This window comes from Rhodonellum sp. (assembly GCF_030656585.1).
Classification (GTDB): domain Bacteria; phylum Bacteroidota; class Bacteroidia; order Cytophagales; family Cyclobacteriaceae; genus Rhodonellum; species Rhodonellum psychrophilum.
The window spans coordinates 2,501-177,593 of record NZ_JAUSPP010000026.1; the positions used below are offsets into that span (position 1 = coordinate 2,501).

The following is a 175,093-nucleotide window of genomic DNA, read 5'->3' on the forward strand; positions in this document are numbered from 1 at the left end:
GCCAAGCTTTCAAAATCAGCCTTCAGAAATTTTTTGTATGCCAATTCACCGATGGATTGGCTAGAATTGAAAAGTGGGACAAATCGCGAATTTGGATGGGAAAGGATCTCTTTGGATTTAGGTACTCCATCACCCAAAAAAAACACCTTCCCCTTTTCCAGGTATTCCATAAAAGGATTACTCTCCAAAATGAAAGGCTGAGGGGAGATGAGGGTGTCCCCAAGACCATCCATTACCAAAGCATACACTTCCATTCTTCTTGCGTCCAGCATTGGAATGATGGTGTCCGTTGAATCAGAAAAAGGAATGGCCCTAAAGGCAAGTGCTTCAAGCGTTCCAATACCAATTATGGGTTTGTCCAAGGCATAAGCCAAACCTTTGGCAACAGAGACCCCTATCCTTAAACCAGTATAAGAACCTGGACCAGAGGAAACCGCTACGGCATCCAAGGCTGTTTTCTCAAGGCCTGCTTGCTCAAACACATTCCGCACCAGCCCCATCAAACTTCTGGCATGAACATTATCTTGATGGAGCTCATGGAGCGCCATCAGATGACCATCTTCATGTAAGGCAACTGAACAGACCGCTGTAGCGGTTTCTATAGATAAAATTAAAGCCATTTGGGAAATTAAGATTCCAAAATCTTACTTACTCCTGTTTGAAGCAATCAACAATTTGGTCATCCTTGATCGATCGTTTAAAACCTCCAAGGATTTTTCGACCTCAGCATCTTTTCGCAACGATGCTTCGATGATACCTTCCTGAAAATAATACCTAGAAACGATTTCCTCCAGCAAAGCATCTTTAATATCCTGTTTGAAAGTGACTAAGTCTTGTTCCTTGCTGTGACTGACCTTCTTCTTCAAGTCTTCAATTTGGACTTTGATTTCGTCATAATACTTTTCTTTTTGGGCGTACTTTTCAAGGTCCTCGATACTTTTTTCCACGTATGTGGTATAATCATATTCTTTTCCTTCGAGAGACTTGATAAATCCGTCGTAGATCTTGTCGGTAATCTCAAATTCCCTTGGTGAAGCGATTTCTTTGTTGGCTCTGAAAAACTCAGTCCCAAAATCAAATACATGGTTTCTGGCCACCAAGCTATAGGCAATAGGTGAATAGGATTTCAATTCTACTTTGGTGTCTGGTTCGATACCAGCGCCATCAAGTACAATCCGCCCATTTTTGGTCTTGAACTGTTTTCTCAAGGAGTCAGGAATGGCAATCGAATTGCCATTCTCATCCCGATTGCTATAATCAATGGCTTGGATACAACGGCCACTTGGAATATAATATTTAGCGGTTGTCACTTTCACCTGGGAATTATACGAAAGGGGAATACTCGTCTGCACCAAACCTTTACCGAAAGTTTTCCTTCCTATCAACACTGCTCTGTCATAATCCTGCAATGCCCCCGCTACGATTTCCGCCGCAGATGCACTCCTTTCATTGATGAGAACCACCAATGGAATGTCTTTGTCCAGGGGTGTTTTTGTGGTTTTATAGACAGCGTTGACACTCTCAAGCTTTCCGATGGTCTTCACCACTTCTTTTCCTTTGGGGATAAAAAGGTTGACGATTTCGACGGCCTCTTTTAGGATCCCACCGGGATTGTCCCTTACATCGAGTACCAATCGGGTAATCCCCTGCGACTTCAAGTCGATTAGGGCTTTTCTTACATCTGCTGAAGCATTGGTGGTGAAGTCTGTCAGTTTGATATAACCTGTCTGCTCATCAAGTTTCCCATAGTAGGGGACATTGCTGATGACGATTTTCTTTCTTGTCAAATTTACCGAAAGCGTATCATCGCCTCTTTTCACCTCCACCATTACAGGTGTATTGGCAGGGCCTTTCAAAAGTTTAGAAATATCAGAGGTTAACTTTTCCCTGACATTTACTGTGTCAACCATTAGAATCTCATCCCCTATTCTCAGCCCACCTACTTGTGCCGGGAAACCTTTGTAGGGCATCAATATCATATTTATACCGGTGCGATTACCGATCAGCGCACCTACGCCACCATACTCCCCTGTGGTCATCAACCTAAAGTCATCCGAATTTTCTTCGGGGATAAACTCGGTATAAGGATCCAATTCTTCGAGCATTGCCGCGATTCCAACCGTGACCAATTTTTCGGGATCAATTTCGTCCACATAATAGGAATCAAGCTCCCGAATCAATGAAGCGAAGATATCCAGGTTTTTGGCAATGGAAAAAAGCTTGTCGTCTTTGTTGGAAAATGAAAAAAGAAGCCCCAGCGTCAAAACCGAAGCGAGCAGGACCAATACCGTTTTGTTTTTTAATTTCATCATATTCTTTTAGAATCAAGAGGAATGTCCCAATGTTTGCAGTTTTTTCAAAATTTTCTGAATTTTTGACTGGATGATTTCAAAGCTGGACTTATCGGTAGAAACGTAAATCAGAGCAATTAATTTCTTTTGCTCTGATTCGTGATTCAAAAGGTGCTTGTGGAGCCTATAGGCTTCCTTTACCCTTCTCTTCACGAAGTTCCTGTGGACAGCTTTTTTAATCTTCTTCTTTGAAACGGAAAAAAGTACCTGATGGGTTCCGTTTTCAATTATTGATTGATCAAGGTAGAGTACCTTGAAGGGATATAAAAAAAAAGAGGAACCTTTGTCAAAAAGTTCCTTAATAGACTTTTTCGAATGTACTCTCTCATTCTTGGGAAGTTTGTAATTCATTGCATTTACTTTCACGTATTAAAAATACGAAATATAATGCAATGGATTACTTCTTCAGCGTTTTTTCGGAGGAAACGGAAAGTTTGTGTCTTCCTTTTGCTCTTCTGGCTTTGATTACTCTTCTACCATTTGCTGTAGACATTCTTTCTCTAAATCCGTGCTTGTTTCTTCTTTTTCTGCGAGAAGGCTGAAATGTTCTTTTCATGACAATATCCTTTAATAATATGTTTGTTTCTTAATTCGCTTTATGGGATCTACCCCGAAAAGGACTGCAAAGATAGATAGGTTTTTTTTATTTACAAACCAGTCGATTACTTTTGTTTGAATCCCAAAAACAAAGATACATGCATTATTTGATTTCCAGAAAATCTGTAGCCTCTCAATTTATCCAAATCGAGATTTCTCTTGCCTGTTTGGATCATGAAACCTTAGACCTTCAGCTGCCTGCTTGGAGACCGGGAAGATACGAAATGGCCAATTATGCTCAAAAAATTCGGGGTTTTCAGGTGAAATTCAGAGGAAAGGATATCGCATGGAACAAGCCCACAAAGGATTTATGGCAATTCAGGGCAGATGAAAAGGGCACTTACCAAATCATCTATGAATTTTATGCCAATCAGATGGATGCTGGAGGCAGCTGGTCAGATGATGTTCAATTGTATTTGAATTTCACAAATTGTGCCTTTGAAGTTTTGCAAAGGAAGATGGAAAACATCACCATCGAACTCAAGATCCCCGAAAGTTTTCAGGTAGCCACGTCTATGCCCAACAGAGAGGGGTTCAAGTTCGAAGCTACGGATTTCCAAAATTTAATCGATAGTCCCTTACTCGCAAGCGAAAATTTAAAACATTTCCAATATAAAATCGCCCATACCACTTTCCACTTGTGGTTTCAAGGTGAAATCCATTTTGATATGGATGGTCTCATTGCCATTTTCCTGGCCTTCACTCAAAAACAAATCCTTGCCTTTGGCGAATTCCCTTCCGAAGACTATCATTTCATCTTTCAATTGCTCCCCTATCCACACTACCATGGCGTAGAACATGCCATGAGCACAGTCATCACCTTTGGGCCTGCAGAAAGCCTGAAGGAAAAGAATAATTTAGACAAACTTATCGGAGTAAGTTCGCACGAGCTTTATCATTATTGGAATGTCTGCCGGATCAGGCCAAAGGAGCTCCTCCCCTTTGATCTCTCTAAAGAAACCTATCTTGACACCGGACTTGTCTTGGAAGGCGTTACGACCTACATGGGTGACTTGATGCTCCTTAAATCGGGGTATTATAGTCTAACCGAATACCTCGCTATTTTGGAAAAACAGATCCAGCGGGAATTCGATGGCTTGGGATGGAAAAACCAATCAATAGTGGAATCAAGTCTTGATCTATGGGTAGACGGCTACAAGCCAGGTATCCCGAATAAGAAAGTCAATATTTATAACCGGGGTGCTTTGATTACCCTCTGTTTGGATTTGATGCTGGTCAGTGAGGGATCCTCGATCGAAGAAATCATGAAAGAAATGTGGTTGAATTATGGTAAAACCCAATTGGGGTACACACTAAACGACTATGAAGAACTGATCACCAAGAAATTTTCCGCCGGAAACAATTCAATCCAAAACTTTTTCCAGTCTTTTGTTTATGGCAAAGAGGACTTTTTCAATACCCTTGAAAAATTATTGGCGGGCATTGGTGTCAAGGTGATTCAAGAATACAACTCAGACTTCCTTGTCCATCGGTATGGAATTAAATTCGATCCCTCCGGTAAAATCATCGAGGTACACCCGGAATCGAAAGCCTACTATCAGGTAATGCTCGGTGACAAAATTTTGGAACTCAACGGAATTGAATTTTCAGCAGAGATCACCCACGAACCTTCAGAAGTAACCCTGATCCTTTTGAGATGGGGAAGAATAATCAATGTCGATTTGAAAAAAGATCCCACTTTGTATTTTCCTAATTATTCCTTGATGGCTCCGGATAAAGTTGGGTATCAAGAAATGTGGAAGCCCTAAGAAAAGGACATAATACATTGTTATACTGATGATTATAAATAAATAATTGGCAATTCATTCCAATTTTTAGTAAATTGAAATGTACAATAAATCAATTGAAAAAAATGGATGCTGTAGCCAAAATCGAAAAATGGGCGGACAAGCATCATCCTATTTGGATAGATTATGTCCGCATTGCCTTGGGTTTATTTATCCTTTATAAGGGTATCTTGTTTATTTCCGACACTGATGCATTGATTGGGATTTCAAAAACGGCAGATTTAGCGTTTTTTAATATGGCATTGGCGCACTATGTTGCTTTTGCACATTTGGTGGGTGGTATTTTGATAGCCCTCGGTCTTGTGACCAGGTTGGCGGTGTTATTTCAATTGCCTATACTTTTTTTTGCTGTCTTTTTTGTCAATATCCAACAGGGATTTCTTTCCTTGGGAAACAACCTTGAATTTGAAATTTCACTGGTTATCCTACTACTTCTGATTGTTTTCCTTGTCTATGGATCGGGTAAATACTCCGTAGACCATTGGATGAAAACCCATCCTAATGCATAAAAAAAGGCTTTCCGGAAATGGAAAGCCTTTTTTTCTTAATATGTTTTCAAACTTATTTAAAATCCGCATCCGTCAATTTCTGATTGAAAACGATAGAAGTCACTTTGCCTTCCAAAGCAATTGGCAGCATTGCATTTTTGATAGTCAGTGTCATTGGGATCAACAGCCCATCCACTTCCTGGTAATCTGAATAATCGATGTCACCTGTTGCATCAGAACTCGTTTTCAGTTTCAAACCACTGGCTACACTGTAATATTCCATGATCTTCATTCCATTTGGAAACGTGATGACAAGAGCATTGGCATCTTCCCCGCTTATGGTTTCGGTACCCCTGATTTCCAAGCCAAATCCCATTTCCTTATAATGCTCCTCTGGAAAAAGGTACATCTGGGATTTAATCATTTGCATCATTTCTTCAGTGATCGCCTGCTCCTGCCCCATTGCTGAGATTGTTCCCACACCGTTGACAACGACGGTTTTTTGGACCACATTTCCCATTACACTGGTCTCTTGGATCATGCGACTGTTTTCTTGATCACTGATTCCTTTGATCAAAATTGTATTTCCTTGAAAATCCGCTTCCATGACCCTTACCGAGTTCAGGATTTTTGCAATTTTTTCTTTTCCTCCAACAGCCTTCAAGTATTTTGCAATTACCTCTGATGGATCTATCTCCCTAATCTTTAATTTTGTCTCGGTTTTTGAAGTAAATTTTTTGCTTTCCATGGCCTCAGTGCCAGCCATTGCAGAGACCTGAAGTGCTCCTACTGTCAATATTGTTGCGAATAAACCAAGTTTTTTCATGAATGTTGATTTGTTTTAAATTGTTCGATGGGAAAAACAAAAAGAGGGCCAAGACCCTCTTTTTGTTTTTCTTTAATTCATTTCCTCACCAGAAATGGCAACATTGAATTCTATTTTTTCAACTTTACTTTCCAAGGGAACAGGAATCATCGGGGATTTGATGACCGTTTCCATCGGGTATTTTACCCCTTGAATTTCTTCATAGCTCCCAAATGAGGAATCACCCGCCTCAGCATTCTCATTTTTGATTTTCAAACCCGTGGCAACGCTGTAATAATTCACTTGTTTTGAACCGGTTGGATTAGTGACAATGACTTTGTAAGCTTCCTCTCCCTCCACATCTTTGATACCATCTAATTCTATGTTGTATCCTAGATCTTCAAAATGGAGCTCTGGAAAAATAAACATCCCCATTTTTGCAGCCTCGAATTGCTCGTCAGTCAACTCCTGAGTTTGTCCACCTGCGGACATCACGGCCTTTCCATCCTTAATGGTTGTATTGGAGGCAACGTTACCCATCATCATTACTTTTTGGTTGAAAGCCGCTTTTGGCTCATCATAAAGGAATAAAAACGACAATTTCATTCCTTGGATCTCTGCGGAAGATTCAATTTTTGCAGTCTTGATCTTTTTTAGATTTTCTTCTCCGCCGATTGCTGTGATATAATTGTCGATGACTTTACTGGCGGTCATTTCCGCATCTGCCATTTGCATTTCCTTTTCAGGTTCCCCCATATTGGTGAATGTTTTGATTTCTCCGAAAGCCGTCAGCTTGTCTTTGATTTCGCTTCCATTGCCGACAACGGTGATATACATGTTATCAGGTTTAAGGTGTTTTTTTGCGGCAGCATTTACATCCTCTATGGTGATCGCATTCAATCTCTGTAGGTAGGTAGTATAGAAATCCTTCGGTAATTTATATCTCTCCGTGTTGATGGCGAAATTGGCGATTGTGGAAGGACTCTCCAGTGATCTTCCAAATGAACCACTTAGATTGGCTTTGGCTGTTTCCAATTCAGATTGGGTAATCCCTTTATCGGCCAAGTTCCGGATTTCATAAATCATTTCATGAATGGAACTATCGGTCGCAGTTTGTTTAACGCTGGCATTTGCAGAAAAACTGGTTACCAATTTATCCGCTCCGATGGAGGAATAGGCACCATAGGTATATCCTTTGTCTTCTCTTAGATTTAAGAAAAGCCTTGAAGAAGATCCTCCGCCCAAGATATAATTCAACACCCTTGTGGTCAAATACTCAGGATTGTCCAATCTCATTTCCATGGGATAGGTAATGTTAACGACGGTTTGTACTGACGCAGACCTATCTACCAATGCCACCTGATTTTTTTCAGGTAAGGCAGGTTTGGCATACGTTTTCTTTGGCACTTCTCCTTTTTTCCACTTGCTGAAATATTGTTCTACCAATTTCCTTGCTTCTTTTTCATCGATGTCTCCCACGATGGCCAAGTATGCAATGTTGGGCTTGTAATAAGTCTGATAATATCCTTTGATATCCTCCACCGTGATGTTATTGATCGTGGCTTCTGTCTCAGACTCTCCATACGGATGATCTTTTCCATAAACCAAGGCAGCACTCAATCTTCTTGATATCGAATTTGGATCGTCCTTGCTTGTTGCCAAGCCGGAGATGGATTGTTTTTTCAATTTGTCCAATTCTTCTTGTGGAAAAATCGGATTGAACAAGACATCCGACATCAGTTCCAACACTTTTCCTTGGTGTTTTTTCAAGGAGGAGGCAAAAATGGAATTGGCACTGGCGCTCAACGAACCACCGATGAAATCGATTTCCTGATCCAGTTGGTCTTTCGTCCTGTTCGATGTGCCAGCAGTCATCATTTCTCCCACCAATCCCAGCATACCGGCTTTATTCCCCTCAAAGATCGGGTCACGCTCCAACACCAAAGAGAAAGCTACGCGAGGAAGTTTTGAGTTCTTAACCACAAATACCTTCAAGCCATTCTTCAGGGTAAAGGACTCAGCATCCCCTAATTTGATTTCCCTGGCTGGACCAGCTTCTGGATAAGTCGACCTATCAACCTGAGCCATTCCCGCAGGAATCATCAAGCTCATAATAAAATATAGCAATATCTTTTTCATGTTTCTCTTATTTTAAAAGGATCAAAAATTATTCGGCTGGTTGAGCGGATTTTGGAAGGTAATAAAGTACTACCCTTCCATCGAGATTGAGGTATTGTTTGGCTACTCTCTGGAGATCTTCTCTTTTCACTGCCCTGAAAAAACTCAATTCATTGTTGATGTAATCGGTTCCGCCAAAGAACAATCTTGATTCTGCAAGATTCTGAGCAATTCCAGCCATGGAGCTGTTTTTGCTGACCAAATTGTTTTCTATGATATTCTGGAGTTTTTGGAAGTCATTTTCAGAAATCCCTTCGTCCTGTACTTTTTTCAATAAACCATCCATTTCGGCTTCCAAATCTTTTGGTTCCACCCCCATATTGGTAATTGCATACATCAAAAACACGCCGCCATCTTCCAAATCCAAAGGAATGGCTGCTACCGCAAGTGCTTTCTGCTGATTGTCCACCAATTCCTTGGTCATCAAAGAAGATTTCCCTCCTGTCAAATAGGTAGAAAGCATGGACATTGCATAAGAATCCGGGTGGTTTTTGGGAGGAAGATTGTAAGACTGGATAATCGCTGGAATTTGTATGTTGTCATACACGATATCCCTAACTTCAGCAGTTTTCACTGCCTCTTTCACATTCGGCCTGTAAAACTCGCTGGGTCCTTTAGGAATTTCAGTAAAATAAGCCTTCACCCATTCTTCTGTTTGGTCATAATCAATATCCCCTGCAATGGTCAATGTTGCATTGTTGGGGACATAATACGCTTTGTGGAACGCCATAAATTCTTCCAGCTTCGCTGCATCCAAACCTTCCATGGATCCGATCACCGGCCACATGTAGGGGTGTGTAAGGAAAGCACGTTTCATCGTTTCGGGAAGAATGGTGCCATAAGGCCTGTTGTCATAAGACTGACGCTTTTCCTCCTTGATCACCTCACGCTGTGTATCCACGCCAACCTGATCAATTTTGGGATGGAGCATCCGCTCACTTTCCATGTAAATCGCAGTTTCCAGTTGGTTGGAAGGTACTATTTCGTAATAATACGTAATGTCATTTGAGGTGAATGCATTGAGGGTGCCGCCGATCGACTCGATCTTGGACATATACTCCCCCTTGCCAATGTTTTCTGTTCCCTCGAAAAGTAGGTGTTCGAAAAAATGGGCAAATCCAGTTCTCTCTGGATTTTCATTTTTGGAGCCAACATGATACAATACTGATGTGGCTACAATCGGAGTCGTATTGTCTTGGTGGAGAATCACATGCAGTCCATTGTCCAAGGTAAATTCCTTGAACTCGATTTTGTTTTGAGCGATTGATGAGAGACTTGTCAGTCCGGTCAACAACATTAAAAAGGTAAACTTTCTCATATTGGTTCTATTTGAATTTGGATTTGATTCGGCTTTTTAGTTAAACACATTTTCATAGGGTAAAGGTTTTGCAGAGGGCACCAAAAACAACCAATTATTTATGAATCTCTAAAAAGGGTTGGAAAAATATAATTAATAATCAAAAGAAACAAACTTGGGAACTAATTTATATTTAAATATAGATTAGTTCCCCCTAAACATTAAAAAATTCGATTCTGGGGTACGCGGATATACTTGAGAATGCTCTCTTAAAAAAAATAATCCCATCACTCTTCTCAGAAATGCTTGAAAAAAAGCATTAAAAAAACAAAACCCTTCCCGATTTTCAAGATCGGAAAGGGTTTTGAACTCATGGTGTCAACCTGGTCAAAACTTCTTTGGCTTCGTGCCACTTCAACCGTGGGCCAAACTGACTTACGATTTTGGAGCTGGCCATGGACGCAAGTTTTCCACTGGAAGCATAGGAATGTCCATTGGTAATGCCATACATAAAGGCTCCTGCAAACATATCCCCTGCTCCATTGCTGTCAATCGCCGTGGTTTTGTAGGGTTCGATATCGATAAAAGTATCCCCATCGTAAATCATCGCCCCATTCTTTCCTTGGGTGATGACAAAGTGTTTTGCCGCTTTTTTCAGTTCTTCTCTGGCTTCCAGAATATTATCCTTTTCTGTAAAGATCATGGCTTCCTCCTCATTGGCAAAAAGCAAGTCTACGCTGGGTCCAATCACATCATCAAAACCTGCCTTGAAGTATTTGACCATGGCCGGATCGGAAAAGGTCAGCGCAACTTTTGTCCCAGCCGCTTCTGCGATTTTCTTTGCATGGGCCATCGCCTCTTTCCCATTGGGAGAGGTGACCAAATAACCTTCTATGAACAAATACTTGGAATCCTTGATCGCAGCTTCATTGACATCCGCCTTGGAAAAGTTCTGTGTGATGCCCAAAAAGGTGTTCATCGTACGCTCTGAATCCTCGGTCACCATCACCAAACATTTTCCGGTGATGCCTTCGGCAAGATTGTCTGAAACAAGATTGTTGTCTACGCCGGAATCTTTCATGTCCTGAACAAAGAAATGCCCCAACTCATCATTGGCCACTTTGCAGCAATAAAAGGAATTCCCACCAAACTGACTGACGGCAATAACTGTATTGGCAGCAGAACCTCCACATTGTTTTTTTGCTTCCTCAGTATCGATCACTTCCATCAGCGCATTTTGGCGCTCTTCGTCCACCAATGTCATCAAGCCTTTTTCAACCTTGTAATCCACAAAAAATTGATCTTTCACTTTGAACTCTATATCTACCAAAGCATTTCCTATGCCCGTTACATCGTATTTTTTCATGTTTATATCTATTTAATTTTCGGTATTCAATTCATCTTGGCACGCGGTCGCCAGCTATCCAACGCCAAATTCGGTGAGGTGTTCAAAAGTCCAGTTGGGGGTTTCCATTCATGTGACAACCCCAATTGTTGAAAATCTCCCGAGCCTTCATTTTCATTTTTATTTAATCATTCAAAAATTTTATGCCTTTCAAAGAGTTTGCTGCTGTCAAAAAGGAGACGGTAGGTGTGATGCGTTTTATAGATTTCGGCGTTGAGCTGCTCACAGACGCGCATCATTTTCGGATTGAAATCACCGATCCAATTCATTTCAATGGTTTTGTATGAGAAATGATCCTGACTGGCAAAGGTTTTATTGTACTGCATGATCATCGCACTTTCCACGCCCATGCCCTGAACTTCAGGGACGACGCCAAATACCAATCCAAGCATCTTGTCAGGCGGATTGAAAGTCTTGTTCCAAAGGAACTTTAATTTTCCGATCAAATCCATTTTGCCATTCACAAATTTGAAAATCTGGTTGATTTCTGGAATATTGATGAAAAAAGAAACGGGTTCACCTTTGTGAAATCCAAAATAAATCAATCTAGGATCCATAATGGGTTTCATTTTCGCAAACATGAATTTGGTTTCCTTAAGTACCAAGGATTTGCCCATGTGTCTCGCCCAAGCCTTGTTGTAGACCTCCATAAAATATTCAGGCGCCTTTTCCGACAATTCCTTTCCTTGCATGTGCCTGAATTCAAAATCGGGATCTGCCAATATTTTATTGGCCCGCTCTATCATTTTGGGATCAAAACCGAGCCCTTTCACGGGTCTCATATAGGTATATTGTTTGAAATATATCTGAAACCCATAATTTTCAAAAAACGCTTGATAATAGGGGAAGTTCCACGGCATATTATAATTGGGGGGATAAAAACCATCGACCAAAAGCCCCCACCATTTGTCCCTTTCCCCAAAGTTGACTGGACCATCCATGGCTTCCATTCCCTGCGTTTTCAACCATTCCTTGGCAGTATCCATAAGCAAGAAAGCGGCAGCCTGATCCGCTATACATTCAAAAAAACCCATTCCTCCCGTTGGTTGCTTTTCTTTCCATTTTGGATGGACAAATGCAGCGATTCTTCCTATCGTTTCTCCGTAATCATTTACCAGCAACCATCTTTTGGCTTTCCCCCCCTGCTTAAAAAGTTTATTGGTCTCAGGTTGAAAGATGCCTTCAATATCTTTATCCAAAGGTCTGATCCAGTTTTTCTCGTTTTTATACAGCCTTATGGCCATGTCCAAAAACTCTCTTTCTTGCTTTTTACTGATGACTTCCAGTACCCTCATGGACATTTATATATTTGAATGGCCAAAAATAGAGAGATTAATTCAGGGCGCCAAGGGAGAGAGCCGGTGTGGAAAAAAAGTATTTGGTACTTGGTCTGTGCGTTGAGGGTTGTCGATGCAGGCGATGAATCTAAACCTGAAGGTCACATACTAAATACCCTATACCATAAAACTATCGCTTCGGAGTCAAATTCGGATAATCCGTAATGATACCATCCACGCCCATATCCAAAAGGGCTTCCATCTGTTCGGTGGTATTTACGGTCCAGGGAATGACTTTCATTCCTTTTTTATGCATTGCAGCGACTGCCTCTGATGTGAGTTTTGGGAAGTAGGGGGAATAAATCTGGGGTTGAAAACCCAGTTCATGGAGCTGCTCGGATGATTTGGAGGCGTCCTCCACCAACATGGCCAAAACGACCTCTGGATAAGTTTTGTGGTAATACTGCAACACCCTAAAATCAAAAGATTGGATATTGATTCTTTCCCAATCGATCCTACCATTGATCAATTGAAAAACCTTATCGGAAAAATCCCGCGGCACTGGATGGTAAATCCCATCTCCATCCGGTTGGCTTTTGATCTCAATATTGTAATTGGGTTGAGGCAGTCCAAAATCTTTTACATATTTCTCGACGGCTTCAAATAAGTCTGCCAGTTTTGGTTTGGCGACATTGAAATTGACTTGCTTTGGGAAACCTGAATGAGTTTTCGATCCACAATCATATTTCAACACCTCCGAGAAAGTCATTTTATAAATGTTGTGACCATGATCCCCCGCAGGGATCTGCGCTCCTTCTGGCGTGAGGCAAATCAAAGGATTCATCCAAGGTTCGTGGGAAACGATGATTTCCCCATCTTTGGTTACTGCCAAATCCAATTCCAAAGTGGTCACTCCCAAATCCAAGGCTTTGATCATCGCAGGAATGGTGTTTTCCGGCATTAAGCCTCTGGCACCTCGATGGCCCTGGAGATCGTAAGAAAATTGCGCCTGTGAAATCATGGGAAACAGGATTAGAAAAATGAAAGTCAATTTTTTCATGTCTTTTTTTGGGAAATTAGTCATTGTCTCCTTAAATAATCAACCTAGGGACTTTATAAAATTGTTATTTTTCAAAGTCCCAAAATAAGTTTTACTATTTCTTTGTCCAATTCCTTCCAGTCAGCGCGTAGAACCTGGCCTTTAAACTTGTATTCTGTATTGCCAATTCTATTCCAGTCTGAGTTTACTTAATAAACAGTCTTTGTTTACAGTTTTTGACTTCACCAAATCGCTAAAATCCGTTATCCTCCAAACAGTCTGATTTTCTTTCCGTTTCAAGCCCCATTAGGAAGGCCAATGCATCACTCGGATTAAAATTATTTTCTCTGGAATTTGGTCCAAAAAATGGATCCGGTGCAAAAAAAATGCCCAATGATCTTGAAATCATTGGGCACCTATTTTGCTTTTTTTGAAAGCATCAATTTAAAACTTCTCCATATAGATCAAACTCTGTCGCATCAGTGATTTTCACCTGAACGAAATCCCCAACCCTGCAATAATGTTTGGCCGCATCGATCAGCACTTCATTGTCAACCTCCACAGAATCAAACTCTGTTCTTCCCACAAAATGTCCATTTTCTTTTTTATCGATGAGGACTTTGAATTCCTTACCGATTTTTTCTTGGTTCAGATCATAAGAAATCTGCTCCTGGATTTCCATCAAATGGTTTGCTCTTTCCTGTTTGACTTCCTGAGGAATGATGTCTTCCATCGTGTGCGCGTGGGTATTTTCCTCATGGGAATAGGTAAAGACGCCCAGTCGTTCAAATTTCATTCTTTCCACGAAATCAACCATTTCCTGGAATTCAGCTTCGCCCTCGCCCGGATGTCCGGCGATCAAAGTGGTTCGGATTGCTATTTCAGGAATCAAATCCCTGATCGAATGGATCAATTCTTCCTGTTTTTCGCGGGTCGTTCCCCTTCGCATGCTTTTAAGCACGGCACTGGAACCATGCTGCAGGGGAATGTCCAAATAATTACAAATATTGGGTCTTTCCTTCATCACATCAATCACGTCCATGGGAAAACCTGTTGGATAGGCATAATGCAACCTGATCCAATCAATTCCTTCCACGTCGGAAAGTGCGCGCATCAGGTCGGCAAGCCTTCTTTTTTTGTACAGATCCAGTCCATAATAGGTGGAATCCTGTGCAATGAGCAAGAGTTCCTTGGTGCCATTGGCAGCTTTGTGCTGGGCTTCCTTGACCAAATCCTCGATGGATCTTGAAATATGTCCTCCACGCATGATGGGAATGGCGCAGAAAGAACAAGGCCTGTCACAACCTTCGGATATCTTCATGTAGGCATAATGTGCGGAATGGGTAAGCAAACGCTCCCCTACCAACTCATGCTTGTAATCCGCCTTGAATTTTTTCAGAATGGCGGGAAGCTCTCTTGTCCCGAAAAATGCATCTACCTGAGGGATTTCCAATTCCAACTCTTCCCGGTAGCGCTGTGAAAGACAACCTGTCACATATACCTTGTCCACCTTACCCTTCTCCTTGGCTTTCACATATTTAAGAATGGTATCAATGGATTCCTGTTTGGCATTGTCAATAAATCCACAAGTATTGATGATGATGATGTTGTTGTCTTTGGTATTGGATTCATGCGAGGCATCAATCCCGTTCCCTATCAACTGCGTCAATAAAACCTCTGAATCTACCAGGTTTTTGGAACAACCCATGGTGATGATATTGACCTTGTCTTTTTTTAATGTTCTCGCTTTCACTGATTTCCTGCTTTGGGGGCAAAGGTATAAAATTTAAAGGTTGGAACATTGAAAAATTAAAAGATTAGCTTTTTCCAAGTTTGATAGATAGGAGAATTTCCATCATTCAAGAGGTTTTAAATCCAAAAATGCTCTCCGGGAAGAAGAATGAAATTTTGCCGAAGGCTTTTACCTGAGAAGGATGTGATCGTGAAATCCAAAAGGCTGAAAAAACAAAGTTATCAAATCGTTACGATTAAGAGGTTTTTAGCATGCATAATTAAAGTATTCTTAATGATTTGGTTGCCGTTGCCCATTAGAATCTCCCTAGATTTGAGACATACAGCAAACGAACATTTTTTAACCTTCTTGCATTATTTTTAGGCGTCGACGAAAGTCGACGCCTTTGCTGTTTTTCAGGGACTTGACGCTTCCCAACCTTGTCCACTTTTACTTTTCAGCTTCTTGTATGCCGAGGGAGTCATCCCTGTCAACTTTTTAAATTGGGAGGAAAGATGCTGTACACTGCTATAATTTAGCTTCCACGCCATTTCACTCAGGGAAAGTTCTTCATAAAAAAGCCATTCCTTGACTTTGTCAATTTTCATTTGGATCAGGAATTTCTCGATGGTGATGCCTTCCAAACTGCTAAAAAGATGGCTGATACTGCTGTAATCCTCGGGAATACTTTCGGTGAGGTAACTGGATATTGTAAACCCGGAAGGGATTTCCTCCTTTTGAAATAGTGCCGACAAGAGATTTTTTATCTTTTCTATGCGTTGGACATCCTTTCCTTTTAGGATTTCAAATCCGAGTTGCCGCAAAGCGCCTTCGAAGGCCTCGTTTTGACTACTACTCAATGATTCCTTTATCACCGCCTTACCCAGTACCACTTTCGAGAAAGGGATTCCCTGAACCTCGAGCACATTTTCAACCGCCATCACACAACGGGGACAAACCATGTTTTTGATCAGGATTTCCTCCATGTTCTTTATTTCTAAAGGTATTTAAAATTTGACCTGGCTTAAATTTAGCTCTTTTTAATCCCTCTTACTGCCCAATGCCAAATAGAAAGAGGCCACTCTGTTTTTCCTAGAACCAATATTTTTTCAAAATAAGTCGGTTTCCATGAACAAAAAAGCGCCTATTACTTCAATTCGTTCGAACGCACTATTTCCTTTCTTGTTTTGGTCGCTCCAATAGCCATCTGCTTGAAATGGAATCTCACCAAAATTGCCATCCTCATCCTTTGTTGCCCAAGAACTTTGTTATAATTTGGTGGGGAAAATAAACCCTCATGATGACTTCACAGAACAGCAACAGCCCTTCGATTATTTTTGACCGCAAGGAATACGATGATCAAACATTGATTTCGCTATATGAATCACTTTTGGTCCCTCGGAGGATTGAGGAAAAGATGTTGATCCTGCTCAGACAAGGGAAGATTTCAAAATGGTTTAGCGGTTGGGGCCAAGAAGCGATATCGATCGGTGCGGTGAATGCCTTGTCCCAGGATGAATATATCCTGCCAATGCACCGCAATCTTGGGATTTTTACGGGGAGAAATATACCCTTGGAAAAACTTTTCGCACAATTCCAAGGCAAAAAATCAGGCTTCACTAAAGGCCGAGACAGGTCCTTTCATTTTGGGACAAACGACTTTAATATCGTAGGAATGATCTCTCACTTAGGGCCTCAAATGGCCGTCGCAGATGGGATCGCCTTGGCAGATTTATTGTCGAAGGAACAGAAAGTGACTTTGGTATTTACAGGAGATGGCGCGAGCTCGGAGGGAGATTTTCATGAAGGATTGAATGTGGCGGCAACATGGAAACTCCCAGTTATTTTCATGGTAGAACACAATGGATACGGACTTTCCACTCCGAGTGAGGAACAATTTGCTTTCAAAAACTTCACCGACAAAGGTATTGGATATGGAATGGAGGCGATCCGAATCGATGGCAACAATATTTTGGAAGTATATGATACCATTCTGAAACTGGCTGAGGATATTCGCCAAAACCCAAGACCTGTTTTGGTGGAAGCGATGACTTTCCGAATGCGCGGGCACGAAGAGGCTTCCGGCACCAAATATGTCCCCAAGGATTTGATGGAAACATGGGCGCTAAAAGACCCTGTGGAAAACTACGAACGGTATTTGGAAGAAATCGGTTTGCTGACGCCATTGCTTAAGGAAAAAATCAATCAGGAGATTAAAGCCAGCATCAACGATGCTTTGGAAATTGCCTTTGGCGAGGAGACCATTAAAGCGGATACTTTGGAAGAAATGGCAGATTTGTTTTATCCTTTCGAACAGAAAACCATCCATCCCAATTCGGAAAAGGTGACAGAAAAAAGATTTGTAGATGCCATTTCCGATGGGCTGAGGCAGTCCATGGAAAAGTTTCCGAAACTGGTTTTGATGGGCCAGGATATCGGGACGTATGGGGGAGTTTTCAAAATCACGGATGGCTTTAAAGATGCTTTTGGAGCGGAAAGGGTAAGGAATACACCACTCTGTGAAAGCGCCATTCTCGGCGCCGCCCTAGGCTTGTCCATCAAAGGCTACAAAGCCATGGTAGAAATGCAGTTTGCAGATTTTGTCACCGTGGGCTTCAACCAAATCGTAAATAATCTCGCCAAAAGCCATTACCGCTGGGGACAAAATGCAGATGTGGTCGTGCGCATGCCAACCGGTGCAGGCGTCGCTGCGGGACCTTTCCATTCCCAATCCAACGAGGCCTGGTTTTTTCATACCCCAGGATTGAAGATTGTCTACCCCTCCAACCCCTACGACGCAAAGGGATTGCTCAATTCCGCAATCGAGGACCCGAATCCTTATCTCTATTTTGAACATAAAGCACTCTATCGGTCACTTTCCGGATCGGTTCCTGAACCGTATTATACCATCGAAATCGGGAAAGCCAATCTCGTTTCACAAGGAGATGCTGTCAGCATCATTACTTACGGCATGGGTGTCCATTGGGCAAAAGAAGCCGTGAAGGAAATGGGGATTTCCGCAGACATTTTGGATCTGAGGACTTTGCTGCCATGGGACAAATCAGCCGTGGAAACCACTGTAAAGAAAACAGGCAAGGTTATTTTCCTTCAGGAAGATTGTCTGACTGGGGGGATCGGTGCGGAAATTGTTGCTTGGATTTCTGAAAACTGTTTTGAATTCCTAGATGCCCCCGTCATGCGGGAAGGAAGCTTGGATACTCCCGTTCCCTTTGCGCCAAGTTTGGAAAAGAATTTTCTGCCGATAGAACGGTTTAGAGAGAAGTTGGAAAAATTGCTGGCTTATTAAATAGAGGAGTTTATTGTCAGGTCATTTTTTGGTAAATTGGGTTTATGAAAAATGAGGAAAAAATCCCAGATAAAGTAGAGGAACCCTTTACCAAATATGGCAGGTACAGCTATGCAGATTACCTGACCTGGGAGATAGATGAAATGGTGGAATTGATCAAGGGCCGGGTGTTTAAAATGACCACTGCTCCTAAAAGAAGGCACCAGGAAATATCCGTCAAGATAACCAATAGATTTTTTAATTTTTTGGAGGGAAAAAACTGCAAAGTTTACCAAGCCCCTTTTGATGTGCGTTTGCCTGTTCATTCAAAAAAGAATGAGGACATTTTTACGGTAGTCCAGCCCGATATCTGTGTGATATGTGACCGAAGCAAACTCGATGAAGCCGGATGTATTGGGGCACCGGATCTGATCATAGAAATTCTTTCTCCCGGTAACAATCAAAAAGAACTCAAATACAAATATAAAGTCTATGAAGAAAGTGGAGTGAAGGAATATTGGATCATCCATCCTGAGGAACAGACTTTGCTGATCTATTCCTTGACCGCTGGCAATTTTGTCCCCTCCAAGCTATTTACAAATGGAGATGTTGTTGGTTCCAGATGTATCGAGGGATTCAGTATGGATTTGGAAGATGTTTTCAGGGATTTAGACTAAACAATTCTTTTGCACTTTTCGTAAGTGTTGAATATGAGATTTATGCGACGTTTATTGTTCCTTCTTACTTTTCTTTCTCCATTTTTGGAGACAAATGCCCAGGATTTTATCGGAGGCTTTCAGGTCAAAACCGGGATTCCCATTGGTGATTTTAAAGCTGCTGCTGCTGGCATCTTGTTGCCTGAATTGGCTTTTTGGGCAAATTACCAAATCCCTAAAACCCCTTTGGAAATTGGATTGAGTTTTGGCTATGGCATATATGGCACCAAACTGGAAAAAAGGGATGATCTCTATGTAGGTTTCAACGATGAATTGCGCCTGAGGCGAAACAACAACATGCTCACCATGATGGGTGTTTTTCGGTTTTTCCCAGAGATCTATGGAAAAGTATTCCCATTTATCGAAGCTCAGGCAGGAGGGATCTATGCCTACACGCGGTACAAAATCAGAGCAAGCATATTTGAAGATGTTATTGAGGAAGACCGGGATTTTTCCGATTGGTCGAGAGCCTATCAACTCGGTGGCGGAGTGATGATCCCATTCAAATCCGCACAAAAAGGCCAACTGGAAATTAGACTGATGTATCAAAACAGCACCAGGCTGGACTACCTCACACGCCAAGACACTGAATACCAATATGACCCAGACGGAGAAGTGGATGGTGAATTCGTCTATTCGACAAGACGATCACCATTTACTATGATCCAACCTTCCATTGGGGCGAGTTTCTATTTTTGAAACCATCATTTCAAATCTATTTTTAGGGGTTTTTGTATCTTATTCATTCACGAAAAAATGAATTCCAATTGCGGTGGCAATAAGAAAACCATCAGCTTTTTTACTGTTTGATTTTCAGTTTGTAAAATATATTGTAATCCCTCTCTTCCTCTGGGTTCGCATTGTCGTTGACATATAAGATTCCATTGGCATCCATGAATTCTAATTCCCCATTTACAGAGAGATTATCAATGATTCCGATCTGCTTTCCGTTCTTGACTACGATATGGTAGGTTTTCACATATTTTTTCTGAGCTTCTTTGAACTCCGGCAACCTGTAATATTCCTCCGATTTGGCTCGAAGTTCGGTGATGACTGATAAAGGAATCTTGGAGCTGAACGAAGCAATCAAGTATTCTCCCGAAAATAGAATATTGTTGAATTTGGGATATTCTGAATCGGAATTCTCAAATTCAGTGGAATGCAGCGGTGACAAGTCTGGCCGGAGCGTATGAGAAAGGTGGATGTCCTTCGTCAAGATTGGCTTTCCTTCCCTGAATTCATAAACAAAAACCTGATTACCGACCATAGGCAACAATGCATATTTTTGTTTGGAATCATGAAGGGCCACAAATGGGAAATCAGGCCCCACAAAACGGTCGTTCAATCTCGGTTCCCATAATTCTGGATAGGATTCCAATATTTCATTTTCCTCAGAATTCAAATTGTAGCGGTAGACCCCACTGATTTTGGCATAATATGCTGTCCCGAGTTTTTTATAATCAGCATCCTCATTCGAAAAAAAGTTCTGCTCTTCCCCAAGCATCAGATCCTGCCCATTTTCGACAAAAGGATGAAAAGTCGTTCTATTGCGGTAAATACTCAATCGATACAGCTCTTTGGCATTGTTGGCAACTTTGCGAATTTGATTACCCTGAAGATCATAAATAAAATAACCAGAGAACGCACCCTGAGCCACAAACCTCTCTTTGTCAATAAATTTATACCCAAAAGCACCGTTGGCGCCAGTTCCATTTGGCCCTTCTTTGGAAAGGTTAAATCTGTGGATGATTTCACCTTTTTCATCAACGAAAATGGGGTTTTTGGACTTGGAGTCAAATAGGATAAAAAGTCCGACTTCCTTAGAATAATCCTGCAAGCGCAAGGGAACCAATTCATCCACCATCAAGGAATCTACCAATTCAAGTTCCAGTGAAACAAGAGGATCATCGATTGCCCCTTCATCACCTGATGAACAGTGCGAAAAAATCAAGGTGGAAAAAATTAATATAATGGGAAGGGGATGACGTTTCATAAAAAGGATTGTTTTGACAGCATCCCAAAATTGGTAGCCTTATGCTTTAGTGTCGGGAATTATGATTTATATGACAAAATGCTCAATTATTTTTGTCCTGAAAAGACTTTAACCCCTCTCATTTTTTCCTCCACAAAAAGACAGGAAGCGCCAAAAACACCCCAACAATACTGAAGATCAATCCGCCTATCGTACCGATCGCAAGCGAAAACCAGAAGATTTCATTTTGCCCTTCCATGATAAAGGGAATCAAACCAAAGCAGGTTGATAAGATGGTCAGCATAATCGGTATGGCTTTTCCGGCGACAGCCTTCAAGACATTCCTGTTGTAAGTCCCACTGGTTCGGTTATTCAAATCATTGACAATAAAAATTGCCGCATTCACCGCCAAGCCACCCAGCATTACAAATGCAGCATACCCACCTTGGTCAAAATAAAAATCAAATAATGAGAAAATCAAAAACAAGCCTATGAAGGATAGCGGAATAATGGCAATGATGTAAAATGGCTGCTTGAGGTTTTCAAATAGTACCGAGCAGATAAAGAAAATAGCGACCACCAAGATCAAAATCAGACCATATTGTCGTTTGGTTTTGTTGAAATCCCAATTGTAAGATTGTTTTTTTGCGGAATAGCCGATAGGCATGGAAGCTTTCACTTCCCCCAAAACCTCATCCAAATATTCATTGCCGAATTTGGCTGAACCCATGTATTCAAATGCCACAATTCTGATGTACTGTCGGTCTTCTTTGTGCAGGGCATTGGTGGTGGTTTCCTTGGTGAGGGTGCCGAAATTACTCACCTTGAATATCTTGTCTTTTCCACCGATCAGACTATTTTCTTCCAAATCAAATTTAGAATATTTTTGCGCGTCTTTTTCCCTGATCACCACTCCGTAATTTTTGTCTGCCAAAGCCAAATACGTCGTGGGGCCCACAGGTTTGGATACGTCATTCAATGCATTGATAACTTCGTATTGGTTGGTTTGTCCAAGGGCAAGGCTTGACTGATCCAAACGAAGTACATATTCTTCAGTTTTCCGCTCATTGTAATTCAATCTCTCATTGGTATTGACTTCTTGGATTCTTTTGTGCAAAAGAAGCTTATCTGCCAAAACCACGGATTGTTTTTCCAATTCATCATAATTATACCCTTTCATTTCCACCCTAAAAGATGGAATCCCATCACCTGTTCCTCCGGTGGAAAATCCCTGTCCCACTCCGTAGATACTCCAACCGGCTCCGGACCAATCCGTGGATTTCACCGAAAGTCTTCCCTTCAATTGGTAAGGCAGAGCTGATTTTTCGTAGGCTTCCTTGAAAGTGATCACGATTTGGGCATATTGGCCGGACTGGATATAGGTGACAAATTGATCGATTCCCTCCACACCTTTCAAAAAGTTCTCAAACTCTTTCATGATAAAATCCATTTGGTCCAAAGTATTCCCAAAAGGAAGCCTGGCGGACACGTAAAGCCGGGTTTTCTCCGCCTCCCGATAGGATGATTTTTCAAAAACGCCCCTGACGAACATCCGGAGAGATCCCCCTAAATACTTATCCACATGTGGCCGTATGTCTTCCTGATAGACAGTGGACCCAATGGTTTTGTTGTACCATTCCTGCCCTTCCCATTTGGCCGGAAGGAAAAACACCGGCAACCCAAAGATCAAAATCAATACGGTCACAAAAGCTTTTCTGTATTTGGCCGTAAACGAAATCCCATTTCTGAAGATCCTGAAAGCCTTTACCCTATTTCTCAGTTGAGGGATAGACAGCACCCTTCCTTTGTTTCCTTTGGACCCAAAAAACATCTCATATAATGCTGGTGTAAACAACAAGGCTACAAAAAGAGACACCGCCAGCATGACCGATACCACCACCGAAAATTCAGTAAGGTTTTTCCTATCCTCCTCTGGTAGGAAAAATACGATCATCAGCGCCGCAATGGTCGTCAAGGAAGCTGCCAACAAGGCCAAAAACACTTTTCGGTTTTTATGCTTGTGCAAATGGTCGACCATGATGATGGCATTGTCCACGATCAAGCCAAATGAAATGGTCAATCCTGCTAGGGAATACAAATGGATATCCACCTTAAGCAGATAAAGTATAATTCCCGAGATACTCAGATTGACGAATATGCCAAGAAAAAGGATCCCTAAGTATTTGATATTTCTATTGATCAGGAAAATAAAGACAATGAGGATCAAGATGGAAAGACCCGATCGCTTGTATATTTTTTGGAGTTCCTTTTCCAAAAACTCCGTGTCATCATTTTCCAAACGCACCTCAAATCCAGCCGGGAGAAGGCTTTTGGAGTTTTCAATCGCAGCTTTGATGTTTTTTGCCAGGATCACCTTGTTCACTCCATCCCTGTTGATGACCGAAAGCGTGACGGAATTATTGCCGTTGATCCTGTAATAGGTGTTGGGTTCGGATTCTTCCAGGGTCAATTGGGCAATATCCCGTAGATAAATTTCCTTCCCTGCCTTGGTAGTGATCAGCAGATTTTCCAGTTGACTGATTTCTTTCAGAGAGCGATCCACTTGGATAAAAAGCGTTTCATTTTTATTGTTGACCACTGCGCCGGGATAAGTTCGCCCAAAAGCATTGGATACAGCCGTGGAAATATTGCTTTTGGAAAGCGATAGTGACTGGAGTTTTTGGATATCATAGGTCACGTAAAGCTGCAAGTCATTTGCTCCCCTGATCGTGACCTCTTCGATTTCTTCAAAGCGATTGAGTGCTGTTTTGAGTACGTCTTCAGCTATTTTTTTGATTTCGAAGGAAGCAAATGGCCCATTCACACTGTAGGTGAGAATAGGGGTTTTGAGATCCGTTCTCCGCTCGGAGGATTGTGTCACCAGGGGATAGGCAACCTTTGGGTCCAACGAGGGATAAACCTGACGGATAATGGAAGCTACTTCGAATTTCTTGAATTCCATGTCCGTCCTTTTGTCAAACCGAAGTGTTATCGATCCACGGTCATAATTGGAAACGGAATTGATTTTTTTCAATTCTGCCAATTGGGACATCGCTCCTTCTAAAGGTGAGGTAGCCAATTTTTCCACCAATTCCGGAGAAGATCTCGGCACATTGTAACTGATGGACAAAATCGGCTCTTGTTCCCTGGGGTTCAGGTCCACCGAGAGCTTCGGCACCAGAGCAATGCCAATGATTGAGAGAACGATAAAAGCGATGACGATTCTAAAAGGAGTCATTTTTTTGAGATAAAAGAATAGGCCAATGGCACAAAATACAGTGCAGTGAATGTCCCGATGGTAAGTCCTCCGATTACCGAAAAGACCAATGGTCGCTGCAAATCAGCACCCAATCCAGCACTGAAAACTACCGGAAGCAAAGCCAAGATGGTCGTGATGGAGGTCATCATAATCGGCTTCAACCTTATTTCTCCGGCCTCAAACAAAGCCTTGTCCAGAATTTGTGATGAATTCATCAAAGGATCACTTTTGTATTTGATCTTCAATCGGTTGATCGTGTCAATTTTCAGGATGGCATCATTGACCATGATTCCCAGCATGACCACCAAGCCAATGGCCGACATCACATTGAGCGAAGTGCCTGTAATCCATAACACCACGAACGCCCCAGCAATGCCCAACGGCAAGGTGAAAATCACGATGAGAGGTTGGATGAAACTTTCGAATTGGGCACAAAGGATGAAATAAAGCAAAAGAACGGAAATCAAAAGGATGCCAATCAACTGCCGGATATTTTCACGATCCCGAAAATACTGTCCAAAAAAACTTACACCCAAGTTCCGATCGGCTCCCCATTGGGAAATTTCAGCATTGAAATCGGAAGGATTTTGGCTTTCCAACGTGACAGATTGATAGATACCTCCCTTGTCAGCAGTCACATTCTTGTAGTGGTTTTCGTAGGTAAAAGAGATAAAATTGCCAAGGGCGTATTCGTTCCCATCTCTGCCAATCAAATAATTGGTTTGCAGCATCTGTTCAAAATTAATGTCCTTAGATTTCAACCTGATCGGCGTAATCTCTCCAAACCGCTTGATCTCTGTAATGGAAAAATTGCCGAAAAGCCTTAAAATCTGGTCCTGAATCCTGGATAGATCAATCCCGTAAAGTGCCATTTTTGCTGCATCCAGCCTGAAAATCACCGAGGCTTCTTTTTGCAAGGCCGGCCCACGTTCCCATTGATCCACTGGGAATTCTTCCAGCCATTGATCCATTTTAGCTTCCTCAACTGGCTTTTTGGTCGCAAGATCTTTCCATCGGACTTCATAATAAGGCATATTGGAATTAAAAAGCTGATCAAAAGCATTAGGAGCATCCATAATGCCAACAGCCGCTTGCGGAAAATTTTGTGCAATCAGATCTCCCAGCAATCGCATTTGTTCCTCTTTTTCACTTTCGCTTTCAAAAAGGAAATAAAGACTCGCCTTCTGAATGGAGCTTTCCCCATCAAACAACAAAAATTGGCGTACACCAATATCGGATTCTGCTTTGCTGTATTTGCCCTTGATGGATTCCATCAAACTGACAATTCTGTCTTTGTTTTGCAAGGCCCCAATGGGTTCATTCCAGTCAATCTCCACCATCACATCAAACTTTTCAATGGGTGGAAGCCCTTGTGTATCCAAGAAAAAACCGATTGATAATCCTGCAGGAATCAAGATTAAAAAAATGGCTAAACTCAATTTCCTTCTAAGAAAAACCTTTCTAAACAATGCTTTGTAGCCCTTTAAAATGCCACTAAATGCTTTGCTGTTTTCATTGTCCATTATTTTATCTCCCTTTGACCTGAAGAAAAAGTAATAGAGCATCGGCAGGAAGATAAAGGCCACCATAAGGGAAACAAAAAGGATAGCTGCCACCGAAACTGCCTGATCATAAAACAAGGCACCTGAAATTCCGCTGAGGAAAACCAGGGGTATAAAAACAGCCAGTGTGGTCAAAACGGAGCTGATCAATGCGGACTGCACTTCATTCACCCCTTCTACACAGGCTTCAAAAAGATCCAATCCTTCGGCTCTTTTGCGGGTAATATTGTCCAATACAATGATGGCATTATCGATCAACATCCCTAAGCCCAAGGCCAAACCGCTGAGGGAAATCACATTGATGGAAATGTCAAAAAAGTAAAACACCAAAAAACTGATGATCAGGGAAGTCGGCAAACTGATCCCGATGATTACCGGTGTGCGGTAATTGCCGATAAAGACAAACAACACCGCGAAGGCGAACAGTCCACCGAATAGCAAGCTGGTCTGTAGGTTGCTGATTCCGGCATTGAGCAACATGGATTGATCCTGCGTCAGTTCGAAGGTTACTTCTGGATAATCAGCTTTGAACACCTCCAATGATTCATAAATCAATGGAATCAACAAGTTCATTTTGGCAGAAGCCTGTTTGTGTACCGTGATGACCAAGCCTTCTTGACTCCCAGTAAGATGATACCCCAAGGGCTCTTTAATTTCGTACTTGACCTCAGCCACGCGTCCCAGGTCCACCGCTAGACCATCCTCTCCCGTGACGGGAAGTTTCATGATGTCTTCGGGAGTGTCCACTCTGGTGGCAAGCCGTAGGTAATATCTGAATTGACCATCTTCAACACTGATTCCCGGAAGTTCTTCATTGCCAAATCGGATGGCATTGATCACATTGTCAGTGGTCAAGCCCAAAGCCCTGAGTGCAGCAAGGTTGGGACTGATGGTGATGATACGGTCTTTTTTACCATTGATATCCACTAGGGAGACACCTTCCAATTGCTCCAGTCTCTTTTTCAAGACATTCTCTGCGAGCAAACTGACTTCATTGTAATTGATGCCTTCTTTTGGGGTCACTTGGACCCTGACCACCGGGATGTCATTGGTATTGATTCGGATTACCTGAGGCCTAGGAAGTCCCGAAGGTAAACTGCTGGTAATTCGATCTATTTTTTCATTGACATCGATATAGGCCAATTCCATTTTAGTGCCGTAATCAAAGCTGAGCCGAATGGTACCAACTTCCCCTCCAGCCTTACTTTCCATGTCTTCAAGCCCCTTGAGTGTCATCAAGCCTTCTCTGATGGGAGATAGCACATTTTGCTCAATCGCTTCGGGGGAAGCATTGGGATAATTTATCTTGACCACAATCTGTGGCACATCGATGGGAGGTAAAAGGGAAATCGGAAGAGATTGAAAAACGATAAGGCTAAACACCATCAAGGCGACAAAAGTCATCAAAACCGCGATAGGCCTCGCCAATAAAAATCTAACCATAGCCCTTAGTCTTTTGCGATTTGAATGGGTGCCTGATGGGCCAGCTGAAGATTGTTGGAAGTGATCACCGTGGCATTAACTTCGATACCGGTGAGGATTTCAACTTCTTTCCCGTTGTCTTTGCCGACTTCCACATAATTCCATTTGGATTCATTTTTTTCGACCGTAAAGACCACTGGTCTCCCCGACCGGTAAACCAAAGCCTGTTTTGGCACTACAATACTGTTATTTTGGGGAGAACGGATGACTGTTCTCGCATTCATCCCTGGTAAAAGCCCAGTGTTGCCGCTGACTTGAATACTGACCTGAACGAGACCATTATCATCCACTTTGGGATTGATGCTGCGGACTGTTCCCAGAATGTCTCCAGCCCCTCCGCTTACAGGGAAAATGGAGGCACTTTGACCAATGGATATCTGACTGATATCCGATTCGAGGACCTTGACTTTTAGCTCCAGCTGATTGACGTTGATGATTTCGAGCAAATCCTCTCCTGAAGAGACCAAACTTCCCTTCTTGATTTTGAGATCTGCTATTCTGCCGGAGATGGAGGCAATGATAACCCCTTTTTGGAGATCCAGTTCCGCCTCTTTCATCTCTATCTCGGAGGTAAACAAACCGCTTTTTGCTTTCAGTTGGTCTTGGATGCGCGCGATTTTTGCTGTATCCCCGGATTCCATGAGGGTTTGAAAACTCAAAATCTCTGACTGGTAATTGGCTTCTGCATTTTTTCTTTGGATTTTGGCTTTCTCGAGATTGAACTGGATATTGGATTCATCCAATCTGGCGAGGATTTTTCCTTTTTCCACAAAATCTCCTTCCTTAACATAAAGCTCGTTCAAAATCCCCTGTCGCTGTACCACTATTTTAACTTGATTGACCGCCTCCAGTTTTCCGGATGCATTAATAAGATAGTCAAAAGATTTTTTTTCAGCAATGGCAATATTCACTAGGGTGGCCGCTACTTCTCCTCGGAAGGATTCTAGGGTTTGGTCCTGACTTTCTGGTTTCTCTTGCTTACAGGAAAGTACAGTCATTAAAAATAAAATGCCAATAAAAAACAATCTGTTTGGATTCATAAGAAATCATGTTAACCTAATCGTTCACTAATAAACTAAATAATTAAATTCCATCAAAAGGAAAATTTGATAAATTTAGGAAATCAATTGAATTCCGGAGTCAAAGCATCCTAATGGTATTTATGATAAAATAAGTGTGATTGGCAAGAAACGGCAATTAACCGAAATTGGAAAACGGGAATTGTCCTCAACAAAATCAAAATTCATTCAATGATGGAAGGGCCTGTGAAATAAAAAGGATCTGCTATCTGCTTTTAGGTTCAACCCCAGAATAACTTCCAATAAGCACTCCATTTGAATTTGGAACAACATTTCAAAAAAATTAAGGCAATCCTTTACCGACAAAGAACAATAACCTCCACCGCCATAACAATCATAAATTTTTGATGAAACTACACAATATACTGTCAATAGGCATTTAGCGATACGCTGAAATCAGCGGGACATTTTAATTGATTTAATTTGGTCTCAATTTAAAAAAAGCATAAAAATAAGTGGCTAGTTATTTTTCACCGAGTAGGACGAAAACAAAAAAGGCAGCCAGATGGCTGCCTTTTTAATTCATGAAATTTAGTATTTATTTTTTGGATAAAGGAAAATAGGCTGATTCCCCTAGTAATTCCTCGATTCTTAGCAATTGATTATACTTTGCCATTCTATCAGATCTTGAGGCTGAACCGGTTTTGATTTGACCACAGTTGGCTGCAACAGCCAAATCAGCAATGGTAGAATCTTCGGTTTCACCAGACCTATGCGACATCACTGTAGTAAAACCAGCTTTGTGAGCAAGGGCAATTGCATTCAGTGTCTCTGTCAAAGTCCCTATTTGGTTCACTTTAATCAGAATAGAGTTTGCTGATTTTTCCTCAATTCCTCTTTGAAGAAATTTCACATTGGTAACAAAAAGATCATCACCTACAATTTGGATTTTGTCTCCGATTTTAGCGGTAAGCATTGCCCAGCCTTTCCAATCTTCCTCAGCAAAACCATCCTCAATAGAATCTATTGGGTATTTCTCAGAAAGTTCTGTCAAATATTCAACTTGCTCTTCCCTAGTTCTGATTTTCCCGGATTCGCCTTCAAATTTTTTATAGTCATACATTCCGTCCTTATAGAACTCAGAAGCAGCACAATCCAATGCAATGGTAACGTCATCACCAGCTTTGTAACCTGCCTTCTGGATTGCATCCAAAATACAACCCAATGCTTCTTCAGTACCACCAGAGAAATTAGGAGCAAAACCTCCCTCATCACCTACGGATGTAATTAGGCCTTTATCATGAAGGATTTTTTTCAGATGATGGAAAATTTCAGCACCCATTCTGATGGCTTCAGAAAAGTTGGGTGCTCCAACAGGACGGATCATGAACTCCTGAAAGGCTATAGGGGCATCAGAATGTGAACCTCCATTGATGATATTCATCATCGGAACGGGGAGTGTATTGGCATTAACACCACCGATATATCTGTAAAGTGGTTGTCCTGACTCCATCGCCGCAGCTTTGGCGACTGCCAAGGAAACTCCTAAAATAGCATTGGCTCCAAGTTTACTTTTGTTTGGAGTTCCATCAAGACCAATCATGATCTGGTCAATCAGGTTTTGCTCAAAAATATCCATGCCTACCAATTCTGGGGCAATAATATCATTCACATTGGAAACCGCTTTTAACACACCTTTGCCAAGGTATTTGCTTTTGTCCCCATCGCGTAGCTCTACTGCTTCATTGACTCCTGTGGAGGCTCCACTAGGTACAGCTGCTCTTCCGAATGCACCAGTTTCGGTGTAAACATCCACTTCCACGGTTGGGTTACCCCTGGAGTCCAAAATTTGTCTTGCATGAATGGATTGAATCAATGTCATAATGTAAAAGGTTTGTTAGGTTTTAATTATTTTGAATTAAAGATATAAAATCATCAAATAAATATCTCGAGTCATGAGGACCGGGAGAAGATTCAGGATGATACTGGACAGAAAAAGCTGGTTTGTCTTTCAATCGGATTCCCGCAACTGTTCCATCATTCAGATGTACGTGTGTAATTTCAATATTTTCGTTTTTTTCAACGTCTTCCCTATTGACCACAAACCCGTGGTTTTGAGAAGTAATTTCACTTTTCCCAGTCACTAGATTTTTGATGGGGTGGTTTAATCCCCTATGGCCATGGTGCATTTTAAAAGTGGAAACACCATTGGCTTCCGCCAATATTTGGTGACCCAAACAAATTCCAAAAAGTGGTTTGCCGGTTTGAAGGATGGATTGCGTAGTTTCCACGGCATATCCCATCACAGCTGGATCTCCAGGTCCATTCGAAAGAAAATAACCATCAGGGTTCCAAGCTTCCATTTCGGTTAGATTGGTTTTGGCCGGAAAAACTTTACAATAGACTCCCCTACTTGCAAGACTCCTCAGTATGTTCTTCTTTATTCCAAAATCTAAACAAGCAACCTTTATATCAGCAGTGTCATCTCCAAAATAGTAAGGTTCGGTAGTGCAAACTTTGGAAGAAAGTTCAAGCCCGTCCATGTTGGGAATTTTCTCAAGCTCGGCTTTCAAACCTTCCAAATCATTTTCAAACTCAGAACTGATTATGGCATTCATTGCCCCTTGCGATCTGATATGTCTTACAAGTTTGCGTGTATCAATATCCGCAATGCCTGAAATACCATGCTTGACAAGGTAGTCTTGTAAGGATCCTGAGGCATCAAGTCTACTGAAAACCTGAGAGAAGTTGTTGACCACAATCCCTGCAATAGATGGGGATTCGGATTCAGATTCGTCATCCATCACACCATAATTCCCTATATGTGATGTGGTGTTGACTATGATTTGACCAGTATACGAGGGATCGGTATAGATTTCTTGATAACCGGTCATTCCGGTATTAAAACAAATTTCACCGCCATTGGTACCAGAATTCCCGATGAGGTTGCCATGAAACACGGTTCCATCTGCCAGGAGTAGAGTTGCTTTTTGTTTGTTCATTTCGAAAATTGGATATTCAAATTTAATGATTTTCTCAGGATATGCCTTGTTAAATTTAAAGGATATAAAAAAAGGGATTGAACTAATGTCCAATCCCTTTATATAAAGAAGCGTTTCGCATAATATTATTCAGCGGATTTATCTTCTTTTTTGTCTTCTGATTCAGTTTCTTCAGCTTTCGGCTCTGCCTTAGCTGCTTTAGGAGTTACCGCAGCAGCTTCTTCTGGTTTGTCAGAACTTCTACGGCTTCTTCTTGTAGTTTTCTTCGCAGGCTTGGCTTCTTTCAACATCAATTCGTTGTAATCTACCAATTCCACGATACACATTTCAGCATTATCACCCAAACGGAAATCCGTTTTGATAATTCTAACATATCCACCCGGTCTATCTCCTACTTTCACAACCACTTCACCAAAAAGTTCTTTAATGGAGTCTTTGTTTTGAAGATAGGAAAAAGCGATACGTCTGTTATGTGTAGTATCTTCTTTAGCTCTTGTAATAAGAGGTTCTACATATTTTCTCAATTCCTTAGCCTTTGCAAGCGTTGTTGAAATACGCTTGTGAAGAATTAGGGAAGTGGCCATATTGGAAAGCATTGCCCTTCTATGGCTAGCTGTCCTACCAAGGTGGTTAAATTTCTTACCGTGTCTCATTTTAATTTATTCTTCATCAAGTTTATACTTAGATAAATCCATGCCGAAGGTCAAGCCTTTTTCTTGAATCAATTGTTCAAGTTCTGCCAAGGATTTTTTTCCGAAATTTCTAAATTTCATCATGTCGGAAATTTCCAATCTGGCTAGGTCGCCTAAGGTTTTTACGTCAGCCGCTTTCAGGCAGTTGAACGCACGAACTGAAAGATCCAAATCACTCAATGAAGTCTTCAAAAGTTTCCTCATGTGAAGAAACTCCTCATCAATTGGTTCCGGTTCAGTAACTCCAGTAGAATCCAAGACCATAGTTTGATCAGAAAACAACATAAAATGTTGTATCAAAATCTTGGCTGCCTCCTGTAGTGCTTTTTCTGGATGTATGGAACCATCCGTATTAACTTCGAGAATTAGTTTTTCAAAATCAGTTTTTTGTTCTACCCTAGTATTTTCAACGCTGTATTTAACGTTTTTAATAGGGGTAAAAATGGCATCAATAGGAATAACACCGAATATTTGATCTTTTGGTTTGGAATCTTCCGCAGGAAGGTATCCTCTGCCTTTTTCTACTGAAAGCTCTATCTCCAAACTTCTTGAATCATCGAGATGGCAAATCACCAACTCAGGGTTCAACACCTCAAACGAAGAGGTAAACTTAGCGATATCTCCAGCAGTGACGATAGACTGATTTTTAATTTCTACAGTAATTTTTCCATCAATAGCCTCATGGACTTTTTTGAATCTTACTTGTTTCAAATTAAGAATAATATCAGTCACGTCTTCCACTACTCCTTCAATGGTGGAAAATTCATGAACCACACCTGGTAATTTAACAGATGTGATGGCATACCCTTCCAATGAAGATAGCAAAATTCTCCTCAAGGCATTACCAATGGTGACCCCATAACCCTTTTCCAATGGCTTGAAGGTAAACAGACCGTGAAAATCATCTGCTTTCTCCATCACCACTTTTTCGGGCATTTGAAATGCTAGTATGGACATATCATTAGTTCTTTTAAAGTCAGAAAGTTTATTATTACTTAGAGTAAAGTTCGACAATCAGTTGTTCCTTAATGTTTTCAGGAATATCATCCCTTGTAGGAACCAAAACAAACTTACCTGTCAAAGAACTATTATCCCACTCTAACCAAGGATAACGATTTGTTCCTTTACCAGACAAACTTGCGGTAATTGCCTCTAGTGATTTAGACCTTTCCCTTACAGATATTGTATCCCCAGGTTTAAGAGTATAAGAAGGAATGTTTACCACCTCTCCGTTCACTAAAATATGCTTGTGACTGACCAATTGTCTCGCACCTCTTCTGGTTGGAGAAATTCCCAATCTGTATACGGTGTTGTCTAATCTAGCCTCCAGCAATTGAAGAAGATTTTCACCTGTGATACCTTGTTTTCTGGAAGCAATACCAAACATCTTAGCGAATTGTCTTTCCAATACGCCGTAAATGTATTTTGCTTTTTGCTTTTCCATCAACTGGATCGCATATTCGGACTGTTTTTTCCTTCTACCTCTCCCATGCATGCCAGGAGGATAATTTTTCTTCTGAAGTACTTTACTTTGTCCTTCAATAGGCTCACCGAATTTTCTGGCAATTTTTGCCTTTGGACCTCTATATCTAGCCATTATTTATCTAAATTAATAAATTAAACTCTTCTACGTTTTGGTGGACGACAACCATTGTGTGGAAGTGGAGTCACATCGACAATCGTAGTTACATCTAAGCCAACATTTTGCAAAGTCCTGATCGCTGACTCTCTGCCAGACCCTGGTCCTTTTACAAAAACCTCAATTTTTCTCAATCCTAAGTCATACGCAACTTGACCACAATTTTGTGCAGCCATTTGTGCAGCGTAAGGTGTGTTCTTTTTTGAACCTCTGAATCCCATTTTACCGGCAGAAGCCCAAGAGATCACCTGACCAGAATTATTGGTAATGGAGATGATGATATTGTTAAAGGAAGCTTTGATATGCACTTGACCTATCGCCTCTACTTTAACTACCCTTTTTTTACCTTTAGCTTTATCGTTTCTTTTCTGAGCCATAATCTAAATCAAGATTTATTTAGTTGCTTTTTTCTTGTTAGCAACAGTTTTTCTCTTACCTTTTCTTGTTCTAGCGTTATTTTTAGTTCCTTGACCCCTTACAGGTAAACCTTTACGGTGTCTCAAACCTCTATAACAACCTATATCCATCAATCTTTTGATGTTCAATTGAATCTCTGATTTCAAAACACCTTCTGTTCTGTATTCTTCAGCAATCAAATTCCTGATAGCGGTAGATTCTTCATCATCCCACTCTCCAGCTTTCTTATCAAAAGAAATCCCTGCTTTCAGCAGGATCGCTTTGGCCGCACTTCTACCAATTCCGAAGATGTAGGTTAAGCCAATTTCACCACGTTTGTTGTCCGGTATGTCAACACCTGCAATTCTTGCCATAATTTTTAACCTTGTCTTTGTTTAAACTTTGGATTCTTTTTGTTGATCACATAAAGCTTTCCATTTCTTCTGACAACCTTACAATCAACACTTCTTTTCTTAATTGATGTCTTTACTTTCATGACAAATTTATTTGTATCGATAAACAATTCTACCTTTTGAAAGATCATAAGGAGACAACTCTAATTTCACTTTGTCACCCGGCAGGATCTTTATGTAATTCATTCTCATTTTACCTGAAATATGTGCAATCAATTGATGACCATTTTCAAGTTCCACTTTAAACATTGCATTAGACAATGCTTCTACTATTGTACCATCTTGTTCAATAGATGTCTGTTTAGCCATACTTAGAATTTATAATTTTCTTCTATATATTGATGTGTGGTCAAAATTTCTGTTCTATCTTGAAATATGGCCACCGTATGCTCAAAATGAGCTGAAGGTTTCTTATCCGCAGTCCGGATGGTCCAACCATCCCGTTCCTGAACAATATTCCTCGAACCCAGATTCACCATCGGTTCAATTGCAATTACCAATCCAGCATCCAAGATAGGTCCACTTCCTTTTTTTCCATAATTTGGAACTTCCGGTGATTCATGAAGACTCTTTCCCAAACCGTGACCGACCAACTCTCTTACAATTGTATAACCTTTCGATTCTACAAACTTTTGTATGGAATGACCGATGTCACCTACCCTGTTGCCGAAAACCGCTTTTTCGATACCTAGATACAACGACTCTTTTGTAGTCTTTAACAATGACAATACTTGTGGGGAAACTTCACCGACAGGGTAAGTATAAGCGCAATCGCTATGAAAACCTTGGTGAAAGACTCCACAATCTATTGAGATTATATCGCCATCTTTCAAAACATATTCGCTAGGAAACCCATGCACAACTACTTCATTTACTGAAATACAAAGTGTCGAAGGGAAACCATTATATCCTTTAAACGAAGGTACACCATTATTGTCTCTGATGTATTCTTCGGCAATTTTATCTAAGAAGGAGGTTTTAACTCCCTCTTTGATATATTTCGCAACTTCTCCGTGAGCTTTACCTAAAATCTTGGCACTTTCCTTGATTAATTGGATCTCTTCAGCAGATTTATAATGAATCATATTAAGCTACTACGTAATCAGTGGGATTATTTTTCATATTCCCGCTTTTCATCATTCCCTCATAATGCCTCATCAACAAATAACTCTCAATCTGTCTTAAGGTATCCATGATTACACCTACCATGATCAGCAATGAAGTCCCACCATAAAATTGAGCAAATTCACCACTGACACCCGCTATAATTGCAAATGCAGGAAGGATCGCGACCAGAGCCAGTAAGATCGACCCAGGAAGGGTGATTTTAGAGATAATATTATCAATGAAATCACCGGTAGGAGCTCCAGGTTTGATACCCGGAACAAAACCACCATTTCGTTTAAGATCTTCTGCTATCTGTTCCGGATTGACCGTGATTGCAGTGTAAAAGAAAGTAAATAAAATGATCATCGTAGCAAACACCAAATTGTATTGCCATGAGGTAAAATCACTAAATGTACTCCCAATGTAATTCGCGATATCATTATCCGCCGACCAAATTTGTGCGACCAAAGCAGGTACAAACATCAGAGATTGGGCAAAGATAATGGGCATTACACCAGAGGCATTCACTTTGATCGGAATGTACTGACGCTGTCCACCGTATACTTTACCACCAACAACCTGTTTTGCATACTGAACTGGGATTCTTCTTACTGCTTCGGTCAAAGCGACAACTCCTACTACTACAAAGAACAGAACAGCTGCTTCAATGATTAACAAAAGAGCTCCAGAAGTACCTTTGGATAGACCTTCTGCTATAATGGCGCCGGGAAACCTTGATATGATCCCAATCATAATCAGCATAGAAATACCGTTTCCGATACCTTTTTCGGTTATTTTTTCACCTAGCCACATACAAAACATTGTGCCTGCAGCGAGTAAAACCAAAGAACTAAACATGAAAAGAGATGTACTTACCATAACAGCACCAGTTGGAAGGATGGTAGCAGTGATGTAACCAACTCCTTGAGCAACCGTGATGACAATGGTCAGAACCCTGGTAATTTGAGTGATCCTCTTCCTACCAGACTCTCCTTCCTTTTGTAACTTTTGAAAATAAGGAACTCCAACAGTTAATAACTGCAACACAATCGAAGCAGATATATAGGGCATAATACCCAGTCCAAAAATGGAAGCGTTACTAAACGCTCCACCAAGGAAAGTATCTATCAGTCCAAAAATTCCTTCGGGAGCATCTCCTAATTTAGAAGGATCTACGCCAGGTAGGACGATAAAAGATCCTAATCTGAATACAATTAGAAAACCTATTGTATTCAAAATACGAATTCTTAGATCTTCAATAGAAAAGATGTTCTTAACTGTTGAAATAAACTTTTTCATTTATTTAAATCTTGTTTACTGTTCCACCTAATTTTTCAATCGCCTCAACTGCTGACGCGGAGAAATAATGGGCACTTACGTTCAATTTTGATGTAAGTTCGCCTCTTCCTAGAACTTTAACAACATCTTTTTTACCGACTAAGCCATTTTCTACCAAAACATCAACTGAAATGGTGTCTAAAGATAGCTTTTCTGATAATTCTTGAAGAACGTTAAGATTAATAACATTGCATTCAACTCTATTGATGCTTTTAAAGCCGAATTTAGGAACACGTCTTTGAAGTGGCATTTGTCCACCTTCAAATCCAAGCTTAGACTTATATCCTGATCTAGATTTGGCTCCTTTGTGGCCTCTTGTAGAGGTACCACCTCTGCCTGAACCTTGACCACGACCGATTCTTTTTCTATTTTTGGTAGATCCTTCGGCTGGTTTTAATGTATGTAGTTTCATGATTAAACTTCCTCCACTTTAACAAGGTGACTTACTTTTCTTACCATACCAGCGATCTGTGGAGTATTTTCAACTTCCACAGTCCTGTTTATTTTACCCAGACCAAGCGCCTTAATGGTGTCTTTTTGATCCTTAGGTCTGTCGATAATACTTCTGAGCTGTGTGATTTTTATCTTAGCCATGTTATTATCCGTTAAAAACTTTAGACATTTTTACACCTCTTTGTTGAGAAACATTGATTGCATCCCTTAATTGAACCAAGGCATCAATAGTCGCTTTCACAACATTGTGTGGATTTGAAGAACCTTTGGATTTAGCCAAAACGTCTGTTACGCCAGCACTTTCCAAAACGGCTCTCATTGCACCACCCGCGATTACACCTGTACCAGGTGCAGCCGGCTTGATCAATACGAATCCGCCTCCAAACTTACCTAATTGCTCATGCGGTATAGTTCCTTTCAAAATCGGAACCTTAACAAGATTCTTCTTCGCGTCTTCTATGCCTTTGGTAATAGCATCAGTGACCTCATTGGCTTTGCCTAAACCATAACCTACAATACCACTTCCATCACCAACAACAACGATCGCAGAGAAGGAAAATCTTCTACCTCCTTTTACTACTTTCGCAACTCGGTTTATAGCTACAACTTTCTCCTTAAGTTCAGTATCAGTTGCCCTTATGGGTTTTCTTTTAATTTGTGACATAATTTCTATTAAAATTTAAGGCCACCTTCTCTTGCACCTTCAGCAAGAGCTTTAACATTCCCATGATAAAGGTAACCACTTCTGTCAAATACAACCTCAGTGACTCCATTCGCAACAGCCTTTTCAGCTATTTTCAACCCAACTTCCTTTGAAATCGAAAGCTTGGTGTTTTGCAAAGATCCAAGTTCTTTGGAAGATGCATACGCAAGGGTGTTACCCTTAAGATCATCGATCAGTTGCGCATATATACCAGTATTGCTTTTGAATACTGATAAACGAGGTCTAGAATCGGTACCGGAGATCTTTCTACGAATACTCTTTTTGATTCTAAGTCTTCTAGAATTCTTATTGAAAGCCATATTAATTATTTTTTACCAGCGGTTTTACCAGCCTTACGTCTAACAATCTCTCCAGCGAATCGAACACCTTTACCTTTGTAAGGCTCGACTTTACGTAACGATCTTATTTTTGCAGCAACTTGACCGATCAATTCTTTGTCTATACCTTCTAAACTTACTGAAGGGTTTTTACCCTTTGGTGTCTCAGTAGACAAGGAAATTGATTCCGGTAGTGCAAAATAGATGCTATGTGAATATCCAAGAGCCAGTTCTAAAACTTGACCTTGATTAGACGCTTTATATCCAACACCTACCAATTCCAATTTCTTCTTGTAACCCTCTGAAACGCCAATGACCATATTATTGATCAAGGAACGATAGAGACCATGAAGAGATTTGTGTCTTTTGGAATCCGTTGGCCTGGTTAAAACAACCTGATTTTCTTCAATTGCTACGATGATATCAGGATTTACATCCTGAGTCAAAGTACCTTTGGGACCTTTAACAGTAACAGTATTGTGTGCTGCCACGTCTACAGTAACACCCGCGGGTATATTTATTGGTTTTTTACCTATTCTGGACATAACGGTTTATTAATAAACGTAACAAAGTACTTCTCCACCTACACCCTCAGTACGGGCTTCCTTATCGGTCATTACACCTTTGGACGTGGAAACGATGGCGACACCCAAGCCATTTATGACTCTGGGTAGTGCGTCATGCTTAACATATTTTCTCAACCCTGGCTTACTAACTCTTGTCAAGTTGACAATGGCGTTTTGCTTAGACGTTGGATTGTATTTCAAAGCTATTTTGATAGTTCCCTGAGGACCATTTTCTTCAAATTTATAGTTTTGGATATATCCTTTGTCATGAAGCACCTTTGTCATCTCTTTTTTGATGTTAGAGGCGGGTATCTCAACGATTCGATGAGAAGCCTTGATGGCATTTCTCAATCTGGTTAGATAATCAGCTATTGGATCAGTCATATTTATATAAGTCTAACTGCGTACCCGTTATGGGCGTGCAAAGTTACACAATGATTTTTAGAATAAAAACTTTTGTCTGATTATTACCAGCTCGATTTCGTAACCCCAGGAATCTTACCAGCAGAAGCCATTTCTCTGAAGGTAACCCTACTGATACCAAACTTTCTCATGTAACCTTTAGGACGACCAGTTAATTTACATCTATTGTGCAGACGCACAGGTGATGAATTTTTTGGCAGCTTATCCAAAGCTTCATAGTTTCCAGCAGCCTTTAACTCTGCTCTTTTCTTGGAGTACTTGGCTACAAGACGTTCTCTTTTTCTCTCACGAGCTTTTAATGACTCTCTTGCCATGATTATTCTGGATTATTTTTGTTGATGAAAGGCATTCCAAAAGCTTTTAACAAGGCAAAGCCTTCTTCGTCTGTGTTGGCTGTAGTCACAAAAGTGATGTCCATACCAGAGATTCTGTTGACTTTTTCAATGCTGATTTCAGGAAAGATAATCTGTTCTGTCACACCGAGAGTGTAATTCCCTCTTCCGTCAAATCCTTTATCGTTGATCCCTTTAAAATCCCTTACACGTGGTAGGGCAACTGAGATCAATCTGTCAAGGAATTCATACATTCTATGACCTCTCAAAGTAACTTTCGCACCGATGGGCATATCCTCTCTCAATTTAAAATTGGAGATTGAGTTTTTCGCTTTTGTAGCTACAGCTTTCTGACCAGTGATCAATGAAAGTTCTTCAACTCCTTGATCTACCAATTTTTTATCTGCTACTGCAGCGCCAATACCTTTATTCAAGACGATTTTCGTCAATTTAGGTACTTGCATTACAGACTGATACTGAAATTTTTCCTTCAAAGAAGGTGCAATTTCTGCGATGAATTTATCTTTAATTCTTGGATTAGCCATTGATTACCTCCCCAGTTTTCTTAGAATACCTAACTAATTTACCATTTTCGCCCGGCTTTCTTCCAGTCCTAGTTGCTTCACCAGTTTTTGGATCTACAAGCATAAGGTTACTTAAATGAATAGCGGCTTCTTTCTTCTCGATTCCACCTTGAGGACTTGTAGCAGTAGGCTTGACGTGTTTGGTGACCATATTGATCCCTTCCACGATAGCTTTCCTTTTTTCTAAGTTCACTGATTGAACTTGTCCCGTTTTTCCATTATCATCACCGGCGATAATTTTTACTGTATCGCCAGTTTTGATATGCAATTTTGGTTGCTTATTGAATTTTCTTTCCATGATTACAATACTTCTGGGGCTAAAGACACAATTTTCATAAACTGCTTTTCTCTCAATTCCCTAGCAACTGGACCAAAGATACGTGTACCTCTAGGCTCGTCATTGTTATTCAAAAGAACTGCTGCATTATCTTCAAATCGGATATATGAACCGTCTTTTCTTCTAATTTCTTTCCTAGTTCTCACGATAACCGCTTTTGAAACGGTACCTTTTTTCATGCTGCTGGAAGAAATAGCTGATTTTACAGTTACTACAACTTTATCACCAATAGAAGCATATCTTTTCTTGGTTCCTCCCAATACACGGATCACAAGCACCTCTTTGGCACCCGAATTATCCGCTACGCTTAGTCTGGATTCTTGTTGTATCATGATTATTTAGCCTTTTCTATTATTTCTACTAATCTCCAACGCTTATTCTTACTCAGCGGACGAGTCTCACTAATCTTTACAAGGTCACCTGGGTGACACTCGTTGTTCTCGTCATGAACCATAAATTTGGTAGTCTTTGCAACAAACTTACCGTAGATAGGGTGTTTTACCCTTCTCTCCACGGCAACAGTAGCGGATTTCTCCATCTTGTTGCTAACTACTTTTCCTATTCTTTCTTTCCGTAGATTTCTCTCAGTAGTAGCCATCTTAATTCTTATTTAGCTAATTGTTTGGCGCTCAAGGTTGTTTTCAATCTTGCGACCAACAACTTTGTCTCTCTTATTTTATTGGGATTCTCTATTGGAGAAATGGCATGGGCAAAACGTAATTTTGTCAAATTGCTTTGCTCAGCTACAATCCGCTCACTGATTTCACTTTCTGAAAGTGATCTGATTTCTGAGTTTTTCATAGTTTCTATTATCCTACGTAGTCTCTACGTACTACAAATCTTGTACTGACGGGAAGCTTCTGTTGAGCCAATCTCAAAGCTTCCTGTGCAGTTTCCATACTGACGCCAGTGGCTTCAAAAAGGATTGTTCCTGGTTTGATAACCGCAACCCAATATTCCGGAGCTCCTTTACCCTTACCCATACGAACCTCTGCAGGTTTTTTGGTGATAGGCTTGTCAGGGAAAATCCTTATCCATACTTGACCTTCTCTTTTCATCGCTCTGGTCATCGCGATACGAGCTGCTTCTATCTGACGGGATGTAATCCAACCAGCTTCAAGGGATTTGACACCAAAGTTGCCGAAAGAAAGCGTATGCCCTCTTTGCGCCAAGCCTTTGACTCTCCCCTTGTGCATTTTTCTATATTTAGTTCTCTTTGGCTGTAACATGATTTCTCACTTAGGGTGAAAATTAGGGGTTTCTCTTTCTTCTTTTTGGGCCGCCTTCTCTTCTCTTATTACCCCTGGTTGCACTGGCTTTTGGATCATTGGTCGCACCTTGGTTTGGAGATAAATCTCGTTTACCATATACTTCACCTTTGAAGATCCAAACTTTGATACCAATGATACCATAGATAGTATGAGCTTCAGAAATAGCATAATCGATATCTGCTCTCAAAGTATGTAGAGGAATTCTACCTTCTTTGTACATTTCAGATCTCGCCATTTCAGCACCTCCCAGTCGTCCGGAAAGTTTCACTTTTATACCTTCAGCACCCACTCTCATGGTAGCTGCGATGGATTGCTTCATCGCTCTTCTAAATGATATACGAGCCTGAAGCTGTTGCGCTATAGATTCGCCTACCAATTTAGCATCCATTTCAGGTCGCTTTATTTCAAATATATTGATTTGAACATCCTTGTTGGTTAGCTTTTTGAGCTCTTCCTTAAGTTTGTCTACTTCAGCACCACCTTTACCAATCACAACACCCGGACGGGCAGTATGGATGGTTAGCGTGATTCTTTTAAGCGTTCTTTCAATGATTATTTTTGAAATACCTCCTTTTGGAATTCTGGCGTTGACATATTTCCTGATTTGCTGATCTTCGTAAAGCTTCTCAGCAAAATCCTTACCACCATACCAATTCGAATCCCAACCTTTGACTATTCCAAGTCTAAAACCAATAGGGTTTACTTTTTGTCCCATAGTCTATTCTTAATTAGAATTTTCTTTTGTTTCTATTGTATCAGCGGTAACAGGAGTCTTGATGTTATCAACAACCAATGTTACATGATTTGATCTTTTACGGATTCTATGTGCTCTACCCTGCGGTGCTGGTCTCAGTCTTTTCAACATACGACCACCATCTACCTGAATAGTTTTGATATATAGATCAGCATCCTCAAGCTTTTCATCAGGATTCTTAGCTTGCCAGTTGGCCACAGCCGAAAGAAGAAGCTTTTCTACTCTAATGGCAGCATGATTGGGTGTGAATTTCAATATGCTCAAGGCATATCCAACCTTTTTGCCTCTGATGAGGTCTACTACCAACCGCATTTTTCGCGGAGAAGTAGGAACGTTATTTAATCTTGCTATCGCTTCCATGATTATCTCTTTCCTTTGTCTTTTTTGGCAACGTGACCTCTAAAGTTCCTTGTTGGTGCAAATTCACCAAGTTTGTGACCGACCATATTGTCCGTTACGAAAACCGGGATAAATTTATTGCCATTATGAACAGCGAAGGTATTGCTTACAAAATCCGGAGAAATCATAGATCTTCTTGACCAAGTCTTGATGACTGATTTTTTTCCAGATTCGTTCATCACATCGACTTTTTTCAATAAGTGATGCTCTATATAAGGACCTTTCTTTAATGAACGTGCCATAATTATTTAGATCGTTTGCTGATAATGAATTTATTTGAATACTTCTTGGGTGATCTGGTTTTCTTTCCTTTGGAAAGTAGACCAGTTCTTGATCTTGGTTGACCACCTGAAGCACGACCTTCACCACCACCCATAGGGTGATCGACAGGGTTCATTGCAACACCCCTTGTTCTTGGTCTTCTTCCCAACCAACGATTTCTACCGGCTTTACCCAATCTCACGTTCATGTGATCTCCATTGGAAACAGTTCCAACAGTTACCATACAAGTACCCAAAATCAACCTCATTTCGCCGGAAGGCAATTTGATGGTGACATATTTACCTTCTCTTGCTACAATTTGACCATAACCACCAGCACTTCTGGCCAAAGCTCCACCTCTACCAGGCTTCAACTCTATGTTGTGGACAATTGTACCCAAAGGAACATTGATTGAATGCATTGCATTTCCAACTTCAGGAGGAGCAATTTCGCCAGATACGATGGTCTGACCAACTTCCAACCCTTCGGGGGCAATGATATATGCTTTTGCACCATCCACATAATACAACAAAGCCAAACGAGCGGTCCTATTTGGATCATACTCTATAGACTTCACTACAGCAGGGATACCGTACTTTGTTCTTTTAAAATCAACGATTCTAAGTCTTCTTTTATGTCCACCGCCCACGTAACGGACGGTCATTTTACCGACATTATTTCTACCACCTGATTTTTTCAAAGGTGCCAATAGAGACTTTTCTGGTTTTGATGCTGTAATCTCATCAAATACCGGAGCAACTCTAAATCTGGTTCCTGGGGTTACAGGTTTTAATTTTTTAACTGCCATGATTCTGATTCAATTAAATTTCTCCGTAAAAATCAATTACTTCACCTTCCGCTACCTGTACAATCGCTTTCTTGAAAGCATTGGTGTAACCGGAAACAACTTTTGCTTTGGTGTATCTTGTCTTATGCTTTGCAGCATAACGCATGGTCCTTACGGCCACTACTTTCACACCAAACATTTTTTCTACGGCATTTTTGATTTCTGGCTTTTTTGCTGTTCTTTCAACCACGAACCCATAGACTCCCTGTTCGTTCATTGCAGAAATCTTTTCCGTAATCAAAGGCTTTTTAAGTATATCCATTTTCTTACTTTAATAAAAGGGTTTCCAACATACTTACAGAATCCTCACAGAGTACAAGCTTATCAGCATGCAATAGTTCGTAAGTATTTACATCATTAACAGTGACAACTTTCGCCTTAGGTACATTCCTGCTTGACAAGTAAACATTCTTGTTTTGTTCCGGAAGAACCAAAAGTGTTTTTTCACCTGATAAAGAAAGACCATTTAATAAAGCAATGTATCCTTTGGTGCTTGGCTTGTCGAATGAAACATTCTCCAAAATCATGACACTATTGTCCTTTGCTTTGTAAGTCAGGGCTGATTTTCTGGCCAACTGCTTCAATTTTTTATTGAGTTTGAAAGAATAATCTCTCGGTCTTGGACCGAAAACTCTTCCTCCTCCTCTAAATATCGGGGATTTGATGGAACCTGCTCTTGCTCCTCCAGTACCTTTCTGCTTTTTGATCTTTTTGGTGGATCCAGCGATTTCGTTACGCTCTTTGGATTTGTGCGTCCCCTGTCTCTGGTTGGCCAAATATTGCTTTACATCAAGGTAGATTGCGTGATCATTGGTTTCGATCGCGAATATATCGTCAGAAAGAGTGATCTTTCTACCTGTGTCTTCACCGTTATGTTTTATTACTGCTAATTCCATTTTCTTACTTCTCTAGAATAACGAAAGAATTTTTTGGACCAGGGACAGAGCCACTTACCAAGATCAAGTTCTTTTCTGGGTAAATTTTAAGTACTCTAAGGTTGATCACCTTTACTCTGTCACCACCAGTTCTACCTGCCATACGCATTCCTTTGAACACTCTGGAAGGCCAAGAACATGCACCAATGGAACCAGGATGTCTCGCTCTGTTGTGCTGACCGTGGGTAGCACCACCTACTCCAGCAAAACCATGACGCTTTACAACACCTTGGAAACCTTTTCCTTTGGAAGTTCCAATCGCATCCAAGAAGTCTCCTTCAATGAATACCTCATCCGCTTTTACGGTTTTCCCAAGATCTACTTGACCTTCGAATTCGATTCTAAAATCTCTGAATTCAACAACCTTCTTTTTTGGCGTAGTACCGGCTTTTTTGAAATGGCCGATCAATGGTCTTGGCGTATTTTTTTCTTTACGCTCACCATAAGCCAACTGAACTGCGTTGTACCCATCTGATTCTACATTTTTTACTTGCGTCACTACGCAAGGACCAGCTTCTATTAGCGTGCATGCGACGTTACGTCCATCGGCACTAAAAATGCTAGTCATTCCTACTTTTCTTCCTATTATTCCAGACATCTTCTGATATATAATACAATTAAACACAAGAGTTTATAAACTTGTGCCCCTTTTTAAGGACTGCAAAGTTAGGAATTTATATCCACGTTACAAACCCCAACTATAATATTTTCAATTATTTACGAAAAAACATTTTAGAATCTCTCCCTTTTTGGGATTTTCAAACTCTTCAATGTTTCAAACTTATACTTTTGGCAAAAGAAAAACCTACACCAAGAGGATGCAGGTTTTTCAATTCCATTAACCAAAAGGATCAGACTTTGATTTCAACGTCCACTCCGCTTGGAAGCTCGATTTTCATCAAGGCATCCACTGTTTTTGAACTGTTGGAATAAATATCCACCAATCTTTTATAGGTACAAAGTTGAAATTGGTCCCTTGCTTTTTTATTCACGTGTGGGGATTTCAAAACTGTAAATTTTTCTTTCTTGGTTGGAAGCGGAATTGGACCAACGACAATCGCGCCAGTTGCTTTTACCGCTTTTACAATCTTCTCTGATGACTTGTCCACCAGGCTATGATCGTAAGATTTCAGTTTTATTCTTATTTTTTGATTCATCTTGGCGTAAATTTAAGATTTCTCTCCTTTAACCTTGGCTATTACACCTTCGGCAATATTATTAGGAATAGGCTCATAATGTGAGAAGGTAAGGGAGGCTGCGGCTCTTCCTGAAGTAATAGTCCTCAAGTCCGTCACGTATCCAAACAATTCGGAAAGTGGCACACTGGCTTTCACCACGGTAGCATTTCCTTTTGTATCCATACCTTTCATCAATCCCCTTCTTCTATTCAAATCACCTGTAACTGGACCGGTGAATTCGTCTGGAGTCACTACCTCAACAGCCATGATTGGCTCCAAAAGTTGTGGCTTACATTTCCTTGCTGCTTCCTTGAAACCAATTCTTGCAGCCAATTCAAATGCAAGTGCATCGGAATCGACGTCGTGGAATGATCCGTGGAACAATCTCACTTTCATGGATTCGATCGGGTATCCTGCAAGAGGACCATTTTTCATAGACTCTTGGAAACCTTTTTGGATAGCCGGGATAAATTCCTTTGGAATAACACCACCAACGATTCCATTCACGAAATCCAATCCGCCTTTGATTTCACCTGTTTCTGGATCTGGATCTTTTGGACCAAGTTCAAAAACGATGTCGGCAAACTTACCTTTACCACCTGTTTGTTTTTTAAACACTTCTTTGTGTTCAACTTTAGCAAACAAAGCTTCTTTATAAGCAACTTGGGGAGCACCTTGATTGATCTCAACCTTAAACTCTCTTCTCATCCTATCGATGATGATCTCGAGGTGAAGTTCACCCATACCCCTAAGGATAGTTTGACCAGTCTCTTGATCTGTATGGACGTGAAGGGTTGGATCCTCTTCCACCAATTTGGCAATCGCCATTCCCAATTTATCAACATCCGCTTGAGTTTTTGGCTCAATTGCATATCCGATAACCGGTTCTGGGAAAGTCATGGTCTCAAGGACGATTTTGTTTTTCTCATCACAAAGGGTATCCCCTGTTTTGATATCCTTAAATCCTACACCGGCACAAATGTCACCAGCTTCAACCCTATCGATTGGGTTTTGCTTGTTGGAGTGCATCTGCATCAGACGGGAAATTCTTTCTTTTTTACTTGTCCTTGTGTTGAATACATAAGAACCAGAGTCCAATGTTCCTGAATATACACGCATAAATGCAAGTCTACCCACGAATGGATCTGTTGCAATTTTAAAGGCCAATGCTGCGAATGGCTCTTTGCTGTCTGGATTTCTGATGATCTCTTCTTCTGTATCCGGATCCAATCCTTTTACTGGAGGAAGATCCATTGGAGAAGGCAAGTAAGCGATAACTGCATCTAGCAAAGCTTGTACACCTTTGTTTTTGAAGGCGGACCCACAAAGTACCGGAGAAAAATCCATGTTGATTACCGCTTTTCTAATAGCAGCCATCATTTCTTCTTTGGTGATTGAGTTTTCGTCTTCGAAGAATTTCTCCATCAAGGCGTCATCATATGCTGCTACTTGCTCAATCAGGTTTTGTCTGTATTCGGCAACAACTTCTTGAAGGTCCTCAGGAATTTCAATAACTTTATAAGTCATCCCCTGATCTTCTTCGTTCCAAACAATTGCTTGGTTGGTAATTAAGTCAACTACACCCTTAAAAGTATCTTCGGCTCCGATTGGGATTTGAAGAGGAACGGGTTTCGCACCTAATTTTTCTTTGATTTCCAATATCGCTTTAAAGAAATCAGCACCTGCTCTGTCCATTTTGTTGACAAAACAGATTCTTGGAACACCATATTTGTCGGCTTGTCTCCAGACCGTTTCGGATTGTGGTTCCACTCCGGATACTGCGCAAAACAATGCAACAGCTCCATCAAGTACTCTCAGAGAACGTTCAACTTCAACAGTAAAGTCAACGTGACCTGGAGTATCGATCAAATTGATCTGATATTCTTTACTGGTAGGAAGCGCAACTCCTTGATCTGTTGGATATTTCCATTTGGTGGTTGTGGCAGCAGAAGTGATGGTAATCCCTCTTTCCTGCTCTTGTTCCATCCAATCCATAGTAGCGGCTCCATCATGGACCTCTCCTATTTTGTGGGATATACCTGTATAATAAAGAATACGTTCTGAAGTGGTGGTCTTTCCGGCATCAATGTGAGCCATGATACCAATATTTCTTAGGAACTTTAAATCTTTAGCCATTATAATTAAAATCTAAAGTGTGAGAATGCTTTGTTGGCTTCTGCCATTCTGTGCGTATCATCTTTCTTCTTCACTCCGGCACCTTCGCCTTTCGCTGCGGCGATGATTTCACCAGCTAGTCTGTCCATCATTGTCTTCTCACCCCTTCTTCTGGCGTAAGTAATCATCCACTTGATTCCAAGGGATACTTTTCTTTCAGGTCTAACTTCCATTGGCACCTGGAATGTAGCACCACCAACTCTACGACTCTTCACCTCTACAGATGGAGTAATATTGTTAAGCGCCTTCTTCCAAACCTCAAGACCGTTCTCACCTACCTTGGTTTCTACTTTTGCAACTGCATCGTAGAAAATCCTATAAGCAATACTCTTCTTCCCATCGACCATCAGACAGTTCACAAACTTTGTTACCAAAGTATCATTAAACTTCGGATCAGGAAGAATATATCTCTTTTTTGGTTTCGCTTTTCTCATTTCTTTGAATGTGTAATATTTAAATTATTTTTTCTTTGCCGGAGCTGCTGCGCCACCTTTGCCAGCCTTCGGTCTTTTAGCACCATACTTGGAACGACCTTGTTTACGGTCTTTAACTCCTGCAGTATCAAGTGCACCTCTGATGATGTGATAACGCACACCCGGAAGATCTTTCACACGGCCACCTCTAATCAAAACAATAGAGTGTTCCTGCAAATTATGTCCTTCTCCTGGAATGTAAGCATTCACTTCTTTTCCATTTGTCAATCTTACCCTGGCCACTTTTCTCATCGCTGAGTTTGGTTTCTTGGGCGTGGTAGTGTACACTCTGGTACACACTCCCCTACGCTGAGGGCACGCATCCAAAGCTCTAGACTTGGATTTGGTCTCAAGGGTTTTTCTACCTTTTCGTACTAACTGTTGTATAGTAGGCATTAACTGTTAAAATTTAGTTTTTCCTTACTTCTTTAAACTTGTGAATTTTGGACTGCAAAGGTAAACAAATCGGTAAAACAAACAAAATTAAGATGTTATATTTTAAATTAAGTCTTCACTGACTTTTGATTAGTCCTCTCCCCAATCCCTACTCATTATTACATTAAAAAAACCGATTCATCAAAATGTTGACATTTTGTAATCTCAACATTCCTCAATAGGTTCTTCCAATTATGCTTCGCCTGGTCTTCCTCCAAAATTAACTGGAAACTGAGGCACCCCTCCTCCATTGTTGATCTTCCCAAAAGCATTTTCGTACTTTTCGATATTGTCTTTCAAAGCAGCCAACAATCTTTTGGCATGATCAGGAGTCATGATTATCCGTGATTTCACTTTTGCCTTCGGAACTCCAGGCATCAGTCTGATAAAATCAACTACAAACTCAGAGTTGGAATGGGCAATCATGGCCAGATTAGAATAAATTCCTTCCGCAATTTCTTCTGACAACTCGATATTAATCTGTTGATCCGGGATGGATTTTGGTGTTTTATCGTCTTCCATGATTATTTGATTAAAAAAAGGCCTGTAATGATACAGGCCTTTTTAAGGTAAAATCAATTGTTTATTACTTTACTGCCTCTTTCGATTTTTTGATAGATCTCTCCTTCTCACTGGATAATCTTTCATACTCCTCCAAAGAGCCCACTATTATTTTCTGGAATGGACGCTGACCCGTTCCTGCAGGGATAAGGTGACCAACGATCACGTTTTCTTTCAATCCCAACAATTCGTCACGTTTCCCACGGATCGCCGCTTCACTTAATACTTTGGTTGTTTCCTGGAAGGAAGCCGCTGATATAAAGCTTTCGGTACCCAATGATGCTGCTGTGATCCCTTGCAATGTAGGCTTGGAAACTGCCGTTTCTGCATCTCTTACTTGCACAAGTTTCAGATCTTTTCGCTTCAGGCTGGAGTTTTCGTCCCTTAATCTTCTGGAAGAAAGGATCATTCCTGGCTTCAAGGTAGAAGAATCTCCTACTTCCATAACCACCTTTTTATCCAAAATGCTATCATTCTCCTGTCTAAAGGCCCACTTATCAACAATCTGACCTTGAAGGAATCCTGTGTCACCTGCATCAAGTATTTCAACTTTTTGCATCATTTGGCTTACAATCACCTCAATGTGTTTATCATTGATTTTCACACCTTGAAGACGGTAAACTTCTTGGATTTCATTCACAAGATATTCCTGAACAGCCGTTGGGCCTTTGATGGAAAGGATATCGTTTGGCGTGATGGCACCATCCGAAAGTGGTTCACCCGCTCTGATAAAATCGTTTTCCTGAACAAGAATATGCTTGGAAAGTGATACCATGTATCTCTTTTTTACACCATCCTTAGATTCAATAAAGATTTCCCTGTTACCCCTTTTGATACCGCCATAAGTCACTACACCGTCGATTTCTGAAACCACAGCCGGATTGGATGGGTTTCTGGCTTCGAACAATTCCGTAACTCTTGGAAGACCTCCGGTAATATCTCTTGTCTTACCAACAGATCTTGGTATTTTCACAAGGATTTGACCGGATTTCACAGTCTCTCCTTCTTCAACAGCAAGGTGAGCTCCTACCGGAATATTGTATGCTTTAAGATCCTCACCATAATTGATCACCACGGCAGGGTTCTTGGTTTTATCTTTTGTGTCAATGATTACCTTTTCACGATAACCCGTTTGATCATCGGCAACTTCCTTGAAAGTGATACCTTGGATGATTGAATCAAACTCCACTTTACCATCGTATTCTGAAAGAATGACGGCATTATATGGATCCCAAGTACACAATGAATCTCCCTTGGCTATTTTTTGACCATCTTTTACATTCAAGAGTGCACCATAGGGGACGTGATTGGAAACCAATGTCTTACCTGTTTTGGCATCGTTGATTTTGATCTCACCCGATCTTCCCATGACAATGGCAACATCGCTGCCATCTTTGCTGGTCGTTTGGATCCATCTCAATTCCTCTTCGAATTCAATCACACCTTCAAATTTGGCATTGATACTTGCTTCTACTGAAATATTGGATGCAGTACCCCCAACGTGGAAAGTTCTTAATGTCAACTGAGTACCTGGCTCACCAATGGACTGTGCAGCGATAACACCGACAGATTCCCCATTCTGAACCATCCTACCCGTGGCAAGATTACGTCCGTAACATTTTGCACAAACTCCTCTTCTGGTTTCGCAGGTCAATACAGACCTAATCTCAACCTCCTCGATCGTAGATTCATCTACTTTCTTGGCAACCTCATCGGAAATCTCTATTCCGGCGGTAATAAGAAGCTCTTCCGACACAGGGTCATAGACATCATGAACAGAAACCCTACCTACTATTCTTTCGGATAGCGGCTCTACGATCTCGTCATTGTCTTTCAATGGCTGTACAATCAGTCCTCTTAATGTACCACAATCATCTTCTGAGATAATCATGTCCTGCGCCACATCCACCAATCTTCTGGTCAAGTAACCAGCATCGGCAGTTTTAAGGGCTGTATCAGCAAGACCCTTACGGGCACCGTGAGTAGAAATAAAGTATTCCAATACATCAAGACCTTCCTTAAAGTTGGAGAGAATCGGGTTTTCGATGATTTCACCAACCGAACCTTGAAGGTTTTTCTGTGGTTTGGCCATCAGCCCTCTCATTCCGCCCAACTGACGAATTTGTTCTCTCGAACCCCTTGCGCCGGAGTGCATCATCATATAAATGGCATTGAACCCTTGGTTATCCTCCTCCATCTGTTTCATCAGAATGTTGGTAAGGTTGGAATTGGTTCTTGTCCAAATATCAATTACTTGATTGTATCTTTCATTGTCTGTGATCAGACCCATGAGGTAGTTGTTCCAAACTTGGTCCACATCACCCTTTGCCTTATCGATCAAAACATCCTTTTCTTCCGGAATAATAACATCGTTCAATCCCATGGATAGACCGCCTTCATATGCCATTTGAAATCCAAGATGCTTGATATCATCCAAGAAATGTACAGTTTTTGCGATACCGCAAATCTTTACGATCTCCGAAATAATTTGCTGTAACTTCTTCTTGGTCAAAAGTTCGTTTACATAACCTACTTCTTCAGGAACAAATTGGTTGAAAATCAATCTACCGGCAACGGTTTCAATGATTTTTTCAACTCTGTCTCCGTTGTCTTCTCTTACCATTACCTTACACTTGATAAAGGCGTGAAGAGAAACTTGTCCTTCATTCAAGGCAATAATAACTTCTTCCTGTCCGTAGAAAGTCATTCCTTCTCCCAAAACAATTTCATCTGGCGTGGATCGCTTACCTTTTGTAACGTAATACAATCCGAGAACCATATCCTGCGAAGGTACCGTAATCGGTGCTCCATTGGCAGGATTCAGAATATTGTGGGAAGAAAGCATTAAAGTAGAGGCTTCCAAGATCGCTTCATGTCCCAAAGGAACGTGAACAGCCATCTGGTCACCATCGAAATCGGCATTGAATGCGGTACATACCAAAGGATGCAATTGTATGGCTTTTCCTTCAATCAACTTCGGTTGGAATGCTTGAATACCCAATCTGTGTAGGGTAGGAGCACGATTCAAAAGAATCGGATGACCTTTCAATACATTTTCGAGGATATCCCAAACAACCGGATCCTTACGATCAACGATTTTCTTTGCAGATTTTACGGTTTTCACAATTCCTCTTTCTATCAATTTTCTGATAATAAAAGGCTTGAAAAGTTCCGCTGCCATATTCTTGGGCAAACCGCACTCGTGAAGCTTTAATTCCGGTCCTACAACAATCACTGAACGTCCAGAATAATCAACCCTTTTTCCCAAAAGGTTTTGACGGAAACGACCTTGTTTACCTTTCAACATATCTGAAAGTGACTTCAAGGCTCGATTGCCATCAGATCTTACAGCGTTTACTTTTCTTGAATTGTCGAAAAGTGAATCCACTGCTTCCTGTAGCATCCTTTTTTCGTTTCTCAAGATCACCTCAGGCGCCTTGATATCAATCAATCTTTTCAGACGGTTGTTTCTGATGATCACCCTTCTGTACAGATCATTCAAATCTGAAGTGGCAAATCTACCACCATCCAAAGGAACCAAAGGTCTCAACTCCGGTGGAATCACAGGAACCATACGAACCACCATCCACTCGGGACGGTTTTCGATCCTGGTTCTTGCATCTCTAAAAGCTTCTACAACTTTCAACCTTTTCAAAGCTTCCGCTTTTCTTTGTTGAGAAGTATCGGTAGCCGCCTGATGTCTTAGGCTATAGGAAAGATCATCAAGATCCAACCTGGACAACAACATCTCAATGACTTCCGCGCCCATTTTGGCGATGAATTTATTTGGATCGGCATCATCAAGCATTTGGTTTTCCTTAGGGAGTTTATCCATAATGTCCAAATACTCATCTTCAGTCAAAAAATCAAGATACTGAATGCCATCTTCACCTTTGATACCTGCTTGAACCACTGCATACCTTTCATAGTAAACAATTTGATCAAGTTTTTTGGTAGGCAAGCCCAATAGGTAACCTATTTTGTTGGGAAGGGATTTGAAGTACCAGATATGCGCAACAGGAACGACCAATTCAATGTGGCCCATTCTTTCTCTACGCACTTTCTTTTCGGTAACCTCAACGCCACAACGGTCACAAATAATCCCTTTATATCTTATGCGCTTATATTTTCCACAATGACATTCCCAGTCTTTCACGGGACCGAAAATTCGCTCACAAAACAATCCACCCATTTCAGGCTTGTAAGTTCTGTAATTGATAGTTTCAGGCTGCGTCACTTCTCCATGAGAGCTATCCAGGATTGATTCCGGAGAAGCTAAACTAATGGTGACTCTGGAAAAGTCGTTGTTTAGTTTTTTGTTTTTTCTGAACGCCATAATTCTTTATGAATATGTGAAGGGCTTTATAGGCCCATTTTTTTTGAATTAGTCTAATGTAATTTCGAGTGCCAAGCCTCTTAGTTCATGAACCAATACATTAAAGGATTCCGGAATATTTGGTTTCGGAAGGTTTTCCCCTTTTACAATTGCTTCATATGCCTTGGCTCTACCCACTACATCATCAGACTTCACGGTAAGTATTTCTTGCAACACATGAGAAGCACCAAATGCCTCCAATGCCCATACTTCCATTTCCCCAAAACGCTGACCACCAAACTGGGCTTTACCACCCAATGGCTGTTGTGTAATCAAGGAGTATGGTCCGATAGACCTTGCGTGCATCTTGTCATCTACAAGGTGCCCAAGTTTAAGCATGTAAGTGATCCCTATCGTAACCGGTTGATCAAACTTCTTACCCGAAAGACCATCATAAAGGTATGTTCTACCATATGGAGGCAATTTCGCTTCGGCTAATTCCGCAGCGACTTCTTCCATGGTCGCACCATCAAAAATTGGTGTAGAATACTTTCTTCCCAATTCTTTACCGGCCCATGCCAATACAGTTTCGAAAATCTGTCCGATATTCATCCTTGAAGGAACACCAAGTGGATTCAATACAATGTCCATTGGCGTACCGTCTTCTAAGAATGGCATGTCCTCTTCTCTCACGATTTTGGCAACAATACCTTTATTACCGTGACGCCCAGCCATTTTATCTCCAACTTTCAACTTACGTTTTTTGGCAACATAAACCTTGGCAAGTTGAACGATACCAGCAGGCAATTCATCTCCTACCTCAAGCGTAAACTTATCTCTTTTGAATATACCTGAGATCTCGTTTCTGGTGTTTGTATAGTTTTTGACCAATTTCTGGATCAAACTGTTTGTATGGGCATCTTCTGTCCAATCATCCAAAATGATATCAGAAATCAAATTCGCTTCTTCCTGTACATTGTAATTGCTTTCGTCCCTATATGGGTTTTTGGCAGGGAACAAGTTGTGATCGATGTTTTTGAAGCTGAATTTAACCCCTTTACTAATGATTTCGTCACCAAACTTATGCCTCACTCCAAGGGAAGTTTTACCATCCAATAAAGTCACCAATTTGTTGATCATTTGAGCCCTAACACCCAAAAGATCTTTGGCATATTTTGACTTCAATTTTTCAACCTCAGCTTTGGATTTGATTCTCAAATCCTTGTCTTTTTTCGGTCTTGAGAAAAGTTTGGTTTCAATCACAACTCCATTCAATGAAGGCGAGGCTTTCAAAGATGCATCTTTTACATCTCCAGCCTTATCTCCAAATATCGCCCTAAGCAATTTTTCTTCAGGAGTTGGATCTGTTTCACCCTTTGGCGTAATCTTACCAATAATGATATCTCCTTCCTTCAGTTCTGCACCAATTCTGATAATCCCGTTTTCATCCAGGTTTTTAACAGCTTCCTCAGAGACGTTAGGAATCTCAGAAGTCAATTCTTCTTCCCCTCTCTTTGTATCTCTAACTTCAAGCTGGAATTCTTCAATGTGGATGGACGTAAATACGTCCTCACGTACGACTCTTTCAGAAATAACGATCGCATCTTCAAAGTTGTAACCTTGCCAAGGCATATAAGCAACCCTTAGGTTTTTACCAAGAGCTAGCTCACCTTTGTTGGTGGAATATCCCTCAACCAAAACCTGACCTTTAGAAATCTTTTCTCCCTTCAAAACCAAGGGGGTAAGGTTTATGGTTGTGTCCTGATTGGTTCTCCTGAATTTGATCAGGTCATATGTTTTATATTCGTCACTGAAATTGACTAAAATGTCATCTTCGGTAAGTTTATATTTAACGATGATTTTTTTGGCATCTACATAATCTATCACACCATCCATCTCCGCAATGATCAAAGATCTTGAATCGATCGCAGCTCTTGCTTCCAGACCTGTACCCACGATTGGCGCTTCTGCTTTCAATAATGGAACAGCCTGGCGTTGCATGTTAGATCCCATCAAAGCTCTATTCGCATCATCATGTTCCAAGAAAGGAATAAGTGAAGCAGCAACAGAAACAATCTGATTCGGTGCAACATCCATAAAGGTGATTTCTTTTGGATCCAGTACCGGAAAATCTCCTTCAAATCTCGCCTTTACTTTCTCGTTTATGAAGTATCCCTTCACATCCAAAGGTGCATTTGCCTGCGCAATGTTGTTGTCATCTTCTTCCTCAGCGGTAAGGAATACGATATCATTGACATCCATACTCACTTTACCTTCCTTCACCTTACGGTAAGGTGTTTCTAAGAAGCCCATTGAATTCACTTTGGCGTGAACGCAAAGCGAGGAAATCAAACCAATGTTTGGACCCTCTGGGGTTTCAATGGTACAAAGACGGCCGTAATGCGTGTAATGCACATCTCGAACTTCGAATCCTGCTCTCTCTCTGGAAAGTCCACCTGGACCCAAAGCTGACAATCTTCTTTTGTGTGTCAACTCAGCCAATGGATTGGTTTGATCCATGAATTGGGAAAGCTGATTCGTTCCAAAAAATGAATTGATAACAGAAGAAAGCGTTCTTGCATTAATCAAATCAACTGGTTTGAAATCTTCGTTGTCACGAACGTTCATCCTTTCACGGATGGTTCTCGCCATTCTAGAAAGTCCAACACCAAATTGACTGTACAATTGCTCGCCTACAGTTCTTACCCTTCTATTACTCAAGTGATCTATATCATCCACAACTGCTTTAGAATTGATCAGTCCGATCAAATATTTTACAATGCTGATAATATCTTCAGTAGTAAGAACGATCTTTTCAGAATCAATACTTAACCCTAATTTTTTGTTGATTCTATACCTACCAACTTCACCCAAATCATACCGCTTGTCTGAAAAGAAAAGTCCGTGGATTACCTCTCTTGCAGTTGCTTCATCGGGAGCTTCCGTATTTCTAAGTTGCCTATAGATAACTTCAACCGCTTCTTTTTCAGAGTTGGAATTGTCCTTTTGCAACGTATTGTAAATGATGGAAAAATCTGCAACGTTTACATCTTCTCTATGGAGAATGATGGATTTCGCACCAGATTCCAAGATCATTTCGATATCTTCGTCTGAAAGTATGGAATCTCTTTCCAGCAATACTTCGTTTCTATCGATAGAAACTACTTCACCAGTATCCTCATCTACAAAATCCTCTACCCATGTTCTCAAAACACGCGCGGCGAGTTTTCTTCCGGTGACTTTTTTAAGATTGGCTTTAGTTGAGGAAATTTCCTCTGAAAGACCGAATAAATCAAGGATGTCCTTATCAGAACCATAACCAATTGCCCTCAACAAAGTAGTTACAGGGAATTTTTTCTTACGGTCAATGTAAGCATACATCACATTGTTGATGTCGGTAGCAAATTCTATCCAACTTCCCTTGAACGGGATAATTCTGGCTGAATATAGTTTGGTTCCGTTGGTATGTTTACTTTGGGCAAAGAACACACCTGGAGACCTGTGAAGTTGGGAAACGATGACTCGTTCAGCCCCATTGATCACAAACGATCCTTTTTCGGTCATGTAAGGTAGATTTCCAAGAAATACCTCTTGCTCAATAGTTTCAAAATCCTCGTTGTCTTCGTCAGAACAAAGTAAACGTAGTTTGGCTTTCAGGGGTACAGAATAGGTTAATCCCCTATCGATACATTCCCCGACGCTGTACTTTGGAGGATCCACATTATAATCAATAAATTCAAGTGTGAAATTTTCCCTGGAATCGCTTATTGGGAAATTCTCGGAAAACACCTTGAAAAGACCATCCTGTCTTCTTTTTTCTGCGGGAGTATCCAATTGAAAGAAATCCTTGAAAGATTGTAATTGGATATTTAGGAAATCAGGATAGTCTTTGACTACCTTAATGGATGAGAAACTTTTCCTTTCGGTTTGATTCTGGATAGCCAAGTCAGTATAAGTTTATAGTGATAATGAATAACGTAATAGGGATATTTATGCTTGGAATAATGCTATTTTCAGCATGGTCACAAACAGGAAAAGACCTGACTCTTCAGTCAGGTCATTTCTGATAACCTTTACCTATGAGGTAAGGTTATTCAAATTATTTAACTTCTACTTCAGCACCAGCCTCAATAAGAGCAGCTTTCAAAGCTTCAGCTTCGTCTTTGGTTACACCTTCTTTAACAGCTTTTGGGGCTGAGTCAACAAGCTCTTTTGCTTCTTTCAAACCAAGACCGGTTAATTCTTTTACAAGTTTAACTACAGCTAGTTTAGAACCACCAGCAGCTTTAAGAATTACGTCAAAAGAAGTTTTTTCTTCTTCAACGGCACCTTCTCCTGCTCCACCACCAGCTACAACAGTAGCTGCAGCTGCTGCAGGTTCGATACCATATTCATCCTTAAGGATTGCGGCTAATTCACTTACTTCTTTAACAGTTAGGTTAACTAACTGTTCAGCGAACGCTTTAAGATCTGCCATTGTATTATTTTTTAAATTGTTGATTTTTAACTGATTGATTGTATAATATTATTGTTCTCTTTCGGAAAGGGTTTTAACAAGCCCAGCCAATGTATTCTGACCACTCTTAAGAGCAGAGATAACATTTTTGGCAGGAGATTGAAGAAGACCGATAACGTCTCCGATCAATTCATTCTTAGTTTTAAGGTTGGAAAGCAATTCTAATTGCTCTTCACCAATATATAAGCTTGAATCTATCGAAGCACCTTTGAATAAAGGTCTTGTTTCTTTCTTACCTTGTTTCTTTCTAAAATCAAGAAGGACTTTAGCAGGAAGGTTACCCAACTCTTTCGAGAACATAACTCCTGAGAATCCTTTCAAGGTTTTTTCTGCAAATTCAGTATAATCTGTCTCAAGATTTTCTAATGCTTTCTTGATCAGTGTATTTTTGTAAACCTTATATTCTACACCTTTGTCAAAGCAGGACCTTCTGAAAGCGTTTACTTGCGCTACAGAAAAACCCGATGCATTCGTGATATAGAAATATGGATTTTCTTTGAATTTCTCAGTAAGACCTTCGATTATTTTACTTTTTTCCTCTCTAGTCATGATTAAATTCCTTGAATACTTCCTTTATCTACTATTATTCCAGGAGACATTGTGCTTGACAAATGTATACTTCTGAAATATGTACCTTTAGAAGAAGATGGTTTTAACTTAGAGATCGTTTGGATAAGTTCTTTAACATTCTCTTGGATTTTCTCCGGGTCGAATGAAACTTTCCCTACACTTGCGTGAATGATCCCGAATTTATCTACTTTAAAGTCGATTTTACCCGCTTTCACCTCTTTTACTGCTTTTGCAACATCCAAAGTTACTGTTCCAGATTTCGGGTTCGGCATCAAGCCTCTTGGACCCAAAACCCTACCTAGTCTACCGACTTTAGCCATTACGTTAGGCATGGTGATAATCACATCGATATCAGTCCATCCACTTTCGATTTTTGCTATATAGTCGTCTAATCCAACATAGTCCGCACCTGCTTCTTTTGCTTCTTCTACTTTATCGGGCGTGCAGAGTACAAGTACTCTAACATCTTTACCTGTGCCATGCGGCAAGGCAACAACACCTCTTACCATTTGGTCAGCTTTCCTAGGATCAACACCCAATCGGACATCGATATCCACGGAGGCATCAAATTTGGTTAGAGATATTTCTTTCACGATAGAAGAAGCTTCCTCCAAGGAGTACTGTTGGCTTGCGTCGTACTTAGAAAGAGCTTCTTTTTGCTTTTTTGTTAACTTAGCCATAGTTTTTTAATTATCCCTCCCAGGGGGCTTTTCCAGATACTGTGATTCCCATGCTTCTTGCTGTTCCAGCTATCATTTTCATAGCTGACTCAACCTTAAAGGCATTTAGATCAGGCATTTTCACTTCAGCAATTTCTTTAACCTGATCCCATGTGACAGAGCCTACTTTTTTCCTATTCGGTTCAGCAGATCCATTTTTTACTTTTGCAGCCTCAATCAGCATATTTGCAGCTGGTGGAGTTTTTACCACAAAGTCAAAAGACTTGTCTGAATAAATAGTAATCAAAACGGGCACAACCTGTCCCATTTTCTCTTGGGTTCTAGCATTGAATTGCTTACAGAACTCCATGATGTTCAAACCCTTGGAACCAAGGGCAGGACCAACTGGAGGTGATGGATTTGCCTGGCCACCTTTCACCTGTAATTTCACATAACCAGTGATTTCCTTAGCCATTTCCTAGTCTTGTTTTTCTACTTGTATAAAGTTTAATTCTACAGGTGTGTTTCGACCGAAGATCTTGACCATAACATTCAATTTCTTCTTGTCTTCGAACACCTCTTCTATTGTTCCCGCGAAACCACTAAAAGGACCATCCATTACTTTAACGGTTTCTCCTATTATAAATGGCGTATCAAGCTTCTCTGTAAACTCGTCAATCTCCTCAACACGACCTAAGATCCTGTTGATTTCCGACTGACGTAATGGTTCAGGGGTTTTGGAAGCCCCCCCTTTGTTTGACCCTAAGAAACCGATAACACCCGGGATACTTGTAATCACATGATTGGCCTCACCATGGCTCAAATCCGCATTGACCAATACATAGCCAGGGAAAAAATTTCTTTCCCTCACTCTTTTCTTGCCATTACGCATTTCGTAAACTTTTTCGGAAGGTATCAGCACCTCAGGAATATAATCCTCAAGCTTTTGACGAAGAATTTCATTGTCTAAATAAGTTTTAGCTTTCTTTTCTTGTCCTGCTACCACCCTAAGTACGTACCACTTATGTTCAGTCATCAGTAATTGTAATTCAATTAAAATAAATCATAAAACCACGTCATCAAATTTTCAAACCCCAAATCGATAAGCCCTATAACCAGGGCAAAGACCAATGAAGCGACGATGACCAAAACAGCACTGTTTTGTAAAAATGAATAAGGAGGCCAAGTGACCTTATTTTTCATTTCATCAATTGACTCAACGACAAAGTTTTTGATATTCATGGTTATTCTGTTTTGAAGCACGGGCAGAGAGATTCGAACTCCCATCAACGGTTTTGGAGACCGCTATTCTACCATTGAACTATGCCCGTAAATTTTTCACATCCAAAAGGAATGCAAAATTAGACATAAAAGGATAAAGAAACAAATGCGATCCCAAAATAAATTGAGATCGCATTTTTATTTTATAGAGAATTGTGAAGAATTAATCCAAGATCTCAGTCACCTGACCAGCACCTACAGTTCTACCTCCTTCACGGATTGCAAATCTAAGGCCTTTTTCAAGTGCAATTGGACTCAACAACTTCACTTCAATAGTAACGTTATCACCAGGCATAACCATTTCTACATTTTCAGGTAGCATGATTTCTCCTGTTACATCCGTAGTTCTCAAATAGAACTGTGGACGGTATCTGTTGAAAAATGGAGTATGTCTTCCACCTTCTTCTTTGGAAAGAACGTAAACTTCAGCTTTGAAATGCGCATGTGGCTTTACAGAACCTGGCTTACAGATAATCATTCCTCTTTTGATCTGGGATTTTTCAATACCTCTCAACAATAGACCAACGTTATCTCCAGCTTCTCCTCTGTTAAGGATCTTACGGAACATTTCAACACCTGTTACAGTGGATTTCAAACCTTCAGCACCCATACCAATAATGTCTACAGGCTCTCCAGAGTTGATTACACCTCTTTCGATTCTTCCGGTAGCTACAGTACCACGACCAGTGATAGAGAATACATCTTCAACAGGCATCAAGAAATCTTTATCGATCAATCTTTCTGGGATTGGAATAAAGTTATCTACAGCGTTCATCAATTCCATTACAGTCTCTTCCCATTTGGCTTCGCCGTTAAGCGCACCAAGTGCAGAACCTGCAATTACTGGGATATTATCCCCATCAAAATCATAGAATGAAAGAAGCTCTCTGATCTCCATCTCAACAAGTTCGAGAAGTTCAGGATCATCTACCATATCCACTTTGTTCATAAATACCACAAGAGAAGGTACACCTACCTGACGGGCAAGAAGGATATGCTCTCTAGTTTGTGGCATTGGACCGTCAGTCGCGGCCACTACCAAGATAGCGCCATCCATTTGAGCAGCACCAGTTACCATGTTCTTCACATAATCCGCGTGACCAGGACAATCTACGTGAGCGTAGTGTCTGTTTTCAGTCGAATATTCAACGTGAGATGTGTTGATAGTGATACCTCTTTCTTTTTCTTCCGGAGCGTTGTCGATAGAAGAGAAATCTCTTAATTCAGAAAGACCCTTTTTGGCCAATACTGTTGTAATGGCAGCAGTCAAAGTTGTCTTACCATGATCTACGTGACCAATCGTGCCGATATTTACGTGCGGTTTGGAACGGTCAAAGGTTGCTTTTGCCATGCGTGAAAATCCTCTGTTTTAGTTAAAGATATGAATTAGTTAAATTATCCAATGTTTCTGAGCCAACGAGGGGATTTGAACCCCTGACCCCTTCCTTACCAAGGAAGTACTCTACCACTGAGCTACGCCGGCTGGTAACATTACTCAATGCTAGAAAAAGCATTGAGCGGGAGACGAGGCTCGAACCCGCGACCTGCAGCTTGGAAGGCTGCCGCTCTACCAACTGAGCTACTCCCGCTTTTAATACTCTGTGCAAAACTAGTCAAAATTTCCCACATTATGCAATAGTGGGGGAAACAGGATTCGAACCTGTGAAGACATAAGTCAACGGATTTACAGTCCGTCCCAGTTGGCCGCTTTGGTATTCCCCCAACTGATTGTCGTTAATCCCTGTTTAAAAAAGCAACTAAGCCTTTTTAACTGTCTTAACGGATGGCAAAATTATACCCTTTTCTCAAACATTCAAAGAATTGGTATAAAATTTATCAGTATTTTTCATTGAGACCAATTAATCAGATAGAAATCAAGGATTTAATTTTTCATCCAGATAGGGTGTAAGGTAAAATTCCATATATCTCTTGGCCAATTCATCCTTTTCGTTCTGAAACAATTCCATTGTTTTCGCCAAAATTCCAGGCTCATCAATAAATCCGAACAACGACTGAAAGGCGGCAACCCTCACATAGTTTTCTTTCTCCGTCGATCCAATTGCGTAAAGTTTTTCAATCGCATCGGCCGTTCCTTCTGAAGGCATGCTGGAAAAGTAATCCCCAAAATAGCCCAAGAAGTAATAAAGGGACTGCCCCGATAGATTCGAAAGCTTTTCATGGAACCAATCCCCTTTTTGGTCGACGCTGTCTTCTATGTAGTATTCTGCAAGTGCCACGAGCATCCTCACGTTTTTTTCCTGGTCAAATCTTTCTGAAATCTCTCTTCGATTGAGATTGTTTTCATTCTCCAAATAGGCCGACAAGGCCGCTCCTGCCACATAATACGATGGTGCCTGCATCCACCTGAGAAAAGACGGAGAATACTTATCGGGATCCAAAGCAGCCAATACCTCAATTGCGGCAGATTTTACCGTGTTTTTCGGGTCATTTTCCGCCATTTCCAATAATCTCGCCTCCAATCCGATTATTTCCATTTGCCATTCTGGATTTTTGGCGATTTGCATCAATGCCATTTCCCGGATAGACCAAAAAGGATCTTGAAGCGCCGTTCCAAATATTTTCGCCAAATCCTCAGCTTCTGCATAATTGCTCCCCAAACTGTCCAGCGCTTCATATCTGGCAATTCCCAATTCAGAAACACCAAACTGGGTGATGAAATGCACTTTACCCCTTGCACTTTTCTTTTCCGAGAGCAACTCCTTTGCTTCATCAAAAAACAATGTTTTGACAGGTGTTTGATTTTCAATCGCGAACTGTTGTTTCTTTTTGTCCAGCACAAATTCTTTCTCCTGCCTTTCTCCCTCTTGATACCAGCTTACTTTAAATGGTATTTTGTAGAGTGGCGTTTTTTTGAGGTCCTGCGTTTGGGTGATAGTCAGGAGCAAATTTTCTGGTTGGGAATAATCAACCACATATTCCAAGATGGGATGGCCTGCATTTAGAAACCATTGGTTAAAAAACCAATTCAAATCCTGACCGGTCACTTTTTCAAATGCCAATCTTAGATCATGCACCTCCACGGTGGAAAATGCATGTTGAACCAGATAATGATTCAGCGATTTGAAAAATGCTTCGTCCCCCAAGTGTCTTCTCAGCATATGCAGGATCCTGCCGCCTTTTGCATAAGAGTGGCTGTCAAACATTTCTTCGGAATCTTCGTGGTAAAACCTAATCAAATCCACTTGTTTTTCTGTAGACTCATCCAGGTATACCTCCATCTCGGAGACATGGTGCAAGTCTGCATCATCCCTCCCTTCCTTGTATTCATACCACAGGTACTCTGAATAATTGGCAAAGGCCTCATTTAAGGCCAAATTTGCCCAAGACTCTGTAGTTACATAATTCCCAAACCATTGATGGAAGAGTTCGTGAGCGATTATTCCGTCCCATTCGCTATCAATCGCTTCTCTTGCGTCCAAATTCAAGGCTTCCATGAAGACTGATAGCGTGGTGTTCTCCATAGCACCTGAGACAAAATCCCTGACCACCACCTGATCATATTTTTGCCACGGGTATTTCACACCAAGTATTTCAGAAAAAAAAGCGATCATTTCTGGCGTATTTTGAAATACTTTTTTTGCTCCTTCTTCAAATTCCTTTTCAACGTAATAATTCACCTGGATATCCTCCCATTTGTCGACAATTTCAGCAAATTCGCCAATAACGACGGCTGCCAGATAAGGTGAATGTGGCAAATCCATGACCCAATGATCCGTTCGGGTTCCGTCCCCGTTTTGAATTTTTGATTTCAAAACCCCATTGCTGATTGTTCGGTATTTTTGGTCAACCGTCAATCGGATTTCTTGGGTAGCCTTTTCATTGGGTGTGTCCAGGGTTGGGAACCATTTTGAGTTGTGTTCGGTCTCCCCTTGCGTCCAAATCTGTACGGGTTTGTTTTCATTCCCCGATGCATTGATAAAATACAAACCTTTGGTATCCGTGATGGCTGCGCTTCCCCCACCAGGACTTTCATTCGGTTTGGCCGTGTATTTGATTTTGACAGTCAAAGTATCCGTAGCTTCATAAACCTTGGGCAAAAAAGCAACTATTTTTTGGGTCTCATAGCGATAATTCAAAGGTGTTTCCCCTTTATCTTCATGTAAAGAAAATTCATGGATATCAAAATCCTGGGCATCCAAAACCAATTCGTATTGAGAGAAAAAATGGGGTTTCAAGGTAAGGACTGCCTCCCCTTTTACCCATTCGTTTTTATAATCGAAAGAAAGGTCCAAAGCGGTATGCAAAAGATCAAAATCTCTGGTCCTGGAACCTTTGTAATCTGAAATGCGGGATTCCAAATTCCGTGCGAAAATTTCATAGTCTTCAGCAGCCCTGAATTCCCTTTGGATTGTTTCCAAAGAATCAACTGCGTCGTTATCCACCATTTTTTTACTTCCCTGGCAAGAGAGTACCATGGAAAGTAAAAGTAAAATCCCCAACTTTGGATATTCAATTCTCATAAAAGGCATTTTAAAGATTAATTGTATATTTAGCGCAAAATAAAGGAAATGTATTCAGTTACCATCGACAAAGCAGCATTAACGGTAGAAAAATCCCCAGAAGGGTTTATCGTCAATTCAGAGATCCTAAAATGGGATTTTGCGCAAATCAGCGAAAACCATTTTCATGTCCTTCATGAGGGAAAATCATTCAATTTGGAGCTGATCAGCCTGAATGCGGAAACCAAAACCGTCCGAATCAAACTCAACAACAAGGTCACTGAAGTCATATTAAAGGACAAATTTGATCAGTTATTGGAGAAACTTGGAATGAATGGCTCCCAAAACCTGCAAATCAAAGACCTCAAAGCCCCAATGCCTGGTTTGATTTTTGATATTAAGGTCAAAGTCGGAGACGAAGTCAAAAAAAATGATCCTATTTTGATCCTTGAAGCGATGAAAATGGAAAATATCCTGAAATCTCCAAGAGATGGCACCATTAAGGTATTGAAAATCAAAAAAGGGGACAGTGTGGAAAAAAATCAGGTGTTAATTCAATTTTAACCTTTTAGCTTTAGAATTCTAAGCTGAACAAATTATATTTGTCGGATTTTAAAGTTGGATCAAACTCATTCAAACTGCATCGTTTTTCAAATTTTACATAAATCATGAAGTACAAAAGGATATTGCTAAAGTTAAGTGGCGAAGCTTTGATGGGGGACCAGAATTATGGTATTGACCCAAAAAAGCTCAATCAATATGCCCAGGAAATCAAGAAGGTGAAAGACCTGGGAACTGAAATCGCCATCGTAATCGGAGGAGGCAATATCTACCGAGGGGTACAAGCCGAGACAGGCGGAATTGACCGCGTCCAAGGAGATTATATGGGTATGTTGGCGACATTGATCAATGCAATGGCGCTTCAAAGTGCATTGGAACAAAATAAGATGTACACCAGACTCATGTCCGGTTTTAAAGTTGAAAATGTTTGCGAGCCTTTTATTCGAAGAAGGGCCATCAGGCACTTGGAAAAGGGTAGAATCGTTATTTTTGGCGCAGGTATTGGCAATCCGTATTTCACCACAGATTCCACCGCAAGCTTGAGGGCAATCGAAATCGAAGCAGAAGTGGTCTTGAAGGGTACGCGTGTGGATGGTGTATACACTGCAGATCCTGAGAAGGACAAAAATGCGACAAGATATACCACATTATCTTTTCAGGAAGCCTACGAAAAAAATCTCAGCATCATGGACATGACTGCTTTTACCCTTTGCCAAGAAAACAACCTTCCAATTATCGTTTTTGACATGAATAAATCCGGAAATTTGGAGAAATTGGTAATGGGAGAGGAAATAGGGACATTAATCACTTCAAAATAAGCCAGAATCAAAATGGAAGAAATTCAATTGCAACTGGAGGAAACGAAAGAACTCATGCAAAAGGCCGTGGATCATACTGCTGCCGAACTACTTAAAATCCGAGCAGGCAAGGCAATGCCAAATCTCTTGGACGGAATTATGGTTTCCTATTATGGAACACCGACCCCCTTACAGCAAGTGGCATCTGTCACTACACCTGATGCGCGTACACTTTCCATTAAGCCTTGGGAAAGAACCCTGATCAGTGAGATTGAAAGATCAATCGTGAATTCCGATTTGGGTCTTGCTCCTCAAAACAATGGAGAACTCATCATCTTGACAATCCCTCCCCTGACTGAAGAAAGAAGAAAAAACCTGGCAAAACAAGCAAAGCAAGAATGCGAATCCGGCAAAATCAGCTTACGCACCGTCAGGAAAGACACCAACGATTCTTTGAAAAAACTTCAAAAAGAGGGTGCCTCAGAAGATGAAGTGAAAAAAGCGGAGGATTCCGTTCAAAAATTAACCGAACAATATTCTTCCAAACTCGACGAATTGTTGGTGAAAAAGGAAGTTGAGATCATGAAGGTCTGATGAAATCAAAATAGAAAAATTGTAATCGCCCGGCTTGAATTGGCCGGGCTTTTTTGTGCGCAGAAGTATATGTTTTTTAGCAATTTCATTGGCTGCACTAAAAATTCTCCATGAGCTTCATTTGCTAATGACCGGGTGATTTTCCGCCGGCTTTTGCTTCCTTCGGCAAAAGCCCAAAATGCTTTTTGTATGCAGCACTAAAATGTGTGGCATGGTTGTATCCCAATTTATCGGCAATATCAGAAATTTTGAGTGTTGGATCCTGCAGTAAATAATTTGCCATTTCCATTTTATAATCCAACAAAAAGCCGAAAACGGTTCTTCCATAAACGAGCTTGAAATTCCTTTTCAGATGGTATTCATTGGTCCCCACCTGATGCGAAAGTTCTTTTAAAGTAATACCGTCTTTCAGACTGTTGAGTAGTATTTCTTTTGCAGCTTCCATTTTTTCAACCTGATCTGAATCCAATGTGTCATGGGAATGGCCCTGATCGTGATGGGCCAACTGATTCCAATGATAGATTAGGAATTCCCGAACTTTGGCCTCCACAAAGAAGAATTTCAAAGACCCTGAAAGTTTCTCCTCGAGCAACTGTCGAAGTAAAAATTTGATTTTATTATCCAGATGCAAATGTTTATTGGACAGCACTGCCGATTCGTTTTTATGGACCGATTCCAAAAACAATGTCCAAAGGGGCGAGTCAAAAGGTTGGAAGGTTTCCAAATAGCCTTTTTTTAAATAGAGGACAAGCCCCTCAAAACCTTCGGCAGAAAAGGATTGAACCGATAATTCTTTTTGTGCAAAATGGATGACATTATAAAGCCCTTCCCGAATATCCAGTGCTGTTTTTTCTACCTCTCCACAGCGGTAACAAAAACCTCCCATTAAGCAGAAAATAACTTGGATGTAATCCATCGGTAAATTGATGGTAACGCTGCTTGGGACACCTTTCTCCAACTTTACATGACGAAAATAAATGTCCTCAGAAAAATATTCGTAGCCCGCACCTAGACTAAAATCAAGACTTTTTTCCGAAAAGGAATTTTTATGGGCATGTGCATCGAAAGCAACTATCTCTCGATTAACGGGCTGGTTTTGAAGCTCTTCCTCAATCAAAGACTTAAATACCTCGGAAGACAATATTCCTTTATCCGTCATTTTTTATTCCTTTTATAGTCATTCCCAAAATAGAATGGCTTCTATATTTGCACAAAGTTAATCTTTTTTAGATTAAGTCTAAATAATATTAAGCTTTCGAGTTTCTGATCCAATTGTCTTGATAAAACAAACTAACAAATGAAAATAAAACACCTATTGGCCCTGTTACTGCTGGGCTTGTCAGTCAAACTTTACGCACAAAAAACCCACATTAATGGGTTGATCAAAGAAAACACTACCGGACTGCCCTTGCCTGGAGCGACTGTTCAAGTAAAAGGCACTCCCATTACATCGGTTTCTGACAAGAATGGGCTTTTTAGAATGTATGCTGAGCCAGGCCAGACCTTGGAAATCAAGTTCCTAGGATTTGTTACCCAAAATATTATTGCGCCAGGGGATGAAGCTTTGTTTGAAATTTACATGAAAGAAGACACCAGAATCCTTTCCGAGATAGTCGTAACAGGGGCGCTGGGCATCCAAAGGGCCGCAAAAGAAATAGGTGGCGGAACCCAAGTGGTTTCGAATGAATACTTGAATCAAGGCAAAACCATCAATCCCTTAACTGGATTGGCCAGTAAAGTAGCGGGGCTTAGGATCAACATGTACGACAGCAAGGTGGATCCCCAAATCCAAATTGTGATCAGAGGTACCCGCTCATTGAATCGGTCCGAAAATGCGCCCATTTATGTAGTAGATGGTGTTCCGGTACCTGATATTAGCCGTCTCAATCCCAATGATATTGAAAGCATAACGGTACTCAAAGGCGCCAATGCCGCTGCACTTTATGGTTCCGAGGGAGTGAATGGCGCACTGATGATCACCACGAAGACTGGATCCAGAGGAACCGAACGTATCCAGTTTAGCAACACCACGACTTTTTCAAAAGCTTTTCTTTTGCCGAAGGCACAAAAAGAATTTGGTCAGGGTCAGAATGGCAACTATGATCCTATTCAAAGTGAATCTTGGGGACCTCGGTTCGATGGAAGTTTGAGGGATTTTGGAAGAGCACTTCCAGATGGAACCCAACCACAGCTTTTGTACGCTGCTCCAAGCGAGGACAATCGATTGGGAATCTTCCAAACTGGTGTCAATATCCAAAATGACCTTTCCTTTTCAGGAGGAGATGAAAGCTCGACTTATTTCGTCTCCATACAGGATGTCTCCATCAAAGGGATTCTTCCCGGAGACGAAAGTCAGAGAACAGGCGCCCGATTCAATGGATCGAAAAAATTCGGGAAGTTGAAAACCTCCTACAATATCAACTATATCCGATTCAAAAAAGATATGGCACCTGATGGCCCATGGTTGGCCGCCTACACTTCCCCCGCAAATATTGATTATTCAAGTTTAAGAGATTGGCAAGACCCAAACAGCATCGCCAATCCCCACCTGTACTTTACAGACCAGGTCAAAAACCCCTTTTTCCTATTGGACAACAACAGGCAATCCAACAAACAACAAACCCTTAATGGCAAAATAGAGCTGGAATACGAAATTGCGCCATGGTTTAGCGCCCTGTATCGACTGGGGATGTACAGCAGCTTTGATGAAAGCCAAAACAGAAGCGGGAAATTTGAGGCGGCAGGCCGACGCAATGTGGTCGGAAGCGTTACGGATATCAATGATAATTTCCAGAGACTCAACGGGGATTTTATCCTGAACTTCAACAAACAAATTGGCCGTTTTTCAACCTCCTTGATTTTGGGGCAAAATTTCAGATCAGACAATCAAAAAACAGTAACAGTCGGTGCTTCAAACTTGTTGCTTCCTGACCTTTTCAATCCCGGAAGTCGAATTGGTGAATTGTCCTCAGGTTCTGGATCTTCCCTCACTGAATACAGATCCCTTGCGGTTTATGGAGAATTCACCACTGGGTACAATGATTACCTTTTCCTGACCTTGACGGGCCGAAAAGACTGGGTTTCTGTTTTGGCCCCTTCCAATAGATCCTATTTTTATCCAGGAGTCAGCACTTCCTTTGTTTTCAACGATGCCATTCCCGCCCTTAAAGACAGCCGCGTCCTGACTTTCGGTAAGATTTTCGCCTCCTGGAACAAAACAGGAAATGTCACCCTCCAACCCTACAGTTTAAACAATGCCTATAGCCAATCAAACGGATTTCCTTTCGGAAATACGGTTGGCTTCTCCCCCGGCAGCGCTTATCCCAATCCTTCCATTCAACCCGAATTCGTGACTTCATTTGAGATTGGGACCCAATTGAGTCTATTTGACAACAGGCTGCATTTTGAAGGGAGTTATGTCTATTCAGATTCTGAAGGGCAGATTTTCAATGCCACCACTTCTCGCGCGACGGGGTACAGCACGGCGATTGTGAACGCTGGAAGATTGACCAATAACATCATTGAATTGAGCATCAATGCAGATGTCCTCCACACAAAGGACCAGAAATTAAACCTAGGCTTGAATTATTCCCATATCAAAAACCAAGTCAAGGAACTTTATGAAGGCACATCCTATAATATCTTCAGACAATCCTATGCAAATGTTGGGCAAGCTTATCCGAGCCTAATGGTCAGCGATTACAAAAGAGATCCCGAGGGAAGAATTGTGATCAACCCATCAACCGGCTATCCTGTTCTTGCAGATGCAGAAACCCATTTGGGAAGTATGGTCCCCCCGTTCCAATTGGGTTTTAGCTCCTTCTACCAATATAAATCCGTCAGCATAGGTGCCCAATTTGACAGTCGCTGGGGTGGATGGCTTTATTCAGAAATCATTCCAAGACAATACACTGCCGGTACACATCCAAATACGGTAGCTTATGACCGTCAACCCTTCATTTATCCAAATTCCTCCATAGAATTGGAAGATGGACGTTTCGTGGAAAACAGAGATGTTTTTTCGCCTGGTGACAAAGCCTTTTGGGATTTTGAAGGAAAAGTCCAATCCAATACCGCAGTCCAATCCGATTTCTTCAAACTCAGGGAGCTCAACCTTACTTTCAATCTTCCCCCTTCCCTGCTCTCTGGCCAAAAAATCATCAAAACAGCAAGCCTTTCCTTGATCGGGACCAACCTATTTATCATCAGGCATAAGGACAATGATCATGGAGACCCCGAATACCTTTACAATTCGACCGATGGCTATGTAAGTTTCAGACAGGTTCCACCTTATCGAACTTATGGATTCAATATCAATGTCGGCTTTTAAGTGGCATCCATGCAACTGGTTTCTTCCTCAAATTTCACTACTACTCTTATGAAAAGCTTCAATAAATTATTCTTTTGCCCAATAATCCTGATCGCCTTACTCAGCTTTGGATGCAATGGATTTCTGGATGTAAATGACAACCCCAATGCACCTGTTTCGGAAAATCTAAAATTAAGTGCAACTTTCCCCGCAGCTTTAGTGGCATCGGTAAACCAAGAAACAGGACAACTCAATCAACTCGGCGCACTTTGGGGCGGATACTGGGGCACAACGAGTGAGGGAATCAACCTGTTTTTCAATCAAAAGACCTACAATGGGCCAGGCTTGCGTGATGTCCGGGATGGATTTCCTGTCTGGGAAACAACTTATACCACCTTGCTTTATTACCAATTGATCAGAAATCAAGCAGCCCAAGAAGGCGCTTTGTTTTACGAAGGTGCTGCCAAAATCATGCAAGGCTTTCATTTTTTACGATTGGTGGATTTTTATGACAACATCCCTTTTGATGAGGCCTTGCAGGGGACGACACATGCCACACCTGGATATGAATCCGGTGAAATGGTGTATAAAAAAGCAGTTGATCTGATCTCGGAAGGAATCGAAGACATGAAAAATGCCCCCGCAGGAACTCTTGCCGGACTAGATGATGTGCTTTTTGCCGGAAATGTAACGTTGTGGGCCAAATTTGGAAACACTGTCAAACTAAGGGCACTGGTACGGCAAAGTGAAGTCAGTCCTTTGGCCTATATCCAAGAAGAAATCAAAAAGATCAATATTGAAGGAAGCGGCTTTTTGATGCTGGGCCAAAGTGCCATGGTACAACCTGGCTACTTGAATTCTGCCGGAAAACTCAATCCTTTTTGGGAGAATTATTATCGAAATGTCCAAAATGCGGTCACAGGAAATTACCAGGATATTCGTCCAACCCAATTCCTCCTGGAGCAATACCAACTGCGCAATGACCCCAGATTGAATCAATTGTACGTACCTGTAAAAGGCGAATTCCGAGGAGTCCTTTTTGGTGATCCCGAAGTGAACCATTCCCTTTATGGAAGAAATGTAACCTCACCAATGAAAGGGCCGGCTGAAAATAACGGTCAGGCTGGAGCACTCCTAAAAAGCTCAACCCAAGCTTCTGTTTTACTCAGTTCCTTTGAAAGCCTTTTTCTTCAAGCAGAGGCTGCCCAAAGGGGATGGATTTCTGACGCCCCAAAATCACTTTATGAAGCAGCCATTCAGGAGTCTTTTTCCTATATGAATGTCGAAAAAGTCTTGTTCACCGCTTACAATTCACAAGAAAGTGTCGCCTATGATGGTTCGTTGGCCAAGATAATTACCCAAAAATGGCTTTCCCTGAACAGCATCAGCAGCATCGAGGCATGGAATGATTATCGAAGACTGGGACTTCCCAACTTTCCCAATTCTTTACAATCCCCAAATCCAACAGCCAATCCACTCCGCCTGATGTATCCAGAAACCGAACGGATGACTAATCTGGATGAGGTCCTCAAACAAGGCAATGATAACATCACCGAATCCCGCATTTGGTGGGCAAAATAAACTCAAGACATAAATCAAAACATTAAGCTGTGATAATGAAAAATAGAAAAACGGGAATCTGGCCAAAAGTTCGAAGCGTGATCAATGAAATCCATTTGTGGCTGGGTATAGCCAGTGGCCTGATTATTTTTGTGGTCTGTTTAAGCGGGACCATTTACACTTTTAGTGATGAAATCCAGCGATTTTTGGAACCGAGCCGATATAAGGTCAATGGGCCCATCGGTGATTCGAAACTGCCAATTGCACAATTGATCCTGCAACTGGAAAAAGATAATGATGGAAAAGTCACCACCATCAACATCCCAGCAAAACCCGATGAAACCTATCAATTCACCCTTCTGAAAAAGGACGAAAAGGGAAGAGGGACCGGATTTTCCCTTGACCCTTATTCGGGACAAGTCACGGCTTCAGGCGAAGCTGTGGGATCGGTTTTTTTCATGAAGATGTTTCGGCTCCATCGCTGGTTGCTGTTGGATACATCCATCGGAAGGCCCATTGTGGGATGGGCAACCGTGATTTTCACGCTTCTGATCCTGACTGGCATGTGCATCTGGATCCCCCAGAAGGTCCGATATTGGAAACAGGGATTAAAAATCAAATTCGATTCCAATTGGAAAAGAATCAACCATGATCTTCACAATACTTTGGGTTTTTATGCCGCATTCCTGATGTTGGTCATGTCACTCACAGGGCTATACTGGTCTTTTGATTGGTACAAAAGCGGCTTGTACACCATATTTCAAGTGGAGCAACCAAAAGGCAGAGGAGGAAGGCCGCCAATGGCTGAGGCAAAAAAAGGAGAAAAGGTTGAAAAAGAGACAAGCCCCATCGATATTGCCCTGCTTCCATGGGAACAGTACTTGGAAAAAGCCAATGAAAGACTTTCCTACCCGGGCAATTTCAGGATTTCGATCCCAGAGGCATCGGATAAATCAATAAATCTTTCCAAAACCAGAACAGGTTTTTTTGCGCCTGCTGCCGGAGACAAAATCATTTTGGACAAAGCTTCTGCCGAAATCCTGGAAGTGGACATCTTTCGGGACAAACCGCTTAACGAAAGAATAATGGGATCCATCAAAGCATTACATGTTGGAAACGTTTTTGGCACTTTTTCCAAAATTCTCTACTTCATTTCCTGCCTAATCGCCACATCCTTGCCTGTTTCCGGAACAATTATCTGGATCAATAAATTGAGGAAAAAATCCAAACGCAAAGGAGCGGTTTTGGCTTAATTATCAGGACGATATAAATACTAGACCCGAAATATGCATAAGGCTTCGTTCTATGGGGTTGAAACCAGCAGAAAACCTTACTATTTGGATAATAAGGTAGCGAACCGATATGGGGAAGTCAAAATAGCAGACAAAGACTGATTATTGAGCAATTTCAGGATGTAATCGAAGTGGTCATGCATAAAAAGGCTTCGACTGGGGGAAATTCCCGGGGAAAATCAAATGTCCAATTTTCTAGAGAATTACAAATAAAAACTTGCAGTGGGCCAAGGAAAAAGCTGATAAAAAAACTTTGGCTTAGAAATGTAAGCGTACCAATTCCAAAAAGCTTGAAATAAAGATTAAACAGCCATGGGCTGTAAAATCTTTCCAATTGTTAAACCTTACTGGGACCAAGATAGAGGGATTTGGTCCAATCTCCAAATTTCCAAAACGCACGCATTTCTTATGTGCGTTTTGGAAATTTATGGAATCCGAAAATACTTAATTATCAAACCCTATGTTGATAAAACTCGCGACTCCAAACCTAACCCCTCCCCTGGAATAATTCCCGTTTTCAAACCCGGCACCGATCTCCACCCTGAAAATCCTGAAAAGGTTATCCAAGGAATATCCCAGCTCCACATAATGGGGAGAATTTTGGGTCTTGAGGTAATTGAGGAAGAGGTTTTCCCGGACTCCCGAAAAGCGCAACATGGGCAATTGGGTCAATAAGAACTTCCTAAACTGGTAATGGACAATGCTGCTGATGTATTGGGATTGGGTGCTGTATTGGTAATAATCCAGAAACCGGTAATTGGATGCCACGCCCATATTCGCGAAAATGGTTCTGTTTCCGCCAAAATGCTTGTAATCCGCAAAATACACCTGATCATTGTTGATAAAAGTTCCAGCATTGATATTGAAATCCAATTTGCCGCTCACTCCAAAATTGAAAACGTGCTCAATCCCGGCTTCTACCAGATCGAATTTCGCAGCCGAAGCGCCGGCATCAAAAATGCCATTGATCCCCTTTTTGTAAGAAAGATTGATTAGGGGTGCAGAGCTGAAGATTGGACTTTTCCTTCCATTTCGAATGCTATATTTCAACCCAGGCCTCCATTCCACCGAGGTTTGCCAAACCATTGCTTTATGATCCTGAAATGCAGTCGGACCAGCCTCCACGTTTTCCGGCACGTTAGCGGTGTAGTCTCTTTCTGGTTTTTTATAAAAGCTGAAATTCGAGTTGTTTTCCAGTTCTCTCCTATTGGCCAAGGTAAAATTCGACCTGTAGGTGAAGGCATCACTTACCCTTTGGGCATAATAAAGTTTGAGGAAATCCTGCTCATAAAGTTTCATGTAATTTTGCCTGAACCAAACAGAATAGATCGCATTGACCTGCTCGCTGATGGGATTGTCTCCATTGAATTGATAAATGTAGGATCCTCCCGTAAGCCCAATCGTCTGACTCGATTGGGCTTTGGTGATCGATCTCCTGACGTCCAATGTACCATAGGTTTGTTTGCTTGCAAAACCATAGCGGACTTCTGGCCTGAAATTCCAGGAGCGCACATGGTTAGTGACACTGTCCGCCATCTTGGTGCTTTTTTCTATTCGATAATAGCCAGAAAGCCCAATTTTATACCCCTCCACGGTATTGAAGGACATTTTCGCGATATTGGGATGGAATCCTGCGGATTTCCCTTTCCCGAAATAATAGGTCCCTCCGGTCAATATTTCCAAGAATTTTAAATTCCGTTTGGCTTTTTGCACGGTGCTGTCTTGATCGCTCACTTTGGCTGCCTCCACTACCGCTAGACTATCATCGCGCTGATAGCCCTTTATTTCCGCTTCGGTCAGTTTGATCGGACGGATACTGTTCCAATAGCTCAGGTCTCTTTTTTTCGCCAGGGAATCAATTTTATAGCTTCTCTCTGAGACCACCTCTATTTCTTCCCTTTCCTTTAAGGCCTCTTTTTCATATTCGTTGACCAGTTTCCTAAAATCCTTTCTGGTCATTTTATCGGCTTGGCCCATTTGTTCAAGCGCTGAAATACTTTTGTTGAAAGCATTTGCATCCTTGGGCACCTCATCCACTTTTTCATCGATGATTTTGGTTTCAACCAATAAATCAGGATTTAGGGTGATTTTATAATCCCTAGTGGAAGCCAAGTATTTATACTCCCCCGCAAACCCAAAAAACTTACCTCCGAAGGTATAGGTATGCGTTGTCGGCATCCAAACATTTTCCGCCACCGGTGCATAAAGTTGCTTTACCCCAATATCAAAACCCAATAAAGAAGTGGTGAAATCAAGGCTATGGATCGCCCATATGTCCTCGATAATGTAAATATGACCGTCAAAAACCCGCTCTCCTTTTGATCGTGGACTGACTCTGATCTTGCTCACCATCACGCCATCCTCAAAGAAAGATCCTTCATATTTGAATTTATAATAGGCAAATGCCGATGGGGATAAAGGAGAGATGGCATCGTTGATTTTATCATTGTAAAAGCTTGTCGCCAAAAAGGGTGCGGGAGAGGTTTGGTTGTTGTCCCCATTGGTCCGAATACTGATTACCTCCTCCTCAACCTTGTTGGGTTGGGAAAACTTTATTTTGGATACCGATTCGGTGGTGTAGGCTTCATTAAGTTTGACCCCTTCCTTTTTCAATTCCTTTTTCACAAAGAATGGAGCATTCGTCAACTGTCCCGTTCCTTTCAGGTAAACCATCATGCTGTACTCCTGCACTTGTAACCTATGGAATTTGGCTTTCGAAATTGCCTTTCTCATGATGGTCAAGGCTGGATCTTCCTGTCCGCTTTTCACAATCACCTCCTGAAGCGCATAAACCTGTTGTGCCAACACAAAATTCAGCTCGACCCAATTTGTACCTACCTCCACTGTCTTGAGTACCGATGTATATCCCATATGCTGAACCAAAACATCATAAAATCCTGCCTTGAGACCAAATTCATATTCACCATTTTGGTTTGTGGGAACACCATCAGCAAGATTCCGAATGTAAACTGAGGCAAAAGCCATAGATTCGCCTGAGTCAGAAGTGACTTTCCCTCTGATTCCCTGGGCATTCCCCTCAAAAAAAAGAAATTGAAGGAATCCAAAAATCAAGATGACAAATAAGGTTTTGTGATATTTCTGCATAAAGGTGATGAGAAGGACTTCGTAAAAATAGTGTCGTTTATTTAAAACGCCCAAGTCTAAAATGAGGTTTGACAATATTTAAAGAATATGTTCTCTGGGAACAAAACTCATTTTTAGTCAAACACATTGGGAGTACCTAAACAGTGACTCATTTTACATTGCTCTATTCCTCACCTAAAAAATGTGATTTGATCGTGAAATTTTGCCTTGTAAAATTTTCATCGCCAATAATTCTGAAGGTTTTCTGTGAAAAAACAGAATTTCACAAAAAACACCAAAAATGAGTTAGGTGATTGAAATTTAACATTTTGGGCTTTAATCATCAGTTTTAAAAAAAAGCCAGAATATTTTGACATTTTTAATAAAATCGGAAAAATTTAACATTTCGCAAATTTCAAACGTTTTCGGTTGCTGTTTATATAACATACCCTCACATTTGTTAAGTATTAACGAAAAATACCTTTGATCCATTAACAGGACTTTAGTCAAATGGCAAGTGTGGCAAATGTTAAAAATTGTAAAATTAAAATTAAACAATCATTTTTGATTAGGCTTTAACTCTTAAAACCAAATCGTTTTTTACAAAACAACAAACCCTATGAGAAATTATTTACTAAAAATGAAAGCATTTATGCTGATGACATTGCTCGTTGTAGCAACGATTCTATCGGCAAATGCACAAAGCAGGGAGGTAACAGGAACCATCCTGGATGCTACCTTGAAAGATCCTTTACCAGGTGTGACCATTCTCGTCAAAGGAACGACGAAAGGCACCACCACTGACTTGGATGGCAAATTCAGAATCAGTCTTCAACAAGGAGAAGATGTTTTGGTGTTTTCCTTTATTGGGTTTACCTCCCAGGAAGTTGTGGTTGGCAATCAAAGTGTGATCAATATAGAATTGGCTGAAGACATCCGAAGCCTACAGGAAGCTGTGGTCATCGGTTATGGTACCCAAGATAAAAAAGAGATTACCAGTTCTGTTGCCAGCGTAGGCGTAGAACAATTCAACAGGGGTAACTTCACCAATCCACAAAGCTTATTACAAGGTAAAGTGGCTGGTTTGAATATCTCCACTCCGGGTGGTTCGCCAAATGCACAACCAACCGTTCGATTGAGAGGTATCTCTTCCTTCGGAGCCAACTCATCTCCTCTAGTCGTATTGGATGGTGTGATCGGCGCTTCAATCGATGCTGTTGATCCCAATGACATCGAATCAATTGACGTTTTGAAAGATGCATCAGCTGCTGCGATCTATGGTACAAGAGGTGCTTCTGGTGTGATTTTGATCACGACCAAGAAGGGCAGCTCCAGAAAAGGTTTTGCAAATGTAACCATCAATACTTTTGGTTCTGCTGAGCAAGCCACTGGTCTTATTCCTGTTTTGAGTCCTGATGAATTCAGAGCAAATAGAGCTCCTACGGCTGATTTTGGCCAAAACACAAATTGGAGAGACGAAATCCTTAGAACTGCGATGAACGGTACTACCAACGCATCCATTTCTGGAGGTCATCAAAACACAAACTACTTTGCATCAGTTAACTACAGAAACAATCAAGGTGTAGTAAAAAATTCAGGTAGAGAGACATTGAACACGAGATTAAACTTATCGCACGGTGCATTGAATAACAGGTTGAGAATGAACTTCAATTTGTCTTTCACCAATACCGAGGCGACTGATATCCCTGGAGAGGCTTTGCTTTACGCAACTATCCTCAATCCAACCATGCCGATTTATGAAGGAACGGGTGAAAACAGACAGTTTTTCCAACCTTCTGGATTTGACAACAACAATCCTGTTGGATTGATCAACACAAGAACAAATCAGACCAAGGTCAGAAATGGACTTTATTCCTACAGAGTGGAGTATGATATCATCGATAATTTGGTCATTTCTGCTCAGTTTTCTCAAGATGTATTGAATACCTTAAACGGACAATACAACTCAAGAAGCGATAGAGCTCCAGGTGGTGGCGCTGCCAACAATGGCGTTGCACAGCAAAACACCTATGACAGGACCAATACCATCGCCTCTGCAAACTTGAGATACGAAACGGAAATTGGAAGTGGATTAAGCATGACAGTATTGGGTGGTGTCGAAACGCAATTGTTTGAGGACAGAGCTTTCGGCGCACAGGCAAGACAATTCTTGTATGACCAAAGCTGGAATAACTTGGGAGCTGCTGGTATTCGATTTGGTGAAAACACCAATCTTTATAGCAATGCAAGCAAATCTACTTTGAACTCCGTGTTTGGTAGAGCCAATTTCAACTTTAGAAACATGTATTTCTTTTCTGCAACACTTAGAGCAGAAACTTATTCAGGCTTTGGTGCTCAAAATCAAACAGGTTATTTCCCTGCTTTCTCTGCAGGTGCTGACCTTACCCAGATTTTTGACATGGGTCCTTTTAGCCAATTTAAGCTTAGAGGATCATTTGGAATAGTAGGTCAATTGCCTCCATCTCCAACTTTGGCAATTGGCGTTTATGGAAACGGCAACAGAATCCAATTGGATCCACTTAACCTTAACTCTGCATGGGTAGCCCCAGTACAGTTGAACAACGCAAACCAATTCTTGAAATGGGAAACCACAAGGGAATTTACAGTCGGTGTAGATTATGCGCTATTTGATGGAAAAATCACGGGTAGTATGGACTATTACAGAAGAAACATCAAGGATTTGTTGTTTGACGTAGGCGTAAATATTGGCCAGCCAAACCCATTCAATCCAAGAGCAGATCAGCCTGGACAATTCTTCCCTTACACGGCAGGTTCCATTTGGGCAAATATCGCAGGATTAAACAGTTCAGGTTTTGAGTTTTTAATGACTGCAAACAACATCAACATCGGTGGTGGTGTGACTTGGACTCCTACTGCTGTATTCACAATTTACAAAAGAGCAAGAATTGAGAATATTGGTGCAGGTGGATTGACATTGCCTGAAATCAGAAGAGGTGTACCTGGATCTCCTGGTGTAAACAATGCTCAAGTGATCAGAAATCTTGAGGGTGAAAGAGTCGGCGACATTTATGGACCAAGACTACTTAACATTTCCGAAAACGGAACTACTGTATTGTCTACAGAAAACCCAGACGATTTCGAAGTTCTTGGCAATGCCTTGCCAACTGGTGATTTTGGTTTGACCAACCAATTCAATTTCAAAAACTGGGATTTGAATTTCTTGTTGAGAGGCTCATGGGGACACCAAATGCTGAACTCTTACAGATTGTTCTACGAAGGTGATGGAAATGCCACTTGGAATTCTGTTATCACAAAAAACACACCTACTAGCCCAAGAATATCCAACGCGCCTAGCCAAATCTCTGATTTCTATATTGAAAGAGGTGATTTTATCAGGATGGACAATCTTCAATTGGGTTACAATATTCCTACTACCTCAGATGCGATTTCAAATTTGAGATTGTACGCAGGTGTTCAGAATCTATTTACACTTTCCAACTTCACAGGAGTAGATCCTGAAGTAAGATGGGGAGATCCAACGGACAATGGTTTAGACCAATTGGCGCCAGGTATCGAAAGAAGAGATACTTATTTCATCCCAAGAATCTGGACTCTTGGATTAACCATAACCTTTAAATAACATAAACTCAAAATAAATATGTTACGATCAATTAAAACAATATGTGTAGGCGCACTCGCGACAATGACCATGATGTCATGCGAGTTGGAGCAGGAAGTATTGACTGGGGTCACACAAGAAAGATTGACCAATGAAGCCCCACCAGAACTTGCTGAGGTTTTAAAGCAATCTGCTTATACCAGGCTTATGGGAAATGGTAGCTGGGGAGGACATGGTGGGTTCTATAGTTATCAAGAAATCACTTCTGATGAAGCAGCCATTCCTGTAAAGGGTGGTGACTGGGCTGATGGTGGTACTTGGGTGAGAGCCCACAGACATACTTGGCAGGTAGGTGATGGAGAGATCAACGGTGTTTGGGACACCCCTTTTAGGGTGATTGCAGAAGCCAACGCATTGCTCCAGCAATATCCGGATTTGGAAGACCTGGGCAGAGAAATGAGAGTTTTAAGAGCCTTCTCTTACTTGATTTTATTGGATAACTTCGGTGGTGGAGTTCCGTTGATCATAGAAACGACCACGGATGCAAACCCTCCAAGTTCTTCAAGACAAGAGTTGTTTGATTTTATTCAATCTGAGGTATTGGAAAATGGACCACTTTTGACAAAGGAAAACACCAAAACCAATTTCAATTTCTGGACAGCTCACATGATCCTTGCAAAATTGTACCTGAATGCTGAAGTCTACATTGGTCAACCCAAATGGGCAGAAGCTGAAACCATGATTGATGTCATCATGACGGGGCCTTACAGTATAGCGTCAAACTACTTTTCAAATTTCGCTTCAGTTAACGCTGGATCTGTTGAAAACATGTTTACCCTTCCCTATGATGCCAACAACGCAGGTGGTTTTAATATCCATCAAATGTCATTGCATTACGAGTCCCAAAAGACTTTTGATCTCGTCGATCAGCCTTGGAATGGCTATGTTGCATTGGAAGAATTCTACAACAGCTATGATGAAGCCGATCTCAGGAAAAATAATTTCAGAGCGGGTTTACAGTATGCAAGTGATGGTGTAACTATTTTGGAAGATGCCGCAGGTTTTGATGGTGATCCAGATGGAGTACAAGTTAATTTCACTCCACGCATCAATCAGTTGGAACCAAATGCATTCAGACAAGCAGGTGTAAGAACCAATAAATTTGAAATCGCTACCGGCGCTCAACCAGATTTGAACAATGATTTCCCTGTATTTAGATATGGTGATGTGATTTTAATGAAAGCCGAAGTAAGATTGAGACGGAGTGATCCTTCTGGTGCACTTCCTTTTGTGAATCAAATAAGAGACAGAGCGGGAGCAGACCTTTTCACTTCTATCACTTTGGATCAATTACTTGCAGAAAGAGGACGTGAAATGTATGCTGAGGGATGGAGAAGATCGGACCTTATCAGATTCGGAAGATTTGGAGCCCCATGGTGGGAAAAACCAACTTCCACTGCCAATAGAAACGTATTCCCGGTACCTTTGAACAAGATACAGTCCAATACGAAATTGACACAAAACCCAGGATATTAATACTGGATTACTGATTGAGATTCATGAAAGAAGTGCACGAAGGTGCACTTCTTTCTTATTTAATGGATATCTTAGAAATAGAAATTGACGTCAACCCAAAATTAATTCTCTATTCATGTCAGCCCCGACACGCATCGTCACACTTCTTTTTTCCGCTACAATCTTGCTATTTTCCTGCTCAAAAAAAGCGGAAAAGGAAACGGTGCTTTTTGAATTGATGGACAAAGATTGGACTGGGATTGAATTCAGAAATGACCTGAAATACACCGAGAATTTCAACCCCTACCTTTTCCGTAACTTTTACAATGGAGCCGGAGTGGCCATTGGAGACATCAACAACGATGGATTGGTGGATATTTTTTTTGCAGGTAACCAAGCCGAAAACAAACTCTATCTGAACAAGGGTGATTTTCAATTTGAAGACATTACAGAAAAAGCCGGTTTGGCTATACCCGGGATTTGGTCCACGGGTGTAAGCATGGCCGATATCAATGGTGACGGGTTATTGGACATTTACATTTGTAAATCCGGTCCTTTAGGAGGTGACCAACGACACAATTCACTTTTTATCAATAACGGAGACTTGACTTTTACCGAAAAAGCAAAGGAATACGGACTTGCCGACGAAGGGCTTTCCCAGCATGCTGTATTCTTTGACTATGACAAAGACGGTGACCTGGACATGTACCTACTCAACAATTCGGCCCGCTCGGTTGGAATCAATGATTTGAGAACAGGACAAAGGGATCTTCGCGATCCATTTGGAGGAAACAAACTTTATCGAAATGACCAAGGAAAATTCACGGACGTAAGTGCCGAGGCAGGCATTTATGGCAGCACCATTGGATATGGATTGGGCGTCACAGTAACCGACCTGAACAAGGATGGTTGGCCGGACCTCTATGTTTCGAATGATTTTTTTGAAAAAGACTATCTCTACCTCAACAATGGTGACGGCACTTTTACAGAAGCGTTGGAGGAAATGCTCACCGAAATCAGCATGGGTTCCATGGGTGCAGACATTGCGGACTTGGACAACAATGGTTGGCCAGATATTTTTGTGACCGAGATGCTCCCGGCTACCATGAAAAGATTCAAGACCAAAACACCATTTGAGGAGTGGGACAAATACCAAAACAACGTGAAATCGGGATACTTCCATCAATTTACCAGGAATACCCTCCAACGCAACCTGGGCCTAAAACCAAATTCCGATCAGGTTCATTTTATCGATGTGGCCCGTCAATCCGGTGTACATGCGACGGATTGGAGCTGGGGAGCCTTGATTTTTGATGTGGACAACGATGGATTGAAGGATATTTTTGTGGCCAATGGTATCGTCAAAGACTTGACAGATTTCGATTTTGTGGATTATTACATGAATAAACAAAGCCTGATCGACCAATTCAAAAAGGACAGCGTTTTGCTTACGAAAATGATCGATGAATTCCCTTCCATTCCCCAACAGAATTTTTTGTTCAAAAACCTGGGGGATTTCAAATTCAACAATATTGCTGCCCACTCCGGAATGGAGCAACTCACCTTTTCCACAGGTGCGGCCTATGCGGATTTGGACAATGATGGAGACCTGGACTTGGTCATCAACAATCTCAACGGAGAAGCCTCCATTTTCAAAAACAACAGCAGGGAAATCAATGCCAACCATTTTCTCCAGCTGGATCTTCAGGGGCATTTTGGTACCCAAGTATCTGTCTTTGCCGGTGGTCAATTGTTCTATGCAGAAAACAATCCTGTCAAGGGCTACATGTCTTCAGTGGATCACCGCCTACATTTTGGCTTGGGAAAAATTACAAAAATCGATTCCCTTAAAATCCTATGGCCAAACGGAAAAACCACGCTAAAAACCCAAGTGGTTATGGATACACTTCTGGTTTTGGGGCCTGAATCCGCATCAATTGAACAAAACCCCAATTTATCCTTCAAAAACACGCTAATCAAACCATCCGCCAAGCAAATCCCCTGGAAACACGAGGAAAGTGATTTCATAGACTTTGACCGGGACAGGCTGCGGTTTCACATGATTTCAAACGAGGGACCCAAAATTGCCGTAGGCGACCTGAACGGGGATTCACTGGACGACCTCTTCCTTCCAGGAGCAAAAGGGCAAGCCTCATCGATTTGGATTCAAAAAGCAGATGGCTCCTTCTATTCGGCCCAAGAATTTACCGAAGATCAATTGGCGGAGGATGTTGACGCTGTGTTTTTTGATGCCAACGGAAATGGGCATTTGGATCTTTACGTGGCAAGTGGCAGTCTTGAATTCGGTAACAACAACCCGAATTATCAGGACCGACTATATCTCAATGATGGCAAGGGGCGATTTACCAAAACCAAAGAAAATCTTCCCTTGCGCTTTGAACCCACGGCGTTTGTGAAGGTGTTTGACCACAATGGAAACGGAAAACCGGATCTTTTGATAGGCACAAGATCCATTCCTTTTGCCTATGGAATCCCCACGGATGTTCTGATCCTGGAGAACCTAGGCAATGGTGCATTCAAAAACATATCCGCGGAGCTGGCCCCTGAATTCAAGGGTATTGGGATGAGCAGAGATGCCAGTATTGTGGATATTGATGGAGATGGACAGGAAGAAATCATTGTCGTAGGTGAATGGATGTCCATCAAGGTCTTCAAAAAAACCGAAGGAAAATATCGCGATGTCTCCCAGGCATTTGGCTTTGACCAAACCAATGGATTTTGGAATACGATTCAGATCTTGGACATCAACCAAGATGGATTACCGGATATCCTTGCCGGAAACATGGGATTGAACACCCGACTGCTCGCCAGCCCGGAAAAACCCCTTCAGTTGCACCTCAATGATTTTGACCAAAACGGCAGTATCGAACAGATTCTTACCCAATATGAAGGTGACTTCTCCTATCCTTTGGTTTTGAAACCCAGTCTAATCAAGCAATTGCCTTATTTGAGGAAGCAATTATTGACCTATGATGCTTATAAGAATAGACGGATGGAGGATTTATTCCCAGTAGATGTTTTGTCCAAAACCATGGTTTTGGACGTCCATACCTTGGAAACAAGCCTATTTATCAATCAAGGAAATGGTACATTTGTAAAGTCAAAACTACCCTCACCCATCCAAAGCAGCCCCGTGTCCGCAATCCATTCCTTTAGAGACGAATCAGGCAAAACACACCTCTTGATTGGGGGGAATCAAAGCCGGATCAAGCCTGAGTTGGGCATCAATATGGGAAGTTTCGGTTGGCACCTAACGGGGACAAATGAAAAAAACCTTATCATTATCCCTGCAAATCAATCCGGGTTCTTCGTCCATGGAGAGATCCGAGATATCAAAAGCATAAAAACCATCAATGGAAATCGTATCCTCGTCAGTAGAAATAATGATTTGCCATTGGTTTTGGAAATGGTAAAGCGCCCGACAATCGGCCCGAATTGAAAACCTCAAAAGGATGGGGTTTAACAGAATGAATTTCAAATTTTGAATTGAACAAAAAATGATCAGAATATTTATTGCCCTTTTTGCATTCAGTTTGGTCTATTCTTGCCAGACCAAGTCAGAATATGATTCAATCAAGGAAAGGGAACTTTCTTCGGGGAAAGTGGTCGAAGAATTATTCCTCGACCTGAAATTTGGCATGAATAAGAAAGACTTTTACACGACTTGCTGGGAGTGGAACAAGAAGGGAGTATTGGTCAACGGTGCCCATGAACTACAAGTCCGATATTCCCCTGAAATGCCATCCGGAAAAGAGACGGAGATGTATTTCTATCCCCAATTTGAAAATGATATGCTCTATTTTATGCCGATTGAATTCCGCTATCTTGGTTGGACCCCCACCTCTCCAGAAACTACAAATGAAAAGTTGCTTGAAGATGTGGTTTCCTTTTTAGAAGGTTGGTATGGAAAAGGTTTTTTTGAAGTCAAGGACAAAAGTGGAAAAGTCAGTGTTTGGGTTAAGATAGATGGAAACCGTCTGATCCGCGCATTTATAAAAGAAAGGACACTGGTCAGGGTCGAAATGCTTGACCTCAGAGTTAAAGGAATTTCAGAAATAAAATAAGATGAAGATGAAAATCAATTCAAGCTTTCTTTCTTATTTGTTTGCAATAAGCCTCATTTCTGGCTGTAAGCAGGTTGATACACAAAAAAAAGACACTGTATTTGAAAAAATAGACGCTGCTATCTCAGGTGTTGACTTCCGGAATGATCTTCCCTTCGACGAGGAGTTCAATATTTTCACCTATCGAAATTTCTACAATGGGGGTGGCGTGGCCCTGGGCGATGTCAATAACGACGGGCTTTTGGATATTTACCTCACCTCCAATCTTGGCACAAACAAACTCTACCTCAACGAAGGCGAATTCAAATTCCGTGATGTCACCGAGGAAGCCGGAGTCGCAGGGACCCGTGCATGGAGTACCGGCGTTGCCATGGCCGACATCAATGGTGATGGTTTGCTTGATATTTATGTCTGCAATTCGGGAGATATCAGCGGGGACAACAAACAGAATGAACTCTTCATCAACAACGGTGACGGGACTTTTTCGGAGATGGCCGAAGCTTATGGCCTGGCTGACCAAGGATATTCCACCCACGCTGTTTTTTTTGATTTTGACAATGATGGCGACTTGGATGTCTATCTCTTGAACAACAGCTACCAATCTATCGGTAGTTTCAACAAGATGCAGAATGAACGCCCAAAAAGGGATCCCGTCGGAGGTGACAAGCTTTTCCGGAATGACGGAGAAAAGTTTACGGATGTCAGTGAGGAAGCGGGTATCTATGGCAGCCTAATTGGATTTGGACTTGGCATTACTATCGGCGATGTCAACCAAGATGGATGGATGGATATTTTTATTTCCAATGACTTCTTCGAAAGAGATTACCTCTACATCAACAATCAGGACGGGACATTCTCCGAAAAACTTGAATCCCACATGCGGTCCACCAGTGCAGCCTCCATGGGAGCGGATATTGCAGACATCAACAATAACGGATTGCTGGATATTTTTGTAACCGAAATGCTTCCAGAGTCGCAGGAAAGACTAAAACAGATCACCACTTTTGAAAGCTGGGACAAATTCCAATTCAACGTGGAACACGGGTACCATTACCAATATACCCGCAACATGCTTCATGTAAACAATGGAGATGGGACATTCAGCGATATGGGAAGAATGGCAGGCCTTGAAGCAACTGACTGGAGCTGGGGAGCCTTGATCTTTGATATGGACAATGATGGACTCAAGGATCTTTTTGTGGCCAATGGGATTTATCAGGACATCACCGACTTGGATTATCTCAATTTTATCGGTAATGATGAAACCAAAAAGAAAATCATCACACAATCAGGAGTGAATTACAAAGCTTTAGTAGACCCCATCCCCATCAATCCCATTTCCAATTACGTCTTTAAGAACCGTGGTGATTTGAATTTCACCAATGTGGTTCATGAATGGGGTTTGGGAGATCCCATCCATTCCAATGGTTCGGCTTATGGCGATTTGAACAATGACGGCACTTTGGATTTGGTGATCAACAATGTGAACAATGAGGTCTTGATTTACAAAAACAAGAGCAAGCAATTCTTCCCGGAAAACCACAGCCTTCAAATCCAACTTATCGGGAAAAACCGAAATACCGCTGCCGTGGGAACCCAAATCCGGCTGAAGGTAGGTGACCAAATATTCTATCAAGAACAAATGCCAAATAGGGGTTTCCAATCCTCAGTAGATCCCAAACTTACCTTTGGTCTGGGCACGGTGGATCAACTTGACGAGGTTCAGGTAAGGTGGCCGGATGGGAAAGTTACCATACTCAAAGAAATATTGGCAGACCAGCTCCTGACATTAAAGTGGGAAGAAGCAGTCGATCCGCCCCTGGGTTATCAATTCTTTCCTGCTTTACCCGAACCGATTTTCACAAAAACCGATGCAAAATCAATTCTGGACTTCACCCATCAGGAAAACCAGTTCGTGGATTTTGATCGGGACCGTTTGACCTACCATATGCTTTCCACAGAAGGGCCAAAAGCAGCCTTTGGGGACATCAATGGAGATGGTTTGGAAGACATTTATCTCGGAGCTGCCAAAGGCTTTGCTGGACAGCTCTTTGTGCAAAGAAAGAATGGAACCTTTCAAAAATCCATTCAGGAAGTTTTTGAAACCGATCGGTTTTCTGAGGACACCGATGCAGTTTTCTTTGATGCCAATGGTAATGGTCATCTTGACCTTTTTGTCACCTCCGGTGGAAATGAATCCGGTTTTGGGGCGATTGACCTTGCCGATAGGCTTTATCTGAATGATGGGAAAGGAAAATTCACCAAGGCACAAGACAGCGGGATAGCGGGATTAAAAATCAGCTCTTCCGTGGTCAAGGTGTTTGACATGAATGGAGATGGCCACCTGGATATTTTCGTCGGGGGAAGGTTGATTCCCTTTGTCTATGGTGTTCCCGCCAGCAGTTACCTCCTGATCAATGACGGAAAGGGAAACTTTATAAACGAAACAGCTTCTTTGGCACCAGGCCTACATGAAATTGGCATGGTCACCGATGCCGCCCTCATTGACTATGATGGCGACGGCAAGGAAGACCTTATTTTGGTCGGGGAATGGATGGCCCCTACTCTTTTCAGGAATACCGGGAAATCCTTGGAAAAAATAGAGATGCCCGAATGGGAAAATCACAAAGGCTGGTACCAAAGCATTGCCATCGGTGACTTCAACAAGGATGGAAAACCTGATTTGGTGCTTGGCAATCACGGGCTGAATACCCGGTTCAAGGCGAGTCTGGAAAATCCCATCCGATTATTCATCAATGATATTGACCAAAATGGAAGTGTAGAACATCTTTTTACACAAAAATACGGTGACAAGCATGTCCTTTTCACGCTCAAGCATGAACTTGAAAGGCAAATCCCTTCGATTAAAAAAAGGTTTTTAAAATACAGTGCTTACAACAACCAGGCTCTTGAGGAAATATTCTCCGAGGATGAGCTCGAGAAGGCAATCGTCCAAGAGGCCAATTTCTTCTCCTCTGCCATCATGATGAACCTTGGTGCTGGAAAATTTGAGATCAAGCCACTGCCCAGAATGGCCCAAAGGTCATGGATCTACGGCATATTGGTGACAGATATCAATGGTGATGGAATAGAAGATCTTATTTTGGGCGGCAATCTTTCCGCTGCAAAACCAGAGGTTGGAAAATACGACGCCAGTTACGGAGACGTTCTTCTGGGGAAAGGCGATGGTACTTTCGATTTCCAACCCAATGCCCTTCATGGTCTCCAACTCCATGGAGATATCCGTGGCCTCCACTCTTTTGAAATTTCCGGGCAAAGGCTGATGATGGTGGTGAAAAACAATGATGCGTTGGAATTTTGGAAGTATTGAAGAAAGTGAATGCCGAAAGAGAGAAATTGGAAACCAAATCTTGGGGACTATGGAGTAGATTCCCGGCATTGAATACCACCACTTTAATAATTTAAAAGAAAAATTTTAATGTTCAGAATATTTGCCTCTCTCCTTTTTCTCGTCATAGTCGCCTGCGGCAAACCGGAAGAAGAAAAACTGTTCACGCTACTTTCCTCTGATCAAACAGGGATTTCCTTTCGGAATGATTTGGTCTCCACAGCGGAAATGAATATTTTGGAGTACCTCTATTTTTACAATGGAGGAGGAGTTGCCACCGGTGACATCAACAATGACGGATTGGTGGATATTTATTTCACTTCCAATCAAGGTGAAAACAAACTCTATCTCAACAAAGGCAATTTCCAATTTGAAGACATCACCCTACGAGCAGGCGTAACCGGCGATGGCGGATGGTCCACTGGCGTAACCATGGCGGATGTCAATGGAGACGGATGGCTAGACATCTACGTTTGCCAAGTGGGAGATTACAAAGGACTTTCCGGCAAAAACAAACTCTACATCAACAATGGGGATTTGGGTTTTACGGAAATGGCCGCTGCATACGGCGTGGATTTCGTGGGGTTTTCCACACATGCTTTGTTTTTGGATTATGACCACGATGGAGATTTGGATCTCTACCTTTTGAACCATTCCATCAAAAAACCAGAAGTCTTTTCCCATTCCGATACCAAGTTTGACAATCAGGATGAAAAGGGTGGTGACAAACTCTTCAAAAACCTTTTGTCGGAAGGTGAAAACAGAATGATTGAAGTCACCGAAGAAGCGGGGATTCTTTCCAGCAGCCTCGGCTTTGGATTGGGAGTTGCTGCTGCGGATATAAATGGTGATGGCTGGATTGACCTGTATGTTTCCAATGACTTTACCGAAGACGATTACTTGTACATCAACCAACAAGACGGAACTTTCAGGGAATCCCTTCAGGAATTCATCAGCAACACCAGCCGCTACAGCATGGGAAATGACATCAACGACATCAACAATGATGGAAGGCCTGACATTTTCACCACAGACATGCTGCCCGAAGACCCAAAAATTTGGATGAAATCCGTAGGGGAAGACAAGCAAGAAGTATATGATATCAAAAAGCGTTTGGGCTACAAGGACCAATATGTCCGCAACCATCTCCAGCTCAATCTCGGCAATGGGCGATTCTCTGAAATCGGTCTGTTGACAAATACCTACGCCTCGGACTGGAGCTGGTCACCCCTGATTTTTGACATGGACAATGACGGAAAAAAAGACATCCACATCACCAACGGAATCGTCAAGAGGCCTAACGATCTCGATTTCATCCAATACAGCCAGGACCTAGGTTCTGGACTGACTGCAGCGGAAATCCTTCAAAAACAGATTGAAATGATGCCAACCGTGATGGTTCCCAACCACGCTTACCACAATCAAGGGGATTTGGTTTTTACCAATACCTCCAAAAATTGGGGATTGGATCAAGCCTCCTATTCCAATGGCTCCTCTTATGCGGATTTGGACAATGATGGGGATTTGGACCTTATTGTCAACAACAGTGACCAAGAAGCTTTTGTCTACCGAAACAATAGTTCTGCAATGCAGGCCAAGCATTTCATTCAATTTGATCTCAAAGCGAACAGCTTCAATACTTTTGGGATAGGGGCGCAAGTGATGGTTTTTCGCGGAGAGGAAATCCTCCACCAAACCCTGACCACCAGCCGCGGCTTCCAATCGGGAGTTTCCACCACCCTCACTTTCGGCTTGGGTGACAGCCCTGTCTTGGATTCGATCCTGGTCGTCTGGCCCGGAAATGTGCAAGAATCTTTTATTGGTTTGACTGTAAGCCAAAAGCATATTCTCCAACAAGGCGCTGGCAAAAGCACCAAAATCCCATCTGGAAAAACAAAAGCCTTTTTTGAAATTGCGGACACCGGAATTGACTGGGTTCATCTGGAAAACACCGCTTTTGATGACATGCGAAGGGAATATTTGATCCCCCGAAAATTCTCCACCGAAGGGCCCGCACTCGCCGTGGGCGATGTCAACGGAGATGGTTTAGAGGACATTTACCTTGGTGGTGCCACCAACCAACCCGGTGCAATCTTTCTGCAACAGCCCAATGGACAATTTTCCAAAACACAAAACCCGTTTTTCGAGCAGCTAAAAATGGCAGAAGATGTGGTGGCTGTATTTGAGGATTTCAATCAAGATGGTCATTTGGATCTCTATGTGGGCAGCGGGGGAAACGAACATGAAACTGGCAAATTCATTAATTTTGATCGGGTTTTTATAAACGATGGAAAGGGAAATATGATTTTCTCTCCCAACTCCCTGCCGCCCATCGGAGAAAACACCTCTACCATTGCCGTCCATGACGTAAATGGGGATGGGTTTTTGGACCTCTTTGTAGGCGCTTCGGTAGTGACAGGTAACTATGGTGCCAATCCAAAAAGCACCTTCCTGCTCAATGATGGCAAAGGAAGGTTTAGAGATGCCACTGAACAGTATTTCGGAAAAAATTTCCTTCCGGGAATGGTCCAGAAGGCAGTTTGGGCAGATTTAGACAATAAAGGTCATAAGGATTTGATTTTGGTGGGAGAATGGATGAAAATCCAGGTGTACCAAAGAAACCAAAATGGAACCTATGAAATCCAGCAAAACTCTCTAGAGGATCAATCCGGTTGGCATTATGGATTGAATGTGGCGGATTTGGACGGAGACGGAAAGCAGGAAATCATTGTTGGCAATCTTGGCCTCAACTCAAAACTGAAAGCCAATGCAGAAAATCCCACCAAACTTTATCACTTCGATTTTGATGGCAATGGACAGGAGGACCCCTTGCTTTTCCATTATATGGGAGGATATCTGGTGCCCTTTGCCAGCAGAGATGATTTGATCAAACAAATCCCGGCAATAAAAAGACAGCACGCTTCCTATGCGGAATATGCAGAGACAAAATCTCCGAAGGAGCTATTAGATCCTAAACAAATGGAAGCCGCTGCGATCAAAGTCGCAAATGAATTCAGATCAGGGATCTACTGGAACAAAGGTGCCGGTGATTTCCAATTTGAGCCCTTTCCCATAGAAGGACAATTCAGCCCCATGCAGGATTTCGTTATATTTAAAGGCAAGGATGAAAAACGCTATCTGCTTGGTTTAGGCAATTTCTATGGTTTCAGAAATGATCTTGGCACATCTGCAGCCCAACCTTTGGTCCTATTTGTCCTTGAAGGTGAAAAAATAAACCCTACCCCAATCGGGTTGAATGCACAGGAATATTGGGGTGAATTCCGAAATGCTGAGAAAATCACAATCAATGGGGAATTGCACATCATCGCTGTCCGAAATAACAAAAGCCCGATTTTCCTCAAGCCGATTCCTTGACAAACCTGCCGAAAATCATTTATTTTCAGCAGCAGCAGTCATTTGAAATAAGGGAAATATCGCTAGTTTTAAGGATTGAAAGCCAAGATTTTGAAATGGGTTTTGACTGAAAACCAAGTATTTATTATCTTTGAGTTTAAAAAAAATTAGAATGAAACCATGATGCAAGTTTTTATTAAAACTACCCTGATCTTGTTGCTCTTAGGATCTCTAATGGCTTGCCAGGAAAATGGGGATTATAAAGAGGCCATGAAAGATGGCGCATACCAAATTTCGGCACAGACCAAATTGACGGATGTCATGATCCATGATATTTTTTCACCTCCTGTAGCCAGCAGGATTTATGCCTATTCTTCCATTGCCGCCTATGAGGTCGCTGTATTGGCGGATTCTTCCTACCAATCCATGATGGGCCAATTGAATGGTTTTGAAAAAACAAACTTCGATACCTCCGTAGAAATCCATTATCCTTTAGCTTCTCTGGCAGCCTATTACAAAGTCGCCACTGCTTTGATATTTTCGGAGGAGATGATGAATGCGCATTATAATACAGCACTGAAGGAAATCAAATCCAAAGGCATTCCCAGTAAAGTTTTTGAAAACTCTTTGGCTTTGGGTGAATCGGTAGGCCAACACGTCTTGGAGTACACCAAAAAAGACAATTATCACCAAAGCAGATCCTTTGAAAAATACACGATCAGAAATGATCCGGGGTCATGGCAGCCCACGCCACCGGCCTACATGGAAGGAATAGAGCCTCATTGGAGCAAAATAAGAACACTCACACTGGATTCTGCCAATCAGTTCATCTCCGCACCTCCAACAGTTTTCAGTTCAGATTCAAGCAGTCAGTTCTTTTCTGAGGCAAAAGATGTTTTCAACATTGTCAGTAACCTTACAAAGGAACAAAAAGACATTGCTTTTTTCTGGGATTGCAATCCCTACAAGATGAATGTAAAAGGCCATGTCATGTTTGCCGAAAAGAAAATCACACCGGGTGGACATTGGATGGGTATTGCTGGGATTTCTTCCAAAACAGCCAATCTGGACTGGAAAGGAACTGCGGAAGCCTTAGCAATGACCAGCATCGCCCTTTTTGATGGATTCATTGCCTGCTGGGATGAAAAGTACCGGAGCGTAGTGATCCGCCCGGAAACATACATCAACCGATTCATAGACGAAGATTGGCTACCTGTATTGCAAACCCCTCCTTTTCCTGAATATACCAGCGGCCATAGTGTGGTATCCAATGCCGCAGCGGAGACTTTGACACATCTATTTGGGGATTCTTTTCATTTTGTGGATTCCACTGAAGTAGCTTATGGACTTCCGATTAGGGAATTTAACTCTTTTAGGCTCGCCGCAGAAGAAGCCGCCATCAGCAGGCTTTACGGAGGAATCCATTACATGCCAGCGATTGTCAATGGTGCAACCAAAGGAACGCATGTGGGCAACCACCTTCTTGCCAAAGTAAAGACACGCAAGGATGAAAATAACAGCGCAATTGCTGCCAAGTCTGAAGAAATCAAATAATCACATCCAAACGTGATCTTCATAAAACCTATAGCAAAAGGAAAGAGCCGAAACCTCTTTCCTTTTGTTTTAACATTTTTCGGAAAATGGCTGATATTTCTTTCAATCAAGCTATTTTTGTACCTGAATTTACCCAATCTTAAAAAATGGACATCATCCTCAAGTATTTCCCTGATTTGACAGAAAAGCAAAAAGAGCAGTTTGCCAAATTGGGTCCCATCTACCAAGATTGGAATGAAAAAATCAATTTGATCAGCCGAAAGGACATGGATTTTTTTTACGAACGCCATGTTTTACATGCCTTGGGAATCGCCAAAGTCATGCCTTTTCAGCCTGGAACCAAAATATTGGACGTCGGCACAGGAGGTGGTTTTCCGGGGATCCCGTTGGCCATCTTATTTCCTGACACCCATTTCCATTTGGTGGATTCAATTGGTAAAAAAATCACGGTTGTCAAAGATGTGGTCAAACAATTAAAATTGTCCAATGTCGAAGCCGAACAAGTCCGGGCCGAAGAATTGGTGCGGAAATACGATTTCATCATCAGCAGGGCAGTGACCCGATTCGCCAATTTTTATCCATGGATGAAAGGAAAGTTCAAAAAAGAGGATTTCAATGAATTCCCAAATGGAATGTTGTTCCTGAAAGGTGGGGAAGTCGATGAGGAAATGGAAGAATTACAGGTGTCCTATATCAATTACCATCTGGAGGATTATTTTAAGGAAGAATTTTTCGAAACAAAAAAAGTGGTATTTGTGCCTTGGGAAGGCAAAAGGTAAATTGGATCCGGAAGTGCTTCTCAGAATCGCTTCCGGATTTTTCCTCAATTTTTTTATCCCAAAAACGAGCCCCGCACCGATCCAAGTATTACAGCGCATCAATATCTTCCCAAATCATGCAAGATTAGGACAATTCATTTGAAACTTGGACCTGATTCCTCACCTGTTTGATGGTCCAATTTCACCCGCGTCCAAGGAAATAGGAAGCCAAAAATAAACACTATAATATTCTCGGTTTTAAGTCAGGTAGACCTTTTGGTTTCCGGGAAATTTTAAAAATAAATCCCGACAATTTCCGCCACAGTATTGGCACATCAGGGAGATAAATCTTAATTTACAATCCCCAAATTCAAGAAGTCTTTATGTACATTATTTTTGATACCGAAACCACCGGCTTACCAAGGGATTACAACGCCCCCATCACAGATCTGGACAATTGGCCGCGGCTAGTTCAGCTTGCGTGGCAGCTGCACGATGAAAGAGGGAAGCTCCTTTCCAACAATAACTTCGTGGTCAAACCGGAAGGCTTTACAATCCCCTACAATGCGGAAAAAGTGCATGGAATCTCCACTGCAAGGGCATTGAGGGAAGGGCACTCACTTTCCAAGGTATTGGAGATTTTTCACTTGGATGTCGTCAAGGCCAAATATTTGGTCGGTCACAATGTCGGTTTTGACATCAATGTGGTGGGATCGGAATTCTTGAGAAAAGAAATCCCAATGCAGCTGCTCGAAAAGCAGGAACTGGACACCAAAGACATTTCCACGGATTTTTGCGCCTTACCTGGGGGAAGAGGCGGCAAATTCAAGTGGCCCACTTTGACGGAATTGCACCAAAAATTATTCGGGAAAGGATTCGTCGATGCCCACGATGCAGCCTATGACGTCGACGCAACCGCAAGGTGTTTTTTCGGACTGATCACTCAAAAGATCCTGCTTCCCGAAAAGGGATTGGATGCCAGGGAAGTCATTTATGAGGCACCAACACTGGAGGCAGCCAACTTTGCCCAAGCCAAAGACCCACAGAAAACCGCCGCAAAAGATGTGTTGAAAGGAGTGGGTAAGGCGGACATTTCTGACCTGAAGGATGTGCCTTTTACGCATCTCCATGTGCATACCCAATATTCCATTCTTCAAGCCACTTCGGAAATCCCGGCCATGATCCAATTGGCCAAGTCACTGAACATGCCTGCCATTGCCATGACTGACCATGGCAACATGATGGGCGCATTCCACTTTGTTCGGGAAGCTTTGGCCAATGACATCAAACCTATTGTCGGCTGTGAATTCAATGTCTGTAGAGACAGGAGAAACAAATCCCAAAAAGACGATGGATACCAAACTGTCCTCTTGGCAAAAAACAAGGCTGGATACCACAACCTGGCCAAGCTATCCTCCTATGCCAATATCCAAGGATTCTATTATCTCCCCAGAATTGACAAAGAGGTACTTCTCGAGTACAAAACTGACCTGATCGCCACAACCGGTGGGATCTGGGGTGAAATCCCCTTTTTGATCCTCAATGTGGGCGAAACCCAAGCGGAGGAGGCATTTGTCTGGTGGAAAGAACAATTTGGGGAGGATTTTTATGTTGAACTCAACCGACATGGCATTCCTGAAGAGGAAAAAGTCAATGAGGTTTTATTGGGCTTTGCCAAAAAATACGGCGTCAAATATTTTGCAGCCAACAACACCTATTACAACCAGAAAAAAGATGCCAATGCCCATGACATTCTCCTGTGCGTGAAAGATGGGGAATTGGTGGAAAAACCAAAGAAATATATCGGCAAACGGGGCCGTGAATTCCGATATGGATTCCCAAATGAGGAATTTTACATCAAGACACCCGAGGAAATGAAGAAGCTCTTCGCAGATCTTCCGGAGGCGATTGAATGTACCAATGAGATTGAGGGGAAAATTGAAGCTTATAAACTTGCGCGAGAGGTTTTGCTTCCGAAATTTGATATTCCGGAAGAATTCAAAGATGCCAAAGATGAGGAAGATGGAGGAAAACGAGGCGAAAATGCCTATCTAAAATTCCTGACATATGAGGGGGCGAAATTGCGCTATCCGGAACTCACCCCGGAAATCGTGGAGAGGCTGGAGTTTGAATTGGCAACGATTGAGCGGACTGGCTATCCGGGTTACTTTTTGATCGTACAGGATTTTACCCGTGCGGCCCGGGACATGGGCGTGTCCGTGGGACCGGGAAGAGGATCAGCCGCTGGATCGGCGGTCGCTTATTGTGTCAAAATCACCAATGTAGATCCCATCAAGTATGACCTCCTCTTCGAGAGATTTCTAAATCCAGACAGGGTTTCCCTTCCAGATATTGACATTGACTTCGATGACGAAGGCAGGCAAAGCGTCATCGATTATGTGATCAATAAATACGGATCCAATCAAGTTGCCCAGATCATTACCTATGGAACCATGGCAGCCAAATCTGCGATCAGGGATACCGCAAGGGTACTTAATTTACCATTAGCTGATGCGGACAGACTTTCCAAATTGGTACCGGACATCAAGCTCAAAGCACTCTTTGCAGTCGGATTGGATAGGGCGAAGTTGGCGGACAAGCTCAAAAACAATTCAGAAAACATAGGACGTGCAGAGGAGCTGATCCGGATTTCCAAAGCCAATGACAGCCTTTCCAGAACGGTCAACCAAGCGGCCGTTCTTGAAGGATCTGTTCGGAATACAGGGATCCATGCCTGTGGGGTGATCATTACCCCAAGTGACATCACGGATTTTGTTCCGGTGGCCTTGGCCAAGGATTCAGACATGGTCTGCACCCAGTTTGACAACTCGGTGGTGGAAAATGCCGGCTTGCTAAAAATGGACTTTTTGGGATTGAAAACCCTGACCTTGATCAAGGATGCCGTCAAAATCGTAAAAGAACGGCACGGCATTGAACTCGATCCGGATAATTTTCCGATTGACGATGAGAAAACCTACGAACTTTTTCAGAAAGGGGAAACCGTTGGCATATTCCAGTATGAATCTGCGGGGATGCAAAAATACATGCGGGAACTGAAACCCACCGTTTTTGCGGATTTGATTGCCATGAATGCGCTTTACCGTCCGGGTCCATTGGAATATATCCCGAGTTTTATTGGGCGTAAGCATGGGACCGAGCCCATTGTTTATGATTTGGAGGACATGAAAGAATACCTGGAGGAAACTTACGGGATCACAGTCTATCAAGAACAAGTAATGCTTTTGTCTCAGAAACTTGCTGGATTTACCAAAGGTGAGGCCGATGTGCTGCGAAAGGCGATGGGTAAGAAACAGAAAGATGTTTTGGACAAAATGAAACCCAAATTTGTGCAGCAAGCCTCCGCAAAAGGGCATGATGCCAAAAGATTGGAAAAAATCTGGAAAGACTGGGAAGCCTTCGCTTCGTATGCCTTCAATAAATCCCACTCCACCTGTTACGCTTGGATAGCGTATCAAACGGCCTACCTAAAGGCGCGATACCCAGCCGAATACATGGCTTCCGTATTGAGTAACAACATGAACGACATCAGTCAGGTGACCTTCTTTATGGAGGAATGCAAACGGATGGGATTGGCAGTATTGGGTCCAGATGTCAATGAATCCAAAAGCGGATTTACCGTCAACAAAGAAGGGAAAATCAGGTTCGGGTTGGCAGCCATCAAAGGCGCTGGCAGTGCCGCGGTGCATGCGATCATCGCTGACCGGGAAAAAACGGGAAATTACCTCAACATCTTCGATTTTACAAAAAGAGTGAATTCCAAAGCTGTCAATAAAAAAACCCTTGAGGCCTTGGCCATGGGAGGTGGATTTGACTGCTTCCACGCACACCATAGAAGACAATATCTCGAGGCACCGGAAGGAGAAGGAACCTTGCTGGAGAAGGCTGTGAGATACGCCGTCAAAGTCCAGCAAGAATCTGAAAGTTCTCAGGTGAGTCTATTTGGCGGAGGATCGGGAATGGAAGTTCCGCTTCCAACAATCCCCCCCATGGAACCCTTCAGCCAGTTGCAGCAATTGAACATCGAAAAGGAAGTCGTGGGATTGTATATCTCTGGGCATCCCTTGGATCAGTTCAAAATTGAAATTGATTCCTTTACGAACACGCCTCTCCCGGATATGGCCAACATTGAAGCACTTCGCTCCAAGGGTGATTTGAGAATAGCTGGGATGGTGACGAGTTTTGCCCATAGAACAACCAAAACCGGAAAACCTTTTGGCACCTTGACCATGGAAGATTACCATGGTGGCCATACGTTTTTCATTTTTGGGGAAGACTATGTCAAGTTCAAGGAGTATTTCATGACAGGCTGGCACCTGTATATCATTGGGTCTGTACATCCAAACCGGTGGAAGGAAAATGAGTTTGAATTCAAAATCAATTCAATCATGCTCCTCGGCGAAGTCCGTGCGAAAATGATCAAGGGACTTCGGGTGAATATCGACTTGGATGATCTTACTTTAGACCTGATGGAAAAACTCGAAGCCATCACCAAAAAGTATAAAGGGGAGGCCAAACTGTACATCAATGTAATTGACAGGAAAGAAAACATCACTTTGGACTTGATGTCCAGCCGGTATTCCATAGACCCTTCCAATGAGATGATCAAGGACTTGGACCAACTCCCGGAGGTGGTTTATCAAATCATTTAAGATGGGGAATTGATGCGTTGCCCAGAAAAATCAACAAATTTGACTGAATTTTCGAAGCTTGTGTCAATTATGAAATTGGGAAATAATCCTGCCTTTCAGGATAAAATTCCTCACATTAGGAACTTATCAACCCCTTTTCTACTTTAGAAGTATATTTGAAAATTAAGAAATATCAATAAATACAATACAATGGCAAAAGCAATAGAAATTACTGACGCAAATTTTGAGGAAATCATGAATTCTGACCAACCAATTTTGGTCGATTTTTGGGCAGAATGGTGTGGCCCGTGTAAAATGATCGGACCCTTGGTGGAAGAATTGGCCGGAGATTATGAGGGCAAAGCCATCATCGGAAAAGTGGATGTAGATGCCAACCCTGGCGTTGCACAGCAATTCGGCATCAGAAGCATTCCCACCCTCTTGTTCTTCAAAGGTGGCGAAATCGTTGACAAACAAGTTGGTGCAGTTCCAAAAGCAGTTTTAGCTAAAAAATTGGACGCTCAATTATAATTAGTCCCTTAAACAAAACCCCGAAACCAGTTTTCGGGGTTTTGTTATTATTACCCTTTTTTTCTTCCCAAATTTCAAGGATTGTCACTTTCCTTTTTAAATCTATAAAAATAGAATGTTAAATTCCCTCCACTAATTTGGTCTTCAAATGAGAGGTGATTCATTTGCCCTATTGGGGTATACACTGCACCGTTTTTAACAACACCGTCTTGACTCAAATCCCTAAATCTCACTTTTAAAATGGAGCTTAAAAACTGTTGAAGTTGTCAAGAAGCCACTCGGGAAAATAGCCCAATCACAAAAAAATACAATTGGACAAAACCCAAAAACAAACCTGGTATTCCGAGTGATTTCCTTCCAAACAAAAATCTTTGCTTCAAGTTCTAGATTACGTATACAACCAAGCATTATTCTCATCCTCAATTATTCATTTTATTTTTAGTAGCTTTCAAAATATGTCGGAAAAATTAATAACCCTCTCTGAATTCTTGAAATTACGGGAAACACTTCCCATCCTAGATGCCCGTAGCGAGAGTGAATTTATTCAAAGTCATATCCCAGGAGCCCTAAACTTACCGATTTTAAATGATGGGGAGAGAGAAATTGTGGGTACACTTTATAAGCAAGAGGGGAATGAATCTGCAGTCCTCAAGGGCTTTGAACTGGTTGGACCAAGATTTCATCAAATCCAAAAGGAAGTCCTGCTGAATTATCCTGACAAAAAAATTCTCCTCTATTGTTGGCGGGGCGGGATGAGGAGTCAAATATTGTCTTGGCTACTGGGAATGGTCGGCTTTGAGGTGTTCAGATTAAAAGGAGGTTACAAAACCTACCGAACCTTTACCTATGAAAGAGTCCGAAAACCCTATAATTTCATTGTCCTAGGTGGAAAAACCGGGACAGGTAAAACCGTTTTGCTCAAAGCACTGGAGGACAAAGGTGAACAAGTGGTCGATCTGGAAGGTTTAGCCCACCATAGAGGTTCCTCCTTCGGGGGAATTGGCCAAGAGAAGCAACCCAGTGTAGAACAATTTGAAAATCTCCTTGCCGAAAGGTTGATTCAATTGGATCAAATACATCCGATTTGGATTGAAAACGAAAGTAGGAATATCGGGAAGGTGACACTTCCAGATGGGATATTCCAACAAATCCTGACCGCTCCGATCATCAAAATTTCCAAAACCGAAGCGGAGCGGATCACACATATCGAAGAAGAATATGCTTCCCTGCCCAAGGAAGAATTAAAAAATGCCATCCTCAGGCTGAGCAATAAGCTGGGAGGACTTAGAACCACAGAAGCCCTAGAAGATCTGGAAATGGGGAGACACCGATCCTGGATTGAAAACATGTTGGTCTATTACGACAAAACTTATGGTTTTGACCTGAACAAACCCATTCGTCAACACGAATTTTCTCTGGATCTATCCCAAATCCCATTATCCGAGGCTTGCCAAAATCTACTCAAAATAAAAAATGATATCAATGCAAAAAGTGGAAATCAAACTGACACAGTGGAGTGAAGGATCGGGTTGTGGCTGTAAAATCGCTCCGGCCGTTTTGGACCAAATTCTGGGAAGCAGTCAAACCATACAGAAGCCCGATCAAAATCTTTTGGTCGGCAATGACAAAAAAGACGATGCCGCAGTTTACCTGATCTCGGAAAACCAAGCGGTCATCAATACGGTTGATTTTTTCACGCCAATCGTAGATGATCCTTATGATTTTGGAAGGATTGCAGCGGCCAATGCCCTGTCAGACATTTATGCCATGGGAGGTAAGCCTCTTTTCGCAAATGCAATCCTGAGCTGGCCTGTGGAGAAGCTTGCGCCAGAGCTAGCCGCTAAGGTCTTGGAGGGCGCCAAAGCCATTTGTGGCCAAGCGGGTGTCATCATCGCTGGAGGGCATAGCATTGCAGCAAAAGACCCGATTTTCGGCTTATCCGTCACTGGCTCCATCGATCCCGTGAACCTGAAGACCAATAACGGGGCAAAAGCAGGAGACCTTATCTATATCACCAAACCCATCGGCATCGGCGTATTGGCCACGGCTTTGAAAAGGGAGAAGATCAACGTAGACGATTACCAAAAACTGATTCAATATACCTGTGAGTTGAACAGCATCGGCGAGAAAATTGGCCCTGTATCCTTTGTCCATGCGATGACAGATGTTACAGGCTTTGGTTTGGTCGGTCATTTGATCGAAATGTGTGAAGGTTCTGGGCTTTCTGCAAATATTGTATTAAAAGATATCCCTTTGATTGATGGCGTTCAGGCCTATATTGACCAGTTTATTTTCCCAGACAATACCTACAGAAACTGGAATGCCTTCAGCGCCAAAACAGAAGGTGTGAACGGAATGGAGCTTGTCATCCTTTGCGATCCACAAACCAGTGGTGGATTGATGCTGGCAGTTGATCCCAGCAAAAAAGAGGTGTTCGAGAAATGGATGGTAGATGAAGGTTCCCAGTCCTTCTTGATCGGGGCTTTTATGCAAAAGGGTGAATCCGTGGTCAAACTTTCCTAAAAGCCACAAATGGTGGGTTTAAATGGGTTCTGAAAAAAATTAGAGAAAATAAAAATTTGAAGCGCATCTTAGTCGGGATAAGTATCTTACTCTTCAATTCAACCCTATTGAAACTTTAATTTAAATCGATAGCTATGATTTTGGTCAACGACTTCAACATAACCGGACTCAATATTCTGCTTTGGCAAGCCATCAATCTTGGCCTCATTTTAATAGTGCTTTTTGGAATTTGGAAATTTATAGGGCAATCACTAAAACAAAGAATTGATTTTCCGGTCACTCTAAATTTTGCCTCAAGGATCAATCGCTGATCTTTCATGAGGTAAACTCAGGTAAAAAAATGAAATTTCTTGAAAAATCCCTTAAAAGGCACCTTCAATTGAGTGTCTTTTAAGGGATTTTTAATTGGTGTTTTTAAGATGATCCTGACCTGATCCAAAAAACCAAAAGATTATTAAAACATAAATTCCTTAAGGCAATAATTTTACCTGAATATTTTTGTAATAAATAATGCTTTTAGGATCATGTGCCTGAAGCGCGATGGTTCCGCTGCTCAGTTTTTGGGTTCCGATTTTGGTAGGATCTCTTTCCTTGTCTTCAGATTCGTCATATTCCATCACAACTTTGTCATTGATCTTCACCGTGATTTTGTCGCCCTTGACGATGATGTGCTGGGTGTACCATTCGTTGTCTTTGACGAACACTTCCTTTACATCATTCACGGAATATAGACTTCCTGTTTTCCTCCAGTCGCTATGCGTTTGGTTTACCTGAATTTCATAGCCTACGGACGGCCAACCCTCTTCCTGGAATTGAGTATGAATGAATATGCCGGAATTTGCACCGGGTTCTGTCTTCACCTCAGCCTTGAATTCAAAGTTCTTGAAATCATGGTTGCCAATCGGACCATCGTAGAAGAGGTGGGCACGCTTGCCATCCACCTTGAGCACACCCTCTTCAATCAAAAAAGAAGCTGGATTTTCGGAAATTTTCCAGCCATCGAGACTTTTCCCGTCAAAAAGAGAAATCCAATCCCCTTGTGCGGTGGCGTGGAAGGTTAAAAAGCAAAGGGTGAGAATCAAGAGTAATTTGTTCATGGTGTTTATAGGTTTTTTTGGGGTACAAAATTGAGTTGTTTGACTTTTCAAGTTCGGGACAAAATAATTGAATTCATAAAATTCGGGATTTTTATACCCGTTTAGCTCAATTTATTAATATGCGAAACCCCGCCTGAAACAATGAACTTCATGATGTCCGCACTTTTTACATTGTTCAGGACCCTCACATTTTTATAGGGAACCAGATAGAGATTGCCACTGAAGTTGTAACTGTGGGGAAAATAAATGGCGACCAACTCCTCTTCTTCCAGCACAAGGAGATTGTCTTGGGTAATGAATCCCAACCGGGACATCCCCTCGGAAAGTTTTACGATCACGGGGATGTTGAATTTTTTCTTATCGCCCACAAAAGCCGACATCAGGTCTTTGATACTCGTGTAAAGGATATTGATCAGCGGAATTTTAAAAACCCACCGTTCGAAAACATCAAACAATGGCTTGGTGATAAAAAGCCCTGCCAGATAGCCAACAAAGGTAATGAACATGAGCATGATCAAAATCCCCAAGCCCGGCACGGGAATGGGTAAAATCCCATCCAAAAAATTAATAATCAATACAATGACATAAATCGTCAATGCCAAGGGGACCACAAAGAGCAATCCGCGAAAGAAGTAGGTAATAAATCTTTTGGAAGTAAATGACATAACAGGGAAGACTGGATGATTAGAGCCCTTAAATTACAAAAGGATGTTCGAAATAAATGAAAAAAATTAAATTGACTGCCGCGGATACTCTAGAAAAATAAACCAAATTAAAAATTGAATGGAAAATTCATAGGAGAATCAACCAAAAAAATCACAGGTATTTTTGCTTTGCCTTCACCTGATTATAAGTCACGGGATGGAAAACAAGGAAAAGGCTAAACAAAGGCCAGGAACAAAACCTGGGAGATCATTGAAAATTCAAAGATCCCCCACGTTACTTTAAAACAGAAAAGTGTTAATTCAAGGAAAAAATCAATATTGTCGGATTCCGATCCTTATCTGGATTATCTACCAAACTCTTCTCTGAATATTCCTCCGGGTTTAAAAAAGCATAAACCCTGTTTTCTTCAACATGGAACAGATTTTTCGCACTCAACTCCTCCGATTCAATGCCATAATTTTTGTTTTCCTTTTGGTTAAAGGCAGAGAGCCGACGCTCGCCATTGTCGCCAGACCAAAGAAAAAATACCCATTCCCGATTCTCAAATACTCTTCCCCAATGAAAAAATGGCCAAGTAGTCATTATTTTTTGCCTCGCCTCCATCACGTCTGCATTTCTGATATCATCGGTCATTTTCCTATTCCCAAAATCAAAAACAAACTTGGGTTGATAGCCTTTTTCGGTAACCTGATATACGGTGTCATTCATGGATTTGGCAAATAGCACCCCCAAATCCCCTCTTGTAAATTCTTGGTCTACGGCCATATAATCCGTATTCCCAAAATCAAATACACCCGCGTTTAAAATTTCCTTTTTATGAATGTCTGCAATGATTCCCAAATCATGTTTTCCTTCTCCAAATTCCCTTCCATCCAAATGAAATGCATATTGATCTCCCCCAACATGAGAAAATCGCATGGCCTGAAACTCTCCATAACGGCCCTCATTTATAAATTCACCATTACTCGAATGAAAGAACAAAACCTTACGCTGATTTACATCCAGAATGGCAATCGCATCTTTTTCTATTTCCAATTCAAAATCAAATGGCAAAATATATTTCCCCAAACCATCTCCTTGTGATTCTATTCTGAAAATAAATTGACCCTCCTTGCCAAACTTGGTGATCGATTTGGTTATTGTTTTATCTAGCACATAGTAGCCACTATCATCCACTAAAATCTTATCAACCATACCTACGATGCAATCCTCACAAAATTCAAGCGGCACAGTTGATTCAAGACTGAGGGTCCCCTCAGGCAAAATATCATTTTCATTATTGACCTGAATGGTTTTCAAATCAAGGTCAGAATACGGACCTTGATTTGACTGATTACAGCTGAGCAGAACCAAGAAACCAAACAAGATCAGATTTAAATGTTTCATTGCAGTGGAAGGTTAAGTTATAGATTTAAAAAAATAATGAAAATTGATACTGACATACATTCTTTCATAAAAAGCTATATTAAGTTAAAAATACACAATTATATATGTAGTCATCAAAATTTATTCGCTTCATTATTAGACAATCTTTCACCTAAATAGAAAAAGCCCTTGGGAAATCAATCCCAAGGGCTTTTTTAAAACCATTTAAGAGGTAATCTTACAAATCAATTCCCATAAAAGACATGAATGCAATCCCCATCAAGCCTGTCAAGAGCATGGTGATACCAAGTCCCTTTAGTCCATTGGGCACGTTTGAATATTTCAGTTTTTCCCTGATCGCTGCCAATGCTACCATGGCCAACAAGAAGCCTGTTCCAGATCCAAATCCATACACTACGGACTCAGCCAAGGTGTAGTCTCTTTGTGCCATGAAAAGTGATCCACCCAAAATCGCACAGTTAACGGCGATCAAAGGAAGGAAAATACCCAATGCTCCGTAAAGAGCAGGAGCAAATTTTTCCACTACCATCTCCACCAACTGTACCATCGCTGCAATGATCGCAATAAACATGATAAACCTTAAAAAGGTAAGGTCAATTGTGGCAAAAGTCTCTCCCAAAAATGACAAAGCACCTTCTTTCAATACAAATTCATTCAACAACCAATTGACAGGTACGGTGACGGTCAATACAAAGACAACCGCAGCGCCCAATCCTATTGCTGTACTTACTTTTTTGGATACGGCCAAAAAGGAACACATCCCAAGAAAGTAAGCGAAAACCATGTTATCGATAAATATCGATCTTATTCCCAAGCTAATTAATTCCATGTCTCAGTGCTTTATTAATGTTCTACATATCCAGTTTTGGTACGTTGTACCCAAATGATCAATCCCAAGATGATGAAGGCACCTACAGGTGAAACCATCAGGCCATTGGTGGCCAAGCTGAAATCTGCTCCGAAAAGATTAGAAATCGGCTCATATATCGCGACACCGAATACCGACCCTGATCCCAATAGCTCCCTAAAGAATGCTACTGCAAGGATGATCCAAGAATAACCCAATGCACTACCGAATCCATCCAAGACAGAATCGTATGGTTTGTTCCCCAAAGCAAACGCTTCAAGACGACCCATTACGATACAGTTGGTGATAATCAAACCTACGAATACGGACAATTCCTTGTACATGTCATAAGCAAAAGCTTTCAACACTTCGTTTACAAGCGTCACAAGGGTTGCAACTACAGCCAATTGAACAATAATCCTTACCCTTCCAGGAATGGTATTTCTCAAAAGGGATATCGTTAAATTGGACATGACGATTACAAAAATAACCGAAATGGCCATCACCAAGGTTGGCTGCATCTGCGTGGTCACTGCCAAAGCCGAACAAATACCCAATACCTGGATGGTAATTGGATTGCTGTCGATCAAAGGATCGGTGATTAATTTTTTTCTTCTTTTGGACAAAAGCTCCTCAGCAGGCTTTTTCACTGTTGTCACTTGTGCTGTTTCTGTACTCATTATTTTTGGCTTGAAACGTTCAAATTCAATTTAATACCGCTACTTCTGAAGCACTACCGGATTTTTGCTTTTCTAGAAAAGGCTTGTAATGTCCGATGTAGTTTTTCAACATGTTGTTGACGCCATTTGCGGTGATCGTGGCTCCAGACAATCCATCCACTTTATGCTTGTCTCCGGAGTAGTCCTTTCCTTCACCTTTTTGCATGACCACAGATTGTAGATTTCCTTCTTCGTCAAAAATTTCCTTCCCCTGGTATCTTTCCTGAACATTGGAGGCGGTAATTCTTGCTCCCAATCCGGGGGTTTCTCCTTTGTGGGAGAATGTTACCCCTTCAATGGTATTCAGATTGGTCTGAAGTGCAACGTAGCCCCAAATTTCGTCCCAAAGCCCAGCACCATATACTGGCAAAATGTAGTTTTCTATGTCTTCAGGATTTCCTTCAGCATGATAGATAAAGATCGGATATTGCCTTTTTTCAGGAGCCAATTTGTAATTTTTGCTTACGTTGACCTTTTCAGCGACGATTGGATTTCCATCGGCACCTTTCTCTACTTCATTGCCTTGGATATCGACAACCATGGAGGAAATTCTGTTTTCATAATAGGCGAGAACTTCTTCTGGTTTCAGGACTGATAATTCCTTTGGATCCATAACGGCACCTAAGATTTGCTTCTTATTGTCCAAATCTTCGGCTTTCTTCTGAAGAGGTCCCAAGACCTGAGAAGTTCCCGATAGCAATAATCCCAATACTACTGTGAGTATTATTGAGAATGTGATGATATAAGCGTTAGACTGTTGCACGTTGTAACCTCCTTTTCTTGTTTGCTTTCACTACATAAAAATCAATCAGTGGGGCAAAGACGTTCATCAACAGAACGGCAAGCATGATTCCCTCTGGATACGCTGGATTGGTAACCCTGATGATCACGGTAAGCACACCGATCAGCAATCCATAAATCCATTTTCCTGTCTCGGTCTGAGAGGCGGAAACTGGATCAGTTGCCATAAAGACAACACCGAAAGCCAAGCCACCCATTACCAAATGGTACTCTGGACCCATGGCCATGTATTCGTTTACGGCAAATGCATTCATGATGAGGCCCATCAAATATGCGCCTGCAAAACCACTTACTATGATTTTCCAACTTGCCACTCCTGTACCTATCAAAATCGCAGCACCGATCAAAGCCATCAATGTTGATGTCTCGCCGATAGATCCTGGGATCCAACCCACAAACAAATTGACAAAACTAAACAACCCGTCTCCAAGAACGCTGTTGTGTGAAGCCAAAGCTGTGCTGACCTGTTCTCCGTCAACTCCTGCATTGTAGGCAACGGCTAGGGCCGTGGCTCCTGAAAAACCGTCTACAGGTGCTTTGTCACCTAGGTAGGTCCAAACTTGATCTCCTGATATTTGGGCAGGATAAGCAAAATAAAGGAAAGCCCTTGCCGTCATCGCGACGTTTAGGATATTCATTCCTGTACCTCCAAAAACTTCCTTTGCAATCACCACCGCAAAAATGGTGGCCAATGCTACCTGCCATAAAGGCAAAGATGCGGGAACCACCAAAGGAATCAGCATTCCCGTTACCAGGAAGCCTTCATTGATGGGGTGTTTTCTGATCACTGCAAAAGCTGCCTCTACCAATCCACCTGCAGCATAAGCCACGATAACGATTGGAAGCACTAATTGAAGACCCAAAAGCATTTTCGGACCGAAGTCTTCCCACAACCCGGCGGTTTCCCCAACGGCTAGAAAGTGCTGGTGACCTGTATTGTACATGCCAAAAAGAAGACAAGGAATCATGGCCACTACTACGGTGATCATCATTCTCTTTAAATCTATCGCATCCTTTACTTGTGCGCCTTTGATACCATTGGTGTGATTTGGTGAAAACATAAAAGTCTCCCCAGCTTCAAACAAATAGTAAAGGTTTTCCAATTTCCCTCCTTTATGAAAAAGGGGTTTCTGTTTGTCTAACAGTTCTCTTAGAAACTTCATATGATTAACTATATTGAATTAAATCTATTCCTTTTCTTAGGATTTCCTGAACCGGGTGTTTGGAAACATCCACGAATTCACATAAGGCCAAATCCTCCTCAACCAACTCATAAATCCCCAATTCTTCCATTTCGTCATAATCCTCAGCCAAAATTGCCTTGAGAAGATAAACTGGAAGGATGTCCATCGGGGTAACGCTTTCAAAAACTCCTGTTTGAACAAAAGCTCTTTCCTCACCTCTGACATTACTGTCCAATACAAATTCTTTGTTTGGAGTCAGGAACGACAAAAGGCCCAAGGCCCTATGGTAGCTGAGTTTGCTGGCAGTTGGTTTCATCCAACCCAAAAACTCATAATAGTCCCCTTCAGGAATAAGTGTGATTTGGTTATGGTAATATCCCAAATAACCATCCTTGTTGATTTTTTCTCCCGTCAAGACATTTCCGGAAATAACTCGGGTATGTTCTTTCACGAGGTTGCCAGCGACAAATTTATCGACACAAGCTCCCAAATACGTTTTTGTATATGCTGTGATTTTGGCTTCAGAACCCGTAATTGCGATTATTTTAGAAGCATCATAGATCCCCTCCAAGAATAATTTACCGACTTGAACAACACCAAAAGGACTGATTGTCCAAGCGATTTCACCTTTGCTGACAGGATTGAGATGATGGATTTGAACGCCAACATTCCCCGCTGGGTGCGGTCCCGAGAAACTATTGATCTGGGCACCTTGGATTTTGGAAAAAACAGAAGAACCTTCGCTGTCGGCATTGACATTTAAATGAACAATTCCAGTGGTCAGTTTTTTCAAAACATCGATTCCAGCTTGAAAAAATCTTTCCATCCCTTTCAAGGTAAAGGAAAGATCGGGAGCCAATGGATGGGTATCGAATCCAGAAACAAATATGGCTTTTGGAGAATCACTTGGATTGGCAACAATACCAAAGGGTCTTTGGATAAATTGAGGCCAAACTCCACCTTTTGTCAATTGTGCCAGTGCATCTTGTTTGGAAAGCGATTTGAGCTCCTGCTCTGAATATTTTTGGAAAGATTCAAAGCTGATTTCCTTATCGGCCAAAATCTTGATCTCCAACAATTTTCTTTTTTCACCTCTCTTGATCTCAACGATTTCACCGGATACTGGCGATACATAAAGCACTTGGTCCATCGCCTTGTCGAACAAAAGCGGTGCGCCGGCCTTTACAATATCTCCTTCATTGACAACGACTTTGGGTCTTTGCATCCCAATAAAGTCGGTGGGCTTAATCGCGAAAGTTTGAACAGGCAGGAAATCAACGATCTTCTTTTCTGCTTTTCCTACAAGCTTGATATCAAATCCCTTCTTGAGCTTAACTAGTTTTGACATATTAATTTTTGAACTGAATGGTCCTTTGAAAACGCCTCAAATCTAATAAAATACATTAGTTATTAGAAGATAATTCTGGTAATATTTGTTGCCCTCTTGTTTTATGACCCAATATTTTGGACAGAAGACTGTTTATCCTTTTGTCAAAACCAAATCTTCATGCAGTGAATTGAGGAAGCGCTGCACTTGTTCCATCAACCACATCGGAGTGGATGTTGCCCCGCAAATGCCGACCTTATCCTCAAATTTAAACCAAGTGGCATCTATTTCTGTTTCATTTTCCACAAAATAACTCCTTTCATTTTCGGTTTTGCAAACCTGATAAAGGGCCTTTCCATTTGAACTTTTCTTTCCGGAAACGAAAATGATGACATCGTTCTCTTTGGAAAAATTCAAAAGTTGCGGTTCTCTATTGGATACTTGCCTGCAAATGGAATCATTTGCATTGAAATCCATTTCCTTGAATTCGCCATTTGCTTCCTTTATTTTGGCTTCTATTTTCTCCTTCAATTCATAGAAACCTTTAGTACTCTTGGTGGTCTGACTAAAAAGAGTGACTGGTTTGGTGTAATCGATTTTTTCCAAATCCTTTTCCTCCATCACCACGATGGCCTTTTCCAAGGTCTGGCCTGTCAAGCCTATTACCTCAGCATGTCCTTTTTTGCCATAAATGACAATTTGACCCTGCTCCCTTTCCATTTTATCAAAGGCATATTTTACCCTGTTTTGAAGTTTCAAAACGACAGGACAGGAGGCATCAATCAATTCAATGTCATTCTCCAATGCAGTTCTGTAGGTTTCAGGCGGTTCCCCATGGGCCCTGATCAACACCTTGCAATTTCTGAGTTGCTGAAGTTGTTCCCTATCGATCACCACCAATCCTTTTTCATTGAGCCTTTTGACTTCCATGTCATTGTGGACAATGTCACCCAAACAATAAAGTTTGTCAGACATTTCCATTTCATCCTCAGCCATTTTTATGGCGAATTCCACCCCAAAACAATATCCTGAATTTTTATCAATGGTTACTTCCATACTTCCATCTGATTTAGGCAATCTTTTTTTTAGCCAATTCAACAATTTGATTCACCTGATCCTCGAAATCCATAAAACTGGTATCAATCTCCACTGCATCATTGGCTTTTAGCAATGGGCTTTCTTTTCGTGTAGAATCGATTCGATCTCTTTCTTTTAAGTTATTGGCGATTTTATCCAATTCTACCAATTCCCCTCTTTCAAGAAGTTCTTTTTGCCTTCTTTCTGCGCGGATCAGTAAGTCCGCAGTCATGAAAACCTTCAATTCGGCATCCGGGAAAACGACGGTGCCAATGTCCCTGCCATCCATGACGACTCCTTTTTTCTTACCGAGTTTTTGCTGCTGTGCTACCAACTCAACCCTCACTTCCTTGATTTTGCTTACCTCGCTGACATTTTCGGAAACCCGCATCGATCGGATTTCTTCTTCTACATTCAATCCATTCAAAAAGGTTTCCTGACGGCCATTCTCTTCGCTGGGATGAAAGGCAATGGAAAGCGTATCCAAGGATTTTTCCACCTCGACAGGATTGGTCAAAACCGTCATCCTATTCAAAAAATGAAGTGTTGCCGCGCGATACATGGCACCTGAATCAATATACGTATACCCCAGTTCCTTTGCCACCGTCTTTGCGGTGGAACTTTTTCCACAACCCGAGAAGCCATCAATTGCAACTACAATCTTTCTCATTTACGAAAAGTAACTTTCCTCTTTTTTTTAATTTCAGGCGCAAATATAGTAGTTTTAAATCTAATTCCTTTGGCAAAAGGATGTATTCCCTGTTCCTGTAAGGATAGTGCTTATTATTGTTGAAATTTGGAAATCAAATCTTTAAATCTATCTTAATATGAAAGCTTTTTTAATCTCTGGTCAACTTGTTGACATCCCCAACCGCTGTATTTATCCGGCTGAAATCAAAGTGGATTTGGGGAAAATAGTATCCATACGCAAAATCAAACGCATCGGTGACATGCCCTATATCCTACCGGGATTTATCGATGCGCACGTCCATGTCGAATCCTCCATGTTGGTCCCTTCTGAGTTTGCAAGGCTGGCAGTAGTCCACGGTACGGTAGCAACCTTGTCTGATCCCCATGAAATCGCCAATGTTTGTGGACTGGAGGGCGTGGAATACATGATCGAGAATGGACGTCAAGTACCTTTCAAGTTTTATTTTGGTGCGCCTTCCTGCGTGCCTGCTACCCCGTTTGAAACCGCAGGTGGAGAAATCACCGCCGCTGACATCAACAAGCTCCTGGAAAGGAAGGAAATCGTTTATCTGGCAGAAATGATGAACTGGCCCGGCACGATCAATAAGGACCCTCTGGTGATGGAGAAATTGGACCTGGCCAAAAAATACGGAAAGCCCGTCGATGGCCATGCCCCTGGACTCAAAGGAGAAATGGCCGCAAAATACGCCTCTGCAGGAATCACCACTGATCACGAGTGTTTTACCAAGGAGGAGGCGCTTGACAAAATCAAATTGGGAATGAAGATCGCCATTCGGGAAGGCAGTGCCGCCAAAAATTTTGAGGCTTTAATTGACCTGATTGATGATTATCCCGAAATGATCATGTTTTGTTCCGATGACAAACACCCGGACAGTCTGGCCATCGGACATATCAATGAATTGGCAGCAAGAGCCATTGCCAAAGGAAAAAACCTTTATGACGTGCTTCAAGCTGCCTGTATCAATCCCATTCTACACTACAGCCTCCAAGTGGGTAGGCTTCGACTAGGTGACCCTGCTGATTTCACAATGGTCCAAGACCTGAAGGATTTTAAGGTTCAAAAGACCTACATCGACGGTAAATTGGTAGCAGAAAATGGAAAAACATTGATTCCCAGAGTGGAAAATAAGGTGATCAATAATTTTCAAACTTCTTTAAAGAGCGAACTGGATTTCTCATTGGACCCACAAGGGAACAAGGTGAGGGTGATTGAAGCCTTGGATGGCCAATTGATCACACCAGAAATAGAAGGTGAAGTAAGGGTTTTGGAGGGAAAAGCGGTTTCGAATCCGGAGGCGGATATCTTGAAAATCACGGTGGTGAACAGATATGCAGACGCCCCTCCTGCGGTGGCTTTCATCAAGAATATCGGCTTGAAGGAAGGAGCCATTGCCTCATCCGTTGGCCATGATTCCCATAATATCATCGCAGTTGGGGTAGATGACTCCTCAATCTGTAGAGCTGTAAACCTTCTGATTGAAGCCAAGGGTGGGATTTCAGCGGTAAGGAATGGAGAAGAAAAAATCCTCCCACTTCCCGTCGGTGGGATCATGTCCACAGAGGATGGCTATCAGATCGCAGCAGCCTATACTGCCATCGATCGTATGGCAAAGGAGATGGGTTCCAAACTGCAATCCCCCTTCATGACCTTGAGTTTTATGGCACTTTTGGTCATCCCCGACCTAAAATTGAGCGACAAAGGCTTGTTTGATGGACAAAAGTTTGAGTTTGTGGATTTGTTTTTGGACCCAAAACCTTCCCGAACCGGATAAGTTAATACCTTTGTACCTAGAAATATAACCCAAAAAATTACTTTAGACATGATGATGAGTTTCGAGCTCAACGAAAATCAAGGGATGATCGCACAGATGATCCGTGATTTTGGAGCAAAAGAGATTACCCCTTTCCGCAAGGAATGGGATGACAATCAACATTTTCCAAACGACCTTTTCAAAAAACTTGGTGAACTTGGATTGATGGGGGTTTTGGTTCCTGCCGAATATGGTGGATCGGGATTCGGCTACTTCGAATATGTAACTGCTATCGTTGAATTGACCAAACTTGATCCTTCCGTCGGCCTCTCCATGGCTGCACACAATTCGCTGTGTACAGGCCATATCATGATGTTTGGCAATGAAGAACAAAAGAAAAAATATATCCCCAAACTTGCTTCGGGCGAGTGGTTGGGCGCTTGGGGTCTTACAGAACCCAACACCGGATCAGATGCTGGAAATATGAGAACTGTTGCGGTTGAGGACGGTGATTATTACGTGCTCAACGGTGCCAAAAACTTTATCACCCACGGTGTTTCCGGAGATGTGGCAGTGGTGATTGCCCGTACAGGAAATGTGGGCGACTCCCATGGAATGACGGCATTCGTCGTAGAAAGAGGAACTCCGGGTTTCAAGGGTGGAAGAAAGGAAGACAAAATGGGCATGCGTGCCTCCGAAACCGCCGAAATGATTTTTGAAGATTGCAGGCTTCACAAGAGCCAGGTATTGGGAGATGTTGGAAATGGTTTTATCCAATCCATGAAGATCCTTGACGGAGGTAGAATTTCCATCGCTGCACTTTCCCTGGGAATTGCAGAAGGTGCTTTGGAAGCTTCCATCCAATATTCCAAAGAAAGAGAGCAATTCAACCAACCCATCAGCAAATTTCAGGGCATTGCCTTCAAACTTGCCGATATGGCTACCCAAGTGGAAGCCGCCAGTTTGCTTACTTTCAAAGCTGCTGATCTTAAGAACAGGGGACAAAAGGTAACATTGGCAGGTGCTCAAGCCAAACTCTATGCTTCTGAGGTGGCCGTTTCGGTTTCCAATGAAGCGGTTCAGATTTTTGGTGGATATGGGTTTATCAAAGACTATCCAGTGGAAAAATACTACAGGGATTCGAAGCTTTGTACGATTGGCGAAGGAACTTCTGAAATCCAAAAACTGGTGATTTCCAGAGAGATATTGAAATAATCGGGATCGAAACCATTCTGGCCCCTTCAGGAATTTTGAATTCCTGAAGGGGCTTTTTTTGCTTATTTTTTTTAATTTGGGAAGGAGTTCTTGACTCTAAATTTGATCAACATCCAATTATCTTCTTTCAGTTTATCCCCGTATTTATTGAAAAAACTGTGGACATCGCCGTTGCCTAGTTGCACCTTTTGGTTGGCAAAGACATTGATATAATCATTGTAAAAATTGGAGGTCCTGCTCAGATAAACTACTTCATTCTCACTAAAAGACCAAGGAATTTTATAAATGGATAATTGGTCCAGATCATTTTCAGGATCAACAATCTGGCTTTTGACCACTAGATCTTTATCCAATTGAACAAAATGCAAATGGCCTGCACCTTGGTGAAAAATTGTAAGAAAGTATTTTTCGAATGGAAAAAAGGCCAATAGATATAGAACAAGGTTCCTTTGGGTTTGAACCTCCACTTGTGTTTCATATTCCTCCTTTAGGATTCTGGTCTCCGCATTGTATTTGCCAAAATCGAAATGGAGGGTTTTGGAAAGGTTTCCATCTTCCCTGTCGAATACGGCAACCTTGGTGGAGTAAGGGATATTGTAGTAAACAAAATCACCATGCAAGTCATCCATAAACCCTATGTGGGAATTTAGATTCCCGATATTGTCTTTTTCCTTTTCAAACTCCACCAAACCTTCCGAACCGTTTTCATTTTCCCTAATAAAGTTAAACCTTTCCGGGTCGGGATTGTAACCCATATACAGAAGCTTGTATCCTTGTCCCAAGTAGAGGCTATTGTTGTCCGGCTGATGTTTGCTTTCTTGAATGAATTTGCCGGAAAAGTCGAATTGAATGATTTTGTTCAGATAAAAGTCTAGGATAAAAACACTTTCATCCTTTACCTGAAAATCATTCATTTGAAAATACTCTCCAGGACCCATTCCCAATGCATCAATCACGACTTCCAGAAGTCCTTTATTATCGAAAATGAAAAGTTGATTGGTATTCCAATCGCGAACAAATATCCTGTTTTCAACTATTTTCACATTGTAGGGATCTACCAACGGATTCTGTTCAGATGCATCCAAAAGAATGTATTTAACGGAGTCAAAAATATCGGAAAATTTCCCCTTTGTTGCCAAATCAAGGTCTATTGATTGAAGGTCTGTGTTTATTGAATCTGATTTCCCGCCACAACAAACCAGAAAAAATAGGGTGAATAAGGTGATCGTAAAGTTTCTTATCATTCTTTAAAGATTTAAAAAACTGAGGAAGGTAATCCCTTCCTCAGATGAACAATTTAACTTCTCTTGTATCTCTGGAGAACAGGAGGATTGATATTCAACATACACACACCTTTTTATTGGTTTTTTTGTCGTTTCACATTATAAAAACCGTTTACAAGAAAGAAAGAAACAAGTTTTTAGTTAAAAAAAACATCCCAAATTTTTTATTCTTTGGGATATTTTTTTAATCAATGTTTTGCATGATTCTAATTTGATTCCATCTCGTTCCTGATGAAGATTGCCACCATACGCAAGCTTCAAATCCGTTTTCGTTGCCAAATTTTTGAAATATTTCAAACCCTTCAGAAAATCCGAGGGATAAGTCTCAGAAGTCAAATCAGCATCATACCAAGACGAGGGGTTCATTGATGAATCGTAGAGGACATTCATGTAGAGGTTGTGCACGGATAGAAACTATTGAATACCCGTCCTATTCGCCTCCTCAGCATCCAATTACCTCATACCATCCCTCCAGCACCCAATAACAAATAGATCCCTGCTGCCAAAGCGGCTCCGATGATTGGCCCAACTATCGGCACCCAGCTATATTGCCAATCACTTCCACCCTTTCCCTTGATCGGCAAGAATTGATGCATCAGCCTAGGACCAAAATCACGGGCGGGATTGATCGCATAACCGGTCGTCCCACCAAGTGATAACCCAATCACCCAAACCAAAAAGGCAACCGGCAATGCTCCTAAAGATCCCAGTCCAATGGGTGTTCCATTGGTATCATTCAACATCGGCTCTGTGGAATACAAAATCACGATGATCAAAACCGAGGTTCCCACGATCTCCGAGATCAAGTTGGAAGAATAATTCCGGATGGCCGGGGCAGTTCCGAATGGGGCGAATTTCAAACCTGGATCTTCCGTTGCATCAAAATGGTCCTTATACACCAACCATGCAATGGTGGAACCAACCATTGCGCCCAGAATTTGGGCAAATATGTATTTTGGAACTTTTTCCCAGGGAAAGTCTCCTACGATCGCCAAACCGATGCTGACAGCGGGATTCAAATGGGCCCCACTGTAAGGTCCAGCCACCACCACACCGATAAAAACCCCCAAGGCCCAAGCAGTGGTGATCACCATCCAGCCACTGTTTTGTCCTTTGGTTTTGTTCAAAACCACATTTGCCACCACGCCTGATCCCATGGCAATCAGCAGGGATGTCCCTACAAATTCTGCTACAAACTCATCCATTACTCTACCCAGTTTTTAGACCTGTCAACAGCCTTGTGCCAAAAATGCAAATAATGCGCGACCTGCTTCTGGTCCATTTGTGGCTCGAAACTCTGATCTGCCTCCCATAGGGATTTCAATTCTTCTTCATTTTTCCAAAAACCAACCGCCAGTCCGGCAAAAAACGCTGCTCCAAGGGCCGTGGTCTCAATGATTTTTGGCCTTTTGATCTCACATCCCAAGATATCTGCCTGAAACTGCATCAGGAAATTGTTGGCAGTGGCGCCGCCATCTACACGAAGTTCCAATGTAGGTTCTCCACTGTCCTTTTCCATGGCTTTAAGTACATCGTTCACCTGATAGGCAATGGCTTCCAAGGCCGCTCGCGTCATGTGGGCGATGGTTGTCCCCCTGGTAATCCCAAAAAAAGCACCTCTCGCATTTTGGTCCCAATGTGGAGCGCCCAATCCCGCCAATGCCGGAACAAAATATACGCCATCGTTATCTTTAAGACTTATCGCCAGTTTTTCACTTTCTTTGGCATGGCCAAAAAATTCTATACCATCACGCAACCATTGGATCGCTGCTCCTCCGATGAAAACGCTTCCCTCCAGTGCATAAGTCACTTTTCCGTTCAACTCCCAGGCAATGGTGGTCAACAATCTATTGTTTGATTTTACAGGCTGATCGCCTGTATTCATCACTAGGAAACAACCCGTACCATAAGTGGTTTTCGCCATTCCTGCTTTGGTGCAAAGTTGGCCAAAAAGAGCCGCCTGCTGGTCTCCCGCAATTCCTGCAATAGGGATTTTCACAGAAAGCACATCTCCGGCAGTATGGCAATACACTTCACTACTGGATTTTACGGCTGGCAACATCGAATCCGGAATATCAAAAAGAGCCAACAATTCCTTGTCCCACTTTTTTTCGTGGATATTGAAAAGCATGGTCCTGCTGGCGTTGGTGATGTCCGTAATGTGGGTTTGTCCCGCTGTGAGTTTCCAAACCAACCAGGTATCGATGGTTCCAAAAGCCAATTCACCTTTTTCAGCTTGTTCCCTTGCCCCCTCCACATTGTCCAAAATCCATTTGATTTTGGTGGCCGAAAAATAGGCATCTAAGATCAACCCTGTCTTTTCGGCGATCATTTCAGCTTTCCCAGCGGCTTTCAATTCATCGCAAAAAGCGGCTGTCCTTCTGTCCTGCCATACAATCGCATTGTAAAGAGGTTTGCTTGTTTTTCTGTCCCATACTATAGTAGTCTCCCTTTGGTTGGTGATGCCAATGGCGGCGATCTGATCTGGTTTAATCCCTTCTTTGACCAAGGCTTCGATCATGACGGCGGATTGGGAAGACCATATTTCGGCCGGGTCATGTTCCACCCATCCCGCTTTTGGAAAATGTTGTTTAAAATCTTTTTGGGCCGCCGAGACAATTTGGCCTTGGTGGTCAAAAACAATTGCCCTGGAACTCGTTGTTCCTTGGTCAACTGCCAAAATATATTGATTCGTTTGGTTCATGGGTTGGGGTTTATTGCTTATTAACGACTTCTATAGTATATACTTTTGCGCCACTTTTTGGAAATCGGCGAGTTCCTGCTGTATCCAAGCTTCTCCTCCTCCGAATTCTTGCTCCATGATCACGGCAACTTTGGGTGCCATTAAAATCGCCGCTTTTGCATCCAAAAACAAAATACGAATTCTTCTGGATAAAACGTCTTCCACTTTGATGGCCATCTCATTCCTCACCGACCAGACAACTTCTGCTACAGTATAGGGATAATCGGGATGGAGTTTTTCCTTTAATTTTTTATCGCTTTTCATCAATGCTTCAATCTTTACCGAATCCGATCCATATCCTGCCAAATGACCATACGCTTTCCCTTTGGTATATCCATGCAGGTGTTTCTCTGCCGAAAGGCTCTTGGATAATTTTTGACCCGTGATTTTGGCGAAATACTCCACAGTATCTTCCCCCATTTTTCGGAAGGTAGTCCATTTTCCACCTGTCAAAGTCACCAAATTACTTTCCGAGAGAATGATTTTGTGGCTTCTGGAAATTTCCTTGGTCTTGGTACTTCCTTCCTTTGGTGCTGCCAAAGGACGCAGTCCTGCATAAACGGAAAGCACATCCGCTCTGGTGGGCTGTCTGGTCAGATAGGCGGAAGCTGTTTCAAGCACAAAATCAATCTCACTTTTCAAGGCTTCCGGCTCTAATTTGGCTTTTTCCCTCAGCGTATCGGTGGTTCCCAATACCAATTTCCCTTGCCACGGAACAGCAAACAGCACTCTACCATCAGAGGTCTTGGGAATCATCAAGGCGTCATTTCCGCCCAAAAAAGATTGGTCCAAAACCAAATGGATTCCCTGACTGGGTTGAATGCTCTTCACTGCATCAGGCTGGTCCATCTTGAGGATTTTGTCTGCAAAAACACCCGTCGCATTTACAACCATTTTGGCTTGGAGGGTATAATCCTTGTTCCCGATCACATCCCTGACGACCAGTCCATTGATTTTCCCGTTTGCATCTTTTTTCAAGGCATCGACTTTGGCGTAATTGACCATGCAGCCACCCATTTCATTGCAGGTCTGTGCGATCGAAAGTGCCAACCGGGCATCATCAAATTGGCCGTCATAGTACACCACTCCTCCATGAAGACCCTTTTCTTTCAGTTGGGGAAGTCTGGTTAAGGTTTCCTTTCTAGAGATGAACTTCGATTTGCCCAACCTGAGACGGCCTGCCATCCAATCATAAAGCTTTAAGCCAACACTGTACTGAATCCTGTCAAACCACGAATAGATAGGAATAATGAAGGGCTGATTATGCGTAAGATGTGGCGCATTTTTCAACATTCTCCCACGCTCTTTCAAGGCCTCAAAAACCAACATCACATCCCCTTGGGCCAGATATCGGACCCCACCATGCACCAATTTGGTACTCCTGCTTGAAGTCCCTTTGGCATAATCGGCCTTTTCGAACAAAGCCACGGATAATCCCCTGGACAAAGCGTCCAAAGCCACCCCCAAGCCAGATGCACCGCCACCTATCACCACAATATCCCAAACTTTCTCTTTCGACTCAAGTTGCTTTATGTTTTTATTCCTATCCATTTGTACCCTATTTGAATTCAAAAATAATAAAATAAAATCAAAAGAAACAAAAGGAAATGTATTTATTCGTTTTTCTTTCGCTATTAAGAATAAATATTATCCTTGGGTACTCCAGGCGGGAGAATCCCAAAACGGAATTTCATCTAAGTCCTTCAATTTACTCAGAAACATGCATTGGGTTTCACAATGGGCTTGAACCCGAAATATGCATTCGGTTTCACAATGAGACCGAAACTGCAAGGAAATCAGACTATGGGAAACCAATTCCTGACACCAATAGGGTGAAGTCAAAAATAATCAACAACTAATAGATCACCAGTTAATTACAAGATCGAATTGCGTTCATAATGTATAAAACGGGTTGAACCTACAAGAAAATCAGACTATTTGAGTAATAAAGATCAACGCCCACATGGTGAAGTCAAAAATGATAAGCAACCTTCTAATTATAAGGCAATATTAGGCTGGAATATAAATTGGTATTGCATAAAATGGCTTGAAGGTTCTTCTGAATGTGCTAACCAACCGGAATATGAAAATCAAATGAGATTCATCTGGAGGGTGAAAACCTTATCATCGAGAATTATTGACTTCCAAACTTAAAAAATTCAGGATAAGCCAATTGCCAAAAAAATCCGATATGTATTAATTGGAATTTAAATTAAGGAATTTCAGAAAAACGGGTATCAAAGCCAAAACAAAAGCTTTTTGTGATGATGAAATTTACCGAAGTGAACCAGATCAATTTGATTGTTGAAAAATTTTCTAAATAGGATCACTCCCAAATCCTCAATACCTAGGGGTGGTCCCTTCCACCACAAACGTAACCGCGTTGACCAAAACCCCAATGGGCCCCAAAAGTGCATCTTCGGTTGTGTTGAAGAGGACAAGGTATTGCCCACTTTCAAAGGTTCTGACTTCAGCCTCTTTCCAATTCGTGATTACCGTCGCTTTCTCAGCCTCGGACAATGAATTGTAAGCGACTTCCCGTGCCTTCATCAGATTGTTTTGTTCGGCATCTTCATTGCTGCAAGCTGACATGGCTAAGAAAGAAAACAACAGGGATAGAAGTAAAATCTTTTTCATGGCAATAGAATTTAAACAGCGTTAAAAATTAAATTTATTGAATGAATTTTATTGAGGGATAGATATCAACTGGTTTTCAAGAGAATAATTTGATTTCAAAAATCCCTGTAAACTTTACGTTCCACACGCGATGTCCCGTTAGGGTTTAAGGACACCACAAAAATAAAATTATATTCAATGTCTGTCAATTCTGGATATGGGTCAGATTTTCCAACAAAATAATTGGCCAAATGATGAACAGTATTGCTATGTCCCACGACAAGCATATTTCCCTTCCTGTTTTTCAACTCCTTGACCAAATCATCATGGTTTTTGGGATCATAGAACTCTATTTCCAGTCCACTTTGGTCTATCACCGGTTGTACAGTGGCCTTGGTCCGAATGGTATTCGTGGAGAAAACGTGCACAATCTCCTTGTCAGACATGATTTGGCCCAATTTCTTTGCCCTAACCGTTCCTGCCACATTCAATGTTGGATCGTCAACATTCAATAATTTTTCGGCATGTCGCACGATATAAATTGTTTTGGGCTCTTGTTTGGCACCACAACCAAGCAACAAAAAAATCAGACAGAAAAAGGAGAGCAAAATTTTCGTGTTCATGGATTTGGTTTTTGGAATATCAATGACATTCAATTTTCGGAAGTTTTCCCAGTCACAACCCAATTCTCTTATTTGGGGGTTCGCAATTGTCAGAGATAAATCCCAGCTCTGGGAAAGGATATTTTACAGCCTTAAAAAAATACCGCATCAAAATGAAGCTATAGGGCATCGGATTCTAAATTCTAAAGCAATGGGAAATTCTTAAGATTCCCCATTGCTTTAATTTTTTTGATTAACCACTGAAGGTATTGTCGATGTGTTGGTCTTTGGCTTTGATGTTTTCAAATTCCAGGAATTGCTCCCAGAAAGGCTCCTCCGGAAGCGCTGCTCTCAAATACAATTTTTCTTTTCTGATCGGGTGGACAAAAACCAATTGAAAGGCATGCAGGTTAATGCTGGCATCTATATTGGGTTTGGCAAAACCATACTTCAAATCTCCTCGAATCGGACACCTGATGGACGAAAGCTGCACCCTGATCTGGTGTGGTCTTCCCGAAACCGGCCTGACTTCCATGAGCCAGTGGTCATTCAGAGTTCCCAACCTTTTATAAGTCAGTTCAGCCTTTTGGGAACCTTCGACTTCCATATCGTAAGCAGTCACCACATTTCTCTGCTCGTCCTTCACCAACCAATGGGTCAGTTTTTCCAATTCCTCTTTGGGCTTCTTTTTGACAATAGCCCAATAAACTTTATGGATATCCCGCTTGCGGAAGAGTTCCATCATCCTTTCCAGTGCTTTGGAGGTTCTGGCGAAGATGACCAATCCGCTGACAGGTCTGTCCAATCGATGAACCGGATGTAAAAAAACAGCTCCTGGCTTGTCGTATTTTTCCGCTATATATTCCCGGCAATAATCCGTCAGGGTTTTGTCCTTGGTCTTGTCTCCCTGAACCAAAACACCTGCTGCTTTATTTACCACAAGCAAGTGATTGTCTTCGTAGACGACCGTAAATGGTTTTTTTCTCATTTCATTGAATTTTAAAGGATGAAGGAATAAATCAGAAATCCATTCTCCATCAATATTTTTGTGAATGTTTGGCCTCGGCCCTTTTGAAAATAAATTTTGATCCCTTACTGCAATCAAAATTTCATTCCCCTGTATTGTTTGGCGCCGATTGGCAACCTAAAACTTGTTTTTCTATTGAAATTCAGAAGTGAAATGGAATTCAATATCTGGATAATTGTCCTGAACCATTTGCAACCATGACTTTGACTCGGCCATAAAAACCAACTTACCGTCTTTGTCACGGGCAATATGCCTGTTTTTGGAACGCACAAATTCATCCAATTGCTTCTTGTCCTTGCTGCTTATCCAGCAGGCTTTGTAGAGGTTCATCGGAGCAAATTCAACAGAGGCGTTGTATTCCTGTTTCAATCTAAACTGAATGACCTCAAACTGGAGTTGCCCCACAGTTCCTACCACTTTTCTGGAACCCATGTCAAAGGTAAACAATTGGGCGACACCTTCTTCCATCAATTGCTTGAGGCCCTTCTCCAATTGCTTGGTTTTCATGGCGTCTTTATTGATCACCTCTTTGAAAATCTCAGGGGAGAAACTGGGGATTCCCTTGAAGGTCATATTTTCTCCTTCGGTCAAGGTATCCCCTATTTTGAGGTTTCCGGTATCGTACAAACCGATAATATCACCAGGATAGGCTTCATCTACGATTTCTCGATCCTGGGCCATAAACTGGGTAACGTTGGAAAAACGAAGCGGTTTTGGGCCTCGGACATGGTTATAAGGCTTGTTCCTCTCGAATTTGCCAGAGCAAATCCTCAAGAAGGCAATACGGTTCCGGTGATTCGGATCCATATTGGCGTGGATTTTAAAAACAAATCCAGAAAACTTAGACTCATCGGGCTTGACTTCCCTTTCTTCCGTAAATCGGCTTTTGGGTGCTGGCGCAATTTTGATAAAAGTATCCAGCATTTCGTTTACCCCAAAATTATTGACCGCTGACCCGAAAAATACAGGTGCTACTTTTCCTTCCAGATATTCTTTGGGGTCAAAATCCGGATAAACACCTTCGATCAGCTCCACATCCTCCCGAAGCTGTTTGGCATTGTTCATCCCGACGAGTTCCTCCAAATTAGAATCCTCCAGATTTTCAATGGTCAACCTGTCATCGCTGAGTTTTCTTTGACTCGGGGTGAATAGGTTTAACTTTTTGTCAAAAAGATTATAGACACCTTTGAAGCCTTTCCCCATACTTATTGGCCAGGAAAGTGGGCGTACCTGAATGTTCAGCTTTTCTTCGACCTCATCCAGCAAATCATAGGGGTCACGACCTTCTCTATCCAGTTTATTGATAAAACAGATTACCGGTGTATTTCGCATCCTACAGACTTCCATTAGTTTTTCCGTCTGGATTTCCACGCCTTTTACACAGTCAATAACCATGATCACCGAATCCACTGCAGTAAGTGTCCGGTAGGTGTCTTCCGCAAAATCTTGGTGACCTGGAGTATCAAGTAAATTGATTTTCATTCCCTTATACTCAAATCCCATTACAGAGGTGGCAACAGAAATTCCCCGTTGCTTTTCGATTTCCATCCAATCGGATTTTGTGGAAGTATCGATTTTGTTGGATTTAACAGCTCCTGCGGTTTGAATAGCCCCGCCAAAAAGTAACAGCTTTTCCGTTAAAGTGGTTTTTCCAGCATCCGGGTGGGCAATGATGGCAAAGGTTCTTCTCTTTTCAATCTCTTTTGTCAAACTCATTTTTGGGCAATCTTAAATTCAGTCCACAAAGGTACGTTTTTATTGGAAGATTTGGAAAACAGAAAATGGGAAAGCCGTAAGCATAAAATGTATGCTAATTTAACTGAACTTTTTATAGAGAAACCCTTCAGGCTTGATTTCGGGAATGCTTTCCTTCACTCCGTTGAGCACGATCCGAAAAGTGGTGCCTTTGCCTGTTTCAGAGTGCTTGACGAAAACTTTCCCCTTATGGTATCCTTCGATAATCCTTTTGGCCAAAGTCAGTCCCAAACCCCATCCCCTCCTTCGGGTGGTAAAACCAGGATTGAAAACTTTCTTGTACATATTCTTCTCCATCCCCTTGCCAGTATCGGTAATATCGACGAAAACAAATTTTTCACTTTCCTTGACGATATCTATTGAAATCACACCTTGGCCCTTCATGGCATCTACTGCGTTTTTGCAAATATTTTCGATTACCCATTCAAACAAGGGTTTGTTGATCATGGCATCGATGTTTTCGGAATAGCCATTGACCTTCATCTCCACTTTGGTGGAAATCCGGGGCCTGAGGTAAGAAATCGCTTCATCAACCACTTGGAATACATTTTCAGGCTGGATGATCGGGGCACTTCCAATTGAGCTAAACCTTTCGGTGACCATTCGGAGCTTGACGACATCCTTGTCCATTTCTTGGATCACTTCCTTATTTTCTTCCCATACAGGGGAGTCCTTCAGGTAATCCATCCAGGCCATCAGGGAGGCAATCGGCGTCCCCAATTGGTGTGCGGTTTCTTTGGTCAGTCCAGCCCAAACCCGGTTTTGCTCCGCTACCTTGGATTGGTTGAAAACTGCATAGGCCAAGATTCCAAAAACCAAAATAACGGAAAGCTGGATGTAGGGGTAATACTTGAGGGAAGTCAACAATTCGGAGTTTCGGTAATAAACCAAAGCATCTTCCATCGCGATGGGCTCATATTCAGCTTTCATCTTGACCAACTCTTCCCTTAGGATTTCCAGAATTTCATCCTTTTTGAGATTCTTGTTGAGTTTGATATTCCGATATTCAATCGGGTTGTCATAGGCATCGACGACGATGACCGGTATCGAATTGTTCTCTTGAATGATTTCTTGATTGATGAAATTGAGATTCTCTGTATACAAGGACGCGTATTCCAAGGCCTTTGCCAAGAGTTCTATCTGTCTCTTTTCCCTTTCTTTCAATTCTTCAACAAGCCTATTTGTATAATAAATGGACCCAAAGCCGATCACCATGGAACAAATAAAAATAAGCCATTTAATCCTGTTTTTATTTTGGACCAGATCCAAAGTAGCAATGTCCTGAAGTCTGTTCTTCATTTTCTAACAAAAAGATTGGTTGGGAGTTTCAATATAGCAAACTCAATTTGGCCATAGATATTATCAATATGACAAAATTACTTTTCAGCTTCGCTGGCCTCATATTTGTGGTATATTGAATAATTATTTAAATCAAAAATAGAAATAATATGAGCACTAACGACATCGGATTAGAAATAAAAGAAAGTAAGGCTTCCGTAATAAAACTGAATGGGCTTCTTGCAAATTATGAGGTTTATTACCAAAATCTTAGAAATTTTCATTGGAATGTTAGCGGCGCAAATTTTTTTGAATTACATGCGAAATTCGAAGAACTTTATAATGCTGCCAACTTAGGCATCGATGAGACTGCTGAGCGGATCTTGACTTTGGGAGAAAGACCTTACTCCTCATTTGAGGAATTTCTCAAAAATTCAAAAATCAAGGAAGCCAAAAACATCACAGACCCAAAGAAAATGGTGGAGATCGTCAGAGACAACCTGAACACTCTTTTGGAATTGGAAAGAGATGTCATCGAAACGGCTTCAGCCCAAAATGACGAAGGAACCGTCACCTTGATCAGTGATTATATCACTGCAAAAGAGAAAATCGTTTGGATGCTTTCTGCTTATTTGAAGTAAGACAGGAGTTTGACCCCACAAAAAAAACCGGCTATCCGCCGGTTTTTTTTGTGGGGCTCATTTTTTAACCCGTTTTATGCATTGCAAAATCAATTTAATACTACAATAACCTGATATTCAATTGGTTATTTACTTTTTTTAAATTCTCCTACTGGTGTCGGGATTTATCCTGCCAAAAGTCTGGTTTTTTTCAATTTCAACCCCATGTGGAAATCTATTGCATCTTTCGGGTTTAATCAACTGGTGGTAATCCATTTCCAAAGTGTTTTATAATTCACTTTGGCACCATGAATCAAAATACCTATCCGATAAATCTTCCCGGCAAACCAAGTCGTGAATAGAAAAGCCAAAACCAAAAACCCCATTGAAAGTATCAAATCGAAAGCGGGAACACCATAACTGGCCCTACCCATCATGGCTATTGGCGAAGTGAAAGGGATCACCGACAACCAAAAAGAAACCCTGCTATTGGGATCATCCAAAACAAAGATGAAAAGCCCCAAATAAGCAATGATCAATGGAATAGTTACCGGAAGCATAAATTGTTGGGCGTCGGAAGGGCTGTCTACAGCCGCCCCTATTGCCGCAAAAAAAGCACCATAGAGCAAATAGCCACCGATAAAGTAAAAAAGGAACATCAAGGTGATTTTGACGAAATCAATTCCTTGCAACACCTGAATGATGTTGTTGCTGTCAAAAGAATCATCCATAAGCAAACCCAATTCCGGGTTGGCCATTTCCATAGCTTGTTGTTGAGGCATTTGGAGTCCGAAATACCCCATTACAATGGAAGTAATGGTCCCTATCAGAAGCATCCAAATCAAAAACTGGGTCAAGCCCACCGCTCCTATCCCAATGATTTTACCAAGCATAAGCTGAAAAGGCTTGATAGAGGAGACCAGTATTTCCACAATCCGACTGGATTTCTCTTCGATAACGCCCTGCATGATCTGATTTCCGTAAACAAAAATAAATACATAAATCATGATTCCCGCAAAAAACCCAATCCCATAATTGACCGTGGCATCGGATATTTTTTCCTCGCCGGCATTATCCAATGTGACGGATTGGATCGAAACTTTTGTTCTGAAAGCATCAATGACATTTGGGTCAATTCCTGATTGGAAGAGACGCTGCTCTTCGATGGTACGCTTTAGGCTGCTTTCAAGCGTACTGATCAGACTCATACTTGGATTTTTCTCTCCGAAATACACAATTCCAGCAGGTTTGGAAAGCTCAATTTTTGGGATGTATAGGAGACCGAACCGCTCTCCCTCTTGCACCATGAGTTTCCCCTCTTCTCTGCTGATTTTGGAAAATGAAAAGGCATATTGCTCTGAGCTTTCCAGAAAAAACAAATCATTTTCATCTACAACTTCAATGATCCTCAGGGAAAAGCCATCTTTTTCTCCCACAGAAATCCAAAGAAACAAGCCCATGATGGCTGGAAAAATCAAAGGCGTCAATATTGTCGCCAACAAAAAAGATCTCTTTTTGACTCGAGAAAAGTATTCCCTTTGAATGATCAAAAATATTTTACCCATGCGGATGTGATTTAACCTGTTGAATGAATAATTCCTCCATGGTGGGAAGGATCTCCCTAAACTCCAAGATGTCTCCAAAGGACATGAGTTCCAGTAGCAATTGATTTGGCTTTTTGCCGTTCAAGGGAACTTGGATTTCGACTTTGTCGGATGTCCGATGGATTTCCCATTCCGCTGGCATTTGGGTTCCGTTAGGACTTAATGCAACTTGATAAACGTGGGGCCTGAATTTCCTCTTTATGTCGGAAAGCTTTCCCTCAAGTATCTTTTTGGACTTGTGGATCATGGCGATTTCATCGCAAAGCAATTCCACGGATTCCATTCTGTGTGTGGACAAGACAACGGTGATCCCTTTGTCTTTCAATTCCAGAATCTCATTTTTGATGATCTCGGCATTCATTGGGTCAAAGCCTGAAAAAGGTTCGTCGAGGATCAACAATTCGGGTTCGTGAATGACTGTAGAGATGAATTGGACTTTCTGGGCCATTCCCTTGGATAGATCTTCAATACGTTTTTCCCTCCAAGAGGAAATCTCAAGCTTTTCCAACCAATATTTGACTTTCTCCTTTGCCATGGAAGCAGACATCCCTTTGAGTCTGGCAAAATAGATCAGTTGATCCCAGACTTTCATTTTTTTATAAAGGCCACGCTCTTCAGGCAAGTAGCCAATTTGGGAAATGTGCTTGGAACTCAAAGGCTCCCCCTTGAAAAGAATCAGACCTGAGTCGCCATCAATAATTTGGTTGATAATCCTGATCAGGGTTGTTTTCCCAGCTCCATTTGGGCCCAAAAGACCAAAGATAACACCTCTGGGGACCACAAGATCAATATGAGACAGTGCTGGTTGCTGACCAAATGATTTACTTAAATCCTGAATCTTAAGAATTTCCAATTTGACAAAGATTTATTAAACCTGTTTTATGCATTACCAATTCAATTCTAGCCTAAAAATACTATATAATCAGTCAGTTTTTTACTTCACCATAGCGAGAATAGACCCTATTCTTCCAATAGTCTGATTTTCCTGAAGATTAAACCCATGCTTGGAAATCCAATGCATATTTCGGTTTATACCACAAATGGACCAGTTTTAAAATAATTATTTGATGGTAACCGATCCAACAGAAACATCGATGGTAAAAGTCATAAGATTTTCTGCGTTTTCCTTGTAATTTTTACTAACGTAAGTTTTATTCCCAATGTCCTTCAAATGCTTGGGAATATTGGTTCTGCACATCGGTGTCGATTTGACCTTGATGATAAATGGCTGATCATACGCTGGGAGTTCGAGACTCACCTTTCCTGCTCCAACAATTGTATGGATATTGATTCTTTCTGACACGGGCTCTGAAAAAAACAAGTCTACCGTTCCATAATTGATCTCAAAAAACATCTCTTTTGCATTGGAAAAATTAATGTTTTTGGCATCTAGCGACCCCATATTGATGGTCACCATGAGGGTGTCCATTTTAACTGAATTGGCTATTTTCTTACTATAATCCAATTTAACATCTGCGCTGGCGGTCTTGATGATGCAGTTGGAGACCGGGAGATTGGAGAGATCCAAATAGGCTTTCCCAATTCCAAAATTCAAATGAAGATCATATAGAAAATTGGAATTCATTTCAATGTCCCATTTGTGGTCGAAATCCTCGTTGGTGGTTGAAAAAAGTTTGTAGGAAAGGCTTTTCCCAAGGTTTTCGGACTCCACATTTCTATGGACCAACTGAGTATAAAGGACCTCGCTCACGATTTCTTGGGAAAAAGAAGGGAGAATATTGACTTTGGATAGTTTTGAAAAAATATGGACTGGGCTGGCCCCCATCCCCTTTTTAATATGCGTGACTCCCTTATAAACATTAAAATCTAAGTGAACAAGACCATAGCCCCTGGTCTGGTCCACTTTAAATTCCTTGGTAATTTGAGCTTTAAGCTGGAAAACAATCCCCAATAAGAAACAAATTAATAGGCAATTTATTCTCAACATAGGGTTAAGTTACGACTTGGGGGAGAAAAGGTTTTTTAAAAATATAAAAAAAAGCCGGATTTGTATCCGGCTTCAATTTATTTTAAAAAAACTCTTTCATCTTCTCAAAGAAACTTTTCTCCGACTTGCTTGGGTCTGGTTTGAAGTTTTCTGATTCTCTTAAATTTTCAAGGATTTGCTTTTCTTCCTTGCTGAGTTGCTTTGGCGTCCAGACATTGACATGGATCAATTGATCACCTTTTCCATACCCGTTGATATCTTTGATACCCTTCCCTTTCAGGCGAAGCATTTTACCGCTTTGGGTAGCAGGGTCGATTTTTATTTTCACTTTCCCTTCTATGGTAGGCACTTCAATTTGAGCACCCAGTGCAGCATCAACAAAACTTACATAGAGATCATAGACAACGTTGTTGCCATCTCTCTGGAGAATCTCATCTTCTATCTCTTCGATGACGATCAAAAGATCTCCAGGAATCCCACCTGCAGTTTCATTTCCTTTTCCCGACATGCTCAATTGCATTCCATCTGCAACACCACCTGGAATATTGATCGAAATCACCTCTTCTTTCAGAAGTAGTCCCCTGGCATCTGCTTCTGCTGGTTTTTTGTCGACAATCTGTCCGCTTCCACCACAAGACGGGCAGGTACTTGCTGACACCATTTGACCCAACATGGTATTGACTACCTTTTTGATCTGGCCGGTTCCTTGACAGGAAGAGCAGGATTTGAAAGTGACGCCGTCTGCCAATATCTGGCGTTTTACTTTTATTTTCTTCTCAACACCATTGGCTATTTCCTGAAGGTTGAGCTTCAATTTCACTCGTAGATTGGTGCCTTTTTTTGTTCTTCGGCCTCCTCTGCCACCGCCAAAGAATGATTCAAAACCGCCTCCGCCAAAGATATCCCCAAATTGGGAGAATATATCTTCGGTGTTCATTCCTCCACCATAACCTCCGTTTGCACCGAGCCCTTGATGTCCAAATTGATCGTACCGTTGTCGCTTTTCAGCATTGCTTAATATTTCGTAAGCCTCAGCTGCTTCCTTGAATTTGTCCTCCGCAGCTGGATTGTCAGGATTTTTATCTGGATGAAACTGAATTGCTAATTTTCGATACGCTTTTTTTAATTCTTCAGAGGTTGCGCTTTTGGAAACACCCAATACCTCGTAATAATCTCTCTTTGCCATATTTTTACGCTCCTATTACCACTTTGGCATACCTTACTACTTTATCGCCAAGAGTATATCCCTTTTCAATAACATCAATCACCTTTCCTTTCAATTCTTCACTTGGCGCCGGCACATTGGTAATCGCTTCTTGTTTATCCGCATCAAAGGGCTTTCCTATCAAATCTTCCATGACTTTGAGCCCTTTTATTTCCAATACTTTCACAAGTTTGTGGAAAATCAACTGGTTGCCATTCCTTACCACTTCTACATCCTTTTCATCTTCACTGGCTTTGAATGCTCTTTCGAAATCATCCACAACAGGAATAATCTCAGCAATGACATCTTCGGAAGCTGTTTTGATCAAGTCAATCCTTTCCTTGGAGGTCCTTCTCCTGTAATTTTCGAATTCTGAGTAAAGTCTAAGGTATTTATCCTTTAACTCCTGAATTTCCCCCATCAACTTTTCCTCCCCTGACAATACATCGGCATCATTTTCAGTGGCAGAAGCATCATTTGTAAAAACATCCTCTTCTTTATTGACTTCTTTCTCCTCAGGTGCAGTATTTTCGCTGTTCATCGCCTTTTATATCTTAATGTACACAAACTCCTCCAAGCGAGGATTTTTAACAATTCATTGATTCGACACAATTTGTTTGCCACAGCAGACAAACTGACAAACTGACATCTATTAGCTATTGATTGCCTGCCATAGCAGATCTTTCAATTTCTCCAGATTATATTGGCTGACAGCGGAGATGAAAATGTAGGGAAGGTCTTTGGGTATTTCCGCCTCCATTTCTTTCATCAATTCCTCGTCCAACATATCTGTTTTTGATATTGCCAGAATACGTTTCTTGTCCAATAATTCCGGATTGTATTTTTCCAGTTCATTCAAAAGAATTTTATACTGTTCGGCTATACTTCCTGCATCTGCGGGAATGAGGAAAAGCAAAATCGAATTCCTCTCGATATGTCTCAGAAATCTGGTACCCAATCCTTTTCCCTCTGCAGCCCCTTCAATGATCCCGGGAATATCTGCCATTACAAAGGATTTGTCATCTTTGTAACCCACCACTCCGAGATTGGGGACTAAAGTGGTAAAGGGGTAATCTCCAATTTCAGGTTTGGCCGCCGAAATAGAGGCCAAAAGTGTGGATTTTCCTGCATTGGGAAAACCAACCAAACCGACGTCTGCCAAAAGCTTCAATTCAAGAATCATCCATTCCTCGATTCCGGATTCTCCCGGCTGGGCATAATGGGGTGCTTGATTGGTTGCTGTTTTGAAATTTTCATTTCCCAAGCCTCCTCTTCCACCCTGCGTAAGGATTATTTCTTGTCCATCTTCGGTTATTTCGGCAACGATCTCATGGGTCTCGGCATTTCTAGCCACAGTTCCCAATGGAACTTCAAGGATGACATCCTCCCCATCCCTGCCTTTTCTTCTACCACCCTCTCCGCCTTTGCCACTTTCGGCGATGACGTGTTTCTTGTATTTCAAGTGGAGCAAAGTCCAGTGCTGGGTATTTCCCCTCAAAATTATGTGTCCTCCACGGCCTCCATCACCACCGTCTGGACCTCCCTTTGGCACATGTTTTTCTCTTCTGAAATGAACAGAACCTGGGCCACCGGCACCTGATCTTGAACAAAACTTCACATAATCAATAAAATTGGAATCGGCCACTGTTGTCGTTTTTAATATTGAGGTTCAACAAAAATGGCTAAGCAATTAAGCTTAGCCAATTTACGTAACCGCAAAGGTACAAATTATTTAAAGATTAATATTGGTCTATCACGGCCGATATCTTTTGGAAGATCTCATCAATCTCTCCAACGCCGTGAATTTTTTTGAGCTTGCCCTGGGTAGAATAATAATCAGAAACTGGTAGCGTTTCCTCTAAATAAACCCTAATCCTGGTCTCTATTTTTGATTCTTCCTGGTCATCAGCCCTGCCTGAAGTTTTACTTCTCTCACGGATTCGTTCCTTCAGAATTTCTTCGGGCACATCCAAGGCTATCATCCCCGAAATGCTCAAGGAGTTTTTTGAAAGCAATGCATCCAAAGCCTCAGCTTGCGCAACTGTCCTTGGAAAACCATCAAATATAAACCCATTCACCTCTGGGGTGCTTTTGATTTTATCTTCAACCATGCCTATCACCACCTCATCCGGGACCAATCTCCCCTCATCCATGTACTTTCTAGCCAATTTTCCCAGATCCGTCCCATCACCTAGGTGCTTTCTGAACAAATCTCCGGTTGCAATATGTGTCAAGTTGTATTTTGCTATTATTTTTTCGCTTTGGGTACCTTTTCCCGCCCCGGGAGGGCCAAATAGAACTATATTGAGCATAATCAGATTGTTAGGGTATAAAATCTATTGTCGGTTTAAAATCAATTTTTCAACTGGTAAATCTCGGGAAGGTTTCTTCCCCATCCATCATAATCCAATCCATATCCCACCACAAACTTATTGGGAATTTCAAACCCGATATAATCGATTTTGAAATCATATTTAAATGCCTCGGGCTTGAGCAAAAGAGTGGCAATCGCTATCTTTTTTGGGGTTTGTTTGAGAATCAGGGAGATCAGAAAATCCATAGTCAAACCTGAATCTACGATATCTTCGACAATAATAACGCTCCTACCCGTCAGGTCAATATCCAGACCCATCAGGGTTTTGACATCACCAGTCGAAACAGTCCCCGAATAGGAGGCTATTTTAACAAGGGAAATTTCGGCCGGAATGGTCACGTGTTTGGCAAGGTCAGACAGGAACATAAAAGAACCATTCAAAACACCTAGCAATATCGGATCCTCTCCCGCAAAATCATTGGAAATTTGCACACCCAATTGGCTTACCCTTGAGGCAAGGTTATCAGAACTTATAAAAGGGACAAAATCCTTGTCTTTTACTTTAATCATCTCTCTAAACAAAAAAGCCCTCTATCGAAGGGCAATACAAATATAGGTAAAAATGGCTTGGTTAGAAGCCTTAAAAAGATAAAACCCTAAAGATGAACCATTAAATATTTATACATCCGGAGCATACTGTCCAAATCCATCAACGAAACCTTTTCATAGGGGGTATGGACATTGTCCTCTGCTGCACCAATAAAACACCAGTCGATTGGATACGGGGAGAATTGAATCTCTTTTCCATCACTGCCACCCACCCCTTCTACTTCTATTTGATAAGGAATCCCACTTTGCTGGGCCAAAGAAATAATCTTATCAACAAAGACCCTTCTTGGAATAAATTTATCGCGAATGGATATCGCTACACCATTATGATGATTGACCCCTTCGGTTATCCAAGTGATATCGGAAATCAAAGCTTGGCGTATCGGCGATGTTTTTTGGATAAAATCCAACAAAAAAGGAACACTTCCTCCTCCGTTTTCTTCATAAGTAGAGAAGACAATCCACCCATCTTCTATTTCCTCACAAAGCTTCAATGCATTGTATATTCCAAGTCGATTGTCCAAGTAGGCTGCTTGGATGAACTCACCATCAATTTTGATCTCCTGAGCAAAGGAGAAGCAAGTCCCAGGTAGAACAGCTCTTGGAAAATCATGGAATAAAAAATCTTCGACTATTTGTACATTACAGGAAATAGGCCCCAAAGCATCATTTCCTACGATTTTAGTATCATCCAATAATTCGGGACCCCCAATGGTAATCAATTGATTCTCATACCTGGACATGAACCCAATCGTATCCAAATGCGCAAAAACAGCAGTTCTTGGAGCACCAAATTTTAGAAGCACGCAATCTTGAAATTGCTCCCCACAAAATACCTCAGGCAAAACCTTCCAGTCAAATTTACGTAATCCAATATAGCTTTTAAGGAATTCGTTAATTCTGGACTCGTCCCCAGACACACTTTGGATCTGCAATAATTCTCTTAATAGTTCCATTTTGGCACAATTTATGACATATTATTTGAAATTTCTTTACCTAAAAAAACCCAAAAGAATTTTAATAAAGTTTAAAGTTTTAAATTATTAATCTACATTTGTGATTAGTTAAAGTTTTATAAATTTGCATCTCAATCAATTAAACACTCAAACTTTGAAAAAAAATTTTTTATTATGAAAAAAATAATACTATCAACAATTCTAGCAGGAGCCCTAGCTTTAGGAGCAAATGCGCAGACCGATTTTAACAAATGGTCAATTGAAGTAAATGGAGGATTTAACAAACCCATGGCACCGCTTACGCCTGGTTTCTTGTCTCCTTCATTGAACCTTGGACATGCAGATCTTGGTGTAAGATACATGTTCAATGAAAAATTTGGTGCGAAGCTTGATTATGGCTTCGGTTCTTTCAAAGAGTCGGATGGAAACAGCCCTGGCTTCTCTACTAATTACTATAGATTGAACCTTCAGGGTGTTGCCAATTTGGGTAGGATCATGAATTGGGAATCTTTCACAAGAAGAGTTAATCTATTGGGTCATTTTGGAGCAGGTATAGGTCAAGTAAGCCCGCAAGAAAATACCTTTAACGATTTCAATGATCAAGTTTACAATTTCATTGCTGGCTTCACAGGGCAAGTGAAATTATCTGAAAGAGTTGCTTTGACCGGTGATATCAGCACCATCCTTAACGGTCGTCAGACGGTAGCATTTGATGGAGCTTCTGCAATCGGACCTCAAGACAATGGTTTCTACGGAACCAATGGAACTTGGTGGACAGGAACTTTAGGTTTAAATTTCTATCTTGGAAGCAAGGCAAGTCATGCTGACTGGTACATCGCTCCAGAGAAGTATGCAACCAAAGAAGAATTGGCAACACAGATCGGTGAGATCAAAGATATGTTGAAGGATTCTGACGGTGATGGTATTCCAGATTACTTGGACAAAGAGCCAAATACTCCAGCAAATGCAAGAGTAGATTCTAGCGGAAGAACACTTGATTCTGACGGTGATGGCATCCCTGATCACTTGGACAAATGTCCTTTTGCTCCTGGTCCAGCATCAAATGATGGTTGTCCAATTGAAGAAGTAAAAGAAATCGATTACTTCAAAAAAGCAATCAACGAAGGTTATGTTAATGTATACTATGCATTTGACAGCTCAAAACCACTTGGTTATTCTGCATCTGCCACAAATTACGTAGCAAACTTCTTGAAGAGAAATCCTTCAGTAAGTGTAGAAATTAAAGGATTCGCTGACGAATTGGGTCCTGAAGATTACAACATGAAACTTTCTGAAAGAAGAGCGAAAGCAGTTTATGACCTGTTGATTTCCACTGGAATTGATGCTTCAAGACTTTCTTACAAAGGTTACGGCGAAGACACTAGCGTAGACAAAAAATCTGCTGATGCTCGTCAACTTGCAAGAAGAGCAAGTTTCGAGGTTAAGTAATTCTATCAAAAAAATATTGAAAGCCCAATCCTGATGGATTGGGCTTTTTTTTGACCAAAATCAATATCTAGCAAAACCCATTTATTGGGGAAATTCTCTAATTTTGCATTGAAAAACCCCTTACATTACAGCCTAAACTTTCTTTAAAATGCAGAAAATTATATTTTCCATTTGTCTTTTAACTTTACTCACTGGTTTTTCAAATGCTCAAACTGAGTATAACCAATGGTCAATAGAAACCACTGCCGGATTCAATAAGGCGATGGGGCCTTTGACACCGGGTTATTTTAGCCCTACCCTGAACATTGGCCATTTGGATGTTGGTACGAGGTACATGTTCAATGAAAAATTTGGCGTAAAAGGTGATATTGGATTTGGCCAATTCAGAGAAGCCAAAGGAATTAGCCCCGAGTTCCGAACCAACTACATGCGGCTTTCCGGTCAGGGTGTCGCCAATTTGGGGAAAATCATGAACTGGCATTCCTTCAGCAATAAATTTGGACTTTTGTTCCATGCCGGATCTGGATTTTCAAGAATTGACTACAAAACAAGCCGATTTGGCCAATTCAAACCAGATTATGTTTATAATATTATTTCAGGATTCACCGGCCAAATCAAATTAACAGAGCGATTGGCACTAACAGGTGATGTGACTATGGTCATAAATGGGAGGCAAACCTATAATTTGGATGGAAATGAATACAATGCACCAATCCCAACCACATTTCCGACACCTCCATATGTTCATGCCACAGGGACTTGGTGGACCGGAACTTTAGGATTAAATTTTTATTTGGGTAAAAAAGAAACCCATGCAGATTGGTATATCGCTCCAGAAAAATACGCCACCAAAGAAGAGCTTGCCTCTGAAATCGGACAAATCAAAGACATGTTGAAAGATTCGGATGGGGATGGTATCCCGGATTATTTGGACAAAGAGCCAAATACTCCCGCTGACGCAAGAGTTGATTCAAGTGGAAGAACGGTTGATTCCGATGGGGATGGTATTCCTGACCATTTGGACAAATGTCCTTTCGTCCCTGGTCCAGCTTCCAACGATGGTTGCCCAATAGATGAAGTGAAGGAAGTCGATTACTTCAAAAAAGCCATCAATGAAGGATATGTGAATGTATATTTTGCTTTTGACAGTGCCGATCCACTTGGATATTCTGCATCAGCAACGAACTACGTCGCAAACTTCCTAAAGAAAAACCCAGGAGTAAAGGTAGAAATAAAAGGATTCGCAGACGAATTGGGGCCTGAAAACTATAACATGAAACTTTCAGAGAGAAGGGCAAAAGGCGTTTACCAAATATTGATATCTTCGGGAATCGACCCCTCAAGACTTTCCTACAAAGGTTACGGAGAAGATACCAGCGTGGAGAAATCATCAGCCGATGCCAGACAACTGGCGAGAAGAGTCAGCTTTGAAGTGAAGTAAACTCGAATTTCAAAAATTATCAAAATCAATCTTGTCATTTCCCAATTAAATATGTTTGTCCTAAACCAATCAAAAAGTATTGCAAATCAATTCCTTGCCGAATTGAGGGATATACATATCCAAAAAGACAGCATGCGTTTTCGTAAAAACCTTGAAAGGCTAGGGGAGATCATGGCGTACGAGGTGTCGAAATCACTCGCTTACCAAAACAAAGAAATAACAACTCCCCTCCAAACCACGAGTCTTGCGGTTCTGGCAGACCAACCTGTACTAATTGGGATTTTAAGGGCTGCATTACCCTTTTTTCAGGGCTTTTTAAATTTTTATGATCAGGCAGAAAGTGGTTTTATTGGTGCATATAGACAAGAAAAAAAAACGAATGGGGAGGAGGCAATAGAAATTGATTTCTTATACCAAGCAGCCCCTTCCATTGAAGGAAAAGAGGTCATCCTAATAGACCCGATGCTGGCTACAGGGAAGTCTTATGTCACAAGCATCGAACACCTGCTTAAAAATGGGACTCCGAAAAAAATTCATATTGTAAGCGTCATAGGGGCTCCTGAAGGAATCGCTTACATCGGTCAAAACACCAAAATTCCAATTCAATTCTGGATTTGTGCAATCGATGAAAAATTAAATGACCAAGCATATATCCTTCCCGGTTTGGGTGATGCGGGAGATCTTTCCTTCGGAGAAAAAATTTAAAGTTGATGACTTATTTACTCTTGGTTATTGGACTGGTCATTTTATTGGCCGGCGGGAAACTTCTGGTGGACGGAGCTTCCGCTTTGGCTGCGAAATTGGGCTTGACCGCTGGCTTGATTGGTTTGACCGTGGTTTCCTTTGGCACTTCAGCTCCCGAGCTTTTGGTCAGCGTGAGTGCCGCCTTAAAAGGAAACAGCGATATTTCGTTGGGAAATGTAATTGGATCAAACATCACCAATATCTCTTTGGTTTTGGGAATCAGTGCGATCGTATTTCCAATAGCCATCCATAAGTCGGTCTTAAAATTGGATTACCTTTTCATGCTGTTGAGTTCATTGCTTTTTTATATTCTTTCATTCAATGGCCTCATCTCTAGAATTGAAGGGATATTGTTTGTCGTTTTATTGGTGGTTTTAAATTGGTATTTCTTTAGAAAACTCAAAGGACCTGCGGCCGAATTGGATGAGGAAGAGACCGAAAATTTGAAAAAATCACCAATATGGAAGGCCATTGCCTTGGTTTTGGGGGGCGTCTTGGGTTTGTATTTCGGTGCGGATTTATTCGTCGACAATGCTGTCGAAATATCCAAAATATTTGGAATCAGTGAACGCGTGATCGGTGTTACAGTTATCGCAATTGGCACAAGTCTGCCTGAATTGACTACATCCATCATTGCAGCGATCAATAAAAAAACGGATATCGCGATCGGTAATATTCTTGGAAGCAATATCATGAACATCCTTGCAATCATTGGCATCACCGCCTTGGTTCAGCCGATATCTGTCTCGGAGATCTTTCTGAAACAAGATTTTATCTGGATGCTTGCTTTGACTTTACTTCTATTCCCTATCCTCAGGACAAAGCTTAGGATTTCGAGGTGGGAAGGTATGTTGTTGGTGATGGTCTATGCCGTTTATATTTTCACCATTCTATGATCACCTACCTATTGAAATTCTTGGGGATTTACGTAATCTGTCTCTTTAAATTTGTAGCCGGGCCGATTCTTGGCTATACCGCGGGTTATGGTCTGTTTGAAATCATCCTTGTTTCTGTAAGCGGAATGATGACCACTGTCATTTTGCTGACCTATCTTGGCGATTGGTTTAAAGCTTACTGGGCAATAAGGGTCACCACCAAGAAAAAACGCTTTACGCCCAAAATTCGACGTATTGTCAAAATTTGGCAAAAATTTGGGGCCGCAGGAATCGCATTCATCACCCCAATATTTCTAACCCCAATTGGTGGAACAATCATCATGAATGCATTTGGGGTCAAAAAAAATAAAATTTTCCTCTACATGTTGATCAGCGGTTTGGTGTGGGCGACCCTTATGGGATTAAGCATCGAAGGGGTGCTCCAAATACCTTTCTTCAACGATCTACTCAGGTAGCGTTTCATCGGGCAAAATCTCAATGTCCCGGATCAAAACCCTTTTGGCTATTGTCTGACCCGTTAGCGTCATCGCTAAGCCTCCCATTGCGGTTTCCTTGTACTTACTCTCCATCGAAGACCCGATCTCTCCCATCGCTTCAATACATTCGTCAACAGGAATAACAGCACTGACGTCAGCCAATGCAATCTGTGCCGAACTGTTGGCAATTGCCGCGGCGCTTGCATTTCTAACCACACAGGGGATCTCAACCAAGCCCGCCACTGGGTCACAGATCAGTCCTAACATACACTGAATGGTTATGGCCACTGCATTGAAAACTTGTTCAATCGTCCCGTCAAGACAATAGACCATTGCCCCAGCAGCCATTGCCGCTGCGGATCCAGTTTCTGCCTGGCATCCACCAACGGCACCCGCCAAACTTGCTTTTTCCTCTATAATCAATGCAATTCCGGCACCGACCAAAAGACCCTCCAAAATTTTCCTGTCTGACAAATGATGGATTTCCTGTAGGGTGTACAAAGTCCCTGGAAGAATTCCGGAAGCACCTGCTGTAGGAGCTGCCACGACACGCCCCATGCAGGAATTGACCTCTTTGGCAGCGAGAGCCCTTGAAATCAACCTCTGGAACTCTGGCGACAATACCGATACCGGATGGTTATAAACTTTTTTAGCCCCATTGTTGATCATGCCGGATCTAGAGGTCATGTCTTCCCGAAGACCTGTTTCCACGGCATCCTTCATCACTGTGTAGGCTTTCTGAAGTCCTTCCCAAATATCTTTCTCCGACTTCCCTTTTTGGACAATCTCATATTCAATTACTGAATCATAGAGATTGGCACCATTTTCTTCACAATATTTTTTCCATCCCTTAAAACTTTCAAAAAGATAACTCATTTTATACTTGGGTTTGTTTACACCAAAGTTGGGAATTGCATCGGATAAAAAAAATTTTTTGAAATGAAAAGAAAAAGCCCCGTTTGAAGATTCAAACGGGGCTTTTTCTGGTAGTCTATTTCACATCCACGATCGTCGCTTTGAACAGCAAGGGTTCGTAAGGTCTTGCAATCTGGTTGATGATTGATTTTTCAAAAAGATCCTTTCTGATGCCATAGGGAAAAACCTGTGATGTTCCTCCATATCCCAAATGGGATGGAGCAATCACTTCAATTTCCATGGTTTTGTTAACTTTCATGAGCGATAAATCCAAAAATTTTAAATTTGTGGAAAGGCCCAAGGAAATCTGAAAGGGAACATTGTTCGTTGACTCAGCAAGTAAAAGCTGCCCCTCCAGTTGAATGAGCTTGTATGTAAAAGCTACCACACTACCGGTTTTTGATTCCATATTTTCGGCTGAACCTGGGTTGACAATTTTCACATAGAGGCCATCCGGCGATCTGACAAATCCTTCCAACCCTTTTTCTTCTATGTAAGATTCAATCAATCCTTGCTCAAATACTTTCAGCTCCTCTTTTTCATAGGTTTTGGCATACTTAACCTTCACTACCAAGTTGGAATTGGGAAGCACCAATTGCTGATAGCCATAGTTTTGGTAGCCAAGATAGGAGGGAATATAAAGTGTAAAGGTTTCTCCTTCCCTTGCCAAACCCGAGGCAAAATTCATCGCTCTTGGGATCAAGCCTCCTTCACTGTAGCTATAAAGCCTTGGAGGTTTTGATTCATCAAGATGACTCTCTATCAATTGTCCTTCGATGTTTTTGATTTCATAATAGATGCCCACGATATCATCATTGACAATTTGATTTCCCAGATCATTCGCAATTTCCTTTTTGTAATAATAACCGACTTGGGTTTCCGTCGCCTCAATGTTATTTTTGGTGAGGTATTCCTTAATTATTTTATCGTCCCTGACAACAGCTAGCTCAAAATCCGATTTCTCAGTTTCAATGCATCCAACCGACATGATCGCCAAGCTTAGAACAGAAAATATTGAATGTTTAATATTCATAATCACAATTGCTTTTTTATTTTTTGAGTTGAAAATTCATCCTTAAATTAATCCCGCCAATGGAAAACTGTTGATTGACAAAAGTCTGATTCCCGATAGACATTTTATAGAACGGCTCCAATGAAAGGAATGTACCATTGGAAAGGTTGTATTCATAACCTACCGAAAGATTGAGCAGCCTTCCACTGTCCGTGTTGTTCATATTTCCTTCAGGCTGGGTTGTTTCCGTAAAGGTCTGTACCATGGGTTTTGCGGTCATGAATCCTACGTTGGAAAAATTTGCGGCACTAAAGGTTCCCACGTTCTTCTGATTAAGGTAAACCATATTTGACAATCCGGTAATCAAATAAAACGCCGATGCATTTTTTTCCATCACCCTATATTTAAGGTTGATGGGGATCTCCAGTTGCCCAAAACTTAGCTCATAACTCGCATTCAATAAATTATTGGAAAAATTTGCTTGTCTGTCTTGGGTGTCCATGGCGAGATACCCACCTCGATTACTTCCTCCCGTAGGTGTCAGGTTCTGTTTTGCATAAGCCAGTCCCACATCCAGCTTAAGTCTTTTTGAGAATGCAAATTCTGTCATTAGTCCCCCGCCGAAATTGAGGGACTGTGTGGCATTGGAAATGGATTGTGGCGCTAGCAATACGCCCAAACGAAAGGATTTCGCAAAACTCTCCCCACTTTTTTCCTCCTCCAATTTAGGATTGGCATCAGCCAACCATTCGTTGATGGTTTTCTGGGCATTTTCCGGCTCAGACATTGATTCCTTATCTTTTAATATACTGATTAAAGGAGCCGGGTTGATTTCTGATTCCACTTTTCTCCCCAAATCCACCACTTGTCCATTTTCGGATTCAAAATGGGTTATGGTACCATTTCTTTCTTCCGAATCGGGGAGTCTCGCCAAATTCAAGGAGGGTTTAACCTCAGTTGATTTTCCGGACAGAACTTTGATTGAAGTATTCCTATTAATTGACTCTTGCGTTTTTACCTGCTGTGTGTCGCTATTGGCAGCATTAGGCTTCAATTCGTCGGGATTTTGATTTGTTTTTTTTGCTCCCAAATCTCCATCGACCTCGGAAGTCTGGCTTTTCACGGATAAAGTATCCGCTTGTGATAACCGTGATTTCTCCTCTGTTCCCCTCTCCGGGATTAGGAAAAATGAGATCACGAGGGCCGCAGCAATTCCAGCTATCCAAATTCCCCATTTGGATAGATATCCTTTTTTCATGGACCCATAGTAAGTCCTTGAAAATTTCTCCCATTCCTTGGGATCAAATGGCTCTTCATTTTGGAGAAAGGAGTCTTTGATCTTTTCAACAAGTTTCTTATCGAATTGCTCCCTCATTCTTGATCTGATTTATTTCTGTAACTTTTTCTCTTAATTTTTGCTTTGCCCTGGCCAGGTAGGTTCTGGATGTGCTTGCAGGAATGTCCAATTGCTCCCCTATTTCATTATGGGAAAACCCCTCTATTTCATACATATTGAAAACCATCCTCAGCATTTCGGGCAGCGCTCTCAAGAGAGATAGAATGTCATCTTTGGAAAGCTGGCTGATGATCTCCGGTTCAAGACTCTCGGCATCGGCTTTTTCAATATCCATGACGCTGAAATACTTTACATTTTTCCGATAATAATCAATTGAGGTATTGATCAATATCCGCCGAAACCAGCCTTTGAAGGAATTGGAGGTATTGTATTGCGGTAGTTTATCAAAAACCTTCATGAAGCTGTCATTCACGATTTCACAAGCCTCTTCTCTCGAGTTGGAATACCTCAAAGCAATGCTCATGGCATAGCCATAGAAATGTTTATAAAACATCTCCAATGACTTGGAATCGCCTTGTTTGGCTTTTTGTATGAGATGGTGCTCCAAAGAATTGTTGTTTGACATCGGCCGCTTCTGGTATAAGACGAATGAAGAGCGATAAACGCTACACAGGCAAAAATAATCTTTCTTCTTTTTTTCCCTCTTTAAGATTTAAAAATCTAAATCCTCTGCAATTTCTCAGGGATTGAATTTCCTGCTTTTGGTAAAATAGCCATACTGGCTTGGAGTTAGAAATTCCGATTTTCCCCATTCCCCACGAGCAGCCACGCAACATTCACAAAGCCTCTACAGGAAAATCTGCTGTATAATAAGGTCCTAGCCTTCTTTGGTAATGAAAGGTCGCCTAATTAATCTTTCTATTCTGAAATGCGGATGGGAAAAGATTTACCAAAAAACCGTTTTAAATAGAAGCCATAAACACTTACTTTTGTTATTCGTTTAGTAACTTAGACCCAAAATTAGCGTTAAATTCCTGACTAAGACATGAAAAAAGGGATAAAATATATATTCGCATCGGCATTCTTGATGGTCCATTTTTTATCTTTTGGACAGCGGGAAGATGCCGGCAACTATGAATATGATCGGGAAGTGCTTTTTGGGATCAACAAAAACACGAATGGCGGTTTGATCGGTGGCTTTTCCATGAAGATTGGGATGCGGATCGACGATACGAATTTCCAGTTTTTCGGATTGGAGCTGTCCCATGTCAAAAACACTAAGGAAGCAAGGTATCCTACCCCTTTAGGAAATTCCTTTATTTTCGGAAAATCCAACTATCTCTATTCCATTCGCCCACACTATGGAAGGGAAATTATATTGTTCAGAAAAGCACCTCAGCAGGGCGTACAGATTTCCGCATTGGCAGCAGTGGGCCCAAGCATAGGTATTATCGCCCCCTATTATGTAGAATACCCCATAAGTCGTACCGAGACAGTCAGGGAACAATACAATCCTGAAGTCCACCAAAGCCGATTCAACATCCTTGGACCTGGACGTTTGTTTGAAGGGATAGGGGAATCAGAACTCGCAATCGGAGCCAATGCGAAAGCGGCATTGTCCTTTGAATTCGGGATTTTCAAATCCAGTGTTACCGGTGTGGAACTAGGATACCAATTGGAGGGTTTTACCAAAGAAATCCCCTTGATGCCGACAACTGATAACAGGCAAATATTCCAGTCTGTATATTTCACCTTTTTCTACGGCTTCAGGAAATAGAGATTCCATTGGGTTTCTAAGCCCTTATCCATTAATTTTGTCCATCCATAAAGTAAGACACAATGATCGAATTACCCGTAATTTCCCAAGAAGCGACCAAAAGAAAAAAACCCGACTGGCTGAGGGTGAAGTTACCGATAGGGAAGGAATATGCGAATGTCAGAAAACTCGTTGATGAACATAAACTCCACACCATTTGCGAAAGCGGCAACTGCCCCAATATGGGCGAATGCTGGGGCGCTGGTACTGCAACCTTCATGATATTGGGTAATGTATGTACCCGATCTTGTTCTTTCTGCGCAGTGGCCACTGGAAGACCACCGGAGTACGACACAGATGAGCCGAGGAGGGTTGCCGAGGCGATTAAACTGATGGGGGTAAAACACGCAGTTCTTACTTCTGTCAATAGAGACGAACTGAAAGACCGGGGCGCCGAAATATGGTACCAAACGGTGGTTGAAACAAAAAAACTTTCCCCTAAAACAACAATAGAAACGCTTATTCCAGATGTAAAATCCAACTGGGATGCTTTATACCGAATGATCAGCGGCGGCCAAGAAGTGGTTTCCCACAATATGGAAACTGTGGAAAGCCTTTACCGCAGGGTTCGGCCTCAGGCAAGGTACAACCGCTCTTTGGAACAAATCAAATTGACCAAGGAATATGGAAAAAGAACCAAGACCGGAATCATGCTGGGCTTAGGAGAAAAACAAGATGAAGTTTTCAAGGCTATGGAAGACCTTGTTGCCCATGGGTGTGACATTTTGACCTTGGGACAATATCTACAACCCACCAAAATGCATATCGAAGTCGCGGAGTTTATCCATCCGGATGTGTTTGCAATGTATCGCGAAGAAGGACTAAAAAGAGGATTGAAATACGTGGAGTCCGGCCCTTTGGTCAGGTCCTCTTATCATGCCGAAAGACATGTCAATGTGTAAGCAATCCCTAAACTAGCATATATCAAGAAAGCCGCTGAAATCTCAGCGGCTTTTTTAATGTCTATTCTTCTTCGGTATAATTAAAACTATCGGCTTGTTCCATCACCCAGTCTTTGTACTTCTGGAGTCTGAACTCGATCCATCTGTCCTTGTACTTGCCAGAACTGTCGATCAAAAACTTAAATCCCGTGGCTGGCTTTGGTTTACTTAAGGCATTGACCAATTCATCTTGAAAATTTTTTTCTTTTACCACATAATCGGTAAAATGCTCCATCATCTGATGTTCTTGGTTGGGCTCCATTTTGGTAAACTCGGCAAAATTATCAGGATTTTCATCAATTTCATCCAGTATATCCTCTTCTTCCGGGGTTAAATCATAATTGAAATAATCCTCGTCATCTGGCAGGTGATAGATTTTTTTGTTGTCTAATTGATAAAAACAAATCATCCCCTTTAGCAGGAGTGCTGCTATTTTCTCGGCTTCTTTTTCTGACAGGGTCAACATTATTGGTGAAGGCTAAAATTTTATGAAAATTAACACACTAGTGGTTAAGATCAAACAATTATTTAAGGATCAAGCCATCCTTTTTACTTCTATTGAAAGATTTCTTGCAATAAAGGGAGGTAAAGTTCATGCCCCCCTGGATATGTATGCTGCTTGACGGTCACATCAAGATTTTTTATCAGTGCTTCCTGATTTTTCAGGCTCTCCGGCGTCATAAACTCATCTGAGGAACCAATGGCAATATGCATTTGGGTATCCTTGAGCTTTTGCCCAACCTCACTGACGATCAAATCATGTGCAAACCCGCCGCCCCAAAGTACAAGTGTGTCTATCGGAAAGGAAAGTTGACCGACCCAACGGGTGGCAGTGGCTGCTCCCTGGGAAAAACCCAAGACCTTGATCAATGGCCGACTTTGGTATTTTTCCAAGATCGATTCCAAAAGGGTGTTGAGATATTGATGATTGTTGGAAATGGCAATTTCCCGCTCGTGGCTGGTCATCCAGTTGGCACCGACCCTTCCGGAAAATCCTTCCAAATAACCATAATTCGTGGCTTCAGGAGCAATGATCAAGCGATCTTCCCGGAATAAGGGCTCAAATTTTCTCAAAAAGAATGCCGCCAATTGTCCGTAACCGTGAAGGACAATCCATATTTCCTTCTCTTGCCTATTGATCGTATGAGAAGTTTGAAACTGGGCTATATGCTGATATTTTATATTGATCTTCATTAACTGTTTAGGTCGTTAAATCTGAAAGGAAGCAATTGATCTATTCCTGAGGCTTTCAGAATTTCCCCTTGGGGATTGAGCATCAGGATTTCTATGGGATGCCCAAATTTCACTTCATATTCATTGATGGTCTGCCGACAAAGTCCGCATGGGGTTACCGTGGCGACTTCTTGGTCTGCCCTCCTTTTGGCCACGATCGCTATTTTAAGGGGCCGTTGGTCTGGATGATTTCCAAGCGCGTAACTCAATACAATTCTCTCTGCGCAAACGCCCACAGGAAACGAAACATTTTCCTGGTTGTTTGCCACAAATATTTCTCCATTTTCGAGCAAGAGCGCTGCTCCCACCAAAAAATCTGAATACGGTGCATGGGCTTTTTCCAAGATCCCTCTTGCTTTTTCTATCAATAAGGTATCTGTTTCTGTCCATTCCTCCGGCGAAAAAACTTCCAAGGACACTTTAAATTCTATTCTTTTTGTCATGATTTTACTTTAAAAAAGGGTTTGAATTAACAAAAAATAATCGGCATTTGTTCTTTCCCTACAATATTTTGAGATGAATTTTTTCCCCTCAACCTTTTTTCACATCTTCGGATTCTATAATTAATTTTTGGAAAGCCCATGAAAACCATCTTGATTTTAGGTGCCGGAAAATCCTCCACATACCTGATCGATTATCTTTTGGAGAGTGCACATTCCAAAAACAGAAAATTGATCATCGCAGATCTCTCAAAAGAAATCGCTGAGAAAAAAATCAAAAACCATCCAAATGCCAGGGCAGAACCTATTGTTTTGGAACAGGAAAATTCCCGGAAAGACCTCATTGGTCAATCCGATGTGGTCATTTCCATGTTGCCTGCATTTCTACACCCGATCATTGCCAAGGATTGCCTTGCAATGGGAAAGCATTTTTTTTCTGCTTCTTATGAATCGGAAGAGTTGCGTCAATTGGAGCCTGAAATCAAAGCAAAAAACCTGCTCTTTCTCAATGAATGCGGACTCGATCCCGGGATTGATCACATGTCTGCGATGAAAATCATTGAATCCGAAAAAGCCAAGGGGCATGAAATCATTGGCTTCAAATCCTACACCGGGGGATTGCTTTCCCCGGAATCAGAGGACAATCCCTGGAAATACAAATTCACCTGGAATCCCCGAAATGTGGTCTTGGCGGGACAAGGTACATCAAGATTTATCAGAAATGGCAGGTACAAATACATCCCCTACCACATGCTTTTCAGACGGTTGGAGAACATCCATTTTGAGGGTTTAGGGGATTTTGAGGGCTACCCCAACAGGGATTCTTTGAGCTATCGCAAAATCTATGGACTGGACAATATCCCAACCCTGCTCAGAGGCACATTGAGAAGGGCTGGTTTTTGCCAAAGTTGGGATGTATTCGTACAACTGGGCATGACAGATGATTCTTTCCAGATGGATTTGCCTGAGGGATTTACTTACCGGATGTTTATCAATTCCTTTCTGCCCTTTCATGAAGATCAAAAAGTGGAAGCAAAGCTCAAAGATTTGCTCCCTTGGATCAATGATGAAATCATGGATAAAATCAAATGGCTTGGATTCTTCAGCGACTACATTCTCCCAAAAACAAAGGGAAGTCCCGCAGCAATATTACAGGAAATCCTTGAAGAAAGGTGGACGCTCAATCCCGAGGACAAGGACATGATCGTGATGCAACATCAGTTTGAGGTCAAAACACCTTCAGGCATGAAAAAAATCACTTCCAGTCTTGTTTGCAAAGGCCAAAACCAAGAATACACTGCAATGGCCAAAACCGTCGGCTTACCCTTGGCAATAGCCGTCGATTTGTTTCTGGAAGGCAAAATCGATATCCGCGGATTGAAAATCCCCATAATCCCTCAGATTTATTCCCCGATTCTTGAAGCTTTGGAATCGGAAGGGATCATTTTCGAAGATAAAGAAGAACAAATTGGCTAATCCACAGTTTTTGATTGGTCCGTTTTTTTATGGAAAACTAACCCGCAAATCTGAGTTTGTCCCTCAGTCTTCCTTAAACCCATTTTATGTACTATCAATTCTCTTCCAGCCTGAGATTTTTTAATAATCAGTCGATTGTTTATTATTTTTGACTTCACCCTATTGGACTATAAATAATTATCCAAATAGTCTGATTTTCTTGTAGGTACAGTCCTATTAGGAAGCCTAGTGCATCTTTCGCGTTGAAAAACTAAATATTTATGCTGTCTGCAATAAATATTGCCCCCAACTCAGGGTGAGTCCTGAATTGGGGGCAAATGCATTTTCGGTGAGTCAGTTTGGATTCCAATCCGAAGGGATAGCTGTATCCGCTCCAGGAAAGATCCTGCAGTCATCTGGAATGATGCTTGGCGTCTGCAAAAGTTTCTGATCCAAGTTCGTTCTTTTGATATAAATCTGCTTGGTATCGATGTCCGCCGCTATGAAATATCCAAGCACTACTTCGTCTGGATCAGCCAAATTGATCATGTTGCCCCGGATATTTGCAGGGGGTTGATCAAAAACACTTCCGGTGATGCTCAGTTGCTGTTCTATCAATTTCAAAAAGCGATATGCATTGTCAGAAATCGCCATCTGCTGCACCTCCGCCCGATAGGTATCTTTGAATCTCAATCCATCATCCTCAATGAAAGTCACCTGTTTCCGTGTGGAAAGTCCATTGAAATCCACATCTGTACCGATGGCAAAGTTTTGGACCCTACGTTGCTCCTGATAGTAACATATCGCACAACAGTCCTTCGGGGCAGCCCCCCTTGGATTGGTCGGGTGATTGGGCGACAAGGTAAAAAGTTCTGGGTTTGCGACCACCACGAAAGTGGCAGGCCCTGTTCTCCAGTAATAAAAATTGCTTTCGTCACCTGGATCCTTAAAATGCGCAGTAAGCTGCACTCCAGAACGATCCAAAAGCCTGCTGTCGGTAGCGACACTCACAGACCTGTAACTCACGGAATCCATCTTCGGCACGGCTTTCACAAGCTCGGGCAATGAGGAATAGGATTGACCGTTCGACAAGTCGATTTGAAGCGTATAAGACATGCCCACTTTCGCCCTAAAGTTGGCCGGTGTTTCATAAACTCCTTGGGAAGTTTCCGTCAAAAAGGAAACCAAGCCCTCGCTATCCCTTACGGCTACGGTTGCTTGCACGACTGGTCTTATCAAACCCTCAAACGCGCTACCGTAAGTATCCGTCCTTGTGAGCTTGATACTATGGGGCCCGGGATCTGTGGTGATATAACCTTCCACGGTCAGGTATCTTTCTCCATCGGGTGCATTGACATTATAGGGATCTATACAGGCCAATGGCAGCAACAGCAACAGAAATACAAGTCGTCTCAACATTGGCATCAGAATTTAAGGGAATAACTAAGGGTAGGAAGTGGCACGCCCAAGATGGCCAATCGAAATGCCTGTGGCGGAGATCCTACCTGATCGGCAAAGAACAACGAGAATGGATTCTTGCGCCCGTAGACGTTCATAACAGCAAAAGTCCAGTCTCCATCATAAAATTTTCCCTTTCCCTTGAATTTGAAATTCATGGAAAGGTCCAAACGGTGAAAATCGGGAATACGCTGAAGATTTCGATTATTGAAATAGGCCAGTGAATTCCCGGCAAAATCAAACTTGGCCTCCGGAAACGTGACGGGTCTACCGGTACTGTAGCCAAATGTTCCAGAAAGCGAAATCAAGGCACTCAATTTATAATTCCCAATCAGTGTCAAATCATGGGGTTTGTCAAAGTTAGAGGGGAACCAATCTCCTCCATTGATATTTTCTTCCTCAAATGGGGAAATGACCCTCCTCAAGCTCCTGGAATACGTATAACTGATCCAGCCCGTGGTCCTGCCGAGATTTTTCTTGACAAATAGCTCCAGACCATAGGCTTTTCCCTGGCCGGGGATCACTTCTGTTTCAAGGTTGTTTTGAAGGATGAGGTTTGCACCATCTTTGTATTCCACAATATTCTGAATATCCTTGTAATACACCTCAACGGAGGTTTCAAAGATGTTTCCCCTGAAATTCTTGTAGATCCCTAGAGAAATTTGATCTACGATTTGTGGGGCCAGAAACTGATCGCTGAGCTTCCATATATCCGTCGGCGCAATGGTCGCAGTGTTGGAAATCAGATGGATAAATTGGTACATTTTGTTATACCCCAGCTTTATGGAAGTTTTGGGATCAAGGGAATACCTCAAGGATGCCCGCGGGCCGAAACCATCGTAGCTTTGTATTTTTTCTCCCTCCGCATAATTCTTTTCTCCTATAACATTGGCTGGGGAAATGGGGAGATTTTCGGCATACTCCTTTACAGCCCTTTGGCCCAAATACTGGTAATTGTCATACCTCAGACCATAGGAAACTCCTATCTTTTCTCCAAACTCCAAATCATGTTGAAAAAATACTCCCGACTCCTGACCATATTCAGACTGTACTTTTTTTGGCAAAAGGCCTGAATCTGTGGAAGCATTGGGAATCAACTCACCCGGGTTTATGGTCAATTTTTTGGTGTCCGCCCCGATATTGAATTTATTTTTATCACTGAATTGGTAGGCGAATTTCACTTTGAGACCGGTGTCCTTTATTCCCGAGATCAGGTCAAAATCGTTGGTCCCAGATGCATTGAAGATCGAGTAATCATACACGGTATGGTAGCCAAGAATATCAATCGCGGTTTTTTCCGAAAAGGAACCCTCATATTTCAGTGAATGGCTCTGGTTCTTCCATGAAATTGTCGTGTCAGAAGCCAAAGCAAAATCATCATAACTGTTGTAGAAACTGTAGGTGACATTGTTTTTTTCATTGATTTCCCCGTAAACAATTCCATTTGCATCATAAAAATTTGCCTGACTGGTCCTTAAGTCAGGGTTGTTGAGGGATTTGAGGAGCCAGTTGATATACGATCCTCTCAAACCCACCTGTGCAGAAATCCGATCTTTCACAATAGGTCCATTTAAGGAGAGTTTTCCGGAAAAATTCCCAGCCATCAGATCTCCGCCCCATTTGGTGAGACTTCCTGACTTTGGCACGATATCCAAGATAGAGGATCCCCTCCCACCAAATTCGGCAGGAATCACTGCCTTGTACAGCGTAACATCGTTGACAATATCAGGGTTGAAGGCGGTAAACAAGCCAAAAAGATGCGTAGGATTATAAATGGGTGCTCCTGCAAAAAGGATCAGGTTTTGATCCGATCCCCCTCCCCTGACATTGAGTCCTGCGGAAGCTTCCCCCACCTGACTCACTCCCGGCAAGGTGGCCATTGACCGGATGATATCGACTTCACCCAAAAACGGGGGCAATTCCCTGATCGTATTCATGTTGAGGGTAATGGCTCCCATCTCAGTGCTCCGGATGTTTTTTTCAGGATCACTCCCAAATATCACTACATCGTCAAGTTCAAAATCTTCTTGAATCATCCTGATGCTGATCCTTCCTTCCCCTACTGCTACGAAAGGATATTTAACGGTTTCGTACCCTACATATCTCACCTCCAAGTTGTACTCGGCACGGTCAAGTTCCAATAAAAAATTACCATTGGTATTGGTGATCTCTGTTTTGTTGAGTTCTTTCACCGTGACAGATGCACCAACCAAAGCTTCTCCGGTAATCTGATCGGTCACTCTTCCTGAAATCTTAATGCCTTTTAATTCTCCGATGTCTCGGCCAATTATATTTTTTTGTTGCGCAAATACAGTTCCGGATAGGATAAAACCGAACAATAATAACAGAAGTATATTTTTCTTCATACAAAATCTTTAAAAGCCATTGGGGTCAAATGACCACAATTCCATTGGTGTGGAAAGTTGTATTTCCGGACTACGAAGGATATAAATCAAACCGTTGTCGGCAAACACGCCAGCATTTCTGGCTATAGGGGATCCCGAAAAATTATTCTTTTTCACCCAATTCAGGTTTGTCATGTTCAATTCCCACAATTCCAAAGATCTGTTTGTCATCCCAACATAAACCCTGTCACCGATGGCTAAACCAAATCCTGCACCGGCACCAAATTCACCTGGATAAGTGCCGACAACCCCCCAAAAACCCGATAACGCATCAAATGCCACCAATTCCCTGTTTTCGGGATTGATGAAATACTGTTTGTTTTGAAAATTGAAATTGATGATGGAGGAGTTGATGGAGAATGGTGCATTTTGGATTCTTGCCCATAACCCCGTTGATTTTTGATACCTGTGTGCCTCGAAAGGAAATCCAACATCACCCCCTACCACATACAGATAATCCCCTATCTCAAAAGCAACCGAATTGATTCGATCAAAAGGGAAATCGGGAAGCTTTTTGTAAACCCCATCTGTCACTTGCCAAAAATCCCTTGCCGCCAAATAGGGCGCACGGCCCAATACATAGGCACCACCACCAAAAAACTGACCGCTGGAAAAAGACATCATCAAAGGTCTTCCGGGAAATCCAGTGTTTTCCCAGGCCGCAGTCATGGGGCTATATTTCCAAATATTCTGATTCAAGTTTAGCCCCCTATCCGATCCAAGGCCGACAAAAAATTGATTGCCTTGTTGGAAATAAATATTGTCCAAAAGCCGGAGGGCTTCGGGGAAATTGGACAGCTTGGTGTATTTACCAACAGTGTATTCAAAGGGTGTAATCATGGGCATTTCTTTTCCTTGACTCACCACCTTCACCGCCACTACCGCCCGACCTGCAATGGGAGGAACCCTCACCGTGATTCTGGATTCGAATGAAATGTCCAGAATTTCGGCCGGAACGTCACCAAAAAAAACCTTGGAGTCGGCAGTAAAATTTTTCCCAAACACATTGACGATCAACCCACCCGTTCCATTGTTTGGTGAAAATTGAAAGGCCTCGGGACTTAGGGTCTGAAGGGCGATGGTATTTCCAAACTGAAGGCTTCCGTTTAATGCAATGAAAGATTTACCATAATAAGTCTTTTCGATATTCAGCTCCCCTGTTTCCCCAATAAACCGACCGGGCCGCTCTCTTTCCCCCAAGGAGACAATAATGGGATTGGAAAATGCTTCATTGTCGGCGATATAAAAACCATGATCGCTGGCATTGATGTTTTCGGTGGTGATAATCCTTGCCAAAAGACGGACCCTTTCTCCACTGACATATAAGATGTCCTCCGTCACCAAAGATGGAGAGACGTCGATATCTTCTTCACAGGAGGAAAAAATACAAATCACTGACATGAACAGTGCAAAGAAACCAATATTACCTATTTTCATTTACCCAAGCCTTAATGAAGGTCATAAAAATACGCTAATCTTGGATTTAAAAAAATTTTTGAAAGAAACCAGTACTAAAACTCCCTGTTTACGCTAAAAAATCAAAAGAAACTCCCTTAACAAATCCCTATACCTTTTTGAAAATTCCCCGTCCTCGTCCTTGATCAATAGATCCTGAATTGAACGTTCTTTTTTTTGAAAGGAAAATTCTTGGATGATCCTCAGAATTTTTTTCCCCGGCCGATCACTCAGATGATATGCGGTACCGGGAAAGAGCTCAAAAAATGCGGCGATCGATTCCAAGTCCTGCATTTGTCTTTGGGGTAAAATGACCCAAAAAACGCCCTTCGGAGACAATAATTTCACCACCCCTTTGATCAAATCCCCAAAAGAAAGACCCACATCATGAAGTGCCATATTCCGTTTGTCATCCGAAGTTTGGAGATGATTGGGGAAATAAGGCGGATTGGAAACGATAAGGTCAAATTTTCCTGCAAATTCCCGGGAAAATTCCTGAAAAGAGACCTCATGAAAATTTACGCTTTCCTTCCATGGACTGGAAACCGCATTTTCACATGCTTGCAAATACGCATCTTTGTCCAGCTCCACACCCAAAAGAGAACATTCGGGGAATCGCTGTACCAGCATCAGCGAAACAACTCCAGTACCCACTCCTATTTCCAAAATGGATTTTGGGTCTTCCTTCCCAGTACCCGCCAATGCCCCCAAAACCACCGCGTCCGTACTCACCTTCATCGCACATCTGTCTTGATGAATGGTGAATTGCTTGAATTTAAAGTAGGTGTTTGACATAGTGTCTTGCTGGGAATTTATAATATTTTGGCTTTGGTTTTTTATTGTCGAGGTGAAGTCAGAAAAATATCAGAAAGTCCGGAAGTATAATTCACTTGAAAGATACTGATCGTCTTTCTTTTCAAAAAATCCCGCTGTTTTTCTCCCTTTCATAAGACTCATCAGCCGGTAGGTTTCTGCGCAAGGCGGCTTCAACCGCAAGTTCATCACACCTTTCATTGAGCAGATGTCCGGCATGTCCTTTTACCCAAACAAACTTTGGCTTGTATTTCAAATGAAGCGGGATATAGATTTTCCATAGATCCACGTTCTTTTTGTCCTTGAACCCGGTTTTTTGCCACTTCCAGATCCATCCTTTTTCAACGGCATCCACCACGTATTTACTGTCAGAATAAACAGTCACAGGTATCCCCTCCACTTTCAGTTCTTGAAGCCCCTTGATGACAGCCATCAGCTCCATCCTGTTGTTTGTCGTCAGCCGAAAACCTTCGGAAAGTTCTTTTCGATGTTGGTTGTAGAGCAAAATAGTCCCATAACCTCCCGGTCCTGGATTCCCTTTGGCCGCTCCATCTGTATAAATCTTAATCATGGTACAAAGAAAAGAAGATCATGGGAAAACTCTCCAACAAGCGGATCTTTTCCCATGATCTTCGATTTATTAAATTTTAAATACGCAAACAGAATTAAATCATCTCCCCGGAAAAAAGCGCTCCCTTAAAGATCTTGATCGCTATGGAAAGGAGAATAATGCCAAAAATCCTGCGCAACACATCCAATCCGGTTTTGCCCAATTTTCTTTCCAGCCAGTTGGTACTTTTCAAAACCCCGTAAACGATCACCAAGTTGATCACAATGCCAACAGCAATATTGGCTTGGGTATATTCTGATTTTAGGGTCAAAATAGTCGTCAAGGTGCCTGCACCTGCGATCAGTGGAAAGGCGATCGGGACGATGGATGCTCCGCTGGATGCTTCTGGATCAGGTTTGAAAAGTTCGATTCCCAAAATCATTTCAGCGCCCAAGGCAAAAATGATCAGCGCACCGGCAATGGCAAAATCTTCCACACCGATCCCAAAGAGATTAAGAATGGATTTTCCCACCAAAAGAAAAAGGATCATCAAAAATCCCGCTGCCAGTGTTGCTTTTTCGGATTGGATATGGCCAACTTTCTTCCTCAAATTGACCACTATGGGGATGGATCCCAAGATATCAATGACGGAAAACAGGATCAAGGTGACAGACAAAATTTGCTTTAAATCGAACATTTCCTAAAATTTTGCACAAAGGTAAATCTAATCTTTGGCAAAATCCATTTTTACAGATTAATATTCTTTTGGGAGACTACCAAAAAAAATCCTTCCCCAAAACCAAAGAATTTGGATTCGGGGAAGGACAGGTCAGCAAATCCTAAGCTACTGATCAATAATTCTTGAGAAAGGAAATCAACTTGTCAAATTCGGCATCGGTAATGGCCGGGAAATTAGCAATCCTGAAGCTGGTCGGCTTCAAAGCTCCATAACCACTCCCCATCTGCATGCCTTCCTTTTCTGCTGCTTTTTTCACTTCTGTAATAAACTCCTGTTTTCCCGAAATCCCCATCACCGTGGAGCTTCTCGTCTCCGCGTTTTGGATCAACATTCTCAATTTGGGACTGCGGGCAATGGTGGTTTCCAAAATCCTCATCCGTTCTTTTATCAACTTGTCCACATGCTGGATTTCAGGCATATCCTTCAGTACCCTGTACAGCAGGTAAATCCCAAGAACATTGGGGGTATAATGTGTCTGGAAGTTTTCGGCATTTTCCAACATAAAGCTCAGGCTGTTGTACCGACCGGACTCTCCCTTTTCTTTCACCTTTGCGATCGCCTTCGGAGAAAGAATCAGAATCCCAAGACCCGCGGGTAACCCGAAACACTTCTGGACCGATGCATACCAGATGTCCGCCAAAGAAAAATCAAGCTCAATTCCAGCCATGGAGGAGGTTGTGTCCACGGCGATCATTTTCTCTGGATATTTGTCGGCTATCGCAGCAATCAACTCATTTTTGACCTGAGTCGCATTGGAAGTTTCGTTTTGGGTAATGGCAATCAAGTCGAAATCTGCGGAGATATCCAAGCCTTCCACGTCTATTTCCTGCTCGGGATCAAGCTTTAAGGCTGCCGATTTGGGTGTGATGTGTTGGGCATAATCAAACCATTTTTTTCCAAATGAGCCTGAAAAAATATGATAGCTCGCCGCCTGTACGATCGACTGGTTGATGATTTCCCAGTTCTCGGTGGCACTGGAAGTAAACAGCAATTTATAGTCTGCCGGTACATGAAGTTTTTCCTTGAGCAGGTTCTCTGTTTCCTGGTAGAGATTCATAAATGCCGCACTTCTGTGGTTGGCACTTAAAATACCTTCAGAATAGGCTTCCTGCATGTACTTGGGAAGGGAATCATAGACCTTGGAAGGTCCCGGAGCAAATGTCAACATAGGTTTAAATTAAACTGGTAGAAAATAAGAAATCCCCAAGGCATAGCCCTTCAAACCAAGACCGGAAATCATCCCGACACATTCTTTGGAAATGATGCTTTTGTGTCGAAACTCTTCCCTTTTATAAATATTGGAGATGTGGACTTCAAGTGTGGGTGTAGGCACACCGGCGATCGCATCCGAAATGGCAACGGAAGTGTGGGTATAGCCCCCCGCATTCAGCAAAATGGCGTTAAAACTGAATCCTACCGCATGGATTTTGTCGATAAGTTCTCCTTCTATGTTACTTTGAAAATAGTGGAGGTCCACATTGGGAAATTGGCCTTTCAAGGATTCAAAATATTCTTCAAATGAAGTGGTGCCATAAATTTCAGGCTCTCTTTTTCCCAGAAGATTGAGATTGGGACCATTGATAATGATGATTTTCAAAACAAAAATTTGTTAGTGGTGGCTTGAATAAATATTCGATATAAAGTTAAGGAATGCATTTGAAATTGCCTTCCCAAAATTGGTTTCTGACTGAAACTTCCCCAGAAATTTACATTGCCAAAACAAGCCTCCAGCGAAAAGGGCTTTTCGAGAAACTTTTGGTGCTGACATTAAAACCAGTCCTGTTCGGTTCTCCGATTCCATCGCTTATCTTTACCGGATGGCCAGTCAATGGGGAAATTCCATCAAAAAATTCCAGCATTACCTCAGGATCGAGCGTTCCCTGAGCAAAAACTCCATTTTGGCGTACTTGCAGGATATGGAAAAACTCAGCCGTTTTATGGAAAACAGTTTTCCAGAGGTCCGGCCTGAGGAGGTAAAACTCCAACACCTTCGATATTTTGTCAACGGGATAGCTGAATTGGAAATATCAGAATATTCCCAAGCGAGGATCATTTCCGGAATCAAAGCCTTCTATAAATACTTGATGTTTGAGGACCTGATCCATGAAGATCCTGCCCAGCTTCTGGAAGCACCCAAACTTGGCCGTAAACTGCCCGACACGCTCAGCTTTCAGGAAATCTCCCAGATCCTGGACAATGTCCAGACAGGTGTCGGCGAAGGGCAGCGCAACCGTGCCATCCTGGAAGTCCTCTACAGCAGTGGCCTGAGGGTTTCTGAGCTGGTGGATTTAAAAATCGGAAACATCTACGCAGACATCGGATTTATCCGGGTCATCGGCAAAGGCAACAAGGAAAGACTGGTCCCGATCGGATCGGATGCGCTCAAGTACCTAAAAATCTACATCGAAGACTCGAGGCAGCATCCCGATCCCGCAAAAGGCCATGAACAGTTTGTTTTCCTCAACAGAAGGGGAAAAAAACTCAGCCGTGTCATGATATTCCTGATGATCAAAAAACAAGTCGCAGAGGTTGGCATCAACAAAAACGTAAGTCCACATACATTTCGACATAGTTTTGCCACGCATTTGATAGAAGGTGGGGCAGATCTGAGGGCCGTACAGGAAATGTTAGGACATGAAAGCATCACCACAACAGAGATCTACACGCATCTGGACAGGGATTACTTGAGACAAGTCCTGGTCGAGTTTCACCCGAGAAAATAAATTTTTACCCCGAAATATGCAATAGGTTTCCAAATGGGATTGAAACTGAAAGAAAATCAGCCTATTGGTAGAATAATTCCTGACACCAATAGCGTGAAATCAAAAATAGTCTACACCCAATTGATTGTCAGTTAATTACAATATTGAGTTGAGTCCGTAATGCATAAGGCGGGTTAAAGAAACCCAAAACACCAAATCTACAGAAGCTCAAAAAGCAACAAAGGGATATGCTGCTTTTTGAGCTTCTGAATTCATGTGGAAAACCAGTGAAGACGATTTTTCAAACACTAAATAAAATTCACGAGACCTTCCAATTTCATCCCCCTACTGCCCTTAATCAAAATCAGGTAATCCTCGAATTTGGAATCCTCCAGCCAATTCCGAAGAGAAAATGGATCTGGAAAATACAGCGATTTTGGTGCTTTTGACAAAGCGGCCTGGGTAAGATTCCCCGTAAAACACACCTTGTCAAAATCATACTGACAGACCCATTCACCCAATTTTTGGTGTTCGGCTTCGGCACTTTCCCCCAATTCAAACATGTCTCCCAAGATGACCATTTTGTGTTTTCTGCCAGTCATTTCCCCAAAAGCTTTGATCGCTACCTCCATACTGGATGGGTTGGCATTGTAAGCATCCAAAATAATCAAATTGCTGCGTTTTTCGATCAATTGAGAACGCATGTTGGACGGATGGTAACCCAGGATTCCCTCCACGGCTTTTTCCATCGGCACACCAAAATATTTCCCGACGGTCAAGGCGGTAGCAATGTTTCCAAAATTATAAGCGCCGATCAAGGCGGATTGGTAGACTATCGGATCATTTTCAACCTTGAACTTGACAAAGGGATCCGCCCCTTCAAAACTTACCTGACAAAAATCGTCCGCTCCCGGGTACAAAACAGGGGAATCAAACCGTTTGGCCATATTGGAAAGCATTGGGTCTTGGGTATTGATAAATACGGTCCCTTTCGTTTCTCTTAAAAATTGAAAAAGCTCTGTTTTCGTCTTCAAAACACCTTCTATTCCCCCCATTCCTTCCAAATGTGCACGACCAATATTGGTAATAAAACCATGTGTAGGCTCGGCAATATCACAAAGTTCCTTGATATCCCCTGGCTTGTTTGCCCCCATTTCAATGATGGCGATTTCCGCATCCCTTCCGATGGAAAGCAAGGTCAAGGGTACGCCAATGTGGTTATTGAGATTTCCAACGGTCGCGACTGTCTTGAATTTTTGCTTCAAAACCGCCTGGATAAGTTCTTTGGAAGTAGTCTTTCCATTGCTTCCCGTCAGGCCTATGATTGGGATATCCAGCTGTTTCCGATGGTGATTTGCCAATTTCTGCAAGGCGGTCAAAACATCCTCAACCAAGAAATAACGGGTATCACCTACAGGAATCACCCTCTCTTCATCCACGACCACCAAGGCTGCACCGGCTTCTAATGCTTGGGGTGCAAAATCGTTTGCATTGAAACTGGGCCCCTTCAAGGCAAAAAACAGGTTTCCTTTTTCGATCTTTCTTGTGTCGGAACTGACTCCTGTGGAAGAAATAAAATGGGAATAGAGTGCGGTGATGTCCATGGAATATTTTTCTTGAAAGGCCAAAATTAAAGGAATACAAAACATCTTATAACAAATTCTAACGTTTAATTTTAAGAATTCATTTGAAACAAACCCATGAAGCATTTCCTTGTCCTGATTTTTTTGATTCTCACAACATTCGCTTTTTCCCAAACCGCATTCGAACTTGATCAACAAGTCAAGGTGACCGTAGCCGGAAAATCCTTGTTGATGCCTTTTGCAGGGGGAATTAACGCTTCCCAGTTTCAGGAAATGGATGTAGACAATGATGGAGTCGAGGAATTGATTGCTTGGGACATCAACACCAGAAGGGTTTCTGTATTCAAGATTGTCGAAGATGAAATTACCTTTTTGCCGGAGATGAGTTACTATTTCCCCTCGGATGTCAATGGATTTCTGGTTCTGGCAGACTTCGACGGGGATGGCAAAAAGGACCTTTTCACCAGTAGCACCTTGGGGATCAAAGCCTATCGCAACAGTACTCCCACAAACGGGAAATTTCCGGTGTGGGAATCGGCCCAGAATTTTCTTCGATTGGACAATGGCTCCAATTTACAGGCAAACAACTTGGATATCCCCATCATCATGGATTTGGACGGTGACGGAGATCTGGATATTGCCACGTTCAATTTTGCTTCCGGGGATTTTTTGGAATTTTATCTCAACACCAGCGTGGAAAGAAAAGGAGTTGCGGACATTGACGGCTTTGCTTTTCCGGAAACCCGTTGGGGAAAATTTGAATTCTGTGGTTGCGGAAGCTTCAGCTTTGGCATCACTTGCTCAGGTTTGCCAATCTCCAGAGCAATGGATTTTCCAGAGAATCAAAGGATCCTGCATTCTGGGGGACATTCTATTCTGTATTCAGATTTTGACGGGGATGGCATCAGGGACCTCTTGATGGGTCAGGACCAATGCAACACTTTGTATTTTTTGGTCAACAAAGGAACAAATGCCCAACCTTTGTTCGATGAATTTTCGACTGAATTGCCCGGATTGGGACCTTTGCCGGAATTCCCAATATTCCACACCTCCTATTTATTCCAAAACCAATTGTTGATCAGCAGCAATTCCTCAGCAGTGGCCGCACAATATCAAACTGACTTTGCCAACTCGATTTACCAGTTCAGTTTGGGCGAAAATACATCCCTGATCAGCACTGCTTTCCTACAAAAAGAAATGTTGGATCTGGGTGAAAATTCCAGACCGTTTTTCAGGGGAAACAGCAGCAATGGCGAAATGATAATCACCGCCAACAGCCTTCAAAATGGGCAAATTGTGGGAAAAGCTTCCCTTTTCAAGGTGGAAAATGAAAACTGGAGTCTACAGGAAAGCGACTATTTAGGGCTTTCAAACCTTGGATTGACAGATCTCCAATACCAAGAGTTTGTCAATTCCAAAAACCAGAATACTTCATGGTTTGCAGGGACTGACACCCTCAATTTTGCCCTGGTCAAAAAACTGTTTGTGATCAACAAGGAGAATCTTGCCGAATCAAAGGAGGTGACCATTCCCGTGACTGGCATCCGACCGATGGATCATTTTGAGTTTTTCTCCTATCAAAAAAAGGATTATCTGCTTTTGGCGAAACAAACCGGCGAACTGGTTCTATTCGATGTGGATTTTGCACCCGACATCACCATCCGACTCAATCAAAGGGATTTTCTTGGTTTTTCTGACAATCCTGCTTCAAGAAACCTGAACGTTCACCTCATCTCAGGGGCATTGCCTTCCCTGTATGTGGTCGACCAAAGAGGTGTTTTGGCCTATCTTGAAAACTTCATGAACAGCAATGTGAGGGAATCCATTTCATTAAGATTGTTGGACAACCAAACAGGACAGAGCAGATTGAGCAGAAATTCATGGATTGCCCATATCCCAAAACCCTTTGGAGAAAATTTTGACCTTGTAATTGGGAATAATGGGGGTGGACTTCAGTATTTAAAAAGTATTTCCAGCGAACAAATCCCTTCTGAGAATGATTTTTTAGTGAAGGTTTTCCCCAATCCCAGTACTGGCCCTTTCAAAATTATTTCTTCCCAGGTGACCAATGCAAGGTTGATTACAAGCATTGGTCAGGTGATTTGGGAAAATGGTGAAATAAAGGCAAACATTGAAATGGAAATCGATGCTTCAATACTTTCCCCGGGTCTTTACATTCTTCAGTTGGTGAGTGAAAAAGGGCAAAGTGTCAGCAAAAAAATCATCATCAAAGACTAAGCCCTGAAATCCAGGCTCAATAACTTTCCGATTCATTCGGGAAATCTCTTGACTTCACATCCTTGATATAATGTTCGACCGCTCCAAGCATGGTGGTCCTTAGGTCCGCATATTGTCTGAGGAAGCGGGGCTTAAATTCTTGGGTGATGCCCAACATGTCATGCACCACAAGCACCTGTCCATCCACATCTCCTCCAGCACCGATGCCGATCACGGGGATCGTTACCGTTTCTGCTACTTTTTTGGCCAGCTTGGCCGGGATTTTTTCCAATACGATGGCAAAGCATCCACAGCTTTCCAGCAACTTGGCGTCTTCCAGCAATTTGTTGGCTTCTTCTTCTTCCTTGGCCCTTACGGTGTAGGTTCCAAATTTATATATGGATTGTGGCGTGAGGCCCAAATGTCCCATGACCGGCACTCCTGCACTCAATATTCTGATGACAGATTCTTTGATTTCTGAACCTCCTTCAACTTTCACGGCATGTGCACCAGACTCTTTCATGATCCTGATAGTTGAACGCAAGGCCTCAGAGCTATTGCCTTGATAGGAACCAAAAGGAATGTCCACAACCACAAATGCCCTCTTCACGGCACGAACTACGGCAGATGCATGATAGATCATTTGGTCCAAGGTAATGGGCAAGGTGGTTTCATGACCAGCCATTACGTTGGAAGCTGAATCTCCTACAAGGATGATGTCCACTCCCGCTTCGTCCACGATTCCCGCCATGGAATAATCGTAAGCGGTCAGCATGGATATTTTTTCCCCCCTCGATTTCATTTCCTGAAGGATATGGGTAGTGATTCTTTTGATATTGGAGGATTGGTGTACGGACATTTCAAAAATCAGTGTAGGTGAACGGAAAATTGATCAGAAGAGAGATCAACGGTGATGTGCTCGCTTAAGGTAGTGGACAACTCAAGACCAGCATAATCCGGGGTAACCGGGAAGAGCTTGTGGCTTCTGTTGACCAAAACGGCGATTTCAATTTTTTTAATGGGGGATTCCAAAAATGGCTTGAGTGAATACGCCAGGGTTTTGCCGGTATTGAGCACATCATCAACAAGGATAAGGCATTTGTCGTCAAAAGAAATTTCGTCGGATAGGCTGACTTTGCCTTGGACAACCGCATCTTTTTCCAACAGAATCTCGACAACCTTTACATTTAGCGGGGAAATTTCCCTGAGTTTTTCTGCCAGCAATCCTGCCAAAATATAGCCCATACCTGAAATCCCAGCAAAAATCACCCCTTCTTCGGCAACATTTCGCTCATAGATTTCAAAAGCCATTCTGGTGATTTTCTGCTGAATCTGCCTGTGGTTCAGCACCAAGGTCATTGTTTCGCTCATGCTTCTCTGCTTAAAGGTAATAAGGAACGAAAATTAAAGTAAATAAGGATTGATTCAAAGGTTTGGAGAAGAAAGTTCCAGTTTGACGAAATCCACGCTATACTTTGAATATAAATTGACTCAAATCCATTCCTGAACATGACAACCCCCTTACCGATGAGAATCCTCCTCAGTCAAAATATTGATGTAACTGTCATATCGATAGGGATGGATATACCCTTCCTCTAACTTCTCCAACACGACACAACCGGGTTCATTGAGGTGGCGGCAATCATTGTATTTACATTGACCCAAATATTTTCTCATTTCCACAAAATAATGGGACAAAACATTATCATCAATATCCAAAATCCCGAATTCCTTGATCCCAGGTGTGTCAATCAAATATCCCCCCCCCTCGAGCGCAAACATTTCCGCAAAAGTCGTCGTGTGTACACCTTTTGCACTGAATTTTGATATCTCCTTGGTTTGTTGCTGGGCTTCAGGAATGAGTTTGTTCAGCAAGGTAGATTTCCCGACGCCAGAATGTCCGGAAAGCAGTGTGGTTTTCCCCTTCAGAAGAGGGAGAAATTTTTCCTTTAGGTCACCTTCATTCAATGCGGAAATCTCCAACACCGGATAACCCAATGGTTCATAAATCTCCCGGATATCCTGAAGGTATTCTTTGTCCTTTTCCTTATGGATCAAATCTGTTTTGTTCACCACGATGGTCGCGGGAATCCTAAAACTTTCAGTGCTGACCAAAAACCGATCGATAAATCCCAGGGATGTCCTTGGGTTATTCAAGGTCACCATCAAAAAAGCCTGATCGATGTTCGAGGCAATGATATGCGAAAAATGGTTCTTTCGCGTAGACTTTCTGATAATGTAATTCTCCCTGAGGTGGATTTCATCAATTGTCCAAGTTGGTTGATCTGCTTCCTTTTTGATCTCCACATAATCCCCAACGGCAATGGGATTGGTGAGCTTCAGGTCGTCTTGCTTGAACTTTCCCCTTAACCGGCATTTCAACAATTCGTCTCCTGCCTTCACGATATACCAACTTCCGGTGGATTTGATGACCCTTCCCTTCATGATTTTTTTATTTGATCCATAACTGATTGGATAATTTTTGCAGCGCTTCCGAGATTTCCCGAAACCAGTTTCTCTGCAGAAGAACATGCTTTTTGATACACTTCCGGGTCTTCCAATTCACCCATGATTTCCTCAAATTCCTTTTCGGTGGACACGGAAAAACCACAGCCCTGGTTTTTGCTGATCTCAGCTTCCGGAAATTTAGTCACTTTTTGGAGATTCCCGAAAACCACCGGTATGCCATAGGCCAAAGGCTCCAATATATTGTGCAATCCCTTTCCAAATGCTCCACCAATATAAGCTATGCGGGCATACTGATAAAGCGAGGAAAGCATTCCAATATTGTCAATAAAAAGCACGTCGGCGCTCTGGTTTTTGCCGATTTCCGAATATTTGATGGATTTTCTCACGATTCTCTTCTGCCATTTTTCGATTGCCTGGACATTGATGTCATGGGGAGCGACGATGTAGCAATACTCAGAATGTGTATTGATAAATGGAAGAATCAAATCCATGTCTTCCTCCCAAGCGGAGCCTACCACCAAGACGGGTTTGTCTTCCACAAAAGCCTTTATTTCAGGAAAATCCTTCGAATCTCCACTGATCTGCTTCACCCGATCGTATCGGGTATCCCCAGTCAAGGTCGTGCAGCCAATCCCGACGCCTTCCAATAAATCGATCGTTTCTCTGTTCTGTGTAAAAATATGTGCAAAGGACTCCAATATTTTCCTGAAAAACCCCCCATAAACCTTGAAATAAATCTGATCCGTACGCATGGAGGCGGAAATCAAAAAGAGCGGGATCTTCATTTTTTTCGCTGTAAAAATATGGTTTGCCCAAAGGTCATATTTCACAAAAAAAGCAAGTGCGGGCTGAAGAATCCCCAAAAACATTTTCGCATTGCGCGGCGTGTCTATCGGCAGGTAGGTGATGAAATCCACATCTGATTGGCTTTTATTGGACACGTGATCAAATCCAGAGGGGCTAAAAAAACTGACTACAACTCCATATTCGGGCATTTTTCTTTTCAATTCCGCGATTACCGGCCTTGCTTGCTCATATTCCCCCAAAGAGGCGACATGAAACCAAGCAATCGGGGCAGTAAAGTTTTTCCTGAATTCGGCAAGCTTCCTAAACAGGTTTTCCCTACCGTCCACCAATTTCCCCAACTTGGAATTGGTCCCTGTGGCTATTTTTGCCAAGGTGGAAAAAAGATGGGTGGAAAAATCATAAATTGGCTTCATCGGAGCAAAAATAGGCATTACAGTCCATAAAGATTCCATTTCAACCACCGATCTTCCCAAAAAGCAAAAAACCCTGACCGAGGCCAGGGTTTTTATTCTTAATTTAAAGCTTGTATCAATTTTTGCTCAAATAAGCGGCAACACCTTCTTTGGTTGCACTCATTGCCTCTTTTCCATCTTCCCAGTTGGCTGGACAAACTTCACCAAATTTCTCCACGTGGTGAAGGGCATCTACCAAACGGATCATTTCGTCGATGTTTCTTCCCAATGGAAGGTCATTGATGGTTTCTTGTCTTACGACACCATTTTTGTCGATCAAGAAAGTACCTCTATAAGCCACAGGAGCTCCTTCGAAAGTCAATTCTCCATCTTCTGAATAATTCCATTCTCCAGCCAATACGCCAAAGTTGTGGGCAACTGTCTTCGCGCCATCGGCTACGATTGGGTAAGTGACACCCATGATACCGCCTTGTTCTTTTGGAAGGTTCAACCAAGCCAAATGAGATTCTTCGGAATCCGTAGATGCAGCCACTACAGCTACGCCTCTTTTTTCAAATTCACCCAATTTCTCTTGGAAAGCCAAAATTTCAGTTGGACAAACGAAAGTAAAATCCTTTGGATAGAAGAAGAAAACAACGTCTTTTTTTCCAAGGTATTGATCCAAAGAAAAATTCTCAACGATTTCTTCTCCATTGATTACCGCTGGAACAGAAAATAAGGGTGCTTTTTTTCCTACTAATGACATAATATTATTGTTTTTGTTTATAAAGTTCTAATTGAAGATTTCCGGTTTTTTAAATCCTTTGAAAACCACCGAAATCTCATCCACCTGAAAACCCGCTACGGGATGGGATTGAATGAATTCATTCAGCAATTTTTCCAATTCTACATTTCGGTAATCCCTGATTTCATGGGATTCCATGCAATAAAGATGGCTATGGGCCTCCACGATGGCATCAAAACGCATCAAACCATTCTGATCCATGAATTTCTGGATGATCCCGGCTTGTACAAAGCTATCCAATGTTTTGTAGACCGTGCCCAATGAAACTGTGGGGTTGGCTAACTTTATTTGATCAAAAACCAACTCTGCCGTAGGATGTTCTTCGGCATTGTAAAGCGCATTGTAGATCACCATCCGCTGGTGGGTGAATTTTAATCCACTTTGTGTTACTTTATTTTTGACAAATTCCAGATTCATTGAATAATTTCTAATAGATAACCATTATCATTTGCGAATTGTTACACAAAGGTATCCTTTATTGACATAATCACAAAATTTATCCCAAATAATATTTTGTGTGTTTTGTGTTTTTGGGGTTTTACCCTTATAAATACGGGGGTATTGAAAGGTTATATCCTTATATTGAACAGCATGTCAGATTATTAAGAATAATATTTCGTAAATAATTTTCTTTTTTATTCCGATAAGATTGCCAACTTTGAGCGGGGTTGTTAAAATTTATTTAACTTGGTCTTTACTTCAATTAATAAATAGCAATCAGTCTTTTTTATGATCAAAGTATTATTCGTGTGTTTGGGCAACATCTGCAGGTCTCCCTTGGCTGAAGCTATTTTCAATCACAAGTTAAAAGCACAGAATCTTATCGATAAATTTTCCAGTGACAGTTGCGGAACCTCTGATTACCACATTGGTGAGTTGCCGGACGAGCGAACCCTGAAGTGCGCCAAAAGAAACAATATCCCCATCGACCATCGGGGGAGACAGATCCACAGGGTGGATATTCGTGAATTTCAATATATCATTGCGATGGACGATTCCAACAAATCCAACATTCAAGAACAAATCAAACAATCCGGACTCAAGCACAAAAAGGTGTTCTTGATGCGGGAATTCCAATCGGATCCTGATCACATCGATGTGCCGGACCCCTATTATGGAAATGAGGATGGATTTGACTTGGTTTACAACATACTGGACGATTCCATCAACAGCCTCCTTGAGCATTTGAAATCCGAACATAAAATTTTCGTCTGAGCCGGATTCCCCTTATATTTTTTAAGATTCCGGAAAGCTCACTTGACCAAGCCAACTGAACCAATCGCTCCGACTGCAATCAGGGCTTATGGACAAATTGAAAGGTGGATCTTGTCACCTGTTCCAACAATGCTTCCTTCCCTTTTAAGAGTGCTTCCACCAAATCTGCATTTTGGTTTTTTACAGTAATCAGTTGAAGGGCATCATTGTATTTCACCGAAAAGTCATTTTGGAGTGTGGAAATGAGTTGATCCAAGGCAAACATTTCCATATCAATGACGATGGAAATACTGATGGCGGATACCTGCAACATGTTCACCTTCAATTTGAGCTTCTTCAGGACTTCATACACCCGATGAATGTGGGATTCTGCTATGAAAGTGAAATCCGTCACCCTAAAACTCACCAGAATCTGATTGTCCTTGACCACGGTGCAAGGGATGTGCATGGGCTCTGAAACCTGACAGATCTTGGTACCGACAGCTTCGGGGGATAAAAATGACTTCACATATAGAGGAATGAACAGGTTTGCCAGCGGTTTGATTGTTTTGGGATGGATTACGGAGGCTCCGTAAAATGCCAACTCTGCAGCTTCCCGATAATCCAACTCCTCAAACTTGACCGTGTCGGAAAACCGTTTTGGATCGGCATTTCGGACACCATCCACATCTTTCCAAATGGTGACTGATTGTGCATTCAGGCAAAAAGCAAGGATCGCGGCAGTAAAGTCCGAGCCTTCCCTTCCCAAAGTAGTCGTTTTGCCTTTCGGATCCGCACCGATAAAACCTTGGGTAACGACAGGATACTGCTCCAATTTGGATCCCAAATGTTTCAGACAAAGGTTTTTCGTTTTGTCCCAATCCACCTCTGCAAAACGGTAATTGCTATTGGTCGAGATGATTTCACGGGCATCCTGCCAAATACAGAATATCCCCTTGAAACAAAGATATTCCTGCAAAATCCGAGAAGAGAGCAATTCCCCATAGGAAACAATCTGATCATAATAGGCATCATAATTCTCCTGCGTAAGCGGCTTGTCCAGATCCCTGTCCATTTGCATAAAAAGATTTTCGATGATCGAGAAAATCATGCTTTCCGGAGGGAATATTTCTCGGCAAATGCCTAAATGAAAATCCTTGATTTTTGCACTATTCGAAGATGTCAAATCCCCATTTAATTTCAATCTCAAAATCTCTTCCAAACCATTCGTCGTCTTTCCCATCGCCGAAATAACGATGAGAGTACGATTTCGCAATCGATTGAATAAAATATTGAATAGGTTTTCGATGGATTTTGCATCTTTTACAGATGCACCCCCAAATTTGAACACAATTGTTTTTGACATCAAAATATTAATTGTAATTTTCCACTATTAAACTCAAAAATTGTATTTTTAAAAGACATGAAAATCAAGCCCTACACTCCAGACAATTCCACTTTAGCCTATTCTGTAGGCGTAACCCTGGACAGATTTATCAAGAAGAAACAGGATGATTTCCCTTTTGCTTCGGGAGAACTTTCCCAACTGCTCAGGGACATTGCCTTGGCGACAAAGATAGTAAATCGGGAAACCAATCGTGCCGGTCTTTCCAATATTGGAGGGGCCTTTGGCCAAACCAATGTTCAGGGAGAAGAGCAGCAAAAACTGGATGTGATCGCCAACATTCGCTTTACACGAGCATTGACCAAAGGAGGCGAAGTCTGCGCAGTGGTCTCTGAGGAAGACGATGAAGTGATCGACCTTCAAAACAGCTCCGGAAAATACGTGATCGCAATCGATCCACTGGATGGATCTTCCAATATTGATGTCAATATCTCAATTGGGACCATTTTTTCAATTTACCGCAGGGTAACACCAACTGGAAGCCCCATTCAACCTGAAGATATCATGCAACCCGGAAACCAGCAAGTGGCCGCTGGATATGTGCTTTATGGTTCTTCCACCATGTTGGTGTACACCACAGGCAACGGTGTGAATGGATTTACCTACGAGCAATCCCTTGGAGAATTTTTCCTTTCCCATCCCGATATCTGCGCTCCAAAAACCGGGAAAATCTACAGCATCAACGAAGGGTCCTACCATTCCTTTGAAGATGGGCTCAAATCTTACCTCGATCATTGCAAAAGAAAAGAATACAATGCCCGCTATATCGGCAGCTTGGTAGCGGATTTTCACAGGAATCTTCTGAAAGGCGGAATCTACATTTATCCCAAAACCAAAAAATCCCCAACCGGAAAACTCAGGCTGCTCTATGAGGCAAATGCACTCGCTTTTATCGCAGAGCAAGCTGGAGCAAGGGCAACTGACGGGAAAGATAGAATTTTGGACATCATTCCAAATTCCCTCCACCAAAGAACGCCTCTTTACATTGGATCCACCAAAATGGTCGTGGAGGCGGAATCTTTTTTGGAGGTGAAACAAGAAAGTATTCACGAAAAATAAACGGTTTTCCTACTCAAAACCAAAGGCTTTTGCGGGATTGATCCGGTGTCAATCAGCCTGCGGAATACCTTCTGCGGATTTCGATTTTCAACTTGTGTCGGGCGATGATGGCTCTTGCCAAATCGGAAGCCATTTCATTGGGCTCACTTTCGTGCAGGATGTGTTTGAAGGTGTTCTCGCCCAAGTCTATTTTGTAACAAATTTGAAGCAAGCGCTCAAAATCCCTGTTGAGGAGATGCTGAAGCACAGGGGTAAATAAAAGGACCAGCTGCTCCTCGGTCAGTTCGGATTGAACGGCCGGAAGGTCAAAATCCTTTTGAAGGAGCTGTATGGCTTCTTGCAGTAGGGAAGGTTCCATCAATTCTTGATTTTGAAAAATGCTCAAAACAAACGAAGCGGAAATTCACAATGAATTTCCGCTTCGTTTGTTAATTCAACCGTAAAGAAAGCTTAAATACCTAAGGGAATTAAGCCTCTTTTGAATCTTCCGAAGACTCAACGTTGGCATCTGCGCCCTCTTCAGCAACCACTTCCTCCAAGGATTCCGGAACCTGCTTTCTGATGATTTGGTACCAAGTGATCAATTTTTTGATATCGGAAGCATATACCCTGTCTTCGTCAAACTCAGGAAGGACATGCTTGAGGAATGCCTTCAGCTCATCCGCATCGGCAGTACCATCAACACCAAGATCTCCCTTAAATTCCTTTTCGATTTTTTTCATCACGTCTTCCAATGCGATGGCACCTTCTTCCGTCGTGGTATAGATGGAGATCTCGCTCAAAATGGAAACACGTTGACTGGCACCGACGACCAATTTACTTTTCTTTTCATCCAAAGCTTCGAGAATAACGCCGCTTCTGGTTGGTTTTAAGACTTTATACAATCCGGGCTTGCCGGATACTGTTGCTAATTCTTTAAATTTCATATGATCGTTTGCTTAAATCAGGCTGCAAAGATAGACTTTCAATGATAAAGCCCAAATCTTAGTTTGGTGTTGCGTAATATTCTTTCACTTGTTCCTCTATAAAAGAAACCACATCCTTCTTTCCATCGGCTGTTTCAGCGGAGGTAATGAAATAAAGTGGCGCTTCTTGGAAAATCGCTTCGGAGGCATTGAGGAATTTATCCACAGAGGCGTGTGTCTTGGTCTTGGACTGTTTGTCTGCCTTGGTAAAAATGATCACGACGGGAACCCCATTCTTTCCGCACCAAGTGAGAAATTCCAAATCAGGATTCTGGGGGTCCAACCTGCTGTCGATCAGCACGAATACAGCAACGAGATTTTCCCTGCTGGTCAAATAACTTTTGATCATTTTATCCCAATCGGCCTTCAGGGATTTGCTGACCTTAGCAAAGCCATAACCTGGCAAATCGACCATGTACCACTTCCCATCAATATCAAAATGATTGATCAGCTGTGTTTTTCCCGGGGTTCCGGAGATTTTCGCTAGTTTTTTGTTATTGGTGAGCATATTGATCAAAGAACTCTTGCCCACGTTGGAGCGGCCGATAAAGGCAAACTCTGGTTTATTGGGTGCAGGACATTTTTCATGGTCCGTGTTGCTGATTAAAAAGGTGGCAGTTTTGATCATTGTTTTTTAATTTAAACACAAATATAAGGCTTTCAGTCCAAAATCAACCAGCAGGAATCCAAATCCAGCCCTTTTACTTTGTTTCCAAGATTCAAAATGCTCTGGTTTCTCGTCCCAAATAGCGGTATTCTACCATTTATCCCCGATGCAGTGGAATATAGAAAGTGGATATATCCTTAACATTTTTCCA

The 175,093-nt window shown here is 41.8% G+C and carries 156 protein-coding genes and 4 tRNA genes (1 of these 160 only partly in view); 38 read left to right on the forward strand and 122 right to left on the reverse strand.

Annotated features, from left to right (window positions below; genetic code table 11):
* The 4 genes in view from tsaB to rpmH are tightly spaced (at most 46 nt apart) and all read right to left on the reverse strand, a layout consistent with a single transcriptional unit that may run on beyond the window.
* Nucleotides 1-620: the 5' portion of a tRNA (adenosine(37)-N6)-threonylcarbamoyltransferase complex dimerization subunit type 1 TsaB gene (gene tsaB / locus Q7J63_RS05450; RefSeq protein WP_304884579.1), read on the reverse strand. The gene continues 70 nt to the left of window position 1, outside the view; 620 of the gene's 690 nt are visible here — the first part of the coding sequence; it begins with the start codon at nt 618-620; its stop codon lies off the left edge, out of view.
* Between the two features lie 24 nt (nt 621-644).
* The gene (locus Q7J63_RS05455) at nt 645-2,309 is read right to left on the reverse strand and encodes a S41 family peptidase (protein WP_304884767.1); all 1,665 of its coding nucleotides are present in this window, start codon (nt 2,307-2,309) and stop codon (nt 645-647) included.
* Between the two features lie 15 nt (nt 2,310-2,324).
* Entirely contained in the window at nt 2,325-2,702 is a 378-nt protein-coding gene (rnpA, locus tag Q7J63_RS05460; RefSeq protein WP_304884581.1) for a ribonuclease P protein component, read from the reverse strand.
* Between the two features lie 46 nt (nt 2,703-2,748).
* Nucleotides 2,749-2,907, reverse strand: a complete 159-nt coding sequence (gene rpmH / locus Q7J63_RS05465; protein WP_019596913.1) for a 50S ribosomal protein L34 — start codon at nt 2,905-2,907, stop codon at nt 2,749-2,751.
* A 139-nt stretch (nt 2,908-3,046) separates the two neighbouring features.
* On the opposite strand from rpmH, the gene Q7J63_RS05470 reads away from it, so the two are divergent.
* Nucleotides 3,047-4,717, forward strand: a complete 1,671-nt coding sequence (locus tag Q7J63_RS05470; RefSeq protein ID WP_304884583.1) for a M61 family metallopeptidase — start codon at nt 3,047-3,049, stop codon at nt 4,715-4,717.
* Nucleotides 4,718-4,821: 104 nt separating this feature from the next.
* Nucleotides 4,822-5,265, forward strand: coding sequence for a DoxX family protein (locus tag Q7J63_RS05475; protein WP_026333523.1), 444 nt, complete (start codon nt 4,822-4,824; stop codon nt 5,263-5,265).
* 52 nt (nt 5,266-5,317) lie between these two features.
* Here the strand turns inward: Q7J63_RS05475 and Q7J63_RS05480 are convergent, their stop codons facing one another.
* From Q7J63_RS05480 to Q7J63_RS05515, 8 genes are all read right to left on the reverse strand, one after another.
* Entirely contained in the window at nt 5,318-6,070 is a 753-nt protein-coding gene (locus tag Q7J63_RS05480; RefSeq protein ID WP_304884585.1) for a peptidase, M16 family protein, read from the reverse strand.
* A gap of 72 nt (nt 6,071-6,142) precedes the next feature.
* On the reverse strand, nt 6,143-8,188 hold the full coding sequence (locus Q7J63_RS05485; RefSeq protein ID WP_304884586.1) for a pitrilysin family protein: 2,046 nt from the start codon (nt 8,186-8,188) through the stop codon (nt 6,143-6,145).
* Nucleotides 8,189-8,216: 28 nt separating this feature from the next.
* Nucleotides 8,217-9,545, reverse strand: a complete 1,329-nt coding sequence (locus Q7J63_RS05490; RefSeq protein WP_026333522.1) for a pitrilysin family protein — start codon at nt 9,543-9,545, stop codon at nt 8,217-8,219.
* A 349-nt stretch (nt 9,546-9,894) separates the two neighbouring features.
* On the reverse strand, nt 9,895-10,890 hold the full coding sequence (locus Q7J63_RS05495) for an adenosine kinase (RefSeq protein ID WP_019596906.1): 996 nt from the start codon (nt 10,888-10,890) through the stop codon (nt 9,895-9,897).
* 167 nt (nt 10,891-11,057) lie between these two features.
* Nucleotides 11,058-12,224, reverse strand: coding sequence for a hypothetical protein (locus tag Q7J63_RS05500; RefSeq protein ID WP_304884590.1), 1,167 nt, complete (start codon nt 12,222-12,224; stop codon nt 11,058-11,060).
* Nucleotides 12,225-12,396: 172 nt separating this feature from the next.
* On the reverse strand, nt 12,397-13,266 hold the full coding sequence (locus tag Q7J63_RS05505) for a glycerophosphodiester phosphodiesterase family protein (RefSeq protein WP_304884592.1): 870 nt from the start codon (nt 13,264-13,266) through the stop codon (nt 12,397-12,399).
* 418 nt (nt 13,267-13,684) lie between these two features.
* Complete coding sequence (gene rimO, locus Q7J63_RS05510) at nt 13,685-14,998, reverse strand: 30S ribosomal protein S12 methylthiotransferase RimO (RefSeq protein WP_304884594.1); 1,314 nt, start codon at nt 14,996-14,998, stop codon at nt 13,685-13,687.
* A 395-nt stretch (nt 14,999-15,393) separates the two neighbouring features.
* Complete coding sequence (locus tag Q7J63_RS05515) at nt 15,394-15,963, reverse strand: helix-turn-helix domain-containing protein (RefSeq protein ID WP_019596900.1); 570 nt, start codon at nt 15,961-15,963, stop codon at nt 15,394-15,396.
* A gap of 311 nt (nt 15,964-16,274) precedes the next feature.
* Between Q7J63_RS05515 and Q7J63_RS05520 the strand changes: the two genes are divergently transcribed.
* From Q7J63_RS05520 to Q7J63_RS05530, 3 genes are read left to right on the forward strand one after another with little or no spacing between them, the layout of a single operon-like run.
* On the forward strand, nt 16,275-18,284 hold the full coding sequence (locus Q7J63_RS05520) for a dehydrogenase E1 component subunit alpha/beta (protein ID WP_304884596.1): 2,010 nt from the start codon (nt 16,275-16,277) through the stop codon (nt 18,282-18,284).
* Between the two features lie 44 nt (nt 18,285-18,328).
* On the forward strand, nt 18,329-18,940 hold the full coding sequence (locus Q7J63_RS05525) for a Uma2 family endonuclease (RefSeq protein ID WP_304884598.1): 612 nt from the start codon (nt 18,329-18,331) through the stop codon (nt 18,938-18,940).
* Between the two features lie 42 nt (nt 18,941-18,982).
* Nucleotides 18,983-19,678 carry a hypothetical protein gene (locus tag Q7J63_RS05530; protein ID WP_304884600.1) on the forward strand — a complete coding sequence of 232 codons (696 nt, stop codon included), beginning with the start codon at nt 18,983-18,985 and terminating at the stop codon, nt 19,676-19,678.
* A 100-nt stretch (nt 19,679-19,778) separates the two neighbouring features.
* On the opposite strand, the gene Q7J63_RS05535 is transcribed toward Q7J63_RS05530, so the two are convergent.
* The 54 genes from Q7J63_RS05535 to Q7J63_RS05800 form a co-directional block, all read right to left on the reverse strand.
* On the reverse strand, nt 19,779-20,972 hold the full coding sequence (locus tag Q7J63_RS05535; RefSeq protein WP_304884602.1) for a DUF4221 family protein: 1,194 nt from the start codon (nt 20,970-20,972) through the stop codon (nt 19,779-19,781).
* A 118-nt stretch (nt 20,973-21,090) separates the two neighbouring features.
* On the reverse strand, nt 21,091-24,189 hold the full coding sequence (locus Q7J63_RS05540) for an efflux RND transporter permease subunit (RefSeq protein WP_304884604.1): 3,099 nt from the start codon (nt 24,187-24,189) through the stop codon (nt 21,091-21,093).
* Nucleotides 24,186-27,215 carry an efflux RND transporter permease subunit gene (locus Q7J63_RS05545; protein ID WP_304884605.1) on the reverse strand — a complete coding sequence of 1,010 codons (3,030 nt, stop codon included), beginning with the start codon at nt 27,213-27,215 and terminating at the stop codon, nt 24,186-24,188. Before Q7J63_RS05545 ends, Q7J63_RS05540 begins: the two co-directional genes overlap by 4 nt.
* A 5-nt stretch (nt 27,216-27,220) precedes the next feature.
* On the reverse strand, nt 27,221-28,294 hold the full coding sequence (locus tag Q7J63_RS05550; protein WP_304884607.1) for an efflux RND transporter periplasmic adaptor subunit: 1,074 nt from the start codon (nt 28,292-28,294) through the stop codon (nt 27,221-27,223).
* A gap of 577 nt (nt 28,295-28,871) precedes the next feature.
* A complete protein-coding gene (gene eno / locus Q7J63_RS05555; protein WP_304884609.1) occupies nt 28,872-30,155 on the reverse strand; it encodes a phosphopyruvate hydratase in 1,284 nt (427 codons plus the stop codon).
* Between the two features lie 22 nt (nt 30,156-30,177).
* Complete coding sequence (gene carA / locus Q7J63_RS05560) at nt 30,178-31,275, reverse strand: glutamine-hydrolyzing carbamoyl-phosphate synthase small subunit (protein ID WP_304884611.1); 1,098 nt, start codon at nt 31,273-31,275, stop codon at nt 30,178-30,180.
* 125 nt (nt 31,276-31,400) lie between these two features.
* On the reverse strand, nt 31,401-31,928 hold the full coding sequence (gene rplQ / locus Q7J63_RS05565) for a 50S ribosomal protein L17 (protein WP_019596891.1): 528 nt from the start codon (nt 31,926-31,928) through the stop codon (nt 31,401-31,403).
* Between the two features lie 6 nt (nt 31,929-31,934).
* Nucleotides 31,935-32,924, reverse strand: coding sequence for a DNA-directed RNA polymerase subunit alpha (locus Q7J63_RS05570; protein WP_026333519.1), 990 nt, complete (start codon nt 32,922-32,924; stop codon nt 31,935-31,937).
* A 34-nt stretch (nt 32,925-32,958) separates the two neighbouring features.
* Nucleotides 32,959-33,564: a 30S ribosomal protein S4 gene (gene rpsD / locus Q7J63_RS05575; RefSeq protein WP_019596889.1), complete on the reverse strand. Its 606-nt coding sequence runs from the start codon at nt 33,562-33,564 to the stop codon at nt 32,959-32,961.
* 20 nt (nt 33,565-33,584) lie between these two features.
* The gene (gene rpsK, locus Q7J63_RS05580; protein ID WP_019596888.1) at nt 33,585-33,983 is read right to left on the reverse strand and encodes a 30S ribosomal protein S11; all 399 of its coding nucleotides are present in this window, start codon (nt 33,981-33,983) and stop codon (nt 33,585-33,587) included.
* A 15-nt stretch (nt 33,984-33,998) separates the two neighbouring features.
* Complete coding sequence (gene rpsM / locus Q7J63_RS05585) at nt 33,999-34,376, reverse strand: 30S ribosomal protein S13 (protein WP_019596887.1); 378 nt, start codon at nt 34,374-34,376, stop codon at nt 33,999-34,001.
* A gap of 5 nt (nt 34,377-34,381) precedes the next feature.
* Nucleotides 34,382-34,498 carry a 50S ribosomal protein L36 gene (rpmJ, locus tag Q7J63_RS05590; protein WP_081624975.1) on the reverse strand — a complete coding sequence of 39 codons (117 nt, stop codon included), beginning with the start codon at nt 34,496-34,498 and terminating at the stop codon, nt 34,382-34,384.
* 7 nt (nt 34,499-34,505) lie between these two features.
* Nucleotides 34,506-34,724: a translation initiation factor IF-1 gene (infA, locus tag Q7J63_RS05595; protein ID WP_009034195.1), complete on the reverse strand. Its 219-nt coding sequence runs from the start codon at nt 34,722-34,724 to the stop codon at nt 34,506-34,508.
* A gap of 2 nt (nt 34,725-34,726) precedes the next feature.
* Nucleotides 34,727-35,500: a type I methionyl aminopeptidase gene (map, locus tag Q7J63_RS05600; protein WP_019596886.1), complete on the reverse strand. Its 774-nt coding sequence runs from the start codon at nt 35,498-35,500 to the stop codon at nt 34,727-34,729.
* Nucleotide 35,501: 1 nt separating this feature from the next.
* Nucleotides 35,502-36,821 carry a preprotein translocase subunit SecY gene (gene secY, locus Q7J63_RS05605; RefSeq protein ID WP_019596885.1) on the reverse strand — a complete coding sequence of 440 codons (1,320 nt, stop codon included), beginning with the start codon at nt 36,819-36,821 and terminating at the stop codon, nt 35,502-35,504.
* A gap of 4 nt (nt 36,822-36,825) precedes the next feature.
* Complete coding sequence (rplO, locus tag Q7J63_RS05610) at nt 36,826-37,272, reverse strand: 50S ribosomal protein L15 (RefSeq protein WP_019596884.1); 447 nt, start codon at nt 37,270-37,272, stop codon at nt 36,826-36,828.
* 2 nt (nt 37,273-37,274) lie between these two features.
* On the reverse strand, nt 37,275-37,454 hold the full coding sequence (gene rpmD / locus Q7J63_RS05615) for a 50S ribosomal protein L30 (protein ID WP_019596883.1): 180 nt from the start codon (nt 37,452-37,454) through the stop codon (nt 37,275-37,277).
* Between the two features lie 4 nt (nt 37,455-37,458).
* Nucleotides 37,459-37,977, reverse strand: coding sequence for a 30S ribosomal protein S5 (rpsE, locus tag Q7J63_RS05620; protein ID WP_019596882.1), 519 nt, complete (start codon nt 37,975-37,977; stop codon nt 37,459-37,461).
* Nucleotides 37,978-37,985: 8 nt separating this feature from the next.
* A complete protein-coding gene (gene rplR, locus Q7J63_RS05625) occupies nt 37,986-38,336 on the reverse strand; it encodes a 50S ribosomal protein L18 (protein WP_019596881.1) in 351 nt (116 codons plus the stop codon).
* Nucleotides 38,337-38,341: 5 nt separating this feature from the next.
* Complete coding sequence (gene rplF / locus Q7J63_RS05630; protein WP_019596880.1) at nt 38,342-38,899, reverse strand: 50S ribosomal protein L6; 558 nt, start codon at nt 38,897-38,899, stop codon at nt 38,342-38,344.
* A 9-nt stretch (nt 38,900-38,908) separates the two neighbouring features.
* On the reverse strand, nt 38,909-39,304 hold the full coding sequence (gene rpsH, locus Q7J63_RS05635; protein WP_019596879.1) for a 30S ribosomal protein S8: 396 nt from the start codon (nt 39,302-39,304) through the stop codon (nt 38,909-38,911).
* Between the two features lie 83 nt (nt 39,305-39,387).
* Nucleotides 39,388-39,657 (reverse strand): 30S ribosomal protein S14, encoded by a 270-nt coding sequence (gene rpsN, locus Q7J63_RS05640; RefSeq protein ID WP_019596878.1) that lies wholly within the window; start codon nt 39,655-39,657, stop codon nt 39,388-39,390.
* A gap of 2 nt (nt 39,658-39,659) precedes the next feature.
* The gene (gene rplE / locus Q7J63_RS05645; protein ID WP_019596877.1) at nt 39,660-40,220 is read right to left on the reverse strand and encodes a 50S ribosomal protein L5; all 561 of its coding nucleotides are present in this window, start codon (nt 40,218-40,220) and stop codon (nt 39,660-39,662) included.
* Nucleotides 40,213-40,557 carry a 50S ribosomal protein L24 gene (gene rplX / locus Q7J63_RS05650; RefSeq protein WP_304884627.1) on the reverse strand — a complete coding sequence of 115 codons (345 nt, stop codon included), beginning with the start codon at nt 40,555-40,557 and terminating at the stop codon, nt 40,213-40,215. Before rplX ends, rplE begins: the two co-directional genes overlap by 8 nt.
* A gap of 2 nt (nt 40,558-40,559) precedes the next feature.
* Nucleotides 40,560-40,928, reverse strand: coding sequence for a 50S ribosomal protein L14 (gene rplN / locus Q7J63_RS05655; protein ID WP_019596875.1), 369 nt, complete (start codon nt 40,926-40,928; stop codon nt 40,560-40,562).
* A 2-nt stretch (nt 40,929-40,930) separates the two neighbouring features.
* A complete protein-coding gene (gene rpsQ / locus Q7J63_RS05660; RefSeq protein ID WP_019596874.1) occupies nt 40,931-41,194 on the reverse strand; it encodes a 30S ribosomal protein S17 in 264 nt (87 codons plus the stop codon).
* 8 nt (nt 41,195-41,202) lie between these two features.
* On the reverse strand, nt 41,203-41,397 hold the full coding sequence (gene rpmC, locus Q7J63_RS05665; RefSeq protein WP_019596873.1) for a 50S ribosomal protein L29: 195 nt from the start codon (nt 41,395-41,397) through the stop codon (nt 41,203-41,205).
* 8 nt (nt 41,398-41,405) lie between these two features.
* Nucleotides 41,406-41,825, reverse strand: coding sequence for a 50S ribosomal protein L16 (gene rplP / locus Q7J63_RS05670; protein WP_019596872.1), 420 nt, complete (start codon nt 41,823-41,825; stop codon nt 41,406-41,408).
* A 22-nt stretch (nt 41,826-41,847) separates the two neighbouring features.
* Complete coding sequence (gene rpsC / locus Q7J63_RS05675; protein ID WP_019596871.1) at nt 41,848-42,582, reverse strand: 30S ribosomal protein S3; 735 nt, start codon at nt 42,580-42,582, stop codon at nt 41,848-41,850.
* A gap of 9 nt (nt 42,583-42,591) precedes the next feature.
* Entirely contained in the window at nt 42,592-42,981 is a 390-nt protein-coding gene (gene rplV, locus Q7J63_RS05680; RefSeq protein ID WP_019596870.1) for a 50S ribosomal protein L22, read from the reverse strand.
* A 2-nt stretch (nt 42,982-42,983) separates the two neighbouring features.
* Nucleotides 42,984-43,262: a 30S ribosomal protein S19 gene (gene rpsS, locus Q7J63_RS05685; RefSeq protein ID WP_026333518.1), complete on the reverse strand. Its 279-nt coding sequence runs from the start codon at nt 43,260-43,262 to the stop codon at nt 42,984-42,986.
* Between the two features lie 2 nt (nt 43,263-43,264).
* Entirely contained in the window at nt 43,265-44,089 is an 825-nt protein-coding gene (rplB, locus tag Q7J63_RS05690) for a 50S ribosomal protein L2 (RefSeq protein ID WP_019596868.1), read from the reverse strand.
* Between the two features lie 13 nt (nt 44,090-44,102).
* Nucleotides 44,103-44,390 carry a 50S ribosomal protein L23 gene (rplW, locus tag Q7J63_RS05695; RefSeq protein WP_019596867.1) on the reverse strand — a complete coding sequence of 96 codons (288 nt, stop codon included), beginning with the start codon at nt 44,388-44,390 and terminating at the stop codon, nt 44,103-44,105.
* 4 nt (nt 44,391-44,394) lie between these two features.
* Nucleotides 44,395-45,024, reverse strand: a complete 630-nt coding sequence (gene rplD / locus Q7J63_RS05700) for a 50S ribosomal protein L4 (RefSeq protein ID WP_019596866.1) — start codon at nt 45,022-45,024, stop codon at nt 44,395-44,397.
* 4 nt (nt 45,025-45,028) lie between these two features.
* Nucleotides 45,029-45,661, reverse strand: coding sequence for a 50S ribosomal protein L3 (gene rplC / locus Q7J63_RS05705; RefSeq protein ID WP_019596865.1), 633 nt, complete (start codon nt 45,659-45,661; stop codon nt 45,029-45,031).
* A 253-nt stretch (nt 45,662-45,914) separates the two neighbouring features.
* Nucleotides 45,915-46,220, reverse strand: a complete 306-nt coding sequence (gene rpsJ / locus Q7J63_RS05710; protein ID WP_014772294.1) for a 30S ribosomal protein S10 — start codon at nt 46,218-46,220, stop codon at nt 45,915-45,917.
* 12 nt (nt 46,221-46,232) lie between these two features.
* The gene (gene fusA, locus Q7J63_RS05715; protein ID WP_304884638.1) at nt 46,233-48,377 is read right to left on the reverse strand and encodes an elongation factor G; all 2,145 of its coding nucleotides are present in this window, start codon (nt 48,375-48,377) and stop codon (nt 46,233-46,235) included.
* Between the two features lie 5 nt (nt 48,378-48,382).
* Nucleotides 48,383-48,850 carry a 30S ribosomal protein S7 gene (rpsG, locus tag Q7J63_RS05720; RefSeq protein WP_019596863.1) on the reverse strand — a complete coding sequence of 156 codons (468 nt, stop codon included), beginning with the start codon at nt 48,848-48,850 and terminating at the stop codon, nt 48,383-48,385.
* A gap of 24 nt (nt 48,851-48,874) precedes the next feature.
* Nucleotides 48,875-49,285, reverse strand: a complete 411-nt coding sequence (gene rpsL, locus Q7J63_RS05725) for a 30S ribosomal protein S12 (RefSeq protein WP_019596862.1) — start codon at nt 49,283-49,285, stop codon at nt 48,875-48,877.
* Nucleotides 49,286-49,516: 231 nt separating this feature from the next.
* Nucleotides 49,517-49,846 carry a DUF3467 domain-containing protein gene (locus Q7J63_RS05730; protein ID WP_019596861.1) on the reverse strand — a complete coding sequence of 110 codons (330 nt, stop codon included), beginning with the start codon at nt 49,844-49,846 and terminating at the stop codon, nt 49,517-49,519.
* 64 nt (nt 49,847-49,910) lie between these two features.
* On the reverse strand, nt 49,911-54,221 hold the full coding sequence (gene rpoC, locus Q7J63_RS05735; protein ID WP_019596860.1) for a DNA-directed RNA polymerase subunit beta': 4,311 nt from the start codon (nt 54,219-54,221) through the stop codon (nt 49,911-49,913).
* Between the two features lie 48 nt (nt 54,222-54,269).
* On the reverse strand, nt 54,270-58,145 hold the full coding sequence (rpoB, locus tag Q7J63_RS05740; RefSeq protein ID WP_019596859.1) for a DNA-directed RNA polymerase subunit beta: 3,876 nt from the start codon (nt 58,143-58,145) through the stop codon (nt 54,270-54,272).
* Nucleotides 58,146-58,299: 154 nt separating this feature from the next.
* Entirely contained in the window at nt 58,300-58,677 is a 378-nt protein-coding gene (rplL, locus tag Q7J63_RS05745) for a 50S ribosomal protein L7/L12 (RefSeq protein WP_304884641.1), read from the reverse strand.
* 48 nt (nt 58,678-58,725) lie between these two features.
* Complete coding sequence (gene rplJ / locus Q7J63_RS05750) at nt 58,726-59,265, reverse strand: 50S ribosomal protein L10 (RefSeq protein ID WP_019596857.1); 540 nt, start codon at nt 59,263-59,265, stop codon at nt 58,726-58,728.
* Between the two features lie 2 nt (nt 59,266-59,267).
* Nucleotides 59,268-59,966 carry a 50S ribosomal protein L1 gene (rplA, locus tag Q7J63_RS05755; RefSeq protein WP_019596856.1) on the reverse strand — a complete coding sequence of 233 codons (699 nt, stop codon included), beginning with the start codon at nt 59,964-59,966 and terminating at the stop codon, nt 59,268-59,270.
* 10 nt (nt 59,967-59,976) lie between these two features.
* Nucleotides 59,977-60,420 carry a 50S ribosomal protein L11 gene (gene rplK, locus Q7J63_RS05760; RefSeq protein ID WP_019596855.1) on the reverse strand — a complete coding sequence of 148 codons (444 nt, stop codon included), beginning with the start codon at nt 60,418-60,420 and terminating at the stop codon, nt 59,977-59,979.
* 3 nt (nt 60,421-60,423) lie between these two features.
* A complete protein-coding gene (gene nusG, locus Q7J63_RS05765; RefSeq protein ID WP_019596854.1) occupies nt 60,424-60,981 on the reverse strand; it encodes a transcription termination/antitermination protein NusG in 558 nt (185 codons plus the stop codon).
* Between the two features lie 17 nt (nt 60,982-60,998).
* Nucleotides 60,999-61,187 (reverse strand): preprotein translocase subunit SecE, encoded by a 189-nt coding sequence (secE, locus tag Q7J63_RS05770; protein ID WP_019596853.1) that lies wholly within the window; start codon nt 61,185-61,187, stop codon nt 60,999-61,001.
* 18 nt (nt 61,188-61,205) lie between these two features.
* A tRNA-Trp gene (locus Q7J63_RS05775) sits at nt 61,206-61,276 on the reverse strand.
* Nucleotides 61,277-61,389: 113 nt separating this feature from the next.
* Nucleotides 61,390-62,577 (reverse strand): elongation factor Tu, encoded by a 1,188-nt coding sequence (gene tuf, locus Q7J63_RS05780; RefSeq protein ID WP_304884644.1) that lies wholly within the window; start codon nt 62,575-62,577, stop codon nt 61,390-61,392.
* A 60-nt stretch (nt 62,578-62,637) separates the two neighbouring features.
* Nucleotides 62,638-62,709: transfer RNA gene (locus Q7J63_RS05785), tRNA-Thr, on the reverse strand.
* A gap of 33 nt (nt 62,710-62,742) precedes the next feature.
* Nucleotides 62,743-62,815 (reverse strand) — tRNA-Gly (locus Q7J63_RS05790).
* 50 nt (nt 62,816-62,865) lie between these two features.
* Nucleotides 62,866-62,948: transfer RNA gene (locus Q7J63_RS05795), tRNA-Tyr, on the reverse strand.
* A 152-nt stretch (nt 62,949-63,100) separates the two neighbouring features.
* Nucleotides 63,101-65,707 carry a M1 family metallopeptidase gene (locus Q7J63_RS05800; RefSeq protein ID WP_304884646.1) on the reverse strand — a complete coding sequence of 869 codons (2,607 nt, stop codon included), beginning with the start codon at nt 65,705-65,707 and terminating at the stop codon, nt 63,101-63,103.
* 48 nt (nt 65,708-65,755) lie between these two features.
* On the opposite strand from Q7J63_RS05800, the gene Q7J63_RS05805 reads away from it, so the two are divergent.
* From Q7J63_RS05805 to frr, 3 genes are all read left to right on the forward strand, one after another.
* Nucleotides 65,756-66,250: an acetyl-CoA carboxylase biotin carboxyl carrier protein subunit gene (locus Q7J63_RS05805; protein WP_304884648.1), complete on the forward strand. Its 495-nt coding sequence runs from the start codon at nt 65,756-65,758 to the stop codon at nt 66,248-66,250.
* Between the two features lie 104 nt (nt 66,251-66,354).
* On the forward strand, nt 66,355-67,065 hold the full coding sequence (gene pyrH / locus Q7J63_RS05810; protein WP_019596849.1) for a UMP kinase: 711 nt from the start codon (nt 66,355-66,357) through the stop codon (nt 67,063-67,065).
* 12 nt (nt 67,066-67,077) lie between these two features.
* Complete coding sequence (frr, locus tag Q7J63_RS05815) at nt 67,078-67,638, forward strand: ribosome recycling factor (protein WP_019596848.1); 561 nt, start codon at nt 67,078-67,080, stop codon at nt 67,636-67,638.
* Nucleotides 67,639-67,762: 124 nt separating this feature from the next.
* On the opposite strand, the gene Q7J63_RS05820 is transcribed toward frr, so the two are convergent.
* Entirely contained in the window at nt 67,763-68,797 is a 1,035-nt protein-coding gene (locus tag Q7J63_RS05820; protein ID WP_304884651.1) for an AraC family transcriptional regulator, read from the reverse strand.
* A 138-nt stretch (nt 68,798-68,935) separates the two neighbouring features.
* Here Q7J63_RS05820 and Q7J63_RS05825 point away from each other — a divergent pair, with 138 nt between their 5' ends.
* From Q7J63_RS05825 to Q7J63_RS05835, 3 genes are read left to right on the forward strand one after another with little or no spacing between them, the layout of a single operon-like run.
* Complete coding sequence (locus Q7J63_RS05825; RefSeq protein WP_304884653.1) at nt 68,936-71,968, forward strand: SusC/RagA family TonB-linked outer membrane protein; 3,033 nt, start codon at nt 68,936-68,938, stop codon at nt 71,966-71,968.
* Between the two features lie 48 nt (nt 71,969-72,016).
* Nucleotides 72,017-73,528 (forward strand): SusD/RagB family nutrient-binding outer membrane lipoprotein, encoded by a 1,512-nt coding sequence (locus Q7J63_RS05830; protein WP_304884655.1) that lies wholly within the window; start codon nt 72,017-72,019, stop codon nt 73,526-73,528.
* Nucleotides 73,529-73,563: 35 nt separating this feature from the next.
* Nucleotides 73,564-74,760 carry a PepSY domain-containing protein gene (locus Q7J63_RS05835; protein WP_304884657.1) on the forward strand — a complete coding sequence of 399 codons (1,197 nt, stop codon included), beginning with the start codon at nt 73,564-73,566 and terminating at the stop codon, nt 74,758-74,760.
* Nucleotides 74,761-75,243: 483 nt separating this feature from the next.
* On the opposite strand, the gene Q7J63_RS05840 is transcribed toward Q7J63_RS05835, so the two are convergent.
* Complete coding sequence (locus Q7J63_RS05840; protein WP_304884769.1) at nt 75,244-77,904, reverse strand: DUF5686 and carboxypeptidase regulatory-like domain-containing protein; 2,661 nt, start codon at nt 77,902-77,904, stop codon at nt 75,244-75,246.
* Nucleotides 77,905-78,502: 598 nt separating this feature from the next.
* Between Q7J63_RS05840 and Q7J63_RS05845 the strand changes: the two genes are divergently transcribed.
* The 12 genes from Q7J63_RS05845 (at nt 78,503) to selD (ending at nt 103,802) form a co-directional block, all read left to right on the forward strand.
* The gene (locus tag Q7J63_RS05845; RefSeq protein ID WP_304884659.1) at nt 78,503-81,505 is read left to right on the forward strand and encodes a SusC/RagA family TonB-linked outer membrane protein; all 3,003 of its coding nucleotides are present in this window, start codon (nt 78,503-78,505) and stop codon (nt 81,503-81,505) included.
* An 18-nt stretch (nt 81,506-81,523) separates the two neighbouring features.
* Entirely contained in the window at nt 81,524-83,020 is a 1,497-nt protein-coding gene (locus Q7J63_RS05850; protein ID WP_026333517.1) for a RagB/SusD family nutrient uptake outer membrane protein, read from the forward strand.
* Between the two features lie 115 nt (nt 83,021-83,135).
* Nucleotides 83,136-86,459: a VCBS repeat-containing protein gene (locus Q7J63_RS05855; RefSeq protein ID WP_304884662.1), complete on the forward strand. Its 3,324-nt coding sequence runs from the start codon at nt 83,136-83,138 to the stop codon at nt 86,457-86,459.
* A gap of 58 nt (nt 86,460-86,517) precedes the next feature.
* Nucleotides 86,518-87,084 (forward strand): hypothetical protein, encoded by a 567-nt coding sequence (locus Q7J63_RS05860; protein WP_304884663.1) that lies wholly within the window; start codon nt 86,518-86,520, stop codon nt 87,082-87,084.
* 1 nt (nt 87,085) lies between these two features.
* Nucleotides 87,086-90,415: a VCBS repeat-containing protein gene (locus Q7J63_RS05865; RefSeq protein ID WP_370691870.1), complete on the forward strand. Its 3,330-nt coding sequence runs from the start codon at nt 87,086-87,088 to the stop codon at nt 90,413-90,415.
* Nucleotides 90,416-90,523: 108 nt separating this feature from the next.
* Nucleotides 90,524-93,808, forward strand: coding sequence for a VCBS repeat-containing protein (locus Q7J63_RS05870; protein ID WP_304884667.1), 3,285 nt, complete (start codon nt 90,524-90,526; stop codon nt 93,806-93,808).
* A 159-nt stretch (nt 93,809-93,967) separates the two neighbouring features.
* Nucleotides 93,968-95,341, forward strand: a complete 1,374-nt coding sequence (locus Q7J63_RS05875; protein WP_304884669.1) for a vanadium-dependent haloperoxidase — start codon at nt 93,968-93,970, stop codon at nt 95,339-95,341.
* Between the two features lie 146 nt (nt 95,342-95,487).
* Complete coding sequence (rsmG, locus tag Q7J63_RS05880) at nt 95,488-96,120, forward strand: 16S rRNA (guanine(527)-N(7))-methyltransferase RsmG (RefSeq protein ID WP_019596831.1); 633 nt, start codon at nt 95,488-95,490, stop codon at nt 96,118-96,120.
* Nucleotides 96,121-96,482: 362 nt separating this feature from the next.
* Nucleotides 96,483-100,769, forward strand: a complete 4,287-nt coding sequence (gene dnaE, locus Q7J63_RS05885) for a DNA polymerase III subunit alpha (protein WP_304884671.1) — start codon at nt 96,483-96,485, stop codon at nt 100,767-100,769.
* Nucleotides 100,770-100,958: 189 nt separating this feature from the next.
* On the forward strand, nt 100,959-101,279 hold the full coding sequence (gene trxA / locus Q7J63_RS05890; RefSeq protein WP_019596828.1) for a thioredoxin: 321 nt from the start codon (nt 100,959-100,961) through the stop codon (nt 101,277-101,279).
* A gap of 455 nt (nt 101,280-101,734) precedes the next feature.
* The gene (gene mnmH, locus Q7J63_RS05895; protein WP_304884673.1) at nt 101,735-102,799 is read left to right on the forward strand and encodes a tRNA 2-selenouridine(34) synthase MnmH; all 1,065 of its coding nucleotides are present in this window, start codon (nt 101,735-101,737) and stop codon (nt 102,797-102,799) included.
* The gene (gene selD / locus Q7J63_RS05900) at nt 102,762-103,802 is read left to right on the forward strand and encodes a selenide, water dikinase SelD (RefSeq protein WP_304884675.1); all 1,041 of its coding nucleotides are present in this window, start codon (nt 102,762-102,764) and stop codon (nt 103,800-103,802) included. The genes mnmH and selD overlap by 38 nt, the downstream gene beginning before the upstream one ends.
* A 470-nt stretch (nt 103,803-104,272) precedes the next feature.
* On the opposite strand, the gene Q7J63_RS05905 is transcribed toward selD, so the two are convergent.
* The 10 genes from Q7J63_RS05905 to cmk form a co-directional block, all read right to left on the reverse strand.
* Nucleotides 104,273-104,899, reverse strand: a complete 627-nt coding sequence (locus Q7J63_RS05905) for a DUF1080 domain-containing protein (RefSeq protein ID WP_304884677.1) — start codon at nt 104,897-104,899, stop codon at nt 104,273-104,275.
* 101 nt (nt 104,900-105,000) lie between these two features.
* Complete coding sequence (locus Q7J63_RS05910) at nt 105,001-105,564, reverse strand: DUF502 domain-containing protein (protein WP_304884678.1); 564 nt, start codon at nt 105,562-105,564, stop codon at nt 105,001-105,003.
* A gap of 295 nt (nt 105,565-105,859) precedes the next feature.
* A complete protein-coding gene (locus tag Q7J63_RS05915) occupies nt 105,860-106,951 on the reverse strand; it encodes a 6-bladed beta-propeller (RefSeq protein ID WP_304884679.1) in 1,092 nt (363 codons plus the stop codon).
* Nucleotides 106,952-107,168: 217 nt separating this feature from the next.
* A complete protein-coding gene (gene nqrE, locus Q7J63_RS05920) occupies nt 107,169-107,780 on the reverse strand; it encodes an NADH:ubiquinone reductase (Na(+)-transporting) subunit E (protein WP_026333515.1) in 612 nt (203 codons plus the stop codon).
* A gap of 14 nt (nt 107,781-107,794) precedes the next feature.
* On the reverse strand, nt 107,795-108,478 hold the full coding sequence (locus Q7J63_RS05925; RefSeq protein WP_304884681.1) for an NADH:ubiquinone reductase (Na(+)-transporting) subunit D: 684 nt from the start codon (nt 108,476-108,478) through the stop codon (nt 107,795-107,797).
* A gap of 25 nt (nt 108,479-108,503) precedes the next feature.
* Nucleotides 108,504-109,280, reverse strand: coding sequence for an NADH:ubiquinone reductase (Na(+)-transporting) subunit C (gene nqrC, locus Q7J63_RS05930; RefSeq protein WP_026333514.1), 777 nt, complete (start codon nt 109,278-109,280; stop codon nt 108,504-108,506).
* Nucleotides 109,267-110,481, reverse strand: a complete 1,215-nt coding sequence (locus Q7J63_RS05935; protein WP_019596816.1) for an NADH:ubiquinone reductase (Na(+)-transporting) subunit B — start codon at nt 110,479-110,481, stop codon at nt 109,267-109,269. Before Q7J63_RS05935 ends, nqrC begins: the two co-directional genes overlap by 14 nt.
* Before the next feature lie 4 nt (nt 110,482-110,485).
* Nucleotides 110,486-111,850: a Na(+)-translocating NADH-quinone reductase subunit A gene (locus Q7J63_RS05940; RefSeq protein ID WP_019596815.1), complete on the reverse strand. Its 1,365-nt coding sequence runs from the start codon at nt 111,848-111,850 to the stop codon at nt 110,486-110,488.
* 132 nt (nt 111,851-111,982) lie between these two features.
* Nucleotides 111,983-112,885, reverse strand: coding sequence for a 4-hydroxy-3-methylbut-2-enyl diphosphate reductase (locus tag Q7J63_RS05945; protein ID WP_031326956.1), 903 nt, complete (start codon nt 112,883-112,885; stop codon nt 111,983-111,985).
* 13 nt (nt 112,886-112,898) lie between these two features.
* Nucleotides 112,899-113,576 (reverse strand): (d)CMP kinase, encoded by a 678-nt coding sequence (gene cmk, locus Q7J63_RS05950; RefSeq protein WP_019596813.1) that lies wholly within the window; start codon nt 113,574-113,576, stop codon nt 112,899-112,901.
* A gap of 157 nt (nt 113,577-113,733) precedes the next feature.
* On the opposite strand from cmk, the gene ade reads away from it, so the two are divergent.
* Together ade and Q7J63_RS05960 are read left to right on the forward strand one after the other, a co-directional pair.
* A complete protein-coding gene (gene ade / locus Q7J63_RS05955) occupies nt 113,734-115,389 on the forward strand; it encodes an adenine deaminase (protein ID WP_304884687.1) in 1,656 nt (551 codons plus the stop codon).
* 54 nt (nt 115,390-115,443) lie between these two features.
* On the forward strand, nt 115,444-116,583 hold the full coding sequence (locus Q7J63_RS05960) for an acyl-CoA dehydrogenase family protein (RefSeq protein WP_026333512.1): 1,140 nt from the start codon (nt 115,444-115,446) through the stop codon (nt 116,581-116,583).
* A 71-nt stretch (nt 116,584-116,654) separates the two neighbouring features.
* Here the strand turns inward: Q7J63_RS05960 and Q7J63_RS05965 are convergent, their stop codons facing one another.
* From Q7J63_RS05965 to Q7J63_RS06005, 9 genes are all read right to left on the reverse strand, one after another.
* A complete protein-coding gene (locus tag Q7J63_RS05965; RefSeq protein WP_304884689.1) occupies nt 116,655-117,827 on the reverse strand; it encodes a 6-bladed beta-propeller in 1,173 nt (390 codons plus the stop codon).
* Between the two features lie 497 nt (nt 117,828-118,324).
* Nucleotides 118,325-119,071, reverse strand: coding sequence for an MIP/aquaporin family protein (locus Q7J63_RS05970; protein ID WP_304884691.1), 747 nt, complete (start codon nt 119,069-119,071; stop codon nt 118,325-118,327).
* Complete coding sequence (glpK, locus tag Q7J63_RS05975) at nt 119,071-120,570, reverse strand: glycerol kinase GlpK (RefSeq protein ID WP_304884693.1); 1,500 nt, start codon at nt 120,568-120,570, stop codon at nt 119,071-119,073. The genes Q7J63_RS05970 and glpK overlap by 1 nt, the downstream gene beginning before the upstream one ends.
* A 30-nt stretch (nt 120,571-120,600) precedes the next feature.
* On the reverse strand, nt 120,601-122,160 hold the full coding sequence (locus tag Q7J63_RS05980; protein ID WP_304884695.1) for a glycerol-3-phosphate dehydrogenase/oxidase: 1,560 nt from the start codon (nt 122,158-122,160) through the stop codon (nt 120,601-120,603).
* Nucleotides 122,161-122,949: 789 nt separating this feature from the next.
* Nucleotides 122,950-123,246, reverse strand: coding sequence for a hypothetical protein (locus Q7J63_RS05985; RefSeq protein ID WP_019596803.1), 297 nt, complete (start codon nt 123,244-123,246; stop codon nt 122,950-122,952).
* Between the two features lie 95 nt (nt 123,247-123,341).
* Entirely contained in the window at nt 123,342-123,848 is a 507-nt protein-coding gene (locus Q7J63_RS05990) for a histidine phosphatase family protein (protein WP_304884697.1), read from the reverse strand.
* A 232-nt stretch (nt 123,849-124,080) separates the two neighbouring features.
* Nucleotides 124,081-124,815, reverse strand: coding sequence for an RluA family pseudouridine synthase (locus Q7J63_RS05995; RefSeq protein WP_026333510.1), 735 nt, complete (start codon nt 124,813-124,815; stop codon nt 124,081-124,083).
* A 171-nt stretch (nt 124,816-124,986) separates the two neighbouring features.
* Nucleotides 124,987-126,570 carry a peptide chain release factor 3 gene (locus Q7J63_RS06000; protein WP_019596799.1) on the reverse strand — a complete coding sequence of 528 codons (1,584 nt, stop codon included), beginning with the start codon at nt 126,568-126,570 and terminating at the stop codon, nt 124,987-124,989.
* A gap of 99 nt (nt 126,571-126,669) precedes the next feature.
* Nucleotides 126,670-127,908 (reverse strand): PAS domain-containing sensor histidine kinase, encoded by a 1,239-nt coding sequence (locus tag Q7J63_RS06005; protein WP_304884700.1) that lies wholly within the window; start codon nt 127,906-127,908, stop codon nt 126,670-126,672.
* 149 nt (nt 127,909-128,057) lie between these two features.
* Between Q7J63_RS06005 and Q7J63_RS06010 the strand changes: the two genes are divergently transcribed.
* On the forward strand, nt 128,058-128,528 hold the full coding sequence (locus Q7J63_RS06010) for a Dps family protein (RefSeq protein WP_304884701.1): 471 nt from the start codon (nt 128,058-128,060) through the stop codon (nt 128,526-128,528).
* Between the two features lie 236 nt (nt 128,529-128,764).
* On the opposite strand, the gene Q7J63_RS06015 is transcribed toward Q7J63_RS06010, so the two are convergent.
* The 9 genes from Q7J63_RS06015 to Q7J63_RS06055 all read right to left on the reverse strand — a co-directional run bounded on the left by Q7J63_RS06015 (nt 128,765) and on the right by Q7J63_RS06055 (nt 137,142).
* Entirely contained in the window at nt 128,765-130,072 is a 1,308-nt protein-coding gene (locus tag Q7J63_RS06015) for an ABC transporter permease (RefSeq protein WP_304884703.1), read from the reverse strand.
* Nucleotides 130,065-130,964, reverse strand: coding sequence for an ABC transporter ATP-binding protein (locus Q7J63_RS06020; RefSeq protein WP_304884705.1), 900 nt, complete (start codon nt 130,962-130,964; stop codon nt 130,065-130,067). The genes Q7J63_RS06015 and Q7J63_RS06020 overlap by 8 nt, the downstream gene beginning before the upstream one ends.
* A 207-nt stretch (nt 130,965-131,171) precedes the next feature.
* Entirely contained in the window at nt 131,172-131,897 is a 726-nt protein-coding gene (locus tag Q7J63_RS06025; RefSeq protein WP_236613144.1) for a hypothetical protein, read from the reverse strand.
* 244 nt (nt 131,898-132,141) lie between these two features.
* On the reverse strand, nt 132,142-133,245 hold the full coding sequence (dnaJ, locus tag Q7J63_RS06030; RefSeq protein WP_019596793.1) for a molecular chaperone DnaJ: 1,104 nt from the start codon (nt 133,243-133,245) through the stop codon (nt 132,142-132,144).
* A gap of 4 nt (nt 133,246-133,249) precedes the next feature.
* Nucleotides 133,250-133,804: a nucleotide exchange factor GrpE gene (locus tag Q7J63_RS06035; RefSeq protein ID WP_304884709.1), complete on the reverse strand. Its 555-nt coding sequence runs from the start codon at nt 133,802-133,804 to the stop codon at nt 133,250-133,252.
* Nucleotides 133,805-133,915: 111 nt separating this feature from the next.
* Nucleotides 133,916-134,908, reverse strand: a complete 993-nt coding sequence (obgE, locus tag Q7J63_RS06040) for a GTPase ObgE (RefSeq protein WP_019596791.1) — start codon at nt 134,906-134,908, stop codon at nt 133,916-133,918.
* Between the two features lie 94 nt (nt 134,909-135,002).
* Complete coding sequence (locus Q7J63_RS06045; protein ID WP_019596790.1) at nt 135,003-135,575, reverse strand: adenylate kinase; 573 nt, start codon at nt 135,573-135,575, stop codon at nt 135,003-135,005.
* Nucleotides 135,576-135,616: 41 nt separating this feature from the next.
* Nucleotides 135,617-136,147 carry a hypoxanthine phosphoribosyltransferase gene (gene hpt, locus Q7J63_RS06050; protein WP_304884712.1) on the reverse strand — a complete coding sequence of 177 codons (531 nt, stop codon included), beginning with the start codon at nt 136,145-136,147 and terminating at the stop codon, nt 135,617-135,619.
* Nucleotides 136,148-136,233: 86 nt separating this feature from the next.
* Nucleotides 136,234-137,142 (reverse strand): aminopeptidase, encoded by a 909-nt coding sequence (locus Q7J63_RS06055; RefSeq protein ID WP_304884714.1) that lies wholly within the window; start codon nt 137,140-137,142, stop codon nt 136,234-136,236.
* 174 nt (nt 137,143-137,316) lie between these two features.
* On the opposite strand from Q7J63_RS06055, the gene Q7J63_RS06060 reads away from it, so the two are divergent.
* From Q7J63_RS06060 to Q7J63_RS06080, 5 genes are all read left to right on the forward strand, one after another.
* On the forward strand, nt 137,317-138,591 hold the full coding sequence (locus Q7J63_RS06060; RefSeq protein ID WP_304884715.1) for an OmpA family protein: 1,275 nt from the start codon (nt 137,317-137,319) through the stop codon (nt 138,589-138,591).
* A 148-nt stretch (nt 138,592-138,739) separates the two neighbouring features.
* Entirely contained in the window at nt 138,740-140,032 is a 1,293-nt protein-coding gene (locus tag Q7J63_RS06065) for an OmpA family protein (protein ID WP_304884716.1), read from the forward strand.
* Between the two features lie 51 nt (nt 140,033-140,083).
* A complete protein-coding gene (gene upp / locus Q7J63_RS06070) occupies nt 140,084-140,737 on the forward strand; it encodes a uracil phosphoribosyltransferase (protein WP_019596784.1) in 654 nt (217 codons plus the stop codon).
* A gap of 5 nt (nt 140,738-140,742) precedes the next feature.
* Nucleotides 140,743-141,672, forward strand: a complete 930-nt coding sequence (locus Q7J63_RS06075; RefSeq protein ID WP_304884718.1) for a calcium/sodium antiporter — start codon at nt 140,743-140,745, stop codon at nt 141,670-141,672.
* Nucleotides 141,669-142,127: a hypothetical protein gene (locus Q7J63_RS06080; protein ID WP_019596782.1), complete on the forward strand. Its 459-nt coding sequence runs from the start codon at nt 141,669-141,671 to the stop codon at nt 142,125-142,127. The genes Q7J63_RS06075 and Q7J63_RS06080 overlap by 4 nt, the downstream gene beginning before the upstream one ends.
* Here Q7J63_RS06080 and sdaAA read toward each other — a convergent pair.
* The 4 genes from sdaAA to Q7J63_RS06100 form a co-directional block, all read right to left on the reverse strand.
* Nucleotides 142,116-143,024, reverse strand: coding sequence for an L-serine ammonia-lyase, iron-sulfur-dependent, subunit alpha (sdaAA, locus tag Q7J63_RS06085; RefSeq protein ID WP_019596781.1), 909 nt, complete (start codon nt 143,022-143,024; stop codon nt 142,116-142,118). The genes Q7J63_RS06080 and sdaAA overlap by 12 nt on opposite strands.
* 115 nt (nt 143,025-143,139) lie before the next feature.
* A complete protein-coding gene (locus Q7J63_RS06090) occupies nt 143,140-144,096 on the reverse strand; it encodes an FKBP-type peptidyl-prolyl cis-trans isomerase (RefSeq protein ID WP_304884721.1) in 957 nt (318 codons plus the stop codon).
* A gap of 16 nt (nt 144,097-144,112) precedes the next feature.
* The gene (locus tag Q7J63_RS06095; protein ID WP_304884723.1) at nt 144,113-145,450 is read right to left on the reverse strand and encodes an outer membrane beta-barrel protein; all 1,338 of its coding nucleotides are present in this window, start codon (nt 145,448-145,450) and stop codon (nt 144,113-144,115) included.
* Entirely contained in the window at nt 145,431-145,997 is a 567-nt protein-coding gene (locus Q7J63_RS06100; protein ID WP_019596778.1) for an RNA polymerase sigma factor, read from the reverse strand. Before Q7J63_RS06100 ends, Q7J63_RS06095 begins: the two co-directional genes overlap by 20 nt.
* A gap of 420 nt (nt 145,998-146,417) precedes the next feature.
* Here Q7J63_RS06100 and Q7J63_RS06105 point away from each other — a divergent pair, with 420 nt between their 5' ends.
* Complete coding sequence (locus tag Q7J63_RS06105; RefSeq protein ID WP_304884725.1) at nt 146,418-147,149, forward strand: hypothetical protein; 732 nt, start codon at nt 146,418-146,420, stop codon at nt 147,147-147,149.
* Nucleotides 147,150-147,211: 62 nt separating this feature from the next.
* Nucleotides 147,212-148,090 (forward strand): lipoyl synthase, encoded by an 879-nt coding sequence (lipA, locus tag Q7J63_RS06110; RefSeq protein ID WP_304884727.1) that lies wholly within the window; start codon nt 147,212-147,214, stop codon nt 148,088-148,090.
* A gap of 61 nt (nt 148,091-148,151) precedes the next feature.
* Here lipA and Q7J63_RS06115 read toward each other — a convergent pair whose 3' ends face one another.
* The 3 genes from Q7J63_RS06115 to Q7J63_RS06125 form a co-directional block, all read right to left on the reverse strand.
* Nucleotides 148,152-148,595 (reverse strand): UPF0158 family protein, encoded by a 444-nt coding sequence (locus Q7J63_RS06115; RefSeq protein WP_019596774.1) that lies wholly within the window; start codon nt 148,593-148,595, stop codon nt 148,152-148,154.
* An 89-nt stretch (nt 148,596-148,684) separates the two neighbouring features.
* Nucleotides 148,685-149,323 (reverse strand): alpha/beta hydrolase, encoded by a 639-nt coding sequence (locus Q7J63_RS06120; protein WP_019596773.1) that lies wholly within the window; start codon nt 149,321-149,323, stop codon nt 148,685-148,687.
* Nucleotides 149,323-149,805: a cytidine deaminase gene (locus Q7J63_RS06125; protein WP_019596772.1), complete on the reverse strand. Its 483-nt coding sequence runs from the start codon at nt 149,803-149,805 to the stop codon at nt 149,323-149,325. Before Q7J63_RS06125 ends, Q7J63_RS06120 begins: the two co-directional genes overlap by 1 nt.
* A gap of 138 nt (nt 149,806-149,943) precedes the next feature.
* On the opposite strand from Q7J63_RS06125, the gene Q7J63_RS06130 reads away from it, so the two are divergent.
* Nucleotides 149,944-151,278, forward strand: a complete 1,335-nt coding sequence (locus Q7J63_RS06130; protein WP_304884730.1) for a saccharopine dehydrogenase family protein — start codon at nt 149,944-149,946, stop codon at nt 151,276-151,278.
* Nucleotides 151,279-151,611: 333 nt separating this feature from the next.
* On the opposite strand, the gene Q7J63_RS06135 is transcribed toward Q7J63_RS06130, so the two are convergent.
* The 8 genes from Q7J63_RS06135 to aroQ all read right to left on the reverse strand — a co-directional run bounded on the left by Q7J63_RS06135 (nt 151,612) and on the right by aroQ (nt 160,274).
* Nucleotides 151,612-152,676: a DUF4249 domain-containing protein gene (locus Q7J63_RS06135; RefSeq protein WP_051107542.1), complete on the reverse strand. Its 1,065-nt coding sequence runs from the start codon at nt 152,674-152,676 to the stop codon at nt 151,612-151,614.
* Nucleotides 152,677-152,681: 5 nt separating this feature from the next.
* Nucleotides 152,682-155,081 (reverse strand): TonB-dependent receptor, encoded by a 2,400-nt coding sequence (locus tag Q7J63_RS06140; RefSeq protein WP_304884734.1) that lies wholly within the window; start codon nt 155,079-155,081, stop codon nt 152,682-152,684.
* 9 nt (nt 155,082-155,090) lie between these two features.
* Entirely contained in the window at nt 155,091-156,557 is a 1,467-nt protein-coding gene (locus Q7J63_RS06145; RefSeq protein WP_304884736.1) for an IPT/TIG domain-containing protein, read from the reverse strand.
* A gap of 93 nt (nt 156,558-156,650) precedes the next feature.
* Nucleotides 156,651-157,370 (reverse strand): tRNA1(Val) (adenine(37)-N6)-methyltransferase, encoded by a 720-nt coding sequence (locus tag Q7J63_RS06150; protein ID WP_304884738.1) that lies wholly within the window; start codon nt 157,368-157,370, stop codon nt 156,651-156,653.
* A 121-nt stretch (nt 157,371-157,491) separates the two neighbouring features.
* A complete protein-coding gene (gene rnhA, locus Q7J63_RS06155) occupies nt 157,492-157,959 on the reverse strand; it encodes a ribonuclease HI (RefSeq protein WP_304884740.1) in 468 nt (155 codons plus the stop codon).
* 94 nt (nt 157,960-158,053) lie between these two features.
* Nucleotides 158,054-158,635: a MarC family protein gene (locus Q7J63_RS06160; protein WP_019596763.1), complete on the reverse strand. Its 582-nt coding sequence runs from the start codon at nt 158,633-158,635 to the stop codon at nt 158,054-158,056.
* 154 nt (nt 158,636-158,789) lie between these two features.
* Nucleotides 158,790-159,845, reverse strand: a complete 1,056-nt coding sequence (locus tag Q7J63_RS06165; protein ID WP_304884742.1) for an aminotransferase class V-fold PLP-dependent enzyme — start codon at nt 159,843-159,845, stop codon at nt 158,790-158,792.
* A gap of 9 nt (nt 159,846-159,854) precedes the next feature.
* Nucleotides 159,855-160,274 (reverse strand): type II 3-dehydroquinate dehydratase, encoded by a 420-nt coding sequence (gene aroQ / locus Q7J63_RS06170; protein WP_304884744.1) that lies wholly within the window; start codon nt 160,272-160,274, stop codon nt 159,855-159,857.
* Nucleotides 160,275-160,494: 220 nt separating this feature from the next.
* On the opposite strand from aroQ, the gene xerD reads away from it, so the two are divergent.
* Nucleotides 160,495-161,400, forward strand: a complete 906-nt coding sequence (xerD, locus tag Q7J63_RS06175; protein WP_304884746.1) for a site-specific tyrosine recombinase XerD — start codon at nt 160,495-160,497, stop codon at nt 161,398-161,400.
* A 287-nt stretch (nt 161,401-161,687) separates the two neighbouring features.
* On the opposite strand, the gene murF is transcribed toward xerD, so the two are convergent.
* Complete coding sequence (murF, locus tag Q7J63_RS06180) at nt 161,688-162,983, reverse strand: UDP-N-acetylmuramoyl-tripeptide--D-alanyl-D-alanine ligase (protein ID WP_304884748.1); 1,296 nt, start codon at nt 162,981-162,983, stop codon at nt 161,688-161,690.
* A 96-nt stretch (nt 162,984-163,079) separates the two neighbouring features.
* Between murF and Q7J63_RS06185 the strand changes: the two genes are divergently transcribed.
* Complete coding sequence (locus Q7J63_RS06185) at nt 163,080-165,200, forward strand: T9SS type A sorting domain-containing protein (protein ID WP_304884750.1); 2,121 nt, start codon at nt 163,080-163,082, stop codon at nt 165,198-165,200.
* A gap of 16 nt (nt 165,201-165,216) precedes the next feature.
* On the opposite strand, the gene panB is transcribed toward Q7J63_RS06185, so the two are convergent.
* The 6 genes from panB to Q7J63_RS06215 form a co-directional block, all read right to left on the reverse strand.
* Nucleotides 165,217-166,038: a 3-methyl-2-oxobutanoate hydroxymethyltransferase gene (gene panB, locus Q7J63_RS06190; RefSeq protein WP_019596756.1), complete on the reverse strand. Its 822-nt coding sequence runs from the start codon at nt 166,036-166,038 to the stop codon at nt 165,217-165,219.
* A gap of 8 nt (nt 166,039-166,046) precedes the next feature.
* Nucleotides 166,047-166,550, reverse strand: coding sequence for a phosphoribosyltransferase family protein (locus tag Q7J63_RS06195; protein WP_304884753.1), 504 nt, complete (start codon nt 166,548-166,550; stop codon nt 166,047-166,049).
* Between the two features lie 150 nt (nt 166,551-166,700).
* Nucleotides 166,701-167,624 carry a ribosome small subunit-dependent GTPase A gene (rsgA, locus tag Q7J63_RS06200; RefSeq protein WP_304884755.1) on the reverse strand — a complete coding sequence of 308 codons (924 nt, stop codon included), beginning with the start codon at nt 167,622-167,624 and terminating at the stop codon, nt 166,701-166,703.
* Nucleotides 167,621-168,868, reverse strand: a complete 1,248-nt coding sequence (locus Q7J63_RS06205; protein WP_304884757.1) for a 3-deoxy-D-manno-octulosonic acid transferase — start codon at nt 168,866-168,868, stop codon at nt 167,621-167,623. Before Q7J63_RS06205 ends, rsgA begins: the two co-directional genes overlap by 4 nt.
* A 115-nt stretch (nt 168,869-168,983) precedes the next feature.
* Nucleotides 168,984-169,613 carry a peroxiredoxin gene (locus Q7J63_RS06210; RefSeq protein WP_019596752.1) on the reverse strand — a complete coding sequence of 210 codons (630 nt, stop codon included), beginning with the start codon at nt 169,611-169,613 and terminating at the stop codon, nt 168,984-168,986.
* 27 nt (nt 169,614-169,640) lie between these two features.
* On the reverse strand, nt 169,641-170,069 hold the full coding sequence (locus tag Q7J63_RS06215) for a Fur family transcriptional regulator (RefSeq protein WP_304884759.1): 429 nt from the start codon (nt 170,067-170,069) through the stop codon (nt 169,641-169,643).
* Between the two features lie 312 nt (nt 170,070-170,381).
* Here Q7J63_RS06215 and Q7J63_RS06220 point away from each other — a divergent pair, with 312 nt between their 5' ends.
* On the forward strand, nt 170,382-170,867 hold the full coding sequence (locus tag Q7J63_RS06220) for a low molecular weight protein-tyrosine-phosphatase (RefSeq protein WP_019596750.1): 486 nt from the start codon (nt 170,382-170,384) through the stop codon (nt 170,865-170,867).
* Nucleotides 170,868-170,946: 79 nt separating this feature from the next.
* Here Q7J63_RS06220 and Q7J63_RS06225 read toward each other — a convergent pair whose 3' ends face one another.
* Complete coding sequence (locus Q7J63_RS06225) at nt 170,947-172,212, reverse strand: aspartate kinase (protein ID WP_304884761.1); 1,266 nt, start codon at nt 172,210-172,212, stop codon at nt 170,947-170,949.
* Between the two features lie 57 nt (nt 172,213-172,269).
* Here Q7J63_RS06225 and fbp point away from each other — a divergent pair, with 57 nt between their 5' ends.
* On the forward strand, nt 172,270-173,310 hold the full coding sequence (fbp, locus tag Q7J63_RS06230) for a class 1 fructose-bisphosphatase (protein ID WP_019596748.1): 1,041 nt from the start codon (nt 172,270-172,272) through the stop codon (nt 173,308-173,310).
* A gap of 52 nt (nt 173,311-173,362) precedes the next feature.
* On the opposite strand, the gene Q7J63_RS06235 is transcribed toward fbp, so the two are convergent.
* The 3 genes from Q7J63_RS06235 to yihA all read right to left on the reverse strand — a co-directional run bounded on the left by Q7J63_RS06235 (nt 173,363) and on the right by yihA (nt 174,903).
* The gene (locus tag Q7J63_RS06235; protein WP_304884764.1) at nt 173,363-173,668 is read right to left on the reverse strand and encodes a hypothetical protein; all 306 of its coding nucleotides are present in this window, start codon (nt 173,666-173,668) and stop codon (nt 173,363-173,365) included.
* 109 nt (nt 173,669-173,777) lie between these two features.
* A complete protein-coding gene (locus tag Q7J63_RS06240) occupies nt 173,778-174,236 on the reverse strand; it encodes a DUF5606 domain-containing protein (protein ID WP_019596746.1) in 459 nt (152 codons plus the stop codon).
* Between the two features lie 58 nt (nt 174,237-174,294).
* Nucleotides 174,295-174,903, reverse strand: coding sequence for a ribosome biogenesis GTP-binding protein YihA/YsxC (gene yihA, locus Q7J63_RS06245; protein ID WP_019596745.1), 609 nt, complete (start codon nt 174,901-174,903; stop codon nt 174,295-174,297).
* Nucleotides 174,904-175,093: the final 190 nt, after the last annotated feature.

Bases quoted from the DNA above. Each gene is read 5' to 3' on its own strand.
- Q7J63_RS05985 (WP_019596803.1), bottom strand. From the start codon at position 123,246: ATGAAAAAGATTTTACTTCTATCCCTGTTGTTTTCTTTCTTAGCCATG.
- rplA (WP_019596856.1), bottom strand. From the start codon at position 59,966: ATGGCTAAGTTAACAAAAAAGCAAAAAGAAGCTCTTTCTAAGTACGAC.
- Q7J63_RS05515 (WP_019596900.1), bottom strand. From the start codon at position 15,963: ATGGAGGAAATCCTGATCAAAAACATGGTTTGTCCCCGTTGTGTGATG.
- rplE (WP_019596877.1), bottom strand. From the start codon at position 40,220: ATGGCTAATCCAAGAATTAAAGATAAATTCATCGCAGAAATTGCACCT.
- rplN (WP_019596875.1), bottom strand. From the start codon at position 40,928: ATGATACAACAAGAATCCAGACTAAGCGTAGCGGATAATTCGGGTGCC.
- Q7J63_RS05830 (WP_304884655.1), top strand. From the start codon at position 72,017: ATGAAAAGCTTCAATAAATTATTCTTTTGCCCAATAATCCTGATCGCC.
- frr (WP_019596848.1), top strand. From the start codon at position 67,078: ATGGAAGAAATTCAATTGCAACTGGAGGAAACGAAAGAACTCATGCAA.
- Q7J63_RS06075 (WP_304884718.1), top strand. From the start codon at position 140,743: ATGACTTATTTACTCTTGGTTATTGGACTGGTCATTTTATTGGCCGGC.
- Q7J63_RS06150 (WP_304884738.1), bottom strand. From the start codon at position 157,370: ATGTCAAACACCTACTTTAAATTCAAGCAATTCACCATTCATCAAGAC.
- Q7J63_RS05990 (WP_304884697.1), bottom strand. From the start codon at position 123,848: ATGAACACGAAAATTTTGCTCTCCTTTTTCTGTCTGATTTTTTTGTTG.
- rplJ (WP_019596857.1), bottom strand. From the start codon at position 59,265: ATGACTAGAGAGGAAAAAAGTAAAATAATCGAAGGTCTTACTGAGAAA.
- Q7J63_RS05525 (WP_304884598.1), top strand. From the start codon at position 18,329: ATGAAAAATGAGGAAAAAATCCCAGATAAAGTAGAGGAACCCTTTACC.
- Q7J63_RS05935 (WP_019596816.1), bottom strand. From the start codon at position 110,481: ATGAAGTTTCTAAGAGAACTGTTAGACAAACAGAAACCCCTTTTTCAT.
- Q7J63_RS05980 (WP_304884695.1), bottom strand. From the start codon at position 122,160: ATGGATAGGAATAAAAACATAAAGCAACTTGAGTCGAAAGAGAAAGTT.
- Q7J63_RS05945 (WP_031326956.1), bottom strand. From the start codon at position 112,885: ATGGAAGTAACCATTGATAAAAATTCAGGATATTGTTTTGGGGTGGAA.
- Q7J63_RS05925 (WP_304884681.1), bottom strand. From the start codon at position 108,478: ATGAGTACAGAAACAGCACAAGTGACAACAGTGAAAAAGCCTGCTGAG.
- Q7J63_RS06005 (WP_304884700.1), bottom strand. From the start codon at position 127,908: ATGAAGAACAGACTTCAGGACATTGCTACTTTGGATCTGGTCCAAAAT.
- Q7J63_RS06140 (WP_304884734.1), bottom strand. From the start codon at position 155,081: ATGAAGAAAAATATACTTCTGTTATTATTGTTCGGTTTTATCCTATCC.
- rpsC (WP_019596871.1), bottom strand. From the start codon at position 42,582: ATGGGACAAAAAGTAAACCCTATTGGTTTTAGACTTGGAATAGTCAAA.
- Q7J63_RS05545 (WP_304884605.1), bottom strand. From the start codon at position 27,215: ATGGTTAGATTTTTATTGGCGAGGCCTATCGCGGTTTTGATGACTTTT.
- rpsG (WP_019596863.1), bottom strand. From the start codon at position 48,850: ATGAGAAAAGCGAAACCAAAAAAGAGATATATTCTTCCTGATCCGAAG.
- rplC (WP_019596865.1), bottom strand. From the start codon at position 45,661: ATGTCTGGAATAATAGGAAGAAAAGTAGGAATGACTAGCATTTTTAGT.
- rpmH (WP_019596913.1), bottom strand. From the start codon at position 2,907: ATGAAAAGAACATTTCAGCCTTCTCGCAGAAAAAGAAGAAACAAGCAC.
- rpsK (WP_019596888.1), bottom strand. From the start codon at position 33,983: ATGGCTCAGAAAAGAAACGATAAAGCTAAAGGTAAAAAAAGGGTAGTT.
- selD (WP_304884675.1), top strand. From the start codon at position 102,762: ATGCAAAAAGTGGAAATCAAACTGACACAGTGGAGTGAAGGATCGGGT.
- dnaJ (WP_019596793.1), bottom strand. From the start codon at position 133,245: ATGGCAAAGAGAGATTATTACGAGGTATTGGGTGTTTCCAAAAGCGCA.
- Q7J63_RS05570 (WP_026333519.1), bottom strand. From the start codon at position 32,924: ATGTCCATACTAGCATTTCAAATGCCCGAAAAAGTGGTGATGGAGAAA.
- Q7J63_RS05845 (WP_304884659.1), top strand. From the start codon at position 78,503: ATGAGAAATTATTTACTAAAAATGAAAGCATTTATGCTGATGACATTG.
- rpsL (WP_019596862.1), bottom strand. From the start codon at position 49,285: ATGCCTACTATACAACAGTTAGTACGAAAAGGTAGAAAAACCCTTGAG.
- rpsD (WP_019596889.1), bottom strand. From the start codon at position 33,564: ATGGCTAGATATAGAGGTCCAAAGGCAAAAATTGCCAGAAAATTCGGT.
- rplP (WP_019596872.1), bottom strand. From the start codon at position 41,825: ATGTTACAGCCAAAGAGAACTAAATATAGAAAAATGCACAAGGGGAGA.
- rpmC (WP_019596873.1), bottom strand. From the start codon at position 41,397: ATGAAAAACTCAGAAATCAGATCACTTTCAGAAAGTGAAATCAGTGAG.
- Q7J63_RS06235 (WP_304884764.1), bottom strand. From the start codon at position 173,668: ATGGAACCTTCCCTACTGCAAGAAGCCATACAGCTCCTTCAAAAGGAT.
- rplW (WP_019596867.1), bottom strand. From the start codon at position 44,390: ATGGATATACTTAAAAAGCCTTTGATTACGGAAAAGATTTCTGCAATG.
- rpsJ (WP_014772294.1), bottom strand. From the start codon at position 46,220: ATGAATCAAAAAATAAGAATAAAACTGAAATCTTACGATCATAGCCTG.
- rpmJ (WP_081624975.1), bottom strand. From the start codon at position 34,498: ATGAAAGTAAAGACATCAATTAAGAAAAGAAGTGTTGATTGTAAGGTT.
- Q7J63_RS05480 (WP_304884585.1), bottom strand. From the start codon at position 6,070: ATGAAAAAACTTGGTTTATTCGCAACAATATTGACAGTAGGAGCACTT.
- nusG (WP_019596854.1), bottom strand. From the start codon at position 60,981: ATGACTGAACATAAGTGGTACGTACTTAGGGTGGTAGCAGGACAAGAA.
- Q7J63_RS06000 (WP_019596799.1), bottom strand. From the start codon at position 126,570: ATGAGTTTGACAAAAGAGATTGAAAAGAGAAGAACCTTTGCCATCATT.
- Q7J63_RS06115 (WP_019596774.1), bottom strand. From the start codon at position 148,595: ATGTTGACCCTGTCAGAAAAAGAAGCCGAGAAAATAGCAGCACTCCTG.
- rsmG (WP_019596831.1), top strand. From the start codon at position 95,488: ATGGACATCATCCTCAAGTATTTCCCTGATTTGACAGAAAAGCAAAAA.
- lipA (WP_304884727.1), top strand. From the start codon at position 147,212: ATGATCGAATTACCCGTAATTTCCCAAGAAGCGACCAAAAGAAAAAAA.
- rplK (WP_019596855.1), bottom strand. From the start codon at position 60,420: ATGGCTAAGGAAATCACTGGTTATGTGAAATTACAGGTGAAAGGTGGC.
- Q7J63_RS05495 (WP_019596906.1), bottom strand. From the start codon at position 10,890: ATGAAAAAATACGATGTAACGGGCATAGGAAATGCTTTGGTAGATATA.
- fusA (WP_304884638.1), bottom strand. From the start codon at position 48,377: ATGGCTAAAGATTTAAAGTTCCTAAGAAATATTGGTATCATGGCTCAC.
- Q7J63_RS06015 (WP_304884703.1), bottom strand. From the start codon at position 130,072: ATGGGTAAAATATTTTTGATCATTCAAAGGGAATACTTTTCTCGAGTC.
- infA (WP_009034195.1), bottom strand. From the start codon at position 34,724: ATGGCTAAACAGACATCTATTGAACAAGATGGTACAATAGTAGAAGCA.
- Q7J63_RS05995 (WP_026333510.1), bottom strand. From the start codon at position 124,815: ATGAGAAAAAAACCATTTACGGTCGTCTACGAAGACAATCACTTGCTT.
- Q7J63_RS05800 (WP_304884646.1), bottom strand. From the start codon at position 65,707: ATGAGAATTGAATATCCAAAGTTGGGGATTTTACTTTTACTTTCCATG.
- rnhA (WP_304884740.1), bottom strand. From the start codon at position 157,959: ATGATTAAGATTTATACAGATGGAGCGGCCAAAGGGAATCCAGGACCG.
- Q7J63_RS05485 (WP_304884586.1), bottom strand. From the start codon at position 8,188: ATGAAAAAGATATTGCTATATTTTATTATGAGCTTGATGATTCCTGCG.
- rpsE (WP_019596882.1), bottom strand. From the start codon at position 37,977: ATGTCACAAATTAAAAGAAAACCCATAAGGGCAACTGATACTGAACTT.
- rplR (WP_019596881.1), bottom strand. From the start codon at position 38,336: ATGGCTTTCAATAAGAATTCTAGAAGACTTAGAATCAAAAAGAGTATT.
- Q7J63_RS05965 (WP_304884689.1), bottom strand. From the start codon at position 117,827: ATGATAAGAAACTTTACGATCACCTTATTCACCCTATTTTTTCTGGTT.
- Q7J63_RS06215 (WP_304884759.1), bottom strand. From the start codon at position 170,069: ATGAATCTGGAATTTGTCAAAAATAAAGTAACACAAAGTGGATTAAAA.
- pyrH (WP_019596849.1), top strand. From the start codon at position 66,355: ATGAAGTACAAAAGGATATTGCTAAAGTTAAGTGGCGAAGCTTTGATG.
- Q7J63_RS05905 (WP_304884677.1), bottom strand. From the start codon at position 104,899: ATGAACAAATTACTCTTGATTCTCACCCTTTGCTTTTTAACCTTCCAC.
- rpsS (WP_026333518.1), bottom strand. From the start codon at position 43,262: ATGGCACGTTCATTAAAGAAAGGTCCTTATATAGAGCATCACTTATTG.
- Q7J63_RS06035 (WP_304884709.1), bottom strand. From the start codon at position 133,804: ATGAACAGCGAAAATACTGCACCTGAGGAGAAAGAAGTCAATAAAGAA.
- Q7J63_RS05855 (WP_304884662.1), top strand. From the start codon at position 83,136: ATGTCAGCCCCGACACGCATCGTCACACTTCTTTTTTCCGCTACAATC.
- eno (WP_304884609.1), bottom strand. From the start codon at position 30,155: ATGACATTGATTCAATCCATTCATGCAAGACAAATTTTGGACTCCAGG.
- Q7J63_RS05520 (WP_304884596.1), top strand. From the start codon at position 16,275: ATGATGACTTCACAGAACAGCAACAGCCCTTCGATTATTTTTGACCGC.
- rpsH (WP_019596879.1), bottom strand. From the start codon at position 39,304: ATGACTGATCCAATAGCTGATTATCTAACCAGATTGAGAAATGCCATC.
- nqrE (WP_026333515.1), bottom strand. From the start codon at position 107,780: ATGGAATTAATTAGCTTGGGAATAAGATCGATATTTATCGATAACATG.
- Q7J63_RS05940 (WP_019596815.1), bottom strand. From the start codon at position 111,850: ATGTCAAAACTAGTTAAGCTCAAGAAGGGATTTGATATCAAGCTTGTA.
- Q7J63_RS05840 (WP_304884769.1), bottom strand. From the start codon at position 77,904: ATGCAGAAATATCACAAAACCTTATTTGTCATCTTGATTTTTGGATTC.
- Q7J63_RS06080 (WP_019596782.1), top strand. From the start codon at position 141,669: ATGATCACCTACCTATTGAAATTCTTGGGGATTTACGTAATCTGTCTC.
- Q7J63_RS06025 (WP_236613144.1), bottom strand. From the start codon at position 131,897: ATGGGGGCCAGCCCAGTCCATATTTTTTCAAAACTATCCAAAGTCAAT.
- glpK (WP_304884693.1), bottom strand. From the start codon at position 120,570: ATGAACCAAACGAATCAATATATTTTGGCAGTTGACCAAGGAACAACG.
- rplQ (WP_019596891.1), bottom strand. From the start codon at position 31,928: ATGAGACACGGTAAGAAATTTAACCACCTTGGTAGGACAGCTAGCCAT.
- Q7J63_RS05820 (WP_304884651.1), bottom strand. From the start codon at position 68,797: ATGACGGATAAAGGAATATTGTCTTCCGAGGTATTTAAGTCTTTGATT.
- rsgA (WP_304884755.1), bottom strand. From the start codon at position 167,624: ATGAAGGGAAGGGTCATCAAATCCACCGGAAGTTGGTATATCGTGAAG.
- secY (WP_019596885.1), bottom strand. From the start codon at position 36,821: ATGAAAAAGTTTATTTCAACAGTTAAGAACATCTTTTCTATTGAAGAT.
- Q7J63_RS05475 (WP_026333523.1), top strand. From the start codon at position 4,822: ATGGATGCTGTAGCCAAAATCGAAAAATGGGCGGACAAGCATCATCCT.
- rpmD (WP_019596883.1), bottom strand. From the start codon at position 37,454: ATGGCTAAGATAAAAATCACACAGCTCAGAAGTATTATCGACAGACCT.
- Q7J63_RS05535 (WP_304884602.1), bottom strand. From the start codon at position 20,972: ATGAAACGTCATCCCCTTCCCATTATATTAATTTTTTCCACCTTGATT.
- Q7J63_RS05960 (WP_026333512.1), top strand. From the start codon at position 115,444: ATGAGTTTCGAGCTCAACGAAAATCAAGGGATGATCGCACAGATGATC.
- rpsN (WP_019596878.1), bottom strand. From the start codon at position 39,657: ATGGCAAGAGAGTCATTAAAAGCTCGTGAGAGAAAAAGAGAACGTCTT.
- Q7J63_RS05910 (WP_304884678.1), bottom strand. From the start codon at position 105,564: ATGTCATTTACTTCCAAAAGATTTATTACCTACTTCTTTCGCGGATTG.
- Q7J63_RS06165 (WP_304884742.1), bottom strand. From the start codon at position 159,845: ATGTTGACATTTGCTCCGGGACCTTCCAAGGTCTATGATTCCCTTCCC.
- Q7J63_RS05730 (WP_019596861.1), bottom strand. From the start codon at position 49,846: ATGGAAGACGATAAAACACCAAAATCCATCCCGGATCAACAGATTAAT.
- murF (WP_304884748.1), bottom strand. From the start codon at position 162,983: ATGGACATCACCGCACTCTATTCCCATTTTATTTCTTCCACAGGAGTC.
- dnaE (WP_304884671.1), top strand. From the start codon at position 96,483: ATGTACATTATTTTTGATACCGAAACCACCGGCTTACCAAGGGATTAC.
- Q7J63_RS06045 (WP_019596790.1), bottom strand. From the start codon at position 135,575: ATGCTCAATATAGTTCTATTTGGCCCTCCCGGGGCGGGAAAAGGTACC.
- rplL (WP_304884641.1), bottom strand. From the start codon at position 58,677: ATGGCAGATCTTAAAGCGTTCGCTGAACAGTTAGTTAACCTAACTGTT.
- secE (WP_019596853.1), bottom strand. From the start codon at position 61,187: ATGAATATCAAAAACTTTGTCGTTGAGTCAATTGATGAAATGAAAAAT.
- Q7J63_RS06095 (WP_304884723.1), bottom strand. From the start codon at position 145,450: ATGAGGGAGCAATTCGATAAGAAACTTGTTGAAAAGATCAAAGACTCC.
- Q7J63_RS06120 (WP_019596773.1), bottom strand. From the start codon at position 149,323: ATGAAGATCAATATAAAATATCAGCATATAGCCCAGTTTCAAACTTCT.
- Q7J63_RS05850 (WP_026333517.1), top strand. From the start codon at position 81,524: ATGTTACGATCAATTAAAACAATATGTGTAGGCGCACTCGCGACAATG.
- Q7J63_RS06220 (WP_019596750.1), top strand. From the start codon at position 170,382: ATGATCAAAGTATTATTCGTGTGTTTGGGCAACATCTGCAGGTCTCCC.
- xerD (WP_304884746.1), top strand. From the start codon at position 160,495: ATGGCCAGTCAATGGGGAAATTCCATCAAAAAATTCCAGCATTACCTC.
- carA (WP_304884611.1), bottom strand. From the start codon at position 31,275: ATGAACAAACAAAAAGCAACTCTACTCCTGGCAGATGGAACCGTGTTT.
- rpsQ (WP_019596874.1), bottom strand. From the start codon at position 41,194: ATGGCTACTACTGAGAGAAATCTACGGAAAGAAAGAATAGGAAAAGTA.
- Q7J63_RS06240 (WP_019596746.1), bottom strand. From the start codon at position 174,236: ATGAAATTTAAAGAATTAGCAACAGTATCCGGCAAGCCCGGATTGTAT.
- Q7J63_RS06010 (WP_304884701.1), top strand. From the start codon at position 128,058: ATGAGCACTAACGACATCGGATTAGAAATAAAAGAAAGTAAGGCTTCC.
- upp (WP_019596784.1), top strand. From the start codon at position 140,084: ATGTTTGTCCTAAACCAATCAAAAAGTATTGCAAATCAATTCCTTGCC.
- Q7J63_RS05505 (WP_304884592.1), bottom strand. From the start codon at position 13,266: ATGAAAAAATTGACTTTCATTTTTCTAATCCTGTTTCCCATGATTTCA.
- Q7J63_RS06090 (WP_304884721.1), bottom strand. From the start codon at position 144,096: ATGAATATTAAACATTCAATATTTTCTGTTCTAAGCTTGGCGATCATG.
- Q7J63_RS06225 (WP_304884761.1), bottom strand. From the start codon at position 172,212: ATGTCAAAAACAATTGTGTTCAAATTTGGGGGTGCATCTGTAAAAGAT.
- tuf (WP_304884644.1), bottom strand. From the start codon at position 62,577: ATGGCAAAAGCAACCTTTGACCGTTCCAAACCGCACGTAAATATCGGC.
- Q7J63_RS05805 (WP_304884648.1), top strand. From the start codon at position 65,756: ATGTATTCAGTTACCATCGACAAAGCAGCATTAACGGTAGAAAAATCC.
- Q7J63_RS05500 (WP_304884590.1), bottom strand. From the start codon at position 12,224: ATGAGGGTACTGGAAGTCATCAGTAAAAAGCAAGAAAGAGAGTTTTTG.
- Q7J63_RS05530 (WP_304884600.1), top strand. From the start codon at position 18,983: ATGCGACGTTTATTGTTCCTTCTTACTTTTCTTTCTCCATTTTTGGAG.
- rplD (WP_019596866.1), bottom strand. From the start codon at position 45,024: ATGGAATTAGCAGTAATAAAACATAACGGTGAAGACACAGGTAGAAAG.
- trxA (WP_019596828.1), top strand. From the start codon at position 100,959: ATGGCAAAAGCAATAGAAATTACTGACGCAAATTTTGAGGAAATCATG.
- rplO (WP_019596884.1), bottom strand. From the start codon at position 37,272: ATGAAACTACATACATTAAAACCAGCCGAAGGATCTACCAAAAATAGA.
- Q7J63_RS06130 (WP_304884730.1), top strand. From the start codon at position 149,944: ATGAAAACCATCTTGATTTTAGGTGCCGGAAAATCCTCCACATACCTG.
- yihA (WP_019596745.1), bottom strand. From the start codon at position 174,903: ATGATCAAAACTGCCACCTTTTTAATCAGCAACACGGACCATGAAAAA.
- Q7J63_RS05455 (WP_304884767.1), bottom strand. From the start codon at position 2,309: ATGAAATTAAAAAACAAAACGGTATTGGTCCTGCTCGCTTCGGTTTTG.
- Q7J63_RS06160 (WP_019596763.1), bottom strand. From the start codon at position 158,635: ATGTTCGATTTAAAGCAAATTTTGTCTGTCACCTTGATCCTGTTTTCC.
- Q7J63_RS06100 (WP_019596778.1), bottom strand. From the start codon at position 145,997: ATGTCAAACAACAATTCTTTGGAGCACCATCTCATACAAAAAGCCAAA.
- Q7J63_RS06105 (WP_304884725.1), top strand. From the start codon at position 146,418: ATGAAAAAAGGGATAAAATATATATTCGCATCGGCATTCTTGATGGTC.
- ade (WP_304884687.1), top strand. From the start codon at position 113,734: ATGAAAGCTTTTTTAATCTCTGGTCAACTTGTTGACATCCCCAACCGC.
- Q7J63_RS06210 (WP_019596752.1), bottom strand. From the start codon at position 169,613: ATGTCATTAGTAGGAAAAAAAGCACCCTTATTTTCTGTTCCAGCGGTA.
- Q7J63_RS05875 (WP_304884669.1), top strand. From the start codon at position 93,968: ATGATGCAAGTTTTTATTAAAACTACCCTGATCTTGTTGCTCTTAGGA.
- Q7J63_RS06055 (WP_304884714.1), bottom strand. From the start codon at position 137,142: ATGGAACTATTAAGAGAATTATTGCAGATCCAAAGTGTGTCTGGGGAC.
- rplV (WP_019596870.1), bottom strand. From the start codon at position 42,981: ATGGAAGCGATAGCAAGATTAAATAACGTTCCTACTTCTCCGCGAAAA.
- hpt (WP_304884712.1), bottom strand. From the start codon at position 136,147: ATGATTAAAGTAAAAGACAAGGATTTTGTCCCTTTTATAAGTTCTGAT.
- Q7J63_RS06135 (WP_051107542.1), bottom strand. From the start codon at position 152,676: ATGTTGAGACGACTTGTATTTCTGTTGCTGTTGCTGCCATTGGCCTGT.
- rpoC (WP_019596860.1), bottom strand. From the start codon at position 54,221: ATGGCGTTCAGAAAAAACAAAAAACTAAACAACGACTTTTCCAGAGTC.
- Q7J63_RS05870 (WP_304884667.1), top strand. From the start codon at position 90,524: ATGTTCAGAATATTTGCCTCTCTCCTTTTTCTCGTCATAGTCGCCTGC.
- sdaAA (WP_019596781.1), bottom strand. From the start codon at position 143,024: ATGAGTTATCTTTTTGAAAGTTTTAAGGGATGGAAAAAATATTGTGAA.
- Q7J63_RS06185 (WP_304884750.1), top strand. From the start codon at position 163,080: ATGAAGCATTTCCTTGTCCTGATTTTTTTGATTCTCACAACATTCGCT.
- Q7J63_RS05865 (WP_370691870.1), top strand. From the start codon at position 87,086: ATGAAGATGAAAATCAATTCAAGCTTTCTTTCTTATTTGTTTGCAATA.
- Q7J63_RS05825 (WP_304884653.1), top strand. From the start codon at position 68,936: ATGAAAATAAAACACCTATTGGCCCTGTTACTGCTGGGCTTGTCAGTC.
- map (WP_019596886.1), bottom strand. From the start codon at position 35,500: ATGATTCATTATAAATCTGCTGAAGAGATCCAATTAATCAAGGAAAGT.
- fbp (WP_019596748.1), top strand. From the start codon at position 172,270: ATGAAAATCAAGCCCTACACTCCAGACAATTCCACTTTAGCCTATTCT.
- Q7J63_RS06145 (WP_304884736.1), bottom strand. From the start codon at position 156,557: ATGAAAATAGGTAATATTGGTTTCTTTGCACTGTTCATGTCAGTGATT.
- Q7J63_RS05835 (WP_304884657.1), top strand. From the start codon at position 73,564: ATGAAAAATAGAAAAACGGGAATCTGGCCAAAAGTTCGAAGCGTGATC.
- Q7J63_RS05970 (WP_304884691.1), bottom strand. From the start codon at position 119,071: ATGGATGAGTTTGTAGCAGAATTTGTAGGGACATCCCTGCTGATTGCC.
- rplF (WP_019596880.1), bottom strand. From the start codon at position 38,899: ATGTCCAGAATAGGTAAAAAACCAATAAATATACCCGCGGGTGTTACT.
- panB (WP_019596756.1), bottom strand. From the start codon at position 166,038: ATGTCCGTACACCAATCCTCCAATATCAAAAGAATCACTACCCATATC.
- cmk (WP_019596813.1), bottom strand. From the start codon at position 113,576: ATGAGAAAGATTGTAGTTGCAATTGATGGCTTCTCGGGTTGTGGAAAA.
- Q7J63_RS05915 (WP_304884679.1), bottom strand. From the start codon at position 106,951: ATGAAACATTTAAATCTGATCTTGTTTGGTTTCTTGGTTCTGCTCAGC.
- rplX (WP_304884627.1), bottom strand. From the start codon at position 40,557: ATGGAAAGAAAATTCAATAAGCAACCAAAATTGCATATCAAAACTGGC.
- Q7J63_RS05490 (WP_026333522.1), bottom strand. From the start codon at position 9,545: ATGAGAAAGTTTACCTTTTTAATGTTGTTGACCGGACTGACAAGTCTC.
- Q7J63_RS06205 (WP_304884757.1), bottom strand. From the start codon at position 168,868: ATGAAGCCAATTTATGATTTTTCCACCCATCTTTTTTCCACCTTGGCA.
- rnpA (WP_304884581.1), bottom strand. From the start codon at position 2,702: ATGAATTACAAACTTCCCAAGAATGAGAGAGTACATTCGAAAAAGTCT.
- Q7J63_RS06065 (WP_304884716.1), top strand. From the start codon at position 138,740: ATGCAGAAAATTATATTTTCCATTTGTCTTTTAACTTTACTCACTGGT.
- mnmH (WP_304884673.1), top strand. From the start codon at position 101,735: ATGTCGGAAAAATTAATAACCCTCTCTGAATTCTTGAAATTACGGGAA.
- rplB (WP_019596868.1), bottom strand. From the start codon at position 44,089: ATGGCAGTTAAAAAATTAAAACCTGTAACCCCAGGAACCAGATTTAGA.
- rpsM (WP_019596887.1), bottom strand. From the start codon at position 34,376: ATGGCAAGAATTGCAGGTGTTGACATACCGGACAACAAACGTGGTGAA.
- Q7J63_RS06125 (WP_019596772.1), bottom strand. From the start codon at position 149,805: ATGACAAAAAGAATAGAATTTAAAGTGTCCTTGGAAGTTTTTTCGCCG.
- Q7J63_RS06060 (WP_304884715.1), top strand. From the start codon at position 137,317: ATGAAAAAAATAATACTATCAACAATTCTAGCAGGAGCCCTAGCTTTA.
- Q7J63_RS05470 (WP_304884583.1), top strand. From the start codon at position 3,047: ATGCATTATTTGATTTCCAGAAAATCTGTAGCCTCTCAATTTATCCAA.
- Q7J63_RS05550 (WP_304884607.1), bottom strand. From the start codon at position 28,294: ATGAATCCAAACAGATTGTTTTTTATTGGCATTTTATTTTTAATGACT.
- Q7J63_RS06195 (WP_304884753.1), bottom strand. From the start codon at position 166,550: ATGAGCGAAACAATGACCTTGGTGCTGAACCACAGGCAGATTCAGCAG.
- Q7J63_RS05860 (WP_304884663.1), top strand. From the start codon at position 86,518: ATGATCAGAATATTTATTGCCCTTTTTGCATTCAGTTTGGTCTATTCT.
- Q7J63_RS05540 (WP_304884604.1), bottom strand. From the start codon at position 24,189: ATGACTCCTTTTAGAATCGTCATCGCTTTTATCGTTCTCTCAATCATT.